Source organism: Arthrobacter sp. NamB2, from assembly GCF_005281365.1.
Lineage (GTDB): Bacteria > Actinomycetota > Actinomycetes > Actinomycetales > Micrococcaceae > Arthrobacter_D.
Window position 1 is genome coordinate 57,672 of the sequence record NZ_SZWI01000006.1, and the last position, 203,733, is coordinate 261,404.

180 protein-coding genes, 6 tRNA genes, 1 other RNA gene and 2 riboswitches (1 of these 189 cut by a window edge) are annotated in these 203,733 nt (G+C 67.0%); of the genes, 103 read left to right on the forward strand and 84 right to left on the reverse strand.

Annotated elements, in window-relative coordinates; all coding sequences use genetic code 11:
* The 3 genes from FDK12_RS11380 to FDK12_RS11390 form a co-directional block, all read left to right on the forward strand.
* Positions 1–36 carry the final stretch of an ROK family transcriptional regulator gene (locus FDK12_RS11380; RefSeq protein ID WP_137369680.1) on the forward strand. Its footprint begins 1,197 nt before the window's first position, so 36 of the gene's 1,233 nt are visible here — the last part of the coding sequence; the start codon falls outside the window, past its left edge; its stop codon occupies positions 34–36.
* A 64-nt stretch (positions 37–100) separates the two neighbouring features.
* Entirely contained in the window at positions 101–676 is a 576-nt protein-coding gene (pyrE, locus tag FDK12_RS11385; RefSeq protein WP_137369681.1) for an orotate phosphoribosyltransferase, read from the forward strand.
* 59 nt (positions 677–735) lie between these two features.
* Positions 736–1,737 carry a thioesterase domain-containing protein gene (locus FDK12_RS11390; protein WP_137369682.1) on the forward strand — a complete coding sequence of 334 codons (1,002 nt, stop codon included), beginning with the start codon at positions 736–738 and terminating at the stop codon, positions 1,735–1,737.
* Between the two features lie 10 nt (positions 1,738–1,747).
* Here FDK12_RS11390 and FDK12_RS11395 read toward each other — a convergent pair whose 3' ends face one another.
* The gene (locus tag FDK12_RS11395) at positions 1,748–2,527 is read right to left on the reverse strand and encodes an HAD-IIA family hydrolase (protein ID WP_104117598.1); all 780 of its coding nucleotides are present in this window, start codon (positions 2,525–2,527) and stop codon (positions 1,748–1,750) included.
* 91 nt (positions 2,528–2,618) lie between these two features.
* Here FDK12_RS11395 and FDK12_RS11400 point away from each other — a divergent pair, with 91 nt between their 5' ends.
* The 6 genes from FDK12_RS11400 to FDK12_RS11425 all read left to right on the forward strand — a co-directional run bounded on the left by FDK12_RS11400 (position 2,619) and on the right by FDK12_RS11425 (position 6,623).
* On the forward strand, positions 2,619–3,281 hold the full coding sequence (locus FDK12_RS11400; protein ID WP_223263257.1) for a TrmH family RNA methyltransferase: 663 nt from the start codon (positions 2,619–2,621) through the stop codon (positions 3,279–3,281).
* Positions 3,282–3,390: 109 nt separating this feature from the next.
* Positions 3,391–4,410: a class II fructose-bisphosphate aldolase gene (gene fbaA, locus FDK12_RS11405; RefSeq protein ID WP_104117599.1), complete on the forward strand. Its 1,020-nt coding sequence runs from the start codon at positions 3,391–3,393 to the stop codon at positions 4,408–4,410.
* Positions 4,411–4,414: 4 nt separating this feature from the next.
* Positions 4,415–4,834: a DUF3151 domain-containing protein gene (locus tag FDK12_RS11410; protein ID WP_137369684.1), complete on the forward strand. Its 420-nt coding sequence runs from the start codon at positions 4,415–4,417 to the stop codon at positions 4,832–4,834.
* A 147-nt stretch (positions 4,835–4,981) separates the two neighbouring features.
* Positions 4,982–5,479, forward strand: a complete 498-nt coding sequence (locus FDK12_RS11415; protein WP_137369685.1) for a DUF2975 domain-containing protein — start codon at positions 4,982–4,984, stop codon at positions 5,477–5,479.
* Positions 5,479–5,751 (forward strand): helix-turn-helix domain-containing protein, encoded by a 273-nt coding sequence (locus FDK12_RS11420; protein ID WP_137369686.1) that lies wholly within the window; start codon positions 5,479–5,481, stop codon positions 5,749–5,751. The genes FDK12_RS11415 and FDK12_RS11420 overlap by 1 nt, the downstream gene beginning before the upstream one ends.
* On the forward strand, positions 5,748–6,623 hold the full coding sequence (locus tag FDK12_RS11425; protein WP_189636333.1) for an oxygenase MpaB family protein: 876 nt from the start codon (positions 5,748–5,750) through the stop codon (positions 6,621–6,623). Before FDK12_RS11420 ends, FDK12_RS11425 begins: the two co-directional genes overlap by 4 nt.
* A gap of 50 nt (positions 6,624–6,673) precedes the next feature.
* Here the strand turns inward: FDK12_RS11425 and FDK12_RS11430 are convergent, their stop codons facing one another.
* Positions 6,674–7,273 (reverse strand): hypothetical protein, encoded by a 600-nt coding sequence (locus tag FDK12_RS11430; RefSeq protein WP_137369688.1) that lies wholly within the window; start codon positions 7,271–7,273, stop codon positions 6,674–6,676.
* A 212-nt stretch (positions 7,274–7,485) separates the two neighbouring features.
* Here FDK12_RS11430 and FDK12_RS11435 point away from each other — a divergent pair, with 212 nt between their 5' ends.
* Positions 7,486–8,775 (forward strand): adenylosuccinate synthase, encoded by a 1,290-nt coding sequence (locus tag FDK12_RS11435; RefSeq protein ID WP_137369689.1) that lies wholly within the window; start codon positions 7,486–7,488, stop codon positions 8,773–8,775.
* Between the two features lie 93 nt (positions 8,776–8,868).
* On the opposite strand, the gene FDK12_RS11440 is transcribed toward FDK12_RS11435, so the two are convergent.
* Together FDK12_RS11440 and FDK12_RS11445 are read right to left on the reverse strand one after the other, a co-directional pair.
* Positions 8,869–9,642: a SurA N-terminal domain-containing protein gene (locus tag FDK12_RS11440; RefSeq protein WP_189636334.1), complete on the reverse strand. Its 774-nt coding sequence runs from the start codon at positions 9,640–9,642 to the stop codon at positions 8,869–8,871.
* 111 nt (positions 9,643–9,753) lie between these two features.
* Positions 9,754–10,260 carry a DUF427 domain-containing protein gene (locus FDK12_RS11445; RefSeq protein ID WP_137369691.1) on the reverse strand — a complete coding sequence of 169 codons (507 nt, stop codon included), beginning with the start codon at positions 10,258–10,260 and terminating at the stop codon, positions 9,754–9,756.
* A gap of 80 nt (positions 10,261–10,340) precedes the next feature.
* On the opposite strand from FDK12_RS11445, the gene FDK12_RS11450 reads away from it, so the two are divergent.
* The 10 genes from FDK12_RS11450 (at position 10,341) to FDK12_RS11495 (ending at position 22,514) form a co-directional block, all read left to right on the forward strand.
* Positions 10,341–11,147, forward strand: a complete 807-nt coding sequence (locus FDK12_RS11450) for a carbon-nitrogen hydrolase family protein (RefSeq protein WP_137369692.1) — start codon at positions 10,341–10,343, stop codon at positions 11,145–11,147.
* Between the two features lie 94 nt (positions 11,148–11,241).
* Entirely contained in the window at positions 11,242–12,273 is a 1,032-nt protein-coding gene (locus tag FDK12_RS11455) for a LacI family DNA-binding transcriptional regulator (RefSeq protein ID WP_137369839.1), read from the forward strand.
* A 239-nt stretch (positions 12,274–12,512) separates the two neighbouring features.
* Positions 12,513–14,258 (forward strand): ribulokinase, encoded by a 1,746-nt coding sequence (araB, locus tag FDK12_RS11460; RefSeq protein ID WP_137369693.1) that lies wholly within the window; start codon positions 12,513–12,515, stop codon positions 14,256–14,258.
* Positions 14,255–14,968: an L-ribulose-5-phosphate 4-epimerase gene (locus FDK12_RS11465; protein WP_137369694.1), complete on the forward strand. Its 714-nt coding sequence runs from the start codon at positions 14,255–14,257 to the stop codon at positions 14,966–14,968. The genes araB and FDK12_RS11465 overlap by 4 nt, the downstream gene beginning before the upstream one ends.
* Entirely contained in the window at positions 14,965–16,479 is a 1,515-nt protein-coding gene (gene araA / locus FDK12_RS11470; protein ID WP_137369695.1) for an L-arabinose isomerase, read from the forward strand. The genes FDK12_RS11465 and araA overlap by 4 nt, the downstream gene beginning before the upstream one ends.
* A gap of 59 nt (positions 16,480–16,538) precedes the next feature.
* Complete coding sequence (chvE, locus tag FDK12_RS11475) at positions 16,539–17,657, forward strand: multiple monosaccharide ABC transporter substrate-binding protein (RefSeq protein WP_137369696.1); 1,119 nt, start codon at positions 16,539–16,541, stop codon at positions 17,655–17,657.
* A 116-nt stretch (positions 17,658–17,773) separates the two neighbouring features.
* Complete coding sequence (gene mmsA, locus FDK12_RS11480; protein WP_104117613.1) at positions 17,774–19,303, forward strand: multiple monosaccharide ABC transporter ATP-binding protein; 1,530 nt, start codon at positions 17,774–17,776, stop codon at positions 19,301–19,303.
* Positions 19,304–19,307: 4 nt separating this feature from the next.
* The gene (mmsB, locus tag FDK12_RS11485) at positions 19,308–20,543 is read left to right on the forward strand and encodes a multiple monosaccharide ABC transporter permease (protein WP_137369697.1); all 1,236 of its coding nucleotides are present in this window, start codon (positions 19,308–19,310) and stop codon (positions 20,541–20,543) included.
* Positions 20,544–20,751: 208 nt separating this feature from the next.
* Positions 20,752–21,306, forward strand: a complete 555-nt coding sequence (locus tag FDK12_RS11490; protein WP_104117615.1) for an RNA polymerase sigma factor — start codon at positions 20,752–20,754, stop codon at positions 21,304–21,306.
* The gene (locus FDK12_RS11495) at positions 21,303–22,514 is read left to right on the forward strand and encodes a hypothetical protein (RefSeq protein WP_137369698.1); all 1,212 of its coding nucleotides are present in this window, start codon (positions 21,303–21,305) and stop codon (positions 22,512–22,514) included. Before FDK12_RS11490 ends, FDK12_RS11495 begins: the two co-directional genes overlap by 4 nt.
* Positions 22,515–22,536: 22 nt before the next feature.
* On the opposite strand, the gene FDK12_RS11500 is transcribed toward FDK12_RS11495, so the two are convergent.
* From FDK12_RS11500 to sfnG, 3 genes are all read right to left on the reverse strand, one after another.
* Positions 22,537–23,037: a CoA-binding protein gene (locus FDK12_RS11500; protein ID WP_137369699.1), complete on the reverse strand. Its 501-nt coding sequence runs from the start codon at positions 23,035–23,037 to the stop codon at positions 22,537–22,539.
* Positions 23,034–24,410 (reverse strand): O-acetylhomoserine aminocarboxypropyltransferase/cysteine synthase family protein, encoded by a 1,377-nt coding sequence (locus tag FDK12_RS11505; RefSeq protein ID WP_137369700.1) that lies wholly within the window; start codon positions 24,408–24,410, stop codon positions 23,034–23,036. Before FDK12_RS11505 ends, FDK12_RS11500 begins: the two co-directional genes overlap by 4 nt.
* Positions 24,410–25,588, reverse strand: a complete 1,179-nt coding sequence (gene sfnG / locus FDK12_RS11510) for a dimethylsulfone monooxygenase SfnG (protein ID WP_137369701.1) — start codon at positions 25,586–25,588, stop codon at positions 24,410–24,412. Before sfnG ends, FDK12_RS11505 begins: the two co-directional genes overlap by 1 nt.
* Positions 25,582–25,686: riboswitch (SAM riboswitch) on the reverse strand. Its footprint overlaps the gene before it by 7 nt.
* Before the next feature lie 252 nt (positions 25,687–25,938).
* Between sfnG and FDK12_RS11515 the strand changes: the two genes are divergently transcribed.
* From FDK12_RS11515 to FDK12_RS11525, 3 genes are all read left to right on the forward strand, one after another.
* Positions 25,939–27,195, forward strand: coding sequence for a glycoside hydrolase family 6 protein (locus FDK12_RS11515; RefSeq protein ID WP_137369702.1), 1,257 nt, complete (start codon positions 25,939–25,941; stop codon positions 27,193–27,195).
* A gap of 61 nt (positions 27,196–27,256) precedes the next feature.
* Positions 27,257–27,493: a hypothetical protein gene (locus FDK12_RS11520; RefSeq protein ID WP_137369703.1), complete on the forward strand. Its 237-nt coding sequence runs from the start codon at positions 27,257–27,259 to the stop codon at positions 27,491–27,493.
* 82 nt (positions 27,494–27,575) lie between these two features.
* Positions 27,576–27,787, forward strand: a riboswitch (cyclic di-AMP (ydaO/yuaA leader).
* A gap of 3 nt (positions 27,788–27,790) precedes the next feature.
* Positions 27,791–28,729 carry a LysM peptidoglycan-binding domain-containing protein gene (locus tag FDK12_RS11525; RefSeq protein WP_137369704.1) on the forward strand — a complete coding sequence of 313 codons (939 nt, stop codon included), beginning with the start codon at positions 27,791–27,793 and terminating at the stop codon, positions 28,727–28,729.
* Positions 28,730–28,820: 91 nt separating this feature from the next.
* Here FDK12_RS11525 and acs read toward each other — a convergent pair whose 3' ends face one another.
* From acs to FDK12_RS11545, 4 genes are all read right to left on the reverse strand, one after another.
* A complete protein-coding gene (gene acs, locus FDK12_RS11530; protein ID WP_137369705.1) occupies positions 28,821–30,752 on the reverse strand; it encodes an acetate--CoA ligase in 1,932 nt (643 codons plus the stop codon).
* Positions 30,743–31,621 carry an ABC transporter permease gene (locus FDK12_RS11535; protein WP_137369706.1) on the reverse strand — a complete coding sequence of 293 codons (879 nt, stop codon included), beginning with the start codon at positions 31,619–31,621 and terminating at the stop codon, positions 30,743–30,745. Before FDK12_RS11535 ends, acs begins: the two co-directional genes overlap by 10 nt.
* Complete coding sequence (locus FDK12_RS11540) at positions 31,618–32,667, reverse strand: aliphatic sulfonate ABC transporter substrate-binding protein (protein ID WP_137369707.1); 1,050 nt, start codon at positions 32,665–32,667, stop codon at positions 31,618–31,620. The genes FDK12_RS11535 and FDK12_RS11540 overlap by 4 nt, the downstream gene beginning before the upstream one ends.
* Before the next feature lie 87 nt (positions 32,668–32,754).
* Entirely contained in the window at positions 32,755–33,567 is an 813-nt protein-coding gene (locus FDK12_RS11545) for an ABC transporter ATP-binding protein (protein WP_137369708.1), read from the reverse strand.
* Positions 33,568–33,814: 247 nt separating this feature from the next.
* Between FDK12_RS11545 and FDK12_RS11550 the strand changes: the two genes are divergently transcribed.
* Complete coding sequence (locus FDK12_RS11550; RefSeq protein WP_137369709.1) at positions 33,815–34,231, forward strand: CoA-binding protein; 417 nt, start codon at positions 33,815–33,817, stop codon at positions 34,229–34,231.
* Positions 34,232–34,235: 4 nt separating this feature from the next.
* On the opposite strand, the gene FDK12_RS11555 is transcribed toward FDK12_RS11550, so the two are convergent.
* Positions 34,236–35,066, reverse strand: a complete 831-nt coding sequence (locus FDK12_RS11555; RefSeq protein WP_137369710.1) for a DUF1206 domain-containing protein — start codon at positions 35,064–35,066, stop codon at positions 34,236–34,238.
* Between the two features lie 198 nt (positions 35,067–35,264).
* On the opposite strand from FDK12_RS11555, the gene FDK12_RS11560 reads away from it, so the two are divergent.
* The 5 genes from FDK12_RS11560 to FDK12_RS11580 all read left to right on the forward strand — a co-directional run bounded on the left by FDK12_RS11560 (position 35,265) and on the right by FDK12_RS11580 (position 40,203).
* The gene (locus FDK12_RS11560) at positions 35,265–35,831 is read left to right on the forward strand and encodes a DUF1990 family protein (protein ID WP_137369711.1); all 567 of its coding nucleotides are present in this window, start codon (positions 35,265–35,267) and stop codon (positions 35,829–35,831) included.
* 299 nt (positions 35,832–36,130) lie between these two features.
* Positions 36,131–37,102, forward strand: coding sequence for an aldo/keto reductase (locus tag FDK12_RS11565; protein WP_137369712.1), 972 nt, complete (start codon positions 36,131–36,133; stop codon positions 37,100–37,102).
* A gap of 37 nt (positions 37,103–37,139) precedes the next feature.
* Positions 37,140–38,441 carry an L-fuconate dehydratase gene (locus FDK12_RS11570; protein ID WP_137369713.1) on the forward strand — a complete coding sequence of 434 codons (1,302 nt, stop codon included), beginning with the start codon at positions 37,140–37,142 and terminating at the stop codon, positions 38,439–38,441.
* Positions 38,442–38,565: 124 nt separating this feature from the next.
* Positions 38,566–39,426, forward strand: a complete 861-nt coding sequence (locus tag FDK12_RS11575) for a fumarylacetoacetate hydrolase family protein (RefSeq protein WP_137369714.1) — start codon at positions 38,566–38,568, stop codon at positions 39,424–39,426.
* Between the two features lie 9 nt (positions 39,427–39,435).
* On the forward strand, positions 39,436–40,203 hold the full coding sequence (locus FDK12_RS11580) for an SDR family NAD(P)-dependent oxidoreductase (RefSeq protein WP_223263247.1): 768 nt from the start codon (positions 39,436–39,438) through the stop codon (positions 40,201–40,203).
* Between the two features lie 65 nt (positions 40,204–40,268).
* Here FDK12_RS11580 and purL read toward each other — a convergent pair whose 3' ends face one another.
* The 5 genes from purL to FDK12_RS11605 all read right to left on the reverse strand — a co-directional run bounded on the left by purL (position 40,269) and on the right by FDK12_RS11605 (position 45,377).
* Entirely contained in the window at positions 40,269–42,557 is a 2,289-nt protein-coding gene (purL, locus tag FDK12_RS11585) for a phosphoribosylformylglycinamidine synthase subunit PurL (protein ID WP_137369715.1), read from the reverse strand.
* Positions 42,558–43,340 carry a phosphoribosylformylglycinamidine synthase subunit PurQ gene (gene purQ, locus FDK12_RS11590; RefSeq protein WP_411266167.1) on the reverse strand — a complete coding sequence of 261 codons (783 nt, stop codon included), beginning with the start codon at positions 43,338–43,340 and terminating at the stop codon, positions 42,558–42,560.
* An 11-nt stretch (positions 43,341–43,351) separates the two neighbouring features.
* On the reverse strand, positions 43,352–43,612 hold the full coding sequence (gene purS, locus FDK12_RS11595) for a phosphoribosylformylglycinamidine synthase subunit PurS (RefSeq protein ID WP_104117643.1): 261 nt from the start codon (positions 43,610–43,612) through the stop codon (positions 43,352–43,354).
* 174 nt (positions 43,613–43,786) lie between these two features.
* Positions 43,787–44,395 carry an SSI family serine proteinase inhibitor gene (locus FDK12_RS11600; protein ID WP_137369716.1) on the reverse strand — a complete coding sequence of 203 codons (609 nt, stop codon included), beginning with the start codon at positions 44,393–44,395 and terminating at the stop codon, positions 43,787–43,789.
* 97 nt (positions 44,396–44,492) lie between these two features.
* Positions 44,493–45,377, reverse strand: a complete 885-nt coding sequence (locus tag FDK12_RS11605) for a 3-methyladenine DNA glycosylase (protein ID WP_137369717.1) — start codon at positions 45,375–45,377, stop codon at positions 44,493–44,495.
* 219 nt (positions 45,378–45,596) lie between these two features.
* Between FDK12_RS11605 and FDK12_RS11610 the strand changes: the two genes are divergently transcribed.
* Complete coding sequence (locus FDK12_RS11610; protein WP_137369718.1) at positions 45,597–48,755, forward strand: S8 family peptidase; 3,159 nt, start codon at positions 45,597–45,599, stop codon at positions 48,753–48,755.
* Positions 48,756–48,850: 95 nt separating this feature from the next.
* Here the strand turns inward: FDK12_RS11610 and FDK12_RS11615 are convergent, their stop codons facing one another.
* A complete protein-coding gene (locus tag FDK12_RS11615) occupies positions 48,851–50,140 on the reverse strand; it encodes an aspartate kinase (RefSeq protein ID WP_137369719.1) in 1,290 nt (429 codons plus the stop codon).
* 230 nt (positions 50,141–50,370) lie between these two features.
* Here FDK12_RS11615 and FDK12_RS11620 point away from each other — a divergent pair, with 230 nt between their 5' ends.
* The gene (locus FDK12_RS11620) at positions 50,371–51,303 is read left to right on the forward strand and encodes an ABC transporter ATP-binding protein (RefSeq protein ID WP_137369720.1); all 933 of its coding nucleotides are present in this window, start codon (positions 50,371–50,373) and stop codon (positions 51,301–51,303) included.
* Positions 51,300–52,448, forward strand: coding sequence for an ABC transporter permease (locus tag FDK12_RS11625; protein ID WP_137369721.1), 1,149 nt, complete (start codon positions 51,300–51,302; stop codon positions 52,446–52,448). The genes FDK12_RS11620 and FDK12_RS11625 overlap by 4 nt, the downstream gene beginning before the upstream one ends.
* A 10-nt stretch (positions 52,449–52,458) precedes the next feature.
* Here the strand turns inward: FDK12_RS11625 and recR are convergent, their stop codons facing one another.
* The 4 genes from recR to ffs form a co-directional block, all read right to left on the reverse strand.
* Positions 52,459–53,055 carry a recombination mediator RecR gene (recR, locus tag FDK12_RS11630; RefSeq protein WP_104117648.1) on the reverse strand — a complete coding sequence of 199 codons (597 nt, stop codon included), beginning with the start codon at positions 53,053–53,055 and terminating at the stop codon, positions 52,459–52,461.
* Between the two features lie 186 nt (positions 53,056–53,241).
* On the reverse strand, positions 53,242–56,874 hold the full coding sequence (locus FDK12_RS11635) for a DNA polymerase III subunit gamma and tau (protein WP_137369722.1): 3,633 nt from the start codon (positions 56,872–56,874) through the stop codon (positions 53,242–53,244).
* Complete coding sequence (gene gluQRS / locus FDK12_RS11640) at positions 56,871–57,824, reverse strand: tRNA glutamyl-Q(34) synthetase GluQRS (RefSeq protein WP_137369723.1); 954 nt, start codon at positions 57,822–57,824, stop codon at positions 56,871–56,873. The genes FDK12_RS11635 and gluQRS overlap by 4 nt, the downstream gene beginning before the upstream one ends.
* Before the next feature lie 28 nt (positions 57,825–57,852).
* Positions 57,853–57,948: signal recognition particle sRNA small type (ffs, locus tag FDK12_RS11645), an RNA gene on the reverse strand.
* 120 nt (positions 57,949–58,068) lie between these two features.
* Here ffs and FDK12_RS11650 point away from each other — a divergent pair.
* A tRNA-Ser gene (locus FDK12_RS11650) sits at positions 58,069–58,153 on the forward strand.
* Between the two features lie 52 nt (positions 58,154–58,205).
* Here the strand turns inward: FDK12_RS11650 and FDK12_RS11655 are convergent.
* Positions 58,206–59,123: an oxygenase MpaB family protein gene (locus FDK12_RS11655; RefSeq protein WP_137369724.1), complete on the reverse strand. Its 918-nt coding sequence runs from the start codon at positions 59,121–59,123 to the stop codon at positions 58,206–58,208.
* 161 nt (positions 59,124–59,284) lie between these two features.
* Here FDK12_RS11655 and FDK12_RS11660 point away from each other — a divergent pair, with 161 nt between their 5' ends.
* The gene (locus FDK12_RS11660; RefSeq protein ID WP_137369725.1) at positions 59,285–59,788 is read left to right on the forward strand and encodes a glutathione peroxidase; all 504 of its coding nucleotides are present in this window, start codon (positions 59,285–59,287) and stop codon (positions 59,786–59,788) included.
* Between the two features lie 55 nt (positions 59,789–59,843).
* Here FDK12_RS11660 and FDK12_RS11665 read toward each other — a convergent pair whose 3' ends face one another.
* Positions 59,844–60,764 carry a hypothetical protein gene (locus tag FDK12_RS11665; protein WP_223263248.1) on the reverse strand — a complete coding sequence of 307 codons (921 nt, stop codon included), beginning with the start codon at positions 60,762–60,764 and terminating at the stop codon, positions 59,844–59,846.
* A gap of 87 nt (positions 60,765–60,851) precedes the next feature.
* Here FDK12_RS11665 and FDK12_RS11670 point away from each other — a divergent pair, with 87 nt between their 5' ends.
* The 3 genes from FDK12_RS11670 (at position 60,852) to FDK12_RS11680 (ending at position 62,800) form a co-directional block, all read left to right on the forward strand.
* A complete protein-coding gene (locus tag FDK12_RS11670) occupies positions 60,852–61,763 on the forward strand; it encodes a ribokinase (RefSeq protein ID WP_137369726.1) in 912 nt (303 codons plus the stop codon).
* Between the two features lie 73 nt (positions 61,764–61,836).
* Positions 61,837–62,136: a type II toxin-antitoxin system VapB family antitoxin gene (locus FDK12_RS11675; protein ID WP_104117653.1), complete on the forward strand. Its 300-nt coding sequence runs from the start codon at positions 61,837–61,839 to the stop codon at positions 62,134–62,136.
* Positions 62,129–62,800, forward strand: a complete 672-nt coding sequence (locus FDK12_RS11680; RefSeq protein ID WP_137369727.1) for a LytR C-terminal domain-containing protein — start codon at positions 62,129–62,131, stop codon at positions 62,798–62,800. Before FDK12_RS11675 ends, FDK12_RS11680 begins: the two co-directional genes overlap by 8 nt.
* Before the next feature lie 25 nt (positions 62,801–62,825).
* Here FDK12_RS11680 and FDK12_RS11685 read toward each other — a convergent pair whose 3' ends face one another.
* From FDK12_RS11685 to FDK12_RS11725, 9 genes are all read right to left on the reverse strand, one after another.
* Positions 62,826–63,533 carry a DUF6328 family protein gene (locus tag FDK12_RS11685; RefSeq protein ID WP_317616737.1) on the reverse strand — a complete coding sequence of 236 codons (708 nt, stop codon included), beginning with the start codon at positions 63,531–63,533 and terminating at the stop codon, positions 62,826–62,828.
* A 19-nt stretch (positions 63,534–63,552) separates the two neighbouring features.
* Positions 63,553–64,380, reverse strand: a complete 828-nt coding sequence (gene thiD, locus FDK12_RS11690; RefSeq protein WP_137369728.1) for a bifunctional hydroxymethylpyrimidine kinase/phosphomethylpyrimidine kinase — start codon at positions 64,378–64,380, stop codon at positions 63,553–63,555.
* Between the two features lie 4 nt (positions 64,381–64,384).
* Positions 64,385–65,320: a TIGR01777 family oxidoreductase gene (locus FDK12_RS11695; protein WP_137369729.1), complete on the reverse strand. Its 936-nt coding sequence runs from the start codon at positions 65,318–65,320 to the stop codon at positions 64,385–64,387.
* The gene (locus FDK12_RS11700; RefSeq protein ID WP_137369730.1) at positions 65,317–65,805 is read right to left on the reverse strand and encodes a hypothetical protein; all 489 of its coding nucleotides are present in this window, start codon (positions 65,803–65,805) and stop codon (positions 65,317–65,319) included. Before FDK12_RS11700 ends, FDK12_RS11695 begins: the two co-directional genes overlap by 4 nt.
* 7 nt (positions 65,806–65,812) lie before the next feature.
* Positions 65,813–66,478 carry a TetR/AcrR family transcriptional regulator gene (locus FDK12_RS11705; protein ID WP_137369731.1) on the reverse strand — a complete coding sequence of 222 codons (666 nt, stop codon included), beginning with the start codon at positions 66,476–66,478 and terminating at the stop codon, positions 65,813–65,815.
* Between the two features lie 76 nt (positions 66,479–66,554).
* Positions 66,555–67,817 (reverse strand): tRNA guanosine(34) transglycosylase Tgt, encoded by a 1,263-nt coding sequence (gene tgt, locus FDK12_RS11710; protein ID WP_137369732.1) that lies wholly within the window; start codon positions 67,815–67,817, stop codon positions 66,555–66,557.
* Positions 67,818–67,873: 56 nt separating this feature from the next.
* Positions 67,874–68,728, reverse strand: a complete 855-nt coding sequence (locus FDK12_RS11715) for a DUF6707 family protein (RefSeq protein ID WP_223263249.1) — start codon at positions 68,726–68,728, stop codon at positions 67,874–67,876.
* A gap of 117 nt (positions 68,729–68,845) precedes the next feature.
* Positions 68,846–69,385: an NUDIX hydrolase family protein gene (locus FDK12_RS11720; RefSeq protein ID WP_104117659.1), complete on the reverse strand. Its 540-nt coding sequence runs from the start codon at positions 69,383–69,385 to the stop codon at positions 68,846–68,848.
* A gap of 107 nt (positions 69,386–69,492) precedes the next feature.
* A complete protein-coding gene (locus FDK12_RS11725) occupies positions 69,493–70,233 on the reverse strand; it encodes a VOC family protein (protein ID WP_137369734.1) in 741 nt (246 codons plus the stop codon).
* 107 nt (positions 70,234–70,340) lie between these two features.
* Here FDK12_RS11725 and FDK12_RS11730 point away from each other — a divergent pair, with 107 nt between their 5' ends.
* Positions 70,341–70,934, forward strand: coding sequence for a YdeI/OmpD-associated family protein (locus FDK12_RS11730; RefSeq protein ID WP_137369735.1), 594 nt, complete (start codon positions 70,341–70,343; stop codon positions 70,932–70,934).
* Here FDK12_RS11730 and FDK12_RS11735 read toward each other — a convergent pair.
* Complete coding sequence (locus tag FDK12_RS11735; RefSeq protein WP_137369736.1) at positions 70,931–71,938, reverse strand: glycoside hydrolase family 76 protein; 1,008 nt, start codon at positions 71,936–71,938, stop codon at positions 70,931–70,933. The two genes, FDK12_RS11730 and FDK12_RS11735, sit on opposite strands and share 4 nt — an antisense overlap.
* Before the next feature lie 145 nt (positions 71,939–72,083).
* Between FDK12_RS11735 and FDK12_RS11740 the strand changes: the two genes are divergently transcribed.
* From FDK12_RS11740 to FDK12_RS11755, 4 genes are all read left to right on the forward strand, one after another.
* On the forward strand, positions 72,084–72,869 hold the full coding sequence (locus FDK12_RS11740; RefSeq protein WP_137369737.1) for an SDR family NAD(P)-dependent oxidoreductase: 786 nt from the start codon (positions 72,084–72,086) through the stop codon (positions 72,867–72,869).
* 32 nt (positions 72,870–72,901) lie between these two features.
* The gene (locus tag FDK12_RS11745; RefSeq protein WP_137369738.1) at positions 72,902–74,065 is read left to right on the forward strand and encodes an acyl-CoA dehydrogenase family protein; all 1,164 of its coding nucleotides are present in this window, start codon (positions 72,902–72,904) and stop codon (positions 74,063–74,065) included.
* A gap of 149 nt (positions 74,066–74,214) precedes the next feature.
* Positions 74,215–77,040: a phosphoenolpyruvate carboxylase gene (gene ppc / locus FDK12_RS11750; protein WP_137369844.1), complete on the forward strand. Its 2,826-nt coding sequence runs from the start codon at positions 74,215–74,217 to the stop codon at positions 77,038–77,040.
* A 102-nt stretch (positions 77,041–77,142) separates the two neighbouring features.
* On the forward strand, positions 77,143–78,075 hold the full coding sequence (locus tag FDK12_RS11755; RefSeq protein ID WP_137369739.1) for an NADP-dependent oxidoreductase: 933 nt from the start codon (positions 77,143–77,145) through the stop codon (positions 78,073–78,075).
* A 26-nt stretch (positions 78,076–78,101) separates the two neighbouring features.
* On the opposite strand, the gene FDK12_RS15080 is transcribed toward FDK12_RS11755, so the two are convergent.
* The 5 genes from FDK12_RS15080 to FDK12_RS11780 are packed head-to-tail and all read right to left on the reverse strand — an operon-like array spanning position 78,102 to position 86,747.
* On the reverse strand, positions 78,102–79,379 hold the full coding sequence (locus FDK12_RS15080) for a tryptophan-rich sensory protein (protein ID WP_189636335.1): 1,278 nt from the start codon (positions 79,377–79,379) through the stop codon (positions 78,102–78,104).
* The gene (locus FDK12_RS11765; protein ID WP_104117666.1) at positions 79,342–79,977 is read right to left on the reverse strand and encodes a DedA family protein; all 636 of its coding nucleotides are present in this window, start codon (positions 79,975–79,977) and stop codon (positions 79,342–79,344) included. The genes FDK12_RS15080 and FDK12_RS11765 overlap by 38 nt, the downstream gene beginning before the upstream one ends.
* 58 nt (positions 79,978–80,035) lie before the next feature.
* Positions 80,036–80,944: an RluA family pseudouridine synthase gene (locus tag FDK12_RS11770; protein ID WP_137369740.1), complete on the reverse strand. Its 909-nt coding sequence runs from the start codon at positions 80,942–80,944 to the stop codon at positions 80,036–80,038.
* 39 nt (positions 80,945–80,983) lie between these two features.
* Positions 80,984–81,802, reverse strand: a complete 819-nt coding sequence (locus FDK12_RS11775; RefSeq protein ID WP_137369741.1) for a DNA-formamidopyrimidine glycosylase family protein — start codon at positions 81,800–81,802, stop codon at positions 80,984–80,986.
* Positions 81,795–86,747 carry a DEAD/DEAH box helicase gene (locus FDK12_RS11780; protein WP_137369742.1) on the reverse strand — a complete coding sequence of 1,651 codons (4,953 nt, stop codon included), beginning with the start codon at positions 86,745–86,747 and terminating at the stop codon, positions 81,795–81,797. Before FDK12_RS11780 ends, FDK12_RS11775 begins: the two co-directional genes overlap by 8 nt.
* Before the next feature lie 161 nt (positions 86,748–86,908).
* Here FDK12_RS11780 and FDK12_RS11785 point away from each other — a divergent pair, with 161 nt between their 5' ends.
* Positions 86,909–87,442 carry a hypothetical protein gene (locus FDK12_RS11785; protein WP_137369743.1) on the forward strand — a complete coding sequence of 178 codons (534 nt, stop codon included), beginning with the start codon at positions 86,909–86,911 and terminating at the stop codon, positions 87,440–87,442.
* Here the strand turns inward: FDK12_RS11785 and FDK12_RS11790 are convergent.
* Positions 87,439–88,137: a DUF4232 domain-containing protein gene (locus FDK12_RS11790; RefSeq protein ID WP_137369744.1), complete on the reverse strand. Its 699-nt coding sequence runs from the start codon at positions 88,135–88,137 to the stop codon at positions 87,439–87,441. The two genes, FDK12_RS11785 and FDK12_RS11790, sit on opposite strands and share 4 nt — an antisense overlap.
* Before the next feature lie 128 nt (positions 88,138–88,265).
* Positions 88,266–88,721 carry a 23S rRNA (pseudouridine(1915)-N(3))-methyltransferase RlmH gene (locus FDK12_RS11795; RefSeq protein WP_137369745.1) on the reverse strand — a complete coding sequence of 152 codons (456 nt, stop codon included), beginning with the start codon at positions 88,719–88,721 and terminating at the stop codon, positions 88,266–88,268.
* A gap of 244 nt (positions 88,722–88,965) precedes the next feature.
* Here FDK12_RS11795 and FDK12_RS11800 point away from each other — a divergent pair, with 244 nt between their 5' ends.
* The 8 genes from FDK12_RS11800 (at position 88,966) to FDK12_RS11835 (ending at position 98,117) form a co-directional block, all read left to right on the forward strand.
* The gene (locus FDK12_RS11800) at positions 88,966–90,429 is read left to right on the forward strand and encodes a bifunctional cytidylyltransferase/SDR family oxidoreductase (protein ID WP_137369746.1); all 1,464 of its coding nucleotides are present in this window, start codon (positions 88,966–88,968) and stop codon (positions 90,427–90,429) included.
* Complete coding sequence (locus FDK12_RS11805) at positions 90,426–91,961, forward strand: class I SAM-dependent methyltransferase (RefSeq protein WP_137369747.1); 1,536 nt, start codon at positions 90,426–90,428, stop codon at positions 91,959–91,961. The genes FDK12_RS11800 and FDK12_RS11805 overlap by 4 nt, the downstream gene beginning before the upstream one ends.
* Complete coding sequence (locus tag FDK12_RS11810; protein WP_137369748.1) at positions 91,958–92,239, forward strand: DUF6752 domain-containing protein; 282 nt, start codon at positions 91,958–91,960, stop codon at positions 92,237–92,239. The genes FDK12_RS11805 and FDK12_RS11810 overlap by 4 nt, the downstream gene beginning before the upstream one ends.
* Positions 92,236–93,573: a family 1 glycosylhydrolase gene (locus tag FDK12_RS11815; protein WP_137369749.1), complete on the forward strand. Its 1,338-nt coding sequence runs from the start codon at positions 92,236–92,238 to the stop codon at positions 93,571–93,573. The genes FDK12_RS11810 and FDK12_RS11815 overlap by 4 nt, the downstream gene beginning before the upstream one ends.
* Positions 93,563–94,699: a glycosyltransferase gene (locus FDK12_RS11820; protein ID WP_137369750.1), complete on the forward strand. Its 1,137-nt coding sequence runs from the start codon at positions 93,563–93,565 to the stop codon at positions 94,697–94,699. The genes FDK12_RS11815 and FDK12_RS11820 overlap by 11 nt, the downstream gene beginning before the upstream one ends.
* Positions 94,700–94,704: 5 nt before the next feature.
* A complete protein-coding gene (locus tag FDK12_RS11825; RefSeq protein ID WP_137369751.1) occupies positions 94,705–95,619 on the forward strand; it encodes a phosphodiesterase in 915 nt (304 codons plus the stop codon).
* A gap of 196 nt (positions 95,620–95,815) precedes the next feature.
* Positions 95,816–97,504, forward strand: coding sequence for an alkaline phosphatase D family protein (locus FDK12_RS11830; RefSeq protein ID WP_137369752.1), 1,689 nt, complete (start codon positions 95,816–95,818; stop codon positions 97,502–97,504).
* A gap of 316 nt (positions 97,505–97,820) precedes the next feature.
* Positions 97,821–98,117 (forward strand): DUF1330 domain-containing protein, encoded by a 297-nt coding sequence (locus tag FDK12_RS11835; protein ID WP_137369753.1) that lies wholly within the window; start codon positions 97,821–97,823, stop codon positions 98,115–98,117.
* 111 nt (positions 98,118–98,228) lie between these two features.
* Here the strand turns inward: FDK12_RS11835 and FDK12_RS11840 are convergent, their stop codons facing one another.
* The 3 genes from FDK12_RS11840 to FDK12_RS11850 form a co-directional block, all read right to left on the reverse strand.
* Positions 98,229–99,623, reverse strand: coding sequence for an amidohydrolase family protein (locus FDK12_RS11840; protein WP_137369754.1), 1,395 nt, complete (start codon positions 99,621–99,623; stop codon positions 98,229–98,231).
* A gap of 87 nt (positions 99,624–99,710) precedes the next feature.
* Complete coding sequence (locus tag FDK12_RS11845) at positions 99,711–100,517, reverse strand: Atu4866 domain-containing protein (protein ID WP_137369755.1); 807 nt, start codon at positions 100,515–100,517, stop codon at positions 99,711–99,713.
* A gap of 113 nt (positions 100,518–100,630) precedes the next feature.
* A complete protein-coding gene (locus tag FDK12_RS11850) occupies positions 100,631–100,897 on the reverse strand; it encodes an Atu4866 domain-containing protein (RefSeq protein WP_137369756.1) in 267 nt (88 codons plus the stop codon).
* 512 nt (positions 100,898–101,409) lie between these two features.
* On the opposite strand from FDK12_RS11850, the gene FDK12_RS11855 reads away from it, so the two are divergent.
* Together FDK12_RS11855 and FDK12_RS11860 are read left to right on the forward strand one after the other, a co-directional pair.
* On the forward strand, positions 101,410–102,345 hold the full coding sequence (locus tag FDK12_RS11855) for a helix-turn-helix transcriptional regulator (RefSeq protein WP_137369757.1): 936 nt from the start codon (positions 101,410–101,412) through the stop codon (positions 102,343–102,345).
* A 56-nt stretch (positions 102,346–102,401) separates the two neighbouring features.
* On the forward strand, positions 102,402–103,256 hold the full coding sequence (locus tag FDK12_RS11860) for a helix-turn-helix transcriptional regulator (protein ID WP_137369758.1): 855 nt from the start codon (positions 102,402–102,404) through the stop codon (positions 103,254–103,256).
* Between the two features lie 230 nt (positions 103,257–103,486).
* Here FDK12_RS11860 and FDK12_RS11865 read toward each other — a convergent pair whose 3' ends face one another.
* The 6 genes from FDK12_RS11865 to FDK12_RS11890 all read right to left on the reverse strand — a co-directional run bounded on the left by FDK12_RS11865 (position 103,487) and on the right by FDK12_RS11890 (position 110,993).
* Complete coding sequence (locus FDK12_RS11865) at positions 103,487–104,014, reverse strand: hypothetical protein (protein WP_137369759.1); 528 nt, start codon at positions 104,012–104,014, stop codon at positions 103,487–103,489.
* A 267-nt stretch (positions 104,015–104,281) separates the two neighbouring features.
* Entirely contained in the window at positions 104,282–106,192 is a 1,911-nt protein-coding gene (locus FDK12_RS11870; protein ID WP_137369760.1) for an FtsX-like permease family protein, read from the reverse strand.
* 1 nt (position 106,193) lies between these two features.
* Positions 106,194–106,949: an ABC transporter ATP-binding protein gene (locus FDK12_RS11875; protein WP_137369761.1), complete on the reverse strand. Its 756-nt coding sequence runs from the start codon at positions 106,947–106,949 to the stop codon at positions 106,194–106,196.
* Positions 106,950–107,206: 257 nt separating this feature from the next.
* The gene (gene nhaA, locus FDK12_RS11880; RefSeq protein WP_137369762.1) at positions 107,207–109,063 is read right to left on the reverse strand and encodes a Na+/H+ antiporter NhaA; all 1,857 of its coding nucleotides are present in this window, start codon (positions 109,061–109,063) and stop codon (positions 107,207–107,209) included.
* Between the two features lie 5 nt (positions 109,064–109,068).
* Positions 109,069–109,836: an SDR family oxidoreductase gene (locus FDK12_RS11885; RefSeq protein ID WP_137369763.1), complete on the reverse strand. Its 768-nt coding sequence runs from the start codon at positions 109,834–109,836 to the stop codon at positions 109,069–109,071.
* 110 nt (positions 109,837–109,946) lie between these two features.
* The gene (locus FDK12_RS11890; protein WP_137369764.1) at positions 109,947–110,993 is read right to left on the reverse strand and encodes a TerC family protein; all 1,047 of its coding nucleotides are present in this window, start codon (positions 110,991–110,993) and stop codon (positions 109,947–109,949) included.
* A 240-nt stretch (positions 110,994–111,233) separates the two neighbouring features.
* Here FDK12_RS11890 and FDK12_RS11895 point away from each other — a divergent pair, with 240 nt between their 5' ends.
* From FDK12_RS11895 to FDK12_RS11905, 3 genes are all read left to right on the forward strand, one after another.
* Positions 111,234–112,037 carry an SDR family oxidoreductase gene (locus FDK12_RS11895; protein WP_137369765.1) on the forward strand — a complete coding sequence of 268 codons (804 nt, stop codon included), beginning with the start codon at positions 111,234–111,236 and terminating at the stop codon, positions 112,035–112,037.
* A gap of 179 nt (positions 112,038–112,216) precedes the next feature.
* On the forward strand, positions 112,217–112,993 hold the full coding sequence (locus FDK12_RS11900; protein ID WP_137369766.1) for an SDR family oxidoreductase: 777 nt from the start codon (positions 112,217–112,219) through the stop codon (positions 112,991–112,993).
* 379 nt (positions 112,994–113,372) lie between these two features.
* Positions 113,373–113,753, forward strand: a complete 381-nt coding sequence (locus FDK12_RS11905) for a hypothetical protein (protein ID WP_137369767.1) — start codon at positions 113,373–113,375, stop codon at positions 113,751–113,753.
* Positions 113,754–114,303: 550 nt separating this feature from the next.
* Here FDK12_RS11905 and FDK12_RS11915 read toward each other — a convergent pair.
* The 3 genes from FDK12_RS11915 to FDK12_RS11925 form a co-directional block, all read right to left on the reverse strand.
* Positions 114,304–115,044, reverse strand: a complete 741-nt coding sequence (locus tag FDK12_RS11915) for a class I SAM-dependent methyltransferase (RefSeq protein ID WP_137369768.1) — start codon at positions 115,042–115,044, stop codon at positions 114,304–114,306.
* A 142-nt stretch (positions 115,045–115,186) separates the two neighbouring features.
* Positions 115,187–115,963: an endo alpha-1,4 polygalactosaminidase gene (locus FDK12_RS11920; RefSeq protein WP_223263250.1), complete on the reverse strand. Its 777-nt coding sequence runs from the start codon at positions 115,961–115,963 to the stop codon at positions 115,187–115,189.
* 108 nt (positions 115,964–116,071) lie between these two features.
* Complete coding sequence (locus tag FDK12_RS11925) at positions 116,072–117,535, reverse strand: hypothetical protein (protein WP_137369769.1); 1,464 nt, start codon at positions 117,533–117,535, stop codon at positions 116,072–116,074.
* Between the two features lie 363 nt (positions 117,536–117,898).
* Between FDK12_RS11925 and FDK12_RS11930 the strand changes: the two genes are divergently transcribed.
* The 5 genes from FDK12_RS11930 to FDK12_RS11945 all read left to right on the forward strand — a co-directional run bounded on the left by FDK12_RS11930 (position 117,899) and on the right by FDK12_RS11945 (position 121,491).
* Positions 117,899–118,501, forward strand: a complete 603-nt coding sequence (locus tag FDK12_RS11930) for a hypothetical protein (RefSeq protein ID WP_137369770.1) — start codon at positions 117,899–117,901, stop codon at positions 118,499–118,501.
* Positions 118,502–118,658: 157 nt separating this feature from the next.
* Entirely contained in the window at positions 118,659–119,495 is an 837-nt protein-coding gene (locus FDK12_RS11935) for an alpha/beta fold hydrolase (RefSeq protein ID WP_137369771.1), read from the forward strand.
* 240 nt (positions 119,496–119,735) lie between these two features.
* The gene (locus tag FDK12_RS11940) at positions 119,736–120,350 is read left to right on the forward strand and encodes a DUF6518 family protein (RefSeq protein ID WP_137369772.1); all 615 of its coding nucleotides are present in this window, start codon (positions 119,736–119,738) and stop codon (positions 120,348–120,350) included.
* A gap of 430 nt (positions 120,351–120,780) precedes the next feature.
* Positions 120,781–120,933: a hypothetical protein gene (locus tag FDK12_RS15085; RefSeq protein WP_189636336.1), complete on the forward strand. Its 153-nt coding sequence runs from the start codon at positions 120,781–120,783 to the stop codon at positions 120,931–120,933.
* 369 nt (positions 120,934–121,302) lie between these two features.
* The gene (locus tag FDK12_RS11945; protein WP_137369773.1) at positions 121,303–121,491 is read left to right on the forward strand and encodes a hypothetical protein; all 189 of its coding nucleotides are present in this window, start codon (positions 121,303–121,305) and stop codon (positions 121,489–121,491) included.
* A 135-nt stretch (positions 121,492–121,626) separates the two neighbouring features.
* On the opposite strand, the gene FDK12_RS11950 is transcribed toward FDK12_RS11945, so the two are convergent.
* The 4 genes from FDK12_RS11950 to FDK12_RS11965 form a co-directional block, all read right to left on the reverse strand.
* On the reverse strand, positions 121,627–121,989 hold the full coding sequence (locus FDK12_RS11950; protein WP_317616738.1) for an SRPBCC family protein: 363 nt from the start codon (positions 121,987–121,989) through the stop codon (positions 121,627–121,629).
* A gap of 210 nt (positions 121,990–122,199) precedes the next feature.
* Positions 122,200–122,670, reverse strand: a complete 471-nt coding sequence (locus FDK12_RS11955; RefSeq protein ID WP_137369775.1) for a hypothetical protein — start codon at positions 122,668–122,670, stop codon at positions 122,200–122,202.
* A 155-nt stretch (positions 122,671–122,825) separates the two neighbouring features.
* A complete protein-coding gene (locus FDK12_RS11960; protein WP_137369776.1) occupies positions 122,826–124,241 on the reverse strand; it encodes an MFS transporter in 1,416 nt (471 codons plus the stop codon).
* Positions 124,177–125,265 carry an MDR family NADP-dependent oxidoreductase gene (locus FDK12_RS11965; RefSeq protein WP_223263251.1) on the reverse strand — a complete coding sequence of 363 codons (1,089 nt, stop codon included), beginning with the start codon at positions 125,263–125,265 and terminating at the stop codon, positions 124,177–124,179. Before FDK12_RS11965 ends, FDK12_RS11960 begins: the two co-directional genes overlap by 65 nt.
* A gap of 109 nt (positions 125,266–125,374) precedes the next feature.
* Between FDK12_RS11965 and FDK12_RS11970 the strand changes: the two genes are divergently transcribed.
* Positions 125,375–126,385, forward strand: coding sequence for a helix-turn-helix transcriptional regulator (locus FDK12_RS11970; RefSeq protein ID WP_189636337.1), 1,011 nt, complete (start codon positions 125,375–125,377; stop codon positions 126,383–126,385).
* Positions 126,386–126,392: 7 nt separating this feature from the next.
* Here FDK12_RS11970 and FDK12_RS15355 read toward each other — a convergent pair whose 3' ends face one another.
* On the reverse strand, positions 126,393–126,515 hold the full coding sequence (locus FDK12_RS15355; protein ID WP_262983386.1) for a hypothetical protein: 123 nt from the start codon (positions 126,513–126,515) through the stop codon (positions 126,393–126,395).
* Positions 126,516–127,344: 829 nt separating this feature from the next.
* Between FDK12_RS15355 and FDK12_RS11975 the strand changes: the two genes are divergently transcribed.
* The 8 genes from FDK12_RS11975 to FDK12_RS12010 all read left to right on the forward strand — a co-directional run bounded on the left by FDK12_RS11975 (position 127,345) and on the right by FDK12_RS12010 (position 132,291).
* Entirely contained in the window at positions 127,345–127,659 is a 315-nt protein-coding gene (locus FDK12_RS11975) for a hypothetical protein (protein WP_189636338.1), read from the forward strand.
* 384 nt (positions 127,660–128,043) lie between these two features.
* Positions 128,044–128,322: a hypothetical protein gene (locus FDK12_RS11980; RefSeq protein WP_137369779.1), complete on the forward strand. Its 279-nt coding sequence runs from the start codon at positions 128,044–128,046 to the stop codon at positions 128,320–128,322.
* A 312-nt stretch (positions 128,323–128,634) separates the two neighbouring features.
* Complete coding sequence (locus FDK12_RS11985) at positions 128,635–129,348, forward strand: class I SAM-dependent methyltransferase (RefSeq protein WP_137369780.1); 714 nt, start codon at positions 128,635–128,637, stop codon at positions 129,346–129,348.
* A 44-nt stretch (positions 129,349–129,392) separates the two neighbouring features.
* The gene (locus tag FDK12_RS11990; RefSeq protein WP_137369781.1) at positions 129,393–129,899 is read left to right on the forward strand and encodes a GNAT family N-acetyltransferase; all 507 of its coding nucleotides are present in this window, start codon (positions 129,393–129,395) and stop codon (positions 129,897–129,899) included.
* A 3-nt stretch (positions 129,900–129,902) separates the two neighbouring features.
* Positions 129,903–130,433, forward strand: a complete 531-nt coding sequence (locus FDK12_RS11995; RefSeq protein WP_137369782.1) for a GNAT family N-acetyltransferase — start codon at positions 129,903–129,905, stop codon at positions 130,431–130,433.
* Positions 130,434–130,498: 65 nt separating this feature from the next.
* Positions 130,499–130,714 (forward strand): hypothetical protein, encoded by a 216-nt coding sequence (locus tag FDK12_RS12000; protein ID WP_137369783.1) that lies wholly within the window; start codon positions 130,499–130,501, stop codon positions 130,712–130,714.
* A 224-nt stretch (positions 130,715–130,938) separates the two neighbouring features.
* The gene (locus tag FDK12_RS12005; protein WP_137369784.1) at positions 130,939–131,631 is read left to right on the forward strand and encodes a hypothetical protein; all 693 of its coding nucleotides are present in this window, start codon (positions 130,939–130,941) and stop codon (positions 131,629–131,631) included.
* 126 nt (positions 131,632–131,757) lie between these two features.
* Positions 131,758–132,291, forward strand: a complete 534-nt coding sequence (locus FDK12_RS12010) for a hypothetical protein (protein WP_137369785.1) — start codon at positions 131,758–131,760, stop codon at positions 132,289–132,291.
* Positions 132,292–132,895: 604 nt separating this feature from the next.
* Here the strand turns inward: FDK12_RS12010 and FDK12_RS15260 are convergent.
* From FDK12_RS15260 to FDK12_RS12025, 3 genes are all read right to left on the reverse strand, one after another.
* Positions 132,896–136,171 (reverse strand): hypothetical protein, encoded by a 3,276-nt coding sequence (locus FDK12_RS15260; RefSeq protein ID WP_223263252.1) that lies wholly within the window; start codon positions 136,169–136,171, stop codon positions 132,896–132,898.
* A gap of 635 nt (positions 136,172–136,806) precedes the next feature.
* Entirely contained in the window at positions 136,807–137,124 is a 318-nt protein-coding gene (locus FDK12_RS12020) for a hypothetical protein (protein WP_137369786.1), read from the reverse strand.
* 427 nt (positions 137,125–137,551) lie between these two features.
* Positions 137,552–138,634, reverse strand: a complete 1,083-nt coding sequence (locus tag FDK12_RS12025) for a DUF4062 domain-containing protein (protein ID WP_137369787.1) — start codon at positions 138,632–138,634, stop codon at positions 137,552–137,554.
* 173 nt (positions 138,635–138,807) lie between these two features.
* Here FDK12_RS12025 and FDK12_RS12030 point away from each other — a divergent pair, with 173 nt between their 5' ends.
* Positions 138,808–139,359 carry a hypothetical protein gene (locus tag FDK12_RS12030; RefSeq protein ID WP_137369788.1) on the forward strand — a complete coding sequence of 184 codons (552 nt, stop codon included), beginning with the start codon at positions 138,808–138,810 and terminating at the stop codon, positions 139,357–139,359.
* Positions 139,360–139,491: 132 nt separating this feature from the next.
* On the opposite strand, the gene FDK12_RS12035 is transcribed toward FDK12_RS12030, so the two are convergent.
* The 3 genes from FDK12_RS12035 to FDK12_RS12045 form a co-directional block, all read right to left on the reverse strand.
* Positions 139,492–139,581 (reverse strand) — tRNA-Ser (locus FDK12_RS12035).
* A gap of 69 nt (positions 139,582–139,650) precedes the next feature.
* The gene (locus FDK12_RS12040; protein WP_137369789.1) at positions 139,651–140,139 is read right to left on the reverse strand and encodes a pyridoxamine 5'-phosphate oxidase family protein; all 489 of its coding nucleotides are present in this window, start codon (positions 140,137–140,139) and stop codon (positions 139,651–139,653) included.
* Positions 140,140–140,188: 49 nt separating this feature from the next.
* A complete protein-coding gene (locus FDK12_RS12045; protein ID WP_137369790.1) occupies positions 140,189–140,683 on the reverse strand; it encodes a nucleoside deaminase in 495 nt (164 codons plus the stop codon).
* A gap of 23 nt (positions 140,684–140,706) precedes the next feature.
* On the opposite strand from FDK12_RS12045, the gene upp reads away from it, so the two are divergent.
* The 4 genes from upp to FDK12_RS12065 all read left to right on the forward strand — a co-directional run bounded on the left by upp (position 140,707) and on the right by FDK12_RS12065 (position 144,524).
* The gene (gene upp / locus FDK12_RS12050; protein ID WP_104117699.1) at positions 140,707–141,342 is read left to right on the forward strand and encodes a uracil phosphoribosyltransferase; all 636 of its coding nucleotides are present in this window, start codon (positions 140,707–140,709) and stop codon (positions 141,340–141,342) included.
* A 109-nt stretch (positions 141,343–141,451) separates the two neighbouring features.
* Positions 141,452–142,789: an APC family permease gene (locus FDK12_RS12055; protein ID WP_137369791.1), complete on the forward strand. Its 1,338-nt coding sequence runs from the start codon at positions 141,452–141,454 to the stop codon at positions 142,787–142,789.
* A gap of 344 nt (positions 142,790–143,133) precedes the next feature.
* On the forward strand, positions 143,134–143,952 hold the full coding sequence (locus tag FDK12_RS12060; RefSeq protein ID WP_104117700.1) for a winged helix-turn-helix domain-containing protein: 819 nt from the start codon (positions 143,134–143,136) through the stop codon (positions 143,950–143,952).
* Between the two features lie 35 nt (positions 143,953–143,987).
* Positions 143,988–144,524, forward strand: coding sequence for a SixA phosphatase family protein (locus tag FDK12_RS12065; protein WP_137369792.1), 537 nt, complete (start codon positions 143,988–143,990; stop codon positions 144,522–144,524).
* Between the two features lie 18 nt (positions 144,525–144,542).
* On the opposite strand, the gene FDK12_RS12070 is transcribed toward FDK12_RS12065, so the two are convergent.
* Both FDK12_RS12070 and FDK12_RS12075 read right to left on the reverse strand, forming a co-directional pair.
* Entirely contained in the window at positions 144,543–145,961 is a 1,419-nt protein-coding gene (locus FDK12_RS12070) for a dihydrolipoyl dehydrogenase family protein (RefSeq protein WP_137369793.1), read from the reverse strand.
* Positions 145,962–146,058: 97 nt separating this feature from the next.
* Positions 146,059–146,131 (reverse strand) — tRNA-Arg (locus FDK12_RS12075).
* A gap of 291 nt (positions 146,132–146,422) precedes the next feature.
* On the opposite strand from FDK12_RS12075, the gene FDK12_RS12080 reads away from it, so the two are divergent.
* On the forward strand, positions 146,423–148,315 hold the full coding sequence (locus FDK12_RS12080) for a phosphoenolpyruvate carboxykinase (GTP) (RefSeq protein ID WP_137369794.1): 1,893 nt from the start codon (positions 146,423–146,425) through the stop codon (positions 148,313–148,315).
* A gap of 69 nt (positions 148,316–148,384) precedes the next feature.
* Here the strand turns inward: FDK12_RS12080 and FDK12_RS12085 are convergent, their stop codons facing one another.
* Positions 148,385–149,791 (reverse strand): phosphomannomutase/phosphoglucomutase, encoded by a 1,407-nt coding sequence (locus FDK12_RS12085; protein WP_223263253.1) that lies wholly within the window; start codon positions 149,789–149,791, stop codon positions 148,385–148,387.
* Positions 149,792–149,884: 93 nt separating this feature from the next.
* On the opposite strand from FDK12_RS12085, the gene FDK12_RS12090 reads away from it, so the two are divergent.
* The gene (locus FDK12_RS12090; RefSeq protein WP_137369796.1) at positions 149,885–151,999 is read left to right on the forward strand and encodes a RecQ family ATP-dependent DNA helicase; all 2,115 of its coding nucleotides are present in this window, start codon (positions 149,885–149,887) and stop codon (positions 151,997–151,999) included.
* Between the two features lie 146 nt (positions 152,000–152,145).
* On the opposite strand, the gene FDK12_RS12095 is transcribed toward FDK12_RS12090, so the two are convergent.
* Together FDK12_RS12095 and FDK12_RS12100 are read right to left on the reverse strand one after the other, a co-directional pair.
* Positions 152,146–152,233: transfer RNA gene (locus FDK12_RS12095), tRNA-Ser, on the reverse strand.
* A 156-nt stretch (positions 152,234–152,389) separates the two neighbouring features.
* Positions 152,390–154,477, reverse strand: a complete 2,088-nt coding sequence (locus FDK12_RS12100; protein WP_137369797.1) for a prolyl oligopeptidase family serine peptidase — start codon at positions 154,475–154,477, stop codon at positions 152,390–152,392.
* A 91-nt stretch (positions 154,478–154,568) separates the two neighbouring features.
* On the opposite strand from FDK12_RS12100, the gene FDK12_RS12105 reads away from it, so the two are divergent.
* Complete coding sequence (locus tag FDK12_RS12105) at positions 154,569–156,608, forward strand: FAD/NAD(P)-binding protein (protein ID WP_137369798.1); 2,040 nt, start codon at positions 154,569–154,571, stop codon at positions 156,606–156,608.
* A 191-nt stretch (positions 156,609–156,799) separates the two neighbouring features.
* On the opposite strand, the gene FDK12_RS12110 is transcribed toward FDK12_RS12105, so the two are convergent.
* The 3 genes from FDK12_RS12110 to FDK12_RS12120 all read right to left on the reverse strand — a co-directional run bounded on the left by FDK12_RS12110 (position 156,800) and on the right by FDK12_RS12120 (position 162,271).
* On the reverse strand, positions 156,800–161,314 hold the full coding sequence (locus FDK12_RS12110) for an ExeM/NucH family extracellular endonuclease (RefSeq protein ID WP_137369799.1): 4,515 nt from the start codon (positions 161,312–161,314) through the stop codon (positions 156,800–156,802).
* A 215-nt stretch (positions 161,315–161,529) separates the two neighbouring features.
* Entirely contained in the window at positions 161,530–162,063 is a 534-nt protein-coding gene (locus FDK12_RS12115; protein ID WP_137369800.1) for a septum formation family protein, read from the reverse strand.
* A 120-nt stretch (positions 162,064–162,183) separates the two neighbouring features.
* A tRNA-Ser gene (locus FDK12_RS12120) sits at positions 162,184–162,271 on the reverse strand.
* A gap of 63 nt (positions 162,272–162,334) precedes the next feature.
* Here FDK12_RS12120 and FDK12_RS12125 point away from each other — a divergent pair.
* On the forward strand, positions 162,335–163,309 hold the full coding sequence (locus FDK12_RS12125; protein WP_137369801.1) for an NAD(P)H-quinone oxidoreductase: 975 nt from the start codon (positions 162,335–162,337) through the stop codon (positions 163,307–163,309).
* A 6-nt stretch (positions 163,310–163,315) separates the two neighbouring features.
* Here FDK12_RS12125 and FDK12_RS12130 read toward each other — a convergent pair whose 3' ends face one another.
* Positions 163,316–164,332 carry an FUSC family protein gene (locus FDK12_RS12130; protein WP_137369802.1) on the reverse strand — a complete coding sequence of 339 codons (1,017 nt, stop codon included), beginning with the start codon at positions 164,330–164,332 and terminating at the stop codon, positions 163,316–163,318.
* 178 nt (positions 164,333–164,510) lie between these two features.
* On the opposite strand from FDK12_RS12130, the gene FDK12_RS12135 reads away from it, so the two are divergent.
* From FDK12_RS12135 to FDK12_RS12145, 3 genes are all read left to right on the forward strand, one after another.
* On the forward strand, positions 164,511–164,765 hold the full coding sequence (locus FDK12_RS12135) for a hypothetical protein (protein ID WP_137369803.1): 255 nt from the start codon (positions 164,511–164,513) through the stop codon (positions 164,763–164,765).
* A gap of 148 nt (positions 164,766–164,913) precedes the next feature.
* The gene (locus tag FDK12_RS12140; protein WP_137369804.1) at positions 164,914–167,190 is read left to right on the forward strand and encodes a carbon starvation CstA family protein; all 2,277 of its coding nucleotides are present in this window, start codon (positions 164,914–164,916) and stop codon (positions 167,188–167,190) included.
* A complete protein-coding gene (locus FDK12_RS12145; RefSeq protein ID WP_104117713.1) occupies positions 167,190–167,399 on the forward strand; it encodes a YbdD/YjiX family protein in 210 nt (69 codons plus the stop codon). Before FDK12_RS12140 ends, FDK12_RS12145 begins: the two co-directional genes overlap by 1 nt.
* 64 nt (positions 167,400–167,463) lie before the next feature.
* Here the strand turns inward: FDK12_RS12145 and FDK12_RS12150 are convergent, their stop codons facing one another.
* On the reverse strand, positions 167,464–168,240 hold the full coding sequence (locus FDK12_RS12150; protein WP_137369805.1) for a hypothetical protein: 777 nt from the start codon (positions 168,238–168,240) through the stop codon (positions 167,464–167,466).
* A 45-nt stretch (positions 168,241–168,285) separates the two neighbouring features.
* Positions 168,286–169,293, reverse strand: coding sequence for an ABC transporter ATP-binding protein (locus FDK12_RS12155; protein WP_137369806.1), 1,008 nt, complete (start codon positions 169,291–169,293; stop codon positions 168,286–168,288).
* Positions 169,294–169,406: 113 nt separating this feature from the next.
* On the opposite strand from FDK12_RS12155, the gene FDK12_RS12160 reads away from it, so the two are divergent.
* From FDK12_RS12160 to FDK12_RS12185, 6 genes are all read left to right on the forward strand, one after another.
* A complete protein-coding gene (locus tag FDK12_RS12160; RefSeq protein ID WP_189636339.1) occupies positions 169,407–170,762 on the forward strand; it encodes a sensor histidine kinase in 1,356 nt (451 codons plus the stop codon).
* Positions 170,759–171,361, forward strand: coding sequence for a DNA-binding response regulator (locus FDK12_RS12165; protein ID WP_137369808.1), 603 nt, complete (start codon positions 170,759–170,761; stop codon positions 171,359–171,361). The genes FDK12_RS12160 and FDK12_RS12165 overlap by 4 nt, the downstream gene beginning before the upstream one ends.
* Positions 171,362–171,398: 37 nt before the next feature.
* Positions 171,399–172,007 carry a bacterial proteasome activator family protein gene (locus FDK12_RS12170; protein WP_137369809.1) on the forward strand — a complete coding sequence of 203 codons (609 nt, stop codon included), beginning with the start codon at positions 171,399–171,401 and terminating at the stop codon, positions 172,005–172,007.
* A 7-nt stretch (positions 172,008–172,014) separates the two neighbouring features.
* Entirely contained in the window at positions 172,015–172,470 is a 456-nt protein-coding gene (locus tag FDK12_RS12175) for a hypothetical protein (RefSeq protein WP_104117718.1), read from the forward strand.
* Between the two features lie 102 nt (positions 172,471–172,572).
* A complete protein-coding gene (locus FDK12_RS12180; protein ID WP_137369810.1) occupies positions 172,573–173,412 on the forward strand; it encodes an aldo/keto reductase in 840 nt (279 codons plus the stop codon).
* A 220-nt stretch (positions 173,413–173,632) separates the two neighbouring features.
* Positions 173,633–173,875, forward strand: coding sequence for an acyl carrier protein (locus FDK12_RS12185; RefSeq protein WP_104117720.1), 243 nt, complete (start codon positions 173,633–173,635; stop codon positions 173,873–173,875).
* 103 nt (positions 173,876–173,978) lie between these two features.
* Here FDK12_RS12185 and FDK12_RS12190 read toward each other — a convergent pair.
* Positions 173,979–174,054: transfer RNA gene (locus FDK12_RS12190), tRNA-Thr, on the reverse strand.
* Between the two features lie 219 nt (positions 174,055–174,273).
* Between FDK12_RS12190 and FDK12_RS12195 the strand changes: the two genes are divergently transcribed.
* The gene (locus FDK12_RS12195; RefSeq protein WP_137369811.1) at positions 174,274–175,020 is read left to right on the forward strand and encodes an HAD family hydrolase; all 747 of its coding nucleotides are present in this window, start codon (positions 174,274–174,276) and stop codon (positions 175,018–175,020) included.
* On the opposite strand, the gene FDK12_RS12200 is transcribed toward FDK12_RS12195, so the two are convergent.
* Genes FDK12_RS12200 through tmk form a run of 3 tightly spaced genes read right to left on the reverse strand, consistent with a single transcriptional unit; the run spans position 174,975 to position 178,395 of the window.
* Entirely contained in the window at positions 174,975–176,561 is a 1,587-nt protein-coding gene (locus FDK12_RS12200; RefSeq protein WP_137369812.1) for an alpha/beta hydrolase, read from the reverse strand. The two genes, FDK12_RS12195 and FDK12_RS12200, sit on opposite strands and share 46 nt — an antisense overlap.
* On the reverse strand, positions 176,558–177,751 hold the full coding sequence (locus tag FDK12_RS12205) for a DNA polymerase III subunit delta' (protein WP_137369813.1): 1,194 nt from the start codon (positions 177,749–177,751) through the stop codon (positions 176,558–176,560). The genes FDK12_RS12200 and FDK12_RS12205 overlap by 4 nt, the downstream gene beginning before the upstream one ends.
* The gene (tmk, locus tag FDK12_RS12210; RefSeq protein WP_137369814.1) at positions 177,748–178,395 is read right to left on the reverse strand and encodes a dTMP kinase; all 648 of its coding nucleotides are present in this window, start codon (positions 178,393–178,395) and stop codon (positions 177,748–177,750) included. Before tmk ends, FDK12_RS12205 begins: the two co-directional genes overlap by 4 nt.
* A gap of 81 nt (positions 178,396–178,476) precedes the next feature.
* On the opposite strand from tmk, the gene FDK12_RS12215 reads away from it, so the two are divergent.
* Together FDK12_RS12215 and FDK12_RS12220 are read left to right on the forward strand one after the other, a co-directional pair.
* Positions 178,477–179,661 (forward strand): trans-sulfuration enzyme family protein, encoded by a 1,185-nt coding sequence (locus tag FDK12_RS12215; protein WP_137369815.1) that lies wholly within the window; start codon positions 178,477–178,479, stop codon positions 179,659–179,661.
* A 71-nt stretch (positions 179,662–179,732) separates the two neighbouring features.
* Positions 179,733–180,062: a DUF2516 family protein gene (locus tag FDK12_RS12220; protein ID WP_137369816.1), complete on the forward strand. Its 330-nt coding sequence runs from the start codon at positions 179,733–179,735 to the stop codon at positions 180,060–180,062.
* Positions 180,063–180,085: 23 nt separating this feature from the next.
* On the opposite strand, the gene FDK12_RS12225 is transcribed toward FDK12_RS12220, so the two are convergent.
* The gene (locus FDK12_RS12225; RefSeq protein WP_223263260.1) at positions 180,086–180,808 is read right to left on the reverse strand and encodes a class I SAM-dependent methyltransferase; all 723 of its coding nucleotides are present in this window, start codon (positions 180,806–180,808) and stop codon (positions 180,086–180,088) included.
* A 166-nt stretch (positions 180,809–180,974) separates the two neighbouring features.
* Here FDK12_RS12225 and FDK12_RS12230 point away from each other — a divergent pair, with 166 nt between their 5' ends.
* Positions 180,975–181,721, forward strand: a complete 747-nt coding sequence (locus FDK12_RS12230; protein WP_104117728.1) for a phosphoglyceromutase — start codon at positions 180,975–180,977, stop codon at positions 181,719–181,721.
* 129 nt (positions 181,722–181,850) lie between these two features.
* On the opposite strand, the gene phoU is transcribed toward FDK12_RS12230, so the two are convergent.
* A complete protein-coding gene (gene phoU, locus FDK12_RS12235) occupies positions 181,851–182,510 on the reverse strand; it encodes a phosphate signaling complex protein PhoU (RefSeq protein WP_104117729.1) in 660 nt (219 codons plus the stop codon).
* Positions 182,511–182,679: 169 nt separating this feature from the next.
* On the opposite strand from phoU, the gene FDK12_RS12240 reads away from it, so the two are divergent.
* Positions 182,680–183,933, forward strand: a complete 1,254-nt coding sequence (locus FDK12_RS12240) for a sensor histidine kinase (RefSeq protein ID WP_223263254.1) — start codon at positions 182,680–182,682, stop codon at positions 183,931–183,933.
* On the forward strand, positions 183,930–184,610 hold the full coding sequence (locus tag FDK12_RS12245; RefSeq protein WP_137369818.1) for a response regulator transcription factor: 681 nt from the start codon (positions 183,930–183,932) through the stop codon (positions 184,608–184,610). Before FDK12_RS12240 ends, FDK12_RS12245 begins: the two co-directional genes overlap by 4 nt.
* 73 nt (positions 184,611–184,683) lie before the next feature.
* On the opposite strand, the gene FDK12_RS12250 is transcribed toward FDK12_RS12245, so the two are convergent.
* A complete protein-coding gene (locus FDK12_RS12250; protein WP_137369819.1) occupies positions 184,684–185,214 on the reverse strand; it encodes a hypothetical protein in 531 nt (176 codons plus the stop codon).
* Positions 185,215–185,384: 170 nt separating this feature from the next.
* A complete protein-coding gene (locus FDK12_RS12255) occupies positions 185,385–186,047 on the reverse strand; it encodes a peroxiredoxin-like family protein (RefSeq protein ID WP_137369820.1) in 663 nt (220 codons plus the stop codon).
* Between the two features lie 375 nt (positions 186,048–186,422).
* On the opposite strand from FDK12_RS12255, the gene FDK12_RS12260 reads away from it, so the two are divergent.
* From FDK12_RS12260 to glgX, 6 genes are all read left to right on the forward strand, one after another.
* Complete coding sequence (locus FDK12_RS12260) at positions 186,423–186,905, forward strand: CarD family transcriptional regulator (RefSeq protein ID WP_056546372.1); 483 nt, start codon at positions 186,423–186,425, stop codon at positions 186,903–186,905.
* A gap of 69 nt (positions 186,906–186,974) precedes the next feature.
* A complete protein-coding gene (gene ispD / locus FDK12_RS12265; protein ID WP_137369821.1) occupies positions 186,975–187,736 on the forward strand; it encodes a 2-C-methyl-D-erythritol 4-phosphate cytidylyltransferase in 762 nt (253 codons plus the stop codon).
* A 61-nt stretch (positions 187,737–187,797) separates the two neighbouring features.
* Positions 187,798–188,331, forward strand: coding sequence for a 2-C-methyl-D-erythritol 2,4-cyclodiphosphate synthase (gene ispF / locus FDK12_RS12270; RefSeq protein WP_137369822.1), 534 nt, complete (start codon positions 187,798–187,800; stop codon positions 188,329–188,331).
* 23 nt (positions 188,332–188,354) lie between these two features.
* Positions 188,355–189,818, forward strand: a complete 1,464-nt coding sequence (gene cysS, locus FDK12_RS12275) for a cysteine--tRNA ligase (protein WP_137369823.1) — start codon at positions 188,355–188,357, stop codon at positions 189,816–189,818.
* A gap of 122 nt (positions 189,819–189,940) precedes the next feature.
* The gene (rlmB, locus tag FDK12_RS12280; RefSeq protein WP_137369824.1) at positions 189,941–190,927 is read left to right on the forward strand and encodes a 23S rRNA (guanosine(2251)-2'-O)-methyltransferase RlmB; all 987 of its coding nucleotides are present in this window, start codon (positions 189,941–189,943) and stop codon (positions 190,925–190,927) included.
* A gap of 8 nt (positions 190,928–190,935) precedes the next feature.
* Positions 190,936–193,041 (forward strand): glycogen debranching protein GlgX, encoded by a 2,106-nt coding sequence (glgX, locus tag FDK12_RS12285; RefSeq protein WP_137369825.1) that lies wholly within the window; start codon positions 190,936–190,938, stop codon positions 193,039–193,041.
* Between the two features lie 108 nt (positions 193,042–193,149).
* On the opposite strand, the gene glgP is transcribed toward glgX, so the two are convergent.
* On the reverse strand, positions 193,150–195,762 hold the full coding sequence (glgP, locus tag FDK12_RS12290) for an alpha-glucan family phosphorylase (RefSeq protein ID WP_189636340.1): 2,613 nt from the start codon (positions 195,760–195,762) through the stop codon (positions 193,150–193,152).
* Between the two features lie 134 nt (positions 195,763–195,896).
* Here glgP and FDK12_RS12295 point away from each other — a divergent pair, with 134 nt between their 5' ends.
* Genes FDK12_RS12295 through glgB form a run of 3 tightly spaced genes read left to right on the forward strand, consistent with a single transcriptional unit; the run spans position 195,897 to position 203,508 of the window.
* Positions 195,897–197,936 carry an alpha-1,4-glucan--maltose-1-phosphate maltosyltransferase gene (locus FDK12_RS12295; RefSeq protein WP_137369827.1) on the forward strand — a complete coding sequence of 680 codons (2,040 nt, stop codon included), beginning with the start codon at positions 195,897–195,899 and terminating at the stop codon, positions 197,934–197,936.
* Positions 197,936–199,702, forward strand: coding sequence for a maltose alpha-D-glucosyltransferase (treS, locus tag FDK12_RS12300; protein WP_137369828.1), 1,767 nt, complete (start codon positions 197,936–197,938; stop codon positions 199,700–199,702). Before FDK12_RS12295 ends, treS begins: the two co-directional genes overlap by 1 nt.
* Positions 199,702–203,508, forward strand: a complete 3,807-nt coding sequence (gene glgB, locus FDK12_RS12305) for a 1,4-alpha-glucan branching protein GlgB (RefSeq protein ID WP_137369829.1) — start codon at positions 199,702–199,704, stop codon at positions 203,506–203,508. Before treS ends, glgB begins: the two co-directional genes overlap by 1 nt.
* Positions 203,509–203,733: the final 225 nt, after the last annotated feature.

The window sequence follows — 203,733 nt, forward strand, 5'->3', positions numbered from 1 at the left end:
GCGATCGACGCCGCCAGCGCGCGCCTGGCCGGGTGACGCCCGCGGCTCCTCCGCGCGGGACGGTGCCGGGGCGCCCCCGCCCTCTCGATAGACTGGCGGCATGACCGTCGAGACCTCCACGCAGACCACAGACCGTTCCCGGCTCCTCGAGCTCATCAAGGAACTAGCGGTGGTGCACGAGCGGGTCACGCTCTCCAGCGGCGTGGAGGCGGACTACTACATCGACCTGCGCCGCATCACGCTGCACCACGAGGCCTCCGTCCTCGTGGGACGCGTCATGCTCCAGCTGCTCGACGACGCCGGCATCAGTTTTGAAGCCGCGGGCGGCCTCACGATGGGCGCTGATCCCGTCGGTACGGCAGTCATGCACGCAGCAGCCCGGGCCGGCCGGCCCATCGACGCCTTCGTGGTGCGGAAGACCCAGAAGACGCATGGGATGGGCCGCCAGGTCGAGGGTCCCGCTGTCTCCGGGCGTCCCGTCGTCGTGCTCGAGGACACCTCGACCACGGGCGGTTCGGCCCTGACCGCCGTCGAGGGTGTGCGCCGTGCAGGCGGCATCGTCCAGGCGGTCGCGGTGATCGTCGACCGCAGCACGGGTTCCAAGGAGCGCATCGAGTCGGAGGCCGGGGTGCCCTACCTCTTCGCCTTCGGCAAGGACGAGCTGGGCCTGGCCTGACCCGGGCTCCCGACGAAGCACGCACGGAGGACGCACGGGGACACGAGACGGAGCGGCGCGTGAAGCACGACGACGGCCTCGCCCTGCAGCAGGCACGTGGATTCCGTGAATCCTCCCGCCGATCCTTCCTGATCGGTTCCGCCGCGGCCACGCTCGTGACGGCGGACCTCGCATTCACCCGTGTCATCCAGTCGCAGCGTGAGCAGACTCGCATCCTGCCACTCGACGACGACCGGGCACGGGCGCGGTTCCCCAACGACCGCTGGGTGCTCTTCCCGGGGTACAAGACCAGTTGGGAGGAAGGGCTCTGGATCCTCAACTCGCTCCGCCCCACGCTGTCCCGGCGGGCTCAGATGGCGGTGATGGGCTACTCGAACCGCGGCCTCGACATCAACAACGTCGTGGCCACGATGAACCGTTACGTGGAGAACTTCCGACTCGAGCGGCTGTACTTCTACGGCCACAGTTTCGGCGGCATGGTCGCGGTCGAGGTGGCGGCCCGCCTGCGTGACCGGGGCATCCCGGTGGAGCTCGTCCTGCTCGATTCCTCGCCGTCCAGCCGCTTCGACGTCCAGGACCAGCGCATGTTCGACGGTGTCGTGCTGCTCTACGAGGCCGGTGTGCGCGTACCCATCAGCGTGCGCGGTACCTACGAGCTGGGTGAGCGGATCGTCCACAAGAACGAGCGTTCCTGGCGCCAGATCGTGGACCAGACACTGGAGCAGCTCTCGCCCCTGGCGCCGAGCAGTGAGCTCATCCAGTCCGAGTCCTCGTACATCTACCACTTCGACGTGACGCGTTTCCGGCTCTCGCTCGGCGACACGAAGGTGGTCTTCACCGGCAGCCCGGACGACGGCGTGGTGAACTACCGGACCGCACGCGCCGGTTGGGAGCGGGAACTCCCCGACAACATCGTGTCCGTGGACTACGTGACGGAGGGAGCGCTCCCTGCCCATGCCAGCCCGCAGTGGAATCCCGGCATCTACCAGGGCATCATCTCCGCGGTGCAGCGGGACTACGTCCCGGTGCCGCGCGGCGGCGGCTGGAAGAGGATCTCCTAGGCCCGCGGCATCACACCTGGTCGATCAGGTCCGCCACCGAGTTGCAGATCTGCGCGGGGCGGAACGGATAGGCGTCGATGTCCTCGGGCTGCGTGATGCCGCTGAGCACGAGGACGGTGTGCAGCCCTGCTTCCATGCCGGCGATGATGTCGGTGTCCATGCGGTCGCCGATCATCGCCGTCGTCTCCGAATGGGCGTCGATCTGGTTCATCGCGGAGCGGAACATCATCGGGTTCGGTTTGCCCACGATGTAGGGGTCGCGACTGGTCGCCGCCGTGATCATGGCGGCGATGGCGCCGGTGGCGGGCAGGGGCCCTTCCTTCGAAGGCCCGGTGACGTCCGGGTTGGTGGCGATGAAGCGGGCGCCGTCGAGGATCAGGCGCACCGCTTTCGTGATCGCCTCGAACGAGTACGTCCGGGTCTCGCCGAGCACCACGTAGTCGGGGTTCGTGTCGGTGAGGACGAAACCGGCCTCGTGCAACGCCGTCGTCAGTCCGGCCTCGCCGATCACGTAGGCACGGCCGCCCGGCAGCTGGTCGCGCAGGAACTGCGCCGTCGCCAGCGCTGAGGTCCACAGGTTCTCCTCCGGGATCTCGAGGCCGGAGGCCTTGAGGCGTGCCGCCAGGTCCCGCGGGGTGTAGATCGAGTTGTTGGTGAGGACGAGGAACCGCTTCGAGGTGGCGACCCACCGGTCGATCAGCTCGGCGGCACCCGGGATGGCGTGGTTCTCGTGCACCAGCACGCCGTCCATGTCGGTGAGCCAGCACTCGATGTGTTCGTTCTCGCGCATGTGCTTCCTTTCGCAGTGATCGACCTCCGGGAGCTCCGTGTGCCAGTCTTCCATCTTCGGCTACGTCTACGCTGGGACGGTGAAAGAATCCCTGCCGGAGCCTCCCGATGACACCGTAACCGCTTCGGACGGAGACCCCGGGAGTCCGGCCGTGGGCGTCGGCCCGTGGGAGGGCGACCTGCCCGAGGGTGACCACTGGGACCGCGAACTGCTGGCGTCGGGGGACGCCCGCAACGTCGTCGACGCGTACCGGTACTGGACGCACGAGGCCATCGTGGCGGACCTCGACGAACGGCGCCACGGCTTCCACGTGGCGATCGAGAACTGGCAGCACGACCTCAATATCGGCTCGGTCGTGCGCACGGCCAACGCCTTCCTCGCTAAGGAGGTCCACATCATCGGGCGACGCCGGTGGAACAGGCGCGGCGCCATGGTCACCGACCGCTACCAGCATGTCCGCCACCACCCGACGGTCGCCGACTTCACGGCGTGGGCCGCGGCGGAGGGGCTGGCCGTGATCGGCATCGACAACTTCCCGGATTCGGTACCGCTGGAGACCTACGATCTACCCGAGAACTGCGTCTTCGTGTTCGGGCAGGAGGGCCCCGGCCTCACCCCGGAGGTGCACGAGGCCGCCCAGGCGACCCTCTCGATCGCCCAGTTCGGCTCCACGCGCTCCATCAATGCCTCGGCGGCGGCCGCCATCGCCATGCACGGCTGGGTTCGACGGCACGTTTTCGGCCAGCACGTCTGAGCGCGCGCCTTCCGGAAGCCGCCGTCATCCGGCGTCGACTTCCCCTGCGCCCGGCAGGTGTGCTCGGTAGGATGAAGCAAGCACTCACCACCACTAAGGAGTCCTCAGCATGCCTATTGCCACCCCTGATGTTTACGCCGAGATGATCGACCGCGCGAAGGCGGGCGGATTCGCATTCCCGGCAGTGAACGTGACCTCCTCGCAGACCCTCAACGCAGCGATGCGCGGTTTCGCCGAGGCGGGCTCCGACGGGATCGTGCAGGTTTCCACGGGCGGCGCTGCCTACTGGTCCGGCGCGAGCGTCAAGGACATGGTTGCCGGCTCGCTGGGCTTCGCGGCCTTCGCGAAGGAAGTGGCGAAGAAGTACGACGTCAACATCGCGCTGCACACCGACCACTGCCCGAAGGACAAGCTCGACGACTTCGTGCTGCCCCTGCTCGCGGCTTCCGAGGAGGCGGTGAAGAACGGCCGGGATCCTATCTTCAACTCCCACATGTGGGACGGCTCGGCCGAGACGCTCGAGGAGAACCTCCGGATCGCGCGCGAGATCCTGCCCCGCGCGGCTGCCGCGAAGATCATCCTCGAGGTCGAGATCGGTACCGTCGGTGGTGAGGAGGACGGCGTGGAGAACGCCATCAACGACAAGCTCTACACCACGGTCGACGACGCCCTGGCGACCATCGACGCCCTCGGTGCCGGCGAGCACGGCCGCTACATCACCGCGCTGACCTTCGGCAACGTGCACGGCGTCTACAAGCCGGGCGGCGTCAAGCTGCGCCCGGAGATCCTCAAGGAGATCCAGGACCAGGTGGGTCAGAAGATCGGCAAGGACAAGCCTTTCGACCTCGTGTTCCATGGCGGCTCGGGTTCATCGGACCAGGAGATCGCGGATGCCGTCTCCTACGGCGTCATCAAGATGAACATCGACACGGACACGCAGTACGCGTTCACGCGTCCCATCGTGGACCACATGTTCCGCAACTACGACGGTGTCCTGAAGGTCGACGGCGAGGTCGGCAACAAGAAGACCTACGACCCGCGCGTCTGGGGCGCATCGGCCGAAGCGGGCCTCTCCGCCCGCGTGGTCGAGGCCGCCGCGTCACTCGGTTCCGCCGGCAAGAAGCTCTAGCACCATGTCCGACGAATTCCGGAGAAACCTCCTGGGACCCGAGCCGACGCTCCTTCCCGAGGAGCCCGATGTTGTCCAGCGCCTCGCCGCGGGCGACGAGGCGGTGGACCTGGCCGCGAAGCACCCGACGTCGTCGCTCGTCTGGGCCATCCTCGCGGACGAGGCGTATGCCGAGGGCAGCACGATCGAGTCCTACGCGTATGCGCGCACCGGGTACCACCGGGGGCTGGATGCCCTTCGGCGCAGCGGCTGGCGGGGCACCGGTCCCATCCCGTACTCCCACGAACCGAACCGGGGGTTCCTCCGGGCGCTCTACGCACTCGGCCGTGCCGCCGCGTCGATCGGCGAGATCGAGGAGGCCGAGCGCATCGCGGTCTTCCTGAGGGAGTCCGATCCGGAGGCCAGCGCGCAGATCGCAGGCTGACGCAGGATCCCGAAGGGCGGGACGGCTCCGGCCGTCCCGCCCTGAGTGCTTCTGGGGCTGGCCAGCGGTATCAGCCAGATCCTGACTCTGGTATCGCTTATCGATTAACGATAGCTTTGTGCTGACAATCAGCACAAAGGAGCTCCAGTGGGAAGAATCACCGTCCTGGCATTGAGGGTCGTGCTCTGCATGATGTTCGCGGGTGCCGTCGTCATCCAGTCGGTCATGGTCCCACTGCTGGGGATCGACATCGCGGAGGCGGACCCCGACGTCGCGCTCATCCGTACACCCCTCGTCATCCTCACGGTGCTCGCCATCCTCGCCCTCCAGGTCGCGATGGTCTGCGTGTGGGGACTGCTGACGATGGTGCGACGCGGGACCGTCTTCTCCACGGACGCCTTCCGTCTCGTGAACATCGTCATCGGGGCGTTCGCCGCCGCCAGTGCCCTCACCTTCGGGCTCGGCGTGGCACTCGCGCCGGGAGAGGCCGTTGCCCCCGGGGTCGTCCTGCTCATCGGAGGCGCGGCCGTGTCGATCGCGGCAGTCGCGCTGATCGTGCTGGTCCTCAGGGCGCTCCTCGCACAGGCTGTCGACCGCGACGCGGAGGCTCGCACCCTGCGCACCGAACTCGACGAGGTGATCTGATGCCCATCATCGTGCGCATCGACGTCGAACTGGCCCGGCGGAAGATGGGCGTGGGGGAGTTCGCGGACCGCATCGGCCTGACTCCGGCCAACGTCGCCGTGCTCAAGAACGGGCGTGCGAAGGCCGTCCGGTTCAGCACGCTGGAGGCGATGTGCAGGGTACTCGGCTGCCAGCCCGGGGACCTGCTCGAATGGGTCGACGACGACGACGACGACGACGAACGACGGCCGGAGCGCGGCGCAGCCGCTGTGGTCCCGGGGGACGGCGCGTGAGCAGTTCCGGTCGGTTCTTCCCCCCGGCTCCTGCGCCGGGGGTCGCCGGCGATCCCGGCATCTTCGGGCCGGATTCGGCAGCGTGGCGGGTCGCGCGCGAGCGGGTCATCCTGGCGGGTGGTCCGGCGGCTCTCCTGCTGCAGGTGGCGCATCCCCTCGTAGCAGAAGGGGTGCGGGCACACAGCGGGTTCGCCACCGACCCGCTGCAGCGCCTGCGCGGAACGCTCGACGCGGTGCTCACCGTCTCGTTCGGGGACCAGGCGCAGGTCCGGGGCGCAGCGGGCCTCGTCGCCCGGAAGCATCGTCCGGTGCAGGGCACCCTGCCGGAGTCCGTCGGTCCTGTGCCCGCCGGCACCCCCTATCGGGCGAACGATCCCGGGCTCTCCCTCTGGGTGTTCGCCACCCTGGTCTGGAGCGCCGTCGAGGTGACGGAGGCATTCCTGCGTCATGTGCCGCCGGAGGAGCGGGACGCCTACTACCGCGACATGACCCGCATGGCCCGCCTGTTCGGCGTGCCTGCGGCCCTCCTGCCCGAGGACTACGCGGGGCTCGAGCGCTATGTCACCCAGCAGATCAGGTCCACGCTCGACGTCGGTCCCGCGGCGGCCGTGATCGCGCGGCAGGTCCTCGACCCTGATCCGCCGATCGTCGTCCGGCCGGCACGGCGGCTGCCCGCCGTGCTGGCCGCGGGAGTCCTGCCTCCCGCCCTGCGGGAGGCGTACGGGCTCCGATGGCGCCGTCGTGAGCGGGTGTGCTTCGCCGTCGTCCGTCGTGCCTCGCGGCTCGCAGTGCCGCTGCTGCCGGCGCGTGTTCGCTACTGGCCGCACTACCTGGTGGCCCGGCGCCGCGTCCACGCCACCCCGACGGTCTAGCGCCGCAACGACGTCGCTCCACGGCGGACACTCGCATCCCGGTGCGGAGCTCAGCGCTCGGGTCCGCGGATCGTCGTCGTCACGGACACCAGCTGAGGCCGGGGTGGTGCGGAGCTGAAGCCGAACCGGACGGGCGGGCTCACGGGAGCGAGCGGGCCCAGATCCGAACCGCGCCAGGTCGCGTTCACTCCGGTGAGGGCGCGGGCGGAGGTCACACCGTAGTACTCGGTGCGTCCGTGCCCCGCCGAACCGGCCGTCGCAACGCCTTTCACCAGCAGCGACGCGACCGGATTGATCAGCGAGAGCCACCGCGGGTGGGTGGCCAGGCGGGCGGGAACGACGCCGAGGAGCCGGCCGAGCAGGGTGGTGCCTCCGATCGAGGCGGAGACCTGCAGGTCCCCGGCCTCCACGACGAGCCGGTCCGCAAGGGTCGAGGCGATCGGTACGATCACGACGTCGTCGAACGTGTAGGTCGCGGCCACGTACTCCGCCACCTCCCGCGTCGGAGCGAGCAGGGTACGGCGGCCGGCGCCGTCCTCCGCCATGACGTCGGTGAAGGCACCGAACGGGGACGAGTCCCAGCGGCCGATCACGAGCCGCGTCCCTGAGGTGGTCCCGATGCCGGCGATATGTCCTTCGAAGCGGTCCATCGCTCCATTGTCCACGGGTCGCCGAGCGACGAGCGGGGGACCGCACCCGTCACGCCGGGACCTTTTTCGACGCCCTCGGAACCCCTCCGCTAAACTCGGACGGTAAGAGCCCCAGTGGTCGCGCACCCGTGCGGCCGGTTGGGGCGTTCTGATGCACGGCGTACTTTCCGCGGTCGCGCGTGAAGGGCCCGTACCGAATGGGGGAGGATCCCATGCCAGCAATCGTCATTGTCGGAGCCCAGTGGGGCGACGAGGGTAAGGGCAAGGCCACTGACCTGCTGGGCGGGCGCGTGGACTACGTCGTGAAGCCGAACGGTGGCAACAACGCCGGCCACACGGTCGTCGTCGGCGGTGAGAAGTACGAGCTCAAGCTCCTTCCCGCCGGGATCCTCAGCCCCAACGCCATCCCGATCATCGGCAACGGCTGCGTCATCAACCTCGAGGCGCTCTTCCAAGAGATCGACGGCCTCGAGGCCCGCGGCGCGGACACCTCGAAACTGCGCGTCTCCGCCAACGCGCACCTCGTGGCGCCCTACCACCAGGTGCTGGACAAGGTCACCGAACGCTTCCTGGGCAAGCGTGCCATCGGCACGACCGGGCGCGGCATCGGCCCGGCCTACATGGACAAGGTCGCGCGCCTCGGGCTGCGGGTGCAGGACGTCTTCGACGAGTCGATCCTGCGCCAGAAGGTCGAGGGTTCGCTCAAGCAGAAGAACGAGCTGCTGGTGAAGGTGTACAACCGCCGCAACGTCGAGGTCGAGGAGGTCGTGGAGTACTTCCTGTCCTTCGCCGAGCGGCTCAAGCCCCTCGTCATCGATTCCACCTTCGTCCTCAACGAGGCGCTCGACGCCGGCAAGGTGGTCCTCATGGAGGGCGGGCAGGCCACGTTCCTGGACGTCGACCACGGCACCTATCCGTTCGTGACGTCGTCGAACCCGACCGCAGGCGGCGCTTCCGTCGGCTCGGGCATCGGTCCCACCCGGATCAGCCGTGCCGTCGGCATCATCAAGGCGTACACCACGCGCGTCGGCGCAGGGCCGTTCCCCACCGAGCTGTTCGACGACATGGGCATGTACCTTCAGACCAAGGGCGGTGAGTTCGGCGTCAACACCGGGCGTCCGCGCCGCTGCGGCTGGTACGACGCCGTGCTGGCCCGCCACGCCTCGCGCGTCAACGGCTTCACCGACTACTTCGTCACCAAGCTCGACGTCCTCACGGGCATCGAGAGCATCCCGGTCTGCGTCGCGTACGACGTCGACGGCGTGCGGCACGACGAGATGCCCATGACGCAGACCGAGTTCCACCACGCGAAGCCGATCTTCGAGTACTTCGACGGCTGGACAGGGGACATCACGGGGGCCCGCACCATCGAGGACCTGCCCGAGAACGCGCAGACCTACGTCCGGGCTCTCGAGAAGATGTCCGGTACCCGGTTCTCCGCGATCGGGGTCGGCCCGGACCGCGACCAGACCATCGTGGTCAACGACCTGATCGGGGCCTGAACCGCGGGGAAGTCGAGCAGCCTGGGATTCGACGCCGCGGTCGACGCCGTCGGCGCGTGCGGTCGACTCCGGAGTCGACACCAGCGGTCGACGCTAGAGGTTGCCGGTGATGTCGGCGCTCTCGCGCAGTCGCACGATGAGCGCCTGCGTGGCCTCGGAGGTCTTGCCGCCCGCCAGTTGCTGGACGATCTGTTCGCGGACGTCCTCGAGCGGCGGGATCGGCGTCGTGGTGTCGCCCCCCGCCTCCTGCTGCGCCTTCGCGGCGTCGTACGCCTCCTGGACCTCCTGGTCGGTCGGCGTCGTGTCGCCGGCTTCCTCCGCCAGGAGCGTGTCGAGCGTGACCTGGTCCGCCAGCTGCTCGTCGAATTCGGCGTCGTCGATCCCCTGTTCGGCGAGAGCGGCCCTGAGCTCGTCCTCCGATGCGAGCCCGCTCGCCTGCAACAGTTCGTCGATGGCGGCTGCCCGTCCTTCCGGGCTCGCCGTGATGCCGCGCCGGGCGGCCTCCTGGCGCAGCAGCTCCGAGCTGACCAGGTTGTCCGCGACGGTCGTCCTCAGGAGGTCCTGATCGACCTCCTGTCCCGCGGCCTGTGCCTGGGCGGCGGCCTGCGCGAACTGGCCCTCGTACGTCTCGGTGAAGAGATCCCGGCTGATCTCCGTGCCATTGACGACCGCGACGACCTCGGGGATGCCCTCGAGGTCCGGTTCGGGCTGTGCTTCGCCCGGCGTCGCCGACGCGGATGCCGAGCCCGATGCTCCTTCGCCATCGGGCTCACCCCCCGAGCCGCTGCAGCCTCCGAGCACCAGGATCGAGCCGATGAACGCAGTGGCCAGCAGTCGTCTGGCTGCGCTTGTTCTCCGGGTGGTCATCATCGCCGTCCTTCTCGTGCCGCGTCTCCATGATCAGCATGCGGCTCCGGCCGCACGGACTTCCACTGACGGTTCGCATCCTTCACGCGCTGCCGTCACCGGTTCCCGGGACTACCATCCCCAGGTTCCCTCGCCGCCCTTGAACGGCCCCACGATGGCGGCAGTGATCCACCCGCCGTAGAAGTCGCCGTCCTGTGCCTGCACCCGCTCGCCGTCCACCGTGCACTCGTCCATCCGCGATGGGTAGACCGCTGCGCGCGTCGCCAGGTCCTCGTACCCGCGGATCGGATCGGGGTAGGTCCAGGCGCCGCGCGGGCTGCGGGCCGTTCCGGTCACGACGTCGAAATAGCTCGCCGCGCCCTTGAACTCGCAGTGCGTGGTGCCCTCGACCGGAACCAAGACCCCAGGGGCGAAGTCCGGGATCGGCAGGTAGTAGACCGGCGGGTGGCTCGTCTCGAGCACCCGGACGGCGTCCGAGGTCCGGACGATCGGCCGGCCCCCGAACCGCACCTCGATCACGGCCTGCACGCGCTCGACCCTCGGCGGTCTCGGGTAGTCCCAGACGGACTCCTGCCCCGGGCCGGGCGTTTCACGCTCGCGTCGCGTCGGGTTCCTCATGCCGCTAGGGTACTCCGGCGTCCTGGGCGGAAGTCTGTACGCTGGATGGAAGGGACGGGCACATAGACGAGGGTGGCACCATGAAGGTCAGCGTTGGTCAGTTCAGGCCGGGTGGGGACGTCGCGGCGAACCTCGCCGTCATCCGGGAGCTCGCTGCAGAAGCCGCAGGTGCCGGCTCGGAGCTGGTCGTCCTCCCCGAGGAATCGATGCTCGCCATCGGCAGGGTGGAGGGCTCGCTCCGGCAGGTCGTCGAGGGCGCCTGGACCACGTTCGTGCAGCAGCTCTCCTTCGTCGCCGCCGAGCACGGCATCGCCGTCGTCGCCGGCGGCTACGAGCCGAGCGGCGAGGACCGGCCCTTCAACACGCTGGTCCTGATCGACGCTACCGGCCGCATCGTGGACACGTACCGCAAGCTGCATCTCTACGACGCCTTCAGCTACCAGGAATCCAAGCGCATCAAACCGGGCGACGGCGGGATCAAGGTCGCGCACCTGGGCGATATGCGGGTGGGCCTCATGACGTGCTACGACATCCGTTTCCCGGAGCAGGCGCGCGCTCTCGCCGACGCCGGAGCGGACCTCATCTGCGTCCCCGCCTCGTGGTTCAAGGGGGAGTACAAGATCGAACACTGGGAGACACTGCTGAAGGCTCGGGCCATCGAGAACACGCTGTGGGTGGCCGCGGCCGGCACCTCGAGCGGCCACACGATCGGGCACTCCGCCATCATCGATCCCATGGGAGTCCCGCAGGTGCACCTCGAGGACGAGGAGCGCGGCGTCGTCACGACGGACGTCACGCGTCGCAGGGTCGACGACGTCCGCGAGTTCCTGCCCGTGCTCCGTAACCGCCGCTTCGCCCGGAACGACTCCATTGTCGACTCCCACTGACGCAGGGTCCGCCCGTGCCATCGGCACCGGGCCGCCCGAGTCCGATCCCTCCAGCGCGGCCGGGCCCGGGGCTGGACGTACCTCACGGGAGCGGCTGACGGAGCCGGGCCGGGCCCCCAACATCCGCGATGTAGCGCGAAGGGCGGGTGTCTCGCACCAGACGGTGTCCCGGGTGCTCAACGGTCACCCGAGCCTGCGTGCCGAGACACGGGACCGTGTGCTGGCGGCGATGAACGATCTCAGCTTCCGGCCCAACCGCGCAGCCAGGGCACTGGTCACGAGTCGGTCCACCACGATCGGCGTCCTGGTCAGCAAGGGCTTCGAGTACGGACCGGCGGCCAGCCTCCAGGCCATCGACAGTGCCGCACGAGAGGCCGGCTACGCCGTCGATGTGGCGCACCTCGATGACGTCGAGGGCGGCTCGATCCGCTCCGCCCTCGACCGGCTGCTCGCCCACGGTGTGGACGGTCTCATCATCCTGGCGCCGCAGACGCAGACCCTCGGCGAGATCGAACGGCTGTCCATCACGCTGCCGTTCGTCACGGTCCATTCGGCGAGGGCACGGGACGATCACCGCCTGTCCGTCGACCAGTCCGGGGGAGCCGCGCTCGCGACGCGGCATCTGCTCGAGCTCGGGCACCGGCGGATCGTGCACATCGCCGGTCCGGAGGGGTGGTTCGAGACGGAAGCCCGCGTCCGGGGGTACCGCAGCGAGATGGAGGCTTGGGGGTGCGTTCCCGAGGGGCTCATGTCGGGGGACTGGACGGCGGAGTCGGGCTACCGGGCAGGGCTCACGATGGCGCGTGACACGGGGATCACCGCCGTGTTCTCCTCGAACGACCAGATGGCGCTCGGGCTCCTCCACGCGTTCCGGGAGACCGGGCGCCGGGTGCCGGAGGACATCAGCGTCGTCGGCTTCGACGACGTCCCGGAAGCGCCGCACTACTGGCCGCCGCTGACCACGGTGCGCCAGGACTTCCCGGAACTCGGCAGGCGCTGTGTCGGGAGGCTGCTCGGTCTGATCGACGACGGCGGAGCGGGAGGAATTGCGGGCGCAGCGGGTGGGACGCCCGACGTCGTTCCCGAACTCATCGTCCGCGCATCGACGGCCGTATTCGAAGGGTGACTCGTCCCCATGCTCGGGCGGGAGTCGGCGGGCCGCCGGGGACACGCCGTGTCCTCCGGGCCGACACGCCGTCCGTGTGATCCGACGCACGGTCGTTATCTTCCAGCCGTTGACACGCACCACCGCACCGCCCCTACACTGGTACTCGAATGTGAACGGTCACATGACTGGTCGCACACTCGCTTCGATCCACCAGAGCACTGCATTGCGGTCTCGAGAAGAACAAAGAGGTCCTTCCCTTGAGTGACTCCACCACGGGCACATCCGGCACGACCGATGAGGCCGCCAGCAGGCCCACCTACGTCATCGGCGTCGACTACGGCACGCTGTCAGGGCGCGCGGTCGTCGTCCGCGTGTCCGACGGTGCCGAGCTCGGCGCCTCGACGCTGGAATACCCGCACGCCGTCATGGACTCCACGCTGGCGGCCAGCGGTGACCGGCTCCCGCCGGAGTGGGCTCTGCAGGTGCCGTCCGACTACGTCGACGTGCTTCGCACCGCGGTTCCGGCAGCCGTGAAGGAAGCCGGCATCGACCCGCAGGACGTCATCGGCATCGCGACGGACTTCACCGCCTGCACGATGGTTCCCACCCTCGCCGACGGAACACCGCTCAACGAGGTGCCCGGCTACGAGAACCGCCCGCACGCATACGTCAAGCTCTGGAAGCACCACGCCGCCCAGGGCCAGGCCAACCGCATCAACGAGCTTGCCGCGGAGCGGGGCGAGGCGTGGCTGCCCCGCTACGGAGGACTGATCTCCAGCGAGTGGGAGTTCGCGAAGGGCCTCCAGCTCCTCGAGGAGGATCGCGAGCTGTACGACCTGATGGACTACTGGGTCGAGGCAGCCGACTGGATCGTCTGGCAGCTCACGGGTGAGTACGTACGCAACGCCTGCACCGCCGGGTACAAGGGCATCTACCAGGACGGCGCCTACCCGTCCGAGGAATTCCTCGCCGCGCTCAACCCCGACTTCGCCGGGTTCGTGCGCGAGAAGGTGGAGCACACCATCGGCGCGCTCGCCTCCAAGGCAGGCTCGCTGTCCGAGGAAGCTGCAGGCTGGACCGGACTGCCCGTGGGGATCGCGGTGGCCGTCGGCAACGTCGACGCCCACGTCACGGCTCCTGCGGCCCAGGCCACCGAGCCCGGCCAGATGGTCGCCATCATGGGAACCTCGACCTGCCACGTCATGAACTCGGATCGCCTCAGCGAGGTGCCGGGGATGTGCGGTGTCGTGGACGGCGGGATCGTGGAGGGCTTCTACGGCTACGAGGCCGGGCAGTCCGGTGTCGGCGACATCTTCGCGTGGTTCGTCGCCAACCAGGTGCCCGGCGAGATCCAGGAGGCCGCTACGGCCCAGGGCCTCAGCGTGCACGAGTACCTCACCGAGCAGGCGCAGGTCGAGCCCGTCGGGGCGCACGGTCTCGTTGCCCTCGACTGGCACTCGGGTAACCGCTCCGTCCTCGTGGACCACGAGTTGTCCGGCACCATCGTGGGACTGACGCTCGCCACCAAGCCGCACGAGGTCTACCGCGCGTTGCTGGAATCGACGGCGTTCGGCACCCGGAAGATCGTCGAGACGTTCAACGCGTCCGGCATCCCCGTCACCGAATTCGTTGCCGCGGGCGGGCTCATCCGCAACCCGTTCCTCATGCAGGTCTACGCGGACGTCCTCAACATGCCCCTCTCGGTGATCGGCAGTTCGCAGGGACCGGCCCTCGGGTCCGCCATCCACGCCGCCGTCGCTGCCGGAGCCTACGAGGACATCCACGCCGCAGCCGCGGCGATGGGGCGTCTCGACCGCGGGGCCTACACCCCCGACCCCGAGCGGGCCGCGGCATACGACGCCCTCTACCGCGAGTACACCGAACTGCACGACTACTTCGGCCGCGGCACCAATGACGTCATGCACCGGCTCAAGGCGCTCCGTCGCTCCGCCCGCACAGCGCAGGCCCCCCAGCAGGCACTGCAGCAGGCGGTGACGGTATGAGCACGTTCGGCGCCGAGATCGACGCAGCCATCCTGGCCGTCCGCCAGGACGTGGCCGCCCTGCACGCCGAGCTCGTGCGCTACGGACTCGTCGTCTGGACCGGGGGCAACGTCTCCGGGCGGGTTCCCGGAGCGGACCTGTTCGTCATCAAGCCCTCCGGCGTCAGTTACGACGAGCTGACGCCGGAGAACCAGATCCTGTGCGACCTCGACGGGAACGTCATCGAGGGCACGCCCGGGTCCGAGCGGTCGCCGTCGAGCGACACCGCGGCGCACGCCTACGTGTACCGCAACATGCCCGACGTCGGCGGTGTGGTGCACACGCACTCCACCTACGCCGTCGCCTGGGCCGCGCGTGGGGAACCGATTCCCTGCGTCATCACGGCCATGGCCGACGAGTTCGGTGGGGAGATCCCCGTCGGCCCCTTCGCCATCATCGGCGACGACTCGATCGGCCGCGGCATCGTGGAGACGCTCACCAACCACCGCTCACGCGGTGTGCTCATGAAGAGCCACGGTCCCTTCACCATCGGCAAGGATGCGAAAGACGCCGTCAAGGCCGCCGTCATGCTCGAGGACGTCGCCAGGACCGTCCACATCTCGCGCCAGCTCGGTGCTCCGGCAGGCATCCAGCCCGAGCACATCGACTCACTCTTCGACCGCTACCAGAACGTGTACGGTCAGCCCTCGACCCCAGGAGCCTCCGTATGAGCCCCCTCAGCACGACCCTCGACACCTACGAAGTCTGGTTCCTCACCGGCAGCCAGGACCTCTACGGCGAGGAGACCCTGCAGCAGGTCGCGGAGCAGTCCCAGGAGATCGTCCGGATGCTCACGGACTCGGGCCTGCCCGTGAAGGTGGTCTGGAAGCCGACGCTGAAGGACTCCGCCTCGATCCGCCGGATGGCCCTGGAGGTCAATGCCGCGGACAACGCGATCGGCGTGATCGCCTGGATGCACACGTTCAGCCCCGCGAAGATGTGGATCGCCGGCCTCGACGCACTCCGGAAGCCACTGCTGCACCTGCACACCCAGATCAACGTCGCCCTGCCGTGGGACGAGATCGACTTCGACTTCATGAACCTGAACCAGGCCGCGCACGGCGACCGCGAGTTCGGCTACATCCAGTCGCGCCTCGGTGTTCCGCGCAAGACCGTCGTCGGGCACGTCTCGAGCCCCGATGTGTGCGCCAAGGTGGCCTCCTGGCAGCGCGCCTCCGCGGGCTGGGCCGCCGTGCACGAACTCAAGGTCGCGCGCTTCGGTGACAACATGCGCAACGTCGCCGTCACCGAGGGCGACAAGACGGAGGCCGAGCTGCGCTTCGGCGTCTCGATCAACACGTGGGGCGTCAACGACCTCGTCACCGCCGTCGAAGCCCAGTCGGACTCCGACGTCGACGCCCTCGTGGCCGAGTACGAGGAGACCTACGACGTCGTCCCGGAACTCCGCCGCGGCGGGGAGCGCCACGAGTCGCTGCGCTACGGCGCCCGCCAGGAACTCGGACTGCTGTCCTTCCTCGAGGAGGGCGGCTTCGGTGCCTTCACCACCAACTTCGAGGACCTCGGTGCGCTCCGCCAGCTTCCCGGCCTCGCCGTCCAACGCCTGATGGCGCGCGGCTACGGCTTCGGCGCCGAGGGTGACTGGAAGACGGCCGTGCTCGTGCGGGCCGCGAAGGTCATGGGTGCCGGGCTGCCCGGCGGTGCCTCCCTCATGGAGGACTACACCTACCACCTCGTGCCGGGGGAGGAGAAGATCCTCGGGGCACACATGCTCGAGATCTGCCCGACCCTGACCACGTCGAAGCCCTCCCTGGAGGTGCACCCGCTCGGGATCGGCGGCAAGGAAGACCCCGTGCGCCTCGTGTTCGACACGGATGCCGGTGCCGGCGTCGTCGTCGCGATGTCGGACATGCGGGATCGCTTCCGCCTCACGGCCAACGCCGTCGAGATCGTCCCGCCCGATGCCCCGCTCCCCAACCTGCCGGTCGCGCGCGCAGTGTGGAAGCCGGAGCCGAGCCTCGAAACGTCCGCAGCGGCATGGCTCAGTGCCGGCGCCGCACACCACACCGTCCTCACCACCGCGGTGGGCCTCGACGTCTTCGAGGACTTCGCGGACATCGCCGAGGTCGAACTGCTGCGGATCGACGCCGACACGAAGCTGCGGGAATTCCAGCGCGAACTGCGCTGGAACGCCGCCTACTACCGGCTGGCGCAGAAGCTGTAGGACCGTTCCACCAGCAAGCCGGCAACGTTGCCGGAAACCACTCACAAGAAAGTCCCACCATGAATCGGAAATACCTGGCCGGCATCGCGGCCGCCAGCATCCTGACCCTCAGCCTCACCGCCTGCGGTGGGAGCAGGGGCGGCGGCGGGGACGCTGCTGCCGAGGGCGGATCCAATGAGGGTGCAAAGATCGGCGTGGCCATGCCGACGCAGCAGTCCGAGCGCTGGATCGCCGACGGCGAGAACGTCAAGAGCCAGCTCGAAGAGCTCGGCTACGACGTCGACCTCCAGTACGCGAACGACGACATCCCGACGCAGATCTCGCAGATCGAGAACATGATCAACGGCGGCGTGAAGGCCCTCGTGGTCGCCTCGATCGACGGCACGACCCTCACGAGCGTCCTCGACCAGGCCGAGGCCCAGGACATCCCGGTCATCGCCTACGACCGTCTGATCAACGAGTCGGACACCGTGGACTACTACACGACCTTCGACAACGAGGAGGTCGGCGTCCAGCAGGCGACCTCCCTGCTGACCGGGCTCGGCATCCTCGACGCCGAGGGCAAGGAGACCGGCGAGATGGGTCCGTTCGACGTCGAGCTCTTCGCAGGGAGCCCCGACGACAACAACGCCACCTTCTTCTGGGACGGGGCGATGAAGACCCTCCAGCCGTACCTGGACAGCGGCGTGGTCCGCGTGCCCAGCGGCCAGACGGAGTTCGAGCAGGCAGCGATCCTCCGCTGGCTGCCCGACACCGCACAGGACCGCATGGAGGACCTGCTCACCGTCGGTGGCGGCGAGCGGCTCGAGGGTGTCCTCTCGCCCTACGACGGCCTCTCCATCGGCATCATCTCGGCCCTGACCTCCGGCGGCTACTCCGCGGACGACCTCCCGGTCGTGACCGGCCAGGACGCCGAGGTCGGCTCGGTGAAGTCCATCATCGAGGGCGAGCAGTACTCGACGATCTTCAAGGACGTCCGCGAACTCGGCAAGCAGGCGGTCACCATGGTCGACGCCCTCATGAAGGGCGAGGAGCCCGAGGTCAACGACACCGAGACGTACGACAACGGCGTGAAGGTCGTTCCGGCGTACCTGCTCGAGTCCGAGATCGTCACGGTCGACAACTACGAGGCAGCCCTCGTCGAGACCGGCTACTACACCGAGGACGACCTCAAGTAGTCGTTCCTCAGCACTCCTGATACCTGTGGCTCCGAACCTCCCCGGTCCGGAGCCACAGGTGCTGTACCTCGCCCGGCCACTCCCGGGACTTCCACTCAAGTAAGCGAGGCTCGACCATGGCGGAGAACATCCTTCGGATGCGCCGCATCACCAAGACCTTCCCAGGCGTGAAGGCACTGCAGGACGTCAACCTCGACGTCGAGCGTGGCGAAGTCCACGCGATCTGCGGGGAGAACGGGGCCGGGAAATCGACCCTCATGAAAGTGCTGTCCGGTGTGTACCCGCACGGCACGTACGACGGCGACATCGAGTTCGAGGGCAAGGTCGCGGAGTTCAAGGACATCCGCGACAGCGAGCGTGACGGCATCGTCATCATCCACCAGGAGCTCGCCCTCTCACCCTTCCTGTCGGTCGCCGAGAACATCTTCCTCGGGAACGAGCGGGAGAAGCGCGGCTTCATCAACTGGAACGAGACCAACGTGGAGGCGGGCAAGCTGCTCCGTCGCGTGGGCCTGGACCTCAACCCGGTGGTGCGGGCAGGCGACATCGGCGTCGGCAAGCAGCAGCTCGTCGAGATCGCCAAGGCGCTGTCCAAGAACGTGAAGCTGCTCATCCTCGACGAACCCACCGCAGCCCTGAACGACGAGGACTCCGCGCACCTCCTCGGGCTCGTGAAGGGACTCCGCACGGAGGGCATCACCTGCATCATCATCAGCCACAAACTCAACGAGATCCGGGAGATCGCGGACTCCGTGACCATCCTTCGCGACGGCCGCACCATCGAGACGCTGAGCCTCCACGACGGGTCCGTCACCGAGGAGCGCATCATCAAGGGCATGGTCGGCCGGGACATGGGTAGCCGCTACCCGGACCGCACTCCCGTGATCGGCGAGGAAGTGCTCCGGGTCGAGGACTGGACGGTCCACCACCCGCAGGAGAGCGGCCGCGTGATCGTCGATTCCGCCAACCTCACCGTCCGTGCCGGCGAGGTGGTCGGTATCGCAGGGCTGATGGGCGCCGGACGCACCGAGCTCGCCATGAGCATCTTCGGGCGCAGCTACGGCTCGAACATCACGGGCACCCTCTACAAGAACGGGACGCCGATCACCGCACGTACCGTGGGGGAGGCGATCCGGCACGGCATCGCGTATGCCACGGAGGACCGCAAGCGGTACGGCCTGAACCTGATCGACGACATCAAGCGCAACGTCTCCGGCGCCGCCCTCGGCAAGCTGGCGAAGCGCGGCTGGGTGGATAGCGGACGGGAGGCCGTCGTCGCCGGTGACTACCGCCGGTCGATGAACATCAAGGCACCCACCGTCACCGCCATCACCGGGAAGCTCTCCGGTGGCAACCAGCAGAAGGTGGTGCTCTCCAAGTGGATGTTCTCGGACCCCGACGTCCTCATCCTCGACGAGCCCACACGCGGGATCGACGTCGGTGCCAAGTACGAGATCTACACGATCATCAACCGCCTCGCCGCCGAGGGGAAGGCCGTCATCGTCATCTCTTCGGAGCTCCCCGAGCTCCTCGGCATCTGCGACCGCATCTACACCCTCGCCGAAGGCCGCATCACCGCCGAAGTGCCCATCGGGCAGGCGACCCCGGAACTCCTCATGCAGTACATGACCAAGGAAAAGGACTGACTCCATGGCAACCACCGTCAGGGACCCTGAGATCGCGACGCCACCTCCCACTGTGAAGGGTGGGCTCTCCTTCCTCACGAGCAGGCTTCGCCAGATCGGTATCTTCGTAGCACTCCTCGTGATCGTCACCCTGTTCCAGGTGCTGACCGGCGGCGCGCTCCTGCAGCCGGACAACGTCTCGAACATCATCGTGCAGAACAGCTACATCCTGCTCCTGGCCATCGGCATGGTCATGATCATCGTGGCCGGCCACATCGACCTGTCGGTCGGCTCGGTGGCGGCCTTCGTCGGAGCCATGTCCGGCATCATGGTGCAGGACTGGAACTTCCCCTGGTGGGTCGCCTTCCTCGCCTCGCTGATCATCGGCGGGCTCGTCGGGGCCTGGCAGGGCTTCTGGGTGGCCTACGTGGGCATCCCGGCCTTCATCGTCACGCTTGCGGGCATGCTCGTGTTCCGCGGGTTGACGCAGATCGTTCTCGAGAACCAGCGCATCACCGGCTTCCCCGAGGAATACCGCCAGCTCGGCGGAGGCTTCCTGTTCCCCGGGCTGTTCCCGGCGGAGACGAACATCCTGGACTGGACCACGGTCGGCCTCGGCGTCCTCGCCGTCGTCCTGCTGGTCATCACCCAGCTCCGCGGACGGGCCACCCGGGCCCGGCTGAACCTCGAGGACGAGCCTGCCGCCTGGTTCTTCACCAAGCTCGCCTTCATCGCGTTCATCATCCTCGGCCTGACCTACCTGCTCGCCGGCTCCCGCAGCGGGACGCCGATCGTCCTCGTGGTCCTCGGCATCCTGATCGTGGCGTACAGCACGGTGATGAGCAACAGCGTCTTCGGTCGCCACATCTATGCGCGGGGTGGCAATCTCCAGGCAGCCCAGCTGTCCGGCGTCAACACCAAGCGCATCGATTTCATGCTGTTCGTCAACATGGGTGTGCTGGCGGCGCTCGCCGGTCTCATCTTCACCGGGCGGCTGAACTCGGCCGGGCCGGGAGCGGGCAACCTCTTCGAGCTCGACGCCATCGCGGCTGCGTTCATCGGCGGGGCCGCCGTGACCGGCGGCGTGGGTACCGTGATCGGGGCCATCACCGGTGGCCTGATCATGGGTGTGCTGAACAACGGCATGTCCCTGCTCGGCGTGGGCATCGACTACCAGCAGTTCATCAAGGGCATGGTGCTCCTGCTTGCCGTCGGCTTCGACGTCTTCAACAAGCGCCGTGCCTCGAACGCCCTGAAATAGGGATGGCGAGAAGAAGAAAAAAGACCGGACGTGCGTAACTTTCCCGCACGGTCCATCGATTACCACTGTGTAAGCGCCGCACCGAGGCTTATCCCCCAACGGGCCTCGGTGCGGCCTTCTTTTGCCCCGGCCCGGGAGGGCTGGCGCCTTCGGCTGGAAGGCAACGGTTACGATGGTGTCGCCGTTCCGCCCGAACAAGGAAGACACCGTGGTCACACCGCTGCCTGATGATGCGCTCGTTCGCGCACAAGCGGGTGAACCAGAGGCTTTCGCCTTGATCTACGAGGCGATGTGCCCTGCAGTCCTGGGGTATTTCAGGGGCCGCGGGTCGGAGGACCCGGAAGCCTTGACGCAGGAAGTCTTCCTCACGGTCTTCTCGAAACTGGCGACCGTGACCGGGGGGCTGTCGGGACTGCGCACGTTCACGTTCTCGGTCGCGCACGCCCGACACGTGGACGAGGTACGGAAGAAGATGCGCGCGCCGGTGCTCGTGGGCTACGAAGCCGACGGCGACACCAGGGCTACCGATTCCGCGGAGACAGTGGCGCTGGGGAACCTCGACGCCGGGTCGGCCGGCGGGATGCTGGCGCAGCTCAATGCGGAGCAGCGCGACGTGCTCCTGTTGCGCATCGTGGCGGAACTGCCGATCGAGCAGGTGGCCGAGATCCTCGGACGATCGGCGGGATCGGTGAAGCAGCTCCAGCGCCGGGGACTGCTCAAGCTGAAGGAACTCGTCGTACCCACAGAATCGGAAGCGCTATGACTGGACGTGACACCTCGTCGCCGGACTCCGTGCGGCAGCTCCTGGACGAGGCGGGCGTCCCGCAGGATGCCGCCGTCGTGCGCGCACTGCTGGACATCAGGGCGCTCGGTGCCGGTCCAGGTCCCGAGGCATCCGCCGAACTGGCCCAGTTGATGGCCGACGGCGGGCGGGCGCCCCAGGGCCGCAGGTTCAAGCGGCGCGTCACGTTCATCGGAGGTGCTCTCGCCGTGTCGATGGGCGTCGGCATGTCCGGCGTGGCAGCGGGGACCCTGCACCTCCCTGAAGGACTGGGGAATGCGGTCGGCTCGATCACGCGCTTCACCGCAGGTGCCGGTGATGCTCCCGAGGACCGTTCCTCGTCCCCGCTCGACGCCGGGAATGAGGACGTCGTGGCGCCCGAGGCTTCCTCCGACGGCTTCGGCGCAGTTCCGGCTCCCGTTCCTGCGCCGACAGTCGCGGCGGCCGGCGGAACGGCGGCCGTGGTGCCGCCCGCCGCAGGGGAGGCAGCGGAGGCAGGGGAATTACCGCCCTATGCCGCACCCCCTGGAAGTGATGCGCGTCCCGAGGGAGCGGCGGGCGCTCACCGTGCGCGCGCGCTTCCAGACGCGCCGCCGTCGCCGGCTCGTCCCGTCGCGCCTGCCGTTCCGGCGTCCCCGTCCGGTCCCACCGGTGTAACTCCGCCGGCCGGTCCCTCCGGCGCGCATCCGCCGGTACGCGGGCTTCGTGGTGCTCAGGACCCCGGGCATACGACGCCCACGGACAAGCAGAAGGGCCGTGGGGAGGACGCCTCGGGGACGAGCGAAGCACCGCAGCAGACCAAACAGAGCAAGCAGACCCAGCAGACCAAGCAACCCCAGCAGACGGAGCTTGGCGACCCGGGCCGGAAGGACAGCAGGACAGCCGATCCCGTCAGGCCCGGCAGGAGCCTCGCCGACGCAGGGACGACGCGCGCGGAGCAGGACTTCGCACGGATCGTGATGGACAGCCCTCCGCCCGCGGATCTGCTGGTCCTTCCGGCTCCGGTGGCGCTCGCGGACGATCCCTGGGCGCTCTTCCCGGCCGATGTCCTCGTCGCGGATGGTCCAGCGGAGGCCGGTGATGCCGAACCATCGGAGCAGACCGGGCCGAGTGCTGTCGACGCGCTTCCGGTGACCTCCGCACCCGCGGAGCCCGAGCCCGCACCGAAGGCTGTTCCGGCCGCCGACTGAGCAGCCGGAACAGCGGGCGGCCCTACGAGGTGATCTGCCTCTTCGACGAGATGATGCCGGTGTTGAATCCGGCCAGGTTGAGACCGCCGTGGAACCGCGCGTGCTCGATCTTGATGCAGCGGTCCATCACCACGTTCAAACCGGCTGCCTCAGCGTCCCGTGCGACGTCCTCGTGCCACGAGCCCAGCTGCAGCCAGAGTGTCTTCGCGCCCACGGCAAGCGTCTCCTCGAGGACCGAGGGCAGGTCGTCGTGCCTGCGGAAGACGTCGACGACGTCGGGCACCTCGGGCAGGTCATTCAGCGACGCGTAGGCGGGCTGTCCGAGGATCTCCTTGGCCACCGGGTTCACGAAGTACAGGCGGTAGGGCGACGACGACTGCAGGTAGGTCGCGACGAAGTAGGACGCGCGCGACGGCTTGTCGGAGGCGCCGACGATGGCGACAGAGCGCGCGTTCCTCAGGAGGTTCAGGCGTTCAGGGGCCGACGGGCCTTCCCACGTCCGTTCCGGTGCAGTGCTGCTCATGCTCCCACTCCTACTGCGCGCGTCGTCGACACGTCGTCGTTCTGTCCGGCAGCCGTCTGTGGGAGCTCGTCGAATCCTTCGTCCGCGCCGTTGGCGGCGAGGTCGAGCGCCTGGTCCAGGTCCCACAGGATGTCGTCGAGGTCCTCCAGGCCCACCGAGATGCGGACCAGGTCCTCCGGGACGCCCGCCGCGACGAGCTGCTCCGCGGAGAGCTGCTGGTGCGTCGTCGAACCCGGGTGGATCACGAGGGTCCGGGAGTCGCCGACGTTGGCGAGGTGGGAGGCCAGCTGCAGCGACTCGATGAACTTCTGCCCGGCCTTGCGGCCACCCTTGATGCCGAAGCTGAAGACCGATCCGGGTCCCTGCGGCAGGTAGGTCTTCGCGCGTTCGTGGTGCGCGTGCGTGGGCAGTCCCGCGTAGTTGACGTACTCCACGCGGGGGTCCGCCTGCAGCCATTCGGCGACGGCCTGCGCGTTCTCGAGGTGTTCGTCGAGGCGCTGTGCGAGGGTCTCGACGCCCTGCAGCAGCTGGAAGGCCGACGACGGCGACAGCGACGGCCCGATGTCGCGGAGCTGCTCCGTGCGCAGCTTGGTGAGGAAGCCGTACTCGCCGAAGTTCGCCCACCACTGGATGTTGCCGTAGGAGGGGACGGGCTCGGTCATCATGGGGAACTTGCCGTTGCCCCAGTCGAACCGTCCGCTCTCCACGATGACTCCGCCGAGCGTGGTGCCGTGCCCGCCGATGAACTTCGTGGCGGAGTGGATGACGATGTCCGCGCCATGCTCGAGCGGCCGCACGAGGTAGGGCGTGCTGAGCGTCGAGTCCACGATGAACGGGATACCCGCGTCGTGAGCCACCTTCGCCAGGCCTGCGAGGTCCGCGATCTCACCCGAGGGGTTCGCGATCACCTCCGCGTAGACGGCCTTGGTGTTCTCGCGGATCGCCGCTGCGTAGTCCGCCGGATCGGTCCCGGGGACGAAGGTGGTCTCGATGCCGAAGCGGCGCAGCGTGACGTCGAGCTGCGTGACGGTCCCGCCGTACAGCTGGGAAGCGGCGACGATGTGGTCACCGGCCTGGCACAGGGCGGCGAAGGTGATGAACTCCGCGCTCATGCCCGACGCCGTCGCCACCGCTCCGATGCCGCCCTCGAGGGAAGCGATGCGCTCCTCGAAGGCCGCGACGGTGGGGTTGCCGATGCGCGAGTAGATGTTGCCGTACTTCTGCAACGCGAAGAGGTTGGCGGCGTCGTTGGTGTCCTTGAACACGAACGACGTCGTCTGGTAGATCGGCACCGCCCGGGCACCGTGGGTTGCGTCGGGCGTGCCGCCGGCGTGGAGTGCACGCGTGCGGAAACCGAAGGAACGTTCTGCCATCAGACACCTGCCTTGCTGGGTTCATTGAGTGCGAGGGTGGATTCGGGGTCGAAGTCGACGCCGGCCTTGCGGGCGGCGTCGGCCTCCAGTTCGCGCACGATCGGCAGGATGTCGGTACCGAAGGCGGCTACCTCCTCCTGGAAGTGCAGGTAGCAGGTGAGGAAGAGGTTGACGCCGATCTTCTTGTACTCGACGATCCGTTCGGCGATCTGCTCGGGCGTACCGATGAGCTGGGTCTTGAAGCCGTCGTTGTACTGCACGAGGTCCTCGAAGGTGGAATCGGCCCACATGCCCTTGCCGTCCTTCGTCGAGGCGCCTGCCTCCTGGACGGCGGCACGGAAGCCCTCGACGGCGGGCCGGTGGGCCTTCTCGACGATCTCGCGCAGGGTGTCGCGTGCCTCCTTCTCGGAGTCACGCGCGATCACGAAACCGTTCAGCCCGTACCGGGGGCGCCGTCCGGCCTGGGCTGCGGCGGCCTGGACTCCTGCGATGTTCTCCTTGAAGCCCTCGAGATCCTTGCCGTTGGAGAAGTACCAGTCCGCGACGCGGCCCGCAGTCGCCTGGGCCGCCGTCGAGTTCCCGCCGAAGAAGATCTCGGGGTGCGGGCGTCCTGGGACGTCCACGGGGGCCGGGCTCAGGGTGAAGTTGTTGATGTCGTAGTACTTCCCCGCCTGGCTGTAGCCCTCCTCGGTCCACAGGCCGCGCAGCACCCGGATGAACTCCTCGGTGCGGACGTAGCGCTCGTCGTGCTCGAGCCACTCGAGGCCGAAGTTGGTGAACTCGTCCTTGAGCCACCCGGAGACGATGTTGACCGCGGCACGGCCGTTGGAGATGTGGTCCGCCGTGATGATGAACTTCGCGAGCACGCCGGGGTGCCACATACCGGGGTGGACCGCGGCGATGACCTTCAGCTTCTCGGTCGCCGCCAGGAGGGCGAGCGAGAACGACGTCGCCTCGTGCTGCTTGTCGGCGCCGTAGGACGCGGCGTAGCGGGTTTGCGAGAGCGCGTACTCGAAGCCGGCGTCCTCCGCGATGCGGGCGAGCTTCTTGTTGTAGTCGAAGTCCCAGCTGGTCCGCTGCTCGATGGTCGAGACCACCAGTCCACCACTGACGTTGGGTACCCAGTAGGCGAATTTCAGGGGTATGGAAAGGTCGGCAACGCTCATGGTCTCCTCCATCGGCCTGGCAGTAGCACCCTTCTGTCGCCGCATCGATGCATAGGCCAGGGTTGCTGCGGCGTCAGTGAGCCAGATCTCTCAGCCGCTCGGGATGGTCGGTTCGAGTGTGACACCGGCACGCTGCAGAACCAAACAATGTTTCGCCCCGTGAGCAGCGGCCGGCGCGCCCCGGGTGCGGCGCCGTGGGTCCACCGTCAGTGTGCTGAGGACCTTGACAAAGTTGGCGAGCACAACAAAGACTGGCCGTGGGAGCGCTTCCACGGGGGGTGGAAGCGCCTCCTGATCGGGCTTCATCGCCGCCAACCCACCTATGAGGAGCAACGATGCTCAGCATTTCCAGGACGTGCGCCATGACCCTTGCACTTGCAGGGGTCCTCGCCTCCACCGGTTTCACCGCCCTTCCGGCCGCGGCCCAGGGGCCCGGGAAAGGGCCCGGACCAGCCGTGGACTCGGCCACCGAGTTCTACGTCCCGAAGAAGAGCCATTACCACGAGGCCCAGCGGCAGATCGCTGACCTGCGGTCCTCGGGCGACCGCTCCACGGCGGACAGCCTCAGCGGAATGATCTCGGCCCCGCAGGCAGTCTGGGTCACCGGCAGCGATCCGGCGACCGTGACCCAGGAGGTCCGGAACACCACGCACCGTGCAGCAGGCAAGAAGCAGGTCCCTGTACTCGCCGCCTACAATCTGCCGTTCCGCGACTGTTCGCAGTACTCCGCCGGTGGTGCGACCGACGTCGCCGGCTACAAGGCCTGGGTCGACGCCCTCGCCGCAGGCATCGAGGACAGGGCGGCCCTGGTGGTGCTCGAGCCGGACGGCCTGGGCATCATCCCGTGGAACAAGAGCCTCGACGGCGCATCCGAGTGGTGCCAGCCGGCGGAGGCGAATCCGCAGACGGCGGCAGCGGAGCGTTACGAGATGCTCAACTATGCGGTGGATCAGCTCAAGGCCCTGCCCAATACCACGGTGTATCTGGACGGGACGCACAGCGCGTGGCTGGGCACCGGGGAGATCTCGAGCCGGCTCGTGAGGGCCGGCGTGCAGAAGGCCGACGGCTTCTTCCTCAACGTCTCCAACTACGAGCTCACAGAGCGGCAGCTGAAGTTCGGCAGCTGGGTATCGAAGTGCATCTACTACGCCACCGAGATCAATCCGGGCGCCTACGGCTCCTGTGGCAGCCAGTACCACCCGGCGTCACCCGCCGACTTCTCCACGTGGGGGCTGACGGACGCCTGGTACGCGCAGAACGTCGACGCAGCCCCGAACGCGCCGTCGAACGATGACCTCGCACACTTCGTCATCGACACGAGCCGCAACGGAAAGGGTCCCTGGGTTCCGACGGCGGCATACCCGGACCCCCAGGTCTGGTGCAACCCGCCGAGCCGCGGGCTGGGCTACCTGCCCACGTCAGATACCGGCAATCCCCTGGCCGATGCCTTCCTGTGGATCAAGGTGCCGGGTGAGTCCGACGGCGAGTGCAGCCGCGGGCTGACGGACAACGGGGGAGTGGATCCCGAGTGGGGCCGCGTGGATCCCGCCGCCGGAGCCTGGTTCCCAGAGCAGGCACTCGACCTCATCAGGAACGCCAGCGCGCCGGTTCGACCGTAGTACAACGCGCGTGCGCGGCCCGGTTCGGCCGCGCACGCGCCCCTGCGCCTAGGGTGGAGCAATGGAGAGCTGGAAGTCGGCGCAGCGTGTTCAGGAGCGGAGGCTCTGGAGCACCCTGTCCGCGGTCGGTGCGGTACTGACATTGACCCTCGTCAGCAGCATCCTTCTCGTGGCAACCAGCGGGGGCTCGCACGTGACCGGTTGGTTCTACTTCCAGCAAGCCGCGCTGCTCGCACTCAGTGTGGCTGGCACTGTCGCCGCACTCCGGCGCTGGCACGCGACCCGCGTGCGTGGGTAGGGTAAGCGCCGTTACACAAATGTGACAAACCGGACGAGCGCTGGCTATCGTCGTCGGGTGCCTCCGTCCATGGGAGGCGCTCCTGGTCGGATTGCCGAGCCCTGCCGCCGACCGGGGTCGTTCGCAATCACGAAGGCGGGGACGGGGGAACCACAGTTCCATCGGGCGCGCAGGTTCACCTGCCGACGTCCTTGGGGTTAAGCCGCAGCACCATCGCCCACGAGGCGGGGGCGCGGCCGGGTGACTCCCATCCGAACCCGACAGCTCACCCCGTAGGCATGGGAGAGGTATAGATCCATGTCACGAAACACCCCGGCACGCCACCGTGCTGCCACCGACGGCAATCTCGCTCTGCAGAGCCTGTCCCGCGCAGTGAAGGGCCGCGCCACCGCCGTCGGCCGTCCCGTCGCCATCGTTGCCGTCACGTCGGGCCTCGCGCTCACCGCCGTCGGCACGGCACACGCGGGTTCCACCACGGAACAGGGCACGACGTCGGCATCGGCAGCAGTCGCTGCCCCTGTTGTTCCCGCCCCTGCTGTTCCCACCGCAGTCGCTCCCGCCGCCGCGGCTGTCGCAGCGGCCGGTGGAACGCACACCGTCGTCCCGGGCGACACCCTGGGAGGCATCTCCGCCAGCTACGGCGTGGACCTGGTGGCCGTTCTTTCGGTCAACAGCCTCTCCGTGGCGTCGATCATCTTCCCCGGCGACAGCATCACCATCCCCGCCGGCGATGCAGTCCAGGCCCCCACCCAGTCCGTGACGATTGCTGCGGTCCCAACCGCCGCCGTCGCTCCCGCTGCCGAGATCGCTCCGGCGCAGCAGGCTGCAGCCGTTGCCGCGGCGCCTGCCGTGTCCACCGCCGCCGGGTCCGGAATGTACCTCGCCTCGGCTGACGTCACCCCGGTGGCCTCGACCAGCGGTGTCGCAGGGACCCTCGTGGCATCCGCGCAGTCGCAGCTCGCGGCCGGTGCCGTCCAGGACTGCACCGTGCTCGTCGAGAAGGCGCTGCGCGCCGCCGGTATCTCCGTCGGAGACCTCGGCCCCTCGCAGTTCTTCCAGTTCGGCGCAACGGTGGCCACCCCCGCTCCTGGCGACATCGTCATCACGGGCGGCCACGTAGCCATCTACGTCGGCGGTGGCCAGGTCATCAGCAGTGGCATGAACGGGTCGAACCTCACCCTGCAGCACCCCCTCTCGGACCTTCCGGGAGCGTCCTTCGTTCGCGTAGCGGGCTAGCGCCGGAACGAACCACACGCCGGAAGTGGCAGGTGCCTGGACGGGGCGCCTGCCGCTTCCTTCGTTAAAGGCCTGCGTAAAACGGTGGTACCTACGGCCGTCCGGCCAAGACGTCCTGGATGCCGGGGATGCAGCCCTCGTTCTGCAACGACGTCGTGTCGCCGAGCGCGGTGCCCTCGTACAGTTGCGTCAGCAGGCGCCGCATGATCTTGCCGGAGCGCGTCTTGGGTACATCGGGAACGACGACGACCGCGGCGGGGCGGGCGATCGGCCCGATGGCCTGCGCAACGTGTGCGCGAAGAGTCGTCGCGACGTCCGCCGTCGGATCGGCACCGGCAGCGAGCACCACGAACGCCGCGATGGCGTGGCCTGTCAGCGGATCCGAGATCGGGCAGGCGCCGGCTTCGGTCACCAGCGGGTGCTCGACCAGCGCCGATTCGATCTCGATGGTGGACAGGCGGTGCCCCGAGACGTTGATGACGTCGTCGACGCGCCCCAGGATCCAGGTGTCGCCGTCGTCGTCGTAGCGCGCCCCGTCGCCCGCGAGGAACCAGCCCTGCGCGGCGAACTTCCGCCAGTAGGAGTCGAGATAGCGCTGCGGGTTGCCCCACACGGTCCGGGCCATGGCGGGTCCGTGGCGATCCACGACGATCAGCCCCTGGACGCCCTGGGGAACGCGTCGGCCCTCCTCGTCCACGATGCGGGTGCTGACGCCCGGTAGCGCCCGGGCGGCACAGCCCGGCTTGAAGACGGTGTCCGTCGGGCCTGGGGAGAGCACGGTGGCTCCCGTCTCGGACTGCCACCACGTATCGACGACGGGAACCTCGTCGCGGCCGAGGTTCTTCCGGAACCACCGCCACGCTTCGGGGTTCACGGCCTCGCCCACCGTCCCGAGCACGCGGATGCTCGAGAGGTCGTACTCCGACGGGACGCCGTCGGGGAACCAGCCCATGAGCGAGCGGACCAGCGTGGGAGCCGTGTAGTAGCTCGTGACGCCGTAGCGTTCGATGATCTCGAAGTGGCGGCCGGGGTGCGGAGTGTTCGGGGTGCCCTCGAAGATGACCTGGGTCGCGCCGTTCGACAGTGGACCGTAGAGCTCGTAGGTGTGCGCAGTGACCCAGGCGAGGTCCGCGGTGCACCAGTGGACGTCGCTCCCGCGCAGCGCGGGGTCCGGATGGCTGAAGAGGTGCTCAAAGCTCCACGACGCCTGCGTCAGGTAGCCGCCGGAGGTGTGGACGAGCCCTTTGGGCTTACCCGTCGTCCCCGAGGTGTACATGATGAACAGGGGTGTCTCGGCGTCGAACGCCTCCGGCTCGTGGTGGGAGGAGGCGGAGTCAACGACGTCGTGCCACCAGACGTCACGACCGTCGGTCCAGCTGACCTCCGAATCGGTGCGACGCACGACGAGCACGTGCTCGATGCTGTTGTCGCCCGACACCGCGGCGTCCGCATTGTCCTTGACCGGAACGGCGACGCCGCGCCGGAACTGCCCATCGGTGGTGACGAGCAGCTTGGCTCCGGTGTCCTCGACCCGGAACCGGAGAGCCTCCGCCGAGAACCCGCCGAAGACCAGGGAGTGCACCGCCCCGATCCGGGCGCAGGCGAGGGTGACCACCACGGTCTCCACGAGGACCGGCAGGTAGATGACCACGCGGTCGCCCTTGCCGATGCCGAGTGCGAGCAGCGCGTTGGCTGCCCTGGAGACCTCGTCCTGCAGGTCCGCGTAGGTCACGGTGCGGCGGTCGCCGGGCTCGCCCTCGAAGTGCAGGGCCACCCGGTCCCCGTTCCCCGCTGCCACGTGCCGGTCCACGCAGTTCGCAGCCACATTCAGCGTGCCACCCGCGAACCACTCGATGACCGGAACGCGCAGCGAACCGTCGTCCTGGGGCGTCGCCTTCTCGAACGTGTGGAGGGTGTGCCACCGCGTGCTCCAGTCGAGCCTGCCGGCCTGCTCCTCCCAGAACGCGAGCCGGTCTGCCTCGTCCTGCAGCGCGGCCGCGCCCGTCGTCGTGCCTATGCCCATCGACGCACAGCCCAACGCTCCGCGATGCCCAGGAGTGCATCCGTGGTCTTGCCGATGACGGCCAGCAGGATGATCGCGAGGATGATGCGGTCCACGCGACCGTTCTGCTGGGAATCGATGAGCAGGAAGCCGAGCCCCATCGACGAGGCGATGAGCTCGGCCGCGACGAGGAACAGCCAGGACTGCGCGAGGGCGAGCCGGAGCCCGGAGAACAGCGCCGGCACGACGGCGGGCAACTGCACCGTGGTCAGCAGGCGGACGCCGTTGAGCCCGAAGGCGCGCGCGGCCTCGACGAGGTTGCGGTCGACGTGCCGCAGGCCGAGGTACAGCGTCGTGAAGACCGGGAAGAAGGCGCCGATGGTGATCAGGGTTACCTTCGAGTCCTCATTGATGCCGATCCAGAGAACCAGCAGCGGAACCCAGGCGAGGGATGGAACGGCCCGCAGTGCGCTGACCGTCGGGGTCAGCAGGATGTCCGCGATGCGGGACAGACCCAGCAGGGCGCCGGCCACCACACCGAGGAGGGAGCCGATGAGGAATCCGAGGAGGACGCGCTGGGTCGAGATCAGGACGTGGGTGGCGAGTTGCCCGCGCTCGATGAGGTCGACGGCCGCGGCAAACACCGACACGGGGGAGGGCAGCTGCGACGGCCGGAAGAACCCCGAGGCGGTGCTGAGGTGCCAGGCGAGCAGGATCAGGGCCGGGACGATCAGTCCGAGCAGGAGGACGCTCGCGCGCTTGCCCGCCCGGCCCCCCACGGGACCGCGTTCCCGCGTAGCGCCGTCGCCTGTCACCGGCGAGCCGGTCGCGGCGAGGCCCTGCGTGCTGGAAGGAACCGCGCTGCGCCCGGTCAGGTGGTCCGCACTCATGAGCCGGCGCCGATCGAGGCCGGGTCGGCCTTCTCGACGAGGGAGGCGTCCAGCAGGGTGTCCAGGGCTTCGTCGATCTGTACCTGGCTCTGCACGTCCCCGGTCTCGACGAAGACGGGGCCGATCTTCTCGAGCACGCTGCGCTGGGCGTCACCCGGAGCGGGATCGACGTCGAGGTTGGTGCGGTCGATGATCACCGCGGTGGCGACGGCGGCATCGATTCCCGCCACCTCGGCGAGGATGGCTGCCGTCTCCTCCGGGTTCTCCTTGGCCCACTCCCGAGCCTTCTCGTACGCGTTCACGACCGTCTGGGCGACGTCGGGCTTCCCGGCGAGGAAGTCCTCCGTCGCGTTGAGGAAGCCGTAGGTGTTGAAGTCGATGTCCCGGAAGAACAGCTGGGCGCCGTCCTGCTCGGCAGCCGCCATGATCGGATCGAGACCGGACCAGGCATCGACGGCGCCGCTCGCCAGCGCGGCGCGGCCGTCCGCGTGCTGCAGGTTCTCGATCGTGACCTCCGACTGCGCGACGCCTGCGGATTCGAGCGCCTGCAGCAGGAAGAAGTACGGGTCCGTTCCGCGGGTCGCCGCCACGGACTTGCCGCGCAGGTCCTCGACGCTCGTGATCCCCGACTCGGGGAGGGTCACGAGGGCGGCCCATTCGGGCTGCGAGTAGATGTCGATGGCCTTGATGGGCGAGCCGTTCGAGCGGGCGAGCAGCGCGGCGGAACCGGCGGTCGAACCGACATCGATCGCACCCGCCCGCAGCGCTTCGTTGGCCTTGTTGGAGCCGGCCGACTGCACCCAGTTGACGGTGATTCCCTGGTCCGCGAGCTCCTCCTCCAGCCAGCCCTGCTCCTTGATGATGAGGCTCAGCGGGTTGTAGGTGGCGAAGTCGATATTGAGCGTTCCGCCCTGCGTGACGGCCTCCGATCCACCATCCGCCGCGGGCTGCGTGTCGGCGGCATTCTCACCCGCGAGGCAGCCGCTGAGGCTGAACGAGAGGGCAGTGGCGAGTGCGAGCGTGGGCAGGAAGGCGCGGCGATTCATGATGGTCCTTTGGTGGAGGGTGCGGCAGGGAAAAGGCAGGGTGGCGCAGGCCGAACGACGACGGCGCGCGCGGATCGAGGAGCCGGGCTAGTGCCCGGTGACGCCGAGGCGGGACAACAGGGAGCTGCGCAGCATCGCGAGGTCCGCGGCATTGCGGGACCGCGGGCGGGCGCCTGGAACAGGAACGAGTTCCGCGACCGTGGAGCCGGGATCATCGTCGTCGCGACGCCCGAGGACGAGGATGCGGTCGGCTAGCTGCAGCGCTTCATCGACGTCGTGCGTCACGAGCAGCACCGTCGTGGGCTGCGCGCGGTGGATGTCGAGGAGGAGGTCCTGCATCTTGATGCGCGTGAGGGCATCGAGCGCGCCGAACGGTTCATCGAGCAGCAGCACGCCGGGATTCCGGGCGAGAGCGCGGGCGAGCGAGGTGCGCTGCGCCATGCCGCCGGACACCTCACGCGGCCGATGCTTCGCGAACGCGTCGAGGCCCACCAGCTTGAGCAGCTCGACGACCTTCGCCTTGCCGGCGCTCGCACTGGAGGACTTCGGCAACCCGATCGCCACGTTGGCCTGCAGCGTGTGCCACGGCAACAGTCGTGGCTCCTGGAAGGCGACGGCACAGCGCTCATCGATGCCCCTGACGGGCGTTCCGTCGATCAGCACCTCGCCGCTGTCCGGTACGTCCAGCCCCGCGGCGGCGCGCAGCAGGGTGGACTTGCCGCATCCGCTGGTGCCGAGGATGGCGAGGATCTCGCCAGGCTTCACGTCGACGGTCACGTCCCTGAGGACGACGCGGCGATCGGTCGAGGACCCGAAGCTGCGCCCGAGGCCGGAAAAGCGCACGCCGAGGGCCTGCTTGTGGTGGGGCTGGGTACTGCCGGGTGCCAGGACTGCGGTCATGATCTCTCCATCGGTCCTGGCGGTAGCACCCTACGGAGCGAGCCTTGTCCACCGGATGCGGTGGTTCCCGTGGCTCGGGCCTCGATATCGCCCGGCATCAGGGGGATGCGGGCAACCAGGGTTGCTGCGGCTTCATCGATCCAGGTCTCTCGGCCGCTCGGGATGGTCACCTCAATGAAACGCCCGGGCTCCCGCAGGAGCAAAATGGACCGTGTAACAAACGCTGTAACAAAACCCGGGAGGCTCGGTGGCACACCAGAACGATCCGCAGGTCGTCAGGAGGCTCCTGACGGAGCACGGCCGCTGGGCGGTCGTCGGCCTGTCCAACAATCCGCGCCGCGCTGCCGTCGGCGTCTCACGCTTCCTCCTGGACCGCCTGGGGATGGATGTCGTTCCGGTGAGCCTCAAGGGCGACGACGTCCACGGGCAGAAGGGCTACACGAGGCTCGCCGATATCCCCGGCAGGATCGACGTCGTCGACTGCTTCGTGAATTCGTCGCGTGTGGGCGCGGTGGTGGATCAGGCGATCGCGGTGGGTGCACGCTCGGTGTGGCTCCAGCTGGGCGTGATCGACGAGGATGCCGCGCGTCGAGCCGCGGAGGCCGGGCTCGACGTCGTCATGGATACGTGCCCTGTCATGGAGGCGCCGGCGCTCGGGCTCTAGCCGGTCACATGCGCTGGTACTTCGAGCGCACCACCATGAACACGCCGTATGCCATGAGTCCGAGAGCCACCGCGCCGAGCAGCCACACTCCGAAGGGCTGGTCGCGCAGTGCCTTGAGGGCGCCGTCGAGCCCGGTGGACTGTTCCGGGTTGTTCGTGACGGAAGCGACCACGACGAGGACTCCCAGGACCCCGAGGGCGAATCCCTTGGCGATGTACCCCACGGTGCCCAGCATCATGACGGCGCTGCCGAGCGCACCGGCCGGGAGGTGCGAGATCTTCTCGCGGAAGCGCCGGGTGGCGCCGCTGACGATGAAGTAGCCTCCGACGACGAGGATCCCCACGCCGATGGCGATGAGGAGGACCTTGCCCGCTGGGCTGCCCATGAGGGACGCGCTCAACGAACTCGTACTGCTGCTGCTGTCGCTCGAACCACCGAGTGCGAACCGTCCGAACGTCACGCCGATGGCGGCGTAGACGACGGCCTGGCCGCCGCTCTTCAGGCGGGCGGTCAGCTTGTCCTTGCCCCTGAGGCCCCGCGATCCGAAGAAGACGTCGCCGAGGTTGAACAGGGCGAGGGCGACGCACCCGATGAAACAGAACCACAGCAGGAAGGTCCCGCCGGGACTCGCTGCGAGCTGACCGATCGCTCCGCTCTGGTCGGCGCTTCCGGAGCCGCCGTTCGCCAGTCCGAGCGCTATGAGCCCGATGAGGAAGTGCAGGATGCCGGCGGCGACGTAGCCCGCACGCGCCACCAGTTCGAACTGCTTGGAGTTGACCGCTTCCTCTGCGGCGTCGGACGCCCCTTCAGCGGCACCCTTACCCGATGTGCCCATCCCTCGTGCCATGATGCTCCCGCTTCCCTGTCGGATCGGCGGGTCGGACACCCCAGGTGCGTCCGTGCCGGTCTGGACCTCCATCCTGCCACTGCCCGGCCTTCGGCGCCCCTCCCGTTCCAGTAGGTTGGGTCGAGGATCACCACCCGCGGCCGATGGTGGGCGTCCTTGGAGTGCAGGTCGACGGAAGAGGCACGCATGGAGCAGTTCACGTATGACGAACGGGGCGCGACCGACAGACCCTTCCCGGAGTCGTTGGAGGGAGGCTGGCCCGCCGGTTACACCGTGATGGTGGAGTCGCACGACATCGGGAGCGAGGACCCACCGGCCGCCTTTCTCGCCCTCGCGGAAGGGATTCTCGCATGGGGGCTTCACCGGCGGGCAGGCCTCTCGATGACGTCCGACGCCGAGCGCGCGGCACCGGGGGTCAAAGTCGTCTCCGGGTTCGGCGTCGGCCCCGCCAGGATCAAGGCGCCGTGCCGGGTGATCTGGTCGAGGGCGCCGCGGCTCGACGGTGCGGGCCGGGCCGTCCCCGGCCAGCGCAGTGGCTTCGGCTACGGGACACTGCCCGGCCACCCCGTGCGCGGTGAGGAGGGTTTCTATGCCGAGCTGACCGCTGACAACCGCGTGCGGTTCATCTGCTCCGCCTACAGCGTGCCCGCAAACGTTGTGTACCGGCTCGCCGCACCCGTGACCAGGCTGACGCAGGGGTACGTGCTGTCGCGCTACGTGAAGGCTGCGCGGGAACTGGCGGGGGAGGTCTGACCGGCTACCGACGGCCGGGCTCCGTCCCGGGGCTCGCACGCCACCGGTCGGATGTCTCCGCCCGCCCGTCCTCGCCCACCTGTCCTGACGTGGCCCTTGCCCCGGGCCCCGGGCAGGCGCGCCGTGGAGTCGTTCTGGGACTGCCCCGACACTGGTGCAGCCGAGAACGTCGTGGTCTCCCACCCGGCCCCGGCGCTGGTTGTCCGCGAATCCACAGGACCGGCACCGGGGCAGGACGAACGGCAGACGGCGGGGCCCGACCGATGATCGGGCGTCCGGGGGAGCGAAGGGAAAGCACCATGCAGACACGCACACTGGCCAACGGCCTGGCACTCACCGAACTGGGTCTGGGCACCGCGCAGTTCGGCAATCTCTACCGAGAGACCACCGACGCCGAGGCGGAGGGTGCCTTCGAGGCGGCATGGCAGGCCGGGATCCGCTCTTTCGACACCGCGCCCCACTACGGACTGGGCTTGTCGGAACGGCGCCTCGGGGCGTTGCTCCGCACGAAGGACCGCGACGACTTCGTCCTCTCGACGAAAGCAGGGCGCCTGCTCGTGCCCAACCCCGGCGGCGAGGGCCAGCGCGACACCGACAGCGGTTATGACGTCCCTGCCACCCTGCGGCGCCAGTGGGATTTCAGCGCCGACGGGATCAAGCGCTCGATCGACGAGAGCCTCGAACGCCTGGGGCTCGATCGCATCGACATCGTCTACCTCCACGACCCCGACGACCACGGCGGTCCGGCCATGGAGGAGGCGCTCCCGGCACTGCTCCGCCTCCGGGAGGCGGGCGTCATCACCGCCATCGGGGCGGGGATGAACCAGTCCGCGATGCCGGCCGAGTTCATCCGGAGGTACGACATCGACGTCGTCATGCTCGCCGGACGCTACACCCTGCTCGAGCAGGGGGCCCTCGCCGACCTGATGCCGCTCGCGGTCGATCGCGGCGTCGGAGTGATCATTGCGGGCGTCTACAACTCGGGGCTCCTTTCCAGGGACCGGCCACGGAGCGATGCGAAGTACAACTACGAGACGGCTCCGGCGGAACTCGTCGCACGCGCGCATCGGATCGCGGACATCTGCGAACGACACGGGGTCTCACTTCCGGATGCGGCCGTCGCCTTTCCCCTGCGCCACCCCGCCACCGTCTCGGTCGTCGTCGGAGGACGCACCGACGAGCAGGTCCGAGGGAGCGTCGAGCGCTACCTGAGGCCGATCCCGGACGCGCTCTGGGACGACCTCCGTCACGAGGGACTGATTCCCCAGTGAACCACCGTGAAGCTGTCACACTACCGAAGGAGCACGAATGACCATCATCACCTCGGCCGAGGTCGTGGATGTACGGTTTCCGACATCGTTGACGGCCGCAGGTTCGGATGCCATGAACAAGGACGGCGACTACTCGGCGGCCTATGTCACGCTCCGAACGGACGATCCGGCACTGTCCGGGTATGGATTCACCTTCACCATCGGTCGCGGGAACGACATCTGCGTCCTGGCAGCGGAGCAGCGCGCCAAGCCGCTGGTCGGTCGCAACGTCCAGGAGCTCCTGTCCGACCTCGGCAGGACCTACCGCGAGCTGAAGTCGGATTCCCAGCTACGGTGGCTGGGCCCCGAGAAAGGGGTCGAGCACCTGGCCCTGGCCGCTGTGATGAATGCGGTGTGGGACATGGCGGCCCGCGCCGCGGGCAAGCCCCTGTGGAGGCTCCTGAGTGAGATGACTCCGGAGGAACTCGTCGACGTCGCCGACCTCCAGTATCTTTCCGACGCGCTCACCCGGGAGGAAGCCCTCGACCTCCTGCGGGACATGGCTCCGACGCGCTCGCAGAGGGTCGCCGAACTGGAGGCGAGCGGTTACCCCTGCTACACGACGAGCGCGGGCTGGCTGGGCTACTCGGACGAGAAGCTGCGCAGGCTCTGCCAGGAAGCGGTGGACGAGGGCTACCGGCACATCAAGCTGAAAGTAGGAGCCCACAGGGACGACGACATCCGGCGTCTGGGAATCGTGCGGGAGGTGATCGGCGAGGACGCCCACCTGATGATCGACGCGAACCAGGTGTGGGATGTCCCTGAAGCCATAGAGTGGGTGCGCTCCCTCGCCCGGTTCAACCCGCTGTGGATCGAGGAACCGACAAGCCCGGACGACGTCCTCGGGCACGCTGCCATCCGACAGGCAGTGTCGCCGATCGGGGTCGCGACAGGGGAACACGGGATGAACCGGGTGCTCTTCAAACAGATGTTCCAGGCGGAGGCGATCGACTTCTGTCAGCTGGACTCGGCCCGACTCGCCAGCATCAACGAGATCCTCCCGGTCTTCCTCATGGCGAAGAAGTTCAACGTACCCGTCTGTCCGCACGCCGGTGGGGTCGGGCTGTGCGAGCTTGTCCAGCACCTGTCGATCTTCGACTACATCGCCATCTCCGGATCGCTGGACAACAGGGTCACGGAGTACGTGGATCACCTGCACGAGCATTTCGTGGACCCCTGCATCGTCGAGAACGCGGCCTACAGGGTGCCCGCCAGGCCCGGTTACAGCGCCGAGATGCACGAGGCGTCGATCAAGGAATTCGCCTTCCCGCATGGCGCTTACTGGTCCGGGCAGCAGTGAGGCGCATCCATCCGATGCCTGCACAGTTGATCGGAAGCGCACGTCATCAGGGCATCACGCTGATGCTGCAACGGTGGTCCGAGCTCCAGCAGCCGGGCCGGGCATCGAGGACCGAAGGAGCACGATGAAACTACTACGCTACGGACCGATCGGATCAGAGCGGCCGGCGGTTCTGGCCGTCGACAGGGACGGGAACGAGCAAGCCTACGATCTCTCGTCGCTGACGCCCGACATCACGGGTGAATTCCTCGCTGCGGACGGAATAGCTGCTGTGCGGAAAGGGCTCGAGACGGGGTCCCTGCCCCGAGCCGACATCGGCGGCGAACGCATCGGCGCGCCGATCGCGCGTCCTTCGGCCATCATCTGCGTAGGCATGAACTACGCTGCGCACGCGGCCGAGTCCGGCTCGACGCCGCCCGACACCCCCATCATCTTCCTCAAGACCCCGAATACACTCGCGGGGCCGGACGACGACGCCTTCATACCCCGGGGCAGCACCAGGACGGACTGGGAGGTCGAACTCGGTGTCGTCATCGGCAAGCGGGCCGGCTACCTCGACTCGGTCGAGCAGGCGGCCGACCATATCGCCGGTTTCCTCGCGGCGAACGATCTCTCGGAACGAACCTTCCAGCTGGATGATTCAGGCGGCCAGTGGTCGAAGGGAAAGTGCGCGCCGGGGTTCTCCCCGCTCGGACCATGGCTGGTCCCTGCTGCCGAGGTGGAAGCCGAGAACCTCCGCCTGCGCAGCTGGGTGAACGGTGAGGCCCGGCAGGACTCGAGTACGGCGGACATGATCTTCACGCCGGCGTTCCTCGTGCACCACCTCAGCCAGTACCTCACCCTCGAAGCCGGCGACGTCGTCCTGACCGGAACACCCCAGGGCGTCGCCCTGTCCGGCAAGCACCCGTACCTGACTGCCGGTGACGTCGTGGAGATCGAGATCGAGGGGCTTGGCCGCCAGCGCCAGGTCTTCAGGGAGGCCTAGGAGCAGATGATGAACGAACCACAGCAGGAGATGCACGGACTCGTGGCACTGGTGACCGGCGGTGCCTCGGGCATCGGGGCCGCCGTGGCACGGCGGCTCGCAGACCTGGGCGCCCGGGTCGCCGTGCTGGACGTGATGCCGGAGGCAGCTGCGGAGCAGCACTTCACCGTGCGGTGCGACGTGTCCGATGACCTCTCCGTGCGATCGGCGGTGGACGCCGTCGTGGACCACTACGGCAGGCTGGACATCATCATCAACAACGCCGGCATCGGTGCGCAGGGAACCATCGCGGACAACGACGATTCCGAGTGGCAGCGCGTGTTCGACATCAACGTGATCGGCATGGTCCGGGTCAGCAGGGCGGGCCTGCCGCACCTGCGCGAGTCACCTGCTGCGGCCATCGTGAACGTCTCCTCCATCGCGGCGACCGCAGGCCTTCCGGCCCGGGCCCTCTATTCCGCGTCCAAGGGCGCCGTGCAGTCACTGACCTTCGGCATGGCGGCTGATCACCTGCCGGAGGGCATCCGCGTCAACTGCGTCAATCCCGGCACGGCAGATACGCCGTGGGTCAAGCGCCTCCTCGAGAAGGCGGAGGACCCGCTAGCCGAACGCGCCGCGTTGGAGGCCAGGCAGCCCCACGGCAGGCTCGTCACCGCGGAGGAGATCGCGGCCGCGGTCTCCTACCTCGCGTCACCGCTCGCGGGATCGACCACCGGGGTCGCACTGGCCGTCGACGGCGGTATGCAGAACCTCCGGCTCAGGCCCCGGTCCGCCTGAGGCAGGCGGACCGGGGTTCCATCAGGTCCTGGCGCTGGTTGTCCGGTTCCCCAGCCTCCGGTTCCCTAGCCGAAGTGCTTCGGCAGCGTTCCCTCGTGAGCTTCGCGGAGCTGGTCGAGCGGCAGCGTGAAGTAGCCCTGCACATCGAGCGCCTGGTTCTCCGTGTCCACGACGCCGATGCGCAGGGTGGGGAAATTCCTCGCCGTGCACATGTCGTTAAAGCGCACTTCCTCGGACCGTGGGACGCTGACGACGGCCCGGGCCTGGCTCTCGCTGAACAGCGCCGTGAACGCGTCGATCCCGTCGCGCTCGCACAGTTCGTCCAAGCCGATGCGCGCACCGACGCCGAAGCGCAGCGCCATCTCGCTCAGGCCGGCCGCGAGGCCGCCCTCGGAGAGGTCGTGGGCGGCGTCGATCATGCCGTCCCGCGAGCAGTTCACCAGGATCGCCGCGAGGGTCTTCTCCGCGGCGAGGTCCAGTGCCGGAGGCTGTCCACCGAGGTGGCCGCGCAGGTTGGCCCACTCCGAGCCGTCCAGCTCGTCCGCCGTCGTGCCCAGCAGGTAGACGGCCTGGCCGTCCTCACGCCAGCCCGACGGCGTGCGGCGCGCGACGTCGTCGAACACGCCGAGGACGCCGACCACCGGAGTCGGGTGGATGGCGACGCCGCCGGTCTGGTTGTACAGCGAGACGTTCCCTCCGGTCACGGGAACGCCGAGCTCCTGGCAGGCATCGGCGAGGCCACGCACGCTCTCGGCGAACTGCCACATCACCTCGGGGTCCTCCGGTGACCCGAAGTTCAGGCAGTCGGTGACGGCGAGCGGCTCGGCCCCCGATGTCGCGACGTTGCGGTACGCCTCGGCGAGGGCCAGGCGCGCTCCCTCGTAGGGGTTGAGGTAGGAGTAGCGGCCGTTGGCGTCCGTCGAGATGGCGACACCGAGGCCGGTCTCCTCGTCGACGCGGATCACTCCGGCGTCGTCCGGCATGGCAAGGGCCGTGTTGCCCTGCACGTAGCGGTCGTACTGGTCCGTGACCCAGTTCTTCGCGCACATGTTGGGCGAGGCCATGAGTTCGAGCATGGCTTCGCGCAGGTCCGCGGGCCGCTCGTGCGCGAAGGTGTCGGCCTGCACGCCGTCGAGCCACTCCGGGCGGTGATAGGGACGCTCGTAGACAGGACCCTCGTGGGCGACGGTGCGCGGATCGACGTCGACGATCTTCTCGCCGTCCCACTCGATGATGAGGCGCCCGGTGTCGGTGACCTCACCCAGCCAGGAGTACTCCACGGCCCACTTGTCCATGATCGCCTCGAACGCGGAGACGTTCTCCGGCGTCACGACCGCCATCATGCGCTCCTGCGACTCCGACATGAGGATCTCGCCGGGGGTGAGGGACGGGTCGCGCAGCAGGACGTTGGTCAGTTCCACGTGCATGCCGCCGTCGCCGTTGGATGCGAGTTCCGACGTCGCACAGGAGATCCCGGCGGCGCCGAGGTCCTGGATTCCCTCGACCACGGAGGCCTTGAACAGCTCGAGGCAGCACTCGATCAGCACCTTCTCGGCGAACGGATCGCCGACCTGGACGGCGGGGCGCTTGGAGGGCTTGGCGTCATCGAAGGACTCGGAGGCCAGTACCGAGGCGCCACCGATGCCGTCGCCACCCGTACGGGCGCCGAAGAGGACCACCTTGTTGCCCGCGCCGGACGCGTTGGCAAGGCGGATGTCCTCGTGGCGCAGGACGCCGACCGCGAGCGCGTTGACCAGCGGATTGCCCTGGTAGACGGAGTCGAAGACCACCTCGCCGCCGATGTTCGGCAGGCCGAGGGAGTTGCCGTAGCCGCCGATGCCCGCGACGATGCCGTGCACGAGTCGCGCTGTGTCCGGATGGTCGATCGCGCCGAAGCGCAGGGGATCCATGACGGCGACAGGGCGTGCGCCCATCGAGATGATGTCGCGGACGATGCCGCCGACGCCGGTGGCCGCACCCTGGTAGGGCTCCACGAAGGACGGGTGGTTGTGGCTCTCCACCTTGAAGGTCACGGCCCAGCCGTCGCCGATGTCGACGACGCCGGCATTCTCGCCGATGCCTACGAGGAGGTGCTCCTTCATGGCGTCGGTGACCTTCTCGCCGAACTGGCGCAGGTGCACCTTGGAGGACTTGTAGGAGCAGTGCTCGCTCCACATCACCGAGTACATGGCGAGTTCGGCACCGGTGGGGCGGCGGCCGAGGATTTCCTCGACGCGCTGGAACTCGTTCTCCTTGAGGCCGAGTTCGGCCCAGGGGAGCGCCTGGCCGGGCGTGGCCTCGGCGTTCGCGACCGTGTCGATATTGAACTTCTTGGACGTTGTCTCCGCAGTCACTTAGCCCACCAGCTTCTTGAGTACCGACGTGAAGATGCCGAGTCCGTCCGTGCCGCCGCGGACCTCTACCTCGCCGCGCGCCGAGGAATCAGGGCCGAAGCCGGCCTCCACCGCGTGCTCGGGGTGCGGCATGAGCCCGACGACGTTGCCTGCCGCGTTCGAGATGCCGGCGATGTCGCGGCGCGACCCGTTGGGATTGCCGTCGACGTACCGGAAGACCACGCGGCCCTCGCCCTCGAGTTCGTCGAGCGTGCGGTTGTCGGCCACGAACTGGCCGTCCTGGTTTTTGAGCGGGATGACGAGCTCCTCGCCGTCCGCGTACTCGGAGGTCCAGGATGTGCCGTTGTTCTCGACGCGCAGGCGCTGGTCACGGCAGATGAAGTGCAGGTGGTTGTTCTTGATCATCGAGCCGGGCAGCAGGTGCGCCTCGGTGAGGACCTGGAATCCGTTGCAGATGCCGAGGACGGGCAGGGCGTCCGCCCCACCGGAGGCCGCTGCGGTGATCTGCTCCATGAGCGGGGCGAAGCGCGAGATGGCACCGGCTCGGAGGTAGTCGCCGTAGGAGAAACCGCCGGGAATGATCACGGCGTCGACGTCCTGCAGGCTGTGGTCGCCGTGCCACAGGTGGACTGCGGACCCGCCGGCGAGGCGGACGGCGCGGACGGCGTCGCGATCGTCGAGCGAGCCGGGGAACGTGACGACGCCGACCTTCACGCCGTTCAGGGGGCTGTCCTCGTTGTTCGAGGCCACGGGCTGCGGGCCGCCGATGAGGGGCGTTTCGATGTTCGAGGCGGTCACTGGGCGTCCTCCTCGAGAACCTCCACGCGCGTGACGTCCTCGATGACCGGGTTGGACAGCAGCGTGGTGGCGGCGTGGCGGGCCTGTTCGAGCACCTCGTCGGTGACGACGCCGTCCACCGTCAGTTCGAACCGCTTGCCCTGCCGGACACTGGCGAAACCGGTGAGACCGATCCGGGGAAGGGCTCCGGCGATCGCCTTACCCTGCGGGTCGAGGATCTCGGGCTTGGGCATGACGTCGACAACAATCCGGGGCATCCGGCAACTCCTGTGCGTGAGCGGCAAGTGCTGGGCATTCCAGCATTAAATGCAGTAGCCCGGAAGTGCCGTCTCACGCCGCATCTGGGTTGACACTGGCGCTCCGCGAGCTTGCCCTTCAAGTCTACCGGGGATTACCGGCAGCTTCGTCCGGCGCTGACGGCCCTTCGAGTCCTACTGGCCGCCCGGCGAGCCCAGGATGTCCCGCACCTTGTCCCACCTGGAGATCTCGCAGCCATCGGTGAGCGCGAAGGAGGCGAGGACCGATGTGCCGTCGAGCTCACCCGTGATGCTGGCGGTCTGCGGGCCACCGTATTGCTGGGTGCAGATCGCGTCCTTGGAAGGGCGCGCCGTGAAGAACTTCGTGCCGAGCCGGGCGAGCGCGGCGCAGGCGGCCTCCGCATTGGGAAGGGTCGACGCCGGTCCCGGTGCGCCGTCGACGCACTCGAGCACGTACTGCACGGGCTCAGCGGCCGGATCCTGGCTGATCGAGATGGTCAGCATGGCCGTGGTGCCGGCGGCAGCCGGCGGCACCTCGGCCGTCCCGGACGGTTCCGTGGACGCCGTCGGGGACGACGCAGACGTGCCCGCCGCCGTCGGGAGCGGGGTGGTCGAAGGCTCGGGGGCTGAGGACTGCACGGCGGTCTCCTGGTCGATCGGTTCGGCTGCCGGACCGCCCTGGGCGCATGCCGACAGGACGAGTGACAGGGCGGCGAGCGGAAGCAGGAACCGGGCCATCGCAGGCCCTCGCCGGGTCGGCGACAGCAGTTCGCTGATGGTCATGGTGGTCCCCCTTCGAGTGGCTTCCCAGCGTAACCGCTGGCGGAAGTTCAACGAAGAAGGACGGCGGAGCGTCCCGCAGGAAGGCGCTCCGCCGTCGTCACGGTGTCCCGACTGCCCGCTCGAGGTGCTCGAGGAGCCGTCCCCGGAGTACCTGCGACTCCTCGGCGAAACCGCGCTGGAGGCGGACGTACTCCGCCTTGCCCTCACTCGTCTCGATCGCGATCGGCGTGTAACCCCAGCCGGACAGGTCGTAGGGGGAGGCCCTCATGTCCATGGTCCGGATGCGCCAGGACAACTCGAAGCAGTCCATGACAATCTCGCTCGGCAGCAGGGGAGTGAGCTTGTAGGCCCGCTTGTACAGGTCCATGTTGGCGTGCAGGCAACCCGGCTGCTCGAGGTCCCGCTGTGTCTCCCGCGTCGGTACGTGCTCGTTCAGGGGCACGGCCTGCGGCGTGTAGAAGCGGAAGGCGTCGAAGTGGGTGCAGCGGATGCGGGACGCCTCGACGACATCGTCCGTTCCGGCTGCGCCCAGGCGCAGCTCGAGGTACTCGTGACGCACGCCGTTGACCGCGGAGCGGTAGGCCATCGCCCACTCGTGGAGGCCGAAGCAGCCGAACTGCGCCGGTCGTGCGGCGGTCCGCGCGAGGATGATCCGCGCGAAGTCGACCGACTCGTGGCGTTCCCCGACGAAACGGCGGGCGTCCACGCGGACGCCGTCGTCGTGGGCTGTGTAGTACTTCCAGTCGGAGCGGCCTGCCGCCGCCGGTCCCTGCAGCACGACGCCGGCCCCTGGGTGCCAGCGGAGGAGTTGTCCGGGCTTCTGGTTGTAGTAGGTGAAGAGGAAGTCCTCCACGGGATGCACTGCGCCACGGGACCGGCGGTCCAGGTAGGGCTGGGCGAAGCGCGCCACGCGTGTCCGGTGCTGCCGCTCGCGGTCCTGCCACTCCGTCTCGCGGAGGCTTTCCAGGAGAGGTGCATGCATCGTCCCATTATCACCCAGACCCCTTTTGGTAAATACTCGGTGCGAATTGTGAAGGGAACGGCCGCGTCGGACAGTGGGCAGAGTGTTGCCCCGGGTAAGTTTGTGCTCGCCGTGGCGTCTGTGAGCGTTCTCACAGGTGGGGGGTCCTATCCAGGAGACCACGGCATCGGGGGAACGGCCTTGGCCGGCCCGTACTTTCACGAGAGGCACTACCTTCCTATGACACAACGGAGAAATGCCGGGCAGGGGCGTAGCACCCTACGCGCCGCCGCGGCTATCGTTCTGGGTCTGCCGCTGCTGGTCACATCGACGGCCGTGGCACCCGCTGCCTTCGCAGCGCCCGGTCCCGCTTCGGTCGCACCCATCAAGGCGCCGACCAAGGAACTGGACCCCGCTCAGTACCCGGACGGCAAGTACATCGTCGTACTGGCCGACAAGCCGCTGGCGACCTACGACGGCGGCGTCGACGGCATCGCGCCCACGAAGCCCGAAGCGGGGGAGAAACTCGATGCCGACGCCGAGAACGTGCAGCAGTATTCGGAGTTCCTCGAGACGAAGCAGCAGGAGATCGCGGCCGAGAAGGACGTCGAGATCAAGCGCACCTACACGGCCGCGATCAACGGTTTCGCTGCCGACCTCAGCGCCGACCAGGCCGTCGAGCTCGCCAAGAGCGACGACGTCCTGCTCGTCTCGCCGGACGTCGAGAACGCCCCCGACTACTCGAGCATCGACTTCCTGGGCCTGAACGGCGGCAAGGGAGCCTGGAAGACACAGTTCGGCGGCGAGAAGAACGCCGGCAAGGGGACCGTCGTCGGTGTCATCGACACCGGCTACGCGCCGGACAACCCCTTCTTCGCAGGCAAGCCCGTCAAGCCGCTGAAGGGCAACGCGAAGCCGAAGGTGGGCGAGCCCTACCTCGATGCCGATGGCAGGATCGCCATGCTCAAGGCCGACGGCAGCACCTTCACGGGCGAGTGCCAGGTGGGCGAGGACTTCGACGGCTCCCTGTGCAACTCGAAGGTACTCTCTGCCCAGTACTTCGCCGATGCCTTCCTCGAGACGGTCCCGGAGGCCGACCGCGCACCGCACGAGGTCATCTCCCCCGTCGACATCGACAACCACGGCACACACACCGCGAGCACCGCAGCCGGCAACGCGGGCGTGACCCAGACCGTGGACGGCCGGAACTTCGGCGTCTCCTCCGGTGTTGCTCCCGAAGCGAAGATCTCCGTGTACAAGACGTGCTGGGAGGACAATGATCCGCAGACGGGGGGCTGCTACTCGTCCGCAGCCGTCGATGCCATCAACAAGGCCATCCTCGACGGCGTCGACGTCCTCAACTACTCGATCTCGGGCAGCACGACGACGACGACCGATGCCGTGTCCCTCGCCTTCCTCTCGGCGACCTCCGCCGGGATCTTCGTTGCAGCCTCTGCTGGCAATTCCGGGCCCACGCCCAGCACCGTGAACCACGGCGGCCCCTGGATGACGACGGTGGCCGCAAGCACCTTCAGCTACGAGCTGCAGGGCACGGCTGAATTCTCCGACGGCACCAAGTACCGCGGCGCGTCGATCATGCGCGCCGGCGTCGCAGCCAGCCCGGTCGTACTCGCTGTGAATGCTGCAGCTGCCGGTGCCGCGAGCCCCAACCTCTGCGGTCCCGGCACCCTGGATCCCGCGAAGGTCACCGGCAAGATCGTGGTGTGCGACCGCGGCGTCGTCGACCGTACGGCCAAGAGTGCCGAGGTCGCCCGCGGCGGAGGTGTCGGCATGATCCTCGTGAACCTCAACGACTCCTCGTCGGACCCCGACCAGCACGCCGTTCCCACGGTGCACGTCAATGCGCCCGAGGCCCTCGAGCTCAAGGCCAAGGTCGCGGCCAACCCGTCACTCACCGTCGCCCTCAAGGCCACCGACACCACCGGCAAGCCGCTGCCTCCTGCTCCGCAGGTCGCGGGCTTCTCCTCGCGCGGCCCTCTGCTCGCCACCGACTCCGATCTGCTCAAGCCGGACATCACCGCTCCCGGTGTCGCCGTCCTCGCGGGCGTCTCCACGGTCGGCTCGAACGGCGCGCAGTTCGGCTTCCTCTCCGGCACGTCCATGGCGTCACCGCACGTCGCGGGCCTCGGAGCGCTCGTGCTCGGCAAAAACCCCCTGTGGTCGCCGGCTACCGTCAAATCCGCGATGATGACCACCGCCTACCCGCTGAAGACCGCGAGCGGTGGCGTCGAGACGGACGTCCTCGCCGTGGGCGCGGGCCACATCAACCCGGCCACGGTCCTCAGCCCCGGACTCGTCTACGACCAGAACGAGGACGACTACCTGCGCTTCATCGAGGGCACGGGCGTCGAGCTCGGCATCCCGGGCATCGAACCCGTGGCCGCGAAGGACACCAACGTCCCGTCCTTCGCCCTCGGGAACCTGACCGGGCGCACGGAGGTCACCCGCACGGTGACCGCCATGACGCCGGGCGTGTACCGCGCAACCGCGAACGTGCCCGGAGTGAAGGTGACGGTCACGCCGTCGATCCTCAACTTCAGTGCCGGGGGCGAGACCCGCACCTTCAAGGTCTCGTTCGAGAACCAGAGCGCGCCCTTCGGCTCGTTCGCTTCCGGCTCGCTGACCTGGTCCGGCCAGGGCAAGAACGTCACGTCGCCGGTGGCCATTCGTCCGCAGGCCGTGAATGCCCCGGCGGAGGTCGCCTTCAACTCGGCCGGTCCTAACGGCAGCGGTAGCTTCGACGTCACCTCGGGGACCAACACCCCGATCCAGATGACGCTCGAAGGCCTGTCCAAGGCCGATACCTCGGCACTGAGCCTGGTACCCGGCAGATTGGTCAACGGTAACGACGCCTCGAACGCTGTCAAGGACGTCACCGTCCCCGAAGGCGCGCCGGTCGCGAAGTTCTCCGTCCTCTCGGACGACCCGGATGCCGACTTCGACATGTTCATCATCACTCCGGCCGGCACCGTCACCGAGGTGGCCACCGCCGACGCGAGTGAGACGATCACGATCGAGGACCCCCAGCCAGGCGCGTACCGCATCATCGCCAACCTCTATGGAAGCCCTGGGAACAGGCCGACGACGGGATCCATCGACGCCGTCATCCTTGGCGGCAACGAGAACAACGCGACGCTGGCCCCGAACCCGCTGACCCTGGCCAACGGCAGCACGGGCGCGGTCACCCTCAGCTGGACCGGGCTCACCCCGGGCTCCTACGTGGGACGCGTGTCCTATGCAGGATCCTCGACCGTGACCTACGTGAGCGTCGTCGTCGACGGGGAGGGCGAGGCCACGGCCCAGCTTCCTGCCACCGACCCGGCGGACAAGCTGATGGCTGATCCGCGCGAATCGACCACGCCGACAGGTAACCAGTAGCACCCGACTGCACATACGAGAAGGCCGGTGGATCATCGATCCACCGGCCTTCTCGCCGTCCTGGGTGTCTTCGGCGCTGACGCGCCGGTGTCGCGCTAGCGGCCCGTGCCTGCGTAGACCGTCGCGGTGGTGTCGCCGTCGAGCTCGAACGCGGCGTGCACCGCACGCACCGCGGTGTCAAGCAGATCCGCTCCTGTCACCACGGAGATGCGGATCTCCGACGTCGAGATCATGTCGATGTTCACCCCGGCGTCGGACAGGGCACGGAAGAAGCGGTAGGAGACACCGGGATTCGAGCGCATGCCGGCACCAATGAGCGAGAGCTTGCCGATCTTCTCGTTGTACTCGACCGCCTCGAAGCCCACGCGGTCCTGCGCCTCGCGGAGCGCGGCGAGCGCCTCGGCGCCGTCCACGATCGGCAGGGTGAAGGAGATGTCCGTCCGGCCCGATCCGTGCGTCGAGACGTTCTGGACGATCATGTCGATGTTCGTGTTGGCACCCGCGACGATGCCGAAGATCTCCGCAGCCTTGCCGGGGATGTCCGGCACGCCGACGACGGTGACCTTCGCTTCCGAACGGTCGTGCGCGACGCCGGAGATGATGGGCTGTTCCAAGGGTTCTCCCTCTTGAATCTTGATCTGGTCATCGGGGCTGGGCAGTACCCAGGTGCCTTCGTTGTGGCTGAACGAGGAGCGGACGTGCAGGGGGACCCCGAAGCGGCGCGCGTACTCCACGCAGCGCAGGTGCAGGATCTTCGCCCCGGAGGCAGCCATCTCCAGCATCTCCTCGCTCGAGATGGTGTCGATCTTCTGGGCGGACGACACGACGCGCGGATCGGCGGTGTAGACGCCGTCGACGTCCGTGTAGATCTCGCAGACGTCGGCATCGAGGGCAGCCGCGAGCGCGACGGCGGTGGTGTCGGAGCCTCCCCGGCCGAGCGTCGTGATGTCGTTGCTCTCGCGGCTCATGCCCTGGAACCCGGCGACGATCGCGATGTCGCCCTTCTCGATGGCAGTCCGGATGCGGTGCGGGGAGACGTCGATGATGCGGGCCTTGCCGTGGATGGCGTCCGTGATCATGCCCGCCTGGCTGCCTGTGAAGGACTGCGCCGACGCCCCGATGCCATGGATCGCCATGGCGAGGAGGGCCATCGAGATACGCTCGCCGGCGCTCAGGAGCATGTCCATCTCGCGCGCGTCCGAGGACGCGGGGCTCACCTGACCGGCGAGGTCGAGCAGCTCGTCCGTGCTGTCACCCATGGCGGAGACGACGACCACCACGTGGTGCCCGGCGTCGTGCGTGTCGACCACGCGACGCGCCACGCGCTTGATCCCCTCGGCGTCGGCAACCGACGACCCGCCGAATTTCTGGACTATGAGGCTCATGCACTCGCTCACTGGTGAAGGTCGACGGCGACTGGTCCGCCGTGCTGTCAATGTCTTCGAAGGCGGCAGCGTCGGCGCCTGGGGGCGTGGACCGTGATCCTGCGCCCGTGCAAGTGTAGCGGCGGCGCAATCGGCCGCCCAAAGTCTGGGTCCAAATGAGAACGGAACAGGCGGGCGGTGTCGTCGGCCTCCTGCCGCCTGAACGGATCACCGTCGCATACCCTCTTACCATGACCAACGAATTTGGGGGAATCGTTGTCGAGGGGGTAGCGCGCAGCTTCGGCTCCGTGCAGGCGATCCGCGATATCGATTTCGAGGCCCCGCCCGGAGAAGTGACCGCACTGATCGGTCCGAACGGCTCCGGCAAGACGACCCTGATGCTGATCATGGCAAGCCTGTTGGCGCCGGATCTCGGTACGGTACGTGTCGCCGGTTTCGATCCTGCCACGCAACCGGCGGAGGTGAGGAGCAGGGTCGGCTGGATGCCGGACACCCTGGGGGTCTGGGATTCCCTCACGGCACTGGAGGTGCTGCGGACCCTCGGCGCACTCTACGGCCTGAGCCCTGCGGACTGCTCACGAAGGGCCGACGAACTGCTGCTGACGGTACGCCTGACCGAATTCGGCCGGCAGCCGGCGCGCGTGCTCTCGAGGGGCCAGCAGCAGCGGCTCAGCCTCGCGCGGGCCCTCATCCACGATCCGCAGGTCCTGCTCCTCGATGAGCCGGCATCAGGCCTCGACCCCGGATCGCGCGTCGAACTGCGGACGCTCCTGCGGTCCCTGGCCGCGCAGGGCAAGACCGTCGTCGTGTCCAGCCATGTCCTGTCCGAGCTCGACGAGATCGCCGACCGCGCGGTGTTCGTGAATCGCGGGCAGTCCGTCAAGAGCCAGACGCTCGACGAAGCCGGGAGCCAAGCACGCCGCTACTACGTTCAGGCCCAGCCCATGTCCGCACTCGCCGAGGCCCTCCGGAGCTATGGGGTCCGTTTCGAGACGCGGGGCGACTCGCGGCGTGAGGAGTTCCTCGTGCAACTCGGCAGTACCGCGGAAGCCTCCTGGCTGCTGCGCACCCTGGTGATGAGCGACGTCGTCGTCACCGCCTTCGCACCCGCAGGGGGCGCGTTGGAAGAGACCTACATGAGCCTGGATACGGACCGACTATGAGCACCCTCACCGAACCCTCGATGCCACAGCCGGTCCGGCGGGCGACCGAGCTGCGATTCCTGACCGCCGTCCGGACCGTCTTCGCCCTCGAGATGAAGCAGCGGCTGCGCGGCAAGGGCTGGTACTGGATGCTCGGTACCTGGTTCGTCGTCATCGCCTTCATCTTCGTCCTGGCGACTGGGCTTCTCGGCACCACGGACAACGAGGGCGGCATACTCTTCGACCTGATCGTCGGATTCGTCCTGTTCTTCGGGCTCCTCGTCTCACCCGGACTCTCGGCGAACGCCGTCAACGGCGACCGCGCGGGCGGCACGCTCGCCATCCTGCAGGTGACCCTGTTGACACCTGGACAGTTGCTCATGGGCAAATGGCTCGCGTCATGGGTGGGTTCCCTCGCCTTCCTCATCGTGAGCAGCCCTTTCATCTTCTGGGCGCTGGCCCTCGGTGGAGTCAGCGCGCGGGAAGCTCTCGTCTCACTCCTGATGCTGGCCCTGGAACTCGCCGTGGTCTGCGCGCTCGGGGTCGGCATCTCCGCCCTCGCGAACCGTCCGCTCTTCTCGATCGTCAGCACGTACATGCTCGTGGCGCTCCTGGCCATCGGCACCCTGATCGTCTTCGGGCTCAGCACCATGCTGGTGATGGAGAGGCACATCATGACGGTCTCGTCCTACTCCTATCCGGAAGGCAGCTTCGACAGCATGGGCGTGCCCGAGGAGGGTGCGGAACTGGAGTGCCTGACGCACACCTACGAGAGCGAGGTGCCCCGGACGGAGTACATCACCTGGATACTCGCGGCGAACCCCTTCGTGGTGGTGGCCGATGCCGTTCCGTACAGCACGGAAGGGCTGCCGGACGAGCCTGCGTCGGGCTCGCCGCAGGCGGCTTACCTGACCGACGGCCCCTACTACACCCCGGGGGTCATGGAGACCATCAGCCAGGGGGTGAGGTCCGCCCAGGCCGGGCCGGACTTCGAGCAGACCTGCGAGGAGTCCCAGCAGGCACTCCGGCCGCTACCTCAGGGAACGCCGATCTGGCCCCTCGGCCTGGGCATCCAGGTGGCGCTCGCGGCCGGGCTCCTGCTGCTCGCCCGACGCAAACTCACGATGCCCGCGAGACGGCTCGCACAGGGTACGCGCATCGCCTGAGGCAGGGCTGTCAGGACATCGCGCGGCGGCCCTCGAAAGCGCGGCCGAGGGTGACTTCGTCGGCGTATTCGAGGTCCCCGCCCACGGGTAGTCCCGACGCAAGCCGGGTCACCGGTATTCCGATCGTCTTGAGCATGCGCACCAGGTAGGTCGCAGTCGCCTCACCCTCGAGGTTCGGGTCGGTGGCGATGATGATCTCCTGGATCTGCTCGTCCGAGAGCCGTGCGAGCAGTTCCCGGATGCGGAGCTGGTCCGGGCCGATGCCGGCAATCGGGTTGATCGCTCCACCGAGGACGTGGTACCTGCCGCGGAAGGACCGGGTGCGCTCGACGGCGATCACGTCCTTGGATTCCTCGACGACGCAGATCATGGTGGGGTCGCGACGGGGGTCGCGGCAGATGGCGCACTGCTCCTGCTCGGCGACATTGCCGCAGATGCTGCAGAACTTGACCCGTTCCTTCACCGTGGTGATCGCCGTGACGAGACGGGCCATGTCCTCCGAGTCGGCCTCGAGGATGTGGAACGCGAGACGTTGGGCCGACTTCGGCCCCACCCCTGGCAGGCGTCCGAGCTCATCGATCAGCTCCTGCACTGCGCCTTCGTACACGGTGATTCCTTATCTGCGGGTGGTGGTGCAGGCATTCGAGCTATCGGCGGCCTGTTCGTGCTTCCCGGCGTGGTCGGCGAGGAGCGGTCTTCCTATTGTCCGCCCTGCACGACGGCGCAGGGTCCCTTGGCGCGGCTGTTTCGCCCTCAGCGGTCGAGGTGAACGGGCGATGCCTCCGCCCGGCTGCTACTGCCCGTCGACGCCGCGTTCCTCGACGAGGCGTCCGTTGAGGATCCGCTCGATGGCCGTCCGCCCGACGAGTCCCGACTCCTCGATGGTCTCATCGTCGGCGCTCGGCTCGTCCTCGACGAAGCGGAGATCGACAGCACCCCGCGCGGCGGCGGCTTCCTCGGCGCGCTTGCGCTCGGCCTCGTCGAGCAACTGCTGGTAGCGGCTCACCGGCTTCTGGCGGACATTGTCGGCGGCTGCCGGGCGGTCCAGGGCTCCGCCACCGCTGGATCGGACCGACGGCGGACCACTGCTGGTCGGCGAGGAGGCGGGCGCCGGGGGAGTCGGCTGTTCAACGGTGGCGGTGGGGCGCGTCGGGGCCGTGCGCTCGCTGTGTCCCGGCGGCGGCGTCGAGGGACGGGCGTCTACCCGCGGCGCGGCGGTCGGTGAGATGGCTGCCACCTCGCCGTTGGGTGCAGTGGGTGCAGTGGGTGCAGTGGGTGCAGCGGACGCCGGCGGCCTCCATATCACCGAGCGTGAGGGCTGCGGGGCGGGTGCCTGTGCCTGCGACGGGGTGGGAGTGCTGCGCTCGGTGGGCCGGTGCTGGTCGGGTGCCGGTGCGGCCGGTGCTGACGCATGGGACCTGGAGTGCGATGAACTCGTCGCCGTCGTGGCGCCGGTCCGGGCAGGAGCACTCGCCGGACGCGCCGCCTGTGTGCCCCGCTGCCCTGACGGCCGACTCTCGAAGGGGTCCTCCGGCACGGAACCCCACCCGGGACCGGGATCGAAAGCCTCCTCGGGGGGTTCGACGAGCGCCCAGGAGTCATCGGACATGGACGGATCCCAGGCGCTGACGGTTTCGGGAGTCGTCGAATCGGTGGCGTCGGGTCGGGCGGTCGTGTCCCGGCGGGTCGTCGAAGCAGGCTCCTGCGGACCGACGACTGCAGGGCTACCGCCTGACGCCACAACCGCCTGGGCTGCTGCACCCGGCGGTGCCGCGGAGGGTCGCCCGCCCGGGCTGTCCACTGGCGGCGGAAAGGCCTGGCCTGGTGCGCTGCGCGGTGCCGCGGAGGGTTGTTCCCCGGAGGGTCGTTCCGCAGCGAGTCGCCCGGCGGCGGTCGGCCCGTCGGAGCTGGACCGGGCCGGCGAACCAGTAGGCCGTGGCCCGTCCGCTTCCGCCGACGGGCGCGCGGCACCGTCGCGATGCACATCCGCTGCCACGGCAGCGCCGTCCCGCTGTCCGGGGCGGGGCGCTGCGGACGCATTGCCGGTGGCGGAGAGCGCGGAGCCCGGGCGGGTGGGGGTGGCTAGGGCTGCATCAGCCGAGCCGGGCGCACCTGCCACTGCCGCTGGACGCGTGCTACCGCTCGACGGCGGAGGAGAGCCGCGGCCGGCTGACGCAGCCGGAGAAACAGGACCCGGGTTACTGCCCGGGGCCGCCTGCCCCCCTGGTACTTTTGGGCCCGACTCACCCGACCCACCGGCGTCGTAGACCGCCTCGATCGAGCAGGTGAGACCGAGGACCTTGTGGATGGCCTGCTTGAGGTTGTCCATGTGGGGCCCGCGCTGGAAACCGATCGCATTGCCCTGGTTCGCGAAGGCCAGCACCAGCTGGTTGCCCTCGAAGGAACGCGGCTTCGCGGTGACGTTGACGATGAGCCAGGTGGCGCGCTTGATCCGGGCGACCTCGTCCAGGATCTCGGGCCAGGCCCGCCGAACCATCTCGACGTTGCCGCCGGAAGCGGCAGGCTGTCCCGAGGGGGCATCGGTCCGCCGGGGCCCCTGCGCGGCCTGCCGATCCTGCTCGGACGACGGCTGGAGCTCATGGCCGGCAGGGGGCTGTGGCGCTTGGAGTCCGACGTGAGAAGAGGCGGGAGGCTGGGCGGGCTCGACCCCTCGGGGCTGGGGGGCCTGCGCCCGGTCGGTGGTGCCGGCGGGGATCTGGATGCGGGGCTCGCGATCGGACTCCGGCGCAGTCTGGCCTTCCGGAGGCGACATCGGTGAGACCGTCGGCCCGGCCTCTTCCACGCGCCCGGTCGGCTGCGCGGTCGGCTGCGCGGTCGGCTGCGCGGTCGGCTGCGCGGTCGGTTGACCGGTCGCCTGCCCGGTCGGCCCGCTCGGTTGCCCGGTCGGCTGCGCGCTCGGCTGCCCACCCGGCTGCTTCGAGCCCTGCTCCGCGGGGCGGCTCGGGGATTCAGGATCGGAGAAGGCCGAGTTCGTGGAGACGCCCCAGCTGCCGCCCCAATCAGGGGACGAATCCGCCGTGGCGGGAGCCGACGTCGGCTGCTGCGCCCGTGCTGCAGCGGGGACCGCGGGTGAGTGTGCACCTGGAGCGGCAGCGGGAACGGCGGGGGCCGACGGATCGGCGGCGGGAAGGGACCAGCGAGCGGCCGCTTCCTCCGCCGTTCGAGGAACGTCGAGCCGCGGTCGTGCCGGCGCCTTCGGTACTTCATCCGCTTCCGCGGCTTCCACGGCGGGCGTTCCGCCGGCGTATTCGAGGCGTCGCTCGATGCGGTCGACCCGGGCGAGAGTGCCTCGGGCGGTGGCATCCGCGGCCGGGAGGAGCAGCCGGGCACACAGCAGTTCGAGGTGCAGGCGCGGCGACGTGGCTCCCGTCATCTCGGTGAGGGCGGTGTTGGTGACGTCGGCGGCGCGGGACAGCTCGCCCGCGCCGAGCTGGTTCGCCTGCGTGCGCATGCGGTTGAGCTGGTCGTCCGGGACACCGCGCAGAATGGATGCCGCGCCCTCGGGCACGGCATTGATGACGATCAGGTCCCGGAAGCGCTCGAGCAGGTCCTCGACGAACCGGCGCGGATCGTGTCCGGTCTGGATGACCCGGTCCACAGCGTTGAAGACCGTCGCGGCGTCACCAGCTGCCACGGAGTCGACGACGTCGTCGAGGAGTGTCGCGTGCGTATAGCCGAGGAGGGACACCGCGAGCTCGTAGTCGAGGCCGCTCTCACCCGCGCCGGCCATCAGCTGGTCGAGCACGGAGAGGGAGTCGCGGACCGATCCGCCGCCGGCGCGGATCACGAGCGAGAGCACGCCGGGTGCGACGGGGACGTTCTCCTGGTGGCAGAGCAGTTCGAGGTACGCCATGAGGGGCTCCGGCGGAACCAGCCGGAACGGGTAGTGGTGCGTGCGCGAGCGGATGGTGCCGATCACCTTGTCGGGCTCGGTGGTCGCGAAGATGAAGAGGATGTGCTCAGGCGGCTCCTCGACGATCTTCAGCAGTGCGTTGAAGCCTGCCGAGGTGACCATGTGCGCCTCGTCGATGATGAAGATCTTGAACCGGTCGCGGACCGGCGCGAAGGTTGCGCGCTCGCGGAGATCGCGGGCGTCATCGACGCCTCCGTGGCTGGCCGCGTCGATCTCGATGACGTCGAGGCTGCCCGACCCGTTGCGCGCGAGTTCCACGCAGCTGTCGCAGGTTCCGCAGGGCGTGGAGGTAGGGCCCTGGGCGCAGTTGAGGCAGCGGGCGAGGATGCGTGCCGACGTGGTCTTGCCACACCCGCGCGGACCGGAGAAGAGGTAGGCGTGATTGATGCGGTCCTTGTCGATGGCCGCCATCAGGGGTTCGGTGACATGCTCCTGGCCGATGACGTCCCCGAAGGTCTCGGGACGGTAGCGGCGGTAGAGGGCTGTACTCACGGATGAACCTTATCGGTTGGTGCTGACGGTTTGCATGCCGGGTCGGCGGGCGTGGAGAACAGGTCGGCAGGGTCCACGACCCACGGTGCCCGAGGCAGCCGACCGGGCTCGAAGGCTGCGAGCGCCGCCTCGAGCGACTCCGCGGGGAGATCGAGGGAGGACAGGATGACGCCGAGCACCTCAGCGGGAGCCCGGCCCAGCCGGGCAAGGTCCTCCAGTGTCACAGCGCCGTCCCGTTTTGCCAAGCGGCGGCCTCCGCGGTTCACCGCGAGAGGTACATGGGCGTAGACCGGCTCGGGCAGGCCGAGCAGTGAGGCGAGGTAGGACTGGCGGGGGGCGGACTCCAGCAGGTCGTCCCCGCGTACGACCTGATCGATGTGCTGCGCCGCGTCATCGACCACCACGGCGAGGTTGTAGGCGATGACGCCGTCGTTGCGCTGCAGCACGAGGTCGTCGACGGGTCCGATGACGCGACCCGCAAGGAGGTCCTCGGCATGCCAGAGGTCGACGGCGGACCTCAGCCGGAGCGCGGGGGCCCGCACGGCACGACGACGGGCGCGTTCCTCCTCGGGCAGGGCGCGGCAGGTGCCGGGGTAGAAACCGGGCCGGGCATGGGGTGCACTTGCCGCTTCGGCGACATCCCGGCGTGAGCAGAAGCACTCGTAGACGAGTCCCTGCTCCCGCAGGTGGTCGAGTGTCCGCTGGTAGCGGCCGGCCTGTTCGCTCTGGCGGATAACGGGTGTGTCGGAGGTGAGCCCCAGTGCGGCCAGTTCGGCGAGTTGCGCGGCCTCGGCACCGGCCCGGACGCGGTCCAGGTCCTCGACGCGGATCACGAACTGCCGGCCGGTCGAACGGGCGAAGAGCCACGCGAGGACGGCGGTACGGAGGTTGCCGATATGCAGCTGACCTGTCGGGCTGGGGGCAAAGCGGCCGGCGCCTCGATCTGCCACCTTCGAAACCTCCCTGCGACCCGCTTAAAGTGAAGACCCCCCATGCACCTGCCAGAGCCCGCTTACCCTTGCTACCTTCCGGTCCTGGGGGAGTTCACAGGATGACACCACATGAGGGGCCGGGAAATAGTCTACACAGGTGCCTGCGGGGCATCCGAATCGGCCGGGTGCTCAGAGAGGCCCCCCGAGGGCGCGATTCGGCAGGAACCACTTGTATGGGTATTCTGGTATCTGCTCCAAATGAGGAGGATTCGCCTAGCGGCCTATGGCGCACGCCTGGAACGCGTGTTGGGTTAACGCCCTCGGGGGTTCAAATCCCCCATCCTCCGCCTTGTTGCTCGAAACAGTAGGACCCCGACGTCATGTCGGGGTCCTACTGTCTTAAGTCGCGGACGAGTCGGCGTCGCCGCTCAGACGACGTAAGCGCTTCTTCGCGGCCGCCTCGGCCGGACCTTCCGGGCCGAGCCCCAGCCGGATCACGCCGAGCACGAGCCGCACCGTTGTCCTGATGGGCAGGGGAACCGGTCCGAGGGACGGCACTCGAAGACCGAGCATCTCCCGGTGTCTCGGCTCGAGCGTCGCCACCGCTCCGGCGAACAGGACCCGGTAGCCGAGGCGTTGGGACCGCGGTAGCGGCGGACGGCGGATGTACCGGAGCGCTTCCCGTACCTGATCACTGATGGTCAGCTCGTCGTCGAACGCCGCGAGCTGCGAACGCAGCTCGGCTTCGGACCGTGGCGGGTCCTCGAGCCCCATCAGCTGCCCGGCGTGTGCCCACTCGGCGACGTACTGGTCCGGCCCTCCAGGGATGGGTCCGCCGTAGGCGGCGTGCGCGGACACGAAGGCGTCGGTGAAGGCCAGGTGGACCCAGCGGATGAGGTCGGGGTCGGACGCGGCATAGCTCCGTTCGTCCCCCCGGCTGTCGATGTAGGTGCCGTGGACCCTGGTGTGGAGCCGCTGCACGAATTCGGACCCTTCCCGGGCGGCGGTCTTCGAGCCGTAGGTGACCGTGAAGATCCAGCGGATCGTGTTGGCGAGCCGCCCGAGCGGTTCTTCCCGGAAGCTCGAGTGGGCGTGCACGCCGGCCATCGCACCGGGATGCAGGGCCTGGAGCAGCAGGGCGCGGATGCCGGCAACCGTCGGCGTGATGGAGCTGTGGACGGTCCAGACCGCCGAACCGACCGGGAAATAGCCGGCGTCGTCGCCCTTCTCGAACTCGAACTGCCACTGCGGGATGGTGGGATCACCGTCGGTGAAGGTGGTTCGGAGCTGCGTTTTCCACGTGTCGATCAATCCCATGCGGTGACCCGTCCTGTCGGTGACCATGCGGCCGGTTGGTGCGGCCCTGGTCGGGGCAGCCGCGTCAGTCCAACGTACCCGCGCCTGCTTTTGCTCCTGTCCGCCATCCGCCGCGCACGATGGAACGAAGCACGGACAACACCACCTACCAGGGAGAAACCATGTCCTCGTCCGGTTTGTACAGCATCGACCTCACCTTGAACGACGGCAGCCGGACGACGTTCGCCGAGTTCCGCGGGCGCCCGGTACTCGTTGTGAACGTCGCGTCCCGGTGCGGTTTCACGCCGCAGTACGCGGGACTCGAGGCGCTGTACGGCAAGTACGCCGAGGAGGGACTGGTGGTCCTCGGGATGCCCTGCAACCAGTTCATGGGCCAGGAACCGGGCAATGACGACGAGATCGCCGAGTTCTGCTCGACGACGTTCGGCGTGACGTTCCCACTCCTGACCAAGGGCGACGTGCGGGGAAGGGACCAGCACCCGCTGTACCAGCAGCTCACGACCTTCCGGAGCGGCATCCTGCCCGGCCTCGTCAAGTGGAACTTCGAGAAGTTCCTGGTGAACCGCGACGGCGAGGTCGTAGGGCGCTTCGCCCCGACGGTGGAGCCGGACGCCCCTGAGCTCGTCGCGGCTGTCGAAGACGCCCTGGCGCGGCCCGCCGCCTGAGGTGGGCCTGAGGTGGGCGCGGCCCGCCGCCTGAGGTACCCGGCTCTGACGGCCTTCAGGCCAGGGTAGCCACGCAGCGGGCGAGGAAGGCGGCGCCCGCTTCCTCGTGGACGAGATCGCCCTCGGTGATGACGTCGTAGGGTTTCGCGGGGACTCCGTCCGCAGGCCGGACATCGACATGCGCGACGTCGAACCCCTGCTCGTGCAGGTAGTCCGCCATGGCGTAGTCGGTGCGGGAGTCGCCCACCGTCCGCCACGTACGGGGGATGTCCATCAGCGGTGCCACGAGGGTCAGGGCACGCTCGGCGCCGAGGTCCTTGCCGACCCGGATCGACTCGATGTCGGTGGAGATGATCGTCGGATCCACCCGGTACTCGATGTCACCGTTGCTGTCCGGTTCTTCACGGTCCAGCCGGCAGGCACCCATGTCATGGCTGTGCATGATGTCGAGGGCGTCCTCGTCGAAGGAGCGCTGGCCCTCGAGGTAATCGGCGTTGGTGGCACTCAGTGACTGCTCGACCGAGACCATGGAGCGCTTCGTCTCGTCGAAGAACATGAGATGCGAGTACTTCTCCTCCACGAGGTCGCGCACATCGTCGGCGAAACTGGCCGGCAGAGCGAGCTCGCGGTCGACGAAGACCTCCCCGGCGCCGTCGGCCGTGAACGAGAACCACGTCGCACCCTTCTCGCAGACCGCGTGGAAGGTGACGCCGGCCGCGATGCCCGACGCCAGCATGGGCTCCATGACCTGCTTCCTGATGAAGTCGTCCGAGCGGCCCGTGTTGAACACGACGGGCCAGCCGGCCGCGGCGAGCCTGAGCAGGTCGGCGATGATGCTGGGAGGAACAGTCCGGGTCACCGGGCTTGCAACAGGGCCGTCGACGTCGAGCAGGAGACCCTGCACGGGGCGCCCCTGGGCGCGAACGGCAGGAGTCGGGGCGTCGGGCAACAGGTCGATGGGGGGATCCGAAGGCATGCCCCCATTATGTTCCCGAGCAGCACGCACCTTCCATTCGGGTCCTGTCCGAACTGCGCACAAGCGGTACGTGGAAGACTGCCGAGCATGAATACCTCGCCGGGCATCGTCGTCATCGGGTCCATCAACGCGGACCTCGTGATCGCCCTCGGACGGCATCCGCAGCCGGGTGAGACCGTGCTGGGCCGATCGATGACGGTCCTGCCCGGCGGCAAGGGTGCCAACCAGGCGGTCGCGGCGGCACTCCTCGGCGCCGGAGTGGCCATGATCGGTGCCGTTGGGGCTGACACCCACGCGGACGTCGCCCTCTCGGCTCTGACGGCCGCCGGCGTCGACCTGCAGGCCGTTCGGCGGACAGGGGGCGCTACCGGTGTCGCCGTCGTCCAGGTAGCCGACGACGGCGAGAACACCATCGTGGTGCTCCCCGGCGCGAACGCCGAGGTCACCCCCGAGGTCGTCCTCGCCTCGGCGGGTGCCATCCGCGGTGCTGCCGTCGTCGTCCAGGGCGAGTTGCCCGCAGACGCGACCGAGACCGCGGTGCGCTCGGCGTCCGGTCGCGTGATCATCAACCTGGCACCGGTGATACCTCTCGACCGGACGGTCCTCCTGCGCGCGGACCCCCTGGTCGTGAACGAGCACGAAGGAGCCCTGGTCCTGGGGCAGCTCGGGGGCGGTCCGGTGTCGGAGCACGAGGACGTCATCGGGGCCCTCCTGGCCTGCGGAGTGAAGTCCGTGGTGATGACGCTCGGAGGGGCCGGTGCGCTGGTGTCCGACGGTGGGCCGATCGGACAGGTGCCCGCACCCCGCGTTCCCACCGTCGACACGACCGGAGCCGGTGACGCCTTCGTCGGAGCCCTGGCCGCGCGACTCGCGGCTGGGCAGCCCCTCGACGATGCCGTCCGGTTCGCCGTGAGGGTCGGCTCCTACGCCGTGCAGCGCCCTGGTGCACAGCCTTCCTACCCGGCGCTCGGGACCACGCTTCCCGACCTGCCGGCGTAACCATTAGGCCACGAGATGACGCCTGAACTGCCCCCGCGTTCCATTGGCCGGAGCAATTACCTAGGCTGTAGCAGTGATCTTCAAAGCAGTGAGTGACGGCCGGCCGTACCCGGACCATGGACACGTGACCCCCAAGGACTGGGCGGAAGTGCCTCCCCGGCAGGTGCGGCTCGACGAACTGGTGACCACCAAGACCACGCTCGACCTCGAAGCACTGCTGGCCGAGGACTCGACGTTCTTCGGCGATCTCTTCCCCCACGTGGTGCAGTGGAACGACGTGATGTACCTCGAGGACGGCCTGCACCGCGCCGTACGGACCGCGCTGCACCAGCGAACCATCCTGCACGCGAGAGTCCTCGTGCTCAATGAGTGAGGAGGAATCCTCGCGCCGTCAGCGGGCGGAGGCGAAGCGTGATCCGACCGAGTGGCACGGCCACCGCATCGTCACCGAGACGGACCTCGGCGCGGTATTCGAGGAGGACGACGCCGCACGCCGGCACCGAGCGTCGATGCGCAGGGTGCGGCACGGCGTCGTCCTTGTGCTGCTGATCGGGCTCCTGGCCGCAGCCGCCTACGTGGCGCTGGGAATCGCGCGGGGCGACATCAGCGTCGGCGCCTCCGGGCCGACCCCCACCCCGACCTCCACCTGCCCTGCCGGCCCCTTCGACTACCAGGACCCAAGCGCGATCACGGTCAACGTCTACAACGGCACGACCATCGACGGGCTCGCGGGAACGGCAGCCGCCCAGTTGAGGGAACGCGCCTTCGCGGTGAGCGAGATCGGCAACAGGGAGGGCGGTCCCACGGGGGCCACCGCGTTCATCATCTCGGGGCAGGCCGGACGGGCCAATGCCTTCACGGTGCAGCGCACCATCCCCGACTCGCTGTATGTTGCCGACGAACGCGAGGACCGGACCGTCGACGTCGTGCTCGGTTCCACCTACGCGGGCATCATCCCGCCCGAGGGCGTCGACATCACGCCGGCCGGGCTGGCGTGCGCCCCGGAGGAAGGCGCGACACCGGCCGCCGCTCCCTAACGGATCCGGGCGGCCGGGACGAAGCTCAGGTGCGGTTCCTGAGCGCGCGACGGCGGACGACCAGGGGATAGACGACCCAGAGCAGGACGACCACCAGCAGCAGTGCGCCCGCGACGACCAGGCCCGCGGTCCGGTTCACCACGAGGTCGAAGATGAGCCAGGCCGTGCCGGCGAGCACCAACCCCACGAGGGCCGTCGTCGCCCGGATGATCGCCGCGGTGTGCTGCACGAGGGTCGCCTTCACGCGCAGGCCGAACAGCACTCGGTGCATGTTGACCGAGGACAGCACCAGGGCCGTGATCAGTGCAGAGAGGCAGACCAGGCACAGGTACACGGTCACCTGCACCTCGTCCAGTTCGTCGAACCGGCTCTGGAACGGCAGGGTCAGCAGGAACCCGGTCAGGATCTGGATACCGGTCTGCATCACGCGCAGCTCCTGGAGGAGCTCCTGCCAGTTGCGGTCGAGGCGCTGGTTGCGGCTCTCGCCGCGACCGTCGTCGTCGATGTCCTGCGGGAGGAGACCCGCACCGCCCGGGCCCGTGCGGTCGGAGCCGGTTCGGCCCGCATCGACAGGACCCGCATCACCAGGGACCGCGCCGACCGGGCCTTCACCGCCGGGGACGGCACGCCGGACCGCGCTCGTTCCCTCGGCAGGACGCTGCGGTGCATCCTCGCCGACGGGGTTCGTCGGCGACGCGGCGCCGTCGCTGGTCGGAGTTGTTCCGGTGCTCATCGTGGACCTGGCCCGTCCGTCAGCTCGACGACCGGGCGCCGCCCTGCCAGACGGCATCGAAGGGAGCGCTCGAGGCCACCCGGTTCCGGATCCCCTCGGTGACGAACTGCTTCGCGGTGCGGGCGGCGTCCAGCGGGGACGCTCCCTTGGCGAGCTCCGCGGCGATCGCGGCCGCGAGTGTGCAGCCTGCGCCGCTGACGGCGACGTCGCCGACCTTGGGCGCCGAGAGTACCTCGAGCGTGTCACCGTCGAAGTAGACGTCCACCGCGTCCGGGCCCTCGATGCGCACGCCACCCTTGGCCAGGACGACGGCGCCGCTCTGCCGGTGGATGATCCGCGCCGCTTCCTTGAGGTCCTCCAAAGACTCGATGGTCGTCCCGGAGAGTGATTCCGCCTCGAAGTGGTTCGGGGTCACGAAGGTGGCCAGGGGAAGGATGTTCGCCTTGAGTGCCTGGTCCGTGTCCAGCGCGGCCCCGGGCTCCTGCCCCTTGCAGATCAGGACCGGATCGAGGACGACGTTGTCCCACTCCTGTGCCTTCAGCGCAGTGGCGACCGTGTCGATGGTGGCGGGGGTGCCGAGCATCCCCAGCTTGACGGTCCGGAGCGGGTAGCAGGACTGGATCGCCTCGAGCTGGTCTGCGATGACCTGCTGGTCCACGGCGACGAAGCGGTGCTGCCACTGGTTCTTCGGGTCGAAGGAGACGATGCAGGTCAGGGCCACGATGCCGTAGACGCCGAGTTCCTGGAACGTCTTGAGATCGGCCTGGGCTCCTGCTCCTCCGGTGGCCTCGGAGCCGGCGATGGTCAGGGTGATGGCGGGGGACGTAGGGGTCTGGATGTCGGACATCTCCCTAGTGTGCCCGAAGCGGCTCCCGAGCGCCTGCACCGCCGGGGGCGAGGATGTCGTCGAGCGCCGGACCCAACGTGGGGTAGGTGAAGGTGAATCCGGCGTCGACCAGCGTGCGCGGCGACACCCAGCGGCTCTTCAGGACCAGTTCGGCCTCTGTGCGGATGACCAGTCCGCCGAGGTCGAGGAGCCAGGCGGGAGTGGGAAGCCCGGCCGGCACGGAAAGGCGCTTCCGTACCGCCGCCATGAGTTCCGCGTTCGTCACCACCCCCGGGGCAGCGACGTTGACGGGCCCGCTGAGCGACGGGGCCTGCGCGACGAAGACGATCGCGCGGAACAGGTCGTCCAGGTGGACCCAGCTGAATTTCTGCGTGCCCGCGCCCATCGGACCGCCGAGTCCGATCCGGGCCAGGTTCACCAGGGGCCTCATCACGCTGCCGCGGCCCAGCACGATCGAGATGCGCAAGGCCACCCTGCGTACGTCCGGGACGTCGGCATCGGCGAGCGCCTGCTCCCACGCCCGCGCCACGGAGACCGAGAAGCCGGTGCCCAGTTCGCCGTCGTCCTCCGTCTGGGGCCTGTCCATCGCATGACGATAGATGGTGCCGGTGCTGGAGTTGATCCATACCGGCGGTGGCGCGCCGCCACCCGCCCGGCACAGTGCGAGGGCGCGGCCGAGCTCCTCCGTCGTGCCGACGCGGGAGGAGAAGATGGCGTCGGCGTTCCGCTTGTTGTAGCGGCAATTCACGCTACGGCCGGCAAGGTTGACGAGGAGGTCCGCGCCGTCGAGGGCCTCGGCGATGGCGGCCGTATCGCCCCAGACCGCGGAACCCGAGCGCCCGATCGTCCTCACCTGCACCCCGGCTTCCGTGAACCGGCGGACGAGGTGGGAGCCGATGAACCCGGACGCTCCGGCGATGGTGACCCTGGTGATGTTCATTGCACGCGGACCAGCTTCCAGACACTGGCGCGGGCGAGGGCACCCGCACCTCCGATGATGAGGGCGGTGGGCACACTGTCCCGCAGGACGGTGGAGGGGGACAGCAGGGTGGTGATGAGGAACGCAGCCACGGTGAATGCCAGGAAGAAGACCACGACATGGATCCACTGGTGACGCACCGGGCGCAGCAGGAGCCCCAGCACTATCCCGAGCGGCAGCCCCGTGACAAGCCCGACGCCGAGGCCGTACCACAGGGCCAGGAGGAAGACCGCGGGCGCCTGGATCCCCCACGTCGAGGCGAACGCGAGGGCGAGGACGGTGAGTCCCACGAGGAAACCGACGACGACCGCGCCGGGACCGAACGTCACGTGGTGACGGGCCGTCCGTCGGCCGACCTCGTCCGGTGTCCCGTCGTCCGGCGTCCCGTCGTCCTGTGCCCCGTCGTCCTGTGTTCCGTCGTCCGGCGTCCCGCCCGCCGCGCTCACTGCCGCCTCATTGCCGTGTCCCGTGGATCAGCTGCACGATGTCCTCGACGATCTTCCTGACCACGGGGAGGCGCGAGAGGATGACGAGCCTTGAGATCAGCGGTGCGGCCCGATCGATGAGGCGCCGTGTGCGTTCCTGCTGCGGCGAGGAGTCATACACCCAGAAGAGGGTGACGGCCATGTAGGCGTACCAGAGGAGCTCCGGGAGGTCGTCCCGGATGGCGAGGGGCGGCTGCGGCCTCGACAGGCCGACGGCCTGCCGGAACAGCGAGATGGCTCTCGCGCGAGCCACGGCCGACTCGCTGCCGAAGGGGCTTGTGGTTGCCGACGGCCTGATGGCGATACTGATGAAGTTCGAGCCGAAGTCGTGGTACGGCCCCATGACGTCGATGCCGGTGTTCAGGACCACCTTCAGGAGCTCGCCGAGGTTCTGTCCTTCGCGCAGGAGCGGCAGGGCACGGCTCCGGTGCTCCTCCTGCAGGCTCCGGTAGAGCTCGTGGACGAGGTCGTCCTTGGAGGCGAAGTAGTAGTAGGCGCTCCCGGTGGAGACGTTGGCGGCCGTCGCGATGGCCCGCATCGTGGTCTTCTCGTAGCCGATCTCGCGGAACAACCGCAGCGCGGTCGAGACCAGCAACTCTCGTGTCGCTTCGCTCTTCGCGGTCGACGTCGGCATCGGGCTCCTTTTCGAACGTGTTCATTTCGAAGTGTAGCCCGGATTTGAACGCGTTCAACACGGTTCTCTGCGGCCGCTACGCGTAGTACCGTCCCAGCACCTCGGCCTTGAGGTCGTAGAAGGTGCCGTCCTCGATGGCCGCGCGCGCATCGTCCACCATGCGCACCACGAATCGCTCGTTGTGGATGGAGATCAGTGTCGCCGACACCATCTCCTTGGCCTTGAACAGGTGGTGGATGTAGGCGCGGGTGTAGTGCGTGCAGGTATAGCAGTCGCACCCCTCCATGAGCGGCGTGAAGTCCCTCCTGAAGCGCGAGTTCGAGAGGTTCCACCGACCGTCCGGCGTGTAGAACGCCGAGTTGCGCGCCACGCGCGTCGGGGAGACGCAGTCGAAGGTGTCCGCACCGTTCTCGATGCCCGTGAAGAGGTCGTCCGGCTCCGAGATGCCGAGCAGGTGGCGGGGCTTGTCCTCGGGCAGCTCGTCGCTGCACCAGCCGAGGATCGTGCCCAGGTTCTCCTTCTCCAGGGCACCGCCGATGCCGAAGCCGTCGAAGTTCAGGGCGCCGAGGTCCGACGACGCCTTCCGCCGGAGGTCCTCGTACTGCGCACCCTGAATCACGCCGAACAGGGCCTGGTAGGGGCGGTGGCTGCGCTCGGCGGTCAGGCGTTCATGCTCCGCAATGCACCGCAGCGCCCACAGCCGCGTCCGTTCGAGGGACTCCTCCTGGTACCCGCGCGAATTCATGAGCGTGGTCAGCTCGTCGAACGCGAACATGATGTCCGCACCCAGCCGGTGCTGGACCTGCATCGAAATCTCCGGGGTGAACCGATGCCGGTCCCCGTTGAGGTGGGACTTGAACCACACGCCGTCGTCGTCGATGTGTGCCAGACGCTCCTTGCCGGCGGCGATGCGATCATCCGCCCCCGCCGCGCCCGCGTCGACGGGTAGGTCCATGGTGATGACCTTCTTGAAGCCCGAGCCGAGGCTCATGACCTGGAAGCCGCCCGAGTCCGTGAAGGTGGGGCCCGGCCAGTTCATGAAGGCGCCGAGCCCGCCGGCCTCGTCGAGGATGTCGGCACCGGGTTGGAGGTACAGGTGGTAGGCGTTCGCGAGGAGCGCCTGGGCTCCGAGCTCGGCCATCGCGCCGGGAAGGACGGCCTTCACCGACGCCTTGGTGCCGACGGGAATGAAGGCCGGCGTGCGGATCTCGCCGTGCGGGGTCGTGATCGTTCCGGTGCGCCCGTGCCGGCGGCCACCCGTCCCGGCCTCCGGCGTCGTGTCCTCGAGACGATGGTGGACGGAGAAGGAGAACGAGGACTGCTGGGACTGTGGGTGCACCACCCTATTTTGCCAGTCCGCCGCCGGTCGGCCGGACGTCGGCGGACGCCCCAGGGCTACGTCGTGGCGAGCTGCGCAGTGAGCGCGCCGATCGCGGCGAGTTCAGCGGCGATCCGGCGTTCCAGGACCTCGCGGCTGAGGGTCTCCGATCCGCCGTGTGCACGCAGGTGCAGCAGCACCCCGATGCGGAGGATCCGGTAGTCCCGCTCGACGTCGGCCTTTCCTGCAGTCGAGGCACGCAGGATCTCCGGATCGTAGACGTTGGGCTCGTTGAGCTGTCGCTGCCGGAACGCCGCGGCGGTCTTCGCCCGCAGCGGGTCGCTCTCGACATCGTCTGCCACCCGGATCGCCGCGGAGTACCTCGCCGAGCGTTGTTCATCGTGCCGCGTGAGGTAGGCGGCGACGGCAAGGCCGCCCTCGATCCACTTCCAGCGGCCGAAATTCCCGTCGAACGGAAGATCCGCGAGCAGGTCTGCGACGCCCAGAGCCGATGCCGTGTCGCCCTCGTCGATGAACAGTGCGAGGGCGAGTTGGTGGAGGTCCTGAAGGTTACTGCCGGCCTTGAGGTTGATGCCCCGGGCAAGGCGCCCGGCGATGCCCTGGATGGCTGCGCTGTCGGGATGTGCCTGCGCGATCCGGGCTACGAGCGCCTCCGGCGACCCGTGGTCCGCAGCGATGGCGGGTGTGCCGGCCTCTGCGTCCGCCGCTTCGAGGTAGGCGGTCGAACCGGTCGCCAGCGAGACCCGGCGCCCTCCGGCGACCGTGGCGACGACGAGTGCGGGCACCCCGAAGTCGTCATTCTCGACGGTGACCGCCGTGACTTCCGCCGCGTCCCCGCTCCCGGGAAGCGCCAGGACGTCGCCCACCGCGAGGATCTCCGCCGGGACCGCGCGTAGACCTGTCCTCTCCACCCTGTTCACCACCATGTGCTGCGTGCCAACCTCTGCAATGAGCCCCCTGGATGTCTGCCTACCCCAGCGCGCTCGTACCACCTACGGTAACGCCGGGGGCACCCGTCCCGACGCGGGCTAGCGGCCCCAGCCTGCATGGGCGAGGGCCTGGCGGAGTAGATCCGCCCGTCCACCCGAGAACTCGGCCTGGATGGAAGGGCTCAGCGCCTCGGAGGGAGTCAGCCAGGACAATTCGAGGGCGTCCTGGCGCGGATCACACTCGCCGGTCACCGGGATGATGTACGCGAGGGCCACGGCGTGCTGGCGGTCGTCCGTCAGGCCGGTCTCGGAAGGGGACGGGAAGTACTCGGCGATCGTGAAGGGCAGGGGCGACGGCGCCAGCTGCGGCAATGCCAGCGGTCCGAGATCCTTCTCCAGGTGCCGCAGGAGCGCAGCACGGATGGTCTCCCGGTACATGACGCGGCCGGAGACGAAGGTCCGGACCATCTCGCCCTGCTCGTTCGCCTGCAGCAGCAACCCCACCTCGTTGACGTACCCGAGGGCATCGCACCGAACGGGGATCGCCTCGACGTAGACCATCGGAAGGCGGCGGCGGGCCTCGTACAGGTCATCTTCGGAGAGCCAGCCCGGATTGGGGTCAGGGGTGCGTACGTTCATACCCCCAGTTTTATAGCAGACCCCGCCATCGGAGCGGGCGGCGCGCTGCTCTTCGGCCCGTGGCTGAATCCGATCCGCCGCAGACGCGCGGTCCGGTCACTGCCCGGTCACTGCCCGGTCACTGCTCCCTGTACCCCTGTACCCCTGTACCCCTCGGCATCGTGCTGCCGCTCGGTGACGCAGATCTCGGCACCCCAGGGCGAGTGCACGCGGAGGGACCGGCTGGAACGCCCATCACGTACTGCGGCTTCGACACCGGCGGCGGCCAGGCCTCCGACCAGTTGCCGCACGTCGCCGTCGTACTCGAAGGCCAGGGCCACCACGGGCCGCTCCGCCGCGCGCACCCCCACGAGGCCGCCGTTCTTCGCGCTGAAGTCATGCCGGGCACCCGCGGTCGCGCCGGTCCTCGGCCTGGCACCCATGTCCGCCAGCACGCGGCCCACCGGTCCTACGTCCGGCGTGGACCAGAGGGCGAGAACGGCGAGAGGCGACGACGGAGCGCCCGTCTCGCGGGGACCGATGCCGGCGAGGAACGAGGTGCCGTCCGGCGCCGTGATCCGGGCGGCAAGGCCGTACTCTTTCTCGGTGAGCTCGACCGCGGTACCGGCCTCCGTGGTGCGCCGGGCGAACTCGCGCACGTCGGACACGTCGAAGGCGAGAGCGGTGACGCCCTCCTCGGGGGCGCCGGGCCTGCAACCGTGGACGGCAACCCTGCCGCTCCCGGCGTCGAAGACGGCGAACGCGCCGTTGGCGGCCGGGTCCTCCGCTCGGCGTAGTCCCAGCGCCTGCAGGAACCCGGCCGCCGCAACGGGGTCGGGCGTGTGGACGAGTGGGCGGACGCGGAGCATCGGTCATCCTTGGAGTCGTCGCGGAAGGCCTGCTCCACTGCTGCGGACAGGCCGGGGCCCCTCCAATCTAGTTCCCGCCGAGCCCGTGCGGCTTCTAGGGTGGTGGCATGAAACCCGAACTCCCCGAACTCCTGCTGCCGGACGCGCTCGCCTGGCGCAGGTGGCTCGAGGAGAACCACGCGTCCTCGCCCGGGGTCTGGCTCATCCAGCACAAGAAGGGCGGGACGACGACACTGCTCACCTACGCGCAGGCGCTGGACGAGGCGCTGTGTTTCGGCTGGATCGACGGACAGGCCAGGACGCGTGACGGCGAGAGCTACTTCCAGCGGTTCACGCCGCGAGGCCCGCGCAGCATCTGGTCCGTGCGCAACAGGACGTACATCGACAGGCTGCGCGCCGAGGGGCGCATGCGCGACGCCGGTGAGCGGGCGGTCGCGGCAGCACAGGCCGACGGCCGGTGGGAGCGCGCCTATGCGGGACCTGCCACAGCGGAAGTGCCACCCGAGCTGATGGCGGCGATCGAGGCGAACGAAGCCGCACTCGCCACGTTCGGCACCCTCTCGTCCCAGAATCGCTACGCCCTCATCTTCCGCCTGACCCAGCTCAAAACGGACGCGGCCAGGCAGCGGAATATCGAGAAGTTCGTCCAGATGCTCGCCAGGGGAGAAACCTTCTACCCGCAGGGCAGGAAGGCCGACTAGCGGCACGCCCGCTCGGCCTCGAGGATCATCCAGGCCTGGAGCTGGGACGAGAGGCTGACGGGACCATCCTGCCGGGGCGGGAAGAGCGTCGCGCGGTCGACCTGCAGGCGCTGACTCCAGATCCGATCGGCCGTCCGTTCCAGCAGCGAGCGCGCGGTGGCTGCCGCGTCGGCGCGGAGACCGGGGGCGACGGCAGCTACCGCGAGGTATCGCGCGAGGATGCCGGTGAAGAGGCCGCCGTCACCGGAGGACCCCATCGGCAGCACGCCGTCCCCGTCAGCCGCAGTGCGGGATACGGCTTCCACCAGGTCCGCGGCGTGCTGCAGGTTCCTCGGCGCGCCAACGGCCACCAGGGCGCCGAGCACCGTGCCCTGGTTGTAGGTGTAGATGGCGCGCTCCACCGTTCCCTCCACACGGCCGTCGGCTCGCACGCCGTCGAGGTAGAGCCCGGTGCCGGTGTCGTGGAGGCGGTCGCGGAGCCAGTCGAGCAGCTCCTGCGCCCGCGCCGTCTCGCCGGCTCGTGCGAAGAAGATCGCCGCCGGGGCCGTGCTCGCGGTGTTCTTGTAGTCGCGACCGGTATTCCAGAAGACGCCACCACCGAGCTCCTGCGTGTGCGCCGAGCGGAGGGTATCCCCGAGCAGCCGCACCCGGTGCCGCGGCCGGCGTCGTTCCTCCACCTGGTCCAGCCGCTGGAGCGCCAGGGCGAGCCATGCCATGTCGTCGTAGTAGGCGTTCCGCCAGCGACCGCCGTTGCGCAGCCAGATGCCCCGGGCGAGCTTCCGGGCCTCCGCCATCGCGTCGCCCCGGGGGTCACGGAGGTGTTCGTCGATCAGGCAGTCGAGGTAGTGGGCCTGCCACCAGTAGTGCCAGTGGCTGCGCGAGTCCTGCGGCGCGGGAAAGGAGATCGCTCCGAGCCTCGTCCCCGGGATCCTCAGACTGCGTCGGGCGAACAGTCGCCGGACGCTCCGGGCGGCTTCCGGGGCGGCGTCGTCGGGCATGGGCATATGACCACCCTAGTCACGCGCCGGGTCGGGCGGGTTGGGCAGGATGCGCAGTCGATCGCACTACGGGTGCGCAGTGGGCCATGTCACAGTACGCTGGGCGCGTGGACGGACCAACGGTGGTCCTCCGAGGGACGAAGGGCCGGTCATGGACATCAGGGGAGCGGTAGCCCTCGTCACGGGAGGTGCCTCCGGACTCGGTTTCGCCTCGGCCCGGCGGTTGTTCGACGACGGCGCTTCGGTGGTCCTCCTCGATCTGCCGCAGTCCGCCGGAGCTGACGCGGCAGCACGGCTCGACCCCGAGGGCGCGCGCGTCCGCTTCGTCGCTGCCGATGTCGCCAGCGCCGAGCAGGTCGAGGCAGCGGTTGCGACGGCCTCGGAACTCGGTCCGCTGCGGATCGTCGTCAACTGCGCGGGCATCGCCACTCCGGGCAAGGTACTCGGGCGCGAGGGCGTCCTGCCCCTCGAGCAGTTCGCCCGCGTCATCAACGTCAACCTGGTGGGGACCTTCAATGTCATCAGGCTCACGGCCGAGGCCATGGCAGCGACTGACACAGTCCTGGGGCTCGGGGGGTCCGAGGAGCGCGGAGTCATCATCACGACGGCGTCGGTCGCGGCGTTCGACGGACAGATCGGCCAGCCGGCCTACTCCGCCTCCAAGGGAGGTGTGGCAGCCATGACGCTGCCGATCGCCCGCGAACTGGCCCGGTCGCTGATCCGCGTGGTCACGATCGCCCCCGGCATCTTCGAGACACCCATGATGGCGGGACTTCCCAAGGAGGCCCAGGATTCCCTCGGCGCCCAGGTCCCGCACCCGTCCCGGCTGGGCAAACCCGTCGAATACGCAGCCCTGGTTGCCCACATCATCGAGAACCAGATGCTCAACGGCGAGACGATACGCCTCGACGGCGCCATCCGCATGGCGCCCAGGTAGCTCCACGCCGGTCGAATCGAAAGGACGGCTCGATGGAGAGCCAATTGCCCACCGCCGACTTCCTCGGTTTCGAGTCCCTCCTGGCGAGCCATGAGCGGGACAAGTTGCAGGACGTCCGGGACTTCCTCGCCAAGGAGGTCGCGCCGCACGCCGTGGACTGGTGGAACCGGGCCGAGTTCCCCCACGCGATCCTGCCGAAGCTCGCCGCGCTGAACCTCAGCACCCCCGTGCAGCAGGGCTACAGCCACCTGTTCAGCGGACTCGTCATCGCCGAACTGACACGGGCTGACACGTCCATCGCCACGTTCTTCATGGTCCACCACGACCTGTTCGTCGAGGCCCTCCACACGTTCGGCAGCGAGGACCAGAAGGAACGCCTCCTGCAGGACGCCATGGAGCTGAGAATCACCGGGGCCTTCGCGCTCACCGAGCCCCAGCACGGGTCCGACGTCGCCGGCGGCATGGCGACGACGGCGACCCGCGATGGCGATGCGTGGATCCTCAACGGTGCTAAGCGGTGGATCGGCAACGGGACCTTCTGCGACCGGATGCTCCTCTGGGCCCGGGACACCGAGACCGGCGGTGTGCGGGGCTTCATCCTCGATGCCACCCTGCCCGGCGTCACGCGGACGGCGATCGGCAACAAGATCGCGCTCCGGACGGTGCAGAATGCCGACGTAACGCTTACGGACGTACGCATCTCCGAGTCGGATCGCTTCGCCGGGATCGAGTCCTTCGACGACACCCGGCAACTCCTGCTCGGCTCACGCATCCTCGTCGGCTGGCAGGCGGTGGGCCAGCAACTGGCCGCGTTCGACGTCGCCCGGCAGTACGCCGTCGAGCGCCACCAGTTCGGCAGGCCCCTCGCCGGCTTCCAGCTCGTGCAGGACCAGCTCGTGACCATGATGGGCAATGCAACCGCCAGCCTCGGGGTGATGACACGCGTCGCCCAATTGCAGGCGGAGGGCGCGTCCGACATGCCGCGGGCGGCGTTCGCCAAGTCCTTCACCACTGCACGCATGCGGGAGACGGTCGCCCTGGGAAGGGGCATCCTCGGGGGAAACGGGATCGTGACGGACCACGCGATGGCGAAGATCTTCGCGGATGCCGAAGCGGTCTACACCTACGAGGGTTCCTACGAGATTAACAGCCTCATCGTCGGCCGGGCCCTGACCGGGGTCTCCGCGTTCACCTGATCTGCCCGGTATCCGTTCATATGACGGACCCGGTGAGGCGCACGCCACAGAACTGGGTAGTATCCCAACAGCAATCCGACGTATCCAGTGCCGCATACGCCCCGTTTTCCGTGCCCTGAAAGCAGGCTGTTGTGACAGTGCCCCTCGAAGTGTCCCCCGCGCACGCCGCTGACCGGTTCGGCGAGACCGCCGGCGACATCAGTTCCGACCTCCGCGCCGACGTCCGCCGCGTCAGCACCCTGCTCGGCGAATCGCTCGTGCGTCAGCACGGCCAGGACCTGCTCGACCTCGTGGAGCGCGTCCGCCTGCTGACCAAGCAGTCCAAGGAGTCCGGGAGCGTCACCGATGCGGGCGAGCGCGCCGCGCTCGCGGAGCAGGTCCGTGAGCTCCTCGCAGCCCTCCCCATCGACCAGGCGACCGAGCTCGTGCGCGCCTTCGCCGCCTACTTCCACCTCGCGAACGCCGCCGAGCAGGTGCACCGCGTGCGCGGCCTGCGCACCCGCTCCGAGGAGGACGGCTGGCTCGCACAGACGGTCACCCGCATCGCAGCCGACGCCGGGCCCGAGGCGCTCGCCGACGTCGTGCAGGAGCTCGATGTGCGTCCGGTGTTCACGGCGCATCCCACCGAAGCCTCACGTCGGTCGGTGCTCGACAAGCTCCGCCGTCTCTCCGACGTCCTTGCCGAGTCGACGGCGGAGGGGTCGCAGCAGCGGCGCAGGCAGGACCGGCGGCTGGCGGAGGTGATCGACCTGATCTGGCAGACGGACGAGCTGCGCCAGGTACGGCCCACCCCGATCGACGAAGCCCGCAACGCGATCTACTACCTGGGCGACATCCTCACGACCTCCATGCCCGAGCTGCTCGAGGACCTCTCGGACCTGCTGGCCGAGCACGGCGTCTCCCTCCCGGCAACCGGGGCACCGCTCCGATTCGGCTCCTGGATCGGTGGTGACCGTGACGGCAACCCGAACGTCACCGCGGCCGTGACGCGGGAGATCCTGCAGATCCAGAACCAGCAGGCCGTGCGTATCGCCATCCACTTCATCGACCGGCTCATCTCGTCCCTGTCGTCGTCGACCGCGATCGTCGAGGCGTCCGCCGAGCTCACCGCTTCGATCCAGCGCGACCTCGCGAACCTCCCACGCCTCGACAAGCGTGTGCTCGAGCTGAACGCACAGGAACCGTACCGGCTCAAGCTGACCTGCGTGAAGGCGAAGCTGCTCAATACGGCGGCGCGCGTCCAGAACCAGACGGCGCACGAACCCGGACGCGACTACAACGACACGGCGCAGGTGCTGGCGGACCTCCAGCTGGTCGGGGACTCGCTTCGGCACCATGCGGCGGGCCTCGCCGCGGACGGCGCCCTCGCGACGGCGTCGCGGGTCATCTCGTCCTTCGGCCTGCACCTCGCGACCCTCGACATCCGCGAGCACGCGGACATGCACCACGACGTCGTCGCGCAGCTCACGGACCGCCTCGGCGAACTGGAGGTGCCCTACCTCGAACTCGACCGCGCGGGCCGGCTGCAGGCACTCTCCCGCGAGCTGGCGTCCCGGCGTCCGCTCGCGACGTCGAACCCGCCGCTCGACGACGGCGCCCGCAGGACCTTCGACGTCTTCCGGGAGATCTCTGCGGCACTGGAGACCTACGGCCCCGACGTGATCGAGACCTACATCGTGTCCATGACCCGTGGAGCGGACGACGTCCTCGCGCCCGTGGTCCTGGCTCGGGAGGCGGGCCTGGTCGATGTCGTGGGAAACGGATCGGGCGGACCGGATTCGGGTGCGTTCGCGAAGATCGGCTTCGCCCCGCTCCTCGAGACCGTCGACGAGCTCCGGGTCTCGGCCGAGATCGTCGACACCCTGCTGTCCGATCCGACGTACCGCGAGGTGGTCCGCCTCCGCGGTGACCTGCAGGAGGTCATGCTCGGCTACTCCGACTCGAACAAGGAATCGGGAGTCCTCACGAGCCTCTGGGAGATCCACAAGACCCAGCGGCGCCTGCGCGACGTCGCAGCCAAGCACGGCGTCCGCCTCCGCCTGTTCCATGGACGGGGTGGTTCCGTCGGCCGCGGTGGCGGCCCGACCTACGACGCGATCCTGGCACAGCCGAACGGCGTGCTCGAGGGCGAGATCAAGTTCACCGAGCAGGGCGAGGTCATCAGCGACAAGTACTCGCTGCCGGCACTGGCCCGCGAGAACCTCGAGCTGTCCCTGGCCGCCGTCATGCAGGGGTCCGCGCTGCACAGGACGCCCCGTACGTCCGACGACGAGCGCGGCCGCTGGGCCGAGGTCATGGAGACGGTGTCCGATGCCGCGTTCCTCCGCTACCGGTCGCTGATCGACCACGAGGACCTGCCCGCATACTTCCTCGCGTCGACGCCCGTGGAACAGCTCGGATCCTTGAACATCGGCTCCCGCCCGTCGAAGCGCCCCGACTCCGGCAGTGGCCTCGGCGGCCTGCGTGCCATCCCCTGGGTCTTCGGCTGGACGCAGTCGCGGCAGATCGTGCCGGGCTGGTTCGGCGTCGGGTCCGGGCTGCGTGCCGCGCGGGAGGCGGGGCACGAGGGGCTCCTCAGGGAGATGCTCGACCGTTGGCACTTCTTCCGCACCGTGGTCTCGAACGTGGAGATGACGCTTGCCAAGACGGACCTCGAGATCGCGGCCCACTACGTCGAAGCCCTCGTGCCGGGCGAGCTCCAGCACCTCTTCGGCGTCATAGGCGAGGAATACGAGCTGACCCTGGCCGAGATCCGGCTTCTGACGGGCGAGCATGAACTTCTCGACAACCAACCCGTGCTCAAGCGCTCCCTCGCGGTGCGCGACCAGTACCTCGACCCCATCTCCTACCTCCAGGTCGAACTGCTGCGCCGTGTGCGGGCCGGGAACGACGGCGGCCAGCCCGACGGGCAGCTCCAGCGGGCCATGCTGATCACCATCAATGGAGTAGCTGCCGGGATGCGCAACACCGGTTGATCCGGAATACCGACCGGCGGGTGCGGGTTGCCGCCTCTGGAAGCTGAACCGCCGGCCTCGGATGCAATCATCCGGGGCCGGCTCATCCTCAGGAGGAGCACCATGAAAGCAGCGTTCTACGAGCAGTACGGCGAGCCCGACGTCCTTCAGTACGGAGAGCAGCCGGACCCGAAGGTCGGGCCCGACTCGGTGCTCGTCGACGTCCGTGCCGCCTCGGTCAACCCGGTCGACTGGAAGATCACCGCCGGCTACCTCGACGCAGTCCTCCCCACCCACTTCCCCGTCATCCCCGGGTGGGACGTCGCCGGCGTCGTCGCTCAGCCGGGTCCCTCGGTCACGGAATTCGAGGTCGGCGACGAGGTCATCGGCTACGTCCGGATGGACACGGTCGGTCTGGGAACCTTCGCCGAGAAGGTAGCCGCGCCGGTACGGGCCCTCGCGCGCAAGCCGAGGAACGTCTCCTGGGCGGAGGCCGCCACGATGCCGCTCGCCGGATTGACGGCCTACCAGTCACTCCGAGCGGTCGGCGCGACCGCGGGCGACACCGTACTCGTGCACAACGGGGCCGGTGGCGTGGGCACATACGCCATCCAGATCGCGAAGGCGTGGGGAGCCCGCGTGCTGGCCACGGCCTCCGAGAAGAACCACGACTTCCTCCGCTCGCTGGGTGCCGAGCCCCTGACCTACGGGGAAGGCCTCGGCGAGCGCCTCGCACACGCGGCGCCCGAGGGACTGGACGCCGTCGTCGATTTCGTAGGTGGTCGGGACTGGATCGACTCCCTCGCCCACCTGAAAAGTCCCGAGCGGATTGCCTCCGTCACGGACACGGCGGTCAAGGACGAGGGTGGTCGCTACATCTTCGTCCGGCCCAACCCGTCCGATCTGCTGGCGCTGACCGAACTCGTCGAGGCCGGACACGTGAAGCCCATCCTCGCCGAGAGCTTCCCGCTCGAGCGCGCGGCCGATGCCTTCCGCAGCAGCATCGACGGGCATGTGCGCGGCAAGATCGCCGTCACCGTGGGCGAGCAGGCCTAGTTCGTCGCGCTGCTGGGCCTGCGGGCTCAGTAGCGCGACGTCTCGTAGTCGTCGTCGCCCAGCAGATCCAGGGGCTCCCGTCGGGCGTCCTCCTGCGCGCGGAGCCATCGCCGGTGGGCGTGGTCCACCCGGTGACGGCGGGATCCTGCCGTGATGAGCAGCAGGAAGATCGCCAGCCCGGCAGCGAAGGCCACGTCCGCGGCGAACGGCTGACCGAGCACCCGCTCGACGGCGATCCACAGCAGACCCCATGATGTCGCTGCGGCAACCGCGATGCGTCCCCGGTCCGTCGAGCAGATGATGGCGGCCGTGATCAGGATCGCGGCGATGCCGACGATCGCCCAGGTGCTGCCCTTCCAACCGAAGAGCTCGACGCCTTCAGCGGCGAGGAGGGCGGCTCCGTTGGCTGCCGCAGCCACGAGCACCCAGCCGAGATAGAGGCCGATCGGGGTATCGACGAGCACGCCCTCGAGCCGGGACTCGTTGGGATGGTCGTTGAGGGTGCGGACGGCCGCCAGAAGGACGAGGAAGAGGAGCAGGATGACCACCAGGCTCATGGTCAGGCGGTCGGCCTGGGCGGTCAGGATCCAGGCCAGGTTCAGGAGCATCGAGGCAGCGACCGCCCAGCCCAGACGCCGCTGGCGTTCGCTCTCGCGCTGGGACGGGAGCCACTGGAACACCGTGAACGCCACGAGGCCGGCATAGATGACGCTCCAGATCGCGAACGCGGACGACGACGGTGCGAGCAGGGTCGCGTCCGGAGCGAAGACACCGCCGGCGGCATCGCGGATGGATGGCCCACCGAATGCACCCACACCCGCCGCCGACCCGACGATGCACGCCACAGCACACACCGTGACGACGGTCTGCCGCACGACGTCGGGGTTCCATGACCCGACGTGCGTTCCGACACGGTGAACCGTGGCGCGGCTGCCGCTGCTGAGGGCGCTGCCGGTCGTGCCCGCCGCGGTCCTCGCTCTGGCGGCTGCACGGCGGAGGCGCTCGGCAGCGTCGCTGGTTTCGGTACTGGTTTCGGTACTGGTTCCGCCGGTGGCTCCGGCGCTGGTCCCGCCACCATCGGCGCCCACCGCCGTCCGCGCTACAGCTGCGGTCTGTGGCGGACGCTGTTCGTGATCGTCTGCGGTCTCTGCGGTCTGGGCAGCCCGGGGCTGTGCGGCCTTCAGCCGTTCGAGGGCGCTCGCGGTGCCGGCTGGATCCTCTGCCGCTGAAGCCGGCACTGTGATCGACGGTGGCCTGACCGGCTTGTCAGGAAGCCTCGGTCCCGGGTTCTTCGGGGTGCTCATGCGCTTTCTTGGCCTTCCGGTGTTTCTTCAGGGCGAGGATTGCCGCCGTGATGGCTCCCACCAGAGTACCGACCACCATTCCGAGCAGGGCACTGACCCCCGCCGGGAGGCCGGTGGAAGCACCGGCGACGAAGCCGAGTCCAACCAGCCACGCGGTCCACAGGACTCCGCCTGCCGCTGCTGCGAGCATGAACGGGCGAAGGGGCAGTTCCGCTATTCCTGCGGCAGCAACGCTCGCGGTCCGGCCGCCTGGGAGGAAACGGACGGCGACGACGGCCGCGTAGGTGGGCGACGAGCCGGCCTTCTCGATGGCACTGCGCAGCCCTCGGTGGATGGAGCGGCCCCACCGGAAGCGGTCGAGGAAGTGCGTGAGACGACGTCGGAACAGCAGGAACAGGGCGACGTCGCCGATCCAGCTACCGGCGAAGGCGGTGAGGACCGCAAGAGGAAGCAGGAGCACGCCGTGGGCGGCCATCGTGCCGGAGCCGATCACGAAGAGTTCCGAGGGCACCACGGGCAGCACGACGTCGATGATGATGACGGCGAGCATGGCCAGGAGGTAAAGCGGTGCCGGGATGTCCGTGCCGAGCAGGTCCACGCTGCAAATCTACCGTCCATGCCCGGCCGGAAACGGCTCCGGGTAACCCGGATCGGGTTCAGGCAAACTCTTTCAGGGTGAGGCCCGAGGTGAAACACCGGTCCGAGCCGTCCACCGGATCGGTGAAGGAGATGCTGTGCGCGAGGAGTTGCAGTGGCCTCGCGTAGTCGTCCGGCGCCTGCGGATGCAGGATCGGGTAGAACGGATCGTTGATGATGCCGAGCCCGAGTGACGCCATGTGCAGCCGGAGTTGGTGTGTCTTGCCCGTGTGCGGCTGCAGGCGGTAGAGCCCACGGTCGTCACGCTGGTCCAGCAGGCTGACGGTGGTGTGGGTGTTTGCCGGGCCCTCCACCTCCTGCGCGAGGAGGTAGGTTCGCGACTTCACGATCCTGCTGCGCACGTCCAGGGGTGCTGCGTCGAGTTCGAGGTCGGGCCGCACAGGTGCCACCGCACGGTATTCCTTGCGGATCCGCCGGTTCTCGAAGAGGAGCTGGTACGCGCCCCGGGTCTCCGGATCCACCGAGAACATCAGGATGCCGGCCGTCATGCGGTCCAGCCGATGCATGGGGATGAGGTCAGGAAGGTCGAGTTCCACCCTGAGACGCACGAGCGCGGACTCCGCGACATACATGCCGCCCGGGGTGGTGGGGAGGAAGTGCGGCTTGTCGACGACCAGCAGGTGGTCGTCCTGATGGAGGATGTCCAGTTCGACCGGCAGGCGCGTCTCCACCGGCAGCTCGCGGTAGTACCAGACGAAGGTGTGCTCGCCCAGCGGTGTGGACCGCGACAGCACCTCACCACCCAGTGCCACCACCTCGCCGCGGTCGAAGCGCTCGCCGATCCCTTCGGGGTCCACGTGGTCGAACCGGTCGAGGATGTACTCGAGCGCGGTGTTCCAGGGGCCTTCGGCGGGCAGCCGGAGCCGCGTGGCATTCACCCCGTTGCGGACGGGCAGGGGCGACTTCATCGCCATCAGTGCACCACCCGTGCGTTTCGGTCCATCACGTCAGGGTAGCGCCGCTCCTGCCGGCGCCTGCAATCGCGGCTGGCAGTGCGGGCAGTAGTAGAGCTCGCGCAGCTCGGTCTCCTTGTCGCCGAGTTGCTCGAGGGCGACGGGAGTACCGCAGCGCAGGCATCCCCGCCGGTAGCGCCCGTACACCCAGAGGTTGTTCCCGCGGAGCTGCCCCGTGGTGGCCCGGGTACTTCGCGCCTTGTTCGCTTCGAGCAACTTCTTCGACAGTTCGACGATGCGGGGCAGGTTCACGACGTCGCCGACCGGGGTGAGCGGATGGACCCCCGCGAGGAAGCACAGCTCGCACCGGTACACGTTGCCGATGCCGGCGAGGTTCCGTTGATCGAGCAAAGCGAGCCCGATGGGTCGGTCCGGCTGATCGAGCAGCCTGCGCAGCGCCTCGTCCGCATCCCAGTCGGGACCGAGGAGGTCCGGCCCGAGATACCCGACCGCCTCGTCCTCCTCGGCGCGCGGGATCACACGGAGGAAGCCCAGCTCGAACCCCACGACGACGGCGTCCTCGGTCTCGAGGATGCACCGCGCCTTGAAAGCCGGCCTGCGCCACTTCTCCCCGTGCGCATAGACGTGCCAGAGGCCCTCCATCTTGAGGTGCGAGTGGATGTCCCAGCCGTCCTCTCCGCCGCCGCGGATGAGCAGGTGCTTGCCGCGGGACACGGTCTCCTGCACGGTGTCGCCGGTGAAGTCGACGGTCGCGAAGCGAGGGACGCGGATGTCGCACCGCGTCAGCACTTTTCCCGCGAGGGCGCGGTGCAGCTCGCGGGCTGCCCGCCAGACGGTATCGCCCTCAGGCACGGATCCTCAGTCCCCTCGGTGTCGTGTAGAAGCCGGCGTCGGCGAGGGCCCGGCCGATGTCCGTGTCGAGGATCTCCCCGCCGTTGACCTTCTCGAGCGCCATCTTGTCCGTCGCGCCCCGGCGGATGATCGACACCAGGGCGAGGGAGGCCGCTCGCAGCACCCCTGGGTCTTCGGTGAACGCCAGCAGCGTCTTGCCGCCCCGCTCCACGTACAGGGCGAGGGCGCCGTCCACCAGTACGACGAGGGCGCCGGCCTTCCGCCCTGCACGGTGCCCGCCCTCCGCCTGCGGCCAGCTGAGCGCGGCGCCGTAGGGGTTGGCCGGATCGGTCGCGGCCAGTGCGACGGCCTGCAGGGGTGGAGCCTCGCTCCCGAGCACGTCCTGCGCGGTGGGCAGCTGGTTGTCCGCGCTGAAGGAGCGCAGGCGGTCCACTGTCGCGGGGACGGCGAACTGGGCGGCGCCGAGGTGCTCGATGAAGTAGCCGCGTCTGCAGCGGCCCATCTCCTCGAGCCGGGCAAGCACCTTGTACATGAGACCGAAACCGCCGGGAATGCCCTCGTTGCCGACCGCGCCTCGGGTCACGACGCCGTAGCGGTCGAGCAGGAGCTCCGCCGTGGCGTGGGCGTGCAGGGTGGTCTCCGCCTCCACCTGCGGCAGCATGTTCCAGCGACCGGCGGCCAGCGGCGGGGTGGCGCGCTGGTACCCGCCGCCGCCGTCGTCCGCTGCCACACTCAGCCGCATCGATGCGCCGGTCAGGGACTTGCCCGGAGCCCGGCCCAGCCGACCTGCGCGCGACGTCCTGGCCCTCGCCGGTACCGGCCGCTGCTTGTGCGCGGTCTTGCCGTTGGCGAGGAGCGAGCGCACGGGCGTGAAGGTGTCGTTGCTGATCCTGCCCGCCCAGACGAGATCCCACAGCGCGGACACGACGGCGGTGTCCGACGCTACTTCCTGTACGTCCAGCAGATTGGTGAGCTGCCGGAGGAAGTATCCGCCGCCGCCGGCGAGCAGCTCGAGCAACGCGGTATGCAGTGCCGACGGCTCGAACGCCGGGTCGGGCCGCAGTGTCAGTGGTGCGTTCTCGGCGAGGTGGAGGGCGATCCAGCCGTCATTGCCTGCGAGTGACCCGGCGCCGGACCACAGGACCTCACCCGTCGCGGTGAGCTCGTCCAGCATGGCGGGGGTGTAGTTGGCGACGCGCTGGGCGAGGATCAGCGGCTCCCATGCCGACGCCGGGATCGGGACCCCGGAGAGCTGGTCGATCACGGTGATGACGCCGTCGAGCCCGCGTAGCCCCGAGCCGATGTGCTGCCATGCGGGAAGGAAGCGACCATAGGCCGCCGGGTCGACGGGTTCGACCTCCTGGCGGAGGGCGGCGAGTGAACGACGGCGCAGTCGGCGGAGCACCTCGACGTCGCACCACTCGCTGGACGCCGGCGCATGCACCGTGATGGTGCCAGGAGCAGCGCCGGAGTCCGCCGAGATGTCCAGGACGGGTACCGACTCGGCGGGCCGGAATTCACCCTCCACGACACGGCCGGCCCCGGCCAGGCGCTGCAGGGACCCAGCGACGACGGCGACGCCGAGCCCGAGGTGAGATGCCGCCTCCGCGGCGGTGAAGGGACCGTGCGTGCGGGCATAGCGTCCGATGAGGTCGCCTAGCGGATCGGCAACCGGCTCGATGAAGGCCAGCGGGATGCCCATGGGCAGGGGCACGCCGAGGGCATCCCGGAGCCGGGCGGCATCCTCGACGGCGGATACGCGCTCGACGCCGGCGATGTTCACGGTCAGCGCGCGGTTCGCCTTGACCAGCGCCGCCACGTGCTGCCGGACGATATCCGCGGACGCCCTCGCGGCCGGGGAGACGGCAGGAACTGCGGCACCCACATCCGGAGGGGATGGGGCAGCGAAGGGTTCGACGTCCGACACTGTCCGCTCTTCTGCCGCCGGTGTCGCCTCCACCGGGGCCTCGAGCCGCTGGGTGAGCTCCTCGACCGTCAGGGGACCGAGGAGCCTCAGCAGGTCGGCGACGCCCTCGAGCCCGCGGGCGAGGCGATCCGGCTTCAGGCGCTGCAGCTCCAGTTCGGTGTCCGCGATGACCCGGGCGTCCAGCAGTTCCCGCAGTTCCGCACGCCCGAGCAGCTCGTTGAGCAGAGTCGGGTCCAGGGACAGGGCGGCAGCCCGGCGCTCGGCCAGCGGGGAGTCGCCCTCGTAGAGGAAGGACGCGACGTAGCCGAACAGCATGGACCGTGCGAAGGGGGACGGCTGTTGCGTCGTGACCTCGACGATGCGTAGTTCCCTGCGCTCGAGGGACGCGGCGAGGTCCTTCAGGGCGGGCAGGTCGTAGACGTCCTGGAGGCACTCGCGCACCGTCTCGAGGACGATCGGGAAGGTCGGATACTTCTTGGCGACGTCGAGCAGTTGCGCCGAGCGCTGCCGCTGCTGCCACAGTGGCGTGCGCTTGCTCGGGTTCTGCCGCGGCAGCAGCAGGGCGCGCGCAGCGCACTCCCGGAAGCGCGAGGCGAAGAGCGCCGATCCGCCGACCTCAGCCGTCACGATGCCGTCGAGCTCCTCGGCGTCGAACAGGAAGAGATCCGCCCCGGGTGGTTCGTCGTCCATGAGCGGAACCCGCAGCACGATGCCGTCGTCGGAGGCCATCGCCGAGCCGTCCATACCGTACCGCTGCTCGAGCCGCGCGCCGACGGCGAGGGCCCAGGGCGCATGGACGGGCATGCCGAAAGGACTGTGCAGGACGACGCGCCAGTCACCGAGTTCGTCGTGGAACCGCTCGACGACGAGCGTCCGGTCGTTGGGGACCACCTCGGTGGCCTCGCGCTGCTCGGTCAGGTAGGTGATGAGGTTGTTGGAGGCGAAGGCGTCGAGCCCGATCCTGCCGCAGCGCTCCTGTGCCTTGTCGGGCGTGGCCCCCGACATCTCCCGCACGAATGCGCCGAGGGCCCTGCCGAGTTCGACGGGCCTGCCGAGCGAGTCGCCCTTCCAGAACGGCAGCTTGCCGGGCTGTCCGAAAGCGGGGGAGACCAGCACGCGGTCGTGCGTGATCTCCTCGATGCGCCAGCTCGTTGCACCGAGGGCGAAGACATCTCCGACGCGCGACTCGTACACCATCTCCTCGTCGAGTTCACCCACGCGGCGTCCGCCGGCCCGCGGCCCCTCGCCCTCGGACCCGACGAGGAATACCCCGAAGAGCCCGCGGTCCGGGATGGTGCCGCCGGAGGTCACTGCCAGTCGTTGCGCGCCCGGCCGGCCGGTGATGGTCCCCTCGACCCGGTCCCAGATGATGCGCGGCCGCAGTTCGGCGAACTCGTCCGACGGGTAGCGGCCCGCGAGGAGGTCGAGGGTCGCGTCGAACGCTGACCGCGGCAGGGTGGCGAACGGGGCAGAGGTGCGGACGACGTCGAACCATTCCTCGACGTCGATGGTGCCGAGCGCTGCGGCCGCGACGGTCTGCTGCGCGAGGATGTCGAGCGGATTCGTGGGGATGTAGAGGGGCTCGATCTGCCCTGCCAGCATGCGCTCCACCGTGACGGTGGTGTTGACGAGGTCTCCCCGGTGCTTCGGGAAGAGGACGCCCTGCGACACCTCGCCCACCTGGTGTCCGGCACGGCCCACGCGCTGCAGGCCGCTGGCGACGGAGTGCGGGGACTCGACCTGGACCACGAGATCCACCGCACCCATGTCGATGCCGAGCTCCAGCGAGCTCGTGGCGACGACGCATCGCAGCCTCCCGGACTTGAGGTCGTCCTCGATGAGGGCTCGCTGGTCCTTGGACACGGAACCGTGGTGGGCACGCGCGAGGAGCGGTTCCGCACCGCTGCTCTGGCCGGCCTGCGCCATCATCTGGGCAGGCGTCGCTGTCGAGTGGGCGAACGACGGCGCAGGGGATGCAAGTGCGGGTTCGACGGCGGTAGCGCCTCCCGCGGCCCATACAGCGTCGCGTTCGAGCCGCTCGGCGTGGATCTCGTTGAGGCGGGCGGTCAGGCGTTCTGCGAGCCGCCGCGAATTGGCGAACACGATCGTCGAGCGGTTGAGCTCGATGAGGTCGACGATCTTCTCCTCGACGTGCGGCCAGATGCTCGCCTGCGGGACGGCGTCGCCGTCGTCGTCCGTGTTCGCTGCCGCACCGCCGAGGTCCGTCATGTCCTCCACGGGAACCGTGACCGTGAGGTCCCACTGCTTCTTCGACGGAGGGGCGACGATCTCGACCGGCGCGTTGCCCGAGAGGAAACGTGCCACGGTCTCCTTGGGTTCGACCGTGGCGGAGAGGCCGATCCGCTGCACGGGCTTGTCGAGCAGGGCATCGAGGCGCGCCAATGAGACTGCGAGGTGCGCCCCCCGCTTGGTACCGGCGACGGCGTGGACTTCGTCGATGATGACGGTGTCCACCTCCATCAGCGTCTCCCGCGCCTTCGAGGTGAGCATGAGGAACAACGACTCGGGCGTGGTGATCAGGATGTCGGGCGGCCGGGTGAGCATGGCGCGCCGCTCGGCCTGGGGCGTGTCACCCGAGCGGACACCCACGGTGATGCTCGGCGCGGGCAGACCGAGGCGCTTCGCGGTCTGGGTGATGCCGATCAGGGGCGCGCGCAGGTTCCGCTCGACATCGACGCCGAGTGCCTTGAGCGGCGAGATGTACAGCACGCGTGTGCTGCGTCTCGCCTTCTTCGCAGCAGGCTTGCGCCCGTCCGACCGTGCCGGGGATCCGACCTCGTCCGCATCACCGCTGCCCTCGCCCGACGCGATCAGCCGGTCCAGGGCCCACAGGAAGGCAGCGAGCGTCTTGCCGGACCCGGTGGGTGCGACGACGAGAGCGTTCGAGCCCGCGGAGATCGCCGACCACGCGCCCTCCTGGGCAGGAGTGGGCTCGGAGAAAGCACCCGCGAACCACTCATGGGTTGCGGGTGTGAACCTCGTCAGCACCTGCGTCATCCCTTCATCATGCCCCAGCCCACCGACACTCGACGGAGTGCCGCCGCACCGTGCTGTTGCCATGGGTGGAGGGCGATCGGGGAGTAGGTTGCGTAGGAGGGCCGCACAGTGTGGCCGGCGGAGGGCGATGCCATGGCACTGGAGCGGAAGCAGGGCAGGCCGTGACATCCCGCGGGCATGTGTCCAACAACTGGTTGCCGGTAGCCGGCGTCGGGGCGCTCTTCCTCGGGGGCGCCGTGGCGGCAGTCGTGTTCGACGGCGACACCGGCCGTATTGCCGTCTACTTCGTGGTGAGCACCCTGGTGCTCATCGTCCTGACTGCGCCGTGGCTCGTACGCCATCCTCCGGCCATCAACGCGAACGCCGGCTCGTATCTCGTCCTTGCCGTCGTCGTCGAGCTGGGGGCTCTGCTCGGCGGGGCCGTGGAGGCCTTCCGCGGACTCGGTGCCTGGGTCGTACTAGGGATCGGACTCGGCGTGTACGGATACCTCGAGCGCGGCCGTGTGATGGTCACCGCTGGGGTGGTGGCTGCCCTTCTGGGAGTCGTCTCGATCGCCTCGGCGCTGCCGTGGCTGACGCTGGCGCTCGCGCTCGCCACCGCCGCACTGATTCTCTTCGCGGCCTGGCGGCTACGGCTGCTCGGTCTGGGCCCGGCACGCCCGCACGCCGATGGGCACCGGGGTAGCGGAGGCTAGGCGGCGGGCTGCAGCGTGCCGACGGTCATCAGGACGATGGACGTCGCCGAGCAGGCCGGGATCTCCTGTGGCAGGACCAGCGAATCGGTCGCGCCCGGCGGGTAGACCCGGAGACCGGCGGCGGGAGTGAGCCCGCAGTCCTCGCCGTAGTTCTGCGCGTTGGTCTGCTGCAGGGTCGCCGTGGCGGACGTGCCCGGAGCCAGTGACACACGCGACGACGCCGATCCGTCGCGGTCCGCCCCAGCGCCGATCTGGGTGCCGGCTGCGTCCACGAAGGACACCCCGGGGTAGCCCTCGACGGCGCACTCCTGGTCGGAAGTGTTCGTGAGCACCAGCGTGCGGTAGACACTGCCCGCCGCGCCGCCGCCGGGCTGGTCCTCCACCGATCCGGCCAGCTGGGCGGCCGTGCACGGAGCACCGGCCGCAGGTGCCGGAGAGGAGGAACCGGGGGAGGGCGACGGCGTCGTACCCGCGGTGGGGCCGGCGGAAACGGTTGGCGACGGTGACGGTGACGGCGTGGCGGAACTGCTCGGCTCCGCGGAGGACGTCGGCGCTTCGCTCGTGGTGCCGGCCGACGGCGACACGGACCGTCCGCCGTCCGGCTCGGACGCCGTGCTGCAGCCACTCATCGCGACGAGGGCTCCGGCGGCCGCAGCGGCCGCGATCCAACGCTTGCTCCCCAGCAGTTCAGTCATGAGTTCACCCTACGTCCGGGGGCCACCGCGTCCAGTGCATGTCGGGTGCTCACGGCACGGCGTGCTGCGATTGTTACCTCTGCCGTCGCCTCTGCGGGCACCTCTGCCGTCACCCCGCCCGACCGGCCTCACTCGTGGTGGTACGAGCGCCCGCCGGCAATCTCCTGGGCACGATAGACCTGTTCGGCGAGGATGAGCCGCACGAGCTGGTGCGGGAAGACCAGCGGAGACAGGGACCAGACGAGATCCGCCCGATCATGCACCTGCTGGTCGACGCCGTAGGCGCCTCCGATGATGACCGTGATGCTCCGGGAAGCCTCGAGCGGCCGCAGCAGCGTCCTGGAGAGCGTCGGCGAGTCGATGGCCTTGCCGCGCTCGTCGAGCAGTATGACGAAATCGTTGGAGAGCTTGACGAGCAGGCGCTCGGATTCCTCCTTCCGCGCGGCGTCGTGCTCGCGCGCCGAGTGGGGGATGAGCTGCCACGAGAGGTCGAACGGCTTCTTCAGCCGCTTCACGTACCGGTCGATCCCCTCAGCCACCCAGGCCTCGTGCTTGCGGCCGACAGCGAGTACCCGGATTGACATGTGCTCAGGCTATCGCGGGTCGGACAGCGCTCCCGGTGACGGGCACCGGGGGCCCGCCGCGTACGGCTAGCGGTCACTCCGGCCCAGTGCAAGGACCGGAGAAGTGAACGTCCGGCCAACGCTAGGCAAAGAACAAGCGCTTGCACAAGCAATCCACGCGCGGAACTTTTCCTGACCGGAGGGCGGGTGGCTCAGTACGCTGGCTGAATTCTGGCAGGACCACTAACTGACGAAGGGGGCGGCAATGTCGACCATCACCGGCGGAATCGACGCGACGAACACAGCGGGCAGCGAGGCACGCTCCCGACGACGAACAGTCGGTGTGGTCCTCGCCGGTGGCGTGGGCACCCGCATGGGACTCGAGATACCCAAACAGTTCGTGCCGGTCGCAGGGCGGACGAGCCTCGAGCACACGGTCGACGTCTTCCAGCAGTGCCCCTTCATCGACGAGATCATCGTGATGATGGACCCCGGCTCCATGAGCCGGGCGGAGAAGCTCGTCACCCGGGAGCGCTTCCCGAAGCTCACCGGTCTCCTGCCCGGCGGACGCGACCGCAACGAGACGTCCTACCTGGCGCTGCGCGAGATCGCGACACCCGGCGCCAAGGTGGTCTTCCACGACGCCGTCCGCCCGCTGGTCGATCCCGCCATCATCCGGGCGTGCGTCGATGCCCTGGACACCTATGACGCCGTGGACACCGGGATCCCCTCCGCCGACACCATCATCGAGGTGGACGAGCACGACATCATCCGCGCAGTGCCGCCACGTGCCTCACTGCGCCGCGGACAGACCCCGCAGGCCTTCCGGTGGGACACCCTGATGGAGGCCTACGGGCATGCCCGGACCGACGCAGGCTTCGCCGCAACGGACGACTGCTCCGTCGTGCTGAAGTACTGCCCTGACGTCCCGATCATCGTCGTCCCGGGCCACGAGGCCAACATCAAGATCACGCACCCGATCGACATCCACCTGGCCGACAAGCTGTTCCAGCTCAAGCATCAGCACGTGGATCCCGTGCCCTTCCCGGCAGGCTCGCTGCGGGACGCCGTCGTCGTCGTGTTCGGTGGCAGCTCGGGGATCGGCAGCGCGCTCGGGCGCCAGCTGCAGGACGAGGGCGCACACGTCGTGTGCCACAGCAGGACCGGCAGCGGCACCTTCGTGGAGGACCGCACCTCGGTCTCCCGCGCGCTCGCCGATGCCGCCGCGCAGTACGGCCGTATCGACCACGTGGTGCTCACGGCGGGTGTCCTCACGATCGGTGACCTGGTGGACCTCTCCGACGAACAGCTCCAGCACGACGTCGGCGTGAACCTCATGGCCGCGTTCGTCGTCGCCCAGGAGGCGCACTCCTATCTCGCGGACTCGCACGGCTCACTGTTGCTGTTCTCCTCCAGCTCCTACACGCGCGGCCGCGCCAAGTACACCGTGTACTCGGCGACCAAGGCGGCACTCGTCAACCTGACGCAGGCGCTCGCGGACGAGTGGAGCTGCGACTCGATCCGCGTCAACTGCATCAGCCCCAGCCGTACCGCGACCCCGATGCGCGAGAAGGCGTTCGGCCACGAGGACGAGCAGACGCTCGTCCAGGCCGCCGACGTCGCCAGCGTCAGCGCTCAGGTCCTCGCGTCCGACATCACCGGGCAGGTCTTCGACGTCCGGCTGCCCCAGGTGGATCCGCTACCGACCCAGCTCGAAAGTGTCCGGTGAGGGCGGCCGCCCTGACAGCCGATGCACATCGGCTGGTGATCACCGGCGCCCGGATCCCCTCCGGAGACGCCCTGTCCGTCCTCTTGGCAGGTCGACGCATCTGGACGGTCCGGGCTCCGGAACCTGACGACGCCGGCGTGCTGGCCATCGACTGGCCGCCCGCGCTCGCGGAGCGGCTGGCCGGAAGGGCGCGGCTCGCCGTCGAGCACGCGGGCGTCGAGGTCGCGGCGGACACCGTCGCCATCGACGACGACGGCACGGAGTTCGACCTCAGCGAGCCCGGCACGGGCATCCCGCAGGTCGTCAACAAATGGGGGCGGATCGCACGGTCCTTCGAGGGCCGCGACGCTGCGCTCATCGAGCAGGTCCTCGACGAGGCGGAGCACCTGATCCAGGTGCTGCGCCGGACCCTCGGCGTCGAGCTGTTCGTCACGGGCGGCACGCTGCTCGGGCCCGTGCGCAACGGGCGGATCATGGCGCACGACGACGACGCCGACCTCGCGTACCTGAGCGAGCACACGAACCCCTCCGACGTCGTGCTGGAGAGCTTCCGCATCGAGCGGACCCTCGCCGCGCAGGGCTACGAGGTGGTGCGGCACTCGAGCGGTCACCTGCAGCTCATGTTCCCCGGCGGCACGGTGACAGACCGTTTCTACCTCGACATCTTCACCTACTTCGAATGCGACGGCTGGTTCTACGGAACGTTCCACGCGCGCGAGCGAGCCGACGCTGTGACCATCCAGCCGCTCAAGCCGCTGCCCGTCAACGGACGCCTGCTGCCCGGACCGGCGGAGCCCGCACAACTGCTCGCGGCCATCTACGGGCCGTCCTGGGAGGTACCGGATCCCACGTTCACGTTCGTGACGCCGCCGGCCGCTTTCCGCCGGTACTACTGGTGGCTCAACCACTTCGACGTGGACCGCGAGAACTGGGAGGACCACCACCGCGCGGAGATCGAAGGCGGCCCTGCCCTGGCGCCGTCGGATCTCGTGAGAACCACGGCCGAGCACCTTCCGCCGTCGTCGACCGTGCTCGATCTCGGGTGCGGCCTCGGCGCCGACGCCCGTTACCTCGCCGACCGCGGGCACCGCGTCCTCGCCGTCGACTACAGCCGGCCTGCGCTCGCCTGGGCGCAGGACAACCTCGCGCAGGGCGACGGTGCAGTCCACTTCGAGCGCGCCAACCTGACCATGGCACGGCACGCGCTGCACCTGAGGAAGCGGTGCGCGCAGCTCGACGGGACGGTCCACGTCCACGCGAACCACCTGTTCAACGCGCTCAGCCCTCTCGGCTGGGATACCACGCTGATGCTCATCAAGCACCTGCTGGCCGCCCCCGGCAGTCGGGCGTTCCTCGAGGTCGGCGTGGCCGGCGCGGAGGGATCCGCGAGCTGGACCGAGTACCAGCCGGTCGACTGGACGCGGTTCAGGGAGCAGTTGCGGAGGTACTCGCTGAGTGCCGAGGAGCAGGACGACGACGGGGCAGGCGCGGCGACAGGCCGGCGCGTGCTCGTGAGGAGGGAGAAGGCATGACAGAGACAACGGCACGGGACATGGCACGGAATCTTGCGCGGGACATGGCGGTACGGTTCGGCGGCTCCGGCGGCTCCGGCGGCTCCGGCGGCTCCGACGGCATCGCGGAGCAGCTTCAGGCGCTTCGCGAGGAAGTGGAGCAGCTGCGGGCGGAGGTGGTCCGTCTCGATGCGGACCTCGACGAATCGAGGCGCCTCAACCTGAGGGCCGCTGAGCTGCTCGATGTCGTCTACGAGGAACTGGGCGCACGCGGCGCACGACGGGAGGAGGCGCAGTGACCCGCTACGACGAGGGACCTCCGCTGGAGATCATCGGCGGCTTCGAGAGCACCTTCATGCCCGCACACAACCGCGACATCTTCGAGACGACGGAGCACGACGTCCGGTGGCGCGACGACCTCGCCCTGCTCGCGAAGTCCGGCATCACCAGGCTGCGCTACCCGATCCGGTGGCACCGCATCGAGGAGACGGAGGGCAGCTACGACTGGTCCTCCACGGACGAGGTGATGGGCTACCTGAGGGAGCACGGTTTCCGGCCGATCGTGGACCTCGTCCACCACACGAGCTACCCGGCGTGGCTCACCCACGGTTTCGCGGACGACCGCTTCGGCCCCGCGTACCTGCGCTACGCCGAGGCGTTCGCCCGCCGCTACCCCTGGATCGAGGAGTACACGCTCTTCAACGAGCCGTTCTCCACGCTGTTCCTCTGCGGGCACGAGGCCATCTGGCCGCCCTACCACTCCGGTCTGCAGGGGTTTCTGGACCTCATCATGAACGTGATGCCGGCCGTCGCCCAGGCGAGCCACCTGTACCGTGAGCTGCTGCCCGGCGCGCGCCACGTCTGGGTCGACACCTGCGAATTCCACACCGGCTCCGACGAGTCGGGCCAGCGGTACGCGGACATGGCCAACGATCGGCGCTTCCTCGTCATCGACGCGTTCCTCGGCAGGGGGTATGACGTCGACAGCCAGCTCGGCCGCGACCTCGCTCCGGCGGGCGGCGAGCGCCTGCTGTCCCTCCCCACGGGCAGTATCGACGTGCTCGGCCTCGACTACTACGCCCATTGCCAGTGGAACTTCTCGGAGGAGGGAGGAGCCGCGCCCACGCCCACCCCGCTGCCCCTGGCCGACCAGATCCAGCAGTACTGGGAGCGCTACGGGCTGCCGTGCATGCTCACGGAGACGAACGTCCGCGGCCATACCTCGGACCGCGCCACGTGGCTCAAGTATGTCCTCGAGCAGTGCGAGGAGGCACAGGCGCGCGGCATCGTCATGGACGGCGTGTGCTGGTTCCCGGTCATCGACTCCACGGACTGGAACTCGCTGCTCTTCCGCTGCGAGGGCCACGTGGACCCGGTGGGCGTGTACTTCCTCGACGAGTCGCTCGAGCGACGTTCCTCGGTCATGTCGACGTCGTATGCGCTCGCCGCCGGAGGGGCCCGCTCGACCGACCTGCCCGCGTACTTCTTCGCCGAACCGGCAGCCACCTGGCTGCAGGGCTATCGACCCCAGACGGCCCACTGGGACTGGCAACAGCCCCCCGGAACCGACATCGGTTCACGTCTTCCCCGTACAACTACGAAAATGGAATTGAGGATCGTCGATGCAAAGTGAACTCATTGTTTTGTCGCACCTGCGGTGGGATTGGGTCTGGCAGCGACCTCAACAGCTCGTGTCGCGCCTGAACAAGACGCCGGGTCGGAAGACCTGGTTCGTGGAGGAACCGCTCACGCCGCAGGGCGTCGAGGTGACCGAGAACCGCCTGGGCACCGTGGACGTGGACGGCCTGACCCGCGTCTTCCTCGAGATCCCGGAGCAGGGCAGGCATGTCGGCTTCTTCGACGAGGTCATGCCCGACTACGTCGAGCAACTGCCCAAGCTCATCGGTCCGCCGACCGGCGACAGGGTGGTGTGGATCTACACCCCGCTGGCCCTCGAAGCGGCCCTCGCGCTGGAACCCACCACCCTCGTGTTCGACGTGATGGACGACCTGGCGGCCTTCAAGAACGCAGCTCCGGAGCTCATCGTCCGGCAACGCCAGGCGTTGCGGAAGGCCGACGTCGTCTTCGCCGGCGGCCGCTCCCTGCACCGGTCCGTGGTGAAGCAGGGGCGCGAGGATGCGCACCTCGTACCCAGTGGGGTGTCGGTCGAGCACTATGCTGCGGCCGCACGGGATGCCAGCCCGGACCGCAGCAAGCCGGTTGCGGGCTACGTCGGCGTGCTCGACGAACGGCTGGACCTCGACCTGATCGCGGGCCTGGCCGAACGCCTGCCCGAGTGGGAGATCCGCATGGTCGGTCCCATCTGCAAGATCGAGGAGTCGGACCTGCCGCAGGCCCCGAACATCACGTACCTGGGCCAGCAGGCCTACGAGGACCTGCCCGGTCACATGGCGCAGTTCGACGTCGCCCTGATGCCGTTCGCGATCAACGAGGCCACCAGATCGATCAGCCCCACCAAGACACTGGAGTACCTGGCGTCGGCGCTGCCGGTGGTCTCCACGCGGGTGGCCGACGTGGTCGCGGACTTCCCCGGCGTGGTGGACCTGCAGGACGACGCAGCAGGGTTCGCCGCCGCGTGCGAGGCACTGCGGGGCAGGGCCGGCAAGGCGCCGTCGTCCGAGTTGCGCCGGTTGCTGAAGCGCCACGACTGGAACAGGGTCGCGGAACTGATGGACAAGCTGGTCTTCGACCAGGAGCGGTCGACGCCGGAGCGCGCCACGGCCGGGGCGACCGCCTAGCAGCCATGCCGACGACCAGCAGGCGGGAGGATGCATCCCTATCCCGGGAGCACCCTCCCGCCGACCACCTCCTCCTCCACTTCAGCGACACGCACTTCGTCTCCGACGGGCTGCTCTACGACGGCGTCGATGGACGCGTTCGGCTGGCGCAGCTCCTGGCGGAGGTCGGGAAGTCCGGCGTCCGCCCGGACGCGCTGGTGTTCACGGGCGACCTCACCGACACGGGGGATCCCGAGGCCTACGCCGCGCTGCGCGACGTCGTCGAGCCCTTCGCGGAGCAGCTGGACGCGCCGGTGATCTGGCTCATGGGCAACCATGACAAGCGACCCGCCCTGCGCGCGGCGCTGCTCGGTGAGCCGCCGGAGGAGACACCGCTGCACCGCAGTTACCGGCTCGGCGGCCTGCGCGTGATCACGCTCGACACATCCGTACCCGGGCACCACCACGGCGAGCTCGACGACGCACAGCTGGCCTGGCTCGAGGTCGAGTTGTCACGTCCCGCGCCCGAGGGCACCATCCTCGCGCTGCACCACCCGCCCATCCCGATGGTGCAGGACCTCGCCGTACTCACGGAGCTCCGCAGGCAGGATCGGCTCGCAGAGATCGTTGCGGGCAAGGACGTCCGGCTGATCCTGGCCGGGCACGTGCACTTCCCGTCGTCGTCGCTGTTCGCAGGCATCCCCGTCTCGGTGGCGTCCTCGACGTGCTACACCCAGGACCTCAACGTGCCGGTGGGTGGCATCCGGGGGAGGGACGGCGCGCAGGGCTTCAACCTCGTGCACGTCTACCCGCACACGATCGTCACTTCCGTTGCAACGCTCGGGTCCTTCGCGACCGTCGGGGAGTACGTGGCGCCTGAGGAGGCACGACGACGGCTGGCGGGTGCGGGTCTCGCCTCGGGTGACAGGACGCGGCGCTGATCACACCGCCCGACTCCTTCGTGGTCCGCTTTATGGGGTGATCGTCCGGTGGGTGGCCGGAGTCGGCGGGGGATGAGCTCGCACCACGGGTCCCTCGACGCAGCCCACAGGAGGGGCTCCTGCTGTTCAACCCAGGTCTACCGGCCATTCGCGCACGAGAAAGATTCCGGGCTCCTGACGGCGGAAAGGTGAGGGCATGACTCCCACCACTCGCGACGGCGTCTCCCGCCGCGCCATCGTCAAGGGCTCGGTCCTGGCCGCGGCTCTGGCCTCCGTTCCCGCCGCCGCAACCGCAGCACCCGCCCGGTTCCCCGCCGGGGTGGCGCTGGTTCGCAACCGCCTGACACTGCCCAGCGGCATCGCCACCGGCGACGTCACCTCGAACTCGGCCGTGCTGTGGTCCCGCTCGTCAGGCGCCGGCCAGATGACGGCGATCCTTCGCGCGATCGACGACGGCGGCGAGATCCTTCGCGGCCTAGGTGCTTTCGAGCGCACCCTTCGCGGCCCTCGCGCCACCCAGGCATCCGACTTCACGGCCAAGATCCACGCGGACAAGCTGCCGTCGAACACGCGCTTCGCGCTGGAGATCAGCTTCGAGGACGACGGCGGCGGTGTCGGCGAGACGGTGCAGGGATCGTTCCGCACAGCCCCCGACGCGGGAACGTACAACGGCAAGGGCCGCGCCGGTGGGAAGGGCAAGGGAAGCGAAGCACCAACGTCGTCCGCGCAGAGCTTCGTCTGGACCGGCGACACGGCGGGCCAGGGCTGGGGCATCAACGAGGAGATCGGCGGGATGCGCGGCTACCAGGCCATGCACCAGACGCGCCCCGACTTCTTCATCCACTCGGGTGACACCGTGTACGCGGACGGCCCTTTGGCCGACACCGTGGTGGAACAGGACGGGCAGGTCTGGAAGAACCTCGTCACGGAGGAGGTGTCCAAGGTCGCTGAGACCCTGAGGGAATTCCGAGGTCGGCACCGGTACAACTCGATGGACGCCAACATGCGTGCCATGTTCGCCGACGTCCCCGTGATCGCCAACTGGGATGACCACGAGACCACCAACAACTGGTACCCCGGTGAGATCCTGGACGATCCCCGCTACACGGTCCGCGATGTCAACACACTGGCGGCGCGGGGGCGGCAGGCATGGCAGGAGAACATGCCCATCACGGACAGCGCAGCGCTGTGGCGGCCAGGGAGGCTCGACGACGCCGGTCAGTACCAGCCGGCGCGCATCTACCGGAAGATCAGCCGCGGCCCGCAGCTGGACGTCTTCTGTCTCGACATGCGCACCTTCAAGTCCCCCAACACCGACGGCAAGGAACCCTACGCCACCACCATTCTCGGGCAGGAGCAGGTGGACTGGCTCATTCGCGAGGTGACCAGGTCCAAGGCGACCTGGAAGGTGATCGCCGCTGACCTACCGCTGGGCATCATCGTGCCCGACGGCGCGGTGAACCAGGAGAGCCTCGCCAACCGGGATCCCGGCGCTCCCTTGGGCAAGGAACTGGAGATCGCCGGGGTGCTGAGCGCATTCAAGCGGAACCGGGTGAAGAACGTGGTCTGGCTGACCGCCGACGTGCACTACTGCGCCGCGCACCATTACTCCCCGGAGCGAGCCGGGTTCAAGGATTTCGACCCGTTCTGGGAATTCGTTGCAGGGCCAATTGCCGCGGGTTCGTTCGGCCCCAACGCAATGGACGGCACGTTCGGCCCCGAGGTGGTGTTCTCCAAGGCCGGACGCTTCCCGGGAGAATCACCGCGCAACGGCGAGAATCAGTTCTTCGGCCACGTCCAGCTCGAGGACGACACTTTCACCGTGAGCCTGCGTGACGCGAACGGTACGACGGTGTTCTCCAAGGTGCTCACGCCGGCACGGTAGCGCTGCCGGTATAGCGGCGTGCCGCAGCGTGGCCGTGCTCCGTCGTGTCGGATCGCGGCCCGGAATGCGGGCATGCCCGCGGACTCTCCGCCGTCGGCGACGCGCTTGCCCTGGCCATCGAACACATCGGCGCGGGTCACTGGCTTGCTCGGCGATGAAGCCTCGCACGTGGGCCGCACCCACCCCGCCTGCGGCGCCGAGCCGCTCTGGGTCTGTTGCACGAGCCCACCCTGGCCGTTTCGGGCCAGCTGCATGATTCGACTATAGTCGATGTATCTTTAAAGCATCGAATAAGATCGAAGTAAGGAGTCGCCCCTTGGCCGCCTACATCAGCATTGACATGACCCCGACCGACCCTGAAGCAATCGCTCATTACGAGCAGAACGTCGGTCCGATCCTGGCTCAGTACGGGGGGCAGGTAATCGCCCGGGATGAGACGCCGATCCTGGCCGAGGGGAACCGGAAGCCTGCCTTGGCAGTCATCATCCGGTTCGACAGTAAGGACGCATTCCGTGCGTTCTATGACTCCTCCGAGTACAAGCCATGGCGTGAGTTCCGGATGGCCCACGCGCAGGAAAGCGCCATCGTGATCGAGGGCCTGGACGCAGCCTAGTAGGAGGAGGCTTCATACACTCCCGATCCACTGAGCGCGCTGTGTGCGCGCTCAGTGGGAGGAGTCTCCTTCCGAGTGTCATCCGAGGGGCTTCTTTTCGTGGCTCCGCGCCTAACGTGCGGCCAGGACCCGATCCCGAGATGCTCCCACTTCGTTCCTCAAGGCGGTCAGATCGACGTCGACGAGCGCGCGGTCCCACTTTCGAGCCTGACCGGCGACGAAGACCGCTTCGACATTGCGAGGATCGGCCCCGAGGACGATCGTGCCCACGGCATCATTGAGCGGCATGTTGTTGACGTCCTCAGCGGCGATGATCAGCAGATCAGCCTGTTTCCCCGGTATCAGGGAACCGGTGACGTGTCCGAGCCCGTTGCTGTTCGCGCCCTGAACCGTGGCGAAGTCGAGGACGTCGCGGGCTGTGATGCGTTGTGGTGATTCGCCGGTCCCATAGGCGGTGTTGACCGCGAGCATCCGCTGGATCGAGAGCAGGGTACGCATCTGGGTGAACATGTCGCTTGCGAGGGCGACTTCCACATCGATGCTCAGGCCCGGGCGGATGCCGGCCTTCAGTGCTTCGTCGACGGCAGGGATAGCTGTTTCGAGCCCGATCTGGGCGTCGGAGGAGGGCGCGAGGGCGACGGTCGTCCCGGCATTGCCCATGGCCGCCCATGCCTGATCGGTAAGGCCCGTGCAGTGGATGAGAGTCATGCGTTCGTTCAGGATGCCGACCCGTTGCCAGTCGAGGATGGCCTGCGATGAGGTCGGCCCGAAGACCGCATCGATGCTGACCCATAGATCCAGGTCGCGGGCGACGGCGGCGAGGTCTTGCCCGTATGCCAGGGCTGGACCTGCGACTTCGTCTGTCGCCAGTGTTGCCAGGCGAAGTGTGAGCAGCTGATCCGCCGACGTGAAGTGCCGGTCCTTGAGTCGCTTCAGGTCGGCCGGCCACTGCTCGTTCCAGTCGCCGAAGTGTGGCCGCATGGAGGCGTGTATTCCTCGGATTCCAGTGTCGGTCAGGGCCTGGATGGCAGCGTCGGAGTGATCGGCTGTTCGGGAGTTATGGGAGAAATCAAGCATGCACGTGATGCCGCTGTCGAGTGCGGTGAGGGCGGCCAACTTCGTCCCGGTGTACATGTCAGCTGGTTGGTACAGGGGCGCGATGCCGCTCAGCGTGCTCATCACGTACTCGCCGAGGTCATTGACGTCGGGCATGATGCGCCGTAGCTGTGCTTCCCAGGCATGGCGATGGGTGTCGACGAAGCCAGGGCTGACAATTGCGTCTGTGGTGTCGATGATGATCGCGTTGTCGGCTGCCCCGTGGGCTCGAAGGTCCGCGCCGACGTCGATGATCTTGGTTCCCTCGATGAGGACGTCGCCCTGCTGGAAATCGCCGATGACAGGGTCCATGGTGACGACGGCCCCGCCGGTGAGAAGCACGCGACGCAGCGGGTCGGTAGCGGTGGCCGCGAGTGTTTCGCCGAGGGCGGCTCGTGGGTCGGTTGTCATGATGACTCTCCTTCTACTCAGTCATATCGGTCGTGTGCCGTGGTAGCCGGGTATGGGTGGATCGGCAGGAGAAGTTCGGTTCAGCTGTCAGCGTCGGCGCATGATGTATCCGGCGTGATGGAGGGTGCTGTCGACGAACTCGCCGTACGCCCAGAATCCGAGGTCGTCGAGGTAGTCGATCCGGTTCCCGTTGATCCAGTACTGGCCCTGGAAGGCATGTTCCCGGCCTCCGCGTGTTTCGTCATAGCGACCTGCTGGCAGTAGATGCTGGTGCAGGAAGTCGTCCTCACTGACCCAGGTGCCCTGCAGGTCAGGGGCGGCAGGCACAGGTGCTGTGGAGAGGTGGCCCGCTGAAGGCGCCCCGTTGGAGGGCAGGTTGTTGGAGGGCAGGTTGCCGTGGCCGAGATCCCGGCCGTTCCAGGTACGCACTTCACCGCCCAATACGATCGCGGCCGCGGTGGATGGATCTTCGAGGATCGACTGGTAGGCCCGAGGACCAGACTCCTCGACGAGGATGAAATCTGCGGGTCGACCCGGGATGAGGGTTCCGGTGTTGTCGGTTCGAGAGGAACGAACGCCCGATGTGGAAAGGACGTCTATGACGGCCGGGATGATCGTCAGACCGGTGCAGTCGATGACGAGCATGTCGTCGTCGCCTGCGGCGGTGATAAGCCCCGGGCCGATGCCGACGATGGTGGGGCCGCCGAGGAGGATGTCTCCCTGGGCGATGGTGCCGATCAGCGGATCGCGGGTATGGATCGTGGCGTTATGGAACAGCAATGGCTGCCTGTGGTGCGGCTCCTGGGCTTGTATGGCCGCGAGGACGGCGGAGTTCAAAGGCCTGTCTTTGGATTCCGGGGTGGGCACTGTGTCAGCGGGTCGTGAGTTGCTCATGGCAGGTCCTTCCTGTGGGTTGGTGCGGCAGCGGGCGAGCCGGGGTGAGAGTGCGGGCTCATCACGCGTCGAGTGCCGCAGGGTCTGCTTCTTGGATTCTCTGCGAGTGGAGTTCAGGACCGGAGGCTTTCCCTGTAGAGCACGAGATGCTCGTGATAGAGCACGCCGTCCCGGATGTCTCCGGTGGCGCTGAACCCGGTGTCGTCCCGGTACTCGAGGTGTGAGCCCGTCACCGTGTAGCTGCCGGTATAGGCGCTTCGCCGCGCGCCGCGGGCTTCGTCGTACCTGCCGTTGGGTAGGAGTTCCTGGCGGATATAGCCGTCGGCTGTTACCCACATCCCCACCACGTCGAGGTCTTCGGCTTGCTGTTTCGTCGTCATGATGTTCCTCCCGTAACTGTGCCGTCGTGTCACGGATGTACCCGAGGCGTGACCCAACCCTCACGGGGTTGCAGCTTCCGGGCTATCCGGACGGCTACCGTGCCGTCAGCTTCGACAGTAAGAAAGAAGTGGGCGTACAGCGTGGGTGTACTGCACCCATGCTCCGGAGGGGAGGGCGTCGCCACTCCTGGCCGATCTCCGACGGGCACGGAACCTGCTCTGATCCGCCCCTCGCCAGAAAGGCGGTACGAGAGGATGCTGACGGCGCTCCTTTTCGATACCAGCGCGGAAGACACACACTTGCGGATTCCTCCCGACAGTGAGATCTAGCTCGATGAGTTGGAGGGATACGACTCGCACTATCACCCGATTATCGACAAGACCCGCCCGGCAGATTGGCTCGCCGACCACAGAAGCGCCAGCACAAACCAGAATGGGACCGGACGTCATAAATCACGTGTCGAGAAGAAATGTTATGGAGACCGCTCATTGTCCCTTTGTAACCTTGCTCCATGGCCGACGATTCTCTCGGGGCCTTCCTCCGGGCCCGCCGCAACGCCGCCTCTGCGCAGGACTACCCCTTCGCTAGCCTCACGACCCGCCGTGTGCCAGGGCTTCGTCGCGAGGAAGTCGCCGAGCTCGCAGGGCTGAGCACGGACTACTACATCCGGCTCGAGCAGGGCCGGGAGAAGCGGCCTTCGGACCAGGTCGTCTCCGCCCTGTCGGAGGCCCTGAAACTGACCAGACACCAGGACGATCACCTCAGGCTGCTGGCCGGCCTGGCTCCCCAACCGCCGGCGACGGCCGCTCCCATCGACCCGGCCCTGATCCACATGCTCAATACGTGGATCAACTCGGCGGCATTCATCCTCGATCCGCTGCTGAACATCACCCAGCTCAACCCGCTCGCACGGGAGCTCTTCAGCTCCTTCGCCCGCCACGACAACCTCGCGAGGACAGTGTTCTTCGACCCGGCAGCCAAGCTGTACTGGGACGACTGGCCCCAGTCGGCCGAGATGGCTGTTGCAGCTCTGCGGGCGACGATGCACCAGCATCCCTCGGCCGCCGAGCGGGACGCCTTGATCTCCGAACTACGAACAGACCAGGAGTTCGAACGGCTCTGGCAGAAGTTCGATGTTCGGCCGAAAATGGATGACACGTGCCTGCTTCACCATGAACGCGTAGGAGAGATCACAATCCGCTTCCAGGCGTTCAGCGTCATGAGTGCGCCCGGTCACCAGTTGGTCGTCTACACCGCAGAAGCAGGCAGTATGAGCGAAACTCGCCTGTTGTCCCTGCTCGCAGATGACAAGCATCCTCAGGGTGTTGACGCCGGCACAAGCCCCTTCTTCAGGCACCCCACCGCACGAACAGCCCCACACTTGCTCGAGCCTCCTGAGCCGGCATTCCGTCCGGATCAGGCCACCGGACCATCGATAGTTCAGTGACTACTCCACCGTCCAGAGGGTGGACACTTCGTGGACCTACTAAATAGGATTTCGATATGGCTGACGATTCTCTCGGGGCCTTCCTCCGGGCCCGCCGCAACGCCGCCTCTGCGCAGGACTATCCCTTCGCTAGCCTCACGACCCGCCGTGTGCCAGGGCTTCGTCGCGAGGAAGTCGCCGAGCTCGCAGGGCTGAGCACGGACTACTACATCCGGCTCGAGCAGGGCCGGGAGAAGCGGCCTTCGGACCAGGTCGTCTCCGCCCTGTCGGAGGCCCTGAAACTGACCAGACACCAGGACGATCACCTCAGGCTGCTGGCCGGCCTGGCTCCCCAACCGCCGGCGACGGCCGCTCCCATCGACCCGGCCCTCATTCATATGCTCAACAGTTGGGATGACGCAGCAGCGTTCATCCTCGATCCGCTGCTGAACATCACCCAGCTCAACCCGCTCGCACGGGAACTGTTCAGCTCCTTCGCCCGCCACGACAACCTCGTGAAAAACGTCTTCCTCGACCCGGCGGGAAAGGCATTCTTCGCCGACTGGAAGCGAGCATCCGAGTCGAGCGTCGCGGCCCTCCGTGCGACGATGCACCAGCATCCCTCCGCCGCCGAGCGGAACGCGCTGATCTCCGAACTACGAACAGACCAGGAGTTCGAACGGCTCTGGCAGAAGTTCGACATCCAGCCCAAGACGCAGGAAACGAAGCTGCTGCGTCATGAACGGGCGGGCGACATCACGATCAACTTCCATGCTTTCCATGTGATGAGCGCGCCGGGACAGCAACTGATCGTGTATCAGCCCGATCCGGGCAGCGTCAGCGAGAGTCGACTATTGTCCCTCCGACCCGGCCGCACTGAAGCCCCCTCCGTGAGGGTGCGAGCCGCGGAACCCGAGCTGACCACCGGATAGGCACCGACAACACCGGACAAGCACCGACAGTGGCACAATGACGCGGCAAACCGGCACCATCATCTCCCTGCCGGGGACCCCTTCGCTGCCCAGTCTTCGCTCACCACCGAGAGCGAGGCTTGTGCGGTCCTTCGTCCTGCTCGTTGCCGATCGCATCAGGAAGCTGATTGCGGCGTAGGCCCAGGCGAAGGAGCGGGGCGTCTGGCCGCTGGCATCGAGGACGAAGTCGCTTAGGGGGAGACCTGCAGAGTTGCCAGAAGCCTGAGGGAATCGTCGCTGGCCGAACCTGGGCGTGGAACAAACGCGATGAGGATAAGTTCCGGATTCGCGGCGCTGGCCAATCTCACTTCATCCACGATGAGCGGGCCCATCTCGGGGTGGTGGAAGATCCGCGCCGAGCGATCGTGCTGATCCCAGTCCTGCGCGGTCCACATGGCACGGAACGATGCACTGGACCTCAGGAGGTCACTGACCACCTCGTCCACGGCAGAATCATGCGAGTACTGGTACGCCTCCCGGAGGCTCCGCAGGCAATCTCTTGCCTGGGACGTCCAGGCGCCGTCGCAGTAGTGGGCCGCAGGATCAAGGAACACCATCCGGTTCAGGTTGCCGCGCACTGTGAACTCAATGAACAATTCATGGGCGAGGTCATTGCCGGCGAGGACATCTCCGGCGGCGTTGATGACGATGGCGGGGGTGTTCGGCAGTCGCTCGATCATGTCGCTGATCACCTGTATGAACTCCGGCTTCCCCGTCATTGGGCCGTCCATCGTAAATCTCATAGTCTGCTCGCTCTTCTCGCTCGGCGGCAGCACATGTAGTCGGGTGCTCGCCGAACGTCCAGCTGATGGCGGGACGTGAAAGCCCGGCTTCTCGAGCTCCCGCCGGTCCAAGCCTACGGCGGTTGAAAGTCAGGCGACAGAGGGCAAGGTAGCAGCGCTACACACACCCTCGACGGGCAGCTGGTGGAAGCAGCAAGAGATTGCCTATCCCGCATATAGAGCCTTCCTCTCGCGGTTGTGGGCTTACTCCCGGGATTGGAGCAGGCGGATAGGACTCTCCCGAGTGCCCGTGAAGGTCGTTGTGGCACTGGTCAGCGCAGTGACCAGGAAAGCGCCGATGATGAGCGTCGCAGTCAGGAGCCACGGCACGGATATCGATGCCGTTCCGAGAGTGGCAGTGGTCGTCGTGACCACGGCCAGGAGTGTGCCGACCGCGGCGAGGACGCCGAGGCCGATGCCGATGGCGGTCACAGTTGATGATTCGATCAGGGCCATGGTGATGACCTGGCCTCGGGTGAAACCGGTGGCTCGTGCCGCTGCAAATTCGCGCCGGCGCTCACCGGCGGCAATGACGACGGCGTTCACGACAGCCAGGAGAGCATAGGCTCCGCCGAGTCCCATGACGACCAGAAGGATAGAAGTTGAGGTCGTGGTACCCGCAGCAGCGCTGCTAGCCAGCCACTCCTCGAAGGTCAGGACCGTGCCGAAGCCTTGTAGCCGGTCAACGACCTCGCTCGGCTCCGCGTCCTCCTCGAGAGTGATGAAGGTGGTGGTCTGTCCGCTGTCCTGCAGGTCAGCGGCCACCGAGCCTGCATCGAGGAGGACAGCTGCTCCTCCCGCGATGGTGGGCGGAACCTGATCAACGATGGTGCGCTCCCCGAGGTCGATGTCGCCGATCCGGATGCCGACGGTAGTGCCGACTGGGGTGCCGAGGGCGCCCGGGCCTGCGATCGCAGCTTCGGCGGGAAGCTGCCCGATGGTGGTACTGCCGGGGTGAGCTCGTGAATAGCGCTCCGGTTCGATGATGAGGGCACGGCCTATCTCCGTGAAGGCCATCTCACCGGTTCCGGTGGTCACGGAGATCGGCAGGCTGGTCTCGGTGGAGAGGTGAGCGATACCGGCCGTCGCGTCAACGTCCTCAAGCCCCCGCGGGCCAGTGGAAGTCAGCACGAGGTCGGCGGAGGTGCTGTCCCGTAGTTCCTCCTGGGCGGCGGCGGAGAAGGACAAGAGGGAGGTCGACTGCCCGAGGACAAGGCCTACGAGCACGATCAGAGGGGCGGCCGTTGAAGCGCTTCGGCGCACGCTGTCGCGCAGGTTCGCCTTGGCGACATGAGCCAGGACCATGCCAGGACCTGCCGGGATGAGGCGGGCAGCAAAGGGAACCAGCAGCGGGCTGAGCGCAGTGAATCCGACTGCCGCACTGACCGACACCAACATCGCCATGGCCTGTCCCCCGGCAGGCCCACCGACACCGGCGAGCCCGATGAGCAGGACCGACCCGAGGACCAGGACCGTTCCAGCGATCCACCGGCCACGAGTCATGACACGGGTCGCAGCCCCGGTCTCACGCAGAGCCTCCAAAGGGGCGACGCGGGCAGCGCGTCGCGCGGCGAGGAGGACGCCGGTAACGGCCAAGCCCAACCCGACCCCGATGGATACCCCCAGGATCCACCAGTGCCAATGACCGGTGAAGCTCTCCGGCACAAACCCCAGACGCGCCATGAGCGCGGCCTGCAGGTGCATCAGCCCAACTCCAGCAGGGATACCTATGAGGGTCCCCGTCGCTCCCAGGAGGAACGCCTCACTCACAAGGAGGCGGCGCACCTGCTGGTGGCTGCCTCCGATGAGGCGGAGAAGTGCAAGATCCCGACGTCGTTGGGCGACAGTGAAGGCGAATGTCGAACTGATGATGAAGACTGCGAGGAACGCTGCGAAGGCCAGGGTGACGGCGAGAACCGTGACCGCAACCAGGGAACGTTCGGCGAGCTGAAGCGCGGTGACGTCATCAGCACCAGACGGAGCCTGTTGGGCTGCGGCGGCGAGCAGGAGCAACAGGGAAGACTGCACGAGTGCGACGCCAAGGGTCACGGTGAGGATCGCCCCGATGAACAAAGGCCAGCGCTCCGTGAAGCTGGACCAGGCCAGGCGCAGCATCTCAGGCCTCCAGCGAGACGAGTCGTGCGGCCACGGCTGCGGTGTCCGCCCCGGTCAGGTGGTCAACGATCTGCCCATCGCGGAGGAACACGGTTGAGTCGGCGCGCGCAGCTGCTGAGGGGTCGTGAGTGACCATGATGATGGTTTGCCCCTGGTCAGCCATGGAACGCATGAGTTCGAGCACTGACCGTGCAGCCGTCGAATCGAGCGCTCCCGTCGGTTCGTCCGCGAAGAGAACCTCCGGGTGCGTGATCATGGCCCGAGCAATGGCGACCCTTTGCTGCTGGCCCCCGGAAAGCTCCCTGGGCTTATGGCGCCCCCGCCCTTGCAAACCGACAGAAGCGAGTACCTGCTGCACGTCTGCGGCTGAAGGGGCACGACCCGCCAGGCGCAGAGGAAGGGAGACGTTCTCCTCAGCGGTCAGCGAGGCGATGAGGTTGAAGCTCTGGAAGACGAAGCCTATCCGGGAGCGCCGCAGGGCTGTGAGCTGGTCCTCCGACGCCGCGGACAGATCTGTATCGCCAAGTGCCACGCGTCCGGCGTCGGGGCGTTCCAGCCCCGCAGCAGTGTGCAGCAAGGTCGACTTGCCGGACCCGGAGGGACCCATTACCGCTGTCCAGCTACCCCGGGGGAAGTCGATATCCACTGCACGAAGTGCCCGGACCTCTGCAGGTCCCGACCCGTAGGAACGGCTCACCCCCTGCAGCGAGACGGCGGACATACGCGTTACGGACGGTGAATGTGCGGTAGTGGTCATGATCGGGCCTTTCTGAACGGATCCGTGCAAGGGGAACGGAGGGCAAGGGACGCCTCCGAGAACCTCGTGTCGTCGGTGAGTTGCGTCCACTCGTGAGGGGAGGGTGGAAGCTCGGACAGGAAATCCGTGGTCGGTTCCCCATCTCGGATCGGGTGTAGGGGGCAGCGCGATGACCCACCCGCAAAACCTACAGCGTAGGGGTAATAAGACAAAGTATGACGGTTGACCGGCATGTGTCCGTCATCCGGAGGCGTGGATTATGCATCGGTCAGCCGATTCTCGAGGATCTGCACCAGGGTGTCGGCGTCCTTCGCTCCCTCATAGAGCTCTCCTTGCAAGAAAAGGGCGGGGGTGGAGTTCAGTCCCATGTCCGACGCTGCGGTCTCGTCCTCTTCGACGCGGTGGGCCACACTTTCCGAGGAGAGGTCGTTGCGAAGGAGGCGAAGGTTCATGCCGGCGCGTGAGGCGGCTTCGTAGAGCTGTGTCTTGTTGGTGATGGGTTGGGTGGCGAACACTGCGTCGTGAAACTGCCAGAACCGACCCTGCTGGGCGGCCACTTCTGATGCCAGCGCAAATTCGCGGGCGAAGGGCAGTCCGGCGGGTAGATGCCGGAAGGTGTAGGACATCTGCTGTCCGAAATGTGCACGGAGCTCGTCCATGACCTCGGCCGACACTGCGCAGAAACCGCAGGCGAAGCTGCCGTAGACCACCACGTTCAATGGCGCATCCGCCGGGCCACGAGTGTGATCTCGCCCGGGCGTGATCGGTGGCCTGAGTTCGGTTCCCGCGGATGTGGTGGAGCGTTCTCTTCGGTCCAGTATCCGGAACAGGATCGAGCCGATGGCTGCTGCGAGGAGGGACGCTGAGAGGATCCCGATTTGGGCGCGCCCCAGGCTGGTTGCATCGTCGAAGGCAAGATCAGCGACGAACAAGGAGAGTGTGAAGCCGATACCGGACAACACCGCGGTGGCGCCGATGTGGCTGATGCGAAGCCCCGGCGGCAGCGCACCAGGGCGTACCCGTTGAGCGATTGCTGCGGTTGCTGTGATTCCCACGGTCTTGCCGACGGTCAGACCGATGATGATTCCCCAGGTGAGTTCGGAGGTGAAGGCATCGCGGAGGATGTCGGGTGTGATGTGGACGCCGGCGTTGGCCAGGGCGAAGAGCGGGAGGATCAGGAAATTGACGTAGGGCAGTAGTTGCCGGTGGGCGCGCTCGTTCACGGAGACGGCGCGCTGCAGGCCGTCTTCGGCGAGTCGGGCGAAGGTGGGGGAGGGTGACTGGGCGAAGGCTGACATGAGTCGGCGCGCACGGGTGACGTGCTCAGGGCTGGTAGGGAAGATGGGAAGCAACAGCGCGATGACGACGCCGGCGAGAGTGGCATGAACGCCTGACTCGTAGAGGGCGACCCAGACTAGGACCGCAGCCATCAGGTAGATCGCACCCCGCCATACTCCGAGCCGACGCAGGAGTGCGATGATCGCCAGGCCGGCCAGCGCAATAAGGATGGGAACGAGTTTCAGTTCGTCGGTGTAGAACAGGGCGATGATGGCCAGTGCACCGATGTCGTCGGCGACGGCGAGGGTGACCAGGAAGACCCGTAGTTGAGCGGGCATGCGTCGCCCCACGAGGGCAAGCACTCCGAGCACGAAGGCCGTATCGGTGGAAACCACGACCCCCCACCCAGCCGCGGCGTCGGTGTCGGCCGTCACCGCCAGGAACAACGCGGCCGGTAGGGCGAGGCCGACCGCTGCGGCGAGTACGGGAACGGCCGCGCGCCGCTTATCGCGCAGCTCTCCCATCTCGATCTCTCGGCGAACCTCGAGGGTGAGGAAAGCGAAGAACAGTGCCATCAGTGCGTCGTTGATCCAGTGGTGCAGATCCATGCCGAACGAGAGCGACCCGAACTCGAGGTACAACGGTGTTGCCCAGACGTCGTGGTAGGTCGATCCCGGCAGATTCGCCCATACGAGGGCGATCAGCGTCGCTGACAGCAGGACTGTTGCGGCCGCGACTTCCCCTGAGGGTGGGCGCAGAAGCGAGACGGCGTGCAGCGCGCGGCGAAAGGACTTGTTGACCTGCCGACGTGCAACGGGGGAGAGGAGATGTGGCATGGTGCTCAATCCTGCTCGGTCGGAAGGACGACCATCTCGGCGATGTTGAGGCCGGTAGGCATGGCTGCGGTCAGCGCGACGATCCGACCGAGATCAGCCGGGTCCAGGGGAGTGATCGTTTCCTCGAGGTGTCTCCAGTGCGCTCGTGCCGCCTCGTGGTTCAGGTTGCGCCCGAAGTCGGTGCGCGTGAAGCCCGGTTCGATGTTGTGTACGCGCAGACCCCTGCGACCGTACTCCGACCTCAACGTCCTGGAGAGCTGAGCGATCGCAGCGGACACGGCGGTGAAGACGGAGAAGTTGGGGTACTGGACGTGCGACCCGAGGGACCCGATGAAGATGAGGTCGCTCGGCCCGCCTGCGTCTGCTGCGCTGATGAGGTCGCTGGAAAAGGTCTGCGCTGCGTAGAGGAGCCCGTGGAGGTTGACGTCGATCATCGAGACCCAGTCGGCGGGGATGGCATCCTCGAAGGGAGAACCGACCATGATGCCTGTGCTGATGACAACGAGGTCGATCGAGCCGAAGTGGTCGATGATAGCGTCGCGTGCCTGCGTGAGTTGGAAAGTGTCGGTGATATCGGCGCTGACACTGAATGTCCGCCGCGGGGCCTCCAGGGAGCGTTCGAGGTGCTTGAGTCGGTTGATGTCGCGGGCGACCAGTGCAACGGAAGCCCCACCACCGAGCAGTGCCTGACAGATGCCGGTGCCGATTCCGCCTGTCGCGCCGATGACGACGGCGGTCCTGCCATTGAGGTGGAACGGAAATGACGGTTTCATTTTTCGATCCTGACGTGTTTGAACGGTACGAGCGTGGCTGTGCTGCACCCACCCGAGGACCCGTCCCTTCGGGCCCGTCCATGCGGGGTGAGCGTGGGTTCTCCGGTCAGCTACCGGTGCGAGGGTGCGCCGTCATCGACCCGGCGGTGCTGATCCTCGGGCCGGTGCTCATCCTGGTCGCGTGCGGGTGTCGCGCGTTGTGCGCCGGTTGGGTGGAGGAGGGACGCGATGACTGTGACAGCGAGGATCAGGATGATCGTGAGCAGGGCACTTCCGGTGTCGATGTCCGGTACTGGAACCGGCTGACCGTTGTTGATGAAGGGCAGCGTGTTCTCGTGCAGAGCGTGCAGGACGAGTCGTACCCCGATGAAGGCAAGCACTGCTGCCAGGCCCTTGGCGAGGTAGATGAGGCGGTCGAGTAGGCCATCGATGAGGAAGTAGAGCTGGCGCAGCCCCAGCAGGGAGAAGGCTGTGGCCGTGAAGACGAGGTAGACGTTCTGCGTGAGGCCGTAGATCGCGGGGATGGAGTCCACGGCGAACAGGACATCTGTCGCCGCGACCGCGACGATGACCAGCACCATCGGAGTCAGCATCCGCCTGTCCTCCACCCGGGTCAGAAGGCGGTTGCCGTCGTAGCCCGGTGTCGTCGGGATGACCCGACGTACCCATCGCACGATCGTCGGTTCCCTGTGTGCATCTGTGGTCCTGCGGCGCAGCAGATTCACCGCGGAGACGAGGAGCACCGTCCCGAAGAGATAGAACGTCCAGGCGAAGGAATTCACCAGGGAGGCTCCTACGAAGATCAAACCCGTGCGAGCTACGAGCGAGAAAGCGATACCGAACAGCAGCACCTTCTGTTGGTAGGGCCGGGGAACGGCGAAACTGGACATGATGACCAGGAACACGAAGAGGTTGTCCACGGACAGGGCCTTCTCGGTGAGATAGCCGGCGAAGTACTCCTCTCCGGCCTGCTTGCCCGCGACGAGCAACACGCCGAAGCCGAAGAGGATGGCCAGCCCGACATAGGCGGCGGACCACCAGGCGGCCTCTTTGATGGTCGGTATATGGGGTCGACGCGCGTGGAAAACGAAGTCGACGACGAGCAGTGTGATGATCACCGCGACGGTCGCGGTCCAGATCAGTGACGTCGGCTGCATCAGTACATTCCTCTCAGCGATAGGGACAGGGCGGAAGGCTTGTCGAGCTCATTGGTCGGCGGCGACGACGGGGTATTCGACCCGAATCCGCTCATCGCCACTACGGTAGGCAGCCGGTTGCTGACTCAGCGTGGGTGGACTGCACCCTGTTTCGCGGTCCTGATCAGGAGTGCACTGGGGGGAGCTCATGCCCACGCCCGGACTTCCTGGCACAGGTCGCCGTTTGAGGAGGAACACGTCATGTCGTTCGTCGACCAGATCACTCTTGAGGACAACCGTTATCCGCTTCGCCACCGGGTTGCTGTCATCACTGGAGCCGAATCCGGTATCGGTGCCGCAACCGCGGCGGCACTTCACGCGCGGGGCGCTGCCGTAGCCCTGCTTGGGCTCGATGGCAGGAGACTCGAGGAACAACGCTCGCGGTTGCCCGGGGACGGGCTGTCCCTTGCTGCCGTCGCCGACGTCACTGACCGGCACGCGCTGAGCCGGGCGCGACGGCACATCATGGACTCGATCGGGGTTCCGGATCTCGTCGTCTCCAACGCAGGCGTCATGAACGGTGGGCCCCTGAGGGACGCCGATGTGCACGACATGACCCAGATGATCGAGGTCAACGTCCTGGGCATGCTGCATACCGCCCAGCTGTTCCTGCCCGATCTGGAGGAGGCAGCAGCTGGCAGCAGGCCGAGCGACCTGATCTTCATCGGCTCGATCGCAGGCGAGGTCCTGTTCCCCAACTTCTCCGTCTACGGCGCCAGCCAGGCAGCGATAGCTCAACTGGCACGGACACTCCGAGCCGAGATCGGACCGAACGGAGTCCGGGTGAAGCTCGTCGAAGCAGGGGTCACCCTCACCCGCCTCGGTAAAGGGATCTCCGATCGTGCGGCCCGACGCGAGCTCGAGGACCTCCGTGAGATAGACCTGCCCCTCACCCCCGACGAAGTGGCTGACGCTGTCGCTTTCTCGGCGACACTGCCCCCACACGTCAACCTGTCCGAACTTACCGTCGTCCCGACGAAGCACGGCAGGCTCGGTGCCGTGTAGGAGTCCTGGCGACCCGATGCATGCAGGCGTCAACAGAACCTTCATCGGCCAGGTAGGGAAGTCGAGGGTAGGTGTGGCCCACCCTGTTTAGCCCACAGCAGGTCACGAATAGTGGTTGTGGGAGCACAAGCCCCCCTCGTTCGAACCGAAGACCGGTTCCTCACAGTCAGGAGAAGATCATGAGCACACTCATCGCAGGCACTCCCCTCGCAGGACGGGTTGCAGTCATCACAGGCGCTTCCAGCGGGATCGGTGAGGCCACGGCAGAACGCTTCGCCGAGCTCGGCGCCAAGGTCGCGCTGCTGGCGCGCCGTAAAGACCGGCTCGAAGACGTCGCAGAACGCATCACGAGCAAGGGAGGCATCGCCCTGGCCCTGCCCACCGACGTCACCGACCGAGCAGCGGTCCGAGCGGCCGCCGAGCGCATCTCGGTCGAACTCGGCAACGTCGACCTCGTCTTCGCCAACGCCGGGGTGCAGCTCATCTCCGAGATCGGCGACCTCAAGACCGAGGACTGGGACGCGCAGATCGACCTCAACATCAAGGGCGTCATGAACACCATCCAGGCGTTCGTCGGTTCCCTCGAAGCCGCAGGGACCGACGGACGGCCGGCCGACCTCATCACCACGTCCTCGATCGCTGCAACACGGGTCCTCGAGAAGTTCCAGGTCTACTCGGGCACGAAGGCGTACATCAGCCACATCACTCGCCTCCTGCGGACAGAGCTCGGGCGCAAGAACGTCCGGGTTTCCACCGTGGAGCCAGGCATGGTCAACACCGAGCTGCCCGACCACGTCACCGACCCCGATGCCAGCAAGCTGATGGCAGATCTCATCCATCAGATCGATGTCCTGCAGTCCGCAGACGTCGCGGAGACGGTCTCGTTCGTCGCAGCGCTTCCCAAGCACGTCAACCTCACCGAGCTGACCATCCTGCCCACCGCCCAGATCATCTAGGCGGCACTCGGCCCCGAGCACCCACGGATCGACCCGGACCGGGAGCAGGAGGGCGGAGCCTCTCAGGCTCCACCCTCCTGCTTCCCGGCGAACCGCCTCAAGCGCCCACTGATCACTCACACTTCTCCGCGGCGGACCGTGGGAACTGAACGTGGACGCGAGCCACCCGGTTGTGGGCTGGAAGTGACCGGGGCGCCTGAAAGCACCCTCAACCTCCGTCAGTGCAGCTCGGCCGCGAAAGGGAACCGCCTCACCAGACTGGGCTTCATGTCAGAGCCGAGGTACGAACGTGCCTCGGCGTGGTTCGGAGAATCCCGAGGCGCAGGCAGTGAAGGAAGCAGCTATCGACGCTCGTCGCATCGTGAGGCAGGATGCTTCCATGGGGAACACGTCGAATATCATCGGTGCCGGCTGTGCAGCGCTCATGCTCTCCGGTTGCGCGATTGCACCGTCATTCTCCGAGGACCGGAAGCGCGAAATGCGCGACAGTGCGAGCTCCTACCAGCAGGCTGTCCTGGAGGACCTGGTCGTGACGGAGACCGAGTACCGCGACGCGATCGACGCTGCACGCACCTGCATCCAGGACGCAGGATGGGGTGTAGGGCCAATCGAGTTGCAGGACGGCAACCAGCTGGGATTCACGTCCTCCTACAGTGGTGATGCCCCACCTGCAGACGACGTGATGCAGGCCTGCTACGACGAGTTCATGATGCCGGCTGGCTCCATCTGGGTGTCCCAGCGCACGAAGCTCACTTCGTAGTCATGATTAGGGGAAGCTTCGCTCCGGATATTTCCAGGACGACCGTGTTTGCAGTGCTGGGACTCCTGCTGACGATCTCCGGAGCAGCAGGTAGCGTCGTCGTTTTCCTGCAGCCTTGGCGGACCTGCCCTGAAATCGATGACAGCTCGGCCGGCTGCCCTCCCACATCGGGTGATCAGGCGGTGCTGGTCCTGGCTCTCCTCATCCTTTTGGTGGGAGTAGTACTTCTCGCGAGGTCGATGAGAACCGCACGGCTCCCAACTGACGCGGCAGGACCCTTCGGGGAGGCTCTAGCTCGGAGGCCGCTCCACGCGCTCAGGTAACCTCCTGCAATGGGACGGAATCCGCATCACGAGTACCTGACCGAACGGCAGAGGCTGGCCTGGTCGATCTTCGGTTGGACTGTGGTTGCTGTGATCCTTGTTCTGATCTGCAGCGCAGTGTTGGGCTTGCTGGCCGTCACCCCTGCATAGTCGTGCCGCGGAAACGATTCACTCAGGGACGGTCGTGCCAGGTGAGGCCGATGGCGCAGCATCTCGCGTGGTGGAGATCAGGCGCGGGCGATGATGAGCCATCCCCGACCGGGTGCGTAGGGCAGGTCGCGGACTTCAACATCAGGGAAACCGGTGGCCACCAGCGAGCGTTCGAGTGCTTCGCGTGTGCGGAAGCGTAGCGTCGAGGTCGAGTCGATGCGCTCACCATCGGCCAGAAAGATCGTCGGGGATTCAAAGGTAACGAGCTCTCCGTCGACTCGGGTAACCTGCACCCAGTCCTCCACCAGCCCCTCACCCTCGACAGCAACAACTTGATGCGACAGTTGCTTGGTCCACCGCTCCCATGCCCGGTCGGAGGGCATACGGCTCTGAAAAGCCAGATGGCCCCCTGGACGGAGACAGGTACGAATTGCTCGCAAGTTAGTGAGCCAATCCTCGTCGTCGAGGAAGACCTGGGCGACATTGGCGGTCATCGTTGCGAGGTCGTACTGCTGGTGGTGGGAGTCATCAGCAGCCACGTCCGGGGCGACTCCCACGACCCACGTCACACGATCCGCGCCGGCCTTCGCGCGGGCGACGTCGACGGACGCTCCGGCCGGGTCGACACCGAGCACGCGGAGGTCGCGCTCTGTCACCAGCCGGCAGCAAAAAGTCCCCGTGCCGCAACCGACGTCCAGGACCGCTGCTGCCCGGAATTCGTCGACGATGTCCATGTAGTTGTCCAAATCACTGCGGTCAGGGTCGAGGGGGTCGTACACCCGGGCGAGCCGCGGATTACTGAAGAGAGCGTCAGGCATGGCACAGACCCTACGTGCTGGCCGGCGGGAAGCAAGCCCTGGACGCTCGTGACACTGTGGGGGAGGATGCTCCCATGGGGATCACACTGAGAATTCTCAGCGCCGGCGGCTATTGGTGTTCTCGTCGTAAGGCGCTACGGGATCAACACGCCATGTACCGGTAAGCAGGATCATCTGGCATCGTCAGGTTCAGATCTCGCACGATGGTGGACGTCGGTCTGTCTGGCGTTTCACAGGGATCATCCGACCCGAAGCCTTCCAAGTACTCGATAGCAAGGACGTCCGCGCCGTAAGCGATGGTGTAGGTCGAACACTCATCGAACTCCACGCATTGCTCTGCTACGGCGAAGTCGAAGCCGATGTCTCGTAGCCGGCTGGATTCCTCGGCCGCGTTCTTCTGTCCTACAAGGAGGCCGAGATCGTGGGCCTGCTTCACCAGCATCTTTGCGACCTCGAGGTTATCCTCGAAGGTCAGCTGACCGTTAGATCTGCCGTAGGAGTCGAGGTTGTCGAGCTCGACGGCGTCAAAGCCGTTTTTGGCGCACTGCAGAATGTCTTGAGCGATACGGGCGGCAATAGCCTCCCTCGTGCTGGCTGATCCAGTATCGAGGAGATACTCGTCCGGCCAATCGGGATCAGCCAGTGGTCTACCGTCGACTTCCAGGAGCAGACCGGCGGCCCGCCATGACTCCGCAGCCTGCGGCTGTGTCTGGAATGCATTCAGGTAACAGATTGAGTACATCCCGACAGCAGGATCATCTGTCGCGTCCCGCACCACGACACTTACCCCCTCGGGCGGTTCGTACCCACCGCCAAGTTGATAATCGAACTGAGCGCCTCCTGGAAAGACCTGCGCGGGTGATGAACATCCCGCAACCAGGACGGCCAGAGCGCTGAACATCCATCGAAGACCCTTCACCGCGTTACTTTAACCTCAAAGATGCCAAACGCTAAGACAGACAGTGATGAAACGAGTTTCCGAGACGGGGTAAGGCTGAAGAATCCTTTTATTGGTCTGCCCGAGGCGTCAGGCGTCGCCCTGCGCGATGCGCTCCTGCCACCATGTAGGCACGAAGGATGTGGCGCGCGGAAAGCGCCGCAGCTCAAGCTCGTAGTCGTCGATGCTTACATCGATGTCGAGTTCTGGCTTGGCGTCGAAGTTGTAGTCGACGTCGATCTCTCCCGACGACGAGATACGCATGGTGAGGGAAAGCCATGTACCTGTCTCCGGCACACAACTCGCCGTCTTCAAAAGGTTGAGCGGCTCGTAAATGGCTATACCAGGGATGCTCCTGTGCTCCTCGCCGTCCCGGACGGTGAACAGCTCGTACGACATGACGTCACCGATAGACCAGACCTCGAATCGAAGGGACTTCCACCCTGGTGCGACACCACCAGCCAATAGGCGAGCGACGGAAGGTAGGAGGCTGGCCTGGTCCTGAGCCACTTCTAGTTCCCGGCTTGGTAGTGGGATGTCGTTCGCGATGTCCGCGATCCGGGCCTGCACCTGTACTGGGTCCGTCTGAAGGTCAGGGAAACCGGCCTGCTTGTGGTGTCCTATTTCGTCCTTGAGCTGCCGTATTGAGGTTGTCAGCTGGAAGTCACCAGTGTGTGCGGCGTGCATTCCCCGCTGGTAGATCAACGAACTAAGATCACCGGCGAGAGCTTTCGAGAGCTGGCCAGTATCACGCAGGCGGAGGACCTCACCGGCTACCAAGTCCGCTTCTGGGGCGAAAGGACTCGTGTCCTCCAGCACTCGTTCGACCACCCGCCACAGGTGAGCCGCCGGCATTCCGACCAGCCCACTATCAGGCGCGAACTCAGCGTTTGCGTTCGAATCCACTGAGCCGATCACGCTGGGCCGGTTCGGAGACGCAGCGGCTAACGCGGGCAATTCGGTCAGGCGGGCAGCGACGTCCGAGCGGGCATCGGCTCCCTCGGCGAGGACGTAGGCCAGTTCGGCGGGCCTCAAAGGGATGACTCCCACGAAGCGGACCGCGCCGTTGGCCACGGGGATGCTCACCGGTACGCCCTCCAGCGGGACGCCGATCAGCACTCCTAGGGTTCCTTCCTCGTCGAGCCACTCCGCGGGTGCCGAGCTTCCGGGCAGACTCAATGACAGGGCGCCGTAGCGGTCCAACTCGGGGCCGAGCTCGAAGCGCATGGAAGCGATGTTCTGCGCTACCTGATAGACGGTCTCGAACTGCCACAAGCTGCTCAGATCCCCCATAGGGGCGTCCGCGAACGCCGTCGAGCAGAGGTAGACCTCCGCGCCGAGGCCGGGCCCTGCAGCAGGATCATCGAGGTAGGGGTCGGCAAGACCGTCGGACGCCACAATCGCGAGGCCGTCGGCGCGCGTGATCTTCCGGAAGGCCTGTCGAAGCCCGGGCCACTGCGCGCCACCGATGAACGCGGGATTGATCAGGTGGGACACGACATAGGGATCAATGGTCCCCAGCGACGACCACGCAGCGTCCCTGGCTACATTCACGGCCGCCAGCTCAGGATCTGAACCATCAGCAGAGTGAGCCTCTGTGCCACTTTCAGGTGCAACGTCTTTTTTCTTCCGACCAAATCCGAACATCCGAGATCCCCCTTGCCCGAAACTGCCATGGACCGACCACTCTATCTACCGGCCGGTAACCATGAACACGAGTACCAGATATGAAGAGGTGTGGGCTTACACCGACTCGAAGCGCGCAGTAACGCGGGGGCACCTTCAAGGCTTCGTCCGTAGGAGGATCGGCTATTGGGGCAGGTCGGCAATGTCGCGCGGCGGTGTTAAGTGGCGGACGCGGATCTGAAGCCGGTGACCTCGGTATCGTCGTCAGTAGAGTGGGCGGAGGGGGAGCGAATGAGCGATGGCACGACGAATGGTGGCCGTCTGCGCCAATGGTGGCTCGAGGTCCATGCGAAGCCAGTCCCGTACCCGACGGACCCGGGCCGCGCCGCGGTGCCGTACCCGCCGTCCACGCGGGGCCAACGGCACGCGTTCGCACAAAGCGAGGAGTACCTCCTGCGCGAGATCGTGCACGCCGGCGGCTGGACCCGGCACGTCAATGCCCGCGGCGACCTCACGTTCGTAGCCCCGTGGCTCATCCAGCCCAGGCGAGTACACGCTTCGCTCATGGACGACACAAAGGGCCGCGGACCCAGTAGGGCTCAGATGCAGGAGGTCGTGGACTGGCTCGCTAGCCACGGGGCGCTCCGGGCGCTCAGTGACGAGCACCGGAACGAGCTCGTTCGGTCCGGCGAGGTTGAACGTGCTGCAGAGGGGCGCACCGGTGGGTCTGTGTACGACTCGCCGGAGTACCGCGCCCGGGTCGAGGACATGTACCGCGAGTGGGACCACAATTCCTGCGAGGTCATCCCGGTAAAGATGCTGCACGTGTACCCGCACCTGGCCGACGCGGACCAGGACTGGCAGGACAGTGCCGGTCGCGCTGGAGAAGCGTAAGTAGCGCCGGCACCTGCTGACCGTCGTATCCGCGAGGTCGACTGACATGCGTCCCCCGTGCGCACATCCAGCGTCCGACAGACGATCGGCTTGCGGGCGCGCCGCGAGGATGAGGGGACTCTGTTGATGGGCTGATATTTGCAGTAGGTTCGGGCCTATGGATGCTCAGCAGCTCATGGTTAGGGCTTCGGACGGGAATCAGCTTGCCGTGACCCGGTGGCCGGGGCCGGGGCCTGCGGTTGTCTTCTTGCATGCTGGTGTTGCTGATCGGCGATCCTGGACCGCGGTTGCGGATGCGCTTCGGGGCGATGGTCTGGACGTAATCGCCTATGACAGACGCGGCTACGGAGAGACCCCGGCCGCTGGGGACTCGTCGTCATTTACGCATGTCGATGACCTGCTTCAGGTCATCGACGAACTCGCCCTGGAGCGGGTTTTCCTCGTCGGTAACTCGATGGGCGGGGCACTCGCGCTTGATATGGCGCTGTTGCATCCGGATCGCGTCAAGGAAGTGGTGCTCATCGGTGCTGCTGTATCGGGCATGACCGATGAGGACACTCCGTTCGCATGGGAGCCGGACAATGCCTCGGAGCCACTGATGGCACGTGCAGATGATCCAAGTGCGACAGCTGAAGACAGGATTCGTGCGCTTGCCCACCTATGGTTGGACGGCCCGGAATCCAAGGAAGGCCGGGTCGCAGGCGACGCCCGCGCCCTCTTCGAGGCGATGAACCGGAGAATCTTGACGGTCGCTGCCCCTGAGTCTGCCGGCAGTGCTGGTGTAGATGCTTGGACTCGGCTCGGCGAGGTGGTGGTGCCGGTGCTGTGTACATGGGGCGACCTGGACTTGCGCTGCGACGTACCGTTTTATGAGGAGACCGCGCGCCGAATCGGGCAGGGGGCAGTCCGTGTTCTACCCGGCGTGGCACACCTGCCCAGCTTGGAGCAGCCCGAACTCATCGCAGGAATCGTCCGTAACGCCGCGAAGAACTAAGACTTCCCATGAGGGAAGGGATCCTCGAGCGGACAGCTTGTAGGGAACCCTGAGATCCACGCTATTCACAGACGACGCACGCCCGGTAGGTCAGGTACTCGGCTCGTCGAGCGAGGGATGCGTCGAACATCCGATTGCGGCGCTGCTTCGAGTTAGCTGCCTCTAGGTACAGTGCTGCGCACCCGGCGCCAGCCGGCGCATCCTACGATGAGGAGCATGTCGGCTCCCTCGATTGCATCTGTGTCCCCCCTGCCCCGTCTGGGTCCCGTCGTCGCCTCAGTCGTGATGCTGGTCGTCAGCGTGGTCCTTGGCGGCGCTACTTCATTCGCTCAGATGTTTCTGCCCGACGCCCTGAATTCCTTTGCGAACTCAGCGAGCGGATGGACTCTCCTGACAGCGCTGCTGGTGTGGCTCCTGCGTGGCAGCACCCTTCCATCAGCCGTACTGGGCGCAATCGGCTTCCTGGGCCTTGTCGCCGGCTACACGCTCGTCTCGGAACTCAGGGGCTATTTCTACAGCCCGGTACTTTTCGGCATCATCGGACTGGTCGTGGGCCCGTTCGTTGGCATCGCCGCCACCTGGCTGCACCGCCACGACTGGAAGGCAGCAACCGGGACGGCGTTACTCTCAGGGATCGCAGTCGGTGAGGGAATCTACGGCCTGACCTTCCTCTCGGGGACTACCTCGCCGTACTACTGGATCCTGATCGCAGCGCTCGGCGTTGCGCTCTTCGCTGTGATCCTGACCCGCAGGGTGAAGGCTTTACGGATCAGGCTAGGGGCGACAGCGATGACTGCTGGTACTGCCACCGCGTTCATTGCCGCGTACACAGCACTGGGCTCGATCTACCTATAGCCCACCTCGGTAGCACCCTGACGCAGCATCTCGCGCACCCGGCGCCAGCCGGCGCGTTGTTCAGCCAGGTGCTGAGCTGAGTTCCTCACCTCGAGCGCAGCGAGAGCCAGCTGCGCAGCCTGCACAGCTTCCTCGCGCCGGCTCGGCCGGTGATAGACCAGCCCGGATTGCGCTCAGAAACAGCCCGGATGTGGGCCAAAAGTGGGCTTCGTCGATGTGGGGCTCGCACACCTGGCCAGAATCTGGCCACCATCGGCCCACTTGCGGGCAGAAAGCGACCAGCCTCCAGATGCTTCCGAAGGAGGATAGAGGAAAGCCCTGGCGGGCTGCGTGAATGGGGGAAAGCACGCAGGCGGCCAGGGCCCTCGACAGCAGTTCTACCCTGTGTGGGAACGCTTTCGAGACAGGCAGAGCTATGAAGGGTGGAACGATGACAGGTCCGGCCCTGGCCCAGTGCTGTATCTGCCGCGCCACCACGAAGCTCCTCGACGAGGGCAGGCCTCTGCCGGACGGCTGGCTGTACCGGACCATCACCGTCGACGTGGGCCGCTACTACTGCCCCAGAGACGCGCATCGGGCCTGAGGGCGGGCCCGGCAGGTGAAGGAAACGAATACCGGCTGAGGGCAAGCAAGTAGTGGCAGAGTCAACCGGCGCCACAGCAGTGAAGCAGCTGGAATCAGAAAGCTCATGAGCCTCCGATCGTTGCAGGATCGTGTTGCAGTGAGGGCACCATCACCGGGCATTTTCTCGGGCGGGTCATACGGGAATGGCGCCGGTCAAGCGCGAGTAGGTTGAGCCGGTCGGCTCCGGCGCTGTCATCGTCGTTGCGGTGACCGACCGGCTTACGGGCGCCAATCCGGCTGGCCAGGTGTGCTAGAGATGGCGTGTAGGTCGCGGACATGCAGGCTCTGTAGATTGAACAACCGGTTCCCTAATCACTTCGGAAGGCTGATGCAGCAAGTGACGGCTCTTGGTGTCGGTGGATTAGCACTCATTGCGGTTGCGTTCGTCGTCGCTCTGTACATGATTTTTCAACGTGACCGCATCAGGCAAAGGGGGCGGGGCAGCTTTTTCGTCATTAGCGTGATGTCCCTGCTGATCATCGGGACTGCTCTATTCGTCGGTCCGCTTTTCATGTAGGCACGAGTGCCGGGAGGACCTCTTAGGTCGCTGGTTCAACGAGGCCAGAGAGGGATCGACTAACGGGCCCTATTTCGCACGGATTGAGCGTTCAGTCTCAGACCTGGGCCCCGCCAGCGGGCAGTTGGTTCGAAGCTACTCCTCCGCGAGTTCTTCCACGAGGAACCGGTTCCTCGTCTCGATGAGCTTCTTGAGGTACCGCTCGAGGACCAGTTTCTCCACCAGACGGCCTAACGGACCCAAAGGCGCGGCGAACTGGATCCGGTCAATCATGGTCGTCACCCCGTTGTCATGGCTGAATTCGTGGACATGGCGGAAACGGCGGAAGGGACCCTTGACCTGCTCGTCCACGAAGTGGTCCGGTGATTCCATCTCCACGATCCGGCTTGTCATGTGGATCGGAAGCCCGAAGTGCCAGGCACGCCAGGTCACCTGCTCTCCCAGGGAGATAAGGCCGGTAGTGGTACCCGCGATAGCCTTCTCCCGCGTGTGAGCCATGGAACGGGTGTGAGCATCAATGCTTCGAGAGCGATCAAAGAGCTCCGACTGGGAAACACGCGCGCGGGTAGTGCACTTGAAAGAGACAGCCATGGCCTCAGTTTCGCACCACATCTCCCGCCCTCTTCAACCGCCGCTCCTAACCTCATGAAAGGGAGGTTTGTAGATCCCCCAACGAGATGTCCGCTGCGGGATCCCTCAGCGGGACCGCTAGCGGACGCTGAGAGCGTAGACGTGTTCGTTGCGGAGCCAACCCCTAATTCCGCGCCTGAGAACGAAGGCAAGGGGGATTAATGCGACGGATCCAAGGAGCCCGAACAACATTGCGGGACCACCGACGCCCGCAACGGAACCTGCGTGCACACAGACACTCGCGAAACAGGCTGCCATGAAGATTAAGGAGGCGGCCATGATGTTGCTCCATCGCCTAGGGCGGACACCCGGTGCTCTCTCCTTCACCGCGGCCGAGACCAGTTGCCAGGCGGACAGCAAAGCTATCTCGAGACCGATCAGCACGACCACGAGTGCTGAGACGTAGAAGGGCTCGAGGTATGCGACCTCCGGGTACATCTCGGCGTAGGTGGCTCCAGCTCTCGGGATGACCACTATCTGAACCACCAAGGTCACGAGAACAAACAGTCCGACGAAGAAACGGATAGGTAGAGCTTCTTGCTTCGTCATATCGTGCTCACGGCCCCCAGTGAAAGTTGATGTCTGCACCTTGAACCTAGGTGCCTCTCGTTGTTCTGGGAAGGGCACGAACGACGGGGCTAGCTTCTGTTCCTCAACTGAGACACGACGGAGTGCAACTTCCCGTCGTCCCGCGAAGGGATCCTTTAGCGCACGTTTGATGGGTGGGGTTCTTGAACTGGCGAGTGAAACTGCTCCTTTCGGCGTTGACGGTTTCGTCGGATAAGAATCGCGGCAGTGAGGGTCAGGATCGCGGCTCCTGCGAAGGCAGGACCGTGGGTGTTTGTTGGCGTGGTCAGATCGAGGGCGACGAGGCTTGCGAGGCCGATGGTGTTGCCGGTGTGTTGTGCGGTGGTGAGGATCCCGGCCGAGATCCCGCTGAGGTGGGTGGGGAGTGCTGCGGTGATGAGATCTGCGAGGGTGCTGATCGCGACGCCCATTCCGGCTCCGAAGAGCACACTGATGACGATGATCAGAGGTGTTGTGTTGAGCCCGACCGTCCCGGCTAGTGCTCCGAGTGCCAGGGTCATGGTCAGGGCGGAAGCCAGCGCCCCACCTGTCGTTCCGAGTCGGTGGGTGAGGTTGTGGGTGTTGGCGGCGGCGAGAAACGCCGCGACTGACATGGGGAGGAAAGCCGACCCTGTTTCCAATGCTGTGAGGCCCTGGTTGATCTGGAAGGAGAGGGTTAGGAAGTAGAAGGTTGCTGTCATCGCCCCGCCGATAAGGAACATCGCCGCCGGGAGCACCCAGAGTCGTCGTCCCGTGAGGTCCTGTAGGGGGATGAGCGGTGCGGCCGACCACCGGGTCTCGACCAGCACGAACAGGCAGAGAGCCACTACGGCGATGACCGCCCAAAGAATTGGCCCGACCCCGAATAACGGTGCTTCTGTCGTGGCGAAAGCCAGGACCAGGGCAGTCACGGCAATCGTGCCCGCGGCCGCTCCCGCAACATCCAGTCGCTCCTTCCGCCCACTGAATCCGCGCGCCATGTCCGGTGTCTGTGGTGTCCCAGTGGTGCGGAGCGCGAGAATCACGGTGATGAGACCGAGTGTGAGGGGGATGTTCACCAGCAGAGACCACCGCCACGTCGCGGCGTCGACGAGGAGTCCACCGGCGAGCACCCCGATCGCGCCCCCGCTACCGGCGGCGGCGCCCCACAGCCCGAAGGCCCGGGCCCTGGCCGGTCCGGTCGGGAAGTGGGTGGAGAGCAGGGACAGGGTGGCCGGTGACATGAGAGCTGCACCGATGCCCTGACTGATCCGGGCGCAGATCAGCGTCCCCATATCCGGGGCCAACCCGCCGATGAAGTTTCCGATCATGAGGATGACGGTGCCAGTGAGCAGTAGTGGCCGTGCCCCGTACCTGTCGGAGAGTTTGCCTGAGAACAGGAGCAGACCTGCCATGGGGATCGCGAACGCGTTCACGATCCAGGGCAGGTGCCCCGGGCTGATGGCGAGGTCGCTGGCGATGTGAGGAAGAGCGACGGTGAGGATCGAACTATCCAGCACCACGATCAGCTGCGCCGTGCAGCAGACAATCAGCAGGAGGGTCGGGTGCTTCATGGGTGCAGGCGGACCAGGACGTTGCCCCGGTACCGGCCCTGAAGGAGTCCGTCCAGGGTGTCAGGGGCGGCGTCGAGACCGCCGTCGACGATGGTGTGGGGAACACGATCTTGACCTCGGCGAGCCATTGCCCGTAATGGGATACCCAGACTGCGAGTTGGTCGGGAGTGTGGTGGGTAGAGAACGGGAGGATGACGAGTTGTTTGACGATCGCGCTCATCACGTCCAGGCGGGGGTGCCCTCCGTTGCCGCCGTTGATCTGTCCGGCCAGGGCACCGCAGAGCGCGAACCTCGCCCCGGGTGCTGCCGCCTGCACGGCGGCTTCGAACTGGGTGCCGCCGACGGTATCGAAGAAGACACTGATGCCTTCCGGGGCGAGTTCGGCGAGTTGCTCTTCCACGGAAGAGTCCTTGTAGTTGATACCGGCATCGAAGCCCAACTCGTCGACGAGGTAGCGGACCTTCTCCGCACTGCCGGCGCTACCGATGACCTTCGCAGCCCCGCGAGCTTTGGCGATCTGTCCGGCGAGGGACCCGACCCCGCCGGCGGCCCCGCTGACGAAGACGACATCCCCCTCGCGCACACCGGCGACGTCGACCATGCCGTGGTAAGCGGTCACACCCTGGTTGAGCACGTACTCCCGACCCGGCAGGTACTCCAACGGGACCGGGTAGAACGCGGATGCATCATCGGTGCTTTCTTCCTGCCAGCCCTTCATGTGCTGCACGACCGTACCGACAGCCAGATCCGCTGAGGTTGATTCGATGACCGTGCCGACGGCGCCTCCCCATAACGGCTCGCCCAGGGGGTAGGCGGGCATCGGCAGTCCTGGGGTCTCGTGCATCAGGTCGGCCATTACAGCGGTGAGCTGCATGAACTCGTTCCGAACCGCGACCTGTCCGGGCTGCAGTGGTACCTGGTTCTGGTTCTGAAGGTGAACGCAGGTCGACGGGAGGGTGCCTGCTCCGGTGCGGTACGAAGCGAGTACGATCTCGCGCGGATTCGTCGTGAGGAAAGATGTCATGGGGTTGGCCCTTACTCGAGGAGATCTACCCGGCTGATCGCCGGGTGATTCTCACCGTAGGAGGGCTACCGGACAGCTCTTGTCCGGTAGGCCGGGCAGGATGAGTTGTATGTGGGACACCTCCGAACGGCTCCTGAAACTCCTGTCTCTCCTGCAGCGACAGAAGGCCTGGACATCCAGTGCTCTCTGCAAGGAACTGAGTGTCACGGCGCGCACGATCACCAGGGACATCACCAGGCTCCGGAACCTCGGCTACCCCATCACCACCATCAAAGGGGTCGGCGGCGGATACGCCCTGCAACACGGAGCCGCGCTGCCACCGATCATGTTCAGCCTCGACGAAGCGACCGCGGTCCTGCTCGCCCTCCGCCCACCAACAACCACCGGCGTCGGCACCGGTACCAGTGCCGGCCAGGATGGGCCTACAGCCATCGCCTTGGACAAGGTGCACCGAGCACTACCGGTCCCGTTGAGGACCACCTTGCAGGTGTTGCTCACCCACAGCACCTCGATCGACCTCGGACAGCCCATCACCGTCGTCACACCAAGCACTGATCCGGCACTGCTCCTGCTGCTGGCTCGTTCCTGCCGGGACCGACGCCAGGTCACCTGCACCTACCAGCACCACAACGGGACGACCCGGGCACGCCGACTCGAACCCCTCGGCCTCGTGCACACCATGAAGCGTTGGTACCTCGTCGCCTACTGCACCGATGACAACGACTGGGCCACTCTCCGCGTAGACCGCATCACCGACGCCACCCTCACCGCTCATACCGCACACGCCCGGCAACCACCCGCCGAAGACCTCGACGACTACGTAGCCCAAGCGGTCTCCCGAGGATGGCGTCAGGTCACCGCGACCGTCCGCGTCCATGCACCAGCAGCAGACATCAGCCACTGGGTGTCTCCGGCCTGGGGCGATGTCACGGAAGAAACACCCAGCACCTGCATCGTGCACGCCGGTGCCGACACCTACGACTCCATCGCCCGCTGGCTACTGCTCACCACAGCAGAGATCACCATCATCACTCCACCTGACCTCGCCCACGCCTTCGACCGCATCGCAGCCCAAGCACTTAGAACCACAACCACCACACCCCACTACCCGTCCGATTGAGCATCCCTCAGCGGGATCGGGTCTCGTGCGGTGGGAGCAGCCCGTACTGCCCACGCAGGAAGTCCCTGATCCTCTTGGAATCGACGCCGAGTTCGCGTGACAGGTCGGCTGGAGTCGTCTCGTTGTCCATGGAACGCAGCGTAACTCAGCCCGGCCCACCCCCGGGCCCGCCCTCAGGCCCGATGCGCGTCTCTGGGGCAGTAGTAGCGGCCCACGTCGACGGTGATGGTCCGGTACAGCCAGCGGCTAAACGTCCCTTTCGCGGTCTGCCGACGCTGACTGTGGAAGGGCCGGCAGAGAGGTTCGGAGGGCGACCGGCTTACGGGCGCCGCCGGCCCAGTCTGCAGGTAGCGCCGACAGCTTAGAACTACGCCCATAAAATCCCTACGACGGCTCGGAGAAGCTCCACCTGTGACAGCTCAAACCCTCAAACTTGATCAACGTACTTAAGAACCTGCATCCACGAAGGAAAGCATGAAGCCGCGTAGTCAGATCGTCTGGAAGTGGGTCCGATACGCGATTGCCTTCACCTCAGCTTTGTCCTAGCTCTCGCAGCGGCAATCCTGGTCTCCTTAATTCTTTCGGCTGAGCTGCCGTGGGCGACGACAGGTTGGCAACGCGAAGTCTCGAAGTACGCAGGCCTCGGCATTTACGTGCTGATCGTCGGCATCTTTGCGAGGAAGGAGATAAAGCGACAAGCTCGCTTAGATTTTTGAGCCGGGACCAATCCTGCGACCCATCATTGCGTAGCAGAATCTAAAACGGCACCGCGCCCGTGTAGTTAGGAGGCGACTGCGGCACCGAACTGTGAATTGTAACAGCTTGCTTAATGAGCACAACCCCTCTCGATACAGGCCACGCAAGACTATTGACCCCCTGGTTTGTAATTGATTGCCTAGGGGTGCTAGATGCGATGTGGGGATCGCCCTGCTTTCGCCTTCCAATGAAGGAGAGTCGAAATGCTTCTTAAAAGAACCAAGCTTGCAGCCGCTGCAGCGTGCTCAATGTTGGCACTGACGGCGGCACCAGCCGCGACGGCCGCTCCGGCCGAGGACCTGCGTGCAACGCAGCTGACCTCCGATTTTGAATCGCAGGACTGCACGCAGCAGGTACTCGCCATCGCCTCGAAGAAGGGAATCAGCGACCAGGAAGCGGCCCGCGAGGCTGACAAAATGTGCAACGCAACTGTCACCGTCGAAGTGTCGGATCCCAAGCTGGTGTCAGTGCCCGAGGCCAAGCGCGAAGCGGCATCGCTCGGTCTGGACGCTGCTTAGACGCAGGAACTCGTGAGTGCGGCCGCCGCCCAGCAGATCAACACGCACAACTGGACTCACACCTACTGGGGTGGATCGATTGTCGAGAAGCACGTGGGCAGAACATTCTTCAATGGAACACATGCCTGGATCGCCTCCGCTGGCAGCCCTGGGTACCATGTATGCCACTCTGAAGGTAGCTGGGCGGCGGGCTTCAGCATTACCCAGCACGAGTGCACTCAGCCCGGGGCATCGTCGTCGGTGGACGCCCACTACCGGTTCGATGTGAGCGCCGCCTATCAAGGTAGCCCCGTGTCGTTCACTGTTGGCCTCCACTGGGTCTGCGACCGGTTCGGTAACTACAGTGCTTACCAGGTTGGCGGGTAGGGATGAAACAATGATGAAATGAGTGAGCCAATGGAATCAACTGCTGACGACAATCCACAGCATCTTTATAGTCGCATTGATCTAATGTTTTTCGGATTTATGTTGCTCGTGTTTTTGTCTTACCCCCTCCTGCCCGGGCTACCGCTGCTGCCAGCAGCCGCTGCAATGGCAACCAGGGTAAGGAATTCGAGGTGGCGAGTAGTGACACTTTGGGTAACCGCCAGCATTCTCACGTTGATTGTTATCGCTCCTTTCATCATCGGGCTGTTCGATCTAACTTTCGTCGAAGTAAATTGAGCCGCCATCGTCGAATTTGACGATGAACTTGAAAAGACGGATGGGTGAATTAAGTTTGTTCACCCATCCGTCTTCTTTGGGGCCGCACCAGAGTTAAGTGCTTCGACCCTGCATGGAGGAATCTCAGCATGGGTCAGCGTTGATCTTGCACCCACGATTGGGCCAGGCGGGCTGACGGCGCAGGCCGTCAGCTCCGTTGCGCGTAACCCGGATTGGAGCTCTGACCGGACTATCAGTGATCGTCTCCGCTCGTGCTTCGATGAACCATCCGCTACCGTGCACTCATCGTCGTGCCTGCCTAGACTCGCTCCCATGATGAATAAGGTCAGCGGCGCGTATTCCTCTCGAGCTGCGGAATACTCCGACCTCTTCGGATCGATGGGCGCCGTGCACCCCTCCGACCGCCAGCTTGTGTCCGCCTGGGCTGCCGGTATCGAGGGCCGTGTTATCGATGCGGGTTGTGGTCCGGGCCAGTGGACGAACTTCCTCGCACAGCAGGGGCATGATGCCCGAGGCGTGGATCTTGTGCCCGAGTTCATCGAACGTGCCCGCCACACCTATCCGGATGTGCCGTTTGAAGTCGGCAGTCTCGACACCCTCGATGTGGACACGGGAACGGTCGGCGCAATTCTGTCCTGGTACTCGCTCATCCACCACGAGCCGACCAAGATCCGGGTTCCCCTGCAGGAGTTCAACCGTGCTCTTCGTCCCGGCGGCGTGCTGCTCATCGGATTCTTCGAAGGCCCTGCAATCGAGGAGTTCGCTCACACGGTTGCTCCGGCGTACCGCTGGCCAGTGCATCACCTCAGTGAAAAATTGATCTCGGCCGGCTTCGACATCATCGAAGCCCACACCAGGCCAACCACGGGCCGGAGGCCCCACGCAGCGATCATTGCCCGCCGGACTCATGGCACTCCGCCTGACAACCACCCACCCCACCTAACCCCTCGATCGGGTTGTACGAGTGGAGGATCCCGGAGCGCTCAATCATGCAAGCTCCGGGATCCTCTGCCGCTCATCGACTAGTGCCTCTCGGGCGGGTCCAACGACTGCCCGTACCATCTGAACCCATGGAACTACGTCTCCTTTCCGAGTCCGATAAGGACCAGGCGCTGCTCGCCCATAGGGAACTGGCTGCTGAGCAGTTCGATTTCCTCTTCAGCTACGACGACGGTCTTGATTGGGTGGAGTATCTCGAGAAGGTCGAAGACACACGACAAGGTCGGAATCTTCCCGCGGAGCACGTTCCGGCCACCTTCCTCATCGCGGAAGTCGACGGAGACCTCGTCGGGCGGATCTCAATCCGCCACAGCCTGAACCCGTTCCTGCGCACCGTCGGCGGGCACATCGGCTATGCCGTCCGGCCCCAGTTCAGTAAGCGCGGCTATGCCCAGCAGATTCTGAAGCTCGCCCTTGTCGAAGCGAAGCAGCTCGGAATCGATCAGGTGCTCTTGACTTGCGACTCCGACAACTACGCGTCCAAGGCCACGATCGAGAACAACGGCGGCGTCCTCGAGGCGCCCCGGGCGGCTGATAGTGCTACGACCGTCAAACTTCGCTACTGGATCGACACCTAGACCATGGATCCCACGCAGATTTCCGTCCGGCCGGCTGTCGACCACGACGCTCCCCGCCTGGCTGAAATCCACATAGCAGCCTGGCGGGCCACCTACCGGGGAATCATGAGCGACGAGCGTCTCGACGGCATGAGTGTCGAGCGTGCAGCGTCCAACTGGCGACAGAACATCGCCGACCCGGCCAAGGGCATAGAGCACCTGCTTGTCGCCCATGACGATCTGCCCGTCGGCTTTGCCATTCTCGGCCCTGCGCCAGATGACTATGCCGCCGACACAGGGCAGCTGCACGCACTGAATTTGCATCCCGACTGGTGGGCGCAAGGACTAGGGTCGAGGCTCTTCACAGCATTCGAACAGAGGCTGGCCGCGCTTGGCTACGCCTGGGCCTTTCTCTGGGTGGCGAAAGGCAACGAGCGAGCCATCAGCTTCTACACAAAGCACGGCTGGCTCGATGACGGGGGCATCCTCGAGGACGCACAGTTTGATCCTCCGATCATCGAGCTTCGGCACAGCCGCACCTTCGCTCCCCACTAATCCGGTCGTCCATTGACAGGGGTGGCAGAGGAAGACCTGATGAGCTCGTGTGGTTGGCTGGGGCGATGGACACCTATGTGGGCTCGGGCCTCTTCATGTTCTCGCTGGCTGTGATCAACGCCGGCCTCGCCGAGCAGAAGAACCGCTCGCGCTGGGCGTGGTTCCTGATCTCGCTGCTGCTGGGACCCATTGCGACACTCCTGATCGTCGTCTGGGAAGCACCGGCGCCGGTGGCACCCTCGATGTCGCACCGCGGGGGCTGGAAGAACCCGGACGAGTAGGTGCGCGAGGCAAGTCCTCGACGCTTGCCACATGGTGGGGCAGGATGCTCTCGTGGGGGACACCTCGAGGATCCCATACGACAGAGAGGGCCCTATGACCGGGATCGTCGCATGGCACATCGTCCTGACAGCCGTGATGCTCCTGGCTCTCGTGGTGATTTTCGGGGTCATTTACGTCGCAAGGCGAGGCATCCCGCGAGGGATCGCACGCAGGGTCGCGAGCCGTGACAGGACGAAACCGCGAGCGTGAGGTGACCTCTGGGGTGTTCGCTGCCGTATGCGTGATGGTCGCCTCGCTGGCATTGCTGGTGGTTGGACTGTCCCAGGTGCCGGCGGACCAGCTGCTGCCTTGGTACGCGGCTGCTTATCTTTTGATTGGGGCGTGTATCTTCGTCCCGACCGGGAAGCTCCCTTCGCTGCGGCAGGTCGGAGCGTTCCTGTTGCCCGGCGCCCTGCTCGTCGCCCTGGCGCTGCTGAACCTGGGCTTCTGGGCCGGCGGCTGGCTGCTCGGGCTTCCGGCCTGGGGCCTCCTGCTGAGTCGATGGACACCGGAGAGCAGGCTCCCCGTTCTGAGGGTCCTGAAATTCTTCGGCCTGCTGGTGTTGGGGCTGGTTATCTTCGTATTCAACGGCATCTTCCCGTTCGTCAGCCTGGGTCTGTTCCTGCTGCCGATCATCCCGTTGGTTCGGCTGGGCTACCGCGACTACCGCGCACGGGCGTTGCAGGCCGCGGTGGAGGTTCTGCTGGGGCTCGCGGTGGTCGTGGTCGCCTTCACCAGCCCTACCCCGGAAGGATCTTGGTTGTCGCCCTGGGTTCACGCTGGAGGGGCCGCGACAGCAGGACTGATGATTGCATTCTCGGTCCGTGGCCTTCCCCGCCGCTCTCGGCACCTGCACCTCAAGGACGGAGCCGTCTAATGCTGCCGGAATCTCCCGTAAGCCGATCGGCCTACGAACGTACTTCCCAGGCTCTCCCCAGTACCGCGGGTACAGTCGTTTCAACTTTGAAGTTGGGGGACTGCAATGACCAGTGTTGGAAACCGTGTGACAGTCATCGTGTTCATCGGTGTAGGACTACTTGCCGTCGCGGTGATTCCGTTCCTCGTCATACCTGTGATCGTTGTCGGCTCCTGGATCCTCGCAGCGAAGCTGAGGACCACCCACCCAAGCTTCTCTCGGGCATGGTTTCTTGCCGGCGTCACGGCCAGTCTCCTCGCTGCAGCAGTGGGCGCCAGCATCTTTCTAGCGCCTCAGGCCGCCGTGTCAGTCCTCCTACTTCTGGGATTCATCGTTCACGCGGTGACAGTAATTCTCTTTGGTAAAGCCTGGAGCGAAGGAAGTGCCCATCCAGCGTCTGCCTGGGTCGCTTCAGTGTCCTTTGGTCTAGTGGGCTTGCTCGCGGTGGTGCTGATGGTGACCTTCGGTCGAGGGATTGCCTTGGCTGATGCTGGGCAGTCGTCCTGGATGATTGACACCCTGCTGCTGCTCAGCGTCATCGGCATACCCGCTTCCCTTCTGACTGGCCTCATTGCCCTCGTCAGAATGCGCACACACCGTACGCCGTCACTCGTACGCTGAACGACGTCCGTTCACCGATCCTCTAGCGCCCGCAGATACTGAAAAGAGCGTCAGGTATGGCACAGACCCTACGTGCTACCCGGTCCAGCTAGCCGCTCGACGCTCGTGACACTGTCGGGCAGGATGCTCCCATGGGGACCACAGCGAGAATCATCAGTGCAGCCTGCGCGGCACTCCTGCTCACCGCCGTCATGGCGTTGTCCTGCCGGTACACGTAGCCGGTCATTTCTGGGGGTGGGCTGCTCGCGCTTCAACCGACGAGGCTAAGAGCTCCCGCGACTACGCAAAAGATCCCCATGCCGGAGGCGATGACGATTCCGCCGAATCGACTGATCTTTGCGTACATGATGAGGCCTGGATGAGTGTTTCCGGGCGAGAGATTGTCCATCAGCTTTGCCCTGGTCTCATCTGCTTTCCTTGTCCTGGCGAAGGAGAATACAGCGAGGGCTATACAGGCCAATCCAAGCACTATCGCTACCAAGTGGTCATCCCTTCGCTCGGTATTGCGGAATCAATCCACAACATAATGTCAGTTATGTTGTGGCAAGCTCGGAAATGGATCTGATTCATGATGCAGCCCCTGCCGCACATGCGTACCTGGGGCCTAACCGGATCCGCTTACTGCCATCCTTACGGAGCGCCGGGCATCAGCGCTCAGTTTTTCAATCGTCAGGCGGACTGTCGAGGATGTTTGGTAGGGAGATGTGCGCGCTGCCTCGGCTAAGGTTACGCGCACTCTGTGATTTTTATCCTCGCAAAGCGCTAGGGCGGCTTTCTGGAATCTGTCTGGCTGTAGCATGCTTAGAACCGCGCAGAGTTGACGGACGTTCACATTGTTGTGGCTCACCATCAAATTAGCTTCGACGTCGCGAACAATCGTTTTCGGAAGTTGGTTCAACGCAACAGCTGCTGATTGTACGTCGGGCAGCTCGTCACTGCTGAGCATGTTGACAGCTTGTTCCCGAATCCAACTTTGATCTTCTGGCTTTTCGGCGCTTGCAACAGCAAGACGTATACCTGAGCCTCGTAGGGAGCCAGAGCCGAAATTGACTTTGAACGTACTAAGCGGGTGCGGTTCGCCGGTCCATTCATCGAGGTGACTTCCATCAAGCTCCCCCAAGATGAAAGATTTGGATTCCTCGAACACATACTGCTTGCGCGCAGAGGACTGGCTGATTACGAGGTTACGGACTCCGGCAAGTGCCTCTTGGCGATTCGTTGCTGGTTCCCTTGAGTCCTTCGCCATCACCAACAGCTTCTCCAAACATCGGTACTGATCCTCCGCTGGAAGGCAGCGTGCGACGAAGTATGAGTCCGTAACGATCATTGTTCCGATATCGCTTGCACCCGGATCAGGTTCTTTCCGCAGCAGAATTCGATCTCGTGCTTGCTCTGCCCGCGCGACTACTAATTCGTGGTGGGGTTGGAGGGAGGCAAGCGCAGCGGTAGCTAGGAGCTGGCTGCTTTCGGCCAACTTTAGGGAGCGCTCTTGGAGTGATGCTTTGTCTCCTTCGGAAAGTGGGGATGGGCGTTGACCGGCTCCGTCTTCCTCGCTACCGAGCAGATGAAGCACCCGGTCGTCGGCTATGAGCTCAAGCGCTTTGCGCGTTCCAAATTCGGCCAAGTCGAACAGTCTGGTGAGGGCACTCATTGCTAGCTCGGGTCGATTCTCTACGAGCCGAAGACACATCGCCGAGTGAGCGTCATCCGTGTGGCGGTACTGGTGGGGCGCGCGTTGCACGTCCGGAGTCAGCAATTCAAGTGCTCTTTCCGCCTGACTTATGCTTCCGAGGTGGACAAGGTTGCACAGGGTGCGAGTTGCTTGCAGATACAGGTGATGGGTAGGGGAGTCGGTAAGCTTGCCTGTTCGCCCCTGAACGGATAGCTCATGAAGGCGGTCGATATAGCCCGTGAGGTGTGTCTCATCTAACAGGTCTTCTTGAACTGAGAGCATGCTCGCTCTGGCACGGAGGACCCACCAAGGCTCCTCCGACAGAGCACCAATGGGAAGTAGCGTGTCACCTGCCTGATCAGCCAAATCTGTAAGCTTTTTGGCTGACCCTGCGCGTTGATAGAAGCTAGCAGCCTCTTCGGGTTCCCTGTTATCGCGATAGAGATCTCCCAAGAACTCTAGGGCTTCGCCTTCACTTGCCCACGCGCCGAAGGCAACGCTGTCTGTCAACCACCGTCTAGCAGATATGACCGCCTCAACGGGTTTCTTTTGAACCAACGCACTCATTGCTTGTTCACGAGGGTCGCGTATGCGTTCTATCAAGCGACCACCGCCAGTGGTCCTAAGGGCTTGAGCAAGGCGGTGTTCGTCATTAAGAGCGGTCGTCCAGGGCCCATACTTCACATTTAGCGCCCGAATCGCGTACAGGAAATCTACCGCGCTATCCGGTAGGCCACTATGGATAGCATCTTGTATAGCGTCTCGCCAATTCTCTTGAGCCTCTTCAGCTCTGCCTTCTAAAGCACACCTCCGTGCCTCCCTTGCACTAACGAGTGACGCTTGGCGCTGCGGGAGTTGGTGCCGCCGGGACTCTTTTGCGAGCGATACCCGTTCCGAGTGGTCGTATTCAGATTTGATTAGTCGAAGTCGGACGAGAAGGTCCAGCTTTGCGCTAGTTGGTGAATTGCCTGTTGTCCTAGAGATAGCGACATCCACGATATCCGCCACAGATCCTAATAGGGCGGGATCTGTGGCTAAGAGGTCTTCTGTAAGGAGTAGGACGAGGCTAGCGAAATATTCGAGTTGGTCCGCTTTTCCTGAGCGGATTGCTGCGAGGAGCCGCTCAGGTGTGCCTGTAACTCTGAGGCTCGCATCGATTGCGGCTTCTGAAAGATCCGCATGAAGTTGGGTGGACGCCGCACGATCGGTTTCTTTAGACTTCGCTTCTACTGCAAGCTCTTTAAGAAGAGTGCCCAACTTTCGCGCTTCAATCCGATCACCGATGTGGAGAGCTGAAATCGCCAGCGATGCGGCTAGGTCTGCTGCGTCATCGACTTGTTGTGCAGCCCGCAGTGCCTCTAGTTGCATGTGTCGTACTACCGAGGAGTGCCCGCGAAAGCCGGAGTCGTCCAAACGTTTCGCTAAACATCCATACAGTCCTGCCGCTTCCTCCGGGTGATTCTCCCTCTTGGCTTCCGCCGACCTCAGTATCGGAACGAGTTCGTCAGTGTTGAGTGGTCCCAGTAAAATCTGCTCCGCTTGTTCTTGTTTATCCGGAGGCGGGGCTGATACGCCTGCCAAGGGTGCACTTGTGCAGAAGTCGTTAGCCGTCTCCCGTGTCCAAAACCGGGCCACGATTTGGGCTTGACTTCGGAGATGATCATTTATTTCTTCTGCCCCCCATAGTTCAATTTCGAATTCGTTCAAGTGTTCGTCCTGGAGGGCCTGCAACTCGTCTGCAATTTGTGTGGGCTGCGTGGAGTGAGACGTTGCAACAATAAACCGGTGCGCATCAAATGGGCGAATACCGCTGGCAAATTTCTCCACTGCTTCCCGGAGATCGACGGGCGAGAAATTAACATACTCCTTGCACTGAATAACAGTATATCTATTATCTGCCTCACGCCCCGCAAGGTCGATGCCATGCTGGGATTGTCCGATAACGCCGTACCTCCGCATCTGCACTCCACGGAGCCCTAAAATGCTTTGAGAAATTAGGAGAATAAGCTTCTCGAATCGGTCCCAACCCATATGGAGGTCGAGGTCGGCACCTGTATGCGCTCTAGCTGGCGCACCTGGCTCGACAGCGCGGGAGAGGCTCGGATCGCTGGAGCTTCGTATCCAAGCTCCTTGAATGATTCGGTCCGTGCCTTCCTCGGCAGTCGGATTTGCACTTTCATCATGCCTAGCCGAGTGATCGTCGGACATGGTCCCTCCGTTGCTGTGTCCATAGGTCCTCTTCCCGGATTCTATTAGAAGAGGAGGATTCCGTCGGCTCCGACTCGGGATGGACCAAAGTGCACAGCGATGCGCGATCTCGGTTCGAGAACAGGTCCCTGATCGCGTAGAGGTGGAGCTTTCCCTCTGCGGTTCCGTGTTCCGTAATGTCCCGTTAGCCACAGCTGATTCGACTCCTCAGCGGTGAACTCGTGCCGGACCCGACCCTTCTCGTTCGTGCTCGTGCAAAGGTCGTCATGGACCGGCGGCCCAGGCTTCTTCCAGGCGGTGGCCAGTCTCGGGGTTATCCGAGCGATCGGCGAACAATGCGTTCGTACGATGCGCCTCGACGATCTCGCTCTCGGTGATGGGATTCGCCAGCCACCGGTAGTAGGGCTGGCGGGGGAGCATGAGGACCCGACACGTCACCGGTCACGGGCACCCCGTCGGCGGTGAGCTCACTCACGAGCGTGTAGAGCCTTTCCTGGTAGGTCGCCTCCGATAGATAGGCCGCTGCGCGCCGCAGGACTCAGTCCTCCTGCTCCGACCGGAGCACGAGTAAGCCGCAAGTGCTGAACGTTCTGATCCTGTTTCCGTGCCAGCGAAGTACCGGGAAAGTCAGGGCACTACTTAGGAGGGAGGGTGTAGCCGAGGGCATCCGCCACGTCGTTTCCGATGGACCGAAACAGTTCCACGAACGTCTCGGTCGCGATGAAGTACAACGCCTTCTTACTTTCGTATTCAGAGTTGACGAACATGCCAGCCAGACCATCGTCATCCGGTGTCGGGTGGAATGCGAATACGAAGCTGTGAATTAGGGAGTTGCAGAAATGACGGAGGGTGATGCGCTGATAGCTGTACGTCTCCATGTCGTAAAGCTCCCACCAATGAAGTGCTGTCCACCAGGTGACGCGCGAGGTGGTGGCCAGTGGGTGAGTGAGCACAGGTACTCCAAGATTCCTAGCTCAATCCGACATCCTGCCAGGAGTCTCCAGCAGCTTCCGAATCGCGTAGGCGCCGACCATCACATCTCTCGACGATGAAGGCCATTTGATCCGTCCAACGCTTCTGGATTTTCTTTTTCTCTAACCGCGGCGGATTTGAGGAGTCCTTGTTTCCAATGCAGTGCACTAGTGAGCATTAAGTTCCTGTTTTCCAAGTTTGAACGACCTCGGGTTCTTCAATTCTGCACGCTCAGCGTGGTGGACAACGAAGCTAAGCTCCGGAGAAGACACGATGCCGAATTCTTTCCAAGGGCCGCTCAGCAACCTCCATAGCTCCATGTGATTGTTCCCTGCGTGAACACGGAGCTTTCAGGGGTAACGCGCCGGCCGAGATGAGTCGCCGAGCGGCGCAAGGAGAGCTTCGGGTCTATGGGCTGGGGGGTGCAACGGCGGGCTTCTTGATGGCCCGCAGCCTTAGGAGGGTATCCCTCCCCGTTTCTGTCAGCCGCCAGTATTTATGTCGATCCCCATCTCCACGTGGCTTTGTGCCGTGAGCAGTGACATTGAGCGCGAACAGCTGCATGAGAATGTCGTCGAAGGCTTGGCTCGCTAGGTGAACTCCCACGAGTTCACCTAGCGATGAAGGCAGAAGTTCGTTGTGATCACCCAGTAGCAACCGCTGACCATAGGAGTCCAGGGCATTAGCAAGCTCCTGCTCGCTGGCCTCATCTACAAGCCGCGGTGCTAGTTCGGCCATGACTTCGTCCCAAGTCACGGGCACTGTGGTTTCGTGATGCAGTATCTCCGCTGGCGCGTAGCCAGTCATCTGGCCATAGAGTGCTGCGGCTGAGTAGAAGTCGATAGTTAACTGCATCTCATACACATCGGCACCCGACGCAAGGTCATCAGGGATTTCGACCTTCGCTGCCTTGGCAGACTGTGCCTCCTGCTTCAGCTCCGCGACCTGAGCACGGAGCTGCGCAACCTCGGTCTCGGCCTCCGGCGTCATGGCGTAACGCCCCCGCACCCAACCCTCGGCGTCGGTACCACGCATCGCTATGTTCAGCGCGCGGGACACCTTTGAGCCTAAGTCCTCCGCCCCGTTGTACATCTTCACGTGTTTTGTCTGGACCTTGGCGCGAAACTTGTCGAGGCGCTCTCGTGCCGCAGCGTCCATCTCGGTTTTGTTGGCCGGAATACTTCCGGGGTCCGCATGGACGAAGCCCAGGACGGGGATTTCTTGTTGCACGGCGTAGTCGTACTCCATTTCGGTGTAGCTCATGCCTTGCTCGCTCATGCTGCCGTACCGACCGCCCACTATGACCACGTAGAAGTCGCTCTGGTTAATGACCCTCTTGATGAGCGTCCATTGGTCATCGTTTGCGGCGGGAAACATCTCCATGCCAGCGGGGAGGCAGTCCAGTTCCAATAGGGCCTGGATGACTTCCCTCCGCTCATCCTTGAGGTCGGTGAAGGTGGAGCTTATAAAGACTTGGTAGCGGCGATCCATAGAGGATGTCTAGCACACCGCAGCGGACCCCAAAGACGCAAGCCGAGGGGCGGAAGAACACTTCCGAGCTTGCGCTGGCGGAGGAACCCTCTAGGGAACTGAGATTACTGGCAGGGCACCTAGGGGTTCAGTGCGCCCATAGACGACTAGCGGCGACGTGCAAGGATCTTTAAGTGGAAATTATTGCGCTGATTGTCTCCGTGTTGTCCTTGGGCGTCGCGTTCGGTGGCACTTACCTGTCGAATAAACGCGCTAAGGAAGCGTTGGGTGAGTCCCGACGTGCTGCCGCGGACGCTCGCTGGTCCGCATTGCAAGAAGCGGTGCAACGCCTCATTGGATTCGATCCGACCGCTGAGCCGATTGGTGATCGTTTGGCGAATCTCAGGATCGCGATGATTGCACTCATCGACGAGCTGGACGGGCCGGCCGTGTTCGATAGGTGGCTAGCAGCGGAGCATACGCTTGGAGCTACGCTCGGGCGTCAAGTCCTGGAAACTGCGCAGCCAGGGGCCACGATTGAACAGCGTGTGAACAGACTAGGTCCGCTCATGGGCTGGGCTCAGGCTCTTAGCGGCAACCTCCGCCGTTTTCGCTCGGTCGGGCTCGACGTTGAGACCCTGTCAAAGTTGCGCTTACACGCCCGAGAACTTGTAGAAACGCTTCACGCCAGTCACGGCTGGGACCTCCCGCCAGAGGAGGACCCTCGCCTCGAGCCGATGGTTTGACACACCAGGTATGCGCGGATAAGCGGTCCAAGCCATGAGGCGGAGAGCGCTGGGTCCCCCGAATATGCACCAGCAATGCACCACGAAGACCCTGAGAATGCAGAAAACCCCCGGAATCCCGGGGGTTCTCGCTGGCGGTGACGGTGGGATTTGAACCCACGTTGGCTTTTACACCAAACAACATTTCGAGTGTTGCACCTTCGGCCGCTCGGACACGTCACCAACGCCGCTACTTTACCGGGTGCGACGCCCCAGACCCAAAACGGGAAGCACGGGGCGCCGGGGGAGCGGCTACGGGAGCTCGATGACCTCGTTCTTGCCGGAGCTCGGCTTGCTGCCGGTCACGAGTCCCTTGACCATCTTCACGGCGGATACCACGCGTGGGGCGTCCATCGACCAGTACTCGGCCGTGTGCGCGTCGACGTGGAGGAGCGCGACGGCGGGATCGTCCCGGCCGTTCTCGAACCACGCCGAGACGGAGGGGCCCCACAGTTCGTCGATCTTCGACTGGTCCTTGGACAGGGTGGCCGTACCGGCGATCGACACGTAGCCCTTGCCCGTGCTCGCCGAGACATTGACCTGCGGGTTGGCCCGGATCTCGTCGGCCTTCGGGGACGGGTCCTCCGTGAAGAACCAGAGGTCGCCGTCGAAGTCCTTGCCGTGCAGCGCCAGGGGCCTGCTGACGAGCTGCCCGTCGAGGCTCACGGTGGTGAGGATCGCGATGTCGGCCTTGCCGAGGATCTCCTGTACTTCCTTCAAGCCGTCCTGCTGGTTCGCCACGTCTGCTCCTCTGTGCGGTCTGCTGCGGATTTCATCAGCCTACGCAGAATCACCGGGAGTCGGAACCGGAACGCTGGAGCGCGAAGAAGTCCTTGAGCAGCCGCGAACACTCATCTTCACGAACCCCCGCGAAGACCTCCGTCCAGTGATTCAGCCGACGCTCGCGAAGGACGTCGAAGACGGACCCCGACGCTCCCGCCTTCGCGTCCCACGCCCCGAAGACGACGCGGGGAATGCGGGCCAATACGGACGCGCCGGCGCACATGGCGCAGGGCTCGAGCGTCACCACCAGGGCACAACCCTCCAGCCGCCAGGCGCCGAGCCGGCCGGCCGCGGCGCGGATGGCCTGCACCTCGGCGTGCGCCGTCGGGTCCGCGAGTTCCTCGCGCTGATTCCATCCGGTCCCGAGCACTTCCCCTGAGGGACCGACGACGACGGCGCCGATCGGCACGTCTGCGCTCGGGCGCGTCAGTGACGCTGCCTTCAGGGCCAGCCCCATCCAGGCCCAGTGGTCGGCGTCCACGGGCGGAAGGGAGGAGGTCATGGGCTCAATGGTACTTTTGACCCATGCGCGTACTGGTAGTCGACCACCCCCTGGTAGCCCACAAACTCACGGTTCTCCGGGACAAGAACACGTCGTCGCCGGTGTTCAGGCTCCTCACCGAGGAGCTCGTCACCCTGCTGGCCTACGAGGCCACGCGTGACGTCCGGGTCGAGACCGTGTCCATCGAGACGCCGGTGACGACCACCGAGGGTACGGGTCTCGTGAAGCCCACCCCCCTCGTCGTGCCGATCCTCCGGGCCGGGCTCGGGATGCTCGAGGGAATGACGCGCCTCGTACCGACGGCCGAGGTCGGTTTCCTCGGCATGGCCCGCAACGAGGAGACCCTCGAGGCCATCACCTACGCAGAGCGACTGCCGGACGACCTCACCGGGCGCCAGGTCTTCGTGCTCGACCCGATGCTCGCGACCGGCGGAACACTGCGCGAGGCCATCAAGTTCCTGTTCGCCCGTGGGGCAGCAGACATCACGTGCATCTGCCTCCTTGCCGCCCCGGAGGGCCTTGCGACCCTGCAGGAGGAACTGGACGGCCGCAACGTCACGATCGTGCTGGCCTCGATCGACGAGAAGCTCAACGAGAAGTCGTACATCGTGCCGGGCCTCGGCGATGCGGGAGACCGCCTCTACGGCGTCGTCGGGTAGGCCGCAGGCACCTCGCACGGTGCCGGCGACTGGTTGCAGGGGCTTCGCAACGGTTGTCGAAACCGTGCAGGGGGTTGCGCTACCGGGTGCGAACGACTCCAATGGGGCGATGACGAAGGACATCAGCGCCACCGAGACGAACGACCGCAGCGGACTGAAGCGGGCGGTCGGCACGCCGTTGCTGTTCGCGTTCATCGTGGGCGACACCCTGGGTGCCGGCATCTACACCCTCGTGGGAACCATGGCCAACGACGTCGGAGGCGTCATCTGGCTGCCGCTGCTCATCGCGCTGGTCCTGGCCCTCCTCACCGCGGGAACCTATGCGGAGCTCATCACGAAGTATCCACACGCCGGTGGTGCGGCACGCTACGTCGACAGGGCTTTCTCTATCCCGTACCTGTCGTTCATCGTGGGCTTCCTGATGATGGCGTCGGGCATCACCACGGCCGCGGCCCTGGCGAACGCCTTCGCCGGAGACTACCTGGCCGCCCTCATCGACGTGCCGGCTGCGCCCGCTGCGGTGGTCTTCATCATCCTGCTCACGCTGATCAACCTCCGCGGTGTCCGGGAGTCGCTCGCCGCGAACCTCGTGGCATCCGTCATCGAAGTGACCGGCCTCGTGATCGTGATCGTGCTCGCCGCCATGGTGCTCGGCAGCGGCAACGGGGAGCCGGCACGCCTCCTCGAATTCGCGCCCGAGGTGCCACCACTGCAGGGCGCTTTCGCCGCGTCGGTCATCGCCTTCTTCTCCTTCCTCGGATTCGAGGCGGCAGCCAATATGGCCGAGGAGGTACGCAACCCCTCGAAGGCCTACCCTCGCGCGCTCTTCGGGGCCATCAGCACGGCTGCACTCGTCTATCTACTCATCGCCCTGGGCGCGGTCATCGTCCTGCCCCCGTCCGAGCTTGCGACGTCCACCGGACCGCTGCTCGACGTGGTGAACGCCAGCGGCGCGGGGATCCCGCCCTGGCTGTTCAGCCTGATTGCCCTTGTCGCGATCGCCAACGGCGCCCTGCTGTTCATGGTCATGGCCAGCCGGGTCGCCTACGGACTTGCGGAGGCGGAACTCCTTCCTCGAGCCTTCGGTCGCGTGCTGCCGAAGCGGCGCACGCCGTGGGTCTCGATCGTCGTCGTTGCGGGGTTGACGATCGTCCTGACGATCTTCGGTGACCTGGCCACGCTGGCGGCGACCACCGTGCTCCTGCTGCTCCTCGTATTCCTGTCGGCCAACGTCAGCGTGCTCGTCCTCAAGAAGGACAAGGTCGAGCACAAACACTTCTCGGTGCCCCGGATAGTGCCGGTGCTGGCCATCATCGCCAGCATCGCGCTGCTGGCCCAGCAGACCGGCGTCGTCTGGCTCGGCGGACTCGCCTATGCGGCGGTCGGGTCCGTGCTGTTCCTGTGCGCCCGTGCCCGTCGCAAGCACGAGGAACGGGTCTCCGCATAGAGCAGGACGAGGCAGGATGACAATGCCCCCGGGCCCTCGGGGAGATGCGGCCACTGCCATATGCCCACATGCTGGACTTCGCGGCATTGTTACTTGCGCGTAGCCGATTGTTACATGCAATAATTCGACACGTGATCATCAACTCACTCGCATCTGCAGCCGCAGTTCCCTCCCCGGACGCCATGTCCGGAGCGGACCTCCGCTGTCTCCGAATGCACGCGTAGCGGTTATACCCCAACCCTTCCTGCGCACTTCAAGCCCAACGGCGGGCATCTCTCTTCATCCCGACCGGGCACATCCCGCATTCGAGCCGCGATGACGGCATACTTCACGAGGTTGTTTTCATGTCAGTAAATCCGGGCTACGTCCATATCTCCCTCCGCTCGCAGCAGAACCGGCAGGCACGCCAGCAGTTCGGGCCGTCCTTCACCTCCTATGCGCCGCAGGCTCCCCATCCCCACTCGCGCCTTCAGGCGGTTCCCGGGGGAGACTCCGCCCAACCGCTCAGCGCTCCCGTCCCCGTCGTCGCCCCGAACGGTGTCCCGGGTCCACAGGCGGTCACCGGCGACACGACCGCTCGCGGGTTCGTGCTCTACGTCGCGCTCGACGAGACCACCGCCGCTGCCGCCGGCACAACGTTCTCGAAGCTGGCCCAGGACGTCCGGGCCTACGTGCGCTCGCTCGTCCCGACGGCGGAGAGCCATGCCGCTGTCGCCCTTGCTCCTGCGGACGCCCCGGGCTCCGATATCGACGTCGTCCGTGCCGCCCTCGGCGACCCGACGGTCGCCCGTCGCCCGCGCCCGGAGGCGCCCGCCAGCCCGCAGGCCCAGCCCGCCCGCCCGACGGGTGTGCTGATCGACCTGTCCCGCCGCGAGGTACACCTCGACGGCGAGACGCTGAACCTCACGTTCAAGGAGTTCGAGCTTCTCAACTACCTCGTCGAGAACGCGAGCCGTACGGTGGGTCGCGAGGAACTTCTGAGTGGACTCTGGCGCAACGCGGACGAGGTGCCGAATGAGCGCACCATCGACGTCCACATCCGCCGCCTCCGTTCCAAGCTGGGTCGCCTCGCGAACACCGTACGCACCGTGCGCGGTCAGGGCTACCGTTTCTACGACCACCCCGAAGTGGTCGTCTGGGCAGCGCCGGAGTACTCGATCTAGGACCCTGCGCAGCCGGGAGGCCATAGACTGCGGAAATGGCCTCCCATCACCTGAAGAAGCTCATGCTGCTGCGCCACGCAAAGGCCGAGTTCCAGGAGGGCGTGCCGGACCACGAGCGCTCCCTCAGCTCGCGGGGGCACGCGGACGCACCGCTGATCGGCCGGTGGATGCTCGAGCACGATGCCATCCCCGACTTCATCCTGGTATCGACTGCGCTCCGCACGCGCCAGACCTGCACGTGGGTCTGCAAGGAACTCGGGGAGAAGGCCCCCACGCCGAAGCTGGAGGACGATCTCTACGCAGCACCGCCGACCGAGATGCTGGCGCTCATCAATCATGTTCCGCCGACGGTGACGAGCCTGCTCGTCATCGCACACAACCCTGGGATTCAGGAACTTGCCATGCGCCTCGCCTCGGTGAGGTCGAGTGAGCGCGCGGTCATGGACCTGGCAACGGACTATCCGACCGCGGGTCTGACGGTCATGAGCTACGACGGTGCGTGGGCCGAACTCGATGGGCGCGACGCCGAGGTGACCGACTTCGTGGTGCGTAGGGCGCCTACCCTCCGCTGACGGCGCCGGCTCGGCAGCCTACATCCCGTACTTCTCCAGCAGGCGGAGCCAGACCTCGCTGACCGTGGGGTATGCCGGTACCGCGTGCCACAGGCGGTCGAGCGGCACTTCACCGACGACGGCGATGGTTGCAGCATGCAGCATCTCGGACACCTCCGGTCCCGCGAAGGTGACGCCGACGATCACGTGGCGGTCCTCGTCGACGACCATCTGGGCCCAACCCTTGTAGCCATCGGAGTGGAGCGAGGAGCCGGCGACGGCGATCTCGAGGGACGTCTCCGACGCGTTCACCCCGTCCTTCCGTGCCTGCTCGAGGGTGCGGCCGACCATCGCGATCTCCGGATCGGTGAAGACGACCTGCGGGACGGCTGCGCGGTCCGCCGTCGCGGTGTAGGGGCTCCAGTCCGCCGCAGCATCGCTGAGGGTGCCGTGCGCCCGGGCAGCGATGGCGTCACCGGTCATCCTGGCCTCGTACTTCCCCTGGTGCGTCAGTTGCACCCTGCCTCCCGCATCGCCCACGGCATAGAGCCAGCCACCGCCGTCGGGCACGAGCCCGGTGTCGTCGCTGCGGATGCCCTTCGCCTCCAGGCCGAGGTCCTCGAGGCCGAGCCCGGTCGTGTGCGGGTGGCGCCCGGTGGACACGAGCAGCTGCTCGGCCCTGACGCTGCGGCCCTCGCCGACGTCGAGCACGAACAGGCCGTCCTCCTTGCGGACGGCGTTGGTGGCGGTGTCGGTCAGGATGGTGATGCCCTCGCCGCGGAGGGATTCGACGACGAGGTCGGAGGCCTCCTTCGGGTAGTTCCCCAGGATGCCGCTGCGCGCGATGACCGTGACCTCGGAACCGAGCCGCGCGAATGCCTGCGCGAGTTCGACGCCGGCAACCCCGCCGCCGAGGACGGCCAGGCTTGCCGGGACTTGCCTCGCGGAGGTAGCTTCCCTGGTGGTCCAGTAGTCCAGGTCGGCGAGCCCGTCGATGGGCGGGACCACCGGCGTCGAACCCGTGGCCAGGACGACGGCGTGCGTGGCCCGGTAGCGGCTTTCGGAGCCGTCGGAGTGGGTGACGGTGACGTGGCGTTCACCGGTCACCTTCGCCCAGCCGCGTTGCAGGGTGATGCCTGCGGACGCCACCCACTCCTCCTGCGAGGAGTCGTCCCAGTCGGAGGTGAAGGACGTGCGGCGTTCGAGGACCTGCTGTGCGTCGAGGGTTCCGGTGATCGCCTCACGGGCTCCGGCTACACCTCGTGCGGCTCTCAGGACGGTGCCGGGACGCAGGAGGGCCTTGGACGGCATGCAGGCCCAGTAGGAGCACTCACCGCCGACGAGGTCGGCCTCGACGAGCACCGCCGAAAGCCCTTTCTCGACCACCCGTCCCGCTACGTTCTCGCCGACGGCACCGGCGCCGATCACAATGACATCAGTGGTCTCGAATTCGCTCATACGGCAGAGCCTTCCACCCGAGTGCCTGAGGAGCAACCGCGACGAAAAAGGCCCCGACCGGAGTCGGGGCCTTTCGGGAGGTTCAGCTGAACCGTCGTGCGCGCGAAGGGATTCGAACCCCCAACCTTCTGATCCGTAGTCAGATGCTCTATCCGTTGAGCTACGCACGCATCCGTAGTCGGTGATCCGCCGTGCGAATCCGTCCTACAAGCGGGCCGTTTGGCCGTAGACAAGTTTAGCGTGGATTCGCCACGACGCCTAATCAGACGCCGAGTCATTCTCCGCCTATACCGGTATAGGTGACCTTTGTCACAGCATGACTGAGTGTAAGCGCTCGACATCCGCTTGTTGGCGCGGGTTGTCCCTCCACTGCCGCGCGTGTTCCGTTCGGCGCGCCCTTGCCTGAAATATCGCGCCCCTAGCATCGATGAACACCGAGTCCCCCAATGAAGGGAAGAGAAATGGGCGATCCCGTACGACAGGTTGCTGTTGACGCACCACCCGCCGGTCCTGACGGCAGCACGCAGCAGGATGATCCCGGTTCCGCTCCGACGACCCATCCGGCCCTCCTCGCCTGGGTGCGGCAGGTGCAGGACCTGACGCAGCCTGCCGAGGTCGTCTGGGTCGACGGATCCGACGAGGAGAACAGGCGCCTCACGGACGGGCTCGTCGACACCGGAACCTTCGTGCGGCTCAACCCCGAGACCTTCCCCAACTCGTTCGCAGCCTTCTCGGATCCGAAGGACGTGGCGCGCGTCGAGGAGCAGACCTTCATCTGCTCGAAGGACGAGCGGGAAGCGGGCTTCACGAACAACTGGATGGACCCCGATGAGATGAAGGCCAAACTCACCGGGCTGTTCACCGGGTCCATGCGTGGCCGCACCATGTACGTGATCCCGTTCGTCATGGGCCATCTCGATGCCGAGGATCCGAAGTTCGGCGTCGAGATCACCGACAGCGCCTACGTGGTGACGTCCATGCGGATCATGGCGACCATCGGCACGGCGGTCCTGGACCGCATGACCGAACTCGGAGCCGACTTCGTCCCGGCCCTGCACTCCCTCGGCGCCCCACTGGAGCCGGGCCAGGCCGACGTCCCGTGGCCGTGCAACGACGACAAGTGGATCGTGCACTTCCCCGAGGAGCGCTCCATCTGGTCCTACGGGTCCGGCTACGGCGGCAACGCCCTGCTGGGCAAGAAGTGCTACGCACTCCGGATCGCATCCGTCATGGCGCGCGACGAGGGCTGGCTCGCCGAGCACATGCTGATCCTCAAGCTCACCTCCCCGGTAGGCAAGACCTACTACCTCTCGGCCGCGTTCCCCTCCGCCTGCGGCAAGACCAACCTCGCCCTGCTCGATCCCACGATCGAGGGCTGGAAGGTCGAGACCCTGGGCGACGACATCACCTGGATGCGCTTCGGCAAGGAAGGCGAGCTGCGTGCCGTCAACCCCGAGGCGGGCCTGTTCGGCGTCGCCCCCGGCACCGGGTGGCACACCAACCCGAACGCGATGCGCGCTATCGCGAAGGGCAACTCCGTCTTCACGAACGTCGCGCTCACCGACGACGGCGGCGTGTGGTGGGAAGGCATGACCGAGGAGGTGCCGGCGCACCTGATCGACTGGCAGGGCCGGGACTGGACCCCGGAGATCGGCAAGGACCTGGGCCGTCCGGCAGCGCATCCCAACGCCCGGTTCTGCACGCCCATCGACCAGATCGACATGCTGGCCGAGGAGTTCAACCGGCCCGACGGCGTCGAGCTCTCGGCGATCCTCTTCGGTGGCCGCCGCAAGACGACCGTCCCGCTGGTGACGCAGTCCCGCAACTGGGCCAACGGCATCTTCATGGGCTCCACGCTGTCCTCGGAGACCACAGCTGCAGCCGCGGGCGAGGTGGGCCGCGTCCGCCGCGATCCGATGGCGATGCTGCCCTTCATCGGATACGACGCCGGCGACTACCTCCACCACTGGCTCACCCTCAGCGCCGCTGCGGACCAGTCCCGGCTGCCCAAGATCTTCCTCGTCAACTGGTTCCGCCGTACCGCCTCCGGCGGGTTCGCCTGGCCCGGCTTCGGCGACAACTCCCGCGTCCTCAAATGGGTCATCGAGCGGCTCGAAGGCACCGCCGACGCCGTCGAGACCCCCATCGGCTACGTACCCACCGGGGACTCCCTGGACCTCACCGGCCTGGACATGACTCCCGCCGAGGTCGAGGCCGCAGTGCACGTCGACGCCCTCGAATGGGCGGAGGAGATCAAGGGTATCGAGCAGTGGTACGAACGCTTCGGCGACTCGCTGCCGGGCGAGCTCAAGGGCCAGCTGCACGAACTCAAGGAGCGGTTCAGCAACGCCTGACCGGTTCCTGCAGAACGAAAGGCCCCTTCCACCGGAAGGGGCCTTTCGTTGTGTGTGTGGCTGCGCCCGTCAGTCGCGGATGACGGCGAGGACGCGCTGGACGAGATCCTCGAGAGTCTGCGGATCCACGGCCTCGGCGTTGAGCCGGAGGTACGGCTCGGTGTTGGAGGGGCGGAGGTTGAACCACCAGTCACCGTGGGCCGGGGTGAACGTGAGGCCGTCGAGGTCGTCGACCACGACGCCGTCCTGCTCGAACTCGGCACGGGCGCGGGCGATCGATGCGTGGAGGTCGGCGACCTTCGAGTTGACCTCACCCGACGAGAAGTACGGCTCGTACTCGCGGCCGAGTTCCGACAGCGGTCCATCCTGCTCGCCCAAGGCGGCCAGCACGTGCATCGCCGCCAGCATGCCGGTGTCGGCGTTCCAGAAGCCGCGGAAGTAGTAGTGGGCCGAATGCTCGCCACCGAAGACGGCGCCTTCCTCGGCCATGACGGCCTTGATGAAGGAGTGGCCCACCCGCGTGCGGACCGGCCGACCGCCGTCGTGCCGGATCAGCTCTGGCACTGCTCGCGACGTGATGAGGTTGTGGATGATCACGGGTTCAGCCTCGCCTGCGGCCTGGGCGCGGGCGATCTCGCGGCGCGCGACCATCGCGGTGATCGCACTCGGCGAGACGGGCTCGCCCTTCTCGTCGATGATGAAGCAGCGGTCGGCATCGCCGTCGAAGGCGATACCGATGTCGGCGCCGTGCTCGACGACGGCCGCCTGCAGGTCCAGGAGGTTCTCGGGCTCCAGGGGGTTGGCCGGGTGGTTCGGGAACGAGCCGTCGAGTTCGAAGTAGAGCGGAACGATCTCGAACGGCAGGGCGGGGAGGATGCGGTCACCGAGGACGGCAGGAGTCGTGAGGCCGGCCATGCCGTTGCCGGCGTCCACGACGACCTTGAGCGGGCGCGACGAGGAGAGATCGACCTGGGCGCGGAGGAAGCGCGAGTACTCCTCGAGGACATCGCGCACGCTCGTGTGGCCCTCGATGTCGGCGGCGGGGATCGTCCCTTCGGCGAGGTAGCGCTCGGCCCGCTCCTGCACGTCCTTGAGGCCCGTCTCCGAGGACACCGGAACCGCGCCGGGACGCGTCATCTTCATGCCGTTGTACTGCGCGGGATTGTGGCTGGCCGTGAAGGTCACGCCGGCGGCGTTCAGCGTGCCGCTCGCGTAGTACAGCTCGTCGGTGGAGATGAGGTCGAGGAAGAGCACGTTGGCGCCGCGGCGCGTTGCCCCCTCGGAGAACGCCTTCGAGAATTCAGGGGACGAAGGCCGCATGTCGCCGCCCACGAGGATGGTCTCCCCGGCCAGCTCCAGCGAGTCGACGAAGGCTGCTCCGACGGCCCGGACCGAGTCCACCGTGATGGTCTCGCCCACGATGCCGCGGACGTCGTAGGCCTTGAAGGACGCAGAAAGATCGAGGAGTGTAGTCACTCTTGGAAGTGTATCGGGTGGCGTCGGACCGTCCGTTTCCCACATAGCCGAGCTCCCGCTCCGAGTGTGGGAAGCGGCTGGGATACTGGGGACATGTCGTCGACCACCACGCTGAACGAGCAAGCAAGAGCCATTCTGCACACCCTCGTAGGGTCACCGGACGCCCGGTTCCACGACGGGCAGTTCGAGGCCATCGAGGCGCTCGTCGACGGCGGCCGGCGCGCGCTCGTCGTCCAGCGGACGGGCTGGGGAAAGTCCGCGGTGTATTTCGTGGCGAGCCTGCTGCTGCGGGCCCGCGGTGCCGGCCCCACGCTCATCGTCTCGCCGCTGCTCGCGCTCATGCGGGATCAGGTTGCCGCCGCCGCGAGGGCAGGGGTCCGTGCGGCGGCCATCAACTCCGCCAACCAGACCGAGTGGCAGGAGATCATCGCCAAGCTGCAGGCCGATGAGGTGGACGTCCTCCTCGTCTCGCCCGAGCGTCTCAACAACCCGGCCTTCCGCGAGCACTACCTGCCTGAGCTCATGCGCCGCACGGGTCTGCTCGTGATCGACGAGGCGCACTGCATCTCCGACTGGGGACACGACTTCCGGCCGGACTACCGTCGCCTGCGGGAACTGATCATGGGGCTGCCGCAGGGCATCCCCGTGCTGGCCACCACGGCGACGGCAAACTCACGCGTCGTAAAGGATGTCGAGGAGCAGCTCGGGGCCGGCGGCACGGAGGTCTTCACGCTGCGCGGCGAGCTGGCACGGAAGTCGCTGCGCCTCGGAGTGCTCCGACTGCCGAGCCCGCGTTCACGCCTCGCGTGGCTGCTGACCCACCTGTCGGAGCTGCCGGGCAGCGGGATCATCTATGCGCTGACGGTGTCGGCGGCCGAGGACACCGCACGGCTTCTGCGGGAGAACGGGCACGCCGTCCGCGCGTATACGGGACGCACGGACCCCGCCGACCGCGAGGCTGCCGAGACCGCCCTCAAGAACAACGAGGTCAAGGCGCTCGTCGCCACGAGCGCGCTCGGAATGGGCTTCGACAAACCCGATCTGGGATTCGTGGTGCATCTGGGCGCACCGTCGTCGCCCGTTGCCTACTACCAGCAGGTGGGGCGCGCCGGCCGCGGTACGCCGAATGCCGACGTCCTCCTGCTGCCCGGAGCCGAGGACCGCGACATCTGGGAGTACTTCGCCACCTCATCCATGCCCTCGCAGGATGCTGCCCTTCGGGTTCTGGACGCCCTCGAGCCCGGCGTCGTGCTGTCCACACCGGCCCTCGAGACGCGGGTCAACCTGAAGCGCTCGCCCCTCGAACTCCTCCTCAAGGTGCTCGACGTGGACGGCGCGGTGCGCAAGGTCACGGGCGGTTGGGAGAGCACGGGTGCCCCGTGGACCTACGACGCCGACCGGTACCAACGCATCAGTGAAGCCCGTATCGTCGAACAGCGGGCAATGCTCGATTACGAGAACACCACGGGCTGCCGCATGGAGTTCCTCGCCAGATCACTCGATGATCCCGGCGCTACTGCCTGCGGACGGTGCGACAACTGCGCGGGCGCCTGGTACTCGGACGAGGTCGCCCACGAGGCGTCGGATTCGGCCGGTCAGGCCCTCAGCAGGGTCGGCGTGGAACTGGAGCCCCGCGGCCAGTGGCCCAGCGGCATGGACACGTTGGGTGTGCAGCTCAAGGGAAAGCTCAAGCCGGGCGAAGTCAGCCTGCCGGGGCGGGCCCTGGCGCGACTCACCGATCTCGGCTGGGGTAACAGGCTCCGGGATCTGCTCTCGGACTCAACCCCCGATGCTCCGCTGGACGCCGCCGTCATAGAAGCTGTCGTCCGTGTACTGGCGCAATGGGGCTGGGAGGAACGTCCCGTGGCAGTCGTGAGTGTTCCTTCGCGACGGCGCCCCCAACTCATCGGCTCGCTCGCCCAGGCGCTTGCCGGCGTCGGGCGCATTCCCTACCTCGGTCAACTCACAACCCCCCACGGTTTCCCGCAGGGCCAGCCGGGCGGCAACAGCGCGTTCCGTCTCGCCGCCGTATGGGATCACTTCGCGGTTCCGCGCGAAGGCGCCGCCTGGTTCGCAGCCAATCCCGGCCCGGTACTGCTCGTCGACGACTTCGCGGACAGCCGGTGGACGATCACCGAGGCCGGGCGTGCCCTGAGGACCGCGGGGGCCTCGGGAGTCCTCCCGTTCGCCTTGGCGCTCAAGGCGTAGCGACCAGGGCGGGCGCCCGGGGCGCCCACTCGTCTACCACATGGAGCGCTGTGGGCTGCTCGGAACCCTGACCGGTCAGGGACTGGGAGTGGGGCTCGCAGGGCTCGGCCAACAAAAAGACCCCCGCTTGCGCAGGGGTCTTAGAGCGGAGACGGGGGGATTTGAACCCCCGGTAGGCTTTAGGCCCACACTTCATTAGCAGTGAAGCCCATTCGGCCGCTCTGGCACGTCTCCATCGGCTATCTCTAGCCTCCCAAGGTTACCCAGAAGGTGACGGCAAGAGCAAAACAGCCGCTCGAGTACCACCGGAAGGACCAGTCGGAGGCGCGTCCTCGTCACCGGGAGGCGAGAGGCACGTCAGCCCGGCGGAGGAAGGCGAGCGGGAGGCCGTCAGAGCGAGCCGGTCAGTGCCCGCCAGAGAAACTCGAAGCTCATCGCGTGCATCCTTGCCGCCTGCCGATTGTCAGCCGCGCCGGCGTGCCCGCCCTCCAGGGCCTCATGGAACCAGACGTTCTGCACGCCGAGGTCCTTCATCTTCGCTGCCATCTTGCGGGCCTGCACCGGGCCGACCCTGTCATCGCTCGTCGCGGTCCAGATCATCGTCTTGGGGTACACGACGTCCTCCCGGAGGAGATGGTAGGGCGAGAACGTCCGCACGTACTCCCATTCCTCGGGCTTGTCGGGGTCCCCGTACTCGGCAATCCAGGAGAAGCCGGCGGACAGCTTCGTGTAGCGGCGCATGTCAAGGAGCGGCACGCCGCACGAGATCGCGCCGAACAGGTGCGGGTAGGTGGTGAGCATGTTGCCAACGAGCAGTCCGCCGTTGCTCCGCCCGGTGCACCCCAGCAGTGCGGGGGACGTGACGCCCCGCTGCACCAGGTCCCCGGCGATCGCCGCGAAATCCTCGTACGCCCTATGCCGGTCGGCGTGGAGCGCGGCACGGTGCCACTGGGGCCCGTACTCGCCCCCACCGCGGATGTTCGCCAGGACGTAGACGCCGCGCCGGCCGTCCTCCGTGGTTCGCTCCAGCCACCCGCGGCCGACCACGCCGCTGTAGGCCGGGGTCATCGAATGCTCGAAGCCGCCGTAGCCGGACAGCAGGGTGGGGTTCCCGCCGTCGAGTCGCAGGTCTTTCGTCGCGATCTGGAAGTAGGGCACGCGCGTGCCGTCGCTCGACACGGCGAAGTGCTGCTCGACAGTGTAGAGGTCCTCGTCGAAGTAGGAGGGCGAAGACTTGACGGGCGTGTGGTCCCCCCTGATGGTGCCGCGATGCAGCGTCGACGGCGTCAGGAATCCGGTGGCGACCAGCCAATAGTCGTTGCCGCTCTCGTCGTCCTCGTCGTCGACCGCGTACGCATCGACCGAGTGCAGGGGCGGACAGGCGTCGAGGAGCTCCGAAGTCCAGTCGTTCGCGGGATCGAGGACGCGGATCTCCGAGGAGACGTCGCGCAGCAGGTTCAGCAGCAGATAGTCCCGGGTCCAGCTCCAGGACTGGAGGGACGTGGACGCATCGGGCTCGAACACGGTCACGAACGCACGGTCGCCGGCGAGGAAGGCATCCAGCGGGATGACGAGCAGTGACCCCGCACCGTGGGTGGCGATGGTCGTGGACCAGTCCGTCCTCGGCCGCACGATCAGCCACTCACGGTGCAGTGAGATGCTTGCGTCCTCGGGCACCTCGATCAATCGCCAGTCATCGTCCTGCCGCAGGAAGGTGCGGCGGGTGTAGAAGTCGATCGTGTCGACGGCGAGATCCCGCTCGTAGCCGGGCGTGGAATCGTGCAGCACGAGTGCCATCATGTGGTTCTCGTCCACGTCGAAATACTGCTCGGCCTCTGTCAGCTCCCCGCCCCTCCGCAGGATGCGCACGGTCCGCGGGTACGAGCTGGACGTCATCGACCCGGGCCCGAAGTCCGTGCCGACGTACAGGGTGTCGCGGTCGGCCCAACTGATGCGGCTCTTCGCCGTGGGGATGTCGAAGCCCCCCTCCACGAAGTCCCGCGTCCCGAGGTCGAACTCGCGGTAACGGTGGGCGTCGCCCCCGTCGGGGGAAAGGACGACGAGGACCCGCTCGTGGGGTGCTCCCTCGGACGGGCGAAGGAAGACCGCTCCCGCCCACACCCACTCCGTGCCTTCGGCGGCGCTCAGTGCGTCGACGTCCAGGAGCAGTTCCCACTCCGTGGCGCCGGATGAATAACTTTCCCAAGTGGTGCGCCGCCAGATGCCCTGCCGGTGCTCGGCGTCCCGCCAGAAGTTGTAGTAGAACCCGCCGTGCTTGCCCACCATGGGAATTCGATCGGTGGAGTCCAGTACCTCGAGGATGCGCCGTTCCCGCTCCTCGAAGTTCGGCGTGACAAGGACTTCCTCGGTCAGCGCATTCTCCGCGCGCACCCATTCGAGCTGCTTGTCGCCGTAGATGTCCTCGAGCCAGAGGAAGCGGTCCTCCGGTGTTGCCATGGTCTCCGTCGGGTGGGTCATCCGCCCATCCTATGCAGGCGAGGGGACACCCGGCATCGTTCGTTCCGCTCTGTCGGGCGGATGAATCGGCAGCGTTGGATAGTCTTGGCCCGTGGAGAATCAGGAGGCACGGCAGGTCGCCGTCATCGGTGGCGGCCCGCGCGGCACCTCCGTCGTCGAACGGCTGATCACGCAGCACCGTGGCCTTGGTGAGGGTGCGCCGAGCATCACCATCCACGTCGTCGAGCCTCACGAGCCCGGTCCGGGGCACATCTGGCGCACCGACCAATCACGGCTCTTCCTCATGAATACGCCCTGCCTCTATCCCACGGTGGTGCCTGTCGGGGCCACCGCCGCCGATGTGGAGCCGCCACTGGTCGCACTGTCCTTCGACGAGTGGCGGATAAGCGTCAATGACGGCATCGTCACAGGCCTCGAGGCCGCCGACCGCGCGGAATGTGCCCGGCTGTCGTCGAGTGATTTCCCGAGTAGGGCCCTGTACGGCCGGTACCTCGCCTGGATGTTCGCAGAGGTGACCAGCAAGGCCGGGCCCGGGGTCAGCGTGACGCACCACCGGCACGAAGCTGTCACCCTCGAACCTGTCGCACCTGGTCCAGAGTCCACCGCCGCCCGCTATGACGGGGCCGATGTCGGCGGCCGCCCGAGCAGTGCCGGAACGAGTGGCAGGTGGCGCATCCTCCTTGATGACGGGTCTTCGGTCGACGCTGACGAGGTCGTCCTGGCGGTCGGTCATCTCGCGGCGACTCTCACACCGGAACAGGAGAGATTGCAGGACGCCGCGGCACGCCACGGTCTGCAGTACTGGCCGCCGGCCGTGCCTGCCGACGTCGCCTGGAACCGCTTGCCGGCAGGGAAGGCCGTCCTGATCCGGGGCCTCGGCCTCAACTTCTTCGACGCCATGATCCAGCTGACGGAAGGTCGCGGAGGGCGATTCGTGCCCAGGGACGACGGGCGCCTCGACTACGAGCCCTCGGGGCGGGAACCCATGCTGGTAGCGGCCTCGCGGCGCGGGGTGCCCTACCGGGCGAAAGCGATGCTCGAGTCCTACATCCCGCGAAGTGTCAGGATGCGGTTCTGCACTCCGCACCGGGTCCTGGCGTTCAGGCAGTCCGGCATCCAGCCGGGCTTCGACCACGACATCTGGCCACTGCTGCATCGGGATGTGCTGTGGGCCTACTACTCCACGCTCTCCCGCACGGGAACCGCCGCGGGTGACCCACCCGCCACATTCCTCGCGCAACTCGACGAAGCCCTCGCTCTGAAGGGGCCCGCGTGGGAGTCCGCTGCCGCAGCCGTCGTCGAGCGCTACGTCCCAGCAGCGGCACGCCTCGATGTTGAAGCCCTCGCACAGCCTTTCGCAGGGCGCCGCTTCGCCGACGGTGAGGAGTACTCCGCTGCCGTGCTCGCCTACCTCGACGCGGATGCCTCGGGTTCTGCCCGGGGAGAGGATGATCCGCTGAAGATGGCCATCGGCGCCATGAACGCGGGCCGTTCGGTGATCAAACAGGCCGTGGCGGACGGCGGTATCTCCGATTCATCCTGGAACGCGGAGCTCCGCGGGTGGTTCGAGCCGCTCGTGGAGGGCCTCGCCAGCGGGCCACCGCCCGTTCGGATCGCGCAGCTCGCGGCGCTGGTCCGCGCAGGCGTCGTCCGCTTCGTCGGCCCGAATCCGAGTTTCGGGTTCGATCCCGATGAGGCCCTCTTCCGTGCGACCTCGCCGTGGGTCCAGGGCGATTCGTTCACCGCGCGCTATCTGGTCGAAGCGATGATGCCTGCGAACAGGGTGTCGACAAGCCTGTCACCGCTCATGCGCGACCTCCTGCGGCGTGGGACCGTTCGGCCGAGGACCTACATGGCGGAGGACGGCGTCCCGGTGACGTCCGCCGGGCTCGACGTCACCGCTCCTCCCTACCGTGCCGTCGATCGCACCGGCCGGGAGCACGACTCCCTCTTCGTGATCGGGCTTCAGCTCGCGTCGGTCCAGTGGGGTACAGCCATCGCGGCTGAGGCCGGAGCGCCCCTGACGGCAGGTAGCCGGACGCTACTCGACGCCGATGGAATCGCCGCGGCCGTCCTCGACCGCATCCTGGCTCCCGACGAGCAGGTCCGGACGGGAACAGTCCAGGTCTAGCTGTCCGCGCTGCGGCGCTACGGACCGCGCGGCGACGAGGTCCCACTGCCGATCGGGAAAAACGGAAGGGACCCCCACCCAACGGTGAAGGTCCCCTCCTGCGGTGCTGATGTGCCAGCGCCCCCCCCGGCTATCCACCTGGCGCCGAGGAGTGGCACCAGGTGGATAGCCGCTCGCGGTAGAGCGTCCGGCTACTGCTTTTCCGGCTTACCGGGTTTGGCCGGCTTTTCCGGCTTGGCCGGCTTCTCGGGTTTGGCCGGCTTCTCGGGTTTGGCCGGCTTCTCGGGTTTGGCCGGCTTCTCGGGTTTGGCCGGCTTCGCCGGTTCCTCCGGTTGCGGAACTGCTTCCACCGTGACAGGCAGGGTGACTGTCGTTCCACTCGGCGCCGCCGTCAGGACGATCCGTCCCTGGCCGCTCGCCGTCGATGGAACCGTGACGTCTACCGTGGCGCTGCCGCCGGTGACAGGGAAGGACCCGAGCGGTGTTGCCGTGCCATCGGTCGCGACGAAGCTCGCGGCCAGCGTGGTGTTCACCGGGCTGCCCAGGGACGTGAGGTCCAGCTTCGCCACAGTGAAGGAGACCGCCGTGCCGGCCGTCACCGTTGCCGGAGCGCCCTGCACCTGGACGGTGCGGCGATCGAACGACGGCGACAACGGACTGTTGGCCCGGATGTAGTCCATCCATGCGTCCCGGTCCACCAGCCCGGACTCGCGGGTGTCCGTGCCTTCGCGGAAGACCGTGAAGTTGTCACCACCCTGGGCCAGGAAGCTGAACGTGCCGATCCGGTAGTCCTTAGCGGGATCGAGGGGCGCGCCGTCGATCATGACCGAGGTGATCCTCGAGCCCCGTGGGAGCGTCGGGTCGAAGGTGACACTGACGTTGTCCGACAGGCCCAGGGCCAGGAAGGACTTCGAGGCACCTTCCGGCTGCCACTGCTGCTCGAGCATCGACGTGAACTGAGCACCCGTCAGGGACGTGGTCCAGAGATCGTTGACGAACGGAAGGACGGCATTGGCCTCGGCGAAGGTCACGACGCCGTCGGGCCCGTAATAGAGCTCGTTGCGGAGCCCTCCCGGATTGACGACGCCGATCTGGGCGCCGCCGCGTTCAGCGGGGGCAAGGCTTGCCCGAAGCGAGTCGGCAACCAGGTTGCCCAGGGTGGACTCCGAGGAGCGGTCGTCCCGTGCGGTGCCGATGAAGGCCGTGGTGATGTCCGCCGTCACGGAGCCGACCTTCTGGTTGCCGATGACAGCCGCTTCAGCGAGGGCTGCATCGACGATCGTCTTCACCTCCGCGACCCGGGGGAATGCTGCCACGAGCGCGGCATCCGTTTCGGTGGTACGCGCCACATTACGAGCGGTGTAGGACTCGACCTCGCCGGTGGCGTTGTCTACGGTGAGCTTGATCTGACCGACGAACTCACCGTAGGAACCGGTCTGCAGCACGGGCCTGGTCTCTCCGGCAGCACCCGGGACAGGAGCATCCCACGCGTACTGCTTGTGAGTGTGCCCGGTGAAGATCGCGTCCACCAGGGGAGTGGTCTGCGTGACGATCTCGGCGAAAGGACCACCTGCGGCGATCTCCTGCTCGATCGTCGCGCCTTCCACGACGCCGTCACCGGCGCCCTCGTGGTACTCGGCGACGATGACGTCCGCGAGGTCCTGCTCCTCGATCTCGGCAGCGACGCGGTTGACCGCCTCGACCGGATCGCCGAAGTCGACGTTCTCGATGCCGCCCGGGCTCACGAGTGTAGCGGTGCTCTGCGTGACGACGCCGATGACTGCTACGTCGATGCCGCCGACCGTAATGATGCTGTACTCGTCGAGCAAGGGATCCGTCGTGCCCTTGGCATAGACATTGGCGCCCAGGTAGGGGAAGTCCGCAGATCCGCTGACACGGCCGGTCAGGTCGGCGAGTCCCTTGTCGAATTCGTGGTTGCCCACGGCCGAGGCCCGGAGGTCCAGGGCGTCGAGCACATCGATGGTCGGCTCGTCATCCTGCAGCGAGGACGCGAACAGCGAGGCACCGATGTTGTCGCCTGCAGACAGGAACGCCGTCCTGTCGTCGCCGGACTCCGCCCGCAGCTTCTCGACGGTACCCGCGAAGCGGACCGTGTTCGCGTCGATACGGCCGTGGAAATCGTTGATGTTCAGCAGATTCAGCTCGGTGGATGTCGCCTCGGGGACGAGGTCGAGTCCCACCACGACGGGGTCGTGGTCGCTCGCGCGGTAGGGGTCGGCCCTGTAGTAATCGGTGACGTTGTTGTTGAACCGGCTGTATTCGAGCGCGACGGATTCGACCGAGTTGATGTTCCAGGTGTCCACGCCGGTCACGGTGGCATCAGCTGTCGGCGAGGCCAAAATGTGATCGAGGGAACCGCTCAGCCCTGAGAAGACATAGGAGTAGCTGTCGTCCTTCTCGCCCTGGTTCACGTATCCGGCCTCGTACAGAACCTGCATCGGGTCCTCCTGCGAGTAGGAGTTGAAGTCACCCGTGAGGAAGACCTTGTCCGTCTTCGCCGTCGCCTTCACGGAGTCGGCGAAAGCCACGAGCGCCCTTGCCTGGGTGACGCGTGCAGCATTCCAGGCACCCTGTCCGTCACCGCTGTCGGCGTTGGCGCCGGAGCTCGGGCCGGAGCCCTTGGACTTGAAATGGTTGACGATCGCGAGGAACGTCTCCGCCTCGCTGCCGCCGACGGGCTTGAAGGACTGGGCGAGGGGCTTGCGTGCATTGGAGAAGGCCACGTTGTCGTTCAGGATGACGGACTCGCCCACGGGCTCGGCGGCGGCCTTCTTGTAGATCATGGCCGTGCGGATGAAGTCCTCGTCGGCGGGCGCGGGAACGGCCGCAGGGGAGCGTACGTAGTCCCAGGTTCCGGGGGCCGCCTCATTCAGCGCAGCGACGAGGGTGGCGAGCGCTGCGTCCCGGTCCTTGCCGAACTTGACCGAGTTCTCGATCTCCATCAGCGTGACGACGTCCGCGCCGAGGGCGTTGATCGCGGCGACGATCTTCGCCTCCTGGCGCTCGAAGTTCTCCTTGTTCGCAGCACCGCGTGCGGTGCAGCCGCCATTGATGGTGATCGGGTTGCCCGCGCGGTCGGTGTAGTACGTGCAGCCGGTCAGGTCCTCACCCGTGGTCGGGAAGTAGTTGAGCACGTTGAAGGAGGCGATCTTCAGGTCGCCACCGACGGACTGGGGAGCGGCAGGACGCTCACCCGCGAACTGCACGGGTTGCACGCCGTCGGGGCTGGCTCCGTTCAACTCCGCAAGGGGCTGGAATTTCCACGCGCTGTTGCGGAAATCCAGGACCACGGGCGAGATGAACTCCGCGCTGTAGCCGACGCGCACGGGCTGCGAGGGCGTGAGGTACGGGAGAACCTTGCCGCGGTTCGCCTGATTCAGGAAATTGGTCGTGGCCCCGTCGTCGAGGCGGATGCTGCGGGCGGCGTTGTCCGCGATGACCGCTGCATTCTCCGGTGTGCCGGGACGGGCGACGTCGGTCGGCTGGAGGAGACGCTCCGTGCCGGCAGCCAGGGTGACCTCGCCGTACTGGTTCAGGGTGTAGTTGTCCGCGACGGTGAACGTCCCGGAGGGCTCGAAAAGCATTCCCTCCGCCGCTTCGCGCGCAGCTTCCGTTGCGGGGAGTGCGATGGCGGAGGCCTTAGGCTCCTCTGCCGCCTCCGAGAGCTTGACCGTGCCGCCCGCGGCGACCGTGAGTTGCGTCAGGTTGAAGAATTCGCCGGCGATACCGGTGACCTCGACGTAGTCGCCCACGGCGACCGATCCGACGGTCGCGGGGGAGTAGACGAAGATCGCATCGGACGCGGTCTGCTCGGGAGTCGCCGAGGTGCCCGGCGTCTGGATATAGAAGCCTGCGAACCCGCCCGAGGGATAAGCCGCAGTGACCTTGCCCCGCGTGGTGACGCTCTGACCGGACAGCGGCGTGGCCGGACCGGTGCCCTGGATGTCGCGGATGGGAACGACGGCGCCGGGGACGGGTGGTTCGGTGGGAGTGGGAGTAGGCGTGGGGGCGGGTCCGCCGGTCGTGCCCGTGCTGTTCGTCGGCGTCACGGCCTGGAGCGAGAAATCGGCCCTGTTGTTGGCAGTGTCCACGAAACCGGTCCGGTTGGCCGACTGTGCGCTGCCCGAGCCCGGCGCAAGAGCAGCGGCACCTTCGAACGAGGTCGCTCTCGTGCCGTAGCCGAGGAGGTCGACGGCTCCGGGGACGGCTGTCGTGTCACCGGCCGGCAGGACACCCACGCTGGTGGGCTGGTTGGCCAGGACGATGACCCCGCCGGCAGCGCCGGGGTCGATGCCGATGCTCGCATCGGGCGTCGGGAGTGCTTCCCCATTCGCTGCGTTCGATCGTCCCTGGACCAGGAAGTACCCCTTGGCGGGGATGGTGCCGGTCAGCGGATAGGCGGTCGGCGCGCTCGTCGACTCGGGCCCCCGGTACTGCAGCGACCAGCCGTCGAGGCTCACCGGTGCGTCCGTGGGGTTGTAGAGCTCCACATACTTGTTGCGCAACGGGGTCCCGACGGTGCCCCCGGTGACGTAGGCCTCGTTGATGATGACGCCGTCTCCTGCGACGGACGCCGTGGCCGGTGGTGTCTCCTCGGCGACGGCCGGCAGTGCGAAGATCGGTGAGGCGATCAGCCCTACCGACAGCGCCGCACCGAGCGCTCCCTTCCATGACGAATTAACCATTCGTTGTTCAATCTCCTTGACGATGGCCGCGCAGCAGCCGCGAGTGAAACCCGCCGATCCCTCAGGGGTCGGCGCCTGGCATGAGCACCCTATGTGACACAGGTGACATTTCCAGTCCTGGGGCCAGCCAATCAGACCATCGTGAACAAAGGGTTACCACCGGGGCTTCGGCTCGTACGAACCCGAGCTCCTGCCCGGTGTCCGTGGACGAAACCCTAACGGCGGGCGTTCCGGAGGGACCCCGTCACCGGTGTCTCGCCCGGTTCCGCGACGAAGCAGAGGATCTCCCGGTCGTTCGCGGTGTTCCAGCTCTCCTCGACGGGGTAGAAGTAGAGCATCTCCAGCACGGATGCGTCGTACTCCACACCGACATAGCCGGTGAACTCGCGCGCGCAGAATTCGCTGGCGGCCGTGATCGCAGCAGGTGCTCCCGGGTAGTCGCCGTCAGGCATCTCCGTGGCGGCGAACGCCTCGAAATCGTGCAGTTCGTCGCAGGGCAGGACGATGATGTCGGTGACGCTCGAGACACCGGGGTCGGAGATGCAGTCGCCCACCTCGATCGAGAACGCATCCGTCTCGGCTTCGGCGGTGACGGCGCCCTCCGCGTCCCGGTCCGCGCCGGGCTCAGGGATGAGGGTGCAGCCCGTCACGAGCGCAAGGGTGACGATCGATAGCACTGCCCTGCCCACACCGCTCGGCACTGATCCCCTGAATTCCCCCGCGCGCATCGAGACCCCGTCCTGTGCCAATCGTGTGGCTGTTGCTTCTGGGACAGTACAGGACGACGGCGGGGTGCACCACGGCAACGCAGCCTGCGGCTCAGGATAGGAAAGAAAAGGAGGCCCCGCACGGCGGGGCCTCCTGGGGAGCGGAAGGTAAGGGATTCGAACCCTTGAGACGGGGTAACCGCCCACTGGTTTTCAAGACCAGCTCCTTCGGCCGCTCGGACAACCTTCCCCGCCGCTAGTGTTTCACGAAGGGCAGGGGACGCCCAAATACCAAAAGACGGAGGGATCGCGGATGCGTGCAGTGGTGATCAGAAGTGCAGGAGGGCCGGAGGTGCTGTCTGTCGAGGAGGTCGCCGTTCCCGTCCGGCGGGAGGACGAGGTGGTGATCGACGTCGTCGCCGCCGGGCTCAACAGGGCCGACGTGCAGCAGCGCCGCGGTCTCTATCCTCCGCCCGAAGGGGCGTCGACCGTACCGGGACTGGAGGTATCGGGGTATGTCGCGGATCCCGGCCGTTCGCGGTTCGCCGAGGGGGACGCCGTCGTCGCCCTGCTGGCGGGGGGTGGCTACGCCGAGAAGGTGGCCGTGCCGGCCGGGCAGGTGGTTCGCGCGCCTGACGGGGTGGGCCTCGAAGAGGCTGCCGTGTTGCCGGAGACGGCGGCGACCGTATGGTCGAACCTCGTGACGCACGCGGGCCTGTCCGAGGGCGACGACGTGCTGATCCACGGAGCGTCCGGGGGCATCGGAGTGATGGCGATCCAGGTCAGCCTCGCACTCGGGGCAGTGCCGCACGTGACGGCGGGGTCCGACGCCAAGCTCGACGTCGCCCGTTCGCTCGGGGTGCGGACGCTGATCAACTACAGGGAGCAGGACTTCGTCGAGGAACTGCGCGCGGCTACCGACGGTCGTGGGGCGGACGTCATCCTCGACGTGGTCGGGGCGAAGTACCTGGCCCGGAACGTCGCGTCCCTGGCGACGGGCGGGCGGCTCGTGGTCATCGGGCTCCAGGGCGGAGGGAGGGCGGAACTGGACCTCGGGGCACTCATGGCCCGGCGGGCGAGCGTGGCCGGCACCACCCTGCGGGCCCGTCCCGTTGCGGAGAAGGCCGCCATCATGAGTGCGGTCCATGACAACGTGTGGCCGCTGGTGGCCTCCGGCGCGGTCCGCCCCTTCGTGGATCGGACCTTCCCGCTCGACCAGGTCGCGGAGGCGCACAGCTACTTCGATGCCGGGAAGCACACCGGGAAGATCCTGCTGTCGATGCGCTAGGCGCAACTAGGCCCGAGACGGCCGCTGCCGGAGATGGAGGAACAGCACCAGGGCGATCCCGACGCAGGCGCCGATGAGGGTCTCGACGGCCCGGTCCGCGATCAGGGTCGCCGGGTCGGCGGGATGCGCCAGTTCCGTGGAGATCAGTGCGAGTGGCGTGACGAACGCCTGTGCGAGGGCGTACTGCCGCAGGATGAACATCTCCGCCGCGAACTGCGCGACGCCGATCACGAGGACGAGTTGCCACGCGGCCAGCGCGGGCAGGAGGATCAGGGCCGTCAGGAGGAGCCCGGCGCACGTACCGAGGATGCGCTGCAGGCCACAGTTCACGCGTGCGCGCGGGGACTGCCCGACCAGCGGCACGGTCGCCGCAACCATCGCCCAGTAGGTGTGACCGATTCCGAGCGCCGTCACTGCGCTGCCTGCGAGCAGCGCCGCCGTGACGTACAGGGCTGCTTCCCGACCCAGGGCGGCCACATGCCGCGCGGTGGGTCGATCGATAGGGGCGCGCTGCCACACCGTTCGGTGGCGGGGCCAGAGGTTCCCCGCCTGCCCGAGGAGCACGGCGAACGCCACCGTCGCGATCGCCGTCACCACTCCCTGCCACAGCGGCGGCTGGGCAGGAACGGAAGCGATGGCGGCGAAAGCGAAGATGTGGAACAGCGAGCCGCCGGGCCGCAGCCGGAAGAGTCCGGCGGCGAAGGTGCCGATTCCTGCGACTGCGCTGGTGAGCATCACGAGGCCCCACGGTCCGACGTCGGCGCGCGCGGTCAACGCCGCAGCGAGGACTACCGCGAGCATGAGCCCGCCGCCGCGCACCTGCGTTCCGAGGCGCCGGCGGTGGGGCTCGTTGCGTCCGTAGATGCCAGCGAACGCGCCGAAGGTGGCGAACACCGCGAGGTCGAGCCGACCGAGCAGCAGGACCACGAGGAGCGGTGCGGCCACGCCCACGGCGCACCGCAGCGCAGGGTGGTGGTCCTGGGCGGACGGCGCGATGGTCACGAGGTCACGGAGGAGGTTCACGGACTGCAGGCTTCCGGTCGGAGGGATCGACGGCGCCGCTGGCATCGGATGGCGCTGTGCCACCGATCAACCCTACTCCGGCCAGAGGAAGCACCCACGGCAAGAACCATCAGCATGCTTTCGGATGATCCGCAGCTGTGGAAGGCTGGCAGGACAGCCAACCGGAAGGAGCAGGACAGTGAGCACCACGGATCACGGCCAGGACGGGGATGAAGGCGGCCTGTCCCAGGCAGCGGACAGCTTCGCCCAGAATCTCGGCGACCAGGTGCCGGACGGTGTCGACAACGGGCCGACGGACGACGCGGACGAGCCGGCCGACAGCCGAACCAGGACGCACTCCAGTATCAGCGAGGGCATGAACGCGAACGACGACGACGAGCCACCGGCGGTCCTCGACGACGGCCTCGACGGGGGCAAGCGCAGCTCCTCCTGACGCGGCGGGTACCGCCGAGCGCTGAGCCACCCGCCGCAAGCGCAGGTGCGTTCGGCGCAATCCCTCGCCGGTGAGGCTTGCCATGTGACGCAAGCCTCACTACGTTGCTACCTTCGTGTGCATCACACTCTCGCACTCGAGGAGCATCATGAGTAAGAAGCAGAGCGGATCCCATCAGCACGCCGACGTGCTGATGACGGATCCGGACCTGCCCGCGGTCGCCGTCGACCCGCAGCAGGCTGAAGCAGAAGACCGCCGGTGGACGCCGGCGAAGATCGCACTCTGGATTGGCATCGCACTCCTGGGCGGTATTGCGTGGACGATGCTGGCCGTCGTCAGGGGCGAAACCGTCAACGCCATCTGGTTCGTCTTCGCCGCGGTCTGTACGTATCTGATCGCCTACCGGTTCTACTCGAAGTTCATCGAGCGGAACCTTCTGAAGCCTGACGATCGACGCGCTACGCCTGCCGAGTACAAGGCCGACGGCAAGGATTATGCGGCCACCGACCGGCGCGTCCTCTACGGTCACCACTTCGCCGCGATCGCAGGAGCAGGGCCTCTCGTGGGTCCCGTGCTCGCGGCGCAGATGGGTTACCTCCCCGGAACGCTCTGGATCATCATCGGCGTGATCTTCGCGGGTGCGGTGCAGGACTACCTCGTGATGTTCTTCTCCATGCGCCGCGGGGGCCGTTCCCTCGGCCAGATGGCACGCGAGGAACTGGGCGTCATCGGTGGTACCGCCGCATTGATCGCCACGCTCGCCATCATGATCATCATCGTCGCCATCCTGGCGCTCGTCGTCGTGAACGCCCTCGGTGAGAGCCCGTGGGGCGTGTTCTCCGTGTCGATGACCATCCCGATCGCGCTCTTCATGGGCGTCTACCTGCGCTACCTCCGGCCGGGCAGGGTCACCGAGGTGTCGCTGATCGGCTTCGCACTGCTGCTGCTGGCCATCATCGGCGGCGGCTGGATCTCCGAGACGGCCTGGGGCGTCGATCTCTTCACGCTCGACCGCATCACCATCGCGTGGGGCATCATCATCTACGGCTTCATCGCCGCTGTCCTGCCCGTCTGGCTGCTGCTCGCCCCGCGCGACTACCTCTCCACCTTCATGAAGATCGGCACGATCATCATGCTCGCGGTCGCGATCGTCATCACGCGACCGGAGATCAGCGTCCCCGCCATCACGCCGTATGCGACCTCCGGGACCGGCCCCGTCGTCGCCGGCACGCTGTTCCCCTTCCTGTTCGTCACAATCGCCTGCGGCGCGCTCTCGGGCTTCCACGCGCTCATCTCCTCGGGGACGACCCCGAAGATGATCGAGAAGGAACGCCAGACGCGCTTCATCGGTTATGGCGGGATGCTCATGGAGTCCTTCGTGGCGATCATGGCGCTGGTCGCGGCGCTGTCGATCGACCGTGGCATCTACTTCGCCATGAACTCCTCGGCCGCGGCCACCGGCGGAACCATCGAGGGCGCCGTCACCTTCGTGAACGGCCTCGGACTCACCGGCGTCAACCTGACCCAGGAGGCCCTCAGCACCATGGCGTCCAACGTCGGGGAGGAGTCCATCGTCTCGCGTACGGGCGGTGCGCCCACCCTCGCCGTCGGCATCGCGCAGATCATGCAGGGCGTCTTCGGCGGCGCAGGCATGATGGCGTTCTGGTACCACTTCGCGATCATGTTCGAGGCGCTGTTCATCCTCACCGCGGTCGACGCCGGAACCCGCGTGGCACGGTTCATGCTGCAGGACAGCATCGGGAACTTCGTGCCCCGCTTCCGCGACACCTCCTGGCGGGCAGGGGCGTGGATCTGCACGGCGATCATGGTGGCCGGGTGGGGAGCGATCCTCATCATGGGCGTCACCGATCCGCTGGGCGGCATCAACACGCTCTTCCCGCTGTTCGGCATCGCCAACCAGCTGCTCGCGGCGATCGCGCTCGCGGTATGCATGGCGATCTGCGCGAAGAAGGGCCTGTTCCGGTTCCTGTGGATCCCGGCCCTCCCGCTCGCGTTCGCGTCCGTGGTGACCATCACGGCGTCGTTCCAGAAGATCTTCTCCTCGACTCCCGCAATCGGATACTGGGCGCAGCACACGGCGTTCAAGGACGCGCTGGCAGCCGGCGAGGAGAGCTTCGGCACGGCCAAGACCGTCGCCGCCATGGAAGCCGTGGTCCGCAACACGTTCATCCAGGGCACGCTGTCGATCTTCTTCGTGGTTCTCGCGATCATCGTCATCATCACCGCGATCCTCGCCACCGTCCGTGCCTACCGGAACGGCGGCGGCAAGGAGAACGAGGACCCCGCGGTGCCGTCGCGCACCTTCGCGCCTGCGGGCCTCATCGCCTCGCCGGCGGAGAAGGAACTGGAGGCGCAGTGGGCAGCCCTGGAGCCGGGAAAGCGGCCTGCGAGGGCGGGCCACTGATGACCGTCCCACAGGTCCTGCACCGTGCGCGGGATACAGCCCGTGAGTTGGCCTGGCTGTTCAAGGGCGTGATGGGGGAGAACGCCTACCAGGCATACCTTGACCACCACGAGCACTCCCACGCGGGCGGTCTGCCGATGACGGAGAGGGAGTTCTGGCGGGACAAGACCGACCGCCAGGACGCCAACCCGGAGGGCCGCTGCTGCTAGCGGAGGACCCATGACGAAGCCCGGCGCCTCCCGAGGGAGCGCCGGGCTTCGTCGTGTCCGTGCCTCAGCGCTTCTCCCATCGGAAGCGCCGGGCGGCGATCCGGTACGGCAGCAGGACCCAGGCGACAAGCACGACGGCGGCGACCGCCACTGAGACGTCGAGCGGTTCGGCGCCCCAGCCGGCCATCAGGAGATTCTGCAGTGCACCGCCCGGGGTGAGGCGGGAGATCACCTCGAGGCCGTCGTCGAACCCGGTCCAGAAGAAGCTGCCGACGACGACGGCGAAGAAGGGCAGGGTGGTGATCTGGGCCGCTGCGGCGGACGGCGTGTAGATGCTGGTGAGCATGCCGGCGGTCGCACAGAGGGCGAGGAAGCCGAGGACGGCCCCGAGCACGACAAGGGGCCGGGTGGGCGCATCCACGCCGGCGATACCGAAGCCGACGGCGATGATCGCGAGTTGGGCGGCGACCAGCACCACGATGGGCGCCAGCATGCCCAGCCAGATGACGGTGTCCGACGACTCGCCGCTGCGCAGCCGCTTGAGGAACAATTCCTGGCGTCGCGTCGCGAGGGTCGTGGTCGCGGTCAGGTAGACGCCCAGCAGGGTGACGATCATGAGGGTGAGGCCGGCCATGATCGCCATGCCCGTGGGACCGGCCATCTGGTCGGCGCCGATGAAGAACATGTAGACGGCCATGGCGACCGGCATGAGCACGGCTCCGGTGAGGACCGTCTTGTTGCGAAAGATGATGCGCAGTTCCATGAGCGCGATGGACAGGACGCGGCCGGCGGCGGACGGGGCCCGGAGGGCTGTCGAGGGAGCATTCGGAGCGGTTGTCATGGTCTCTCCTGGTGGACGAGGGTTCGGGGGTGGCAGTGAGGCACGTCAGGCGGTGTCGCCGAGGCTCACGCGGCGGAAGACGGCGGCGAGAGATGCCTCCGACGCGGACAGGCGGTCCAGCCGAATCCTGTTCCCGTCCGCCCAGGACAGTACTTTCCAGAGATCCTGCTGGAGGTCGAGCGACGGCACGGTCACCTGCGTGGTGGCCGGTGTGGGCGTGAACTCCGGAGCCAGCCCCATGCCGGTCAGGCGGAGGACGTCGACGGACGCGTCCACCTCGAACGAGATGGCCGACGGTTCACGGCGCAGGACCTCCGGGAGCGTGCCTTCCACGGCGATCCGTCCGCCGTGCATGATGGCGAGGCGGTCCGCGTAGGCCTCCGCCTCCTCGAGGTAGTGCGTCGTGAGGACCACCGTGGTTCCGGCGTCCCTCAGGCTCCTGACGAGCTCCCACGTCCGCTCACGGGATTCCGGGTCGAGCCCCGTGGTCGGCTCGTCGAGGAACAGGAGGTCCGGTTCGTTGGCCGTCGCGAGCAGGAGGTCGAGGCGCCGCCGCTGCCCGCCCGAGAGCATCTTGACCCGGGTCGACGCCTTCCCTGCGATGTCGAGGACGTCGAGGCCCCGGGCGATGACGTCGTCGCGGCTCGATCCCCGCTGGTTCGGCGACGAGAGCCTGAGCCACAACCGGCACGTCTCCTCGACCGTCAGGTCATCGGCGAAGCCGGCCTCCTGCAGCATGATCCCGAGTCGGGGCCGGATGGACGCCCTCTCCCGGTACGGGTCGCCACCGAGGACGGTCACCGTTCCTGCGGTGGCGGGGCGGTGGCCCTCGAGGGTCTCCATGGTGGTGGTCTTGCCGGCGCCGTTGGTGCCGAGCAGGGCGAAGAACTCGCCGTTGCGGATGGTCAGGTCGATGCCGCGGACGGCCTCGTAGGAGCCGTAGCTGCAGCGCAGGCCCTGCGCAGAGACGGCGATCGTGTCGGCCGGTTGTCCTGGTGCGGAGGGGCTGCCCTGTGTGGCCCGGAGTACCCGTGTGCTGGATGAGGTGGTCATGGCTCAATCCTTCCCGCGGCCCCCGCGGTGCATCAGTGGCCGCGCGTCACCTCCTTGCGGGTCCTGACCCACGCCGGATCAATGACATATGTCATGGTCCTACGATGGACGCCATGGCACTCTCCACGGATCGACGCACCCTGCAGGAACCGGACGCGGGAACTGCTCCGGACCGCGCCGCATCCGAAGCAGGCCGCGGTGTCCGTGCCACCTGGCGCTACACGGTCGGGTCCATCGTCCTCTACTGCGTCTTCGTGAACGGCATCAGCACCCTCCTGATGCTCGGCAGCGGGCAGCCCGGGTGGCAGCTGCTCGATGGCGTGGTCCTCGCTCTCGCCGTCGCGTCCACCACGGCGCTGATCCGCTACTGCTGGTTCTTCCGCGGCGGCCTGGGCGCGGGCCTGCCCGGACGCCGCTACACGCTGTGGCTGCTGATCCCCAGTGCGGCCCTGTGGGTCCTCGGGCTGGCACAGGACCACACGGTGTGGATCGGGGCACTGCCGCTCTGGTTCGCCTGCAATGCCCTTGCCGTCGTCGTCAGCCGGCGCAGACGGTGGTGGGTGACTGGTGTGGGCCTGGTATTGCTCATCGTGCACGGTCCGCTCGGCCTGATGCTGGGGCACACGATGAGCGGACCGTTCTGGGACGAAGGGGGCGTGATCTCGGTAGCCCTCTGGGCACTGATGACGCCCCTGCTCTTCGTGGCGAGTATCTGGTGGTGGGAGATCGTGCTGCGCCTCGATGACAGCCGCCGTACCTCGGGCGAGCTGGCCGTCGCCAAGGAACGCCTCCGCTTCGCCGCCGACCTCCATGACATCCAGGGTCACCACCTCCAGGTCATCGCCCTGAAGACGGAACTCGCGGGACGCCTGCTCGACTCCGATCCGGAGTCCGCCCGCACCCAGATCAACGAGGCTCAGGCGCTCGCTCGTACCGCCCTCGAGGACACGCGCGCGCTCGTGCATGGCTATCGGGCGGTGTCCCTGGCCGCCGAGGCCGCCAACGCCGCGGAAGTACTTCGGGCAGCCGGCATCGCCTGTTCCGTCGACGTCGACGCTGTCGGGCTGCCGCCCGAGGAGCGGACCCTGTTCGGTCTCGTGATCCGTGAGGCGACGACCAACATCCTGCGCCACAGCGAAGCGACCTCCGTGGTGCTCCGCCTCGCGCGGTCACGCGGCGGTTTCGTCCTGACCGTCAGGAACGACGGCGTGGCCGAGAACGGGACATCGCGTCCGGGTGGCTCGGGGATCGACGGACTCCACCGTCGTTTCGAGGCCGTCGGTGGTGGCGTCCATACCGAACGGAGCAACGGAGAGTTCATCCTGACCGCTACTGCTCCGGGGCGCGCACCGGCGGACGGCGGCGGGGCGGGTTCGTCCGCCGATTCAGGCGTAGCACCCGTCCCCGCCGGTTCCCGTGCTCACAGTGGAAGCACCTCGACCGACCTGCCCCTGGGGGATCAGCCGTGATCCGCCTGATCCTCGCCGATGACGAGCATCTGATCCGGGGTGCACTCGTGGCCCTGCTGCGGCTGGAGCCGGACATCGACGTCGTAGCGAGCACCGACAACGGGAGCGATGCGGTGCGCCTGGCCAGGGAACACGCTCCCGACGTCTGCGTCCTCGACCTCGAGATGCCGCCGACCGACGGTATCTATGCAGCAGAGGAGATACTCCGGAGCGTCGCGACGCGGGTCGTGATCGTCACCCGGCATGCCCGTCCCGGAGTGCTGCGGCGCGCGCTCGCGAGCAGGGTCGCAGGGTTCGTGCCGAAATCGACCCCCGCCGACCAGCTCGCGAATGTCATCCGGGACGTCGCCGAGGGGCGCAGGTATGTCGACCCGGACATCGCCGCGAGTGCCCTCACGGGCGAGTCCTGCCCCCTCACCTCGCGCGAGCTCGACGTCCTGCGGCACGGGCGCCAGGGCGCCAGCCTGCAGACGATAGCGCGAGAGCTGAACCTGGCACCGGGGACCGTGCGCAACTATGTGTCGTCGGCGATGACGAAGCTCGACGCTCCGTCCCGTCACGAGGCGGCAACCATCGCATGGGAACAAGGCTGGATCTGACGTGTCCGGCTCCGGGCGGTTGTGGGAGCATAGCGTCATGACTGAACAGCAGCCGGCCAGTCCCTTCGATCCCGCCCCAGGGGCTGTCCCCGTTCCCCAGGACGGCCGGCCGGCCGGGCCTTCAGGAGCTCCGGGCGAGGCCGACGGGCGTCCCGCCTCCCTCGCCGAGCTCGTGGACGAGCCCGCCAAGGTCATGCGCATCGGCACCATGCTCAAGCAGCTGCTGGAGGAGGTCCGCACCGCGCCGCTCGACGACGCCGGGCGGACGAGGCTCGCCTCCATCCATGAGCGTTCGGTCAAGGAGCTCGAGGACGGACTCGCACCGGAGCTCGTCGAGGAACTGCACCGGATCAACCTGCCGTTCGACCAGGATTCAACTCCGACCGACGCGGAACTGCGTGTTGCCCAGGCACAACTCGTCGGGTGGCTCGAGGGCCTCTTCCACGGGATCCAGGCGGCGCTCGCAGCGCAGCAGATGGCGAATCAGCAGTTGGCAGCCCGTCTCCAGCTGCGGCAGTTGCCCCCCGGCACCGTGATCGCACCCGGTGTCGTGGTCGGCGAGGACGGCGAACCCAAGCGCACCCCCCTTGCACCCCGCGCCCAGGCGTCCCCGGCGGACACGCACGGGCCCGGCCAGTACCTGTAAGTCGTAGGTGGCATTCTTCGCAGCGGCTCGGCAGGGACGCAAGGACGACGCCGAGCTGGGCACCGGGGTGTGGCGGCGGGCGCACGACCGGTTCCGCCGCGGCCTCGACCGCTACCACCAGATCCTCGAGGGCATCGAGGACGACGACGTCTACAACGAGCTCGTCGCGGTCGCCGACGACCTCGGTGCCATGCTGCCGCGCGTGCGCGCTCTCTGCGTGCGAGCCCAGGCCTCCTCGCCCAGTACCGGACTCGACATTCCCGGGGCGCTCCTGCAGGTCCACCGGGCGCTGTCGCGTGCGGGCAACACCCTGGCGACGACGGCGGAGGCCGCCGCGATGACCAGGCTCGACGGCGAACGATGGGGAATCGCGTCCGCCGGGCTCGACAACGTGCGTCGGCGTGCCCGACTCGTGGCCGACGACGTCGAGGAAGCCGAGCGCGCGATGCCGGGCGCCGAGTAGCGCGACCGTTGGTTCGTTCGCCACCCAGCCCGAATACCTCGCAGGCTGATGGTTGTCGGTGGAAACAGAAATAAATGCGCTGCGCTGGTGGTTCCCGCCTGTATGACTACATCACCAAGCCTTAAGTTCCATGACGGCAACACCATCCCGCAACTCGGATACGGTGTGTGGCAGGTCGAGGACAACGTCGCCGAAGATGTCGTAGGAAAGGCCTTCAAGGCCGGCTACAGGCACATCGACACCGCGAAGATCTATGGAAATGAATCCGGCGTAGGACGCGCGATCGCGGCGTCGGGCCTGAGCCGTGACGAAATGTTCATCACGACCAAGCTGTGGAACGCGGACCAGGGTTACGAGAGCACCCTGAAGGCCTTCGACGAGTCGATGGAGCGCCTCGGACTCGAGACATTGGACCTCTACCTCATTCACTGGCTGCAGCCCAAGCAGGGCAAGTACCTGGACACGTGGAAGGCCTTCATCGAGCTGCAGAAGCAGGGTCGCGTGAAGAGCATCGGCGTCTCGAACTTCACCGTCGAGGCCCTGAACGAGATCATCGACGAGACCGGAGTCGTTCCCGTCATCAACCAGGTGGAGACCCACCCGTACCTCAGCCAGCCGGAGTTGCGCGCGTTCGAGGCCGAGAAGGGAATCCTCCACGAGTCATGGTCCCCTCTCGGATCCGGCAAGGGGCTCCTGGACGATGCCGTATTGCAGGAGATCTCGCAGAAGCGTGACGCCACCCCGGCGCAGGTGGTCCTCGCCTGGCACCTCGCTCTCGGCAACGTGGTGATCCCGAAGTCGGTGACCGAATCGCGCATCCTCGAGAACTGGGAGTCGCTCGACGTGACGCTCGAGGACGAGGACATCGAGGCCATCAACGGTCTGGACAAGGGTGCAGCCGGCCGCATCGGCGCCGACCCTGCGACGTCCGACTTCGCCTAGGGAGTTCCTGAACTAAGAAGCAGCGGTTGAGGAGGGCCACCCGGCGACGCGGGGTGGCCCTCCTCGTCCGGGCGATCGAGCCGCTTCCGAGGAGGACACCCGGACTAACAGACTCCGGAGGATGGAGCGAGCACTTCGGGCGGTTCGATTCCCGTTGCAGCCCGAAAACAGCGCGTCCTAGCCTGACACCACCTGTTCATACCAAGCATGGAGGTGCCTCATGGCTACTGGAGAAACCGGATTCGACGACGTCTCATTTGACCTCATCTCACTGCAGTACCACTCGCTGAAAGCCGGGCATGACTACGGCCAGTACGTTCGCGACGCCCGTAACGCCGGTCGCGACGACATCGCTGAATTCTTCGAGCAGGTCATGGCCGAGGATTCCGAGCGTGCTGCCAGGTGCCATGCGTTCCTCGGGGAGCTGACGAAGTCCTCGGAGTCCGGTCCGGCGATGAGCTGATCGCAGGCCGACGTCGCAACGGCGGGTGCCCATGGCGCCCGCCGTTGCCATGCCTGCCGACGCGCATGAAAAAGCCCCGGTGGCGGAACCTCCGGGGCTTACGTGGAGCCTCCTGCCAGAGTCGAACTGGCGACCTTCTCATTACGAGTGAGACGCTCTACCGACTGAGCTAAGGAGGCAATGCTTCCTGGTCCGGAGTGTGTCCGGTGTCCAATCCACAAGCCACAACTTTATAGGAGATCCCGGCTCGGGGTCAAAATGAGCGCGGTGGTCAGGATTTCGCACCCAGTTCACCAGGCCGCCGCCCCTCCGTCGCCCGCGGGCAAACGGCATGGCGGAGCGTGGAACGTACCCGTCTCTGCGACCGGAGCGGGATCGGCCGGCAAAGGGGACGCCGCATGGCGCAGCACCGCTCATTCTCGCTCGCAGTCATCGACATGGCGGGGACCACCGTCAACGAGGGCGCCCTGCAGGAGAAGGCCTTCACGCAGGCGCTGGCGTCGCACGGGGTGGCCGGGGGCACCAGTGCCTTCGAGAGGATGACGGCTTACGCGCGGCGGAGCATGGGTACGTCCAAGGAACTGGTCTTCCGCCACTTGTTCGACGATGCGGTCACCGCCGTGAACGTGAACCGTACGTTCGAGACCGCGTACGACAACCTGCTGGCGGGGCACGGCGTGGAACCGATCCCCGGCGCCGAAGACGCTATCCTGGCGCTGCGCGATGCAGGGCTGAAGATCTGCCTTGCCACCGGCTTCGGCCGTCATACCCAGAACATGATCTTGGAGTCACTCGGCTGGATGGGCCTGGCGGACCTCAGCCTCTGCCCCTCGGACGCAGGGCGCGGCCGCCCGTACCCGGACATCATCCTGACCGCCGTCCTCGCCCTGGATATCGAGGACGTGCGCTCGGTCCTCGTGGCCGGAGACACGACATCCGACGTGATCGCGGGACAGCGCGCTGGAGCGGGTGCGGTCATCGGGGTCCTCACGGGCGCGCACTCGGAGGGGGAGTTGCTCGGTGCAGGGGCCGACGTCGTCCTGCCTTCGATGTGCCATCTCCCGCAGTGGCTGTTGTCCGCGCCGCTCAGCGGCAGTCCTCAGCAGCGTGTGTCATCCTTCGGGACCGTTCCGTCGATGAAGTAGTCGTCCACGAGGTCGAGGATGCAGTCGTTCGAACGGCCGTACGCCGTGTGCCCCTCGCCCTGCCACGTCACGTGCACTCCCGATTCGAGCTGCTCCGCGAGTGCCGTCGACCATTCGAACGGCGTCGCGGGGTCGCCGGTGGTGCCGATGACCACGATGGGATCCGCACCCTCCGCCCGCAGGGGAGCGGGAGCGAGCACCGGAGGATATGTCCACGGAGCGCACGTGATGCCGCCGAAGGCGAGGAAGCGCCCGAAGGTCGGTGACGCCGTCATGAGCTCCTGCTCATCCGCGAGCATCTGCGCCGGGTCGCTCGTCATGGGGTAGTCGAGGCAGTTGACCGCAAGGAACGCCGCCGTCGAGTTGGTCGCGTAGGTGCCGTCCGGGCTGCGCTCCGCGGCGAGGTCGGCGAGGTACAGCATGTCCGATGCATCGCCGTTGAGGGCTGCGGTGACGGCCTGGGTGAGCGTGGGCCAGTTCCTGTTGTCGTACAGGGGCAGGATGAATCCCTGGACGAAGGTCGAGACGGGCACGAGCCGGCCGTCGCCGGCGGTCATCGGCTCTCGCTCGACGGCTGCGAACAGGTCCTGGATCTGGCGGACGCCGTCGCCGACCGTCCCGGTGTAGGGGCACTCGTCGCCCTGCAGGCACGCAGCCACGTAGGCGCGTACCGCCCGCTCGAAGCCGCCTGCCTGTCCGAGGGTGATGGCCTCGTTCCCCAGGGACGGGTCGATGGCCCCGTCGAGGACGAGCCGCCCTGCCCGATCGGGGAAGAGCTCGGCGTAGGTCGCCCCGAGCTGGGTCCCGTAGGAGAAGCCGAGATAGTTCAGCTTCTCGTCGCTGACCAGCGCGCGCAGGATGTCCATGTCCCGGGCGGCCGACTCGGTGTCCACGAATCCGAGCAACTCGCCCGTGCGCTCGGCACACAGGTCCGCGTATTCCCTGGCATCCGCCGTCATGAGCGCGAGGAGCTCATCCTCGGAAGCATCCGCGGGGTAGGACTCCTGGCGGGCCTCGTCCTGCTCGGCATCCGTGTAGCACGTGACGGCGCTGGACCGGTTCACACCGCGGGGGTCGAAGCCGAGGATGTCGTAGTTCTCCCGCAGTCGGTCGCTCGCTACGTAGTCGAGGGAGTCCCTGACGATGTTGACACCGGAACCCCCGGGTCCGCCCGGATTCACGAGGATTGTTCCCTGTGCTTCCCCCGTGGAGTCCGAGCGGATGGCAGCGATGTCGATGCTGCTGCGACCGGGGTCGCCGTAGTCGAGCGGCACCTCGATCGTGGCGCAGGCGAAGGACCCCTCGCAGCTCTCCCACCGGACTTCCTGGGTGTAGAAGCTGCGGAGGTCCCCGGGGACGTCACCGATGGCGGTCGGATCCGCGGCCTCCAGGCCGGTGGCAGGGGCATCAGCCGTGTCGTCGGACGCGAGCAGTGCGCATCCCGACAGAGCGACGACGACGGCGGCGGCTGCGGCAAGGACAGCCCGCGCACGACGGCGAGGCCCCCGTCGAAAGCGGTGTGGTGCGGTTCCAGCGCTCATCGGTCAAGGTCCTTCCGGGACAGCAGGCTCACCGTCATCGCCTCGATAGCGAGGAGGGGCGACACATTGGTGCTGACGAGCCGCGTGCGGACCTCGTTGATCGTCTCGAGTCGCAGGAGGGTGTCCTCCGCGCTCTCCCTGCGGGCGAACTCCTCGAGTTCGGGCCGGAGGGGCTCGTTGACGAGAAACTGAGCTCCGCCGAGTTGCAGCATCAGCACGTCGCGGTAGAAGGAGATCAGGTCCGTCAGCGCACGGTCGAAGTAGTCGTTCTTGGACCGTTTGGCCCGGCGCGTCTGGTCCTCCTCGAGCCGCCTGACCTGCGCGCGCATGGAGGGCGGCAGGGTGCCGGCCTCGGGTGCGCCGAGGGTCGCCAACAGGGCGGCCCGCTCCTCGGCGTCGCGCTGCTCGAAGGAGCTCTGCGCTTCCGCCTCGGCCAACTTCACGAGGTCCGCCGCTGCACGCATGGCGCCGGATACCGATCGCAGGGTCAGCGGCAGTCGAACGATCTGGTTGCGGCGTTCGCGGGCGCCGTCGTCCGTGGCGAGACGCTTGGCGACGCCGATATGGCTCTGCGCGGCACGTGCGGCCGCTTCAGCCGTCGCCGGATCGATTACGTCGCGCGCCACCAACAGATCCGCGACGTCCCGCACCGGTGGCAGTCGGAGGCCTACCGACCGGCAGCGCGACCGGATGGTGACCAGGACATCGCCCGGACTCGGCGCGCAGAGCAGCCAGATGGTGCGTGGCGGCGGCTCCTCGATGGCCTTGAGCAGCACGTTGGTGCTGCGCTCCTGCATGCGGTCCGCATCCTCGACGATGATGATCCGCCACCGGCCGGTGGAGGGCTTGTCCTGCGCCTTCCTCACCAGCTCGCGGGCCTCGTCGATGCTGATGGTCACCTTCTCCGTGGTGACGTTGGTGAGGTCCGCGTGCGCCCCCGAGAGGACGGTGCGGCACGCCTTGCAGGTACCGCAGCCGCGCTCGCCCAACGCGTCACGCTCGCACAGGAGCGCGGCGGCGAACGCGCGCGCTGCGTTGGAGCGCCCGGAACCGGGCGGACCTGTGAAGAGCCACGCGTGGGTCGGCGCACCGGACTGCGCGGCGCGGCGCAACTGCTCGACGACCTGCTCCTGACCGCGGAGCTCCGCCCACACCCCGGTCGCGGGAAGACTCTCCGTGGAGGCGCTCATGCCGTCACTCCGGGCAGGGCTTCGAGGATGGCGCGGTGGAGATCCTGGGGCGCGCCGGTGGCGGCCAGTACGAGGTACCGCTCCGGTTCCTCCCGTGCGAGCTCGAGGAACGCCGCCCGGATGCTGGCATGGAACCCGTCGGGTTCGGACTCGAGTCGGTCCTCCGCGGCGGCACCGGAAGTGCGGCGCGTGCGCCCCTCCGCCGGATCGACATCGAGCAGCACGGTGAGGTCGGGACGGAGGCCGTTCGTCGCCCAGAGGTTCACGTCCAGCACCGCCTGCGGACCGAGGCCGCGGCCGGCTCCCTGGTAGGCGACGGAGGAATCGATGTACCGGTCGCACACGACGACCTCACCGCGCTCGAGGGCGGGCACGATGACCTGCTGTACGTGGGCGGCACGGGAAGCGGCGAACAGGAGGGCCTCCGTCCGGGCGTCGATCTCGCCGTGTCCGTGCTCGAGCACCAGTGATCGCAGCTTCTCCCCGATGGGCGTGCCACCCGGTTCACGCGTGCGGACGACGGCACGTCCGCTGCCCTCGAGGGCGCGGCAGAGCAGTGCGGCCTGCGTGGACTTGCCGGCGCCGTCGCCGCCCTCGAGCGCGATGAACAGCCCGGGAAGCCCGTGCGGGAGGGGAAAGGTCACGCGCCAAGCCTACCGAGTACCGGCGACCTTTCCGTCGGTAACACTTGCCGGGGCGGCGCGACCCGGCGCTAGGCTCGGGGGATGGCATCCGAGCTCTCCGACCTCGCCCCCGACACCCTGACCGTCGCGGCGGGACGACCTCCCCGCGAGCACGATGCGCCCGTCAATGCGCCGATCGTCCTCTCGACCACCTACCACGAGACCCGTGCACCTGTAGCGGGCGACCGCATCTACGCCCGAGGCTCCAACCCCACGTGGGATCCCTTCGAGGAAGCCCTGGGGGCGCTCGAGGGCGCCGATCTGCCGGCCCTGGTCTTCGGTTCGGGTCTCGGCGCCGCTGCGGCAGCGCTGTCCCTGGTGCCCACCGGGGGAGCGGTCGTCATGCCGCGCCACGCCTACGCGGGTTCGATCAGCCTCGCCGCCGACCTCGCCGCCACCGGCCGCTTCGAGCTGCGCACCGTCGACATCGCCGACACCGCGGCCGTCCTCGCGGAACTCGATGCGCTCGCCGCGCGGTTCGACGCCGGTCAGGTGATGCTGTGGCTCGAGAGCCCGACGAACCCGATGCTCGAGGTCGCAGAACTCTCCGTCCTGACCGAGGCCGCCCACGCCACCGGCGCCGTCGTCGTCGCCGACAACACCTTCAATACGCCGATCGTGCACCGGCCGCTGGAGGCCGGGGTCGACGTCGTGCTCCACTCGGTCACCAAGTGGCTCGCAGGCCACTCGGACGTGGTGCTCGGCGCCCTGGTCACCTCGGACGCCTCGCTCCGCGAGCGTCTCCTCGCGCACCGGACCCTGCACGGTGCGATCGCCGGACCGTTCGAGGTGTGGCTGGCACTGCGCGGCCTGCGCACGCTCGCCCTGCGCATCGAACGGAGCCAGTCGACGGCCGCCTCGCTGGCCCACCGGCTCGCGGACCACCCTGCCGTGCGGCGCGTGCGCTACCCGGGCCTGGCATCGGATCCCGGGCATGAGCGTGCGGCGGCCCAGTTCAACGGCTTCGGCGGCATCGTCAGCATCGAGCTCGACGACGCCGCGACCGCGGACGCCCTCGTCGCCGCCGTGAGGCTCTGGCTGCCGGCGACGTCGCTCGGCGGTGTGGAGTCGCTGATCGAACGACGACGGCGCCAGCCCGCCGAGCCGCTCACCGTCCCCGAGTCGCTCGTGCGCCTCTCCGTCGGGATCGAGAACCCCGAGGACCTGTGGACCGATCTCGACCAGGCGCTGCGGCAGGCAGCGGGCGGGCGTGACGGCGGGCTCTGACGCACGTCGGCGTCCGCGTCACGATGACATCGCCGGTGCGGCGCATCGGGCTGGCCAGCTAAGCTGATTGCGTGGCTCTCGTATACGCAATCCAGTACTACCTGTACTTCGCGCTCGGCCTCGTGGCCCTGGGCATCGAGGTGTGGGCCTTCTCCGACTGCGTGCGGCGCCCGGGCACGGCCTTCGAAGCGGCCTTCAAGCGGACCAAGGGCTTCTGGCTCGCCCTCACGGGCGGTGCCGTCGTCGTCGGGCTGCTCTCCACGCTCGGCGGCCGGGGCGGATTCAACCTCTTCCAGCTGGTCGCCATCGTCGCGGCCTGTGTCTACCTCGCGGACGTCAAGCCCGCTGTCAGCCAGACCTCGGGCAGGGGCGGCAACCACGGCCCGTACGGTCCCTGGTAAGACGACTGAGCCGCCAGGAGCACCTAGGCCGGCTCCACCGCATGCCACGCCACGGTGACCTCCCCGAGGCGCCAGCGCGACGGTCCATCGAGCAGCGGCCAGCCGTCGGCCTTAAGCGCTGCACACATCGCACTCCACCGCTGCTGGTTGCCGAACGAGGCGAGCGCTGCGGCGTCGAGCCACGCCCGGTCCATCGCCCGCAGATAGCCGTGGACGCGCTCGCCCTCCACGTTCCGGTGGATCAGGGCTTTCGGTAGCCTCTCCGCGACATCGGAGGGAAGCGCGAAGGCGCCGAACCTCAGCGAGATGCTGAGGGACACCGGCCCGGAGACATCGAGGGCGGCCCAGCTGGAGCGCCGGCCGATCTCGTCGCACGTTCCGTCGACGAAGAGCCCGCCGGGCGCCAGCCGAGCTCGGACCTCCTCCCAGTACGCCGCGTACTCGTCCTCGCCGTACTGCCGCAGCACGTTGAAGGCGCGGACGACGACGGGCCTCCGCCCGTCGAGCGGCAGTTCGAAGCCGCCTTGCCGGAAACTGAGGCCGGACCGAGCGAGAGGCTCCGCGGCGGCCACCCGCGCCGGGTCGATCTCGATGCCGACCACTTCGACGTCGTCGCGCACCGACTGCAGCCGCGCGAACAGCTCCACGGCGGTGACGGGGGCGGCGCCGTACCCGAGGTCCACGACGAGCGGATCGACCGCGCGGCGAAGCCGGAATCCCTGTGGTCCGGCGAGCCAGCGGTCCATGCGGCGCAGTCGATTGGGGTTGGTGGTGCCGCGGGTGATGGTCCCGAGGGGCTTTTGGGAACGCCGGCGCAGGGACACTCATCAAGGGTAGGCCACCCGCTTAACACTCGCGGAACAGGGCGTCGCCGGCATGACCGCCGCACTGCGATACGGCAGACTAGGAGCCATGACCTACACACTGATCCTGCTGCGCCACGGGCAGAGCGAATGGAACGAGAAGAACCTCTTCACCGGTTGGGTGGACGTAGCACTCACGGCGAAGGGCCGCGAGGAAGCCACGCGCGGCGGCCATCTCCTGACGGAGGCCGGGATCCTTCCCGACATCGTGTACACCTCGCGTCAGAAGCGCGCCATCATCACCGCGAACCTCGCACTCGAGGCGGCCGACCGCAGCTGGATCGACGTCAAGCGCAACTGGCGGCTCAACGAGCGCCACTACGGCGCACTGCAGGGCAAGGACAAGGCCCAGACCCTCGCGGAGTTCGGCGAGGAGCAGTTCATGGAATGGCGCCGGTCCTACGACACCCCGCCGCCCCCTCTGGCGGACGACAGCGAGTACTCGCAGGTCGGCGACCCCCGGTACTCGGACCTCGGCGACTCCGTTCCCCGCACCGAGTGCCTCAAGGACGTCCTGGACCGCTTCCTGCCCTACTGGGAGTCCGACATCACGGTCGACATCAAGGCCGGCAAGACCGTCCTGATCGCCGCGCACGGCAACTCGCTGCGTGCTCTCGTGAAACACCTGGACGGCATCAGCGACAAGGACATCGCGTCGCTGAACATCCCCACGGGCATCCCGCTCGTCTATGAGCTCGACGAGGACCTCACGCCCGTCAAGGCCGGCGGTACGTACCTCGACGCCGATGCCGCGGCAGCCGCGATCGAAGCCGTCGCGAACCAGGGAAAGCACTAGCCCGGGAGCTTCGGCACGCATGCGTCACAACAGAACGACGGCGGTCCACGGAAGTGGCCGCCGTCGTTCTTCTCTGCGGGTTGTTCAGTTCGCCGGCCAGGAGTGGTCGCTCCTCGCCGGTCAGGAGTGTCAGTTCAGCGGTGCGCTGGGCTGCCATTCTCCCGTGACGAGGTAGGTCACCTTGCGGGCCACTGACACGCCGTGGTCGGCGAAGCGCTCGTAGTAGCGGCTGGCGAGGGTGACGTCGACGGTCGTCGGCGCGCTCTCGTTCCAGTCCTCGGCGGCGACGGCCTTGAACACGCCGGCGTGCAGCTCGTTCACGCGTGCGTTGGCGGCGCTGATCTCATTGCCCAGTTCGAGGTTGCGGGTCTCGAGGAGCTCCGTGACCTTGGCAGCGATCTGCACGTCGAGTTCGGCGAGTTCGTCGAACGTCGGCCGGATGCTCTCCGGGATGACGTTGGCGGGGAACCGCAGGCGTGCCAGTTGCGCCACGTGGCGGGCGAGGTCGCCCATGCGCTCCAGGGAAGCACTCATCCGGAGCGCGCCCACGATCATGCGGAGGTCGGACGCCACGGGTCCCTGGAGTGCGAGGATGTCGATCGCCCGCTCGTCGAGGCTGTTCTGCAGGAAGTCGATGCGCGCGTCGGCGGCGATGACTTCCTGGGCGAGTTCGGTGTCGGCACCCTGGAAAGCGCTGTTGGCCTTCTGGATGGCCTCGGACACCAGCTGAGAGATCTCAATCAGCTCTTCGCCGATCTGGTGTAGCTCGGCCTGAAAAACCTTGCGCACGTGGGCTTCCTTCCCTGGAAGTATCGAATCAACCGTTGTCACAGTTCTGCCGACGAGCCTTCCAGCCAGCGGTGAACTGTTACCCCGCTTTATGTGAACGTTAGTTGAACCCCCTACCTAATGCCACCGGATAGGCCTGAGCCGGAAATCCAGAGCATAAGCTTGGTCCGTGGACCCCCTTCTCCTGACGCTCGTGGCCGGGCTGGTAGGCCTCGCCCTCGGCGTGAGCGGCATGGCGGCGTTCCGTGCGAGCGAGGCGCAGCGGCTCCGGCTGCTGTACGAGGACGAGCCCTCGCTGCCCGACGGCGCGGCGGAGGTCCTCTCAATCATCGGACGGGCCTACGTGATCGTGGATGCGATCGACGGCGTCGTCCGCGCGAGCCCTGCGGCCTACGCCTTCGGCCTCGTGCGCGGGCACACCGTCGTCCACTCCGAGCTGCTCGACCTCACGGCTCGGGTCCGGCGGGACGGCGTGATCGAGCAGGAGCAGCTCGAGCTTCCCCGCGGGCCCCTCGGCCAGGGCACCATCGTGGTGCAGGTTCGTGTCGCCGCCCTCGGGGCCGAGTACATCCTCATCCTTGCCGACGACCGTACCGAGATCACCCGGAGCGAGGAGATCCGCAACGACTTCGTCGCGAATGTCTCCCATGAACTGAAGACACCGGTCGGCGCCATCTCGCTCCTCGCCGAGGCGATCGACGACGCCGCCGAGGACGAGGTGGCCGTGCGCCGCTTCGCCCAGCGCATGCACAAGGAATCCGGACGACTGTCGGCGCTCGTGCAGGACATCATCGAACTCTCCCGGCTGCAGGGCGCCGACGTCGTGCGCCGAGGCAAGGCGGTGGACATCAACTCGGTCGTGGCGGAGGCCGTGGACCGCAACAAGCTTCCGGCGGAGAGCAAGCAGATCGAGATCGTGGTCGGCGGCTCGGTCGCGATGCCGGTGTACGGTGACCGTGATCTCCTGATGACGGCCTTCCGAAACCTGATCGACAACGCGATCCGCTACTCGCCCGAGGGCACGCGCGTGGGGGTGGGCGTCCGTTCGAGGGACGGCCTCGTGCAGGTCTCGGTCACGGACCAGGGCGCCGGCATCACTCCTGAGGAGCAGGAACGGATCTTCGAGCGTTTCTACCGCATCGATGCAGCTCGGTCCCGCCAGACCGGAGGAACCGGCCTCGGCCTCAGCATCGTCAAGCACGTGGTCGCGAACCACGGCGGCGAGGTGACGGTGTGGTCGCAGGCCGGGCAGGGCAGCACGTTCACGGTCCGCCTGCCCGAGATGGAGGGGACCACCGACGACGACGGCGCTGCCGGCGGCACGTCGGCGGCCGGGACCGGTGAAATGACGGCGCACGGCGCCGACAGGAAATCAGCGAAGAAGGGCAGCGCGGCTGTCCATGAGCAGGGAGTCAAGGCTTGAGCCGAATTCTGATCGTTGAGGACGAGGAGTCGTTCAGCGACCCGCTGTCCTACCTCCTCGGCAAGGAAGGCTTCGAGGTGTCCGTCGTGGACAACGGTCTCGATGCCATCACCGAGTTCGACCGGTCGGGAGCGGACCTCGTGCTGCTGGACCTCCAGCTGCCCGGCCTCTCGGGAACGGAGGTCTGCAGGCAACTGCGACAGCGCTCCAGCGTTCCGGTCATCATGCTCACGGCGAAGGACGCCGAGATCGACAAGGTGGTGGGCCTCGAGCTCGGCGCCGACGACTACGTCACCAAGCCGTACTCGTCGCGCGAGCTCGTCGCGCGTGTCCGTGCGGTGCTTCGGCGCCAGGGGGAACCCGAGGAGCTGATCTCGAACACCATACAGGCCGGTCCCGTTCGCATGGACATCGAGCGGCACGTGGTGAGCGTCGACGGCGAGCAGGTGGCACTTCCGCTCAAGGAGTTCGAACTGCTCGAGATGCTGCTGCGGAACTCCGGCAGGGTCCTGACCCGGGGGCAGCTCATCGACCGCGTCTGGGGATCCGACTACGTGGGGGACACCAAGACGCTCGACGTGCACGTCAAGCGGTTGCGCGGCAAGGTGGAGCCCGATCCTTCGAGCCCCCGCTACCTCATCACCGTCCGCGGGCTCGGCTACAAGTACGAGCCGTAGCAGGTCCGGGACACGAAAAGGCAGAACTGCCCGCCCCCTTGCTTGCAGGGGGCGGGCAGTTCCGCGTGTGGTCCTAGTGGCCCTCGGCTGCTTCCTCGGTCGCGGCAGGCTCGCTCGGTCGCGGTGTGTAACCACCGGGCACGAACTGGCGGTACTCCTCGAGCGTGCCGTCGAGCACGGGCACCTCGAAGGTCGCCACTTCGCCCGCGACACCGAAGTCGACCTCGATGAGGGACCCCGGGATGTCCTGCAGTCCCTGGAGAATGCCGTCATCCCCGGTCTCGTCCTCGAACTTGAACTGGCCCTGGCCCTCGATCGTGATGCTCGTCGGGGCTCCACCGGCCCGGATGGACAGATCCACGGCTTCGTCGCTCGTGTTGAAGACGGTGCCGATCAGGCGCCCGGCCGTGTCATCGTCCCGACCCACCACCAGGATGTTCCGCAGCAGTACCGGCCTGAGGTCCTTCACGATGCCGTCCGACGGCGCATAGGGAGTGGTCGTGAACTGTTCCGCGGTGAAGCTGCAGCCGGAGACGCCCAGCATGATCAATACGGCGCCGGCAGCAACGGACTGCTGCACTCGGTTCTTCGGTGCGTTCTTCACAGCACAAACTCCTGGGGTTCAACAGGTTGGACAGATGCGTAATCAGGTGCGGACCTATCCAACAGACTATCGGCAACGCGGGCGAATCGTGGTGTCGGTTCAGGCTGCGCGACGACGGATTGCCTCCGGATACGCCTCGGTGATCCGCTGCCGATACGGGGTTGCGCCGCTCATCCAGGAAGGTGCTGCACTGCCTCGAGGATCTCGCCGACCTCGGTGCGCGAGGTGTAGTCAGTGCGCACGTCGACGAAACGCATCGTCCCAGTGCCGTCCACGACGACGACGGTGGGGAAGGGGATTCGCGCGGTGTCGTCGGCGTTGTGGTCCGACACGTCGAATCCGAGCTGGGTGTGGGCGCTACGTGCCTCAGGGCTGGGCTCGGTCACGATCCCCAGGGCGGCTGCGAGTTCGTTGACCGGATCGGAGAGGACCTCGAAGCCGAGCTCGCCCGCCTGGACCGCGGCCTCACTGCCCTCGGGAGCCTGCGGGCTCACTGCGACCAGGGTGACGCCTCGCTCGGTGAGAGCGGGCAGGAGGTCGCGCTGATAGGTCTTCAGTGTGATGTTGCAGTACGGGCACCACGCACCCCGGTAGAACACAAGGACAGCGGGACGGCCGGCCAGTACCTCCGACAGCCGGACCAACTCGTTCCTCCGAGTCAACAGGGTCGCGTCGGGAAGCTTCTCGCCCGCCGACGCCACGGCGTCGGGAGTGCCTGCTGCGCGCAAGTCTGCCTGTTCCTGTGCGAAGGTCGCGGCCAGTACAGGACCGATCTGCGCTTCGAAGTCCTGATTGAACTCGGCTACCTGTGACTCGATGCTGACACTCGACACGACGTTCTCCCTCTCGACCGGTGACCCCGAGTGGGCCTGGCTCCGAGACTAGGTGCACCGGGACGGAGGATCCGCGCGTCGCGTCACACGTGGACACACTGCAGGGCCAGGTGGCGTCGAAGGGTCGTCCCCGCATGGCGACGTGCGCTGCGGGTGGGCGGAAGCGCCGTGCCGGCCCCTGCTGCGGAAGCATCGCGGACTGCGTAGCGCCGCCGGGCGGACGGTCGGGCTAGGCTCTCGGAGCACCTAAAGCACCTTCCGTCAAGAGGCGAATGATAGCCAATTGTGCTTGTTTCGCCCGCCTGACCTGCGAAAACGCGCCGTCGGCGTGTCGTTGCCGTGATAAACTGACCTGCGGGAAAGGGGAAAGTCCACATGGTTTTTGAGGTCGGCGAAACAGTTGTTTACCCTCACCACGGCGCAGCGAAGATCGAAGAGATCAAGATGCGCGTCATCAAGGGCGAAGAGAAGATGTATCTCAAGCTCAAGGTGGCACAGGGTGATCTGACGATAGAAGTACCAGCAGAGAACGTTGACCTCGTAGGGGTTCGGGACGTGGTGGGCAAGGAAGGCCTCGAGCACGTGTTCGACGTCCTCCGGGCCGAATTCACGGAAGAGCCCACCAACTGGTCGCGACGCTACAAGGCGAACCTCGAGAAGCTTGCTTCGGGCGACGTCATCAAGGTCGCGGAGGTCGTCCGCGACCTCTGGCGCCGTGATCACGACCGCGGCCTGTCGGCCGGTGAGAAGAGGATGCTCGCGAAAGCGCGCCAGATCCTGATCTCCGAGCTGGCACTCGCGGAAAAGACCGACGAAGAGAAGGCCGCAACCGTCCTCGACGAGGTTCTTGCCTCCTAGGCGGTCGACGGTGACGAAAGAGGGACCTTCGGGTCCCTCTTTTTTGTTGCCCTGCCGTAGGGTGACGGAGTGTCCACGAACGATCGCCAGCCTTCCACCCCGGCCACCGTCGGTGTCGTCCTGGTCGCCGCCGGATCCGGGCAGCGCCTCGGCCGGGGCATCCCCAAAGCCCGCGTCCTGTGTGGTGGGCGGACCATCCTCGAGCACTCCCTGCAGGGCGTCATCGCATCCGGCGTCGCACGGCACGTCGTCGTGGTTCTTCCTGCGGACGACCACGTCCTCGCTAGCGTCGTCGAACGCGCCGCTCGCGTTGCCGTCGGCGGAACCAGTGCCCCGCTGGTGACCAGCGTGACCGGAGGGACGACCCGCACGGCGTCTGTGCGTGCAGGCATCGACGCACTGCCCGCGTCGGTCGGCGTCGTCCTGGTGCACGACGCCGCGCGAGCCCTCACTCCTCCCGCTGTGTTCCGACGCGTGGCCGCCGCCGTTTCGGCGGATGTCCCCGCAGTGATCCCGGTGCTACCCGTCGTGGACACCGTCAGGGTCGTCGCCGGCAGTACTGTCACTGCCACCCCGGATCGGGCGACACTGCGCGCGGTGCAGACTCCCCAGGGGTTCGACGCCGCCGCCCTGCGCGCAGCCCACGCGAGTGCGAGTGCCGGCGACCCCGCCGTCACGGACGACACCATGCTCATGGAAGCCCGCGGAGCGATCGTCCACGTGGTCGATGGCGATTCCCTTGCCTTCAAGGTGACTACGCCCCTCGACCTCGTGATGGCCGAAGCAGTCCTCGGTCAAGGGGCGGTAGAGCAACCGGACGCGGTGTCGTGATCGAAAGAGCGGTGTTCGTCCCGCACTTATCCGCCGAGCATGCCGAGCAGCAGGAGCAGACGTGAACCTGAACGACCACGACCATCTTCCCCGTACCGGGATCGGAGTCGATGTCCACGCCTACGCCCCCGACGGCTCGGCCACGCCGTTGTGGCTTGCCGGACTCCTCTGGGAGGGGGAACGCGGACTGTCGGGCCATTCGGACGGCGATGCCGTCGCGCACGCGGCAGCGGACGCCCTGTTCTCGGCGGCTGGCGTCGGTGACCTAGGAACGCACTTCGGCACCGACCGCCCCGAGTATGCCGGGGCTTCGGGGCATGCCCTGCTCGCGGCGGCAGCCACCATCGTCCGCGATGCCGGTTTCGATATCGGCAATATTGCAATTCAACTGATCGGCAACCGTCCGAAGTTCGGCCCCCGCCGCGCCGAGGCGGAGGCCGTGCTGTCGGACGCTGCGCAGGCTCCGGTCAGCATCTCCGCCACCACCACGGACGGGCTGGGCCTCACCGGCAGGGGTGAGGGCGTGGCTGCGATCGCTACCGCCGTCGTCCTGCGCTCTGCCGGCACGCGACGTGGCGCCCCGGAGGCCGGGTAGTCGCCGCCGGGTAATCTGAAGCGGTGAGCCTGAGATTCTATGACACCGCCCGCGCCGAGGTGCGCCCCTTCGAGCCGCTCGAACCGGGCAGGGCGAGTCTCTACTACTGCGGAGCCACCGTGCAGGGCATGCCCCACGTCGGGCATGTGCGGTCGGCCATCGCATTCGATCAGCTGACCCGGTGGTTGGAAGCGCGGGGACTACGCGTCACCGTCGTCCGGAATGTCACGGATATCGATGACAAGATCCTCGCCAAGTCGCACGAATCGTTCCGCGCCGACGCGGCGCAGGATCCTTCGGTGGTTCCCGAAGAACAGTGGTGGGCCCTCGCTTTCCGCTTCGAGCAGGAATTCCACCGCGCGTATGCGGCCCTCGGTGTTCGTCCGCCCACCTACGAGCCCCGCGCCACCGGGCACATCCCGGAGATGCACGCCCTCATCCAGCTCCTGATCGACCGCGGCCACGCCTACCCGGCGCTGGATGACTCCGGCGACGTCTACTTCGACGTCCGTTCCTGGCCCACGTACGGCAGTTTGACGCGGCAGGACATCGACGACATGCAGGCGGCTCCCGACGCCGACCCCAGGGGCAAGAAGGACCCGCGCGACTTCGCGCTGTGGAAGGGGTCCAAGGAGGCCGATCCGCCCACCGCATCCTGGTCCAGCCCCTGGGGTACGGGGCGCCCGGGCTGGCACCTCGAGTGCTCGAGCATGGTCACCAAGTACCTTGGCACGGAGTTCGACATCCACGGCGGCGGCCTCGACCTGCGGTTCCCCCACCACGAGAACGAGATGGCGCAGTCGCAGGCCGCGGGGCACGCCTTCGCACGGTTCTGGATGCACAACGGCATGGTGACCTACGGCGGGGAGAAGATGTCGAAGTCGATCGGCAACACCGTGAGCCCCCAGGAGATGATCGACGCCGCCGGCCCTCGGGTCGTGCGCTACTACCTCGGCCAGGCGCACTACCGCTCGGTGCTCGACTACCGCGAGACGTCCCTGCAGGAAGCCGCCGCGGCAGTGGCCCGCATCGACGGGTTCATCGCCAAGGCGTCCGCCCGCGTCGGTGCCCCTTCGCGCGGTGCCGTCGCTGCGGGCGACGTGCCGCCGGCCTTCGCTGATGCGATGGACGACGACCTCAATGTGCCGCAGGCCCTCGCGGTTCTCCATACGACGGTGCGCAGCGGCAATACGGCCTTGGCGGAGGGGCATGACGACGTCGTTCGGACCAGTCTGGCCGCCACCGTCGCCATGACCGCCGTGCTGGGGCTCGACGACGCCGGCGGCCCTGCGGAACGTGCTGCTGCGGATGCAGCCATGGCGAGCGCACTCGACGCTCTCATCGGCGACCGCATCGCCGAGCGCCGAGAGGCCCGGAGCGCGCGGGACTGGGCACGTGCGGATGCAATACGCGATGCCCTGGCGGCTGCGGGAATCACGCTCGAGGACTCGGCCGACGGCGTCAGCTGGTCCCTCTCCGGGAACTGACCGGGGGAGTGCCGGGCGCCGCAGTGGCCGGCACCTGAAGCGGAGCTGACCCCGTGCCCGGGCACGCGGTCAGCTCCGCGTAAACTGGAAGGGATTCTTCTTCTATATAAAGGTGTTCTTCCATGGCCAGTCACGGACGTCCAGGCGCGGTTCGCAAAACGAAAAAGGGCCCCACCATCGGTACCGGCGGACACGGACGCCAGTCGCTCGAGGGCAAGGGCCCCACTCCCAAGGCGGAGGACCGGCCGTACCACAAGGCGTACAAGAACAAGGAGCTGGCCGAGCGTTCCGCTGCGAAGCGAGCAGGTGGTGGCAAGGGGGCCGGCACCGGCCGCAGCAAGGGCAAGGCGGCGGAGGAGGTCGTCACCGGTCGCAACTCCGTCGTGGAGGCCCTTCGGGCGGGTATCCCCGCGAAGGCGCTCCACGTCGCGATCCGCATCGAGATGGACGACCGCGTGCGCGAATCACTGAAGATGGCCGCCGAGCGCGGCATCCCGGTCATGGAGACGGGGAAGCCGGAACTCGACCGCATGACGGACGGCGCCGTGCATCAGGGGCTCATGCTCCAGATCCCCCCGTACGAATACGCGGATGCGCTGGACCTCGTCGACGAGACCATCGAGCGGTACCGGCGCGGACACATCGGTAACGCGCCGCTCTTCGTCGCCCTCGACGGCATCACCGACCCCCGCAACCTCGGCGCCATCATCCGATCCGCATCGGCCTTCAGCAGCCACGGCGTGATCGTGCCCGAGCGTCGCTCGGTCGGTGTGACGGCGTCGGCATGGAAGACCAGTGCCGGTGCTGCCGTCCGCGTCCCGGTGGCGCGGGTAGGGAACCTCAACTCGGCTCTGAAATCGTTCAAGGAGAAGGGCATCTTCGTCCTCGGGCTCGATGGGGACGGCGACGTCTCGCTGCCCGAGCTGACCCTCGGCCGCGACCCGATCTGCATCGTCGTCGGGTCCGAGGGCAAGGGGCTGTCCCGGCTCGTGCGTGAGAACTGCGACCAGATCGTCTCCATCCCCATCGATTCCGCGATGGAATCCCTGAATGCCTCGATGGCGGTGGGGATCACGCTCTACGAGGTCTCGCGCCAGCGCGCGGTCTGACCAGAACCATGACCCAGTCCGCGCAGCCGCTGTCCCTCGTCTCCCGGGAGTTCCCGCTCGGACTCCACGCAATCAGGAGCGCCTGGGGGCGGGACGAGCAGGCGAACGCCGCCGTCTGGGCGCCCGCGATTCCCTCGATGGATGTGCACTGGCAGCGCGAGGACGGGTCGTGGACGTCGGAGACGCTGGTCGGGCTCGACGGCGGCGTGCACCACGGCGTCGTCGGCCCTGTTCCGGCGGGGGCGCTCTACGCCTTCTGGCCGACCGGCAGGGAGGTCCCGGGCGACGTCGGTGCGGCCCAGCTGCTCCTCGATCCCTACGCGCGCGCGGTGGAGACCGTCGAGACGCAGTCCGGAACCGACGAGTCGTCGGGTATCGCCTACTACTCCGTCTTCCTCGAGCATGAGTTCGACTGGGGGACGAGCGAGCGTCCCCGCACGCCGTGGCGGGAGACCGTCATCTACGAAGCGCACGTCAAGGGACTGACGAGACTCCACCCCGACGTGCCGGCCCCGCTCCGGGGCACGTATGCCGGGCTCGCCCATCCGGCCATGATCGCGTACCTCCGGGACCTGGGGATCACCGCCGTCGAGCTCCTGCCCATCCATTTCCACATCGACGAGCCGCACCTGGAACCCCTCGGGCTCAGCAACTACTGGGGCTACAACACGCTCGGATTCTTCTCCGCGCACACCGACTACGCAACGGCTGCCGCCCGCGCGGCCGGACCTGTGGCTGTCCTCGACGAGTTCAAGGGCATGGTCCGCGCGCTGCACGAGGCAGGTATCGAGGTCATCCTCGACGTGGTCTACAACCACACGGCAGAAGGTGACCAGAACAGGCCTGCCCTTTGCTGGCGCGGGCTGGGGGATCTGGACTACTACCGGCACGATGACACCGGGCGCTACGTCGACACGACTGGCTGCGGGAACAGCCTCGACTTCTCGCAGCCGCGCGTCGTCGAGTTCGCGCTCGACTCCCTGCGGTACTGGGTCGAGGAGTGCCACATCGACGGGTTCCGTTTCGACCTCGCGGTGACCCTGGCCAGGGACGAGCGGAACGCCTTCACGCCCCGGCATCCCTTCCTCGTCGCGGCGGGTGCGTCCAAGGCGCTGCGCGGGACGAAACTCATCGCTGAGCCGTGGGACATCGGCCCGGACGGCTGGCAGACCGGGCGCTTCCCGGTCGGGTGGGCCGACTGGAACGACGGCTTCCGCGATACGGTCCGCGACTTCTGGCTCGGCGACATCGGTTCACTCGCGCGAGGTGGCACGGGATCCTCGCCTGCACGACTCGCGAGCTGCCTCGCCGGTTCCGCCGCGTCGTTCGCCGCGTCGGGTCGCAGTGCCCTGGCCTCGGTCAACCTGGTGACAGCGCATGACGGATTCACGCTCGCCGACCTCACCGCGTACGAGCGGAAGCACAACGAGGCCAATGGTGAGGGCAACCGCGACGGGCACGGCGACAACCGGAGCTACAACCACGGAGCAGAGGGCCGCACCGAGGACGAGTCGATCCTTGCCGCCCGCGAGCGGAGTGCCCGCAACGTCATGGCGTCCCTGCTCATCTCGCTGGGGCCGCCCATGATCACAGCCGGTGACGAGCTCGGGCGGACCCAGCACGGCAACAACAACGCCTATTGCCAGGACAACGAACTGTCCTGGGTGCACTGGCCCGATGACGCGGCGTCGCGTCGCATGCTGGAGGCGACGCGTACTCTGCTGTCCATCCGCAGGGAGTTTCTCGCCGGGCAGCCCGGCACCTTCCCATCGCGCGCCGATCAGTCGACGCTCCTCTGGTTCAACGCAGCGGGGTTGCCGATGACGGCCCACGAATGGGACGACCCGCACACCAGGACGGTTCAGCTGCTCCTCGGATCGACCGGTGGCACGATCAACGGGCTCGTCGTGATCAACGGATCGCTGCGGGACGAGCGGGTGCACCTGCCGTCCGCGTGGATCCTGCAGGGACAGGGCGTCCAGGGCGAGCAACCGCGCTGGTTCAGCCAGACCTTCGATTCCGCTGCGAACGGGCCCCTGCCGAGCGCACCCCGGTTGCGCTCCGGCGAGGCCGATGTGGTGGCGGCCGACTCCGTGCGGGTCTACCGCTGCTGAGGCGGACAAGGACAGGCCGGGTAGCTCCCGGAACGACGAAGCCCGGGACCATGAGGTCCCGGGCTTCGTCGTCGCACCCCCGGTGGGGCTACACGGTCAGGAGGGCTGTCAGGCGTTGACGACGAGTCCCAGCTCGGCCTTCGTGGCGAGGGTCGCATGCTTCGGCAGGACCCTCACGGTGTATCCGAAGGAACCTGAATGGTCGATCCGGATGCTGCCGGTGAACAGGTAGCGTCCGCTGCCGAGGTTCTCGGCGACGTCGAGGTCCTCCACCTCGACGTCGCTCAATTCGTCGCTCTCGAGCGCGCGGCCATAAGCCACCTCCACTGCGACGTCGTCAGGGTCCAGGCCACCGAGCGACACATACGCGCTGACCGTCAGCGAGTCGCCGATCTGCGGATCCTCCGAGACCCCCGTCGAGTCGACATGTTCCACCTGCACGGCGGGCCAGCTGCCCTGGACGCGTGAGCGCCACGCAGCGGTGCGCTTCGCGACAGCGAAGTGGTCCGCGGCCGCCTCCTGGCCGGCGCGCCAGGCCGGACGGTAGAGCTTCTCGACATAGTCCTGCAGCATGCGCTCGGCCGACACGGCCGGGCCGAGTGTCGCCATGGTGTGCTTGATCATGGCGATCCACTGGTGCGGGACGCCGTCGCGGGAAGGCTCCGAAGGGCCTGCGGCTCCCGCTCCCTCGGCGGGGAGCAACGAATAGAAGCGCGGCCCGACCTGCGTCTCGAGGAGGTCGTAGAGGGCAGCAGCCTCGATGTCGTCCCGCTCGTCGGCTGACGCCCCGTTATTGGCCGTGGGGATCGCCCAACCGTTGTCGCCGTCGTACATCTCGTCCCACCAGCCGTCGAGGACGGAGAGGTTGAGGCCGCCATTGATGGCAGCCTTCATGCCCGAGGTGCCACAGGCCTCGAGCGGCCGCAGCGGATTGTTCAGCCAGACGTCGCAGCCCGGGAAGAGCGTGCGAGCCATGGCGATGTCGTAGTTGGGCAGGAACACGATGCGGTGCCTGACCTCGGGGTCGTCCGTGAACCGGACGAGATCCTGGATCATGCGCTTGCCCTGCTCGTCGGCGGGGTGCGACTTGCCCGCGATCACGAGCTGGATGGGGTGATCCGGGTGCAGGAGCAACGCCTTGAGGCGGGCCGGGTTCCGGAGCATGAGCGTGAGGCGCTTGTAGGTCGGTACCCGACGGGCGAAGCCGATCGTGAGGACGTCCGGGTCCAGCACGGAGTCGGTCCAGGTCAGTTCTGCATCGGCAGCTCCGCGCTTCTTCCAGGAAGCGCGCAGGCGCTGGCGTACGTCGTCGACCAGGTTCGAGCGCAGGCTCCGGCGGAGGGCCCAGATGTCCGTGTCGGGCACGTCGTAGACCTTGCTCCACTGAGGATCGAGGATGGAACCGGCACCGAAGTTCGCCAGTGCGAAATCCGCGATCTCCGGATCCACCCAGCTCGGGACGTGCACGCCGTTGGTGACGGACGTGATGGGAACCTCCCGCGTGTCGAATCCCGGCCAGAGCCCCGAGAACATGCCCCGTGACACCTCGCCGTGCAGCTTGGCCACGCCGTTGGCGCGCTGCGCGAGACGCAGGCCCATGACCGCCATGTTGAACTTCGTCGGATCGCCGTCCGTGTAGTTCTCCGCACCCAGCGCCAGGACGCGATCCGTGGGTACTGAGGGTGCGAGCCCGGCATGGAAGAAGTGCTCGATCTGCGAGCGGTCGAAGCGGTCGATCCCGGCGGGCACGGGCGTGTGCGTCGTGAACACGGTCGATGCGCGCCCGGCCGTCAGGGCCTCTTCCCAGCTCATGGGGGATTCGTTCGAAGGGTCCATCAGTTCGCGGATGCGCTCGATGCCGAGGAATCCGGCGTGGCCCTCGTTGGTGTGGAACACCTCGGGTGCGGGCATGCCGGTGAGGCGCTGGAAGATACGGAGCGCCTTGACTCCACCCATGCCGAGGAGCAGCTCCTGCTGGAGGCGCTGGTCCCCGCCGCCGCCGTACAGGCGGTCGGTGACGTTGCGGGCCGCTTCGTCGTTCTCGGCCACGTTGGAGTCGAGGAGCAGGAGGGGGACACGTCCGACGTCGGCACGCCAGATGTGCGCGGAGAGCTGCCGGCCGTTCGGCAGCGGCAGGACGACCTTCGCGGCAGAGCCGTCCTCCTCGCGGAGCAGGGTGAGGGGGAGGCCGTCGGGATCGAGGACGGGATAGGTCTCCTGCTGCCAGGCGTCGCGCGAGAGTGACTGTTTGAAATAGCCGGCCTGGTAGAGCAATCCGACGCCCACCAGCGGAACGCCGAGGTCGGAGGCGGACTTCAGGTGGTCGCCGGCCAGGATGCCGAGGCCGCCGGAGTACTGGGGGAGGACGGCGCTGATTCCGTACTCGGGGGAGAAGTAGGCGATGCTGCGGGGAGCATCGTCGCCGAGGCCCTGGTACCAGCGTGGTTCCGCCAGGTAGCTCTCGAGGTCGGCGCCCAGTTCCTGGATGCGCTGCACCAGCCTCTCGTCGGAGGCGAGCTGCTGGAGCTTCTCCCGAGTGACGGATCCGAGGAACGCAACCGGGTCATGCCCGCTCTCCTCCCAGGCGATGGGGTCGATCTCCTCGAAGAGGCGCGAGGTCGGAAGATGCCACGACCAGCGCAGGTTGCCCGCGAGTTTGCCGAGCGGAGCGATGTTCTCGGGGAGGACGGTCTTGACGGTAAATCTGCGGATAGCCTTCACCCCGGTTACGCTAGCGCACTTGCCATGCGGCGGGAACGACTCGCCGCGTAAACGCTTGCTCATCCCGAATGAGACCGCGATGTTACGCAAAGCTCCCTTAGCAATCTGGCCCATTACTCGCTAACGTCGTACGGGTGACGACCACTTCCGAGCAGAACCGAAATGCCCAGTATCCCGAAGGACTTCGCTTCGGCCGCATCCCGATCACGGCAGTGAGTCCCGTAGTAGAGGACGGTCGCTTCCCGGCCAAGGGGATTCCCGGCTCCGACATCGCCGTCGGAGCGACCGTGTTCCGCGAGGGTCACGACCAGCTGGGCGTGTCAGCCGTGCTGTACGACGCCAAGGGCAAGGAAGTGCAGCGCGTCCGCATGACACCCGTCGGTTCCGGCCTGGACCGCTGGGCCGGAACCCTGACTCCCCGCACTAAGGGCCTGCACACCTTCACGATCGAGGGTTGGTCGGACGTCGTCGGCACCTGGGAACACGATGCGACGATCAAGATCGCAGCCGGCGTCGACGTCGAACTCATGCTCGCGGAGGGCGCGGCTCTCTTCAGCCGTGCAGCCGAAGAACGATCGGCGCGGGACGCGGCGCTCTTCCGTCGCACCGCAGCCGCCCTTGCTGACACCTCGCAGAGCGTCGACGCCCGGCTTGCTGCGGGACTGTCTCCACAGATCCACGAGGCGATCGCCCGCCAGCCCATCCGCACACTGGTGACTGCATCGCAGGCGTACCCCATCAACGTCGAGCGTGAGCTGGCGGGCCGCGCCGCCTGGTACGAGTTCTTCCCCCGATCCGAGGGCGCTACCTACGACCCGGAGACGGCGGAGTGGACCTCCGGCACCTTCCGGGAAGCAACCAAGAGGCTCGACGCCATCGCGGCCATGAACTTCGACGTCGTCTACCTGCCGCCCATCCACCCGATCGGACGCACTCACCGCAAGGGCCCCAACAACACGCTGATCGCCGGTCCCGGTGATCCCGGGTCGCCCTGGGCCATCGGTTCGGAGGACGGCGGACACGACGCGATCCACCCCGATCTCGGCACCTTCGAGGATTTCGACGCCTTCGTCGCGCGCGCCTCCGAGCTGAACCTGGAAGTGGCCCTCGACCTGGCGCTGCAGGCATCGCCGGATCACCCCTGGGTCACGAGCCACCCCGAGTGGTTCACGACGCGCGTCGACGGTTCCATCGCCTATGCGGAGAACCCGCCCAAGAAGTACCAGGACATCTACCCGATCAACTTCGACAACGATCCGTCGGGGCTTGCCAAGGAGGTCCTCCGGATCGTCCTGATGTGGGTGCAGCACGGGGTGAAGATCTTCCGTGTAGACAATCCCCATACCAAGCCCGTGCAGTTCTGGGAATGGCTCATCGGCCGGGTCAACCGGAAACACCCGGACGTCATCTTCCTCGCGGAGGCCTTCACGCGTCCGCCGATGATGCACGCGCTCGGTCGTGCCGGGTTCCAGCAGTCGTACTCGTACTTCACCTGGAGGAACACGAAGACGGAGCTCGAGGAGTACTTCACCGAGATCAGCAAGGTCTCGCCGGCCTACTTCCGGCCGAACTTCTTCGTGAACACGCCAGACATCCTGACCGAGTACCTCCAGTACGGCGGACCGGCCGCGTTCAAGATCCGAGCGGTGCTGGCGTCGATGGCGAGCCCACTATGGGGCGTGTACTCCGGCTACGAGCTGTTCGAGCACGTCGCCCGGCCGGGTGCCGAGGAATACATCGACAACGAGAAGTTCCAGTTCCGTCCCCGGGACTACGCGGCAGCCGAGGCCGAGGGACGCTCGCTGTCCCCCTTCATCACGAGGCTGAATGCGATCCGCAGGGCGCATCCGGCGCTCGGCGACCTCGAGAACCTCAGCATCCACAGCAGCACCGACCCCGCCACCGTGGTCTTCGCCAAGCACAAGCAGACGGCGGAGGGCAAGGACACTCTCATCGTCGTCGTCAACGTGGATCCGCACAGTACGAGGGAGAGCACGGTCTCGCTCGACCTTGCACAGCTGGGCCTCGATGCCGCCGACTACGACGCGAATGGCACCTTCCTCGTGGACGACCTCATCACAGGACAGACCTTCACCTGGGGCGAGCACAATTACGTCCGGCTGGACCCCCACGTCGAGCCGGCTCACATCCTTTCAATCAGGAGGCAGCACTAGTGCCCAATCCCTTCCAGCTCAACGCACCTGGACTGGCCCATGACCCCCACTGGTACCGCAAGGCGGTCTTCTACGAGGCCCTCGTCCGCGGGTTCGCCGATGCCAACGGGGACGGGTCCGGCGACCTCAGCGGCCTGATCGAGAAGCTGGACTACCTCCAGTGGCTCGGTGTCGACTGCCTCTGGCTGCCGCCGTTCTTCAAGTCACCGCTGCGCGACGGCGGCTACGACATCTCGGACTACTACGACGTCCTCGACGAGTTCGGTTCACTGAGCGATTTCAAGCGTCTCGTCGCCGAGGCGCATGCGCGCGGCGTCCGTGTGATCATCGACCTGCCCATGAACCACACCTCGGAGCAGCACCACTGGTTCCAGGAATCCCGCAGGGATCCCGAGGGCCCGTACGGCGACTTCTACGTCTGGAGCGACACGGACGAGAAGTACCAGGACGCGCGCATCATTTTCGTCGACACCGAGGAGTCGAACTGGACGTTCGACCCGGTGCGCCGCCAGTTCTTCTGGCACCGGTTCTTCAGCCACCAGCCGGACCTCAACTTCGAGAACCCCAAGGTGCAGGAAGCCATCTTCGACGTCGTGAGGTTCTGGCTGGACCAGGGCATCGACGGCTTCAGGGCGGATGCCATCCCCTACCTCTTCGAGGAGGAGGGCACCAACTGCGAGAACCTGCCCAAGACGCACGAGTTCCTCAAGCGGCTCCGCGCCATGGTGGACGAGAAGTACCCGGGTCGCGTCATCATCGCCGAGGCGAACCAGATGCCGGACGAGGTCGTAGAGTACTTCGGCGACGAGGACGCCGCGGAATGCCACATGGCCTTCCACTTCCCGATCATGCCGCGCCTCTTCTACGCGCTGCGGGACCAGAAGGCAGCCCCCATCATCGAGACGATGAAGGATACCCCTGCCATCCCCGCCGGTGCGCAGTGGGGTACCTTCCTCAGGAACCACGACGAGCTCACGCTCGAGATGGTGACCAACGAGGAGCGCGAGGCGATGCTCGGCTGGTACGCGCCCGACCCCCGCATGCGGGCCAACGTCGGAATCCGCCGTAGGCTCTCACCGCTGCTGGACAACTCACGGGCGGAGATCGAGCTGATCCACGCACTGCTGCTGTCCCTGCCGGGAAGCCCGTTCCTGTACTACGGCGACGAGATCGGCATGGGTGACAACATCTGGCTCGAGGACCGTGACGCGTCGCGCACCCCGATGCAGTGGAACCCGGACCGCAATGCGGGCTTCTCGCCGGTGGACCCGGGCAAGCTGTACCTGCCGGTCGTGCAGTCGCTGGTCTATCACTACAACCACGTGAACGTCGAAGCCCAGATGGCGACCTCGAGCTCGCTGCTGCACTGGGTGCGACAGATGCTCGCGGTGCGCAAGGCGCATCCTGCGTTCGGACTGGGGGAGTACCGCAACGTCCCCGTCGAGTCCGAGCACGTCCTCGCCTTCCTCCGCGAGGTCGACGAGAGCAACGCCGAGGGCGAGGCCGCCGAGTCGGTGCTCTGTGTCTTCAACCTCTCGCAGCATCCCGTTGCCGCGAGGATGCGCCTTCCGGAGTTCGCCGGCCGTGGCCTGCGGGACCTCTTCGGCGGGTCGATTTTCCCTGCCTTCGAGGAGGACGGCGCAGTCACCCTGACACTCGGCAGCCACGACTTCTTCTGGTTGCGCGTCCGCTCCGCGAGCTCGAACACCTCATCCCCCCACACCTCGGCGATGCCCGTCATCTCCGTACCGGAGGCAGTCAGATAATGGTGACCCACATCCCCTTCATCCCGGAGATCCTCACCGAATGGCTCCCGTCCCAGCGGTGGTTCCCAGCGAAGGGTCGGTCCGTGGACCTGACGGTCGTCGGCGGCACTGTGCTGGAGGACCCCTCGGGCACCGCCGGTTTCGAGGTGCATTTCCTGGCGGTCGAGTCGGGACGCCGGACCGACGTCGTCAGCGTGCCGATCAGCTACCGCAGCGAACCGCTCGACGACGCCGCGTCCGGCCTGATCGGGCAGGTGGAGCACCCCGAGCTCGGGACACGGTGGGCCTACGACGCAACGCACGACGCCGACTTCGTGCGGCTCTGGGTGGACTTCATCCTCACGGGCGGAGCCACTCCGGACGGGCGGTTGACCGGCGTGGTCGTCACGGCGCCGGATCACCAGGAGCCGGGCGCTGCCCAGCCCGTCAAGGTGCTGCAGGGCGAGCAGTCCAACACCTCGGTGGTCTACGGCACCGGCCCGGGTTCCATGATCGTGAAGTTCTTCAGGGTCCTCGCGGCCGGTGAGAGCCCGGACGTGCAGATCAGCGCCGGGCTCACGGCCGGCGGCTCGACGGACACCCCGGCAACCTTCGGGTGGGTCACCGGCACCTGGCAGGAGGCCCAGGGTGAGCCTGGCCACCACGTGACCGGGCACGTCAGCGTGCTCCGCGACTTCGTCGAGGGAAGTACGGACGCGTGGCGCACGGCGTCGGCTGCCGCCGTGAGCGGAACGGACTTCACGGCGGAGGCCCGAGGCCTCGGGCGAGCGGTGGCCAGGATCCACCGCCAGCTCGACAGTGCGTTCGGCAGCCGCAAGGCCACCGCGGCGGAAGAGCGGGAGTTCAGGGACGCGCTGGCGCACCGCATCCGCTGGGCGTGGGAGGAAGCGGGCGACGCCGTCGGACCCCTGGATGCAGAGGTGCAGCGGATCGTCCGGGACATCGAGACGCTCGAGGACATCCCCGCGCTGCAGCGGATCCATGCCGACCTTCACCTCGGTCAGGTACTCCAGGCGCCCGACGGCACCTGGCTCGTCATCGACTTCGAGGGTGAACCCCTGCGTCCCACAGCCGAACGGAGCGTCCCGGATGTCCCCGTGCGCGACGTCGTCGGCATGGTCCGGTCGCTCGAGTACGCTGCGGCCTCCCGCGGGGCAGCTCCCGTAGGCTCGCCCGAGGCGGCCGTGACCGAGCAGTGGTCCGACGCGGCGTGTGCAGCGTTCCTCGACGGCTACGCGGAGGAGGCCGGTACGCCGGTCGACACCTCCGGCCCCCTCTTCCGCGCCCTGTGGCTCGACAAGGCCCTGTACGAAGTCGTTTACGAGATACGCAACAGACCGGACTGGGTCGAGATGCCTGTCCGGGATGTCCGACGCGCACTGGGTGCACAGCCCGGAGCGGACGCTACGAAAGCAGCTGACATGGAACCTTCGAAGAATTCCGGCCCGGATCAGGGCGCGGACGAACAGACACTCGCGGGCAAGGCGGCCCGGGCCGTCACCGGGGCGGCCAAGGCCGTGGCCGGGAAGGCCAAGGGCGTGACCGCCGTCCTGGCGGACACAGCAGGGGACGCCGAGTCCGGAGCGGACACGGCGCCGGTTGCTGGTTCGTCGGCTCCGGCTCTCACACCGGTTCCGGTCGATGAGTCCGTCCTCCAGCAGGTCTCCGAGGGGATCTACCATCAGCCCCACGCCGTGCTGGGTGCGCACCTCGGTGACGGCGACGTCGTGACCGTCCGGACGCTGCGGCGACTGGCCCGCTCCGTCGTCGTCATCACGGGTACCGGCCGCACGGAACTGCGGCACGAACACAACGGTATCTGGGTCGGCGCCCTCGCGGCCGAGAACCCGGGCCACGTTCCCGACTACCGGCTCGAAGTGACCTACGACGGCGATCCGGTGATCGTCGACGACCCGTATCGGTTCCTTCCGACGCTCGGCGAGATCGACATGTACCTCATCGGCGAGGGCCGGCACGAGACACTGTGGACCGCGCTCGGCGCCCACGTGCGCCACTACTCGTCCGTCCTGGGCGATATCGAAGGCGTCTCCTTCGCGGTGTGGGCACCCAATGCGCGGTCCGTCCAGGTCATGGGTGATTTCAATGGCTGGGATGGAAGCGTCAACGCGATGCGGGCACTCGGCAGTTCGGGCATCTGGGAGATCTTCATCCCGGGCGCCGGCCCGGGAACCTGCTACAAGTTCCACATCCTCGGCAGCGACGGACAGTGGCGCGAGAAGGCCGACCCGATGGCGCGCGGCACCGAGATCCCGCCGCTCACCGGCTCGAAGGTCGTCGAATCGACCTACGTCTTCGAGGACGACGAGTGGATGCAGGTCCGCGCGGCCACCGACCCCCACAACGGCCCGATGAGCGTCTACGAGGTGCATCTGGGGTCCTGGCGACAGGGACTCAGCTATCGGGAACTCGCCGAGCAGCTGGTCGAATACGTCTCGTGGCAGGGCTTCACGCACGTGGAGCTGATGCCGGTCGCCGAGCACCCGTTCGGCGGCTCGTGGGGTTACCAGGTCACGTCCTACTTCGCGCCCACCTCCCGCTTCGGCTCACCCGACGACTTCAAGTACCTGGTCGACCGGCTCCACCAGGCGGGAATCGGCGTCATCATGGACTGGGTCCCCGCGCACTTCCCGAAGGACGCCTGGGCGCTGGCGAAGTTCGACGGCGGCACCCTTTATGAGCACGGTGATCCCTTCCTCGGCGAGCACCGCGACTGGGGAACCCTGATCTTCGACTTCGGCCGCCGGGAGGTCCGCAACTTCCTCGTCGCGAACGCGCTGTACTGGCTCGAGGAGTTCCACATCGACGGGCTGCGGGTCGACGCCGTCGCTTCCATGCTCTACCTGAACTACTCGCGGGAGGAGGGCCAGTGGCGGCCGAACAAGTTCGGCGGCCAGGAGAACCTCGAAGCGATCTCCTTCCTGCAGGAGGTCAATGCGACCGCTTACAAGCGTGCGCCGGGCATCGTCATGGTCGCCGAGGAATCGACAGCGTTCGACGGCGTCACCCGCCCGACGAGCGCCGGCGGGCTCGGCTTCGGCATCAAGTGGAACATGGGCTGGATGCACGACACCCTGGAGTACATCTCCGAGGACCCGATCAATCGGGTGCACCATCACGGGAAGGCGACGTTCTCGATGGTGTACGCCTACACGGAGAACTTCATGCTTCCCATCAGCCACGACGAGGTCGTGCACGGCAAGGGGTCATTGCTGCGCAAGATGCCGGGAGACCGCTGGCAGCAACTGGCGAACGTCCGTGCGTACCTCGCCTTCCAGTGGGCGCACCCCGGCAAGCAGCTGATCTTCATGGGTTCGGAGTTCGCGCAGGAGGCCGAGTGGGCCGAGCACCACAGCCTCGATTGGTGGCTGACGGAAACGCCTTCCCATCAGGGCGTCCAGAAACTGGTCCGCTCGCTCAACACGATCTACAGGGAGACACCGGCCCTGTATGCCCGTGACAACGAGCCGGCCGGGTTCCAGTGGATCGACGAGAACGACGGCGAGCACAACACGCTGTCCTTCATCCGCTGGGACCACCAGGGCAACCCACTGGTGTGCATCGCCAATTTTGCCGGTGGTCCCCACGAGGGCTTCCGGGTCGGCCTGCCCTGGGCCGGCGAGTGGACCGAGGTCCTCAACACCGACTCCGAGGAGTTCGGTGGATCCGGGGTCGGCAACCTCGGGCTCGTGACGGCGCGCGAGGGTGCCCACAACGGGCAGCCCGCCTATGGCGACGTCCGTGTACCGCCGCTCGGGGTGCTGTATCTGAAGCCCGCAGCGTCCTGACGGAGCTCGGTCAGCAGCAGCGGCGGACTCCCTGGGACGGGGAGTCCGCCGCTGTTTTACATCCAGGCCGAACCGGTGCTACTGTAGGTACCCGCGCTGATGAAGTTATCTAGTCGGCCGACAACCACACAGCACAGGCTTTCCTCCTATCCGCATGGAATGGAACGAATGCCTGGAGGTGGGAACCGGCCGATTTGGACAAACGGAAACAGTGCGGGTAAGCTT

Excerpts from the sequence above, each read along its gene's own strand:
- pyrE (WP_137369681.1), top strand. The coding sequence starts at position 101 with ATGACCGTCGAGACCTCCACGCAGACCACAGACCGTTCCCGGCTCCTC.
- FDK12_RS11395 (WP_104117598.1), bottom strand. The coding sequence starts at position 2,527 with ATGCGCGAGAACGAACACATCGAGTGCTGGCTCACCGACATGGACGGC.
- fbaA (WP_104117599.1), top strand. The coding sequence starts at position 3,391 with ATGCCTATTGCCACCCCTGATGTTTACGCCGAGATGATCGACCGCGCG.
- FDK12_RS11410 (WP_137369684.1), top strand. The coding sequence starts at position 4,415 with ATGTCCGACGAATTCCGGAGAAACCTCCTGGGACCCGAGCCGACGCTC.
- FDK12_RS11420 (WP_137369686.1), top strand. The coding sequence starts at position 5,479 with ATGCCCATCATCGTGCGCATCGACGTCGAACTGGCCCGGCGGAAGATG.
- FDK12_RS11430 (WP_137369688.1), bottom strand. The coding sequence starts at position 7,273 with ATGGACCGCTTCGAAGGACATATCGCCGGCATCGGGACCACCTCAGGG.
- FDK12_RS11435 (WP_137369689.1), top strand. The coding sequence starts at position 7,486 with ATGCCAGCAATCGTCATTGTCGGAGCCCAGTGGGGCGACGAGGGTAAG.
- FDK12_RS11440 (WP_189636334.1), bottom strand. The coding sequence starts at position 9,642 with ATGACCACCCGGAGAACAAGCGCAGCCAGACGACTGCTGGCCACTGCG.
- FDK12_RS11445 (WP_137369691.1), bottom strand. The coding sequence starts at position 10,260 with ATGAGGAACCCGACGCGACGCGAGCGTGAAACGCCCGGCCCGGGGCAG.
- FDK12_RS11450 (WP_137369692.1), top strand. The coding sequence starts at position 10,341 with ATGAAGGTCAGCGTTGGTCAGTTCAGGCCGGGTGGGGACGTCGCGGCG.
- FDK12_RS11465 (WP_137369694.1), top strand. The coding sequence starts at position 14,255 with ATGAGCACGTTCGGCGCCGAGATCGACGCAGCCATCCTGGCCGTCCGC.
- araA (WP_137369695.1), top strand. The coding sequence starts at position 14,965 with ATGAGCCCCCTCAGCACGACCCTCGACACCTACGAAGTCTGGTTCCTC.
- chvE (WP_137369696.1), top strand. The coding sequence starts at position 16,539 with ATGAATCGGAAATACCTGGCCGGCATCGCGGCCGCCAGCATCCTGACC.
- mmsA (WP_104117613.1), top strand. The coding sequence starts at position 17,774 with ATGGCGGAGAACATCCTTCGGATGCGCCGCATCACCAAGACCTTCCCA.
- mmsB (WP_137369697.1), top strand. The coding sequence starts at position 19,308 with ATGGCAACCACCGTCAGGGACCCTGAGATCGCGACGCCACCTCCCACT.
- FDK12_RS11495 (WP_137369698.1), top strand. The coding sequence starts at position 21,303 with ATGACTGGACGTGACACCTCGTCGCCGGACTCCGTGCGGCAGCTCCTG.
- FDK12_RS11500 (WP_137369699.1), bottom strand. The coding sequence starts at position 23,037 with ATGAGCAGCACTGCACCGGAACGGACGTGGGAAGGCCCGTCGGCCCCT.
- FDK12_RS11505 (WP_137369700.1), bottom strand. The coding sequence starts at position 24,410 with ATGGCAGAACGTTCCTTCGGTTTCCGCACGCGTGCACTCCACGCCGGC.
- sfnG (WP_137369701.1), bottom strand. The coding sequence starts at position 25,588 with ATGGAGGAGACCATGAGCGTTGCCGACCTTTCCATACCCCTGAAATTC.
- FDK12_RS11515 (WP_137369702.1), top strand. The coding sequence starts at position 25,939 with ATGACCCTTGCACTTGCAGGGGTCCTCGCCTCCACCGGTTTCACCGCC.
- FDK12_RS11520 (WP_137369703.1), top strand. The coding sequence starts at position 27,257 with ATGGAGAGCTGGAAGTCGGCGCAGCGTGTTCAGGAGCGGAGGCTCTGG.
- FDK12_RS11525 (WP_137369704.1), top strand. The coding sequence starts at position 27,791 with ATGTCACGAAACACCCCGGCACGCCACCGTGCTGCCACCGACGGCAAT.
- acs (WP_137369705.1), bottom strand. The coding sequence starts at position 30,752 with ATGGGCATAGGCACGACGACGGGCGCGGCCGCGCTGCAGGACGAGGCA.
- FDK12_RS11535 (WP_137369706.1), bottom strand. The coding sequence starts at position 31,621 with ATGAGTGCGGACCACCTGACCGGGCGCAGCGCGGTTCCTTCCAGCACG.
- FDK12_RS11540 (WP_137369707.1), bottom strand. The coding sequence starts at position 32,667 with ATGAATCGCCGCGCCTTCCTGCCCACGCTCGCACTCGCCACTGCCCTC.
- FDK12_RS11545 (WP_137369708.1), bottom strand. The coding sequence starts at position 33,567 with ATGACCGCAGTCCTGGCACCCGGCAGTACCCAGCCCCACCACAAGCAG.
- FDK12_RS11555 (WP_137369710.1), bottom strand. The coding sequence starts at position 35,066 with ATGGGCACATCGGGTAAGGGTGCCGCTGAAGGGGCGTCCGACGCCGCA.
- FDK12_RS11560 (WP_137369711.1), top strand. The coding sequence starts at position 35,265 with ATGGAGCAGTTCACGTATGACGAACGGGGCGCGACCGACAGACCCTTC.
- FDK12_RS11565 (WP_137369712.1), top strand. The coding sequence starts at position 36,131 with ATGCAGACACGCACACTGGCCAACGGCCTGGCACTCACCGAACTGGGT.
- FDK12_RS11570 (WP_137369713.1), top strand. The coding sequence starts at position 37,140 with ATGACCATCATCACCTCGGCCGAGGTCGTGGATGTACGGTTTCCGACA.
- FDK12_RS11575 (WP_137369714.1), top strand. The coding sequence starts at position 38,566 with ATGAAACTACTACGCTACGGACCGATCGGATCAGAGCGGCCGGCGGTT.
- FDK12_RS11580 (WP_223263247.1), top strand. The coding sequence starts at position 39,436 with ATGAACGAACCACAGCAGGAGATGCACGGACTCGTGGCACTGGTGACC.
- purS (WP_104117643.1), bottom strand. The coding sequence starts at position 43,612 with ATGCCCCGGATTGTTGTCGACGTCATGCCCAAGCCCGAGATCCTCGAC.
- FDK12_RS11600 (WP_137369716.1), bottom strand. The coding sequence starts at position 44,395 with ATGACCATCAGCGAACTGCTGTCGCCGACCCGGCGAGGGCCTGCGATG.
- FDK12_RS11605 (WP_137369717.1), bottom strand. The coding sequence starts at position 45,377 with ATGCATGCACCTCTCCTGGAAAGCCTCCGCGAGACGGAGTGGCAGGAC.
- FDK12_RS11610 (WP_137369718.1), top strand. The coding sequence starts at position 45,597 with ATGACACAACGGAGAAATGCCGGGCAGGGGCGTAGCACCCTACGCGCC.
- FDK12_RS11615 (WP_137369719.1), bottom strand. The coding sequence starts at position 50,140 with ATGAGCCTCATAGTCCAGAAATTCGGCGGGTCGTCGGTTGCCGACGCC.
- FDK12_RS11620 (WP_137369720.1), top strand. The coding sequence starts at position 50,371 with ATGACCAACGAATTTGGGGGAATCGTTGTCGAGGGGGTAGCGCGCAGC.
- FDK12_RS11625 (WP_137369721.1), top strand. The coding sequence starts at position 51,300 with ATGAGCACCCTCACCGAACCCTCGATGCCACAGCCGGTCCGGCGGGCG.
- FDK12_RS11655 (WP_137369724.1), bottom strand. The coding sequence starts at position 59,123 with ATGGGATTGATCGACACGTGGAAAACGCAGCTCCGAACCACCTTCACC.
- FDK12_RS11660 (WP_137369725.1), top strand. The coding sequence starts at position 59,285 with ATGTCCTCGTCCGGTTTGTACAGCATCGACCTCACCTTGAACGACGGC.
- FDK12_RS11665 (WP_223263248.1), bottom strand. The coding sequence starts at position 60,764 with ATGCCTTCGGATCCCCCCATCGACCTGTTGCCCGACGCCCCGACTCCT.
- FDK12_RS11670 (WP_137369726.1), top strand. The coding sequence starts at position 60,852 with ATGAATACCTCGCCGGGCATCGTCGTCATCGGGTCCATCAACGCGGAC.
- FDK12_RS11680 (WP_137369727.1), top strand. The coding sequence starts at position 62,129 with ATGAGTGAGGAGGAATCCTCGCGCCGTCAGCGGGCGGAGGCGAAGCGT.
- FDK12_RS11685 (WP_317616737.1), bottom strand. The coding sequence starts at position 63,533 with ATGAGCACCGGAACAACTCCGACCAGCGACGGCGCCGCGTCGCCGACG.
- thiD (WP_137369728.1), bottom strand. The coding sequence starts at position 64,380 with ATGTCCGACATCCAGACCCCTACGTCCCCCGCCATCACCCTGACCATC.
- FDK12_RS11695 (WP_137369729.1), bottom strand. The coding sequence starts at position 65,320 with ATGAACATCACCAGGGTCACCATCGCCGGAGCGTCCGGGTTCATCGGC.
- FDK12_RS11705 (WP_137369731.1), bottom strand. The coding sequence starts at position 66,478 with ATGCCGACGTCGACCGCGAAGAGCGAAGCGACACGAGAGTTGCTGGTC.
- FDK12_RS11720 (WP_104117659.1), bottom strand. The coding sequence starts at position 69,385 with ATGAACGTACGCACCCCTGACCCCAATCCGGGCTGGCTCTCCGAAGAT.
- FDK12_RS11725 (WP_137369734.1), bottom strand. The coding sequence starts at position 70,233 with ATGCTCCGCGTCCGCCCACTCGTCCACACGCCCGACCCCGTTGCGGCG.
- FDK12_RS11730 (WP_137369735.1), top strand. The coding sequence starts at position 70,341 with ATGAAACCCGAACTCCCCGAACTCCTGCTGCCGGACGCGCTCGCCTGG.
- FDK12_RS11735 (WP_137369736.1), bottom strand. The coding sequence starts at position 71,938 with ATGCCCATGCCCGACGACGCCGCCCCGGAAGCCGCCCGGAGCGTCCGG.
- FDK12_RS11740 (WP_137369737.1), top strand. The coding sequence starts at position 72,084 with ATGGACATCAGGGGAGCGGTAGCCCTCGTCACGGGAGGTGCCTCCGGA.
- FDK12_RS11745 (WP_137369738.1), top strand. The coding sequence starts at position 72,902 with ATGGAGAGCCAATTGCCCACCGCCGACTTCCTCGGTTTCGAGTCCCTC.
- FDK12_RS11755 (WP_137369739.1), top strand. The coding sequence starts at position 77,143 with ATGAAAGCAGCGTTCTACGAGCAGTACGGCGAGCCCGACGTCCTTCAG.
- FDK12_RS15080 (WP_189636335.1), bottom strand. The coding sequence starts at position 79,379 with ATGAGCACCCCGAAGAACCCGGGACCGAGGCTTCCTGACAAGCCGGTC.
- FDK12_RS11770 (WP_137369740.1), bottom strand. The coding sequence starts at position 80,944 with ATGAAGTCGCCCCTGCCCGTCCGCAACGGGGTGAATGCCACGCGGCTC.
- FDK12_RS11780 (WP_137369742.1), bottom strand. The coding sequence starts at position 86,747 with ATGACGCAGGTGCTGACGAGGTTCACACCCGCAACCCATGAGTGGTTC.
- FDK12_RS11790 (WP_137369744.1), bottom strand. The coding sequence starts at position 88,137 with ATGACTGAACTGCTGGGGAGCAAGCGTTGGATCGCGGCCGCTGCGGCC.
- FDK12_RS11795 (WP_137369745.1), bottom strand. The coding sequence starts at position 88,721 with ATGTCAATCCGGGTACTCGCTGTCGGCCGCAAGCACGAGGCCTGGGTG.
- FDK12_RS11800 (WP_137369746.1), top strand. The coding sequence starts at position 88,966 with ATGTCGACCATCACCGGCGGAATCGACGCGACGAACACAGCGGGCAGC.
- FDK12_RS11810 (WP_137369748.1), top strand. The coding sequence starts at position 91,958 with ATGACAGAGACAACGGCACGGGACATGGCACGGAATCTTGCGCGGGAC.
- FDK12_RS11820 (WP_137369750.1), top strand. The coding sequence starts at position 93,563 with ATGCAAAGTGAACTCATTGTTTTGTCGCACCTGCGGTGGGATTGGGTC.
- FDK12_RS11825 (WP_137369751.1), top strand. The coding sequence starts at position 94,705 with ATGCCGACGACCAGCAGGCGGGAGGATGCATCCCTATCCCGGGAGCAC.
- FDK12_RS11830 (WP_137369752.1), top strand. The coding sequence starts at position 95,816 with ATGACTCCCACCACTCGCGACGGCGTCTCCCGCCGCGCCATCGTCAAG.
- FDK12_RS11840 (WP_137369754.1), bottom strand. The coding sequence starts at position 99,623 with ATGACAACCGACCCACGAGCCGCCCTCGGCGAAACACTCGCGGCCACC.
- FDK12_RS11845 (WP_137369755.1), bottom strand. The coding sequence starts at position 100,517 with ATGAGCAACTCACGACCCGCTGACACAGTGCCCACCCCGGAATCCAAA.
- FDK12_RS11850 (WP_137369756.1), bottom strand. The coding sequence starts at position 100,897 with ATGACGACGAAACAGCAAGCCGAAGACCTCGACGTGGTGGGGATGTGG.
- FDK12_RS11855 (WP_137369757.1), top strand. The coding sequence starts at position 101,410 with ATGGCCGACGATTCTCTCGGGGCCTTCCTCCGGGCCCGCCGCAACGCC.
- FDK12_RS11860 (WP_137369758.1), top strand. The coding sequence starts at position 102,402 with ATGGCTGACGATTCTCTCGGGGCCTTCCTCCGGGCCCGCCGCAACGCC.
- FDK12_RS11865 (WP_137369759.1), bottom strand. The coding sequence starts at position 104,014 with ATGACGGGGAAGCCGGAGTTCATACAGGTGATCAGCGACATGATCGAG.
- FDK12_RS11870 (WP_137369760.1), bottom strand. The coding sequence starts at position 106,192 with ATGCTGCGCCTGGCCTGGTCCAGCTTCACGGAGCGCTGGCCTTTGTTC.
- FDK12_RS11875 (WP_137369761.1), bottom strand. The coding sequence starts at position 106,949 with ATGACCACTACCGCACATTCACCGTCCGTAACGCGTATGTCCGCCGTC.
- nhaA (WP_137369762.1), bottom strand. The coding sequence starts at position 109,063 with ATGCCACATCTCCTCTCCCCCGTTGCACGTCGGCAGGTCAACAAGTCC.
- FDK12_RS11885 (WP_137369763.1), bottom strand. The coding sequence starts at position 109,836 with ATGAAACCGTCATTTCCGTTCCACCTCAATGGCAGGACCGCCGTCGTC.
- FDK12_RS11890 (WP_137369764.1), bottom strand. The coding sequence starts at position 110,993 with ATGCAGCCGACGTCACTGATCTGGACCGCGACCGTCGCGGTGATCATC.
- FDK12_RS11895 (WP_137369765.1), top strand. The coding sequence starts at position 111,234 with ATGTCGTTCGTCGACCAGATCACTCTTGAGGACAACCGTTATCCGCTT.
- FDK12_RS11900 (WP_137369766.1), top strand. The coding sequence starts at position 112,217 with ATGAGCACACTCATCGCAGGCACTCCCCTCGCAGGACGGGTTGCAGTC.
- FDK12_RS11905 (WP_137369767.1), top strand. The coding sequence starts at position 113,373 with ATGGGGAACACGTCGAATATCATCGGTGCCGGCTGTGCAGCGCTCATG.
- FDK12_RS11915 (WP_137369768.1), bottom strand. The coding sequence starts at position 115,044 with ATGCCTGACGCTCTCTTCAGTAATCCGCGGCTCGCCCGGGTGTACGAC.
- FDK12_RS11930 (WP_137369770.1), top strand. The coding sequence starts at position 117,899 with ATGAGCGATGGCACGACGAATGGTGGCCGTCTGCGCCAATGGTGGCTC.
- FDK12_RS11935 (WP_137369771.1), top strand. The coding sequence starts at position 118,659 with ATGGATGCTCAGCAGCTCATGGTTAGGGCTTCGGACGGGAATCAGCTT.
- FDK12_RS15085 (WP_189636336.1), top strand. The coding sequence starts at position 120,781 with ATGACAGGTCCGGCCCTGGCCCAGTGCTGTATCTGCCGCGCCACCACG.
- FDK12_RS11945 (WP_137369773.1), top strand. The coding sequence starts at position 121,303 with ATGCAGCAAGTGACGGCTCTTGGTGTCGGTGGATTAGCACTCATTGCG.
- FDK12_RS11950 (WP_317616738.1), bottom strand. The coding sequence starts at position 121,989 with ATGGCTCACACGCGGGAGAAGGCTATCGCGGGTACCACTACCGGCCTT.
- FDK12_RS11955 (WP_137369775.1), bottom strand. The coding sequence starts at position 122,670 with ATGACGAAGCAAGAAGCTCTACCTATCCGTTTCTTCGTCGGACTGTTT.
- FDK12_RS11960 (WP_137369776.1), bottom strand. The coding sequence starts at position 124,241 with ATGAAGCACCCGACCCTCCTGCTGATTGTCTGCTGCACGGCGCAGCTG.
- FDK12_RS11965 (WP_223263251.1), bottom strand. The coding sequence starts at position 125,265 with ATGACATCTTTCCTCACGACGAATCCGCGCGAGATCGTACTCGCTTCG.
- FDK12_RS11970 (WP_189636337.1), top strand. The coding sequence starts at position 125,375 with ATGTGGGACACCTCCGAACGGCTCCTGAAACTCCTGTCTCTCCTGCAG.
- FDK12_RS15355 (WP_262983386.1), bottom strand. The coding sequence starts at position 126,515 with ATGGACAACGAGACGACTCCAGCCGACCTGTCACGCGAACTCGGCGTC.
- FDK12_RS11975 (WP_189636338.1), top strand. The coding sequence starts at position 127,345 with ATGCTTCTTAAAAGAACCAAGCTTGCAGCCGCTGCAGCGTGCTCAATG.
- FDK12_RS11980 (WP_137369779.1), top strand. The coding sequence starts at position 128,044 with ATGAGTGAGCCAATGGAATCAACTGCTGACGACAATCCACAGCATCTT.
- FDK12_RS11985 (WP_137369780.1), top strand. The coding sequence starts at position 128,635 with ATGATGAATAAGGTCAGCGGCGCGTATTCCTCTCGAGCTGCGGAATAC.
- FDK12_RS11990 (WP_137369781.1), top strand. The coding sequence starts at position 129,393 with ATGGAACTACGTCTCCTTTCCGAGTCCGATAAGGACCAGGCGCTGCTC.
- FDK12_RS11995 (WP_137369782.1), top strand. The coding sequence starts at position 129,903 with ATGGATCCCACGCAGATTTCCGTCCGGCCGGCTGTCGACCACGACGCT.
- FDK12_RS12000 (WP_137369783.1), top strand. The coding sequence starts at position 130,499 with ATGGACACCTATGTGGGCTCGGGCCTCTTCATGTTCTCGCTGGCTGTG.
- FDK12_RS15260 (WP_223263252.1), bottom strand. The coding sequence starts at position 136,171 with ATGTCCGACGATCACTCGGCTAGGCATGATGAAAGTGCAAATCCGACT.
- FDK12_RS12025 (WP_137369787.1), bottom strand. The coding sequence starts at position 138,634 with ATGGATCGCCGCTACCAAGTCTTTATAAGCTCCACCTTCACCGACCTC.
- FDK12_RS12045 (WP_137369790.1), bottom strand. The coding sequence starts at position 140,683 with ATGACCTCCTCCCTTCCGCCCGTGGACGCCGACCACTGGGCCTGGATG.
- upp (WP_104117699.1), top strand. The coding sequence starts at position 140,707 with ATGCGCGTACTGGTAGTCGACCACCCCCTGGTAGCCCACAAACTCACG.
- FDK12_RS12055 (WP_137369791.1), top strand. The coding sequence starts at position 141,452 with ATGACGAAGGACATCAGCGCCACCGAGACGAACGACCGCAGCGGACTG.
- FDK12_RS12060 (WP_104117700.1), top strand. The coding sequence starts at position 143,134 with ATGTCAGTAAATCCGGGCTACGTCCATATCTCCCTCCGCTCGCAGCAG.
- FDK12_RS12065 (WP_137369792.1), top strand. The coding sequence starts at position 143,988 with ATGGCCTCCCATCACCTGAAGAAGCTCATGCTGCTGCGCCACGCAAAG.
- FDK12_RS12070 (WP_137369793.1), bottom strand. The coding sequence starts at position 145,961 with ATGAGCGAATTCGAGACCACTGATGTCATTGTGATCGGCGCCGGTGCC.
- FDK12_RS12080 (WP_137369794.1), top strand. The coding sequence starts at position 146,423 with ATGGGCGATCCCGTACGACAGGTTGCTGTTGACGCACCACCCGCCGGT.
- FDK12_RS12090 (WP_137369796.1), top strand. The coding sequence starts at position 149,885 with ATGTCGTCGACCACCACGCTGAACGAGCAAGCAAGAGCCATTCTGCAC.
- FDK12_RS12100 (WP_137369797.1), bottom strand. The coding sequence starts at position 154,477 with ATGACCCACCCGACGGAGACCATGGCAACACCGGAGGACCGCTTCCTC.
- FDK12_RS12110 (WP_137369799.1), bottom strand. The coding sequence starts at position 161,314 with ATGGTTAATTCGTCATGGAAGGGAGCGCTCGGTGCGGCGCTGTCGGTA.
- FDK12_RS12125 (WP_137369801.1), top strand. The coding sequence starts at position 162,335 with ATGCGTGCAGTGGTGATCAGAAGTGCAGGAGGGCCGGAGGTGCTGTCT.
- FDK12_RS12140 (WP_137369804.1), top strand. The coding sequence starts at position 164,914 with ATGAGTAAGAAGCAGAGCGGATCCCATCAGCACGCCGACGTGCTGATG.
- FDK12_RS12145 (WP_104117713.1), top strand. The coding sequence starts at position 167,190 with ATGACCGTCCCACAGGTCCTGCACCGTGCGCGGGATACAGCCCGTGAG.
- FDK12_RS12150 (WP_137369805.1), bottom strand. The coding sequence starts at position 168,240 with ATGACAACCGCTCCGAATGCTCCCTCGACAGCCCTCCGGGCCCCGTCC.
- FDK12_RS12155 (WP_137369806.1), bottom strand. The coding sequence starts at position 169,293 with ATGACCACCTCATCCAGCACACGGGTACTCCGGGCCACACAGGGCAGC.
- FDK12_RS12160 (WP_189636339.1), top strand. The coding sequence starts at position 169,407 with ATGGCACTCTCCACGGATCGACGCACCCTGCAGGAACCGGACGCGGGA.
- FDK12_RS12170 (WP_137369809.1), top strand. The coding sequence starts at position 171,399 with ATGACTGAACAGCAGCCGGCCAGTCCCTTCGATCCCGCCCCAGGGGCT.
- FDK12_RS12180 (WP_137369810.1), top strand. The coding sequence starts at position 172,573 with ATGACTACATCACCAAGCCTTAAGTTCCATGACGGCAACACCATCCCG.
- FDK12_RS12185 (WP_104117720.1), top strand. The coding sequence starts at position 173,633 with ATGGCTACTGGAGAAACCGGATTCGACGACGTCTCATTTGACCTCATC.
- FDK12_RS12195 (WP_137369811.1), top strand. The coding sequence starts at position 174,274 with ATGGCGCAGCACCGCTCATTCTCGCTCGCAGTCATCGACATGGCGGGG.
- FDK12_RS12200 (WP_137369812.1), bottom strand. The coding sequence starts at position 176,561 with ATGAGCGCTGGAACCGCACCACACCGCTTTCGACGGGGGCCTCGCCGT.
- FDK12_RS12205 (WP_137369813.1), bottom strand. The coding sequence starts at position 177,751 with ATGAGCGCCTCCACGGAGAGTCTTCCCGCGACCGGGGTGTGGGCGGAG.
- FDK12_RS12215 (WP_137369815.1), top strand. The coding sequence starts at position 178,477 with ATGGCATCCGAGCTCTCCGACCTCGCCCCCGACACCCTGACCGTCGCG.
- FDK12_RS12225 (WP_223263260.1), bottom strand. The coding sequence starts at position 180,808 with ATGGACCGCTGGCTCGCCGGACCACAGGGATTCCGGCTTCGCCGCGCG.
- FDK12_RS12230 (WP_104117728.1), top strand. The coding sequence starts at position 180,975 with ATGACCTACACACTGATCCTGCTGCGCCACGGGCAGAGCGAATGGAAC.
- FDK12_RS12260 (WP_056546372.1), top strand. The coding sequence starts at position 186,423 with ATGGTTTTTGAGGTCGGCGAAACAGTTGTTTACCCTCACCACGGCGCA.
- rlmB (WP_137369824.1), top strand. The coding sequence starts at position 189,941 with ATGGCCAGTCACGGACGTCCAGGCGCGGTTCGCAAAACGAAAAAGGGC.
- glgX (WP_137369825.1), top strand. The coding sequence starts at position 190,936 with ATGACCCAGTCCGCGCAGCCGCTGTCCCTCGTCTCCCGGGAGTTCCCG.
- glgB (WP_137369829.1), top strand. The coding sequence starts at position 199,702 with ATGGTGACCCACATCCCCTTCATCCCGGAGATCCTCACCGAATGGCTC.